This is a genomic window from Planomonospora sp. ID82291, from assembly GCF_015711645.1.
Classification (GTDB): domain Bacteria; phylum Actinomycetota; class Actinomycetes; order Streptosporangiales; family Streptosporangiaceae; genus Planomonospora.
Genome location: NZ_JABTEX010000002.1, coordinates 1422447 through 1651445 on the forward strand (window position 1 = coordinate 1422447; position 228999 = coordinate 1651445).

Consider the following 228999-nt stretch of genomic DNA (forward strand, 5'->3'; position numbering starts at 1 on the left):
GCGTCGGTCTCGTAGCCGATCGCGCCCCGGCCGAACGCGTCGCCCTCGCCCAGGCCCGTGCCCTCGAACGCCCAGTGCTCGGGGAACCGGACGGTGTAGGACTCGTCGTGCATCCGCTGCATGTACGGCCCCCAGGTCCCGGCGCCGCGCCGGAAGCTGACGCCGATCAGGGCGTTCTCCGGCCGGTCGACCGGGGCGGCGGACCACTCGACCGTGGTCAGCGCGGGGTCCGTCGCGGCCAGGGGGTCGGCGACGGCGTCGCGGTGGCAGACCATGGTCCGCCCGCCGTCCTCCAGCCGGAACTGCCACCAGCAGGTGTTGCCGGAGAAGACCGCGAGGTTGCCGCCGCGCCGGACGAACGCCTCGACGCTGTCGCGCATGCCCGCCGACCAGTACTCGTCGTGGCCGCTGACCACCAGCAGGCGGTAGCCGGCCAGCAGATCGGCGCCGTCGTGCAGGTCGAGCGCCGAGCAGTAGTCCACGTCGTACCCGGCGGGCCCGAGCCAGCGGATCATGCCCTCCTCCCAGCGCTCCGGCGGCGGGCCGCCGCCCGGCCGGTCGAAGGAGACGCGCGCGGCGCGGGCCGGCTCCTCGGACCAGTAGAGCGACTCCCCGGGGATCCCGGCCCGGTTGTAGGCCTGCCAGGTCGGGAACGGGATCGACAGCAGGATCGGCGAGCGCGGCCGGGCGGCCCGGACCGCGAAGTACACCTCGGACTCGCCCTCGCCGGTGGTGAAGACGGCCCGGTACAGCGAGCTCGCCCAGCCGGCCGGCACGTCGAGGCTCCAGTGCGGGCCGTCGAACGCCCCGTCGAGCACGCCGCGGCCGGAGGCGGTGTCCTCGACGGCCACCGAACCGCGCAGCGGCGCCCGTGAGGCGTGGGACAGGTGGAAGCGGAGTCGCTCGCCCTGGGCGCGGGAGGTGGACTCGGCGTAGGCGCGGATCGTCATCCGACGGGTGCCGGGACGTCGTGGAAGGCCGCCTCCACCAGCAGCGACTCCAGACCGAGCAGGTAACGCTCCATCGCCGGGCGCGGCAGGAAGCGGGTGTCGGCGGTGAGCGAGACGCTCAGCCCGCCGGGCTCGTCGGTCACGTGCAGGCAGAACCGGCAGTTGAGCCGCTCCTGGCGCAGCGGCCAGGACAGCGTGGTCTCGGCCAGCGCCCGCCGTACCTCCGCCTCGCCCGGGGAGGCGTCCGGCCGGTCGGCGGCGCGCAGGTCGTTGAAGCAGCAGTAGGGGTGGACCTGCGTGCCGCGCTCCCGGCTCGCCTCGGCGGTCAGGCGCTCGCGGTCGCGCGGGTCGTGGTAGGCGGAGCGGTAGGCGCGCAGCGCGGCGGGCCCGGCCGCCCTCAGCAGCTCGGTGAAGGGGCCCCGGTCCAGGTCGAGCACGAACAGCCCTTCCTGGGCGAGCGTGCTGACCGTGTTCGCGGTGTCGCCGCGGAAGCGGTTGCCCACGAGCGGCAGCATCGCGCAGACGCCGTGCCCGGTCACCGTGCCGACCATCGCGGAGGCGGCGGCCAGCAGCGCGGTCGAGACGCTCGTGGAGTGGACGGCGGCGATCCGCGAGACGGCCAGGTCCATCGCCCGGGAGACGATCTGCGCCCGCCAGATCGGCGGGTCCGCCGCGCCGGAGGCGTCGGGGCGGCCGAACATGGTCGGCGGGACGCGCCGGTACTCCCGCTCCCAGTGCCCGGCCGCGATCCCGGCGACCCGCCGCCCGGCCTCGGACTCCTGCCAGCGGGCCAGGTCCATCGGCTGCGGCGGGGGAGGCCCGGGAACCGCGCCGCGCAGCAGCAGCAGCCGCAGGTCGCGCAGGACCACCTCGGAGCCGAGCCCGTCGGCGGCCAGATGGCAGAAGACCAGCACGATGTGGGTCACCTCGCCGCCGTCGACGACGAGCCCGGCCCGCAGCGGCCACTCGGCGGCGTAGTCGAACGCGGTGGCCTCCAGCTCGCCGAGGAGCCGCTCGGGGTCACCGGCGGCGACCGCGACCGGGATCGCACCCGCCGCCTCCAGCACCTGGTACGGCTCGGCCGCCGGGTACGGCGCGGCGCGTCCTCCCTCCCCGGCGGGGTACGGCGCGGCCGGGGCGGCCGGGTCCGTCCGGGACCCGTCCCCGTCCCCGCCCGCGTTCCGCGGCGGCCACGGCCCGTCCCCGCCCAGGCGGGTCCGGAGCGACTCGTGGCGGGCCACCAGCGCGCCGAGCGCCTCGGCCGCCCGCGCCGGGGTGAGCGGCCGGGCCTTCCCGGGGACCGCGAGCACCCGGCCGAAGTTGAAGTAGCGGTCGTCCGGCGCGGTCCTCACGATCGCGTCCCAGATGGCCCGCTGGCCCCAGGCGAGCGGGCCGGTCCCCGCCCGGCCGCCCGCGAACCGGAGTTCCATCAGCGGGTCCCGGCCAGGTGGCGCTCGAGCGCGTCCAGGTCGTTCAGCGCGCTGATCCCGGCGGAGGACAGGTCGAACTCGATGCCGAACTCGCTCTCCACCGCGTCGATGAGCCGCATCTGCGCCAGGGAGGTGAAACCGAGGGCGGTCAGCGGCACCTCGGCGGCCAGCGCCTCCTCGGCGGTGATCTCCCCGTCGGAGGCCTCGGCCACCATCTCGGCCAGGCGCCGCCGGGTCGCACCGGCCGCGGGCCGCGCCGCCGGGCCGTCACCCGTCACGGCCTCACCCGCCGCACCGTCACCCGTCACGGCCTCAGCCGCACCGTCCCCGGCCGTCTCCCGGGTCGCCTCTCCGGGCATGGTCGCCTCCTCAGGCATGGTCGCCTCCTCTCACGCTGAGCGGTCGCAGGTCCGTCCAGACCCGCTCGATGTGGGCCAGGCACTCCTCCCGGTCGCCGGAGAAGCCCTCCGCGCGCCAGCCGTCCGGCAGTTCCCGGCCGGCCGGCCAGATCGAATGCTGTTCCTCGTGGTTGACCACGACCAGATGACTCATTCCTGCTTCCCCGCTTCCATGAGGCGTCGAGCCTCCTCTTCCGGCAGCGCGGCCAGCTCGGCGACCAGCAGCTCCTCCACCTCGGCGGCGAGCCCGGCCACCGTACTGCGCGCGAACAGCGTCCGGATCGGCACGTCCACCTCGGCGAGCGCGCGGATCCTGGAGACGACCCGGGCGGCGCTCAGCGAGTGGCCGCCCAGGGCGAAGAAATCGTCGAAGGCGCCGATCCCGGTGACGCCCAGGACCTCGGCGAAGACCTCGGCCACCAGCTCCTCGGCGTCGCCGCGCGGGGCGACGTGCGCGCGGACCGCGGCAGGCGGCTCGGGCAGCGCGGAGCGGTCGACCTTCCCGTTGGGCGTCAGCGGGAGCGCGTCCACCACCGTGAGCACGCCGGGCACCATGTACCCGGGCAGCTCCCGGGTCAGGCGCTCGCGCAGGCGGTCCAGCAGGTCCCGGTGCGCGTCCGCGGCGTCCGCGGCGTCCAGGGCGTCTGCGGGGGCCCCGCTGCCCGCCGCGCTCCCGGCGCCTGCAGCGTTCCCGGCGGTTCCGGTGTTCCCGGTGTTCCCGGTGTTCCCGGTGGCCGGGGCGGTCCCGGTGGCCGGGGCCGGGACCACGTACGCGACCAGGAGATCGTCGCGGACGGCCGCGACGGACTGCCGGACCTCCGGGCAGGCGTCCAGCACGGCCTCGATCTCGCCCGGCTCGATCCGGTGGCCGCGCAGCTTGACCTGGTGGTCGGTGCGCCCGAGGAACTCCAGGGTCCCGTCGCGGAGCAGCCGGACCCGGTCGCCGGTCCGGTAGCGGCGGGAGCCGCCCGGACCGGGCACGAACCGCTCGGCGGTCAGCGCGGGCCGGCCCAGGTAGCCGGTCGCGACCCCGGCGCCGCCGATGAGCAGCTCGCCCGGCGATCCGATCGGGACCGTCTCCCCGGCCGCGTCCACGACGTGGACCGTGGTGTTGGCGATCGGCCGGCCGATCACGATCCCGCCGGGATCGGCGGGCACCTCCCAGGCCGTGGACCAGACCGTCGTCTCCGTCGGACCGTACACGTTGAGCAGGCGCTCCACGCGCGGGCGCAGCTCGCGGGCGAGCCGGGGCGGCAGCGGCTCGCCGCCGGTGAGCGCCGTCACCCGGGGCAGGTCGCCGGTCAGCAGCACCCGCCAGCCCGACGGCGTCGCCTGCACGTGGGTGACCCCGGTCTCGCGGACCAGCCGGGCGACCGCGCCGCCGTCGACGGCGGCGCCGGCGTCGGCGATCACCACCCGGCCGCCGGTGACCAGCGGCAGGTACAGCTCCAGGGCGGAGATGTCGAACGAGAGCGAGGTCAGCGCCAGCCACACGTCGCGCGGGGTGGAGCCGACCAGGGAGCGCATCGCCAGCAGGAAGTTCACCAGCGCCCGGTGCGGGACCGCCACCCCCTTCGGCCGCCCGGTGGACCCCGAGGTGTACAGCACGTACGCGGTGTCGCCGGGGCGGGGCGCCATCGGGGAGGCCGGCGCGGACGGCACCGGGGAGGCCGGTGCGGGCGGCAGGTCGTCGAGCGAGGTCAGCACCAGGGCGGCGGCCGAGTCCTGGAGCACGTACGCGATGCGGGCCTCGGGGTAGCCGGGGTCGACCGGCAGGTAGGCCGCGCCGCTCATCGCCGTGCCCAGCAGGGCGGCGAGCAGGTCCGCGCCGCGCTCCATCCGGATCGCGACCAGGCAGCCGCGGCCGACGCCCGCGGCGGCCAGCCGGGCGGCGACCTGCGCCGCCCGCCCGGCCAGCTCCGCGTAGGTCAGCGTCTGCGCGCCGCAGACGACCGCCACCGCGCCGGGGGTGGCCTCGGCCTGCGCCAGCACCAGGTCGGCCAGGGTCGCCCCGGGCAGGTCCGCGCCGGTCGCGTTCCAGTCGTCCAGCAGGGCCAGCTCCGCCTGCGGCAGCATGCGCAGCGCGCCCACCGGCAGGTCGGGATCGGCGACGGCCGAGGCGAGCAGCTCCTGGAACCGCTCGATGAGCATGACCGCGCTCTCGCGGTCGAACAGTTCGGTGCTGTAGATGACGGTGCCGTCGAAGGCGCCGTCGGGGGCGGGGGCGATGTCCACCGACAGGTCGTGGCGGGCCGGGTGCCAGCCGTTCGGGAACGGGGCCGCCGACAGGCCGGGCAGCGGTTCGGAGTCGTCGCCGCGGGTGTGCAGGGCGAACATCGTCTGGAAGACCGGGGTGCGGCCGAGGTCGCGCGGCAGGTCCAGCTCGGTCACCAGGCGCTCGAACGGCACGTCCTGGCGGGCGAGCGCGTCCAGCACCGCGCGCCGGGTGCGCCGGAGCAGCTCGCTGAAGGAGGGGTCGCCGGCCAGGTCGCAGCGGACCGGCAGCGTGCTCGACAGGAAACCGATCATGGATTCCAGCTCGACGCGGTCGCGGCCGGCCGACGGGGTGCCCACGCAGAAGTCGTGCTGACCGGTGTGCCGGGCCAGGAGCACCTGGTAGGCGGCGAACAGCACCATGTACGGCGTGCAGCGCGCCCGCCGGGCGAGCGCGGCGATCCCGGCGGCCCGCTCCGGGGCGATCCGGAAGTCGAGCGCCTCCCCCGCCCAGGAGCGCCGGGCCGGACGCGGCCGGTCGGCCGGCAGGTCGAGCGGGGGGACCCCGGCCAGGCGGTCGGCCCACCAGCGCAGGTCGTCGTCCGTCCAGCGCCGCTCGCGGGCGTGCTCGCCGTACTGCAGGGGGAGGTCCGGCAGGGGTGCGGCGCCGCGGCTGCCGTAGTGGGCGGCGACCTCGTCGCGCAGCACGTTGAGCGACCAGCCGTCGCTGTTGATGTGGTGCACGACCACGCAGAGCACGTGGTCGTCCGGGCCCAGCTCGATCAGCGCGACCAGGAACGGCGGCGCGGCGGTCAGGTCGAAGGCGGTATTGGTCAGCGCGGCCACCAGGTCGCGGGCCTCCTGCTCGCCGCGGGCGGCCAGGCGGCGGACCGCCACGGGGGCGGGCGGGTCGACGACCGCCACGGCCTCCCCGTCCACCTCGCGGAAGCGGGTGCGCAGGCTCTCGTGCCGGGCCGCGACCGCGGTGAACGCGGTAGCCAGGGCGGCCGTGTCAAGAGGACCTTTCACCCGGTAAACATAGGAGGTGTTGTAACTCGGATCGGTGGGATCGAACCGGTGGAGGAACCAGAGCCGCTGCTGACCGTGGGAGAGCGGGTGCTCCGCGGCTCCTCCGGCGGAAGGGCCGCCGGAGGAGCCGACGGAAAGGTCTGCCGCAGGCTGGGACACGGGGGCTCCTTCGGCGGAGTCGGGCTCACGTTCGCTGGGATGGCAGGGAGGGGTGGAACACCGACTCCCCATCCGAGGTCGTTTTCCCAGTTCCTTAGGGTTACTGAAGAGTAAACTTCTGGAAAGAAACTTTCCAGTTAGAGGTGGCTCGCCAGTTTTGCACCTCCGCTCCGGGCGCGCAAGCCCCGACGGGGCAAGGGTTTCCGACCCTGCCGGGGCTTTTTGAGACGGGCCTTGTGCGGCCCAACCGATCATGTAAGACTGTCGCCCGCATTGAAATGGCATAAAGGCCTTTTTCTGGTGTGATCCTGGCGTTCGCCCATTCTCGGGGCCGCATACATCCGATCTTTATTGGGAGGTTCACCCGGTGAACCTGACCGTCACCCACCTGCTCGGAGAGCGGGCGCTGGCCGACCCCGACGGGGTCGCGCTGATCGTCCAGGGCTCGGCTCCGCTGACCTACGGCCAGTGGCACGAACGGTCCACCGCCGTCGCGAACGGCCTGGTGGAGCGCGGCGTGACCCGCGGCGACCGGGTGGGGCTGGTCTTCGGGAACGCCGACTGGGCCGACTACGCCGTGGCGTTCTTCGGCGTGCTCAAGGCGGGGGCCGCGGCCGTGCCGCTGTCCGACCGGCTCTCCGCGGCCGACCTGCGCTTCATGCTCGGGCACTGCGGCGCGGCGGGAGTGGTCCACGCGGAGGGGGCCAAGGTCCCCGGCGACGGCCGCTGGACCGTGACACCCGGCGGCCTGCACGCGCAGACGTCCCACGGGTCGGCCGCCCCGGCGCCCGGCGGCCCCGTCCCGGCGCCGCGCGAGCTCCCCGAGCCCGCGCCCGGCGACCTCGCGCAGATCCTCTACACCTCGGGCACCACCGGCCGGCCCAAGGGCGTCTCGGCCACCCACGCCAACCTGGCGCACGGCTGCGGCGCGCGGCGCCGCCCGTTCGCGCACTCCCGCCACCTGGTGCACGCCTTCCCGATCGGCACCAACGCCGGCCAGACCATGCTGGTCAACGCGCTGGACGCCTGCCCGGCCGTGGTGAGCCCGCCCCGCTTCACGCCCGGCCGCTTCGCCGCGCTGATCGAGGAGTACCGGGCCGGGACGGTCTTCCTCGTCCCGGCGATGGCGATCGAGCTGCTCAACGCGGGCGTCGCGGAGCGGCACGACCTGTCCAGCGTGCTGCTGCTCGGCTCCGCCGCCGCGCCGCTGCCCGCGGCGGTCGCCGAGGCGCTGACCCGGGCCTTCCCCAACGCGGCGATCGCCAACTACTACACCTCCACCGAGGCGGCCCCCGCCCAGACGATCATGATGTACGACCCGGAGCGGCCCGGCAGCGTGGGCCGGGCGGTGGCCGGGGGGCGGGTCCGGATCGCGTCCCCGGGCGGGGAGCCGCTCCCGCAGGGCGAGACCGGCGAGGTGTGGATGCGCTCCCCGGCGGCCCCGCGCTCCTACTACGGGGATTCGGGCGGCGGGACCTTCCGCGACGGCTGGATCCGGATGGGCGACCTCGGCCGCCTGGACGCCGACGGCTACCTCTACCTCGTCGACCGGGAGGGCGACGTGGTGAAGTCCGGCGCCTACAAGGTCTCCACGATCCGCGTCGAGGAGGCCGTGTTCGAGCACCCGGCGGTGGTCGAGGCGGCCGCGTTCGGGGTGCCGCACCCGGTCCTGGGAACCGCGGTCGCCGTCGCCGTGGTCGTCCGCGCGCCCCTGACCGCCGCGGAGCTGCGGCTCTTCCTCGCCGACCGGCTCGCGCCGCAGGAACTGCCCGCCCACGTGGCCGAGGTCGCCGTGCTGCCCCGCAACGCGGGCGGCAAGGTCGACAAGCGGGCGCTGCGCGGGAGCCTGGGCTTCGGCGGGGCCGGGAGCCCGGTGCCCGCGGGGTCCGCGGCCTCGCCCGGCTCCGCGGAACGGGCCCCCGCGTGAGCACCGCCCGGCCGGGCCCGCCGCCCGGCGCCGCCCTCCCGCGGGGAGCCGAGGCCACCTTCCTCCAGCAGGGCATGTGGGTGACCGAGCAGACCGCGGGAGCGGGCACGGCCTACCACATGCCGCTCCTCGTCCACCTCCGCGGCGACCTCGACGAGGACGCCCTCGCGGCGGCCTGCGCCGCGGCCGTGGAGCGGCATCCGGTGCTGGGCTGCGTCGTGGCCGAGGCGGACGGCGGGCTCCGGCTCGTCCCCGGCGCGCCGGTGCCGGTACGGCGCCGGGCCGCCGGGGGGCCGGTCGAGGGGGACCCGGACGACTGGCCCGCGGCCGTGCGCGAGGAGGTCTTCGCCCCGTTCGACGTGGACGGCGGGCCGCTGGCCCGCTTCACCCTGTACCGGACCGGCCCCGGACGGCACACCCTGGCGTTCACCGCCCACCACCTGGTCTTCGACGGGCACTCCAAGGACGTCCTGGCGGCCGATCTCGCCGCGCTGTACAACGGCGGGCGCCCCGCTGCGCCGCCCGCGCTCGACCACGGCCGGGCCGAACGCGAGCGGGTCGCCGCGGAGCTCCCGGCAGCACGGGAGTTCTGGGCGGAGCGCTGGCGCGAGCCCGGTGAGACCGCGGTGCGCGGCCGGGTGCTGCGCTCCCGGCGGGCGGCCGCGGGCCGTACGCTCCGGTTCCGCGCGGACCTCGCGCCCGTCGCCGGGCTGACCCGGTTCGAGACGCTGCTCGCCGCGCTGCACGCGCTGCTGGCCGCCGGGTACGGGAACGCCGCCGTCACCACGGCGGTGGACCTGTCCACCCGGACGCCCGAGGCCGCCGGGCACGTCGGCGTCTTCGTCAACGAACTGCCCGTCGCCTCGCGCCCGGATCCCGAGGAGACCTTCGGCGGGTTCGCCGCGCGGCTGCGCGCCGGACTGCGGGAGGTCTACCGGTTCCGCCGGGTCCCGCTGAGCCGGGCGCTGCCCCGCCTGCGACCGCACGCCGCGCTGGCGCCCGTCTCGGTCAGCTACCGCGCCCGGACGCTCCCGGACCCGGTCTTCACCGGGCTGGAGTGCGCGGTGGACCGGACGGTCCCCAACGGCTCGGTCCGGGGCGCGCTCCACCTGCAGTGCGCGGACGGGCCGGACGGCCTGGCCGTCGCCCTGCGCCACGACCCCGAGGCGCTGCCGGACGTCCGCCCGGTCGCCGACGACCTGCGCCTGCTGCTGGACCGGGTCGGCCGCGACCCCGGTCTGCGCCTGCGCGACCTGGCGGCCCCTCGCTGAACGCCCGCCGCCGACCCCCGCGGCCCGCCGGACCGACGGCGGCCCGCCGTACGACCACCTGGAGAACGCGATGGCTTCCGTCACCACCCTCACCGAGCAGATCAGGGAGATCTGGGAGGAGGTCCTGAACATCTCGCCGATCGACGACCACGACGACGTCTTCGACCTCGGCGGCCACTCCCTGACCATCACGCAGATCATCGTCCGGATGCGCAAGCGCCTCGGCGTCGACGTCGAGCTGGACGACTTCTTCGACAACCCCACCATCGCCGGGATCGTCGCGATCCTCGGCGGCGACCGATGACCGCGGACCGATGACCGAGACCCTCACCCCGGCCCCGGCCCCGGCGACGCGCCCGGCGCGGCTCTCCCGGCTGGCCGACGACGACCTCGCGCTGCTCCTGCTGATCCGGCACTTCGAGCGGGAACTGCTCCGGCTGTACGGCGCCGGCGAGCTCAACGGCACCACCCACACCTGCCTGGGCCAGGAGCACGTGCCGGTGGCGCTGCGCCCCCTGCTGGGGCCCGGCGACTTCGTGTTCAGCAACCACCGCGGCCACGGCCACTACCTGGCCCGGTTCGGCGACGCGCACGGGCTGCTGGCGGAGATCATGGGCCGGGAGGGCGCGGTCTGCGCCGGGGTGGGCGGCAGCCAGCACCTCCACCGCGACCGCTACCTGTCCACGGGCGTGCAGGGCGAGAGCCTGCCGGTGGCCGCCGGGGTCGCCCTGCACCTGCGGCGCACCGAGCCGGGAGCGCTGGCCTGCGTGTACATCGGCGACGGCACCTGGGGAGAGGGCGCGGTCTACGAGGCGCTGAACCTGGCCGCGCTCTGGGACCTGCCGCTGCTGGTGGTGGTGGAGAACAACGGCATCGCCCAGTCCACGCCCACCGGCGCGCAGCTCGCCGGGACCGTCGCCGGGCGGGCGGCGGCGTTCGGGATCGGCCACCACCTGGTCGCCTCCGCCGACGTCAACGAGATCCGTCCCGCCCTGGAGCCGCTGGTCGCCCGGGTACGGCGGGGCCGGCCGATGGTGGTGGAGTTCCGCGTCCACCGGCTCGGCCCGCACAGCAAGGGCGACGACACCCGCCCGCCCGAGGCGGTCCGCGCGGCCCGGGAGCACGACTGGTACGCCCGCTACGCCCACGACCACCCCGACCACTTCCAGCCGCTCGACGCCCGCGCCCGGGCGCTGGTCGAGGACGTCGTCGCGGAGGTCTCCGCCCGGCCGCCGTCGAGGTGGTCGCCGTGCGCGTAGTACAGGACCCCGGAGCCGAGGGATGGTCGCCGTGCGCGTAGCCGAGAACCTCAACGCCGCCCTGCACGGGCTGCTCGACGACGATCCCACGGCGTACGTGCTGGGCGAGGACGTCCTCGACCCGTACGGCGGCGCCTTCAAGATCACCAAAGGGCTGTCGACCCGCTTCCCCGACCGGGTGATCACCACCCCGATCAGCGAGGGCGCCCTCACCGGCGTCGCGGCGGGGCTCGCACTGACCGGCAACACCGCGGTGGCCGAGATCATGTTCGGCGACTTCGCCGCGCTCGCCTTCGACCAGCTGTGCAACTTCGCCGCCAAGTCGGTGTCGATGTACGGCTCGCGCCTGCCGCTGCGGATGGTGGTGCGCTGCCCCACCGGCGGCGGCCGGGGCTACGGCCCCACGCACAGCCAGAGCCTGCAGAAGCACTTCGTCGGCATGCCCGGCCTGGCGCTGTACGAGATGTCGCCCTTCCACGACAACCGCGAGGTGCTCGCGGCCATGGTGGACCGGGGCGAGCCGTGCCTGTTCTTCGAGGACAAGATCCTCTACACCCGGCCGACGGGCCTGTCCGACCCGCTGTTCCGGGTGCGCCGCGACGGCGACCTGGCCGTGGTGGACCCGGACGTGCCGGAGCTCGCCGCCCGCCCCGACTGCGTGATCGTCGCGCCGGGCGGGACGGCGCACCGGGCGCTGGGCGCGATGCGGTCGCTGCTGCTGGAGGAGGAGGTCTCCTGCCGGCTGCTGGTGCCGTCCCGGCTGTACCCGCTGGACGTCGAGGCGCTGCTGCCGTACCTCGGCGGGGTCGTGCTGGTCGCCGAGGAGGGCACCGCCGGGGGCACCTGGGGGAGCGAGGTCGCCCACCTGGTCCACCAGCGCGTCTGGGACCGGCTGCGCGGGCCCGTCCGCCTGGTCTGCTCCCGGGCGTCGGTGATCCCCACCGCCGCCCACCTGGAGCGGGAGGTCCTGATCGATGAGTCCGCGATCCACCGCGCCGTACGGGAGGCCCTGCGTGGCTGACGTCCTCGTCCCCAAGCTGAACAACCAGGACACCGAGTACCTGGTCGTGGAGTGGCTCGTCGGCGACGGCGAGCCGGTGCGCGCCGGCGAGGCGGTGGCGGTCCTGGAGACCTCCAAGGCCGCCGACGAGATCGAGGCGGCCGCCTCCGGGCGGCTGGTCCACGTCGCGGCCAAGGACGCCTGGATCGCCCCGGGCGCCGTGCTGGCCCGCGTCGTCTCCGCGGACCCGGCCGACCCCGCCGGTCCTGCCGGTCCTGCCGACCCCGCCGGTCCTGCCGACCCCGCCGGTCCCGCCGCGGACGCGGCGCAGGAGCCCGCGGCCTCCCTGATCACCGGCCCGGCCCGGTCCGCGATGGAGGAGCTGGACGTTTCCGAGGAGCAGGTGCTGGCGCTGGGACTGCCCCTGGTCCGCCGGGTGGACGTCGAGCGCCTCGCCGCCGCACGGGCCCCGGCCGAGAGCCGGGGCGAGGCCGGGCGGTACGAGCTGCCGCGGGTGCAGCGGGCCGTGGCCCGCGCCGTCGCCCTGTCCCACAGGACCGTTCCGGCCGCGTACGCCGTGATGCGCTTCGACGTCGGGCAGGCGCTGGAGCGGGCCCGCGCGCTCACCCGCGAGGTGCGCCGGCCGGTCGGGCTGCCGGAGCTGTTCGTGCAGGCCGTGGCCGGGCTGCACGGGAGCTTCCCGCTGCTGTTCGCCTCGGTGGAGGACCCGGCCGGGGACGCGCCTGGGGACACCGCCGGGAACGCGACCGGGCGTACGCCCGGATGGGCGGGGCCGGTGGTCCGGCTCTCCGCCGCCCCTCTCGTCGGGGTCACCTTCGACCTGGGCGAGGGCCTGTACGTGCCGGTCGTCCGCGAGACCGGCTCGCTGCGCGAGATCGCCGCCACGCTGATGCGCCACCGGCTGGCCGCCGCGTCCGGCGGTTTCCGGGAGCAGGACCTGGCCGGGGCGAACATCACGGTCACCCTGCACACCGACGCCGACGTGATCCTGGCCGTCCCGATCGTCCTGCCCGGCACGTCCGCCGCCCTCGCGGTGACCTCCCCGCGGCCGGAGACCGTCCTGGCGGCCGACGGCTCGGTGACGGTGCGGACCGTCGCCGACATCGGCCTGGCCTACGACCACCGCCTCGTCAACGGCCGGGACGCCGCACTGTTCCTGGCCGCCCTCCGCCGGGAGATCGAATGACCGAGACCGCCCCGACCGCCCCGACCGCGTCGGCCGCACCGCTCACGCCTGCCGTACCGGTGCCGCCGTCGTCCGCGCCGCCTGCCGCGTCTGCCGCGTCCGCGCCGCCGGAGCTGTCGGACGCCAAGCGGGCGCTGCTCGCCCGGCGGCTGCGGCGGCGGGAGGAGACCCGCGCCGTCACCCCGCGCCCGCCCGGCACGCTCCCGCCGCTCTCCCACGCCCAGGAGCGCCTGTGGTTCCTGGAGCAGTACCGGCCGGGCCTGACCGTCTACACCGTCCCCGCCGTGGTGCGGCTGCGCTGCCCGCTGGACGAGGGCGCCCTGCGCCGCGCCCTGGACGCGGTCGCCGCCCGCCACGAGGCGCTGCGGATGCGCTTCCCCACCACCGGGGACGGCATCCCCGAACTGGTGATCGACGACCCCGGCCCGGTCCCGCTGGAGGTCGCCGAGGTCGCGGACCAGGACGCGGCGCTGGAGCTGTTCGACGCCGCGCTGGCCGTCCCGTTCGACCTGGAGCGCGGCCCGCTGCTGCGCGCCGTCCTGGCCAGGATCGCCCCGGACGACCACGTGCTGCTGGTGGCCGCCCACCACGCGGTCGTGGACGGCTGGTCCTACGACATCGTCTTCCGGGAACTGCTCGCCCTGTACGACGGCGAGACCCTCCCGCCGCCGCCGGTCGGCTACGGCGACTACGCCCTCTGGGAGCGCGGGCGGGACCTGAGCCGCGAGATCGGCCACTGGCGCGACCGGCTGGCCGGGCTGCCCGCGCTCGACCTGCCGACCGACCGGCCGCGCCCGGCCGAGCAGGGCCACGAGGGCGCGGCGCTCGCCGTCCGGATCGACGCCGACCTCACCCGCCGCCTCGCCGACGTGGGCCGGAGCGTGAACGCGACGCCGTACATGACGCTGCTGGCGGCCTTCCAGGTGCTGCTGGCCCGCTACTCGGGGCAGACGGACTTCGGGATCGGCTCCCCGGTGGCCGGGCGCGTCCTGCCCGAGCTGGAGAACGTCATCGGCATGTTCGTCAACACGCTGGTGCTCCGCGCGGACCTGGACGGCGATCCGCCGTTCACCGCGTTCCTGGACCGGGTCAGGGAGCGCACGCTGGACGCGCTCGCCCACGCCGAGCTGCCGTTCGACCGCCTGGTCAGCGAGCTGAACGTGGTGCGCGACGTCAGCCGCGCGCCGCTGGCCCAGGTCGCCTTCGCCCTGCAGAACTACGCCGACGGCGGGGACGACCCGCGACTGGCCCACCTGCCCGCACCGGTCAGGACCACCCGCCACGACCTGGCGCTGTACCTGTTCGAGACCCCGGAAGGACTGGTCGGGCACGTCACCTACAACACCGAGCTGTTCGACGCGGAGACCGTGGAACGGCTGGTCGCCCGGTTCGAGACGCTGCTGCGCTCCGTCGTCGCGGCCCCGGACACCCCGGTGGGGGAGCTGTCGCTGCTCTCGGACGACGAGCGGGACCTCGTGCTGCGCTTCGGGTCGGCCGCGGACCCGGAGCCGACCGGCCACCGCCTGCTCGGCGACATCCTGGCCGCCCAGGCCGCGCTGACCCCGGACGCCACCGCCGTGGTCTGCGCGCCGGCCGCCGGGGGCGTCCCGGACGGTTCCCCGGGCGGTTCCCCGGGCGCGGCCTTGAACGGTTCCCCGGGCGCGGCCTCGGACGGTTCCCCGGACGCGATCCCGCCGGGCGGCGTTCCCGCCTCCCTCACCTACGCCGAACTGGACCGCCGGTCGCGGGCGATCGCGGCGCTGCTGCGCCGGCGGTACGGCGTCGGCCCCGACGTCCGGGTGGGCGTCCTGCTCGACCGCTCCACCGACCTGGCCGCCGCCGTCCTCGGCGTGCTGGTCGCCGGCGGCGCCTACGTCCCGCTCGACCCCAAGCAGCCGCGCGACCGGCTGGCCCACATGCTCGCCGACTCCGGGGCGGTCGCCGTGCTGACCTCCTCCGCCGGCCGCGCGCTGGTCCCGGACGGCCACCCCGTGGTCTGCCTGGACGCCGAGGAGCTGACGGAGACCGCGTTCGACGACCCCGGCACCACCCCTGACCACCTGGCCTACGTGATCTACACCTCCGGCACGACCGGGCGGCCCAAGGGCGTCGGGGTGCAGCACCGGCAGGTGCTGAACTACCTGGCCGGGGTCCGGGAGCGCTTCGCCGTCGAGCCGGGATCGGTCTTCACCCTGCTCCAGTCGCTCTCCTTCGACTTCGGCGTGACGGTCTTCTACCTGTCGCTGCTCACCGGAGGAGAGCTGCACCTCCTCGACCCCCAGGCCCCGGTCGAGGAGCTCGCCGGGACGCTGGGCCGCACCGACTACCTGAAGATGACCCCCTCGCACCTCGCCTCGCTGCTCGCCGGAGCCGATCCCCGCGACCTGCTCCCGCGCCGGCTGCTCATCCTCGGCGGCGAGGCCTCCGCCTGGTCGTGGGCCAGGGAGCTGGCCGGGCACACGCCGGTGGCCAACCACTACGGGCCCACCGAGGCCACCGTCGGCGTGGCGACCCACGCCGTCACCGCCGCCCCCGAGACCGCGTCCGCCCTGCCGGTCGGCGGGCCGCTGCCCGGCGTCCGGCTCTACGTGCTGGACGAGCACCTGCGGCCGGTCCCGCCCGGCATGACCGGGGAGATCCACATCGGCGGCGACCGCCTGGCCCGCGGCTACCTCGGGCAGCCCGGCCTGACCGCCGACCGCTTCCTGCCCGACCCGTACGGCGCGCCCGGCGCCCGCATGTACCGCACCGGCGACCTCGGCCGCTGGCTGCCCACCGGGGAGCTGTGCTTCCTGGGCCGCCGCGACCTGCAGGTCAAGGTCCGCGGCTACCGCGTGGAGCTGTCGGAGATCGAGTCCGTCCTCACCGACCTGGAGGGGATCGAGCAGGCCGTCGTGGAGCTGCGCGGCGACCGGCTGGTCGGCTACCTCGTCGGGGAGCCGATCCCCGTCCGGGAGCTGCGCGCCCGGCTCGCCGACCGCCTCCCCGAGTACATGATCCCGGGGCGCTTCGTCCGGCTGGACGAGCTGCCGCTGAAGTCGCACGGCAAGGTCGACCGCGCCCGGCTCCCCGAGCCCGGCGACGAGCGCCCGGACCACGAGGCCGGGTTCGCGCCGCCGCAGACCCCGCTGGAGGAGGGCATCGCGCAGGTGTGGGCCGAGGTCCTGGGACTGGCCCGGGTCGGCGCGCTGGACGACTTCTTCGAGCTGGGCGGGCACTCGCTGCTCGCCGCCCAGGTGGTCGCCCGGCTGCGCCGGGTCCTGCCCCCCGGCGGGCGTCAGATCGGCATCCTGGACCTGTTCAAGCACCGGACCGTCCGCGGGCTCGCCGAGCTCGCCGAGACCGACGCGGGCGGGCCCCGCGCCCTCCTGCACCGCCTCACCCCGGCCCGGAGCGCCGCCGCGACGCTGGTCTGCGTGCCGTACAACGGCGGGAGCGCGGCCGTCTACCAGCCGCTGGCCGACGCGCTGCCGCACGACTGGGCGCTGCACGCGGTGGCCGTCCCCGGCCAGGAGCTGGGGCTCGCCGAGGAGACCCGGCCGGTGGCCGAGGTCGCCGAGGGCTGCGCGGCGGAGATCCTCGCCGGGATCCGGGGCCCGGTCGTGCTGTACGGCCACTGCGGGCTCGGCGTCATGCTCACCGTGGAGATCGCCCGGCGGCTGGAGGCGGCCGGGCGGCCCGTCGAGGCCGTCTACCTGGGCGGGATCTTCCCCTTCGCCCGGCCCTCGTCCCTGCTGGGCCGGATCGCCGACCTGGTCGACCGGTTCCGCGGCGACCAGGCGTGGGCCAACGCGCTGCGGGCCGCCGGGCTCGACGTCGACGAGCTCAGCCGCGAGGAGCTCAAACTGATCATCGACAACCGGCGGGAGGGCACCCGGGAGACCGAGCGCTACTTCACCCGGCTGCTGGCCGAGGGCGTCGAACCGCTCCGGGCGCCGATCGTCTCCGTCGTGGGCGAGCGCGACCCGGCGACGGAGTTCTACCAGGAGCGCTACCCCGAGTGGCACCTGCTGTCCGGCTGCGCCGCGCTGGTCGTCCTCGACGAGGCGGGGCACTTCTACCTGAAGTACCGGGCGGAGGAGCTGGCCGCCGTCGTCACCGCCGTCCACCCGGCCGTCGCCTCCGGTGACACGGCGGGCCTGGAGCGCACCGATCGGGCGACCTGGTGGCTGGAGGGCGTCTCCCGGCGGCCCCCGGTCGCTTCGGACGGTCCGGCCGCTTCGGGTGCCCCGGGTGCCCTGGACGGCACGGACCGGACGGACCCGACGGACCCGACGGACCCGACGGGCGCGTCGATCCGGAGGGGAGCGGAGCCCCCGCCGGACGCGGGCCGGCGCGGAGCCGGGACGCCCGCCGGACCGGCGCCGAGCATGAAGCGGTTCGGCGCGGTGGCCGCCGGGCAGCTCGTGTCGATCGTCGGCTCGTCGCTGACCGAGTTCGCGGTCCCGCTGTGGATCTACATCACCACCGGGTCGCTGGTGGACTTCGCGCTCTTCTCGGTCCTGGCGCTGCTGCCCGGCATGCTGGTCTCCCCGCTCGCCGGCGCGCTCGTCGACCGCCACGACCGGCGGCGCGTCATGCTCGCGGGGGACGTCGGCGCGTTCGGCACGCAGCTCGCCCTCGGCGTGCTGCTGTGGACCGGGAACCTGCAGATCTGGCACGTCTACCCGCTGCTGGCGGTGCTCTCCGTCGCGCTCGCCTTCCAGCGCCTGGCCTACGCCTCCGCCATCCCGCAGCTCGTCCCCAAGCGCTTCCTCGGCCACGCCAACGGCGTGGTCCAGATGGTCACCGGTACGGCGCAGCTCGTCGTCCCGCTGGTCGCGGTCGGGCTGATGGCGGGGATCGGGCTGGAGGGCATCCTCGTCGTGGACGTCGTCTCCTACGCGTTCGCGATCACGGTGCTGCTCCTGGTCCGCTTCCCGAAGACGATGGCGTGGCGGCGGCGGGAGTCGCTGACCGCCGAGATGGTCGAGGGCTGGCGCTTCTCCTGGGGCAACCCGTGGTTCCGCGGCATGCTCGTCTTCTTCGTGGTGCTGAACGTCTTCCTGTCCCCGCTGTTCCTGCTCGTCTCACCGCTCGTGCTGGGCTTCGCCACCCTCGACGACGTGGGCCGCGTCGCGTTCTGCGGCGGGCTGGGCGTGCTCCTCGGCGGTCTGGTGATGACGGTGTGGGGCGGCCCGCGCCGCCTGCGGATGCGCGGCGTGCTGCTCGCCACGCTCGCCCTCGGCGTCTTCTGCCTGGTCACCGGCGTTCGGCAGGATCTGGTGGTCATCGCGGCGGGCGCGTTCGGCATGTCGTTCTGGCTGACCGTGCTCAACGGCGTCTACGCCACGATCGTCCAGGTCAAGGTGCCGCAGCGCTTCCACGGCCGGGTCATGGCGCTCAACCAGCTCGTCGCCTGGTCCACGCTGCCGATCGGCTTCGGCCTGGTCGCGCCGTACGGCACCGCCCTGTTCGAACCGCTGCTGCTGCCCGGAGGCCCGCTGGCCGGCACCGTCGGCGTCGTCATCGGCACCGGCGAGGGCCGCGGCATCGGCCTGATGTACGTGCTGTTCGCGGTCGCGATCGCGGTCACCGCGCTGGTCGCCATGCGGACCCGGACGCTGTCCCGGTTCGACGCCGACATGCCGGACGCGCTCCCGGACGACCTGGTCGGCCTGCGGGCGGTCCAGGGGCGCGCGGAGCCGGTCGGCGCGGTGCGGCCGGCGGAGCCCGCCGGGGAGGAGGCCGTGCTCCGGGGGTGAGGACCGTGCTCCGGGGCGGGGACGGGGCCGCCCCCGGGAACGCGTGCGGTCAGCCGGGTGTGCCGAGGACCCCGTCCGCCAGCCGGGTCAGGCCGGCCGTGATCTGCTCGGCGGTCAGGCCGCGGTCGTCGCGCTGGAAGCCGTACACCTCGGGGGCGAGCGGGGCCAGGAGGGGCTCCACCAGCGCGTCGGGGTCCGGCACGTCCGCGGCGACGAGCAGGGACCGCACGTGCGCCCGCCAGAACCCGTACGCCCCCGTCGTGAACCGCGACCGGCCGGTCTCGGCGCCGAGGACCAGGTGGGCGTGGTCGTCGAGCAGTCGCACCATGGCGGCGTAGAAGGCCGCCAGGCGGGCCGCGGGGGGCGCGCCGGGTCCCAGCGGGGGAGCGCCGCGCAGCAACTCCTCCTGCAGCGCGCGCTCGTGTTCGTCGAGGAGGGCCAGGGCGATCGCGGCCCGGTCCGGATAGCGCCGGTAGAGGGTCCCGCGGCCCACCCCCGCGGCGCGCGCGATGTCGTCCATGGTGACGTTCGGCGCGCCCTCGGCGGCGAACAGGCGCTCGGCCGCCTCCAGGATCCTGGCGCGGTTGCGTGCGGCGTCGGCTCTCTCCATGGGACGGAGCATATATGGACACGGCGTCCGCTTCCTTGCTACGGTCAAGTGGACGCAGTGTCCACTTAATGGAGTGATCATGAGCCATCTGCTGCACCTGGACGCCAGCGCCCGGCGTCGTTCGATCTCCCGGGAGCTCTCCGCGGCGTTCGCCCGGGCCTGGCGTACGGCACATCCGGACGGCGGTTACACCTACCGCGATCTGGCGGCCGACCCCGTACCGCACATCGGCGAGGCGTGGACCGAGCTGTGCGATCACGTGCTGGCGCACGGCATCACCGACGTCGGCCGCTACCGGGAGGCCGTGCGGACTCCCGGGCAGGAGGAGGCCTGGGCCGTCCTCGCCCCGCTCCTGGACGAGCTGGTGGCCGCCGACGTGGTGCTCATCGGCACGCCGATGTACAACTACTCGGTCCCCTCGGCGCTCAAGGCCTGGCTCGACCAGGTGACCTTCCCGAAGATGTCGCTGTCCGGGCGCCGGTTCGTGGTGGCCGGCGCCCGCGGCGGCGCCTACGGGCCCGGCACCCCGCGCGAACCGTTCGACCACCAGGAGCGCTACCTGCGGGACTTCTTCAAGGGGCACTTCGGCGTCGAGGACGTCGCGTTCGTCCACGCCGAGCTGGCCAACGCCCTGATCGACCCGGCCCTGGCGCACCTGCGCGACGCGCAGGACGCCTCGCGGGCCGAGGCCCGGGTGCGGATCCTCGCGGAGGCCCGGAGATGAGCTGGGCCCTGCTGCTGCTCGCCGGGCTGGTGGAGATCGCCTGGTCGCAGAGCATCAAGCCGACGGAGAACTTCACCCGGCCGGTGCCGACCCTGGTCTGCTTCGCGCTGGCCGCCGGCGCGGTCTGGCTGCTCTCCAAGGCGATGGACGACATCCCGGTCGGCACCGCCTACGCCGTCTTCACCGGCATCGGAGCCGTCGGGGCGATCACCTTCGGCGTCGTGCTGAACGGCGACCCCCTCGGCGCGGGCCGCCTCGCCGCCCTCGCGCTGATCGTCGGCGGCATCGTCCTCGCCAGGCTCGCCTGACGCGTCGCCGTCACCGGCGGACCGGCGGACCGGCGGTGCTCCGGAGGCGGAGCGGTGCTTCGGTGCTGGGGCGTTCTACCGGCCGCGGTCACGCAGGAACCGGACGCCCAGCACGCCGTACCAGAGCATGACGGGCAACTGGAGGCCGTAGCCGAGCTGCTCCAGTTCCGGCGACGGGCCGCCGGTCCCGGTCGTCCACGGCAACGCGACCGCGGCCAGCCCGCAGAGCACCGCGACCGCGCCGGCGAGGCGGAGTCGGCGGGGCAGCGGCAGGCACGCCGCGGCGGCGGCCGTGGCGGCGGCCCACAGCAGGCCCGTCAGGTTGACGGCCCACTTTGCGGTGAGCAGCACCGCCGCGGCCACGGCGGCGGCGGTCGGATCGGCGGGATCGGCGGCCAGCTGCGTGACCGCCAGGTTCCCGGCGTCGTGCAGCAGGCCCGCCAGCCCGGTGGCGGCGAGCAGCCCGCCCGGCAGCGCGCCCGGCAGCCCGCCCGACGGCCCGCCCGACGGCCCGCCGGGCCGTCCGCTCGGTGGTCCGCCGGGCATCGCGGCCGGGTACGGCCCGCCCGCCGCGGCCGGACCGGCGGCCAGCACGAGCCCGGCCGCGGTCAGCGCCAGCCAGGCCAGCACGTCGAGGGCCAGCTCGGCCAGGTGCAGGCCGGTGTGCCCGTTCACCGCCGCCAGCGCGCCGGCCGGGTCGGCGGGGTTCAGGGTCAGTCCTGCCGGGACCACGATCGCCACCGCGGCGATCATCGTGATCAGTGAGGCCAGCAGCAGTGCGCCGGTGAGCCGGATGCCCGCATCGCGGGTGATGGTGGACGTCATGGGCGGTTACGGTAGAACCCTGCCGCAGGGGGAAGGTCAACGCGCACGGGAAAGAGGGCCGTCATGTGGCGGATCGGACAACTGGCGCGGATGTCCGGCGTGTCGGAGCGCACGCTGCGCCACTACGACGCGATCGGGCTGCTCGCCCCCGCCGCCGTCGACCACGTCACCGGCTACCGCTGGTACGGCGCGGCCGAGCTCTCCCGGCTCGAACGCATCCGCGGTCTGCAGCGCCTGGGCCTGCCGCTGCGCCGGATCGCCGAGCTGATCGACGCCCCCGAGACCCACCTGCGCCAGGCGCTGACGGACACCGTGGCCGCCATCCGGCGTGACATCGCCGAGCTGGAGGCCGCGGCGGCCCGCGCCGAGGACCGGCTGAGGCGGCCGATGTCGATCCTGCCCCAGCAGGCCGCCGTGCGGGCCCGCCGCCTGCGGGTGCGCCGTCTGCGCGTCGAGCACCCGTCCGAGCTGGCCGCCGTGTGCGGGGATGCGCCGGAGACCCTGCTGACCTGGTTGCACGGGCACCCGGCCGGTGGCTTCGCCGCGGCCGTGGCCGCCGGGCGGGACGGCGAGCCGCTCACCCTGCCCGCCCGCACGGTCGTGCGCGCCGTCGTCCCGCCCGCGGTCGGCGTGGTCCGGGCGGGGCAGGACCTGTTCGGCTGGCTGGACCGCCACGGGCTGGCCGTCGCCGGTCCCACCCTGGAGGAGCACCTCGTCGACGCCGAGGGCGTCGGGGTCACCGTCCTGGAGGTGCCGACGCGACCCGGCGCGCGGTGATCCGCCGCGCGCGGCGTCCAGAAACGGTGCGGGGTCCCGGTTCGGGAGCGGTCCCGGGTCCGGGAACGGCGCCAGGCCCGGGTCCGGGAACGGCGCCGGATCTAGGAACGCAGGCGCAGTCCGCGGGGGGTCGGGTGGAACCCGGCGGACTCCAGCGCGGCGGCCAGCGGGGAGTCGCCGATCGCCGCCCCGTCGGCGCGTTCCACCGTGAGCCTGCCGAGTGCGCCGTCCCGCACCGCCAGCGCCAGGGCGTCGACGGCGGGCCGGACGCGGTCGTCGTCGGCGAACGACAGCAGGGTCTTGCCGCCGCGCTCGACGTAGAGCACCAGCTGCCCGTCGACCAGCACCACCAGGGCGCCCGCCTTCCGCCCCGGCTTGTGGGACACGTCCCCCGGATGCGCGGGCCACGGCAGCGCCGCGCCGTACGGGTTGGCCGGGTCGGCGGCGGCGAGCACCACGGCCCGCCGCCCGTCGCCGCCGTCATGGCGGGCGGGGGCGCCCCACGGGCCGGCCGGCGCCCGTCCGGGGCCGGAGGCGCTCCGCGGGTCGGCGGACGCGGGCGGGGCAGGGATGCTCCACGGGTCGGCGGCCTCCGGCGGCGCGGACGCGTCCCAGGGGGCCGGAGCCGGCGGCGAGGCGGCCGCGCGCATGCGGTCGACGGCCCCCGGCAGGGCGAACTGGGCGCCGCCCAGGCCCTCGACGAAGTAGCCGCGGCGGCACCGGCCGCTCTCCTCGAACGCGCGCAGCACCTGGTAGACGGCGGCGAACCCGCCCGGCAGCCGCTCGGCCGCGACCGCACCCCGGGTCACCACGCCGTGCCGCTCCAGCAGCACCTCCGCCTGGGCGTGCGCCCGCTGGGCGGCGTCCTCGGCCGGGGCGGGCAGCGGCCACCAGCGCCCGCCCACGGTCGGCGGGCCGCTCCGGGTGGGCAGCACCGCCCGCCGCCTGCGGGTGGCCGCCGGGCGGTGCGCGGGCCGCCCGGTGCCGAGCACCGCCCGCAGCGGGGCCAGGGTGTCGCCGGTGATCCGCCCCGCCCACACCAGGTCCCACACCGCCGCCACCAGCGCCCTGTCGTCGGGGACCTCCCCGAGCAGGGCGCCGGCCCGGCCCGTCAGCTCGCGGAAGAACAGCGCGCCCCCGCCGGCGAGGACCTCCAGGACCGCCTCGTGCAGCGGGGTCGTGGTGATCTCCAGGGGGGCGGGGATCAGCAGCGGGGCGGTGTCGGCGAAGTACAGGGAGATCCAGCCGTCCCCGCCGGGCAGCGACCCCTGCCCCGCCCAGACCACCTCGCCGGAGGAGGTCAGCTCGTCCAGCAGGGACGGGTCGTAACCCGGCACCCGGGACGGCAGGACCAGCGTCTCCAGCGCCGAGGCGGGCACCGCCGCGCCCTGGAGCCGCTCGACGGCGTCCACCAGCGCGTCGACCGGCGGCCTGCCCCGGCGCGCGGCGCCGGTGACGCCGTGCCAGGCGGGGGAGAACGCGGCCAGCACCTCCGGCGGGACCGGTTCGACCTCCTTGCGGAGCCGTGCCAGCGACCGGCGGCGCAGCATGCGCAGCACGCCCGCGTCGCACCACTCCTCGCCCCGGCCGCCGGGCCGGAACTCCCCGCCCACCACGCGGCCGGCGGCCGCCAGGCGGCGCAGCGCGTCGGCGACGACGGCCGGGCCCAGCCCGAACCTGGCCGCGGCGGAGGAGGCGGTGAAGGGCGTGCGCGTGCGGGCGTGCCGCGACAGCAGGTCGCCGAGCGGATCGTCCACCGGCTCCAGGAAGGCGTGCGGCAGGCCCACCGGGAGCGGTGCGCCGAGCGCGTCGCGCAGCCGGGCGGCGTCCTCGACCGCGGCCCACCGCTCCTGCCCGGCCACCCGCACCCGGATCGCTCGCCGGGCCGCCTCCAGGCCGTCCAGCCAGGCCGGGTCGCCTCCGCGCAGGCTCACGTCGGCGGAGACCAGGGGCCCGTGGGAGCGGAGCAGGTCGGCGAGGTCCTCGGCGTCGCGGAGCGGCCGGTCCAGCCGGGCCAGCTCGCGCTCGGCGTCGGCCATCACGTCGGGGTCGAGCAGCTCGCGCAGGTCGGCCTGGCCGAGCAGCTCGGCCAGCAGGCTCGTGTCGAGCGCGAGCGCCTGCGCGCGGCGCTCGGCCAGCGGGGCGTCCCCCTCGTACATGAACGCGCCGACGTAGTCGAAGAGCAGGGACGCGGCGAACGGCGACGCCTGGGAGGTCTCCACCTCGACCAGCCGCACCCGCCGCGCCGCGACGTCCCGCATGAGGCCGACCAGCCCCGGCACGTCGAACACGTCCTGCAGGCACTCGCGCATCGTCTCCAGCACGACGGGGAACGAGCCGTAGCGCCCGGCCACGCCCAGCAGGTGGGAGGCGCGCTGCCGCTGCTGCCAGAGCGGGGTCCGCCTGCCCGGACTGCGGCGCGGCAGCAGCAGGGACCGTCCGGCGCACTCGCGGAACCGGGAGGCGAACAGCGCCGAGCCGCCCAGCTCCTCGGTGATGATCCGCTCGATCTCCTCGGCGTCGAAGACCGCGACGTCCGAGGGCGGGTCGGAGAGCGTGTCGGGGATGCGCAGCACGATCCCGTCGTCGGAGTGCACGGCCTGCACGTCGACGCCGTAGCGCTCGCGCAGCCGCCGCCCGATCGCCAGCGCCCACGGGGCGTGCACCCGCGCGCCGTACGGCGAGTGCACCACCACGCGCCAGTCGCCCAGCTCGTCGTGGAAGCGCTCGACCACGAGGGTGCGGTCGTCCGGCACGTATCCGGTGGCCTCGCGCTGCTCGGCCAGGTAGGCCAGCAGGTTGGCGGTGGCGAAGCCGTCCAGGCCCGCCGCCCGGACCCGGGCCGGCGCGGCCTCGGGACCGGCCGCGGCCAGCTCGCGCAGGAAGGCGCCGATCGCCCGGCCCAGCTCGGCCGGGCGGCCCGGGGTGTCGCCGTGCCAGAAGGGCAGCTTGCCCGGTTGCCCGGGGGCGGGGGAGACCAGCACCCGGTCGGCTGTGATGTCCTCGATCCGCCAGGAGGTCGCCCCGAGCACGAAGACGTCCCCCGCCCGGGACTCGTAGACCATCTCCTCGTCCAGCTCGCCCACCCGGGAGGCCTTCTCCCCGACGAGGAACACGCCGTACAGGCCCCGGTCGGGGATCGTGCCGCCGCTGGTGACGGCCAGCCGCTGGGAGCCCGGCCGCCCCTGCAGGACGCCGGTGACCCGGTCCCAGACGATGCGCGGGCGCAGCTCGGCGAACTCCTCGCTCGGGTAGCGCCCGGCGAGCATGTCGAGCGTCGCCTCCAGCGCGCTGCGCGGCAGCGTCCGGTACGGCGCGGCGCGGCGGACGAGCGTCTCCAGCTCGTCGACGGTCCACTCCTCCAGCGCGGTCATCGCGACGATCTGCTGGGCGAGCACGTCGAGCGGGTTGCGCGGGTAGCGCAGCTCCTCGATCCGGCCGCTCTTCATCCGCTCGGCCACCACGGCGGTCTGGACCAGGTCCCCCCGGTACTTGGGGAAGATCACGCCGCGGGAGACCGCGCCCACCTGGTGCCCGGCCCGGCCGATGCGCTGCAGGCCGCTGGCCACGCTCGGCGGCGCCGCCACGCACGCGACCAGGTCGACCGAGCCCATGTCGATGCCGAGCTCCAGGCTGGAGGTGGCCACCACGGCGGGCAGCCGCCCGGACTTGAGCGCCTCCTCGATCTGGGAGCGCTCTTCCTTCGACACCGAGCCGTGGTGGGCCCGCACGATCTCCGGCGGCGCCCCCGCGCCCGTCCCGGCCTGGGCCATCATCTCGGCCGGAGCGGAGATCGCGGCGGGGGGCCGGGGGAAGCCCCCGGCCCAGTGGACCGGCTCCGGGCCGTGCCCCGCGGAGCGTCCGCCGGGCCCGTCCGCGGAACCGTTCAGGGGATCGGCGGCGGAACCGGCGGCGGACCGCTCGGCGGCCAGCTCGTTGAGGCGGGCGCAGAGTCGTTCGGCGAGCCGCCGGGAGTTGGCGAACACGATCGTCGAGCGGTGCCCGCCGATCAGGTCGAGGAGCCGCTCCTCGACGTGCGGCCAGATCGTCCGCCGGGTCGGCCGCTGCTGCGGCCACGCGTCGTCGCCGGCGTCCGGCCGGGGCGCCGTGTCGAGCTCGGTCATGTCCTCGACCGGGACGACGACCTCGACCTCGACGACCTTCTCCGACGGCGGCTGCACCACGGTCGCGGGGCGGGGGCCGCCGAGGAACGCGGCCACCTCGCTCACCGGGCGCACGGTCGCCGACAGGCCGATGCGCTGTGCGGGGCGCGGGAGCAGCGCGTCGAGCCGCTCCAGGCTGAGGGCCAGGTGCGCGCCGCGCTTGGTGGCCGCCACCGCGTGGACCTCGTCGACGATGACGGTCTCCACGCCGCGCAGCGCCTCGCGGGCCTGGCTCGTCAGCAGCAGGAACAGCGACTCCGGGGTGGTGATGAGGATGTCGGAGGGCCGGGCCGCGAACCTGCGGCGCTCCTCGGCGGCGGTGTCGCCGGACCGGATCGCCACCGAGATCTCCGGAACCGGGAGGCCGAGCCGCCGGGCGGTCTGCCTGAGGCCGGCCAGCGGCGCGCGCAGGTTGCGCTCGACGTCCACGGCCAGGGCCTTGAGCGGCGAGACGTAGAGCACCCGGCAGCGCGGGGGAGCGGCGCCGTCCCCTGCGCCGCCGTCCGCTGGGCCGTCGTCCTTCGTGCGGGAGCGCCGCCGTCCGGCCGGGGCCTGCGGTCGCGGGTCCGTCATGCGCTCGGCGGCCAGGCGGTCGAGGGACCACAGGAACGCGGCCAGGGTCTTGCCGGAGCCGGTCGGCGCGACCACCAGCGTGTTGTCGCCGCGGGCGACCGCCTCCCACGCTCCCTGCTGGGCGGCGGTCGGCGCGGCGAAGGCCCCGGCGAACCATTCCCTGGTCACCCGGGTGAAGTGGTCGAGCGCTGATCCGGTCACGGTTCCATACTGCCGGGCGGCACCGACAGAACCGGTGCCGCCCGGCGACCGTGCGAACGGGAGCACGGGGCCGACCGGGCACCGGCCGGGAGGGTGACGGCCGGGCACCGACCGGGAGGGTGACGGCCGGGCACCGACCGGGAGGGTGACGGCCGGGCACCGACCGGGAGGAAGGTCGTGAAGTGACGGATGGGGGCCGGCGGGGCGGAAGGGCCGGAAGCGACGGACGGGGGTGACGGTGGCATGACGGTCCGGTCAGGTTGGGCCGCTCCCGCCACGGAGAGATAGCTCAGACACGGCACGGCGAGCAACCGGCACACGGGATGATGGGTCAGGCGATGAGCATCGACTATCCGGCCATCGAGACGGCACGCGAACGGATCAGGGCCGAGCACCTGCGGGCGCACCGCCCGCCCAGCAGTGCCAGAGGGCTGCACCACTTCGCCCTGATCTGCTCCGACGTCGAGAGGACGATCGCCTTCTACCAGGACCTCCTGGAGTTCCCCCTCACCGAGATATTCGAGAACCGCGACTACCGGGGGTCCAACCACTTCTTCTTCGACGTCGGCAACGGCAACCTGCTGGCCTTCTTCGACTTCCCCGGCCTCGACCTCGCCCCCTACGCCGAGGTCCTCGGCGGCCTCCACCACATCGCGATCTCGGTGGACCCGTCGACCTGGGAGCGGCTGCGCGGCAGGCTGGAGGCCGCGGGCGTGCCGCACCGGATCGAGAGCGGCGCCTCGATCTACTTCCGCGACCCCGACGGGACGCGCCTGGAACTGCTCGCCGACCCCCTCGGCGAGATGTACGGCTCGCACGTCATCTGATCCCCCGCCATCCGCGGCGGAGCGGCCGAGGGCGGGGCCCGCCGCAGCCCGGTCACGTCCCGTCGGGACCCATACTGGGGGGATGCGCCTGTCGGAGTTCTGGAAGCGGATGAAGCTGCACTTCGGTGACCCCTATGCCGAGTCATGGGCCCGCGACTACGTCATCGCGGAGCTGGGCGGCCGGACGGTGACCCAGGCGCTGGCCGACGGCATCGCGGCCAAGGAGGTCTGGCACGCGGTGTGCGGTGTGGTGAGCGTCGACTCGCGACTGCGGTAGGGCCGCGAGCCGGGGAGGCCGCCCCCGCGCGGGCCGGGTTCAGGGGAACCGGCCGTCGCCCTTGAGCGCCGCCCCCAAGGCCGCCCCCGCGCGGGCCGGGTTCAGGGATCGGAGGCGTCCTCCAGCGACGTGCCGATCAGTTCGGCCGCGCGGGCCGGATCGCCGGCGCCCCCCTGACCGCCGGGGGACCACAGGAAGAGCCAGCCGTCCCGGGCGGGGGCGGCGAAGACGATCGTCTGCCTCCCGGTGCCGGGGTTCCACACCCACAGCACGGGATCGCCGTCTCCGAGCAGGCGGCCGACCAGCCCCCGGCCGGGAAGCTCCGCGGACAGGGAGCCGAGGTGGGCCAGGCGCTGCTGGGTGAACGTATCCGTCAAGCGACGCACCTTCTGGTTCGTTTTCGCTCCAGGATTCCCCCAGGTCGGCGGGGTCACAACAGGTCTGACGGAATGCCCGGGAATGTCGTCGGGGAGTGGAGACCGGCGGTGCGCCGGGGGCCGCGTTCCGGTGACACGGGTGGTGCGGCAGAGCCGCGATCGAACAGCCGTTCGGCTATATTGGACGGGTCAGCCCTAGTGGCGTGCTCTCCGGAAAATGTCGGTGGCACCCCGTAGCTTTCTGGCAACACCGATCCGACCCACAACCCTCCAGGGGGCTCCCAGTGGCAGCTAACGACCGCGAGAAGGCGCTCGAGACCGCGCTCGCTCAGATCGAGCGGCAGTTCGGCAAGGGCTCCGTCATGCGTCTCGGCGACGAGACCCGCGCACCCATCGAAGTGATCCCGACCGGGTCCATCTCCCTCGACGTCGCGCTCGGCATCGGCGGGCTCCCGCGCGGTCGCATCGTCGAGATCTACGGCCCGGAGTCCTCCGGCAAGACCACCGTCGCGCTGCACGCGGTGGCCAACGCCCAGCGCGCGGGCGGCATCGCCGCGTTCATCGACGCCGAGCACGCCCTCGACCCGGATTACGCCAAGAAGCTGGGCGTCGACACCGACGCGCTGCTCGTCTCCCAGCCCGACACCGGCGAGCAGGCGCTGGAGATCGCCGACATGCTGATCCGGTCGGGCGCCGTCGACCTGCTGGTCATCGACTCGGTCGCGGCCCTGGTGCCGAAGGCCGAGATCGAGGGCGAGATGGGCGACAGCCACGTCGGCCTCCAGGCCCGCCTGATGTCGCAGGCCCTGCGCAAGGTCGCCGGCGCGCTCAACAGCACCGGCACCACCGCGATCTTCATCAACCAGCTCCGCGAGAAGATCGGCGTCATGTTCGGCTCGCCCGAGACCACGACCGGTGGAAAGGCGCTGAAGTTCTACGCCTCGGTCCGTCTCGACATCCGCCGCATCGAGACGCTGAAGGACGGCACCGAGGCGGTCGGCAACCGCACCCGGGTGAAGGTCGTCAAGAACAAGATGGCGCCCCCCTTCCGGGTGGCCGACTTCGACATCCTGTACGGCGTCGGCATTTCCCGTGAGGGCGGTCTGATCGACATGGGCGTCGAGCACGGTTTCGTCCGCAAGTCCGGCGCCTGGTACACCTACGAGGGCGACCAGCTCGGCCAGGGCAAGGAGAACGCCCGCAACTTCCTGCGCAACCACCCCGACACGGCGAACGAGATCGAGAAGAAGATCAAGGAGAAGCTCGGCGTCGGCCCGCGGGTGGACGCTCCCGCCACCCCGCCGCCGGCCGCCCCCGCGGCTCCCGCCGCCTCCGGTCGGGGCGCCAAGGCGGCCGCCGCGCCCAAGCCCGGTGACGCCTGATCCGGACCTGAGCGATGATGACGGGACCCGACGCCGGTCCGGCCGGGGCGACCGGACCGGGAGACTGGGGGGCCTGGCCCGATCTGCCCGCCTCCGGTCCGGCCGGGACGGGTCGGCGCGGCGGCCGGAGGCGGCGCGGCGCGCAGGGGAGCGGCCGGGAGAGAGACGCCCGGGACGGCCGCGGGGAGAGAGGCCTCCGAGACGGGGACGGCGGCGGAGGGCTCGTCCCTGACGGCCCCGTCGAGGGATCGGCGGCGAGTCAGGGACCTCCGGCGGATCCGCAGGCGGTGGCGCGGGCGATCTGCCTGCGCCTGCTGACCATGGCGCCGCGCACCCGGGCGCAGCTCGCGGAGGCCCTGCGCAAGCGCGAGGTGCCCGACGACGCGGCCGAGGCCGTGCTGGAGCGGTTCTCCGAGGTCGGCCTCATCGACGACGAGGCGTTCGCGGCGGCCTGGGTGAGCTCGCGCCACACCGGGCGGGGGCTGGCCCGGCGCGCGCTGGCGTCGGAGCTCCGGCACCGGGGCGTGGACGAGGACACCGTCAAGGAGGCGGTCGAGCAGCTCGACCCCGAGCAGGAGGTCGAGACCGCCCGCCGCCTCGTGGCGCGCAAGCTCCGCGCGACCCGGGGGCTGGAGCCCGCCGTCCGGACGCGGCGGCTCGCGGGCATGCTCGCCCGCAAGGGGTACGGCCCGAGTCTGGCCTTCCGCGTCATCCGGGAGGCGCTGGAGAACGAGGGGGCGGAAGATCCGGTCGTTCCCGTCGATCCGGATGATCCATTCGCTTGAAAGAACACGCGGGCCAGTGGGTCTTTGCTTGCTCGTTACCTCTTCGACGCTTAATCTCGACTCCAGTGAGGAGTTACTCCGCGCAGTGCGGATTGTCATAACGGTGAACTACGGACGTGTGAGCTTGCGGCGCGGGCGGGCGAGGTGTCGGCGAGGAGAGCCGGCATGGTGCCGGTCCTGGGTTGATACCTGTCCTGGTGGCTGTACCGCTGGGCTTTCCGTGCCGTGCGTGTGACCCCTCGTGTGCTTGGCTGAAGCGAGGAGGGCGGGGCGCGCATGGAGCCAGTTGTGGTCGTCGTGTTGGCAGGGGCGCTCGTGGTTCTTGCCGGGGCGACGATAACCGTGCTGGTCCTGCTGCTCCGCCGTACCGGGGCCGGGTTCGGCAAGCCGGCCGGTCCCTCCCCCGAGCAGATGGAAGAGGTCCACGCCGAGCTGGAGGAGGTCCGGCGCGAGGCGGAGGAGCTCCGCGGCCGGGCCGAGCGGGAGGCCGGAGAGATCCTGCGCCGCTCCGAGGCCGCCGCCGAGAGCGCCGCCCAGATGCGCAAGGAGGTCGAGGCCGAGGCCAAGGTGCTCAAGTTCGAGCTCAAGGAGCTCCGCGCCGACCTGGAGCGCCGGGAGAACCGGCTGGCGGAGCGGGAGCAGCGGCTCGACGAGGAGGCCAGGCGCCAGGCCGAGCGGGCCCGCAAGCTCGCCGAGACGGAGACCGAGCTGGCCGACCGCCGGGCGGAGCTCGACCGGGTCGCCGAGGAGCGCAGGGCGGTCCTGGAGCGGGTGGCCGGGCTGACCGGCGCGCAGGCCAAGGCCGAGCTGGTCATGGAGATCGAGAACCAGGCCAAGCGCGAGGCTGCGCTGATCGTCCGGGAGATCGAGAGCGAGGCGCGCAAGGAGGGCGAGAAGCGCGCCACCAAGATCGTGACTCTGGCGGTCCAGCGGGTGGCCACCGAGCAGACCGCCGAGTCCGTGGTGAGCGTGCTGCACCTGCCCGGCGACGAGATGAAGGGCCGCATCATCGGCCGCGAGGGCCGCAACATCCGCGCCTTCGAGTCGACCACCGGCGTCAACCTGATCATCGACGACACGCCCGAGGCGGTGCTGCTGTCCTGCTTCGACCCGGTCCGGCGGGAGACGGCCCGGCTCACGCTGGAGAAGCTGGTGCTGGACGGGCGCATCCACCCCCAGCGCATCGAGGACGCCTACGAGCGCAGCCGGGCGGAGGTGCAGGAGCTGTGCGTGCGCGCGGGCGAGGACGCCCTGGTGGAGCTCGGCATCACCGACATGCACCCGGAGCTGGTCACCCTGCTCGGCCAGCTGCGCTACCGCACCTCCTACGGGCAGAACGTCCTCGGCCACCTCGTCGAGTCCGCGCACATCGCCGGGATCATGGCCGCCGAGCTCAAACTGGACCAGATGCTGCTCAAGCGCTGCACGGTGCTGCACGACATCGGCAAGGCCCTCACCCACGAGGTCGAGGGCAGCCACGCACTGATCGGCGCGGAGATCGCCCGCCGGTACGGCGAGCACGAGGACGTCGTGCACGCCATCGAGGCGCACCACAACGAGGTCGAGGTCCGCACGGTCGAGGCGGTGCTGACGCAGGCCGCCGACGCGATCAGCGGCGGCCGGCCGGGCGCGCGGCGCGAGTCGCTGGAGGCCTACGTCAAGCGGCTGGAGCGGCTGGAGGAGATCGCCCAGTCCTACGAGGGCGTGGAGAAGGTCTTCGCCATGCAGGCGGGACGGGAGATCCGGGTCATGGTCAAGCCGGACGCGGTGGACGACATCCAGGCGTCGGTCATCGCCCGGGACGTGGCCAAGCAGATCGAGGAGGAGCTGACCTACCCGGGACAGATCCGCATCACCGTGGTCCGCGAGTCCCGCGCCACCGAGTTCGCGCGTTAGCGCCCCGCGCCACCGGGTGCGCCCGTCACCCGGTGGCGCGGAGTGCGCCCGTCGGCGTCCGGGGCGCCGGGCCGGTCCCCGGGAGGCGTGCCCGCCGGCGCCGGCGGTTTCCGCGCCGCCGGACGCCGGCGGCCGGGACCCGCCGCGGGGAGGGAGGCTCCGGGCCCTTCCCCGTCAGCGGTTGCGCAGCGGCGCGTTGCGGATGATCACCCAGGTCAGCGCGAGGCCGAACACGAAGATGCCCAGGCCCACGCCGAGCGCCAGGCCCGCCGACTGGGGCAGGTCGGGGGAGAGGGCGGAGAGGCGGTCCCCGATGAGCGGCAGCCGGAGCTCCTTGCCGATCGCTCCCTCGACGAGGATCCACAGGCCGATGCCGACCGGGATCAGGGGCAGTCCGCCGCCCTGCCACCGGTAGAAGCCGGCCATGATGAAGGCGCCCACGACGATCCAGGCGACGAACTCGACCAGGTACTCGGCGAAGACCAGCGGCACCTGGGTCGGCTCGGTGAACAGGTGGACCCGGTCGATCACCTGCGGCCGGCCGACCAGGCCGTAGACCGCGCGCTCCAGCAGGTAGCCGACCGTGATCAGGGCGGACAGGAACGGGGCGAACAGGGCGACGGTGACGGCGGCCTGCACGCCGAACTGGCGGCGTGTCTGCCCGTGCGCGATGTAGAGCGGCAGGTACTCCCGGACCAGGGACACCCCGACGAACAGGGCGTACCACCGGGGCAGCTGGACGGCGGCCTCCCACGCGCTCCGGTTGAGCGTGCCGAAGACGTCGACGCCGACCGCGATCACGACGACGACCGCGACATAGGCGGCGAACAGCAGCAGGGCGAAGTAGGAGTGGGCGGCGAGGAGCCGGGTGGGGAATCTCATCGGGTCTCTCCGGTGTGGAGCTCTGCGGTGGGGCGCGCTTCGGTTCCGGAGGCCGCGGGTCCTCCGGTCAGGTGGATGAACAGGTCCTGCATGTCGATCGGGCCGAGTTGGAGTCCGGCGGCGGCGGCCTCCTCGCGCCGGGCGTCGTCGAGGTCCCCGTAGAGCATCGCCGACATGGTCGGCCCGAGCCGCCGGGTGCCGAGCACGGTCAGTCCGGCGGTGAAGGCGTCGACCTGCGCGGCGGGCCCGGTCACGGCCGTGCCCCGGGAGAGCAGCGCCTGGCTCTCCTCGTGCACGACCAGCCGGCCCCGGTCGATGATCACGACCTCCTCGAAGAGGGAGCTGACCTCCTCGATGAGGTGGGTGGAGAGCACGATCGTGCGGGGGTGCGCCATGTAGTCGGCGAGCAGGGCGTCGTAGAAGGCCTGGCGGGACGGGGCGTCCATGCCGAGGTAGGACTCGTCGAACATGGTCAGCGGCGCCCGGCCGGCCAGGCCGATCACCACGCCCACCGCCGAGCGCTGCCCCTTGGACATCTCCTTGACGTTCTTCTTCGGATCGATCCCGAACAGGTCCAGCAGCGAGCGGGCGTAGTCCCCGTCCCAGTTCGGGCGGAGCCACTCGGCGAAGAAGATCGCGTCTTCGGCGGTGCCGATGTCGACGGTCTCGCCGGTGTCCCGGATCAGGCTGATCCGGCTGGTGACGGACCCGTTCTCGAACACCGGCCGCCCGTCGACCCGCACGCCGCCCGCCGTCTGCCTGCGGAAGCCCGCCAGCACCGAGAGCAGGCTCGTCTTGCCCGATCCGTTGCGGCCGAGCAGCCCGTAGATCTTCCCGGGTTCCAGGCTGAGCGTCAGCCCGTCCAGCGCCGTGACGTCGCCGTAGCGCAGCACCAGGTCCTCGACGTCGATCCTCATCGCCCCTCCAACTGCTTGATGCGCTCGATCACGTCGCCGAGCGGGATCCCGACGGTCTTGGCCTGGGCGACCATCGGGTCGACCACCTCGGTGAAGAAGTTCTTCCTGCGCTCGGTCCTGAGCGCGTCCCGGGCGTCCGGGCTGACGAACATGCCGATACCTCGCTTCTTGTAGAGGACGCCTTCCTCCACCAGTTGCTGGAACGCCTTGGCCGCCGTGGCCGGGTTGATCCGGTAGAAGGCGGCGTACTGGTTGGTGGACATGACCTGCTCGTCGCCCTTGAGCGCCTCGCTGAGCACGTCCGTCTTGATGCGGTCGGCTATCTGCCGATAGATCGGGCTCCGGTCATCGAACATGGCACCTGCTTCTATGGTTCATTACTCTACTAATGAACCATAGAAGGTGTGCGGGCATGGGTCAACCGTCCCGGGACCGGGGGCCGTTCAGCGGGATGGCGAGACCGGGGCGCGGGAAAGGCGGCGGGGTGCGGGGATGGCGAGGCCGGAGGGCGGGGGAAGGCGGAGGGCGACCGTCAGCCGGAGAAGATCTGCTGGTAGAACGCGAGTTCGGCGGCCAGCGCCGCACTGCGGGTCTCGGCCCGGCGGAAGCCGTGGGACTCGCCCTCGAAGGTGAGGTACGTGCACGGCACCCCGCGTTCGGCGAGGGCGTCGGCGAACACCTCCGACTGGGCCGGTGGGACCACGGGGTCGGCCAGGCCCTGCAGCAGCAGCATGGGGCAGCTCACCCCGGCGACCTGCCCCAGGGGCTCGCGGGAGCCGTACAGGACGGGGTCGGCGGGGCCGACCAGCCACTCGATGTAGCGGGACTCGAAGTCGTGGGTGGTCTCGGTGAACGGGCCCAGGGCGCTCACCCCGTAGTAGGAGACGCCGCCGGCGAAGGCGTCGGAGCGCGCGCACGCCGCCATGACGGTCCAGCCGCCCGCGCTGCCGCCCCGGATCGCGATCCGCGCCGGGTCCGCCAGGCCCTCCTGGGCCAGCCACTCGGCCGCCGCGATCGCGTCCTCCACGTCGACCACGCCCCACTGGCCGCGCAGCCGCTCGCGGTAGGCGCGGCCGTAGCCGGTGGAGCCGCCGTAGTTGACGTCGATGACGCCGATGCCGCGGCTGGTGAAGAACGCCTTCTTCAGGTCGAGCGCCGTCGGGCTGTACCCGGTGGGGCCGCCGTGGACGAACACGACGTACGGCGGCGGGCCGTCGCCGCGGGCCTCCGGGTTGGACGGCGGGTAGACGTGGGCGTGCACCCGGCGGCCGAACCGCCCCTCGATCCGCACGGTGCGCGGGACCGGCAGGTAGGCGATGTCGGGCAGCTCGTCGATCTCGCGCCGGAGCCCCTCCACCCGCCCGGTGACGGTGTCCACCCGGACGACCGACGGGGGCACCGCCGGGCCGTACCCGATCCCGGCGAGCGTGCGCCCGTCGGCGGACAGGGCCGGCAGCCAGCCGTCGTAGGGCACGTCGAGGTCGGTCAGCGTGCCGTCGGCCGGGTCCAGGAGGCCCAGCCGCAGCTCCCCCTGACCGTGCAGGACCGCGAGCCGCCCGTCGTCCAGCACGGCGTACGGCGAGCCGCCCAGCTGCCACAGCGGCCCGGCGAACTCCTCCTCGGCGGGGTGGAGCGCCTGCGGGGAGGTGCCGTGGATGCCGACCTGGTAGAGGTTCCACCAGCCCGACCAGTCGGAGACCAGGTACAGGTTCCGGTCGTCGCGCCACTGCGGGGCGAGCACGGACTCGGTGACGCCGCCCTTGACGGTCCAGGAGGCGCCGTCGGCGAGCCGGGTGACCCGCAGCTCGGTGCCGTTCCACGGCATGAGCGGGTGGTTCCAGCAGACGTAGGCCAGGTGCTCCCCGTCGGGGGACGGCACCGGGGAGGCGTAGAAGTCGCTCCCGCAGACCCGCTCGCGGGGCTCGGCGCCGCCGTGCAGGGGGATGGAGACGATCGACCGGCCGACCTTGCCGTCATCGCCGTCGTGCCGCTCGCGGACGCACCACACCTGCCCGTCGCGGACGGTCAGGTCGGCGTAGCGCAGCCCGGTCTCCCGCTCGGGCTCCGGCGTGATCGGCCGCGGCTCGGCGCCGGGGTCCAGCAGGTAGAGGCGCTGGTCGGCCAGGTTCACGAAGACGACGCGGTGACCGGCGCCCGCACGCGGGCCCTCACCGGGCACGATCGCGTAGGACCGCCCGCCGTACTCGTGGACGCGGGTCCTGGCGCTCCACGGCGCGGGCAGCAGCTCCCGGCGGACGCCGCCGGCGTCCCGGTGCATGATCGTGGTCCGCCCGCCCTCGGCGGGGCGGTCCTCGGTCCACCACACCTCGTCGCCCAGCACGGTGGGGAAGGCGAGCTGCAGCCCGGAGCGGGCGACGTCGGCGGTGGAGACGGGGGAGGGCCAGGCGGCGTACGGCAAGGCATCACGCTCTGCGGGCATGCCGTCATCCTGCCCGATAACACGCCGCGTGTCGCCGGTATGACGTTCGGACGTTCCCGGTTCGCCGTCCCGCCCCGGTGGGGTCCGCGAGGACACGGGGACCGGGAGGGATGGAGGGGGCGGGCCCGGGCGGGGAGACGACGAGGGGCGGGCCCGGGCGGGGAGACGACGAGGGGCGGGCGCCGGATCCGGCGCCCGCCCCTGCGTCCGGGTCGGTCGCCCGGCCTCCGCCCCTGCGTCCGGGTCAGTCGCCCGCGGGGACGCCGCCTCCGGGCCCGCCCGCCGCCTCCGACGGGGCGACGGGGGTGGCGGCCGTCCTCCTGCTCCGGCGGCTGCGCCGCTCCAGCCAGGTGGCGACGGCGCCGACGGCCAGGTTGATGATGATGTAGATGACGGCGATGACGATCACCGAGGGGATGATGTTGCTGAAGTTGGAGGGCAGCACCCGCGCCCCCGCGTTCAGCAGGTCCTCGAACGCGACGATGAACCCCAGCGCCGTGTCCTTCAGCAGCACCACGAGCTGCGCGACGATCGCCGGCATCATGGCGGTGACGGCCTGCGGGAGCAGGACCATCCGCATGACCTGGCCCTTGCGCAGGCCGATGGCCAGCGCCGCCTCGCTCTGGCCGCGGGGCAGGGACAGGATGCCCGCCCGCACGATCTCGGCCAGGACCGAGCCGTTGTAGAGCACCAGGCCGACCACCACCGCGCTGAAGGGCGTCACCGTGAGGCCGAAGAGGAGGCTCGCGCCGAACATGACCGTGAAGATCATGATGAGCAGCGGGATCGCCCGGAAGAACTCCACCACCGCCCCCGCCGGGACGCGGATCCAGGCGTGGTCGGAGAGCCGGGCGATGCCGAAGACGAAGCCGAACGGCACCGCGATCACCGCGGCGACCACGGCGGCGCTGAGCGTGTTGACCAGGCCGGGCAGGATCAGGTTGGCCCACACGTCGGCCCGCAGGAACGGCGTCCACAGGTCGGCGTCGAGCTGGTTCTTCTCGCCCAGCTTGGCGACCATCACGTACAGCGCGAACGCCACGATCAGGACGGTCAGCACGGTGTATACGGCGTTGCGTGCGCGCGCCCGGGGCCCGGGGGCGTCGTAGAGGACCGTGGCGCGGTCGGCGGTCGCGACCGGCCGGTGCCGGTTCTTGACCGGGGCCGGGGCCGGACCGGGGGCCGGGGCCGCCGTCATCGGGCCACCGCCATCCGCTTGGCCAGCCAGCCGAACAGCAGGCCGATGGGCAGGGTCAGCACCAGGAATCCGAGGGCGAACCCGAAGAAGATCGGCACGACGGCGTCACCGTGCGCCTCGAAGAGGGTCTTCATCGTCAGGGAGGCCTCTCCCACGCCGATGGCGGCGGCGATCGTAGTGTTCTTGGTCAGCGCGATCAGGATGCTGCCCAGCGGGGCGATCACCGCGCGGAACGCCTGGGGCAGCACGATCAGCCGCAGGTTCTGGGCGAAGGTGAGCCCGATGGCGCGGGCGGCCTCCGCCTGCCCCATCGGCACAGTGTTGATCCCGGCCCGGATCGACTCGCAGACGAAGGCCGCGGTGTAGGCGGACAGGCCGATGATCGACAGCCACATCGAATTGGTGGACAGGCTGTCGGAGAAGGAGACGTTCAGGACCACGCCGAGTCCCAGCCCGCAGAACACGATCACCAGCGTGAGCGGGATGTTCCGGATGGCGTTGACGTACACGGTGCCGATCCCGCGCAGGATCGGCAGCGGGCTGACCCGCATGGCGGCGAGCAGGGTTCCCAGGATCAGCGCCGCCAGGCCGCTGGCCAGCGTGAGCCGTATGGTCAGCCAGAAGGCGTCCCGGATGACCGGGAACTCCTCGATGAGTGCCTCCACTCATTTCCTCCCATGGCTGTCGGCCGGGGCGCGTCGGGCGCCCCGGCCGGTCGGTGGCCGGATCAGTAGCGTTCGACGGTCGGCGGGGTGGTGAAGAACTTGCCGAACTCGCCGAAGTTGGCGTCGACGGCCTTCTTCCAGCTGCCGTCCTGGAACATCTTCTCCAGCGCCTTGTTGATCTTCTCGCGGGTGTCCTTGTCCTCCAGCTTCACGCCCACGCCGTACTTCTCCTCGGAGAAGGGCTGGCCGACCAGGCGGAACTTGCCGGCCTTCTGGGTGGCGAACCCGGCGAGGATCGTGGCGTCCGTGGAGATCGCGTCGACCTGCTTGTTCTCCAGCAGCGGCAGGCAGGCGCCGTAGCCCTGCTGCTCGGTGAGGTACTGGGCCTTCCACTCGGCGCCGAACTTGTCGGCCAGGCGCTTGGGCGAGGAGGAGCCCTGGGCGCCGCAGACCTTCTTGTCCTTCAGGGACTCGACGCCGGTGATCGTCGTGTCGTCCGCGCGGGTCAGGATGTCCTGGCCGGTGACCAGGTACGGCCCGGCGAACCCGACCTTCTTCTTGCGGTCGTCGGTGATCGAGTACGTCGCGATCACGATGTCGACCTGGCCCTGCTGGATGAACGACTCGCGGTTGGCCGACTGGGCCTCCTTGAACTCGATCTTGTCGTCCGGGTAGCCGAGCTCCTTGGCGATGTAGCGGGCCACGTCGACGTCGAAGCCCTTGAAGGACCCGTCGGGCTGCTTCTGCCCCAGGCCGGGCTGGTCGATCTTGATGCCCACGACGAACTTGTCGTCGCCCCCGCTGCCGCTGCTTCCGCACGCGGTCAGGCCGGCCACCGCGGCCACGGCTGCGACGGCCAGGGCACCGATACGGCGTACACGCATTCTGCTACCTCGTCTTTCGTCGGGGTTCCATCGGGACCGGGCGGACCGTCAGGGGTGTGCTGCGGATCTTCGCTGCGGAGGGGATCCGCCGGGACGGTTCTCAGTGCGTCAGGATCTTGGAGAGGAAGTCCTTGGCGCGGTCGGTGCGGGGGGCGGTGAAGAACGCGTCGGGGGTGTTCTCCTCGACGATCTGCCCCTCGGCCATGAAGACCACGCGGTTGGCCGCGCGCCGGGCGAAGCCCATCTCGTGGGTGACGACCATCATCGTCATGCCGTCACGGGCGAGGCCGACCATGACGTCGAGCACCTCCTGGACCATCTCCGGGTCCAGCGCCGAGGTCGGCTCGTCGAACAGGATCATCTTGGGGTCCATGGCCAGCGCGCGGGCGATGGCCACCCGCTGCTGCTGGCCGCCGGACAGCTGGGCCGGGTACTTCGACGCCTGGCTGCCGATGCCCACCCGCTCCAGCAGCTCCATGCCGCGCTGCTCGGCCTGCGCCCGGGCGACGCCCCTGACCTTGACCGGCCCGAGCGTGACGTTCTCCAGGATCGTCTTGTGGGCGAACAGGTTGAAGGACTGGAACACCATGCCGACCTCGGAGCGGAGCCTGGCCAGCGCCTTGCCCTCGGCGGGCAGCGGCCGCCCGTCGAACGTGATCGTCCCGCCGTCGACGGTCTCCAGCCGGTTGATCGCCCGGCACAGCGTGGACTTTCCTCCACCGGAGGGGCCGATGACGACCAGCACCTCACCGCGTGAGATCGTGAGGTCGATGTCACGCAGCACGTGGAGGCTGCCGAAGTGCTTGTTGACCCCTTCGAGCACGACAAGAGGAGTCGTGTCCCCGTTCTCCGTCATGGGGGACAACGTAATTCGGTAAAGGGCACCTGGGGCTAACCCTGGGGTACCGATCCGATCACGGCCTGCCCAAACCCCGCCGTTCCCGGAGGGGGCCGCGCGGGATCGGGGGCTCCGCGAGGTCGGAGAAGCGCCTACCCTTGTCTGTTGAGATGACTGCCACCGTGGAGAGCGCCCGCACGTACGAGGTTCGTACCTACGGGTGCCAGATGAACGTGCACGACTCCGAGCGCCTGTCGGGCCTGCTGGAGGACGCGGGCTACGTCCCCGCGGCCGAGGGGGAGACGGCCGACGTGGTCGTGTTCAACACCTGCGCCGTCCGGGAGAACGCCGACAACCGCCTCTACGGCAACCTCGGCCACCTGCGCCCGGCCAAGACCGGCAACCCCGGCATGCAGATCGCCGTGGGCGGCTGCCTGGCGCAGAAGGACCAGGGCGAGATCGTCCGCCGCGCCCCCTGGGTCGACGTGGTGTTCGGCACGCACAACATCGGCGCGCTGCCGGTCCTCCTGGAGCGCGCGCGGATCGCGCAGGAGGCCCAGGTCGAGATCAAGGAGTCCCTGGAGACCTTCCCGAGCACGCTGCCGACCAAGCGCGAGTCCGCCTACGCCGCCTGGGTCTCGGTCTCGGTCGGGTGCAACAACACCTGCACGTTCTGCATCGTGCCGTCGCTGCGCGGCAAGGAGAAGGACCGCCGTCCCGGCGACGTCCTGGCCGAGGTCAGGACCCTGGTCGGCCAGGGCGTCCTGGAGATCACCCTGCTGGGGCAGAACGTCAACACCTACGGCGTCGAGTTCGGCGACCGGCTCGCCTTCGGCAAGCTCCTGCGGGCCTGCGGCGACGTCGAGGGCCTGGAGCGGGTCCGCTTCACCAGCCCGCACCCGGCGGCCTTCACCGACGACGTCATCGCGGCCATGGCCGAGACGCCCAACGTGATGCACCAGCTGCACATGCCGCTGCAGTCCGGCTCCGACCGGGTCCTGAAGGCGATGCGCCGCTCCTACCGGGCCGAGCGCTACCTCGGCATCATCGAGCGGGTCCGCGCGGCCATGCCGGACGCGGCGATCTCCACCGACATCATCGTGGGCTTCCCCGGCGAGACCGAGGAGGACTTCCAGGCCACGCTGGACGTGGTGCGGGAGTCGCGCTTCGCGAACGCCTTCACCTTCCAGTACTCCATCCGGCCGGGCACGCCCGCCGCCACGATGGACGGCCAGGTCCCCAAGGAGGTCGTGCAGGAGCGCTACGACCGGCTGGTCGAGCTGCAGAACGCGATCTCCTGGGAGGAGAACAAGAAGCAGGTCGGCCGGACGCTCGAGGTGCTGGTGGCCGAGGGCGAGGGCCGCAAGGACGAGGCGACCCGCCGGCTGTCCGGCCGCGCCCCCGACAACCGCCTGGTCCACTTCGTCCCGGGGGACGAGGTCCCGCGCCCGGGCGACATGGTCGGCGTCGAGATCACCTACGCCGCGCCGCACCACCTGGTGGCCGACGGGCCCGCGCTGAGCCTCCGCCGGACCCGGGCGGGAGACGCCTGGGAGGCCCGCCGGGCCGCTCCGGCGGGCGCCGCCTCCGGGGTCATGCTGGGCATGCCGTCGGTCGGCCGCCCCGCGCCCGCCGCGCCGGAGGCCCCGGGCTGCTCCGCCGGCTCCTGAGGCCGTACGGGCCCCCGCGCGGGTCCGCGGCCGGGTCCGGCGAAAGATGGCAAATTGTGATCATCATGTGATTGCGGCGCGAGCATTTCTCTCCTGTGGCTAATGTGATTCGGCACCCTCGGAAGCCGTGGAGGTTTCCCCGAGAACCGCAGGGAGTTGTTCCGCATGCACGTCCCCTCCAGCCCCGACCAGCCCGGACGGCACGGGGAGCCGGAGATCCTCACCGGATCCGGCCGCGGGTCCCGGCGCGGATCCGGGCGCGGGCGGGACACCGCCCTCCGCGGGCGGCGCGGCCTGGCCGTCGCCGTCGCCGCCGCGGCCGTGCTCCTGGCGGGCGGCGTCGCCGGCTACACCTTCGCCTCCTCCGGCGACGGGAGCGGCTCCGTCTCGGAGCCGCGGACACCGGGGGCCGGACAGGAGGGGCAGGAGCCCGCCGGCGAGGACGGCGCACCGCCGGCCGGCGAGGACCGGGAGGACCAGGACGCCTCCGGCGGATCGCAGGAGGACGCCTCCGGTGACCCGTCCGGCGACCCCTCCGGTGATTCCTCCGCCGGATCGGGCGGGTCGGGCTCCGGCGGGTCCACCGCGAGCACGCCGGGAGGGGACTCCGGCGGCTCGCGCGCCGAGCCCTCCGCCTCCACCCCGGCCAAGACCCCGGCCAAGGAGAAGCAGAGCGGCACGCCGTCCCGGCAGGGCGAGGAGGGCCACACCGACCCGCGCTCCGACGGCGCCCCCGGGTTCGTCGCTCCGAAGGGTCCCGCGGGCTGAGTCCTCAGCGAAGGGTCCCGCGGGCTGGGTCCTCAGCGAAGGGTCCCGCGGGCTGGGTCCTCAGCGAAGGGTCCCGCGGGCTGGGTCCTCAGCGAAGGGTCCCGCGGGCTGGGTCCTCAGCGAAGGGTCCCGCGGGCTGGGTCCTCAGCGAAGGGTCCCGCGGGCTGGATCCTCAGGGGTCCGTCACCTGCGCCTCCGCCGGGGCCCGCCGGTCGGGCCCCGGCCGGGACCCGCCCGGCCGAACCGCCGCGGGTCCCGCCGGACGGGCCGCTCTGGGCTAGTCTGGCGGCGTGCTCGTCGCCGCCGCCGTCTGCCCGCATCCTCCGCTGCTGGTCCCCGAACTGGCCGGGACCGCCGCCGGTGAGCTCGACGGGCTCCGGGCGGCCTGCGCGTCCGCCGTGGACGGCCTGCGGGAGGCGCGGCCCGACGTCCTCATGGTGGTCGGCGGAGCCGACGGGGCCGGGACCTACGGGCCCGGCGCCGCGGGGAGTCTCGCCCCCTGGGGGGCGGACGTCCGGGCCGGCGCGGGCGCGCCGGTCCTGCCGCTCTCGCTGACGATCGGCCGCCGGTTGCTGGAGGAGGGCGGCCTGTCGGCCTCCGCGTTCCACGCGGTGCCCTTCGACGCCTCCCGGCAGGAGTGCGCGGCCCTGGGCGCGGCTCTGGCGGACCGGGCCGATCGGGTGGCGATGCTGGTCATGGGCGACGGCTCGGCCCGCCTGACGGAGAAGTCACCGGGCTATCTCGACGCCCGCGCCCGGCCGTACGACGAGGAGATCGCCCGCACGCTCGCCCGGGGCGAGGTCCCGGACCTCGACCCCGCCGAGGCCGCGGAGCTCTGGGTCGCGGGCCGGGCGGCCTTCCACGTCCTCGCCGCAGCCGCAGCCGGAATCGGGAGCGGGAGCGGGAGCGGGAGGGGGAGCGCGCCGGGGGGCTCCTTCGACGGGGAGGTCCTCTACCACGACGCCCCCTACGGTGTCGGATACGTCGTGGCGCTGCTCCGGTCGCGGAGCGCCTGACGCCCGGGGCCGGACGGGTCAGGCCCGGCGGGGCACGGGCACGCGCAGCAGGTCGTGGGCCAGGACGACGTCGCCGCCGAAGGCCGCGCGGGCCTCGTCCAGGAAACGGGGTTCGTCGTGCGTGCCGTAGCGCTCGGAGACATGGGTCAGGAGCAGGCGGCGGACCCCGCACTCGGCCGCCACCCGGCCGGCCTGGGCGGCGGTGAGGTGGCCGTAGCGCGCGGCCGGCTCCGCCTCCGCCGACAGGAACGTCGACTCGATCACCAGCAGGTCCGCCCCGTCGGCGAGCGCGAACACCCCGTCGCACAGGCGGGTGTCCATGACGAACGCGGCGCTCTGCCCGCGGCGGATCTCGCTGCACTCCTCCAGCCGCACGGTGGAGCCGTCCGGCGCGGTCACCGTCCCGGTCCTCTGGAGCTCGCCGACGAGCGGCCCCCGGACGCCGCGCTCCCGCAGCCGCTCGGGGAGCATCCGGCGGCCGTCCGGCTCGTCGACGCGGTAGCCGTAGGACTCGACGGGGTGGGAGAGCGGGCGCGCGGTGAGGGTCACCGGGCCCGCGTCGAAGGAGGCGGCCGGCCCGGAGACGGGGCGTTCGGCGATCACGGAGGTGTCGGCGAAGACCGAGGCGTTGCGGAGGCGGCGCCAGTAGGTCTCCCCGCTCGCCGGGTAGGCGGCCCGGACGGGGTGGGCGACGCCGTCCCTGGCGATGCGCTGGACGACGCCGGGCACGCCCAGGCAGTGGTCGCCGTGGAAGTGGGTGACGCAGATCCAGGTGATGTCGTGGGCGCCGACGCCCGCGTGGAGCATCTGGCGCTGGGTGCCCTCCCCGGGGTCGAACAGGAAGCCCTGGCCGTCCCAGCGCAGCAGGTAGCCGTTGTGGTTACGGTGGCGGGTGGGGACCGCGCTGGAGGTGCCGAGGACGACGAGTTCGCGAAGGGACACGATCTCAATGCTAGGAAGCGTGGCCTTCGGAGGCGTGCCGACCCCGCTGGGGGAGATGTCCGTCGCCGTCACCGAGGACGGCGTGGCCGCCGTGTGCTGGGGCGACGACGCCCGGCTCCGGGCGCGGCTGGCGGACCGGTCCGGCCTGGTCGAGGTGGACGAGCCGGAGCGGACGGCCCCCGTGCTCGGTGAGCTGGCCGCCTACTACGCGGGGGAGCTGCGGGTCTTCGCCGCCCGGGTGGACTGGCGGCTGACCACGCCCGTGCAGCGCGCGGTCCTCGGCACGCTGCACGCGACGGTGCCGTACGGCAAGGCCGTGACCTACGGGGAACTGGCCGCGCGCAGCGGGACGGGCGTGCCGGCCCGGGCCATCGGCTCGATCATGGGCGCCAACCCGGTCCCGGTGATCGTGCCCTGCCACCGGGTGGTGGCGGGAAGCGGCCTGGGCGGGTTCAGCGGGGGAGAGGGCGTGGAGTCCAAGCGGTGGCTGCTGACGCTGGAGGGCTACCTGCAGCCGACGCTCGACTGGGACTGACCGGGTGCGGGGCCGTCCGGCTCGCCGAGCGGCCCCGCCGGAGGTCAGCCGTCCTGCCCGGCCTGCGGGGCGTCCTCAGCGCCCGGGGCCGGGTCGGTCCGGCCGTCGATGCCCTCGGCCATCTCCCTGGCCTTGTCGGCGGCCATGCCGACGTGCTCCTCGTGCCCGGCGAACCTCTGCCCGGCGGCCTCCTCCCCTCGGTCGATGCCCTGCTCGACGAGCTCCTCGATCTTGTCCGAGTGCTCGCCCATCAGGTCCTTCCCCTTGTCGAAGACGGACATGGCGATCCCCCTGGTGACTGATCCGGAGGCGGCGGCGCGTCGTCCGTGCCGCCGCCATCCGCAGTCCCTTCCCGGTGTTGGGACACTTATCCCGTGCCTCAGCTACCCGTCATCGCCGTCGTCGGCCCCACGGCGGCCGGAAAGTCCGACCTCGCCGTCGATCTCGCCCTGGAACTGGGGGGTGAGGTGATCAACGCCGACTCCATGCAGCTCTACCGGGGCATGGACGTCGGCACGGCGAAACTGACCGTGGAGGAGCGGCGCGGGGTCCCGCACCACCTGCTGGACGTCTGGGACGTGCGGCGGACGGCGAGCGTGGCGGAGTACCAGGAGCGGGTGCGGCCGCTGATGGACGACCTGCTGGCCCGGGGGGTCGTGCCGATCCTGGTCGGCGGGTCCGGGCTCTACGTCCGGGCCGCCCTCGACGACCTGGAGTTCCCCGGCACCGATCCGGCGATCCGGGCCCGGCTGGAGGCCGAGCTGGCGGCGTACGGCCCGGCTCCGCTGCACCAGCGGCTCGGCGGGCTGGACCCGGAGGCGGCCGGGGCGATCCTGCCGAGCAACGGCCGCAGGATCGTCCGCGCGCTGGAGGTCGTCGAACTGACCGGCCGGCCGTTCTCCGCCTCGATGCCCTCCTACGACGCGGTCTACGACAGCGTGCAGCTCGGCGTCGAGGTGCCCAGAGCGGTGCTGGACGAGCGGGTGGCGCTCCGGGTGGACCGCATGTGGGAGGCCGGGCTGGTGGAGGAGGTCCGGGCGCTGGCGCGGCGGGGCCTGGCCGAGGGGCGGACCGCCGGCCGCGCGCTCGGCTACGCCCAGGTGCTGCGCTTCCTGGCCGGGGAGTGGACCGAGGAGCAGGCCAGGCAGGAGACGGTCCGGGCGACGCGCAGGTTCGTCCGGCGGCAGGAGTCGTGGTTCCGCCGCGATCCCCGGGTGGTCTGGCTCCCCCAGCAGGACCCCGGCCTCCTGGACCGGGCCCTGGAGGAGGTGCGCCGCCCTGCCGCCTCCGCGCCCGGAGGCGCCGCGGGCCGCCCGGGACTTGCCGAAGGTTGTTCTGGTGAGTCATGCTGAGTTCCTTTAATGGACTTAGGAGGAGCGGCATGGCCGAGGCACAGGCGACGGCGGCGGCGGTCAAGGGACCGATCGGGAGGCTCGGCGGAGGGTTCATGATCTCGCGCGAGGCCAAGGCGGTGAGCGAGCGGGCGGGACTGGCCGGGCGGGCCATGTACTTCCGCGGCCGGTGCGGGGTGCTCGGCGAGGTGGACGCGGACGTGGTCCGCTCCGCGGTGGCCTTCTTCCCCGCCGGGCACGTCCGGGCCAACTGGGAGGCCGGGCGGGCGCTGCCGGTGGAGGCGGCGGTGGAGCTCTACGCGGAGGCCTGCCACGCCTGGGGCCGCCGCCGGCTCGGTTCCTTCGACGGGGCCGCCCGCCTGGCGGAGCTGCTGGAACCGGTGGCCGCCGGGGCCGAGGTGACGGGCGCCCCGCTGTTCGCCGGGTGGCGGGCCGTACCGCTGCCGGACGACGCCCCGGCGCGGGCGACCCAGCTCATGCACGTGCTCCGCGAGCTGCGCGGCGGACTGCACGCGGTGGCGGTGCTCGCCGAGGGGCTGACCCCGCTGCAGGCCATGCTGCTCGAGTCGCACGGGTCCCCGCTGGGCGACATGCCGGGTGAGGCCATGGCGCGCTTCTTCGAGTGGCCGGAGCCGTACCCGGCGCCCGACCCGCGGCTCGCCGCGGCGCGGACGCGGGCCGAGGAGCTCACCGACCGGCTGATGACGCCCGCGTTCGCGGTGCTGGACGAGGCGGAGGCGGCGGAGCTGGCCGATCTGCTCGCCGCGGCCGGGGCCGCCGCCGGATAGCCGCCGGGCGGCCGGTTCGTTTGGGGCATCCCCCCCGAGCTGGCAGACTGACGTTCCATGGACGTGGACATCTGGGCCTGGGTGGGCGACACCCAGCGGCAACTGCACGAAGCCGGTAACACCGGTCTGGCCATGGCGATCGGCACCGTGCCCGCGCAGGCGCTGGAGGGCCGCTACGGGCAGCTCGACGTGCTGGCGCCGGCCATCGCGCAGGAGGCGGAGAAGCTGGGGCTGCCCTGGCTCGAGTTCTACGCCCGCTACTGGCACCTGGTCGGCCGCGTCGGGGACCGCGCGCAGGGCGTGGTCGCGCTCGACGACGCGCGGACCCTGGCGGAGTTCGCCCGGCGCGAGGACGTCCGCGACTGCCCGGCGGCCCCCGGCGCGGTCGAGGCGCTGGCGATCGCGCAGGCCAACACCGACGGCGCCGGCCACGCGGCCGAGCGGCTGGAGGCCCTGACCGCGGCCGAGGTCGAGCCCGGCTCGCTCGCCTTCGCCGCCCTGGCCGAGCAGTACGTCACCGCCCTGGTCGACGACGGGCGCGCGGTGGAGGCGGTGGCCCACGCGGAGGCGGCGGTGGAGCGGCTCGGCGGCGCCGGCCGCGAGGCGAGCTGGGAGCTGGGGGCCGCCTCCGTGCGGGCGCTGCTCGCCGCCGGCCGTCCGCAGGACGCGCTGACCGCCCTGGACGCCGCGGCCGGCTTCAAGCCCGACGACCCGGTGGCCAAGGCGCACCGCGAGGGCGTGCTGCGCGCGCTGGTGCTCGCCACGCTGGGCCGGGAGGCGGAGGCCGTGCAGGCCCTGCCCGACCTCGACGTGGTCGGCGACCACCCGCGGGTCTGGGTCGAGTGGGCGCGGACCGTGCTCCTGCTCGCGGGCTCCGCGCAGATCACCAACACCTGGCAGCTCGGCCGGGTCCTCAAGCAGTGGATCGACTACTTCGCGGTGATGGGCGCCTACCGGGCCCGGGTCGAGCTGGCCCTGATCGCCGGCGACCTGGCCGTGGCCCGGCAGGGCGTCTGGCAGGCCCGGATGCTCGCCGACCTGGCCGAGTCCGGCGCCGCCGAGCTGAAGGACCCCTCGGCCGTCGCCGACCGGATCGCGGCGCTGCGCGCGGCGGCCGACGCGGTGACGCCGCTGCCGGCCCCGGGCCCGCAGGACGAGCTCGTCGGCTACTTCGACGCCGCCGACGGCTTCAACGCCGACCCCGAGCGCTGGGTGGGCTGGCTGGCCCCGCTCTCCGGCCGGGACCTGGAGGCCACCCGCCGGCACACCACCACCCTCGGCTTCCTCGGCTACCCGGCCAGGGGCGCCGACATCTACTGGGACATGCTGGTCGAGTCCGGCGACATCGAGACCGCCGACGAGCAGGACGTCTCCTTCATCACCGGCCTGCTGGTCGAGGCCCGCCAGGACGAGCGCCTGGAGCAGATGGCCGAGCGGCTCCCGGCCGCCCGGCGCCACCTGGCCCTGGCCCGGCTGCACCGCGGGCGGGAGCGCTGGGAGCAGGCGGCGGCCGAGGGCGAGGCGGCCGTGGCGGCCGGCGCGGGCATCGAGGCGCGCCGCCTGTGGGCCTCCGCCGTCCAGCAGCTCGACGACAACGCCAAGGGCGCCCGGATCCTGCGGGAGGTCCTCGACTCCGAGGAGATCGAGGCCGAGGACGTCTGGCGCATGATCACCATGGCGACCGCCGCCGAGGACTGGGAGACCGTCCGCGTCGGCGCCGCGAAGATCGGCATGCCGCTGAAGTCCGCCGAGGGGCCGATCGAGGAGGAGATGGGCCTGGTGCGGATCGTCCTGCCCGCCCCCGACGGCAGCCAGCGCGCGGTCGTCAGCGTGCGCACCGGGCCCGCGACGGCCCGCCTGGCGATGCCCCAGCCCCCGGGGCTGGAGTACAACGCCGGCGACCTGGTCGTCTTCGATCCGGCGCTGCTGGAGCCCGTCCCGGAGAGCCCGGAGGAGCAGGAGGGCTTCATCCCGCCGTTCGCGGCGGTCGGCATGCTCCGCCCCGGCGGCTACACCAGCTGGTTCTTCGACGGCGCGGCCCCCACCGAGGCCGAGTGGACCGAGTTCAACGAGGTCATGGCCGAGCGCGGCTGGCCGATGTGGGTCTACAGCGACGAGGACTACACGGTGACCCACCCGAGCACGGGCGAGCCCCTGCCCGGCCTGTTCGGCTGGATCGCGATCCCGCCGGACGTCACCCCGGTGGAGCTGGACGCGGTGCTCGACGACGCCACCGAGCGCTGGACGCACCCCCTGGCCTGGCTGGACCTCGCCAAGGAGGTCGGCGTCGAGGCCGAGCGGCACGAGCGCATCACCCGGGAGTACGGCCTGTAGGCGTTCTGCGGGAAAGACGGTGTCCGCCCGCGAGGGGCTCCCTCGCGGGCGGTATGCTGCTCCAACTCCAGAACATCATTCGGTGCGTGTCCCGCAGGTCAGGAGGAACGAATGCTCGACCGATTCCGGTTGGACGGCAGGGTGGCCGTCGTCACGGGGGCCTCCTCCGGGCTGGGCGTCGCGTTCGCGCGCGGCCTGGCCGAGGCGGGGGCCGACATCGCGATCGGCGCGCGCCGCAAGGACCGCCTGGAGGAGACCCGGCGCCTGGTCGAGGAGACCGGCCGCCGGTGCGTGGCGGTCGCCACCGACGTGACCAGGCCGGAGGACTGCCGGGCCCTGGTGGAGGCGGCCGTCGCCGAGCTGGGCGCGGTGGACATCCTGATCAACAACGCCGGCGTCGGCACGGCGGTGCCCGCGCTCAAGGAGACGCCCGAGCAGTTCCGCCAGGTCGTGGAGATCAACCTGCACGGGACCTACTGGATGGCCCAGGCCTGCGCCCGGGTGATGCGGCCGGGGTCCTCGATCGTCAACATCGGCAGCATCCTCGGGGAGACCACGGCCGGCCTGCCGCAGGCCGCCTACAGCGCCTCCAAGGCCGCGGTCGTCGGGCTCACCCGGGACCTGGCCCAGCAGTGGACCTCGCGGCGCGGGATCCGCGTCAACTGCCTGGAGCCGGGGTTCTTCGCCTCGGAGATGACCGAGCAGTACGCCGAGGGCTACATGGCCTGGCAGCTGGAGCACCGCGTCCTGATGAAGCGCGCGGGGGACCCCGCCGAGCTGGTGGCGGCGGCGGTCTTCCTGGCGAGCGACGCCGGATCCTACGTCACTGGAGCGGTGATCCCCGTGGACGGCGGGATCCTCACCACCTGAGCCGGGCCGCGGGCCGTCCCGGCGGCCGGGACGGAGATCCTCCGGGTGGCGGTCCGCCCGGCAGGACGGAGATCTTCCCGGTGGCGGTCCGCCTGAACGGGAGATCTCTTCGGGGGGAACGCCCCCACTCTTAATCATCCGGTTGTGTGAACACCGCTCATCCGTCACGGACGCGTGCGAGAGTGCTCGTGACGAGACGGAGCGGATGGAGGACATCGTGCTGGAAGTCGACAGGCTCGGAGCCGTCGTGCGGGACGAGCGCCCGTGGGGCGGGTTCGAGCGCTACACGCTCAACGAGCCGACCACGGTGAAGATCATCGATGTCGCGCCCGGCCAGCGGCTCAGCCTGCAGCGGCACGAGCACCGGGACGAGCTCTGGGTCGCCCTGGACCCGGGCGCGGTCTTCGAGATCGACGGGGAGCGGATCACGCCAGCGGTCGGCGACCGCGTGCTCATCCGGGCCGGTCAGACCCACCGCCTCAGCTCCTCGGGACCGGCCGTCCGGATCCTGGAGATCGCCTTCGGCCACTTCGACGAGGACGACATCGAGCGGCTCGAGGACTCCTACGGCCGAGCCTGAGCGGACATCGCGCACGGGCGGCGCACGTCGGGGGGCGGCAGGGCGACGCCGACCGGCAGGCGCGTGCGCGGACGGCCCGGGCTCCGGTTCCGGGCCGTCCGGTCGTGTGCGGAACCGGAGGCCGAGACCGAGCAAGGCTTTTGCGGCTGCATTGAGTAGATTTGCCACTTCGGGGTAGCCGGACCCCGTGAGAGGTGGCGGCGGGATGCGGGCAGGACTGGGCCGGAGCGCGGCGGTCGCGGCGGTCGTGTTGGCGCTGGCGGGCTGCGGGCCCGCCGGGGAGACCCTCGGCGACCCGGCCCCGGCCGGAGGCGGGAAGCCGGCCTCCGAGGCCCTGGCGGACCTGAAGAAGCTCGAGGTCAAGGGCCGCGCCCCGATGACCGGCTTCGACCGGGGGGAGTTCGGACCCGCGTGGGCGGACGTCGACCACAACGGGTGCGACACCCGCAACGACATCCTCAAGCGCGACCTCGAAGGGGAGACCTTCAAGAAGGGCACCCAGGACTGCATCGTGCTCACCGGCACCCTCCGCGACCCCTACAGCGGGAAGACCATCGCGTTCGAGCGCGGGCAGAAGACCAGCATGGCGGTGCAGATCGACCACGTGGTCGCGCTCGCCGACGCCTGGCAGAAGGGGGCGCGGCAGCTGAGCAAGGAGGAGCGCCGGCAGCTGGCCAACGACCCGCTGAACCTGCTGGCGGTGGACGGCCCGTTGAACGGCCAGAAGAGCGCGGCGGACGCGGCGACCTGGTTGCCGCCGCGCCGCGCCTACCGGTGCCCCTACGTCACCCGCCAGATCCAGGTGAAGGCCAAGTACGGCCTCTGGGTGACCACCGCGGAGAAGGAGGCGATGGAGCGGGTGCTGAAGTCCTGCTGACCTCCGGCACCCGCCGGCCCGCCGTCAGTCGTCCCACTCCCGCTTGAACTTGACGATCTTCCCGGTCCGCAGGGAGACGTAGACGTCGTACTCCCAGCGGCCCTTCTCCAGCTCCACCTTGCAGACGCGGTGGCCGTGCTCCCGCTCCCGCTCCACCTCGCTGACGCGGGCGCCGGGGACGCGCTTCTTCGCGATCTCGACGGCCTTGGCGCACGAGACGGGCGCGGCGGGGGCGGTGGACGTGGCCGTCCCGGCGGCGGGGGCGGCGCCTCCGCCCGAGGCGAGGGCGGCGGTTCCGCCGGCGCCCATCAGGGCGGCGGTTCCGGCGACGGCGAGTGCGATCTTGACGATCAGGTGTGTCTTCTTCATGGCTCCAGGTTTCCGCGGTCTCGGATAGGGCCGCGTTAAGAACCGGCTAAGGGTCCGCCTCCGGTTGAGAACGCCGGACCCGCCGGACCCGGCGGACCCGGCGTTCCCTGCGGACCCGCCGGATCCGCAGGGAACGCCGGGGACGCCAGGAACAGGGTGACGCTCGCGCCGCCCGCGGGGGACGCGCCGAGGGTGAGCGCGCCGCCGGACGACTCGGCGGTGCGGCGCGCGATGTCCAGCCCCAGGCCGGTCGACCCGGCCCCGCTCCGGCCGCGGCCCAGGGGGTCGGCCGTGCCGAACCCCGGTCCGGCGTCGTCGACGGTCAGCAGGGCGCCGCCCGGGACCGGCGCCAGCCGTACGCCGAAGGGGGCCTCCTCGTCGGTGTGCGCGAACACGTTGCCGAGCAGGGCGTCCACGCAGGCGGCCAGGTCGCCGGGGGAGACCGCGACGGGGAGCGGGCCGGGACACAGATCCAGGTCCACGGCCCGGCCCTGGTCCTCGGCGAGCACCGACCAGAACGCCACCCGGTCCCCGACCACCGCGACCGCGTCGCACTCCGCGCGGTCGCGCGACCGCCGCCGGGCCTCGTCGATCACCGCGGTGACCGCCCGTTCCAGCGCGTCCACCCGGGCCTCGATCCTGGCCGCCTCGTCCGGGTCGGCGAGGGACTCGGCCTCCAGCCGCAGGCCGGTGAGCGGCGTGCGCAGCCGGTGGGACAGGTCGGCCGCGTTCTCCCGCTCCTCGGCCAGCAGGCCGGTGATGCGCTCGGCGAGGTGGTTGAGCGCGCGGCCGACCGCACGGACCTCGGGAGGGCCGCCGGGGACGGTCCGGGCGGCGAGGTCGCCGGCGGCGAGCCGGTGGGACACCCCCGCCAGCGACGAGACCGGCCGGGTCATCGCGCGGGCCAGCCGGTCGGCGACCAGCATGCCCAGGCCGACCAGCGCCAGTCCGAGCACCAGCAGCCCCGCCTGCACCCGGGCGACGCCCGCGGTCAGCTCGTCGTCGCTGAGGAGGACCCGGACCACCGCCGTGCCGCCCGGCGCCCCCTGGACCGCGACCAGGATCTCCCGGCCGCCCGGGACCGAGGCGGTGACGCTGCGCCCCCGGGCGGCCAGCGCGACGGCGGCGGACCTCTCCGCGGGGGCGCCGAGGACCCGGCCGTCGCCGAGGAAGACCGTGGTCGGGTGCGCGGCCCGTTCCGCGGTCAGATGCAGGGTCTCCGCGTCCACCGTGTCCACCGTGTCCAGCGCGCCCTGTGCGCCCCCTGCGTCCCCTGGGCCCCCTGCTCGTGCGGCGCCCGCCGTGCCGACGGCGACGGCCATCGACTCGGCCTCGCCGCTCGCGCGGGCCACGGCGGCGCTCTCGGCGGCCGTCCGCACCAGCAGCAGGAGCGGGACCAGCAGGGCGATGAGGACGAGCGAGGTGGTCGCGGCCACCAGCAGCGCCAGCCAGCGCCTCACGACGGCGCGGCCAGCCGTACGCCCACGCCGCGCACGGTCTGCAGGTAGCGGGGCTCGGCCGACGTCTCGCCCAGTTTGCGGCGGAGCCACGACAGGTGGACGTCGACGGTCTTGTCCGCCCCGCCGTACGGGACCTGCCAGACGTGGGTGAGCAGCTCGCGCTTGGTGACCACCTCACCCGGACGGGCCGCGAGGTAGTGGAGCAGGTCGAACTCCCGGGGGCTGAGGTCCAGCGGTGCGCCGTCCAGGGTCGCCTCGCGGGTGCGCGGATCCATCCGCAGCCCGCCGACCGTCACCGAGCCGTCCGCACGGCTCTCGCCCGACCGCCGGAGCACCGCCCGGATCCGGGCGTCCAGCTGGGTCGCGGTGAACGGCTTGACCACGTAGTCGTCGGCGCCCGCGTCCAGCAGCCTGACCATCTCCGCGTCGCCGTCCCGGGCGGTGGCGACGATCACCGGGACGCGGCTGACCGCGCGCAGCATGCGCAGCAGGTCCAGGCCGTCGAGGTCGGGAAGGCCCAGGTCGAGCACGATGAGGTCGGGACGCTCCTCGACGGCCAGGCGGAGGCCGTCCAGGGCGGCGGGGGCGGACAGCACGGCGTGGCCGCGATCCCGCAACCCCCGGGTGAGGGAGGTGCGGATCTGGGCGTCGTCCTCGATGAGCAGTACGTTCGGCATCGGCCGTCACGTTAGCCGGGCCGGAGCAGTGCCGGAACCGCGTTATCGGTCCCTTAACCATGCCTTAGCGCCGGAGGCCGCACGAGGATGGGAAGGTGGGGGAATGCGTAGAAGGCTCCCACTCGTCCTGGCCGGATGGCTGGTCACCGGCGTCCTCGCGACCGGGACGGGGGTGGCGGCGATCACCTTTCTCGGCGAGCCGCTGACCGCCTCCGCGCACCGTCCGCTCTCCTCCGCCGAGGTCGAGGAGGCGCTCGCCCGCGCCCTCCCGCCGGAGGCGGTGCCGTCGGCCGCGGCCGGCCCGGCCGATCCCGCGCCTTCGGCCACAGGGCGGGCGGAGGGCCGGAGCCGGACGATCACCACGGCGGGCGGGAACGTGATCGCCCGGTGCGACGGGGGCGTCGCGGTGCTGCGGACGTGGAGCCCTGCCCAGGGCTTCCGGGTGGACGATGTGGAGCGCGGCCCCGCCGCCCGGGCGCGTGTCGAGTTCGAGTCGGACGAGGCCGACGTCAAGGTCGAGGTGCGCTGCGGGGCCGACGGCCTGCCGGTCCATCGCGTGCACGACTGACGGCGGTCAGCGGCCGTAGTCGATTTTCAATCTGACGACCCTGCCGCTCCTGACCGAGACGAAGAGGTCGTACCTCCACGGGGCCTTCACCAGTTCGACCCGCCAGTTCCAGATGCCCTGGTCCCACACGTGCCTGACCCGGGTGACCCGGGCGCCGGGGACCTTCCTCCTGGCGATCTCCGCGGCCTGCCGTGAGGAGACGCCCGCCGCGGCGGGCGAGGCGGCACCGGTCGCGGCCGTGACGGCTGTGCCGTTCGTGACGGCTGTGGCGCTCGTAGCGGCTGCGCCGCTCGTGACGGCTGTGCCGCTCGTGGCGCTCGTCGCGGAGGCGCCACCGCCGGAGGAGAGGAGGGCGGCGGTCCCGGCGGCGGTGAGGGCGATCCTGGTGAACATGCTGCGCTGTCTCATGGATCGTGCCTTCCCGGCCGGCGGTGCGGGGCCTCGGGGTCTTCGTTAAAACTTCGGCGGAGACGCCGGACCGCCTCCGTCGGGTTCCGCGGTCCCGCCCGCCGGAGGGTCCGGCGGGCGGGACCGCGATCACCCGGCGCGATGATGGCCTCCGTACGCGCCGGGCGAGTCCCGGATCAGCCGCAGCCGGCGGTCTCCTCCTCGACCCGGGGTGCCTCGTCGACCACCGTGACCGAGAGCTGCGCGGTGGAGGCGACGAGACTGCCCGCGGGGGACCGGGCCCGCTTCCCGTCCACGACGATGCCGCGCTCGCCCAGGAACTCGAAGGTCTCCGGGTGGAAGACGAGGTCCTCGCGGACGCCGTCCGGGCCGACCCGGCCCACCCCGACGCCCTTGCGGCCCGCGGCGTCCTCGGCGTCGCCGACGGCGTCCACCCCGGGGATCGTCGCCGCCGCCTCGAACAGCGCGGCCCGCTGCGCGGCGGGCACGTAGTTCTCGCGGAGCAGGTCGCCCACCCGCGTCCACGCGGCCGCGTCCCGGGAGTCGCCGCCCCGGTCCCCGGTGTAGAGGTGGGCGCGCATCCCCTCGGCGTCGGCCGGCAGTCGCCTGACCGCCGCGTGGTCGGTGCGCAGGTGGCCGGGGACCGGTCCGCAGACCGGGAGCCGGTGCAGGTCGACGGTGCCGGCCTCCCGGTAGGCGCTCTCCGGGATCGGCCAGCCGGGGTAGGCCTTCGGCTCCAGGTGCTCGATCCGGAGCGAGCCCTCCCTGGTCCCGTCGGCGGACTGCCAGATCACCCGCCTGGTCCGGTAGAGGTGGCGCGACTCCTCACCCTCACCCTCACCGGCGACGGTGAACGCGCCGTACATGGTCTCCGACTCGACCTTGACGAACTGGTCGTCGCGCGGGTCCAGATCGGTCCGGGAGGCGGCCCGCGCGGCCCTGCCCAGCACCTCGCTCGCCGACATGGGAGCGAGCCGCGGCAGCGCCACCACGACCTCCTGCGCGGGGCCGCGCTCCGGGCCCGTACCGCCGGTCAGCACGGTGGCGCCCACCGCCACCGCCACCGCCAGCGCTCCGGCCGGCAGCATCACCCAGGGCCTGCGCCACAGCGAGCGCCCGGGTGGGCGTCCGGCGGACGCCGCGGCCAGCCCCCGCCGGGCCGCGGCCTTCGCCTCCGGGTCGTACGGCGCCGCGTCCGGCCGGATGCGGGCCACCAGTCGGATCTCGTCCTCGTTCATGCGTGCGACTCCAGGGAATCCAGGGAATCCGGTGAATCCAGGGAACGGCGGATCTTGGCCCGGGTGCGGGAGAGCCGTGAGCGCACGGTCCCGACCGGGATGCCGAGGGCCTCGGCGGCCTCCTCGTAGGTCAGATCGGCCCAGGCCACCAGCAGCAGCAGGTCGCGTTCGGCGGAGCTCAGCCGGGCCAGCGCGGCGGCCAGGACGGGCCGGAGCCGGTCGGCGGTCACCCGTTCCGCGCTGCGCTCCTCGAAACCGGCCGCCCGGTCCGGGGCGTGCCGGAAGGAGCGGGCGAGCGCCTTGAGCCTGCGGGTCTCGGCCCTGCGGTGGCCGGAGATCAGGTTCGAGGCGATGCCGTACAGCCAGGGCCGGGCGTCGGCCCTGGACAGGTCGTACCGGGCGCGTTTGCGGAAGGCCACCAGGAACGTCTCCGCGGTCACGTCGTCGGCCATGGAGACGTCGTCCAGCCGCCGGGCGGCGTACCGGTGGATCTCGTCGGAATGCCGGTCGAAGAGCCCGGCGAACCCGTCGGGGTCGGTCAGCGACCCCTCGATCAGCGCCGCGTCGGAAGCGGGGCCGCCGGGCCCGCCGGATCCGGAGCCGCCGGAGAGAGGGACGGGTGTTCCGGCCCGCTGGAAGAGCGCCAGCGCCATCACCCGTTTCGTCCAGTCATCGTGAAGGGGTCCTTTCCCGGGGCGCGTCTGCGCCCTCACCCCCTACTCCGCCACCGGACGCTATCCGGTTCCCGGAATGTCACCGCCGCCCGGAGGACGGGAGCAATAGGATCCGATGCAGGTAAAGCAGGCATAAAGGAAATGCTGATGGGCGCGGGGAAGGCCGGCGGGGGACGGCGGGCCACGGTGGACGCACGCCCGAGGACCCCGGGAGCGGAGCGGAGGAACCCGCGGACGGGCCGCTCCTCGACAGGCGGAGGATCGAGGAGATGATGATGAGAGACAGGACACGGGGCGGGTCCGGCGGGCGCCGACTGCTGCTGAAGGGCTCCCTGCTGGCCGTCGGCGCGCTGGTGGTGTTCGGCGTCGTGCTCAGCGGCTGCTCCCGGGTGAGCACCCAGCCCGACGAGATCGTCCTGCACTACGCGGGCGGGACCTTCGAGGCGATCAAGTTCGAGCGGTGCATCCCCCCCTCCAGCGGCGCCACCCTGCTCGGTCCCGGCGACACGGCCTACTCCTACCCGTTCGGCCAGCGGACCTTCGACTTCTCCGGGGCCGAGGACGCCGAGTCCCAGCCGCTCTCGGTGGTCAGCAAGGACAACGTGGAGATGAAGGTCGCGGGAGTGGCCACCTTCACTCTCAACACCGACTGCACGACCCTGCAGCGGTTCCACGAGAAGATCGGCCTGAAGTTCCGCGCCTACTTCGAGGAGGGGGAGTCGTCCGACGGCTGGCGGCGGATGCTCGGCATCTACATGCGGGTGCCGCTGGACCGGGCGCTGGACGCCGCCTCGCAGGAGTTCGAGTGGCGGGGCCTGTTCAACGACCCGAAGGTCAAGCAGCAGTGGGAGGCCCGGGTCGGGCAGCTCGCCCGGGAGTTCATCAAGGAGGCGGCGGGCGCGGGCTACTTCTGCGGCCAGAACTACGCCGGCACCGGTGAGTGCGGCGACATCTCGCTCACCATCCAGAAGCCCGAGCCGCCGGACAACCTGGTCGCCGCGCTCTCGGCGGAGCAGGCCGCCAAGGCGGAGAACGCCGCGCAGGCCCAGCGCAACGCCAAGGTCCGCACCGAGATCGAGTCCATCAAGGACCTGGTCAAGGTCCTCGGGCCGGACGGCGCCGTGCTCTGGCAGGCCATCCAGAAGGGCCAGGTCACCGTGGTACCGGTCCCGCAGGGCAGCGACCTGAACCTCACCCCGTCGGCCGGGAACCGCTGAGGGGGCGCCGCCCCGGGAGGGCCCGCGGATGACGCGTCACCCGCGGGCCCTCCCGCCCGTCCCGGCCTCCGTCCCCGCAGGGCCGCCGGAGGGCGGCGCTACAGAGGGCCGCCGAGTTCGGCGCCGAAGTCGCCCGCGATCCGCCGCAGGCCCTCGGCGAGCTCCTCCCGGTCGAGGATCTCGATGCGCTCGGCCGGACCGGAGACCGACATCGCGGCGACCGTCCGGGAGCCGTCGTGCACCCCCACCGCCAGGCAGTGCACGCCCAGCTCCTCCTCGCCCAGGTCCATCGCGTACCCCCGGGCGCGGACCCGCTCCAGCTCGGCGAGCATGCCGGGCAGGTCGGTGATCGTGTTCGCGGTCCGCCGGGGCATGCCGGTCCGCTCGACGAGCGCGGCCACCTCGGCGGCCGGCCGGTCGGCCAGCAGCACCTTGCCCACCGCCGTGCTGTGCGGCAGCACCCGCCGCCCCACCTCGGCGAACATCCGCAGCCGCCGGGGGGAGGGCACCTGCGCGACGTAGACGATGAAGTCGCCCTCCAGCACCGCCAGGTTCGCCGTCTCACCGGACAGCGCGACCATCTTCTCCAGGTACGGCTGCGCCCAGGCGCCGACCATGCGCTCGGCCACCCCGCCGAGCCGTACCAGCGCCCCGCCCAGCGCGTAGCGCCGGTCGGACTCCTGCCGCACGTACCCCCGGGCCAGCAGCGTGCGCAGCAGCCGGTGGACGGTCCCGTACGGCAGGCCGGTCGCGGCGGACAGCTCGGAGATCCCGGCCTCCCCGCCCCTCCCGGCGAGCGCCTCCAGCAGGTCCAGCGCCCGGTCGACGGACTGCACCGTGCCCATGGCGCCGCCCGTTCCGTTCGCGCGGCCGGCGCCGTGCCCGTCGGTCCGCTCGCTCACGTCATCATCTCCTCCGCGGGCCGTGAGCCCGCCGGTCTCACCGGTTCGCCCGCTCACCCGACCTCCCGCAGGGCCCGCAGGGAGGCGTCCAGGACCTGGGCGGTGTGGGCCACCGGGATCGGGGCCGCGCCGGTGCGGCGGATCGCCGCGGTGATCTGCAGGGTGCAGCCGGGGTTGGCCGAGACCAGCAGGTCGGCGCCGGTGGCGAGCACCCGCTCGGCCGTGCGGTCGCCGAGCTCGCGGGCGGCCTCGGGCCGGAGGATGTTGTAGGTCCCGGCGGAGCCGCAGCAGAGCGCCGGCTCGGCGATCTCCCTCAGCTCCAGGCCGGGCACGGCGGCCAGCAGCTCGCGCGGCTGGGACCGGATGCCCTGGGCGTGGGCCAGGTGGCAGGCGTCGTGGTAGGCCACCGTCAGCGGGAGCGGGTGCCGCGGGGCGACCGGCCCCAGCTCGACGAGGTACTCGGCCAGGTCCGCGGTCCTGATCGCGGCGGCCCGGTCGGCCCACGCGCCGTCGAGGAGGCCGGCGTACTCCTTCATGGTCGAGCCGCACCCGGCCGCGTTGACGACGACCGTGTCCACGCCCGCCCGCTCGAAGGCGGCGACGATGCGCCGGGCGAACCTCGCGGCCTCCTCCGGTCGGCCGGAGTGCAGCGACAGGGCGCCGCAGCAGCCCTGGGAGGGCGGGATCACCACCTCGCAGCCCTCCATCGCCAGCACTCGGGCCGTGGCCGCGTTGACCTGCGGGAAGAACTCCCCCTGCACGCATCCGGTGAGCAGGCCGACCGTGGCCCGGCGCCTGCCGACCGCCCGGACGCGGCGCGGCGGCCGCCGGTGCCGTACCGGGTCGGGGGCGAGCTCGGCCAGCGCGGCCAGGGACGGGCTGACCCGCTCCAGCGCCGGTGCGATCCGCCGCCGCAGGTCGGCGCCCAGCCGCAGCGGCAGCCGCAGGGCCCGCAGCCGCCGGGGACGGGGGAGGAGCCGGAAGACCAGCTCCCGCACCGCCCGGTCGACGGGCGCGCGGACGTGCTCGCGCTCCACCACGGCCCGGGTCTGCTCGATCAGCCGGTCGTAGCGCACCCCGGACGGGCAGGCCGTCACGCACGCCATGCAGCCCAGGCAGGCGTCGAAGTGCCCGGCCATCGCGCCGGTCACCGGGGTGCCCGCCACGTGCTGGCCCATCAGGTGGATCCGGCCGCGGGGCGAGTCCATCTCCTCGCCCCACAGGACGTAGGTGGGGCAGGCCGGCAGGCAGAACCCGCAGTGCACGCAGTCGCCGATCAGCCCGGGGTCGATGCCGGAGCCGATGCCGGAGCTCGCGCCGGGATCCGTGCCGGAATCCACGTCACAGGCCTTCCGCCAGCCGGCCGGGGGACATCCTCCGGCCGGGGTCGAACCGTTCCTTGACCCGCCGCATCAGCGGGAGCGCCCCCACCGGGCCCCAGGGATCCACCCGCCGGGCGAGCTCCCGCGGCGCGGCGAGCACGGTCAGCCTGCCGCCGAGCGGGCGGACGTCGTCGCGCACCCCGGACACGAACGCCGCGAACTCCGGCCCGCCGGTCCGCGCGGGCAGCGCGACGTGCAGGACCGCCGAGGCCAGCGACCCCCGGACCCGGGCGGGCAGCCCCCGCGCGGCGACCGCCCGCAGCGCGCGGTCGGCGGACGCGGGCGGGACGCGCAGCTCCAGCAGCACCTCATCCGGGGCCCCGCCGCCCGGTATCGCCCCCCACCATGAGGGCGCCTCCCCGGTGACCTCCCCCGGTCCGTGCCCGCCGGTCAGGTCCTGTACGGCCCGCGCCCGCCCGTCCGCCGCGGGCCCCTCGAACAGCGCGCAGACCGTGACCGCCCCGGAGGGCGCGGACCAGTCGAGTTCGACCGCGCTCGGTTCGGTCTGCGAGGCGGCGAGCGCGGTCGCGAGCGCGGCCGGGCCGACCACGCCGGCCGGATCCGCCCAGGACTCCGGGCCGGGGAGGCGGACGGTGGTCCAGCAGCGGGCCGGGGCGGCCGGGTGGAGGCGGAAGGCGGCCTCGGTGATGATCCCGAGCGTGCCGTACGAACCGGTGAAGAGCTTGCCGAGGTCGTAGCCGGCGACGTTCTTGACGACCTTCCCGCCGGACCGGGCGACCGTGCCGTCCGCGAGCACGACCGTGATCCCGATCAGCAGGTCGCGGGCGGTGCCGTAGCGGAGCCTGCGCGGTCCGGCGGCGGCCGTGGCGAGCACGCCTCCGACGGTGCGGCCGCCGGAGGGGACGTCGAGGGCGAGCTCCTGGCCGGCGGCGGCGAGGACCCCGGCCAGGTCCTCCACGGCCGTGCCCGCCTGCACCCGCACGACGAGGTCCCCGGAGGCGTGCTCCAGGATCCGGTTCAGGCGGCGGGTGCCGACCAGCAGGTCGCAGCGCTCCGGTGGGCGTCCCCAGTGCAGCCGGGTGCCGCCGCCGGTGGGGACGGCGGCCAGGTCGAGGGAGGCGCAGACGCGCATCAGCGCCGCGACCTGCTCGGTGTCGCCCGGCAGGGCCACCCAGCGGGGCGACACCCCGGCGACCGCGTCACCGGGACCGGCGTCCCGGATCTCGGCGCCGGTCCCGCGCAGCGCCTCCAGCGCCGCCGGCGCATCCGCGGCCCCCGGCGCACCGGCCCCGCGGGGACCGCCTCCGTGCGGCGCGCCCATCAGAACTGCTCCGCCCGGCCGGACTCCACCAGCGGGTGGGCCCCCCTGCGGACGCCCGGCACCTCGCCGCACAGGCGCGGGGTCGGGAAGACCTTGCCCGGGTTGGACAGGCCACGGGGGTCGAAGGCGCAGCGGAGCAGTTGCATGGTGTCCAGATCGTCGTCGGTGAACATTCTCGGCATATATCGTGCCTTGTCCACGCCGACCCCGTGCTCCCCGGTGATGGATCCGCCGTGCTCGACGCACAGGTCGAGGATCCTGCCCGAGACGGTCTCGGCCCGCTCGGCCGCGCCGGGCTCGCGGTCGTCGAAGAGCACCAGCGGGTGCAGGTTGCCGTCTCCGGCGTGGAAGACGTTGGCCACCCGGATGCCGTGCTCGGCCGAGAGCCGGTCGATGTCCGCCAGGACGCCGGGCAGCGCGGTGCGGGGGACCACGCCGTCCTGCACGATGTAGGCGGGGCTGATCCGGCCGACCGCGGCGAAGGCGGACCTGCGGCCCTTCCAGATCGCGTCCCGCTCCGCGGGACCGGCGGCGGTCCGCAGTTCGAACGCGCCGCTCTCGCGGCAGATCCGCTCCGCCTCGGCGGACCGCAGCGCCGTCTCGGCGGCCGGCCCGTCCAGCTCCACGATGAGGACCGCGCCCGCGCCGGCCGGGTAGGCGCAGTCCACGGCCGCCTCGGCGGCCTCGATCGCCAGCGCGTCCATCATCTCGATCGCCGCCGGGACGATGCCGCCGCCGATGATCGCCGAGACGGCCCGCCCGCCCTGCTCGATGCTCTCGAACGCCGCCAGCAGCGTGGTCACGGCCTCCGGCGCGCGCAGCAGCCGTACGGTGACCCTGGTGGTGATCCCGAGCGTGCCCTCCGAGCCGACGAACGCGCCCAGCAGGTCGTATCCGGGGTCGTCGGCGTCCAGTGTGACGACGTCGCCGTCCGGAGTGACGATCTCCAGGGCCAGCACGTGGTTGACCGTGAAGCCGTACTTCAGGCAGTGGGCGCCGCCGGAGTTCTCCGCCACGTTCCCGCCGATCGTGCAGACCTGCCGGCTGGAGGGGTCGGGCGCGTAGTAGCGGCCGTGCGCGCGGACCGCCTCGGTGATCTCCAGGTTGGTCACCCCCGGCTCGACCACGGCCCGCCGGTTGGGCAGGTCGACCTCCAGGACGCGGCGCATCCTGGAGGTGACGACCAGCACGCCGTCGGTCCGCGGCAGCGCGCCGCCGGACAGGCCGGTTCCCGCGCCCCGCGCCACGAACGGCACGCCGTACTCGTTGCAGATCCGCACGACGGCGGCGGTCTGCCCGGTGGTCTCCGGGAGCACGACGATCCCGGGGACGGCCCGGTGGTGGGTCAGCCCGTCGCACTCGTAGGTGCGCAGCCGCACCGGATCGGTGATCACCGCCCCCGGCGGCAGGACCGCCGCCAGCCGCCGGGCGGCCCTGTCGAGTACGGGGCCGGGCGCGGGCGTCGCGCCTGTCGTGTCCGTCATCGCGGCTCCTCCGGCGGTCGGGGGACCGGGGCCGGACCCTCCCCGGGCGGGGAGGGCCCGGCCGCCGGGTCCCTCGTGTCAGGGCATGCGGGCATAGGCGGGCAGGGTGAGGAACTCGGCGAAGTCGTCGTCGAGGGCGACCTCCTTGAACAACGCGGTGGCCTGGGCGTAGAGGGCCTCGTCGTAGCCGGGCTCGGCCTCGATCTTGGCGAGCTCCTCGTCGATGATCCGCTCGACGAGCTCCTTGGTGACCACGGCCCCGGTGTCGGCGAGCTCGATGCCGTTGTGGATCCACTGCCAGATCTGGGAGCGGGAGATCTCGGCGGTGGCGGCGTCCTCCATCAGGTTGTGGATGGCCACCGCGCCCAGGCCGCCCATCCAGGCGGCGAGGTAGCGCAGCGCCACGTCCACGTTGTTGCGCAGGCCGGCCTCGGTGATGTCGCCCGGGGTCTCGGAGACCGCGAGCAGGTCGGCGGCGGAGACGGAGACGTCCTCGCGGAGCCGGGCGAGCTGGTGGGGCTCGTCGCCGAGCACGCCGTCGAAGATCTCGCGGCAGATCGGGACCAGATCGGGGTGGGCGACCCAGGAGCCGTCGAAGCCGTCGCCGGACTCGCGGGTCTTGTCGGCGGTGACCTTCTCCAGGGCGACCCGGTTGACCTCGGGGTCGCGGCGGGAGGGGATGAAGGCGGCCATGCCGCCGATGGCGTGCGCGCCGCGCTTGTGGCAGGTGCGGACCAGCAGCTCGGTGTAGGCGCGCATGAACGGCGCGGTCATGGTCACCGCGTTCCGCTCGGGCAGCAGGAACTCCCGGCCCCGGGTCCGGAACTTCTTGATGACGCTGAACAGGTAGTCCCAGCGGCCCGCGTTGAGCCCGGCCGAGTGGTCGCGGAGCTCGTAGAGGATCTCCTCCATCTCGAACGCGGCCGGGTAGGTCTCGATCAGCACCGTCGCGCGGATCGTGCCCTGCGGGACGCCGAGCAGCTCCTGCGCCCGGACGAAGACGTCGTTCCAGAGGCGGGCCTCCAGGTGCGACTCCATCTTCGGCAGGTAGAAGTAGGGGCCCTTGCCCTTGGCGAGCTGCCGCTCGGCGCAGTGGAAGAAGTAGAGGCCGAAGTCGACGAGCGAACCGGAGAACGGGGCGCCGTCGCAGGTGAGGTGCTTCTCCTCCAGGTGCCAGCCGCGCGGCCGGACCACGATGGTGGCCAGCTCCTCGTCGTGCTTGAGCGCGTAGCGCTTGCCGCCGGTCTCGAAGTCGATGGTCCGGTCCAGCGCGTCGCGCAGGTTGAGCTGGCCGTTGACGGTGTTCTCCCAGGTGGGGGCGTTGGCGTCCTCGAAGTCGGCCAGCCAGACCTTGGCGCCGGAGTTCAGCGCGTTGATCGTCATCTTCCGGTCGACCGGGCCGGTGATCTCCACTCGGCGGTCCACCAGGCCGGGCGCGGGCGGGGCGACCTTCCACTCGGACTCGCGCACGTGCTTCGTCTCGGGAAGGAAGTCGAGGGTGCCTCCGGCCGACAGCTCCTCCTGCCGCGCCCGGCGGGCGGCCAGCAGGTCCAGGCGCCGGGCGCCGAACTCGCGCTGGAGGGCGGCGACGAAGGCCAGCGCCTCCGGCGTGAGGATCTGGTCGAACCGGTCCAGCAGGGGGCCGGTGATCTCAACGCCGTCCATGGGCTTCCTTTCCGTATGATGGAAAATAGCTTCTGAATTGTGGAATAGACGCTACTGGACGGTCACTTAGGGGTCAAAGGCCGGGGTCCTCTCAGGGCGCCCTCCGGGGTCTCCCGGATGGGATCACGCGGGCGGCCGGGCCATAGTCGGATCAGTTCCCCCGGCGGCGGGGAGCGGAACCGGTCGTGAAAGGGGAGGCGGAACGCCTCCCGGAAGTCGAGGATCAGTCTCATGAAGAAGAACATTCCGGTCGCGGGGGCGCTCCTGGGGACGGTGCTCGTGCTCTCCGCATGCGGGATCGCCACGCAGCAGACCGCCGTCTCCTACGACGTGACCGACGAGGTGCTGGTCCTCTCCGTGGACGCGCAGGCCGGGGACATCGTGGTCAACGAGTCCGCCCGGAGCGGGATCAGGGTCACCGAGACCCTCCACTGGAACAACGACAAGCCCAAGACCGAGCACTCCGTCGACGGCGGCACCCTCACGCTGAAGTACGACTGTCCGTCCGGGTTCGGCGTGGTGAGCTGCAGCGTCGACTACAAGGTCGAGATCCCCAAGGGGCTGCGGGTCCAGATCGAGACCGGCGCGGGCGACATCACGCTGCGCTCCCTGACCGGCGAGGTCGAGGCGGGCAGCGGAGCGGGGGACATCGAGGCCAGCGGCCTGGCGGGCAAGGCGTTCGTCGCCGACACGGGGGCCGGCGACATCGAGGCGGGGTTCACCGCCGCACCCGACCGGGTCGACGTGGAGACCGGCGCGGGCGACGCCACGGTACGGCTGCCGAAGGGCCCCTACCGGGTGGACGTCAGCAGCGGCGCCGGGGACGAGACGGTCAAGGTCGACAAGGACCCGTCCGCGGCCCGCACCGTGAAGGTGTCGAGCGGCGCCGGAGACGCGAAGGTGCTGCCGGCCTGAACCCCGGCCGGCCCTCCGGTTCCGCCCGGCCGGCCCTCCGTCCGCCCGGCCCTCCGGTTCCGCCCGGCCGGCCCTCCGTCCGAGCGGGCGGCGGGGATAACCAGGTGAGGTCCGGCCGTTCGCGTGGCACCATCGGCGGGAAGACATCCGAGGCGTCCGGGCGTTGTCATAGGTGTCACGCCATGGGCGTCGCAGGACGACGCACACGGAGAACCGAGCATCCGAACAGGAGCAACGACATAGACACTCGTGAGTCGCTGGACTTTGACCAGTTCGACGATCTGCCCGAGATCGGTGAGATGGACCTGGCCGAGCGCCAGGCGCTGCGCCGGGTGGCAGGCCTCTCCACCGAGCTCGAGGACGTCACCGAGGTCGAATACCGTCAGCTGCGGCTCGAGAGGGTCGTCCTGGTCGGTGTCTGGACCTCGGGTACGGTGACCGACGCCGAGAACTCCCTCCTGGAGCTCAAGCTCCTCGCCGAGACGGCGGGCTCGGAGGTGCTGGAAGGTGTGATCCAGCGCCGCCAGAAGCCCGACACGGCGACCTACATCGGCTCCGGCAAGGCGCAGGAGCTGGCGGACATCGTGGCGGCCACCGGCGCCGACACCGTGGTCTGCGACGGTGAGCTGAGCCCCGGCCAGCTGCGGCAGCTGGAGGAGGTCGTCAAGGTCAAGGTCATCGACCGGACCATGCTGATCCTCGACATCTTCGCCCAGCACGCCAAGAGCAGGGAGGGCAAGGCCCAGGTCGAGCTCGCCCAGCTCAACTACCTCCTGCCGCGCCTGCGCGGCTGGGGCGGCAACCTGTCGCGCCAGGTCGGCGGCCGGGCCGCGGGCGGCGTCGGCATCGGCGGCCGCGGTCCCGGTGAGACCAAGATCGAGCTGGACCGCCGCCGCATCCGCGAGCGGATGGCCAAGCTCCGCCGCCAGATCGGCGAGATGACCACCGCGCGGGAGACCAAGCGCGCGCGCCGGGTGCAGCGCGAGGTCCCGGCCGTGGCCATCGCCGGTTACACCAACGCGGGCAAGTCCTCGCTGCTGAACCGGCTGACCGGTGCGGGCGTCCTGGTGGAGAACGCGCTCTTCGCCACCCTCGACCCGACCGTCCGCAGGGCGTACACCCCCGAGGGGCGGCTGTTCACGCTGGCCGACACCGTCGGATTCGTCCGGCACCTGCCGCACCAGCTGGTCGAGGCCTTCCGCTCCACGCTGGAGGAGGTCGGCGACGCCGACCTGATCCTGCACGTGGTCGACGGTTCGCACCCCGACCCGGAGTCGCAGCTCGCCGCCGTGCGGGAGGTCTTCTCCGAGATCGAGGGCGCGGGGGACATCCCGGAGATCGTGGTCGTCAACAAGGCCGACGCCGCCGACCCGGTGGTGCTGGCCCGGCTGACCGCGCGGGAGAAGCACACCGTCGTCGTCTCGGCCCGCACCGGCGCCGGGATCGACGAGCTGAGGGCCGTGATCGAGCGCGAACTGCCGCGCTTCGACCAGGAGGTCCGCATGCTCGTGCCGTACCAGCGCGGCGACCTGGTCTCCCGGGTCCACCAGGAGGGCGAGGTCATCGACGTCGAGCACACCGAGGAGGGCACGATCCTGCACGCCAGGGTCCTGCCGGGTCTGTTCGCCGAGCTGGAGAGGACCGCCAAGCCGGTCGAGACCGTCTGAGGCGGGCGTGTGCGGCGCGGCCGCGCATGACCGGGAACCGGCGCGGGAGCCGGGCGGGGGGCCGGAGACCGGTCCCCGGTCCGGCTCCCGCGGCGTTTCGGCGGCGTGTGGCCCGTTCTGCGAGGCTAGAAGGATTTCCGCTCCGAGGGCAACGGCACCTCTTGTCTCGCCTTGGCGAGTTGAGAAGAACTGTCATTCCAAAAACCTCATATATAGCCATGAATCGGACACTGGCCGGTCAAGGTTGAGATTGCTACCATGGGGCAAACCTAACGAGATGTTAGGGCGCAGGTCTGTTTGTCGCCCGGTGTTACAGGTGGGGAACAAGTGATCTGAACTGCGGAAACAGGCTCCCTCTCGGCCGCGGGCCCGCGTCGGCGGACCGGTGGCGGTCACGGCGGGTCGGCGTTCTTCCCCATTAGCCTGTACAGCGGGCCAAGCTGTGAAATAACGTAACTGAACCGAAACCGCCGGATCATGGCTCCGGCGCTACTGTCGCCGCACACCCATGAGCGGATGAGAGCAGGAGACCCCCCAATGTCGTCCGGACACGGAGCGGACCCGGCGGGCACCACGCCCGGCACCGGCCGGGCCCCCTTGTCGTCTCCGGAGGAGCCCCCCGCTCCGGTGCCCTTCCCTGCGCACAAGGCGGTGATGCGATGACGGTCCGCCTGCTGACCAACATCGGCCGGCTCTGGACCGGCAACGACGTCTGCAGCAACGCCGCGATCCTCGTGCACAACGACCGCATCGCCTGGGTCGGCCGTGCCGCGGACCTGCCGCAGAGCGTCCCCGGAGTGGTGGACGACATCGTCGACGTCGACCACGTCGAGAACCTGGGCGGCGCGCTCGTCACGCCCGGCCTGATCGACGCCCACACCCATCCCGTCTACGCGGGCAACCGCTACGCGGAGATGGCCATGCGCTCGGGCGGCTCCACCCCGTCCGCGATCACCGCCGCCGGCGGCGGCATCGGCTCCACCGTCACGGTCACCCGCGGGACCGACCCGTGGACCCTGTGCAACGGCGTCCGCGAGCGCCTGCGCGAGTGGCTGCTCAGCGGCACCACCACGGTCGAGGCGAAGACCGGCTACCACCTCACCCGCGACGGCGAGCTCGCCGACGTGCGGCTCCTGCGCGAGCTGGAGAAGGAGCCGATGATGCCGCGCGTGCACGTCACGTTCCTGGCCGCGCACGTCGTCCCGCCGGAGTACTTCGGGCGCCAGCGCGACTACGTCGAGGCCGTGGGCGCCTGGTGCGCCGACGCCGCCGCGGCCGGCGCCGACAGCGTGGACGTCTACTGCGACGAAGGCCACTTCACCACCGACGAGGCCCGCTGGGTGCTCGCCTCGGGGCGCAACGTCGGCCTGCTCCCCCGGGTCCACGCCGGCGCCTACAGCCGCCGCGGCGCGGTCCAGCTCGCCGCCGAACTCGGGTGCGCCTCGGCGGACCTGCTCCACCACACCTCCGACGAGGACATCGCGATCCTGTCCCGCTACGGCGTCCCCGCCGTGCTCTGCCCCGGCACCGCGCTCCAGCGGGGCAGCCTGCCGCCCGTGCGCCGGATGCTGGCCCAGGGCGTCACGGTGGCCCTGGGCAGCGACCACAACCCCGGCCACTGCGGCATCACCTCGATGTCCCTGGTCGTCAGCCTCGCGGTGGCGGCCTTCGGCATGAGCGTGGGCGACGCCCTGCGCGCCGCGACCCTGGGCGGCGCCACCGTCCTCGGAGCCCCCGACCGGGGCGTCCTGGCCCCCGGCCGCCTGGCGGACATCGTCCAGTGGGACGCGGACCACGAGGGCGCCTTCGCCTGGGCCTTCGGGCTCAAGCCCCGGCGGGTCTGGCGCGGCGGCACCCCCGTCCAGTGACACCCGGTGCGGACCCCGCGGTCCGGAACGCCGGCCCGCGGGGCGGCGTTCCGGTACGGCGCACCGCCCGCTCCCTCCCCGATCATGTGATCTCCTGCGGATAACCTCTGGACATGCCAGCATCGGTCGCCGTCGTCACCGACTCCACCGCGTGCCTCCCCGCGGCGGAGGCCGCCGCGCTGGGGATCGTCGTGGTCCCGCTCCAGGTGATCGTCGGAGGCCGGGCCTTCGATGACGCGATGCGGGTGGACGGCACGGGGCCGGGCGGCGCAGGCACGGCCGACACGGACGCCGCGATGGCGGGCGGCGCGGTGGCCGACACGGCCGGGGCGGCCGGAGGCGGAACGCGCAGGGGCGAGACGGCCAGGGGCGAGACGGCCAGGGGCGAGACGGCCAGGGGCGAGACGGTCCGGATCGGAGCAGGGAGGGCGTTCTGGACGCGGGCTCAGGTCACGACCTCCCGGCCCGCGCCCCGGCGTTTCACGGAGGCCTACGCCGAGGCCGCCGCCGCCGGCGCCGAGGCCGTGGTCTCCGTCCACCTGTCCGGGAAGATGTCGGGCACCGCCGAGGCGGCCAGGGCCGGCGCCGCCGACTCCCCGATCCCGGTGGAGGTCGTCGACAGCGGATCCGTCGCGATGGGACTCGGCTTCCCCGTCCTCGCCGCGGCGGAGGCCGCCGCGCGGGGGGCGGCCCGTGCCGACGTGGCCGGAGCCGCCCGCCGCCGCATGGAGGGGACCCGCAGCTTCTTCTACCTCGACACCCTGGAGTACCTCCGCAGGGGAGGTCGTATCGGCACGGCGGCGACCATGCTCGGATCCGCTCTGATGATCAAACCGTTGCTCCACATCTCCGACGGAGTGATCGCCCCCCTGGAGAAGGTGCGGACGGCCGGTCGGGCCATCGCCCGTCTGGAGGATCTCGCGGTCCGGGCCGCCGCGGACGCCGGACCGGTCGAGGCGGCCGTCCAGCACGTCTCCTCCCGCTCCCGGGCCGAGATGCTGGCCGTACGGCTTGCCGAACGCCTGCCCGACCTCGTCAGGGTGGTCGTGGTCGAGGTCGGCGAGGTCCTCGGCGCCCACGCGGGACCGGGAATGCTGGGGGTGACGGTCTCACCGGTCGCCCCGTGACGCCCGTCCACAGGGATCCCGGGATCCGGCCGGTCGTCCACAGAATCGGATTCGGCCATCGGTCGCGCGAAGGCGGCGGCCTAGCGTTCCGCACGTGGGCACAGATCAGGACAGCGAGCGGTTCCGCGCGGCGTCGCGGCTGCGGACGCTGACGGCGTTCCGCGGCTCGGCCGCCCCCGGGCCGGCCGCGGGGCCCGGGGCGGACCCCGGTCCCGCGGGCCGCACCGGCGGCGGCACCGGTGACGCCGACGGCGTCATCTCCACCGGAACCGGCGTCGACGGCGGTTCCGGTGGTCGGGCGCGTTCCGCGCCGGTCCCCCCTTCCTTCGCCGCACTCCGGGCGGCCGTCGCCGCCCAGCGTCCCGCGGTCGATCCCGGCCGCCCGGGACTGAAAGCGCTGCTCCTGGTCGCCCTGGTGGCGGTCGTCGCCGGCGGCGTCTACGCCTGGCGGTCCCAACCGGAGCCGGAACCCCTCGCCCCGTCCGCGCCGGTGTCCGGTCCCGCCCTGCCGGAGGCCGCCGTTCCCCGGCCGATGCCCTCGGCGACCGCCGAGGTCACCGTCCACGTCACGGGGAAGGTCCGGCGTCCCGGTGTCGTCGCCCTGCCCGGCGGCTCGCGGGTCGCCGATGCGGTCAGGGCCGCCGGAGGCGCGCGCGCAGGGACCTCCTCGGGCTCCCTGAACCTCGCGCGCAAGCTCGTCGACGGGGAGCAGATCGTCGTCGGCGACCCGCGCCGGGGCGCGCCTGGAGCGGCCGTTCCCGTCCCCCCTGCCGATCCCGCCGCGATGATCCTCGACCTCAACACCGCCACACCGGAGCAACTGGAGGAGCTGCCGGGCGTCGGAGAGGTGCTCGCCCGCCGCATCGCCGAATACCGCGACGGCCGCGGCGGATTCCAGAGCGTCGAGCAGCTTCGGGAGGTCAGCGGCATCGGCGACAGGAAGTACGCCGAAATGAAAGACAAGGTCCGCGTATGACGGCGCCCGCTCTCTCCCTTCAGCTCGTGCCGCCCGCTCTGGTCTCGTGGGCGGTCGCGCTCGTCCTCCTGGGCTGCCCGGCACCGGTCGGCGCCGTGGTGGGCGCCGTCGCCGCGGTCGGCGCGCTGCTGGTCGCCGCGCCGGTCCGCCGCGCCGGTGTGCGCCCGCTCCGGGGAACACCCGGCCGTGCGCCCGCGGGCAGGAACGCGCTGATCGCGGTGCTCGGCTGTGCGGCGGCGACGGCCGCGACCGTGGCCTTCCGGGTCCACGCGGCCGACACGGGACCGGTGGCCGACCTGGTGCGGAAGGGGGGGTCGGCGACGGCGGAAGCGGTGCTGACGGACGACCCCCGGGAGATCCGGGGGCGGGCGCCGGCCTTCCGCGGGGAGAGCTTCGTCGTGCCCGCCAGGATCGAGGCGGTGACCACGGCCGCGGGCAGGACGCGGGTGCGGGCCGCGGTGGTGCTGCTCACCGCGGGGAAGGAGTGGCGGCCCCTGCTGCCGAGTCAGCGGATCGCGATCCGGGGGCGGTTCGGCCCGGCCGAGTCGGGAGAGCTGCTCGCCGCGGTGGTTCTCGTCCGTGACCCGCCGAAGGTGCTGAGCGGGCCGTCGGGGCTGCAGAACGCGGCGGGCGTGTTGCGGGCCGGTCTCCGAACCGCCGCCGACGTGCTTCCGCCGGACCGGCGCGGCCTGCTGCCGGGCCTGGTCGTCGGGGACGTGTCCCGGATGGACGAGGGGGTGAAGGCCGACTTCAAGGCGGCCGGGCTCAGCCACCTGACGGCGGTCAGCGGCGCGAACCTGGCGATCGTCGCCGGAGCCGCGGTGGCGCTGGCCCGGATGGCGGGCCTGCCGCTCGCCGCCAGAGCGCTGCTCGCCGTTCTGGCGATGCTGGCCTTCGCGGTCATCGCCCGGCCGTCGCCCAGCGTGCTCCGCGCGCTCCTCATGGGGTCCGTCGTCGCCTTGGCGCTCGGCACGGGCCGGTCCCGTGACGGCGTCGCGGCCCTGTCGGCGACCGTTCTCCTGCTGATCCTGTTCGACCCCGCGCTCGCCCGTTCGTACGGCTTCGCCCTGTCCGTGTGCGCCACCGGCGGCATCCTGGTGCTCGCTCCGCGCTGGCGTGACCGGATCCGCGCACGGATGCCCCGGATCCCCGGCTGGGCCGCCGAGGCGATCTCCGTACCCGCCGCCGCGCAGGCCGCCGTCACCCCCGTGCTCGTGCTCATGTCGGGGCAGCTCGCCCCCGTCGCGATCCCCGCCAACCTCCTCGCGGGCCCGGCCGTCGCTCCGGCGACCCTGCTCGGGTTCGCCGCGGCGCTGGTCGCGCCCGTGCTGATGCCGGTGGCCCGGACGCTGGTCCACCCGGCGGGGCTGGCGACCGGGTGGATCATCGCGGTGGCGGAGCGCGCGGCGGGCTTCCCGCTGGCGGTGGTGCCGTGGCCGGCCGGTCTCCCCGGACTGCTCCTGCTGGCCGCCGCCGCGCCGGCGGCCGTCCTGGTGCTGCGGCACCGGCGGACGCGGTGGATCGCCGCCGCCCTGGCGGCCGGAGCGCTGGCGGCGGTCGTCTCCGTGGGACCGGTGGTGGCCCGCTGGCCGCCGCGGGACTGGCTGCTGGTGGTCTGCGACGTCGGCCAGGGGGACGCGCTGCTGGTCGCCGCGGGAGGCGGCCGGGCGGTGGTCGTGGATGCGGGGCCGGATCCGGCGCAGGTGGACCGCTGCCTACGCGCCATGGGGGTCGAGGAGGTCCCGTTGATCATCCTGACCCACCCGCACGCCGACCACGTCGGCGGCCTGGACGGGGTGTTCCGCGGGCGCAGGGTGGGAGCCGTGCTGCTCGGCTCCGCAGCGCAGGGGAGCGAGAGTGCCGGGGCGCACGGTGACCTCGACCGCCGCAGGGTGACCCGGTGGACGGCCCGGCCGGGCATGCGCTGGCGTTTCGGGCCGTCCGAGCTCACGGTCGTCGGTCCGGCGGGAGACCCGCCGGGAGGAGGGGCCGCGCACGGCGGAGGGGAGGGGACGGAGGTCAACAACGCCAGCGTCGTGGTGCACGTGCGCTGGGCCGCCGGGACGGCGCTGCTCACCGGGGACATCGAGACCGAGGCCCAGGAGGATCTGCTCCGGCGGGGCCTCCCGTCCGCCGACATCATCAAGATCCCCCATCACGGGTCCGCCGGCCATCATCCGGCCTTCTTCGCGGCCTCCGGCGCCCGTGCGGCGCTGATCAGCGCCGGGGCGGACAACGGCTACGGCCACCCCGCCCCCGTGACCCTGGCTCGGCTGAACCGGCTCGGGGTGCGGACCTACCGGACCGACCTGTCGGGTGATCTGGCGGTGGTGCTCCGTGACGGAGGCCTGGCGGTCCTCCCCCGGGGGCGCTGATCCGCCCGCGCACGCCTCCCCGCCTCCTCCACGCGGTCCCTCCTGCTCCGAGGCCTGCTCGGAGGCCTGCTCCGGGGCCTGCTCCGAGGCCTGCTCTGGGGCGCGCGGGCCCCGCCCGGAGGTCGCTCCGGGACGTCCGGCCGGAAGGGAACCGGGGAGGGGCCGAGGGGCCGAGGGTGGGGAAGGGGAAGGGAACGGGGAAGGCCGGTGCCGCGCGTCGTGAGGGGAGGCCCTGGGGGGAGGTGCAGGACCTCCGCCGGGGACGGCGTCCGGAGAGGAGGCGCGGGGCCTCCCGGGGACGGCGTCCAGGGGACGGGTCTCGCTAGGCCGGTGTCCTGGCCGGACGGCGGAACTCGGTGTTCACGTCGGCGGCGTAGACCGAGCGCTTGCACCGCGCACAGCGGTACATGATGGGGCCCTCGTCGAGGACCGTTCCGCAGCGCGGGCAGGTGTGACGGCGAACGGTGGACGTCATCATGGTTTTCACCTCCTCTGTCCTCATCTGATAGTGCCCCGGAGCACCTGCGTTCCGATGGCGAATGGCTTGCTGATTGCGATTCGGTCGCCGTCACGTGGCATGCTGCTCGGCATGGCGGCAACCGATCCAGCACCCGTGACCCTGGTGACCGGCGACGAGGAACTGCTGGCCGACCGCGCGGTGGGCGAGGTGATAGCGGCGGTCCGGGCGGCGGACCCCGGCGCCGAGGTCGTCGATCTGGCGGGCGGGAAGGTGGAATCAGGCGAGGTGACCCGGTTGACCTCGCCGTCGCTGTTCGGTGACCGGTCCGTGGTGGTCATCCGCTCGGCGCAGGACCTGGCGAAGGACGTCGCCTCCGAGATCGTCTCCTATGCCGCGAACCCCGCTGACGACGCCGTGCTGGTCCTCGTCCATCCCGGGGGGGTGAAGGGCAAGGCCCTGGTCGACGGGGTGAAGAAGGCCGGAGCCCGGGTGGTCACCGTCAGCAGGCTGACCAAGCCCGCCGAACGGCTGGCCTTCGTCAAGGCCGAGCTGAAGCGCGCCGGGCGGACCGTCGGCGCAGACGCGGCCGGAGCCCTGCTCGACGCGGTCGGCAACGACCTGCGGGAGCTCGCGGCGGCCTGCAGCCAGCTCGCCTTCGACACCCCGGGCAAGGTCATCGACGAGGCCGCCGTGGCCCGGTACCACCGGGGCCGGGCCGAGGTCAGCGGGTTCACCGTGGCCGACTCCGCCATCGCGGGCAGGCTGGGCGACGCGCTCGAACAGGTGCGGTGGGCCCTGGCCACGGGGACGGCCCCGGTGCTGCTGGTGAGCGCGCTCGCCAGGGGCCTGCGCTCGCTGGCCAAGGTGGGCGGGGCCCCGCGCAACCTGCGGGGCGGGCAGCTCGCCGCCCACCTCGGCATGCCGCCCTGGCAGGTCGGCCGGGTCCAGGAGCAGCTGAACGGCTGGGGACCCGAGGGCATCGCGCGTGCGCTCCAGGCGGTGGCCGCAGCCGACGAGCAGGTCAAGGGCGGTGGCGCGGACCCGGCCTACGCGCTGGAGCGGGCCGTCCAGACCATCGTGGCGAGCCGCGACGGTCGCTGACGGCGCCGACCGGCCGTGATGCGCGACGCGGCCGGGCGTGGGAACGAGGATCCGATCGGAACGAGGGATCCGCAAGGCGCGGGGCCGCGGAGTGCGGGGCATGGAACGCCGAAGCGCCGCACCCCGGGGAGGGGCGCGGCGCTTCGGTGAAGAACCGGGACTACTTGGCGGCCGTCAGGGTGGCGGCGCGCTGGGCGATCGCCGACTTGCGGTTGGCGGCCTGGTTCTTGTGGATGACGCCCTTGCTGGCGGCCTTGTCCAGCTGGCGGGAGGCGGCGCGCTGGAGCGCGATGGCCTCGTCGACGTTGCCCTGCTCGGCGGCCTCGCGGAACTTGCGGATCGCCGTCTTGAGGGACGACTTGACAGCCTTGTTGCGCAGCCGGGCCTTCTCGTTCTGCCGGTTGCGCTTGATCTGGGACTTGATGTTCGCCACGAAGAAGCCTCGGTGATGTCGTCGGATGGGGCGCGCGGGCAGAGAGGGCGCGCCACACGCAATTGAACAAGCTACCAACTGCCCTGGCGGTCGCTCAAATCGACGGCCGGGGCAGAAGGATGCATGGACAGCCTACCGCGTCGATCTCAGGGCCGGTACCAGGAGCCGGTGTATTCGGCCCAGTCCTCGTCGGTGGCGGCGAAGTCCACGTAGAGCGCCAGCCCGAACCGCTCGCGCGGCGTCCCCCGGTGGGTCAGCGCCAGCCGGGCGCCCTCGGCCGCCGCGGCGACGCTCTCGGCCGCGTCGCCCCAGGCGAAACCGTGGTCGTGGTAGGCGGGTGCGCCCAGCAGCAGGGTCGTGTTCTCGGGCACGAGCCCCAGGGCGATCTCGCCCTGCTGCACGACGTGGCCGCCGTAGAGCGAGTCGAGCGGCAGGTAGGAGTCGTAGGTCATGATCGCGACCTGGTCGGTGCGGGACGCGACCTCGCGGAAGTAGTCCCGCAACCAGTACTTGTCGTGGCCGATGGCGGCGCGGGAGGCCGGACGGAGACCGGGGAGGGGCTCGATCTGCGGGGTCGAGGTGGACAGGACGCCGTCGCCGACCAGGGGGCGGGTCCGGTCCAGCAGGTCGAGGAAGTCCGCGTCGCCGCTGGTGACCGGTTCGAAGTTGTAGTGCACGCCGTCGAATCCGGCGGCCATGACGTCCCGCGCCCCGTCGAGCACGCGCTGCCGGGCGGCCGGGTCTCCGAGGTCGAGCAGGCCGGCGCCGACCTTCTGCCCGAGCCAGGCGGAGACGCGGACGCCCGGCAGTTCGGCCCGCCACCACGTGAGGAGATCCCGCGCGCCGGGATACCGGGTGGCGGGGAGGGCTCCGTCGAACCCGAACGGGCCGGCGTGGACGTAGACGTCGCGGATCCCGGTGCCGCGCAGCCGTACGGCCAGGGCCTTGACGTCGGCCTCGGTCCTGCGGCCGTCCACCCAGGCGTGCCCCATCCACAGGGCGTCGTGGCCGGTGCTCCGGGCCCAGGAGGCGGGCGCGCCGGAGAACTGGAGCCAGAAGAAGGCCGCGGCCATCGAGGGGAGCGCCAGGAGAACGGCCGCCGTCGCGGCGAGCGCGCGCAGGCAGCGCCGTAGCGTGATCCGTTTCGCTGGTCGGGATGTCGTCATCCGGACATGTCACCCTGGCCCGCCCGTTCCGTCAACGGGAGGGCCGTGGCCCTCCCGCGCCGAGGCGGGGCGGACGGCGGGCCCGTGAGGACGGGTGCTGCGGCAGGGACCGCGGCGGGCAGCGTAGCGGCCACTGCGGTGAGGGGCCGGGCGGCCACTGCGGTGAAGGGTCGGGCGGGCGGTGCGGTGAGCGGTGAGGGAAGCGTGGCGGCGGAGCGGTTCGCCCGGCGGCGTGAAGCCATCGGCCTTCTCGCTAAACTTGCTGGGAAGATAGCTGGATTTGCCAGCCCTTTGATCCACTCAATCCCGTCGAAACGGACACCGGTGCGTAATCAGCCTGGCCAGACCGATCCCGCGGTGATCCGCAACTTCTGCATCATCGCGCACATCGACCACGGCAAGTCGACGCTTGCCGACCGCATGCTGCAGATCACCGGCGTGGTCGACGACCGCTCCATGCGCGCCCAGTACCTCGACCGGATGGACATCGAGCGCGAGCGCGGCATCACCATCAAGTCCCAGGCGGTCCGGCTGCCGTGGAAGGTCGGCGAGACCGACCACGTCCTCAACATGATCGACACCCCGGGGCACGTGGACTTCACCTACGAGGTCTCCCGGTCGCTGCAGGCCTGCGAGGGCGCGATCCTGCTGGTCGACGCCGCGCAGGGGATCGAGGCGCAGACGCTGGCCAACCTCTACCTGGCCATGAACGCCGACATGACGATCATCCCGGTGCTCAACAAGATCGATCTTCCCGCCGCCCAGCCGGAGAAGTACGCCGCGGAGATCGCGCACCTCATCGGCTGCGAGCCGGAGGACGTGCTGAAGGTCTCCGGCAAGACCGGCGTCGGCGTCCGCGAGCTCCTGGACCACGTGGTCGAGCGCGTCCCGGCCCCGGTCGGCGCGGCCGAGGCGCCCGCCCGCGCGCTGATCTTCGACTCGGTCTACGACACCTACCGCGGCGTCATCACCTACGTCCGGGTCATGGACGGCCACCTGGGCAAGCGCGAGCGCATCCTGATGATGTCCACCGCCGCGACCCACGAGACGCTGGAGATCGGCGTCATCTCGCCGGAGCCGAAGATCGCCGACCAGGGTCTGGGCGTCGGCGAGGTGGGCTACCTGATCACCGGGGTGAAGGACGTCCGCCAGTCGCGCGTCGGCGACACCGTGACCTCCGTGACGCGTCCCGCCGCAGAGGCGCTCGGCGGCTACGAGCACCCCAAGCCGATGGTCTTCTCCGGCCTCTACCCGGTCGACGGCGACGACTACCCGGAGCTGCGCGAGGCCCTGGACAAGCTCCAGCTCAACGACGCCGCCCTGGTCTACGAGCCCGAGACCTCGGCGGCGCTGGGCTTCGGCTTCCGCTGCGGCTTCCTCGGCCTGCTCCACATGGAGATCGTCCGCGAGCGCCTGGAGCGGGAGTTCAACCTCTCGCTCATCTCCACCGCGCCGAACGTCGTCTACCGGGTGATCATGGAGGACGGCAAGGAGGTCGTCGTCACCAACCCGTCGGAGTTCCCCACCGGCAAGGTGGACAAGGTCTTCGAGCCGATGGTGAAGTCGACCGTGCTGGTCCCCTCGGAGTTCATCGGCGCGATCATGGAGCTCTGCCAGAACCGGCGCGGCAACCTGCAGGGCATGGACTACCTGTCGGAGGACCGCGTCGAGATCCGCTACACCATGCCGCTCGGCGAGATCATCTTCGACTTCTTCGACCAGCTCAAGTCGCGCACGCGCGGCTACGCCTCGCTCGACTACGAGCCCTCCGGCGAGCAGGAGTCGGAGCTGGTCAAGGTCGACATCCTGCTGCAGGGCGAGGCCGTCGACGCCTTCAGCGCCATCGTGCACAAGGACAAGGCGTACGGCTACGGCGTCGAGATGGCCAAGAAGCTCCGCGAGCTGATCCCCCGGCAGCAGTTCGAGGTGCCGATCCAGGCCGCCATCGGGGCCCGGGTCATCGCCCGGGAGAACATCCGCGCCATCCGCAAGGACGTCCTCGCCAAGTGCTACGGCGGCGACATCTCCCGTAAGCGCAAGCTGCTGGAGAAGCAGAAGGAGGGCAAGAAGCGGATGAAGATGGTCGGCCGGGTGGAGGTCCCCCAGGAGGCCTTCGTCGCCGCGCTGTCCACCGAGTCCTCCACCGACAAGCCCAAGAAGTAGCCCCGGAAGGGGAACCGGAGGGGCGGGCGCCGGTCCGGCGCCCGCCCCTCCGGCCTCTTCTCCCGCGGCCGTTCAGGCCGCGGTCGATCGCCGGCGGGACCCGCGCGTTCGTGGGCGCGGGCCCCGCGGAGCCGTCAGCGCAGGACCGCGTGGAGCGCCGAGGTCAGCGATCCCGCGGCGTCGTCCTGGTCCAGCGACCACATCATCGAGCCGCCGAGGCCCTTCAGGCGGATGTAGAGGGCCTTCTGCGTCACCGCCGCCGGATCGTCGTAGGACCAGAACTCGTTGCCGTCGTAGAGCCACATGGCGCCCGTGCGCAGGTCGCGGTGGCGCTTGCCGGGCTTGTCCACCAGGTCCTTGTAGTCCTCGGTGCCCGCGGCCCACCTGCCCGGGGCGGGACCGGTGGCGGTGCCGTACAGGCCGTTCCTGCCGCCGGTCACGCCGGTCCAGCCCTGTCCGTAGGCGGGCACGCCGACCACGATCTTCCTGGCCGGGGCGCCGCGCGACAGGTAGTCGCGCACGGTCGCATCGACGCTGTAGCGCACCTCGTTCGGGTCGCGCCGGTCGGTGAGCAGGTTGCCGTTGTGACCGGTGCGGGTCTCCCAGGAGCCGTGCAGGTCGTAGCCCTGGACGGTGGCGAAGGTCAGGTTCCGGAAGACCTCGCGGACCTCGAAGCCCGCGTCGATCTTCGTCGCGGCGGCGGGGAGGAAGGCGGTGAGCTCGCTGCGCCGGTCGAAGGCGTTCATCTGACGGCGGAGTTCGGCGACGAAGAGGGTGAAGTTCCGCCGGTCCTCGGGCCGGATCACGTTGCCCTCGGCGCCGGAGGAGCCGGGCCACTCCCAGTCGAGGTCGATGCCGTCGAAGACGCCGGCCCCCGTACCGGGCGCGGTCCCCGGCAGGTCGCCGCGCAGCCACAGGTCGATGCAGGAGGAGGCCAGTGCGGCGCGGCCCTCGGGGGTGAGGACGGCGTCGGAGAAGTACCTCGAACCGGTCCAGCCGCCGAGCGAGATCAGCACCTTGAGCCCGGGGTGCCTGGCCTTGAGCTTCCTGAGCTGGTTGAGGTTGCCGGCCAGGGCCTGGCCTGCGGCGTCGGCGACGCCGTCCACGCTCTGCTCGGCGGGGACCGGGCGCTGCCAGTCGGCCCAGGGGTCGGAGGAGGAGCACGCGCCCTGCTCGCTGACGGAGCCGAAGGCGTAGTTGATGTGGGTCAGCTTGGCGGCCGAGCCGCTGGTGTCGAGGTCCTTGACGTGGAAGTCGCGCCCGTAGACGCCCCATTGGATGAAGTAGCCGACCCGCTTGAAGCGGTCGCCGTGGCCGGCGGTCTCGGCCTGGGCGGGTGCGGGGGCGGCGGCCACGGCGAGGCCGGTGGCGAGCGCGGCCGTGAGCATGCGCCGGAGGAGTCTCTGCACGGGATTCTCCACAATGGAATCGGGTCAACTTATAGGAAACTTTCCTTTAAGTTTTCCCGGATCGTAGGCGCGGCCGATCGACGCGTCAACGGCTTCCTGAGAAGCCCGCCGATTTGCTGCACGATGACCGGTCTGCTCGCTACGGTCATGCCTCATGGAGCAGCCGGTCTTCTGCAACCGATGCAGCACGCGGATCGACGCGCTGCCGCGGTGTCCCCGATGCGGTTCTCCGGCCCCGCCGCCCCCGGACCCCCGGATCCCGTCCCCTCACCCGGCTCCCGGTCCCGGTCCCGGTCCCGGTCCTCAGGATCCGTTCGTCCCGCCGGCTCCGGGCCCCCGGGCCCCGTTCGTCGCTCCGCAGACCGGCTCGTCGTGGCCCGGCAGGGGGCGCCGGACGTGGCCGGCGGTCGCGGTCGTGCTGGCGCTCGTCCTCTCCGGAGGCGTGTGGCTGGCCGTACGGGACGGCGGTGCGGAGGTCCGGGCGATCGGTGCGGACAGACCGGCGGAGCAGGGCACCGTGACGCCGACGGAGGCCGCGTCCCCGCGGGAGGACGGGACCGGTGCGGAGAGCGCGTCCCCGCGGGAGGACGCGGGGCGGGAGCAGGCGGAGGCACTGGACTCCCTGCTCGCGGAGAGCGGCGGAACCCGCTCCGGTCTCGGCCCCGCCCTCGAACGGCTGCGCGCCTGCACCGGAACCTCCGCCGCGCTCGCCACGGTCCGACAGGTCACCGACACCCGGCGCGACCAGGTCTCCCGGCTCGACGGTCTGCCCGTCGACGCACTCGACGGCGGCGCCGCGCTCAAGGAGCGGCTCGCCGAGGCGCTCGGCGCGTCCCTCTCCGCGGACGAGAGGTTCCTGGCCTGGGCGACCGGGCAGGACGGTGACTGCCGTGAGGGGTCGACGGAGGGCGCCGACTACCGCGACGGTCTCTCCTTCTCGGAGCAGGCGACCGCCGCGAAGAAACGGTTCCTCACGCTGTGGAACCCGCTGGCCGCCCGGTACGGCCTGCCGGAACGCGCGGAGCACGAGATCTGAGACCGCCGGGCGGCCTGCCCGGGCGGGCCGTTAACCGGGGGCGCACCGGCAGGCGCGCGCCCCGGCGAGCGGAGGGTCAGGCGATCAGGGCCGCCAGCGCCGCGACGGCCTCGGCGATGGCCGCCACCGAGGCGACCCGGGTGGAGATCCTCGTCAGGGCGTCGCCCAGGTAGCGCCGGTCGGGTTCCTGCTCGGCGAGCTCGGTCTCGACCTGGTCGACGTCCCTGAGCACGGGCCGGGTGTCGCCGAGCTCCGCGGAGTGCCGCCCCACCAGCTCCCGCACGAGGGCGATCAGCTCGGCGGCGTCACCGCCGGCCCCGGCACCGAGGCCGGAGTTCTGGACGGCCCGCGCCCCCGCTCCCGCGGCCATGGGCCCGTTGAAGGTGCCTCCGGTGATCTGGAAGCCGCTGTTGCCTCCGGTCATCTTCCCTCCCCGTGCTGGGTGGCGCTGGCTCCGGTCCCCGCGGCGACGGGGCCGTTGAAGGTGCCTCCGGTGATCAGAGCCCCGAAATTGGTGAGATTCGCGGCCTGGGCGCGGTAACCGCTGGTGTCGACGTGCCGGGCGTCGAGGTAGTCGAGGACCGCGTCGGTCAGCCGCCGTTCGATGAGCTTGGTGTACTTGTCGGTGTCCAGGACCTGGGTGAACCGGTCGGCGCCGGCCTCGGCGCCCATCTCGCGGACGCTGCGGCGGGCCCCGAACGGGTAGACGGGATGGTCCGCCGGGTTCTGCGCGGCGCGGTTCGCCCTGACCATCCGGACGACGGTGCGCATCAGCCGCGCGGGGGCGAACAGCGTGTCGGCGACCAGCTCCTTGCGGGCGGCGGTGAGGGCCCGCCAGACGGTCTCGGCCTTGCCGAGGACCGGAAGCTCGTCCACGACGTGGTACTCGTCGCGGATCGGCGGCAGGGTGGTCACCACGAACCGCGTGTACAGCATCCTGCCTTCGACGGCGAGGTGGATGAACGCCGAGACCACGATCTCCTGGTCCTCGCCGGGGGCCAGCAGGTGCCCGGCCGGAGAGCGGACCTCGGGAGCCTCGGCGCCCACGGTGACCCGCTGGTAGTACCTGAGCCCGCTCTGGGGGTGGCGGATGGCCGCCGCGACGGTCTCCGCCGGCGCGGCGAAGTGCGGCAGGCCGCTGGAGGGGTCGATCAGCGGGTGGCTCTGGCCTCCCCAGCTCCGGGAGGCGGCGGAGCGCTCCCAGTCGAGCCGGGTGAACGTCCCGCGCACGGCCAGGTGGTCGCTGATGTGCAGGCGCCCGAGACGCTCGGAGGGCGACGGTACGGCGTCGCGCATCTCCAGCAGCCGCTGTCGGACGAAGGCGTGCAGGTCCACGGGATCGATCCGGACGTGCTCACGGGGCGCGGGCGAGGGGGCGTTGGAGCCGTCCTTCGTCCGGTCCATCTCCACGACGATCGACCAGGAACGGCGTACCCGGCCCGCCCCGACGAAGGGGTTCTCCGCGCCGTAGAGCGCGATGTTGCCCCACTGCGCCCGCGACAGGTAGGCCATCCGGGCGGAGTGCCCGTCGTTCTCCTTCGGCCGGCCGCCGTCCGCTCCCGGCGCGAGGTCCACCGCCAGCGCGAGGTAGCACCGGACGCGGTGGGCGAGGGAGACGGCCAGGGGGGCGAGGGCGAACAGCAGGGTCAGCAGGAGCCAGCTCTCCATCAGCTCCCCCAGCGCGCTCCTCCGCACGAGCCGGCCGGTCGCGTAGTCGAAGGAGTCGTAGGAGGAGGTCTCGGCGACGAACGCGACGGCCGTGCTCAGGGCGGTCAGGAGGACGAACAGCACCGACGCGGCGGCCCAGCACATCGTCAGGACGCGCACCAGCGGTGAGCCGTACCGGATCCGGGGGAGGGTGAGCAGGGCGAAGGGCAGCAGGGTCAGCAGCCACGGCACGAACAGCCACGGCAGCACGAGGCAGCCGATGGCCGCCAGCACGGTGATCAGCCCGTCGCGGACCAGTGCCATCCGCTCGGCGCGCAGGGCGTGCGCGATCATGGGGACCAGGTCCGTCCCGCCGTAGGAGGGGGCGACCGCGCGGTGGCGGTCGCCGAGGAGCTCGTCGAGCACACGGGCGCGGAAGCGACTGTCGATGTAGGCGCCGGTGCACAGGTACCGGGTGGCGTTCTGCATGGGGGGCGCTGCGGAGCGGTCGCCGGCGTGGACGGCGGCGGTCTGGTTCATGGACTCTCCAAGGGCGCACGGGGGGCATGCCGGAAAGATCGACCTGAGAGAAGCGTGCCCCACTCCCGTCCCCGCGGTCCACGGAATCACGGATCACGTCGGTATCCGGCCCCTCCGTGCCGTCCCGGGCACCGCGGCGGGGGCGGCAGACTTGGGAGGTGCCATCCACACTTCCCGACGGCGACCCCGTACCGGCCTCCGGAGAGCTGCCCGACAGCGCGCTCGCCGGCCTCGGCACGCGGCCCTTCGGCTTCTACGTCCACGTGCCCTTCTGCGTGACCCGGTGCGGTTACTGCGACTTCAACACCTACACGGCGTCCGAGCTCGGCCCCGGCGCCTCGCACGCGGACTACGCCGACACCGCGATCGAGGAGGTGCGGCGGGCGCGCGCGATCCTCGGGGAGGCCGCGCCGAGGGTCGAGACGGTGTTCTTCGGCGGCGGCACCCCGACCCTGCTGCCCGCCCGCGACCTGGTGCGGATCCTCGGCGCGATCGACGCGGAGTTCGGCCTGGCCCCGGGCGCGGAGGTGACCACCGAGGCCAACCCCGAGTCCGTCGGCCCGGCCTCCCTGGCCGAGCTGCGGCGCGGCGGGTTCACCCGGATGAGCTTCGGCATGCAGAGCGCCCGCGAGCACGTGCTCGCGGTGCTGGACCGGCGGCACACACCCGGCCGGGCGGCCCGCGCCGTACGGGAGGCCGCGGCGGAGGGGTTCGAGCACGTCAGCCTGGACCTGATCTACGGCACGCCGGGGGAGAGCGACGACGACTGGCGGGCCTCGCTGGCCGCCGCGATCGAGGCCGGGCCCGACCACGTGTCGGCGTACTCGCTGATCGTGGAGGAGGGCACCCGGCTCGCCGCCCGGATCCGGCGCGGAGAGCTGCCGATGCCCGACGACGACGTGGCCGCCGACCGCTACCTCATCGCCGAGGAGATGCTCACCGGGGCGGGGTTCGGCTGGTACGAGGTGTCGAACTGGGCGACCTCGCCGCAGGCGCGCTGCCGTCACAACCTGCTCTACTGGACCGGCGGCGACTGGTGGGGCGTGGGCCCCGGCGCGCACAGCCACGTCGGCGGGACCCGGTGGTGGAACGTCAAGCACCCGGCGGCCTACGCCGGGCGCCTGGCCGCGGGGGTCTCGCCCGCGCACGCGCGGGAGGTGCTGGGGCCGGAGGACCGCGCGGTGGAGCGGCTGATGCTGGAGCTGCGGCTGGCCGACGGCTTCCCGCTGGCGGAGCTCGACCACCCGGTCGTGGTGGCCAGGGCGCTGGGCGGCGGCCTGCTGGAGACCGAGCCGTTCAAGCGGGGCCGCGCGGTGCTGACGCTCCGCGGCCGCCTGCTGGCCGACGCGCTGGTGCGCGACCTGGTCAGCTGACCCGGGGCCGGTCGGCCGCACGGATCGCGGGGATCAGCCGTCCGCGTCGGGGGCCGTCACGAAGTCGATCAGCTCCTCGACCGGGCCGAGCAGCTCCGGTTCGAGGTCGGCGTACGTCCTGACCGCCGCGAGGATCCGGCGCCAGGCGTCGCCGGGTTCCAGGTCCCAGCCCAGGGCGGCGACGACGCCCTCCTTCCACGGCAGGCCGCGGGGCACGGACGGCCAGGCGGGGATGCCGAGCGCCGACGGCTTGACCGCCTGCCAGACGTCCACGAAGGGGTGGCCGACGACCAGCACGTGCGGGGAGGCGACCCGCTCGGCGATCCGGTTCTCCTTCGACCCGGCGACCAGGTGGTCGACGAGCACGCCCAGCCGGCGGCCCGGGCCGGGCCGGAACTCCTCGACGATCGCGGGCAGGTGGTCGACGCCTTCCAGGTACTCCACGACCACGCCCTCCACCCGCAGATCGTGACCCCAGACCCGCTCGACGAGCGCGGCGTCGTGCACGCCCTCGACGTAGATCCGGCTCTCCCGGGCGACCCGGGCGCGCAGCCCCTCCACCGCGATGGAGCCGGAGGCGCTGCGCCGGGGCGCCTTCGGCGCGGAGGCCGGCCGCACCAGGGTGACGACCCGGCCCTCCAGCAGGAACGCGGCGGGCTCCAGCGGGAACACCCGCCGCCGCCCGAACCGGTCCTCCAGCGTGACGGCCTCCTTGTCGCAGGCCACCACCGCGCCGCAGAAGCCGCCCTCGGCGTCCTCCACGACCAGGTCGTGCTCCGCGGGGACCTGGGGGATCGTCCCCCTGCCCGGCCGCCGCCAGTCGCCCGCCAGCACGTCACGCTCGTACATCGCCCCTCCTGCGTCCGTGTCGACGCATGGGACGCTAGCAGCGCACGGGGCGGGGCCGCGATCACCCGCGGTAGGGACCGCCCGGCCCCCACGCGCCCGCCGGGGCGGCGGCCTCGAGCTTGCGGGCCCGGCTCCGCTTCACCAGCACCACGATGGTCACGACGATGGCCAGCAGGACGCCGAAGCCCGGGATCAGGAAGAACGCCGCGACGCCGCCCACGAGGGCGTCGGCGGCCACTTCGCGGCCCACACCGAAGCGCGCCTGGCCCCCCTCCTCGACGGAGCAGCCGAGCTTGTACTCGCCCGCCTGGTCGACGCCGATCCGGAAGGCCAGTTCCCAGGGGATCCCGTCGCTGCCGGCGACGGTCGTCCGCACGGACGAGTTCTCCAGCCGGCCCTGGGAGCCCTCCTGGAAACCGCACTGGAACTTGGTCCCCTGAGCCGCGGAGACGTAGAGGGCGGGGCTCTCGGCCGGGTCCAGTTCGACGGTGAAGACCTCGCCCGGACCGTGGGAGGCCGAGGGCGCGGCGTCGCTGACCGTGCTGAGGATGCCGCCGGCGAATACCGCGATGCCGGCGATCACGGAGACCACCGCGAGCAGCCAGGCGCCCACGATCCAGCCGATGCTCGGGCCCGCCTTCGCCTTCGGCGGCGGCCCCTGCGGGGCGCCGTAGCCGGGCGGGGCGTAGCCGTAGGAGGGGGCGCCGCCGTACGGCTGGGGGGCCGGCTGCCGGCCGGAGTGCTGCGGGGTGCCGGAGGGGGAGGCGAAACCGCCGGAAGGGGGGGTGAAACCACCGGAGGGGTTCCCGAAATCGTGTGACATGAGACCAGTGTGGAGCTTGTCGCTTGTATCCGGATAGCAGTTGACTTGACGACCATGCGGACCTCCGTTACGGGTCGCGTCATCCCACCCCGCGGGCGGGAGCCGTACACTGGCACTCGGGAACACCGAGTGCCAGATCCGGTGTTCACCGTTCGGGCGCGCAGGTGCAGGCAGGGAGGTGAGCACGTTGGTCGACGACCGCAAGCTCGCGGTGCTTCGCGCCATCGTGGAGGACTACGTGTCCACCAACGAGCCGGTGGGCTCCAAGGCCCTCGTCGAGCGGCACAACCTCGGGGTGTCGCCGGCGACGATCCGCAACGACATGGCGGTGCTGGAGGAGCAGGGGTACATCGCCCAGCCGCACACCAGCGCCGGCCGGGTGCCCACGGACAAGGGCTACCGGCTGTTCGTCGACCGGCTCTCCCAGGTCAAGCCGCTGTCGGGGGCCGAGCGCCGGGCCATCGAGACGTTCCTGGCGGGCGCGGTGGACATCGACGACGTCGTGACGCGTACCGTGCGGCTGCTGGCGCAGCTCACCCGGCAGGTCGCCGTGGTGCAGTACCCGTCGCTGACCAGCTCCACGGTCCGGCACGTCGAGCTGGTCCCGCTGAGCGAGCGCCGGCTGATGTTCGTGCTCATCACCAACACCGGCCGGGTCGAGCAGCGCGTGGTCGAGCTGCCCGACGTGGTGGACGAGGGCCGGGTCGCCCACCTGCGCGCGGTGCTCAACGCCAGCCTGGACGGCTGCGGGCTCACCGGCGTCCCGGACAAGGTCGCCGACCTGCCCGAGCGGTTGCCGGCCGAGGACCGGCCGCTGGCGGCCACGGTCCTGTCGGTGCTCCTGGAGTCCCTCGTGGAGCGCCAGGAGGAGAAGATCGTATTCGCCGGGGCCGCCAACCTCGCGGGCGCCGACTTCACCGTCGGGCTGCGCGACGTGCTGGAGGCGCTGGAGGAGCAGGTCGTGCTCATGCGCCTGCTCGGTGAGACCTCCGACCCGTCCACACTGACCGTGCGGATCGGTTCGGAGAACCCCTACACCGGACTGCGGGGGACGTCGATCGTCGCCGCCGGATACGGTTCGGGGGACAAGCAACTGGCCCGGCTCGGTGTGCTGGGGCCGACACGAATGGACTACCCGGTCACGATGGGCGCGGTGCGCGCGGTGGCACGCTACGTCAGCCAGATCCTGGCTGCATCCTAAGAGGTCGACTAAGTGGCTAAGAGTGACTACTACGGCACCCTCGGGGTGCGCCGTGACGCCAGTGCGGAAGAGATCAAGAAGGCCTACCGCCGGCTGGCCCGTGAGCTGCACCCCGACGTGAACCCCGACCCCGCGACCCAGGAGCGGTTCAAGGAGATCACCCAGGCCTACGAGGTGCTGTCCGACCCGGGCAAGCGGCAGATGTACGACCTGGGCGGCGACCCGTTCGGCGGGGCCGGCGGCGGTGCGGGCGCCGGCGGGTTCGGCGCGGGCTTCCCGTTCAGCGACATCATGGACGCCTTCTTCGGCACGGCCGCCGGGGGCGGCGGGCGCGGTCCCCGCTCCCGGGCCCGCCGGGGGCGCAACGCCACCATCCGGGTCGAGCTCGACCTGCGCGAGTCGGCCTTCGGCACCACCCGCGAGCTGGTCGTCGACACCGCCGTGCTCTGCGAGGTCTGCACCGGTTCGGGGGCCGCGGCCGGCACCCACCCCGACGCCTGCGACATGTGCAACGGCCGCGGCGAGGTCTCCCAGGTGACCCGCTCCTTCCTGGGCCAGGTCATGACCTCCCGCCCCTGCCCCCAGTGCGGCGGGTTCGGCTCGATCATCCGCCACCCCTGCCAGGAGTGCTCCGGCGACGGCCGGGTCCGCACCCGGCGCACCATCAAGGTCCGCATCCCGGCCGGGGTGGAGGACGGCACCCACATCCAGCTCGCCGGCGAGGGCGAGATCGGCCCCGGCGGCGGCCCGCCCGGCGACCTGTTCCTGGAGATCGTCGAGCGCCCGCACGAGATCTTCGAACGGCGCGGCGACGACCTGCACTGCACCGTGCAGATCCCGATGGCCGCCGCCGCGCTCGGCACGGTCCTGACCGTCGAGACCCTCGACGGCGCCGAGGAGATCGACGTCCGGCCCGGCACCCAGTCCGGGCAGACCATCTCCCTGTACGGCAGGGGCGTCCAGCGCCTCAACGAGACCGGCCGCGGCGACCTGCTCATCCACGTCAACGTCGAGACCCCCACCCGGCTCGACGCGGCGCAGGAGGAGCTGCTGAAGGAGCTGGCCAGGCTCCGCGGCGAGGAGCGGCCGCCCGGCAAGTTCGCCCCCGGCCAGCAAGGCTTCTTCTCGCGCCTGCGGGACGCGTTCAACGGCCGATGACCGCTCCCGTCTTCCTGGCGGACCCGGCGGACCTGGCCTCGGCCGAGTTCACGTTCGGCGGGCCGGAGGGGCGCCACGCCGCGGCCGTACGGCGGTTGCGGGAGGGCGAGCGGCTCGACCTGACCGACGGGGCGGGCGCCGTGGCCGAGTGCGTGGTCCTGGCCTCGGGCAAGGACTCCCTGCGGGTGGAGGTGCTGCGCCGCTACACGGTGCCCGCGCCCCGGCCGCGCCTGGTCGTGGTCCAGGGGCTGCCCAAGGGCGAGCGCGGAGAGCTGGCCGTGGAGATGATGACGGAGGCCGGGGTCGACGTCATCGTGCCCTGGGCCGCGCTGCGCTGCGTCACCCGGTGGAAGGGCGAGCGGGAGGCCAAGGCGCTGGCGCGGTGGCGCTCCACCGCGCGGGAGGCGGGCAAGCAGTCGCGCCGGTTCCGGCTGCCCGAGGTGGCCGCGCCGGCCGGCACGGCCGAGGTGGCCGCGCTGCTGTCGGCCGCGGCGCTGGGGATCGTGCTGCACGAGGAGGCCGACGCGCCGCTCTCGGCGCTGCAGGTGCCGGACGACGGCGACATCGTGGTGGTGGTCGGACCCGAGGGCGGGATCGCCGACGAGGAGCTGGCCGCCTTCCGGGCGGCGGGGGCCGCGACGGCGCTGCTCGGCCCGACGGTCCTGCGGACCTCGACCGCCGGGGTCGCCGCCGCGGCGGTGCTCCAGTCCCGCACCGGCCGCTGGTGACCCCGGCCCGTCCGGCCTACCCCCCGATGGGGGTCGGCGTGACGTGCTCCGACGGGAGCGGCGGCTCCGGCTGGGGCTCCTCCACCTGCTGGCAGCCGTCGGCGGGGCAGGGGTTCACCGAGGGCGTCGCGGACTCCGAGGGCGTCGGCGTCGGCGTCGCCGTCCGCTCGCACGTCGCCGGGGCGTCCGCCGGGGCCGCCTCGGCGGACGCCGTCGGGCAGGTGGGCGTGGGAGCGGGCGTGGCCTCCGGCGTCAGATCCGGGCTCGGCTGCGGGGGCGGGCTCGGAGTCGTGCGCCTGTTCTCCTGGGGGGCGGGTGAGGGCGGCGCGCCGGACCTGGTGACGGCGGGCGGGACCTGCCCGTTCTTCGACGGCAGCGGCCGGGAGGTCCCGGACAGGTCGGTGTGGGTCGGGACGACGGGCTTGACGTCTCCGGAGAAGGTGATCTGCGCCACCTGCTCGCGCAGGCCGGGGACCACCATGACGACGGAGGCCGCGACGAGCACGGCTCCCGCGGCCGAGGCTCCGGCGCGCCACCAGGTCAGCCGCCGGAGCCCGCGCCGTTCGACGCGGGCGCGGATGATCTCCAGTCCGTCCGGGGAGGGAACGACCGAGTCCGCCTCCGCGCTGAGGGCACGGCGGAGCAGCTCGCCGTACTCGTCGGGGGAGTCGGTCATGACAGTTGCTCCAGTGAGGTTCGTAGGGCGGCCATGCCGCGAGCCGTGTGACTCTTGACCGCGCCTTTGCTGATGCCCATCGCGTCGGCGATCTGCGCCTCGGACAGGTCTCCGTAGTAGCGCAGGACGAGTGCCTCCCGCTGGCGTGCGGGCAGCCCGCGCAGCGCCTCGATGACGGCCGACCGCTCCAGCTCGCCGATCGCGCCGTTCTCGGCGCTCGGCGCGTCGGGCAGGCCCTTGGGCGCGTACTTCTCGACGACCGCGCGGTGCCGGAGCACCGAACGTGATCGGTTGACGACCGACTGGCGCAGGTAGGCCAGTGCCTTGTCGGGATCGCGCAGTCTGCGCCAGGCGCCGTGAATGGCGACGAACGCGTCCTGCACGACCTCCTCCGCGGTTGCCATGTCGCGGACGAGCAGCACGGCGAGACGCACAAGGGACCGGTAGTGCGCGCTGTAGAGCGCGGTAACGGCCATGTCGGCATCCCACCCGACGGGCACCGCCCCGAGCGACCTGTCGGCCACGAGGGTCTCGGTGGTCACATCAGTGGGACGCTCGGCCTTCCCAGGGGGTTTACGCTCTTCCGGTTCATTAGGGGGCATGACCCTGTCGTGTCCTCGCCAGGCGGCCTCGGGGGCGGCTCGCAAACGTCTTCCGCCGCAAGTTTCGCACACCCGCCCCGTTCAGGTGGATCTTTCCCCGCCGCGGGGGGCGCGGGGCCGCCGGGGGCGTAGGGCCGCGCGGGGGCCGGCGGGGCATCGCCGAGACGCGGCGGGCGGGAGGGCGGCGCATGGGCGGCGCGAGGAGGGGGCGGCGATAGGGTGCCGACATGGTGAGTGAAGCCGACTGCCTGTTCTGCGGGATCGTCGCCGGGAGGATCCCCGCCCAGGTCGTCCACGAGACCGAGCGCACGCTGGCCTTCCGGGACGTCAACCCGCAGGCGCCGACCCACGTCCTGGTGATCCCCAAGGACCACCACCCGACCGCGGCGGCGCTGGCCGCCGCTGACCACGGGCTGGCCGACGACGTGCTCAAGGCCGCGCACGCGGTCGCCGAGCAGGAGGGCGTCGCCGAGTCGGGCTACCGGCTGGTCTTCAACACCGGGCCCGGCGCCGGCCAGACCGTCTTCCACGTGCACGGGCACGTGCTCGGCGGCCGGGATCTGACCTGGCCGCCCGGATAGGGGCGGGACGAAACGGGAAGGCGTGATCGCCTCCATCGCGGATACGATGACGGGGAGGGCGTCCCACGGGACACTCCCGCACATCCGCCGTCGACGTCTGGAGGCGAACAGGCCGCTAGGCCCGCCCATGTCCGAGTCAAACGATTCCAGCAGAACACCATCTCCACGCTCGAAGGGTCCGAGCCGGGTGCAGGCGAAGGTGGTGATTCCGGACGACCACTCGATGCTGAGCATCCTGGGTTCCAGCGACGAACTGCTGCGGGTCGTGGAGAACGCCTTCCGCGCCGACATCCACGTCCGGGGCAACGAGATCACCATCACCGGCAGCCCGGAGGAGAGCAGCATCGTGGTGCGGCTCTTCGAGGAGCTGACCGAGCTGGCCGGCGGAGGCGCCGAGCTGACGGCGGACGCGGTCGAGCGGAGCATCGCCATGCTGCGGATGACCTCCGACCGCCCGGCGGAGGTGCTCTCCCTCGACATCATCTCCTCGCGGGGCCGGACCATCCGGCCGAAGACCGTGAACCAGAAGCGCTACGTCGACGCGATCGACCGGCACACCATCGTCTTCGGCATCGGCCCGGCCGGCACCGGCAAGACGTACCTCGCGATGGCCAAGGCCGTTCGGGCGCTGCAGGAGAAGAAGGTCAACCGGATCATCCTCACCCGCCCGGCGGTCGAGGCGGGCGAGCGGCTGGGCTTCCTGCCCGGCACGCTCTACGAGAAGATCGACCCCTATCTGCGCCCGCTCTACGACGCGCTGCACGACATGCTCGACCCGGACTCGATCCCCCGGCTGATGGCCGCGGGCACGATCGAGGTCGCGCCCCTGGCGTACATGCGCGGGCGCACGCTCAACGACGCCTTCATCATCCTGGACGAGGCGCAGAACACCTCGCCGGAGCAGATGAAGATGTTCCTGACGCGACTGGGCTTCAACTCGAAGATCGTCGTGACCGGTGACGTGACCCAGGTCGACCTGCCGGGCGGCACGCAGAGCGGCCTGAGGGTGGTGCAGGACATCCTCGACGGCATCTCCGACATCCACTTCTCCAAGCTGACCAGCGCCGACGTGGTCCGCCACAAGCTGGTGAGCGACATCGTGGACGCCTACGGGCGCTACGACGAGACCCTGCGGCAGAGCGCGCCGCAGGCGATCAAGGGTGCGGTCAAGCGCCCGAGGGGGAGACAGTGAGAGAGCGGAGCGGACGATCCGATGGGGTGCTCCGATGAGCATTGAGGTCAACAACGAGTCCGGCGTCGAGGTCGACGAGGGCCTGCTCGTGGCGCTGGCCGGGCACGTGCTGGAGAAGATGGGCGTCAACCCGCTCGCCGAGCTGTCCATCCTGGTCGTGGACGAGGGCGCCATGTCCGAGCTGCACGAGCGGTGGATGGGGGAGCCCGGCCCGACCGACGTGCTGGCCTTCCCCATGGACGAGCTGCGTCCCGGCGGCGGCACCGGAGCCCGGCAGGAGGGCGACGCCCCCGCCGATCCGGCGCTCCTCGGCGACGTGGTGCTCTGCCCGCAGGTGGCCGCCAAGCAGGGGGCCGAGGCCGGGCACGGCACCGAGGCGGAGCTGGAGCTGCTGTGCACGCACGGCATCCTCCACCTGCTCGGCTACGACCACGCCGAGCCCGAGGAGCACAAGGAGATGTTCGGGCTGCAGGGCGGGCTCCTCGAGTCGTGGCAGGAGGTGCGCCCCCAGCGGTGAACCTCGCCAACGGGTGGTTGCCCGCGGCCGTCGTCCTCGTCGCGGCCGGCGGCCTGATCGCCAGCGCGGAGACCGCGCTCACCCGCATCTCGCGGGTGCGCGCGGAGGAGTTCGTCCGGGAGGAGCGCCGGGGCGCGGTGCGCCTGCAGGCGATCGTCGCCGACCCGCCGCGCTACCTCAATCTCCTACTGCTGCTCCGGCTGAGCTGCGAGCTGGTCGCCACGGTGATCGCCACGCTGCTCTTCATCGACTGGCTCGGCGACCAGGGCTGGGCCTACACCGCCGCGGCCGCCGTCATGGTCGTGATCAGCTACGTGATCGTCGGAGTCTCGCCGCGCACGCTGGGCCGCCAGCACGCCGAGCCGATCGCGCTCGCCAGCGCCCCGCTGGTGTACGGCCTCACGCGGATCTTCGGTCCCCTCCCCACACTGCTCATCCTGCTGGGCAACGCGGTGACGCCCGGCAAGGGGTTCAGGGAGGGGCCGTTCACCTCCGAGGCCGAACTGCGCGACCTGGTCGACCTGGCCGAGCAGCGCAGGGTCATCGAACCGGACGAGCGGGAGATGATCCACTCGGTCTTCGAGCTCGGCGACACCCTGGTGCGCGAGGTCATGGTGCCGCGCACCGACATGGTGTTCATCGAGCGCGGCAAGACGCTGAACCAGACCCTCTCGCTCGCGTTGCGCAGCGGTTTCTCCCGCATCCCGGTGGTCGGCGAGAACGAGGACGACGTCATCGGCATCGTCTACCTCAAGGACGTCGTCCGCCGGGTGCAGGACACCGGGGACGCGGGCCGCGCCGAGCCGGTGGAGTCGATCATGCGCCAGGCCACCTACGTGCCGGAGAGCAAGCCGATCGACCAGCTCCTCCGCGAGATGCAGGCCCGCCAGATCCACCAGGCCATCGTCATCGACGAGTACGGCGGGACGGCCGGCCTGGTCACCATCGAGGACGTCCTGGAGGAGATCGTCGGTGAGATCACCGACGAGTACGACCAGGAGACCCCTCCCGTGGAGCCGCTGGCGGACGGCTCGGTCCGGGTGACGGCCCGCCTCCCCGTCGGGGACCTGGCCGAGCTGTTCGACGTCGAGCTGGACGTGGAGGACGTCGAGACGGTCGGCGGCCTGCTGGCGCACGCGCTGGGCCGCGTCCCGATCGCGGGCTCGGAGGCCGTGGTGGCAGGGCTCAGCCTGACCGCGGAGAGCCTCGCCGGGCGGCGCAACCGGATCGGCACGGTCGTCGTCCGGCGGCTGGCGGAGACCGGCCAGGACGCGGTGGCGGCCTCCTCCGACCACGGCTGAGGCACGGTCCAGGGAACCCGGCTCCGCCGGCGGCACGGCTCCGCCGGCGCCGCCGGACGACGTGGTTCCGAGCCGTGCCGTGCCGTACAGGTCTGTTCCGGGTGGTTCCGGACGGGTCCGGGCGGATCCGTCAAGCTCGTCGCAAGCACCCTGCAAGCGTGCCGCGCGATCGTTTCCCCACGGCTCCCCTCACCGGGAACCGGAGAGGAGGCCCGGGCGCCGGGGAGGGGTTCGCGGCGCGGAGGGCGGACTCTCGGGGGGAAGGGCGCGCACGGCCGCCGTCCGGCCGCGCACCGCCCGATCTGAGGGTGTCCTCGTCCGCGTTACGCGGACGAGGACACCCTTAGGTGTTTCCAGGTGATTGTCGTTTTTGTCGAACGGGAAGGAAGCGGTTCGGCGGGGCGATCACCCCGCGTGACGTTCGGGGGAAGCCATGGGGCGGGGGATTCGGGCTGCCGCGGTGATCGCCGTATGGGGGGTCCTGGCCGGACTCTCAGGGGGGTGCGGCATGGGATCGGCGATCGGCGGGGGCGCGCAGGGGAGGACCGGTGCAGGTGCGGGGGCGGAAACCGGTGCGCCGCCGGAGGCGGGCGCAGGGACGGGCCCGGGGACGGAGGCCGGGACGGGTTCCGCGTCCGGCGGGGGCGCCGGGACGGGCGCGGAGGCGGTGCTCCACTCGGGGACGGGGGCCGGGGCCGACCGGGCCCGGCTGAGAGGACTGCTCCTCCAGACGCGGGACCTGCCCGACGGGTTCTCCGCCCGGTTCCGTGAGGGCTGGCGGCTCCCGTTCCGCCCGGCCGCCGACGACTGCCGCCGCGTGCTGGAGGTCGCCGGGCACAGACCCTCCGCAGCGGCCCCGGACGTACGGGTGACCGCGACCTACCCCGGGGATCGGCTGGGCGAGCTGGCGGGGGTCGGCCTGGAGAGCCATCCCGGCCCGGGCGCCGAGCGTCGCTTCACCGCCCTGGCCGCGGCGCTGGACCGCTGCCGGGTCGCGGCGGCCCCCGCGACGGGCGCCGCGGCGGACCGGGAGACCCTGCTGGCGGGGTCGGCCCTGGCTCTGGACGCGGTCGGGGACGACGTGCGGGCCAGGCGGCTGTCCGGCAGGGTGAACGGCTACCCGTACGAGATGCACGTGGTGCTCATCCGTTCCGGGCGGATCCTGGTATCCCTGGTGCACACGGGGATCGGGGAGGTCGACGCCGGGCGCACCCAGCGGCTCGCGGGGTTCCTCGCCGGCCGGGCGGACGATCTGGCGGACGACGGGGACGCGACCTGACCGGGTGCGCGGGAGCGGAGCGGAGCTGAATACCCTTGTGCCGTGAGTGAAGCGACCCTCGACCCCGAGGACAACAAGATCATCGTCCTGGCCCGTTCGGCCCGTGCCCGCAACGGCGCCGCCGAGGGCGCGGCCGTACGCGACGAGACCGGCCGGACCTACTCCTCGACCAACGTCGACCTGCCCTCGCTGACCCTGTCCGCACTGCAGGTCGCGGTGGCCATGGCGGTGTCCAGCGGGGCCCGCTCCCTGGAGGCGGCGGCGCTCGTCACCGCGGGCGACGGGCCGAGCGAGGCGGACGCCCGGACGGTACGCGACCTGGGCGGCGAGACCCTGCTGGTGGCCGCTCCGGACGGCACCCTGCGCCGGAGCTGAGCGCGGCCCCGGAGGGCGGCCGGGGGCGGTCCCGTCAGAGCGGGCCTCCGCATCGGGGACAATGGACGACGTGAGTTCCTCAGCTGCTGATTTCCGCGCGGGTTTCGCCTGCTTCGTCGGCCGGCCCAACGTCGGCAAGTCCACGCTGATGAACGCGTTGGTCGGCACCAAGGTGGCGATCACCTCGTCCAAGCCGCAGACCACCCGGCGCGTCATCCGCGGCATCGTGCACCGCCCGGACGCCCAGCTCGTCATCGTCGACACCCCCGGCCTGCACCGGCCGCGCACGCTGCTCGGCGAGCGGCTGGACAGCCTGGTGCTGTCCACCCTCACCGAGGTCGACGTGATCGGGTTCTGCCTCCCCGCCAACGAGCCGATCGGCAAGGGCGACCGCTTCATCGCCGAGAAACTCGCGGCGGTGCGGAAGACCCCGGTGCTCGCCGTGGTCACCAAGTGCGATCTGGCCACCCGCGAGCAGATCGCCGAGCAGTTGCTCGCGGTCTCCCGGCTCGCCGAGTTCGCGGAGATCGTCCCGGTCTCCGCGCAGTCGGGCGACCAGCTCGACGTGCTGAGCGACCTGCTGATCCGGCGGCTCCCTCCGAGCCCTCCGCTGTACGAGGGGGGACGGCTCACCGACGAGCCGGAGCAGGTCCTGGTCGGCGAGCTCATCCGGGAGGCCGCGCTGGAGGGCGTGCGGGACGAGCTGCCGCACTCGATCGCCGTCGTCGTCGACGAGATGCTGCCCCGCGAGGGCCGTGACGACCTGCTCGACATCTACGCGCACATGTTCGTCGAGCGCCCCTCCCAGAAGGCCATCGTCATCGGGCACAAGGGCACGCGGCTGAAGGACGTCGGCAGCCGCGCCCGCAAGCAGATCGAGGCGCTGCTCGGCACCCGGGTCTACCTCGACCTGCGGATCAGCGTCGCCAAGGACTGGCAGCGCGACCCCAAGCAGCTGCGCCGCCTGGGTTTCTACGACTGACGGCGGCGGCCGGAGGTGCTCCGACCGACGGGGCGGCCGGGGGGTCGACCGCCGACGGCGGGGCCGGAGGTTCTACGGCCGGCGGAGGCGGCGGCCGGAGGCCAGGGCGGTGGCCGCGAAGCCGGTGACCGCCAGCGCCGCGGCCAGGGCGACGAACCAGCCGTACTCCACGGTCGGCTCGACCCTCACCAGGTCGCCGACGGTGAACGAGGCGTTCCGTCCCCTGCCCTGCGGATCGCTGAGGAAGACCAGCAGGACCGCGGTCGTGACCGCGCCGGGCAGGGCGGCCAGGGCGGTGAAGGGCCGGTCGCCGCCCGCGACCCCGATGACCGCCGCCATGGTCCCGCCGATCAGCGCGAGGATCCCGGACCAGTCGTCCACGCCCCGGACGTTCTGGCTCAGTGAGCCCAGGACGGCGATGTCGGCCCGGACCCCCGCCCACGGCAGGAACGCGGCCACCACCAGCAGGGCGCCTCCGGCGATCACCCCGACCGGCGCGATCCGGTTGGGGGAGGCGGGGGTCGTGAGATCGGCCATCGGCCAAGGGTAGTTTCACCGGGACGTCTCCGGGCAGACGCATCCCGCACATTCCCGCCGCGGTTCTTGTCCGCCTGCGCGTGTCCGTCCGCCTGTGCGTGTCCGTGCGCCTGTGCGTGCCCGTGCGGTCTGCCCTGTCGTGCTCCGGCGCGGCCGGAGGGGCCTGCGGGAGGAGACAGGCCGGTTTGATCACTTCTTGGTGACTGTTGCCGGTGGCGCACGCGCCGTCGCCGGCGACTGACGTACTCTTCCCCCAGATTTTCATGGAATCGGGGGGATCCGGATCCGGGGGGCGTCATGCGCATCAGAAGGACGAAACCGGAGCCCGACCCCGGAGCGGGCCGGCCGGGTGAACCGCTTCCGTCCGCGGAGCCGCCGGACCGGGTGGAGCCGACGGAACCCGCGGGGCGGACGGACTCCGTGGGGCCCGGGGACCACACGGCGCGGGCGGGATCCGGTGACGTCCTGCCGGGCGGGCGCGGCCTGCGGCTCGCCGGGTGGCTCGCCGCCGTCGTGGCGGCGCTGGTCGTCGCGGGCTGGGCGGTCTGGGAGACAGGACCGCCCACCGAGGCGGAACTGCTGGAGCAGGCGGGCCTGAACGGCAGGCGGAGCCTGCTGGTCGGGGTGAAGGACGACACCCCGGGCATCGCGCTCCGCAAGCCGGACGGCACCTACGAGGGGTTCGACATCCAGATCGCCCTCATGATCGCCGCCGACCTCGGCTTCCGCGCGAGCGAGGTCGAGTTCCTGTCCATCGAGACCGAGGACCGGGCCCGGATGACGGCCAGGAACGCCTCCGGCCAGCATGTGAAGGTCGACCTGGTGGTGGCGACGTTCAGCGTGACGCCGGCCCGCAGCGCCAACCGCGCGATCGGGTTCTCCGCGCCCTACCTGGAGACCCAGCAGTCCGTCATCACCCTGAAGGGGCATTCTGACATCACCTCGCTGACACAGCTCCGGGGCGAGAAGGTCTGCACGCTCGCCGCCTCGACCTCCGAGACCGAGATCGACAGGGCCGGGGCGGAGGTCACCCGGAAGAACCGCATCAGCGACTGCGTCGCCGGGCTCAAGGCGAAGGAGTACGAGGCGGTCACGACCGACACCGCGATCCTCGCCGGGTTCGTGGCGGGGGAGCCCGACCTGCTCGAACACCACGACATCGGCCTGGAGGCCTCCGAGCAGTGGGCCGTCAACGCCGGAGCCAACGAGGCGCTGCGCACGCTCGTGGACCTCTCCCTGCACCGCTCGGTGACCGACCCGCAGGACATGCGCTGGGAGGAGGCCTACGAGCGGTTCATCACCCCGTTGCAGGCGCACAACCCGAGGGAGCAGATCGCCGGCCGTACCCAGCCGGCCGTGCCGGAGCCCGACGTGCGGCGCTGGCCCTGGGAGCGGGGGATCCCCCAGCGGGAGGCCGGATGAGCGGGACCGGGGAGCCTCCGGCCGCCGACGGAGAGGGGACGTCTCCGCCGGAGGGCGAGCGGAGGGCCGCCCCGGAGGAGGGGCCGCCGTACGGCGGGCTCCGGGGGCGCGTGCCCTCCGGCGGACTCCCGGAGCGCCCGGCGCCCGGCGGGTTCCGGGGGCGCGGATCCGCGCGATGGGCCGGGGGAGCGCGGGGCGGCAACCAGCAGTGGATGCTTGCGGCGCTTCCGGCGTTCCCGCTGGTGCTGCTCGTCGTGCGGCTGTGGTACGCCAGCCGCCAGGACACCCAGACGCTGCTCCTGCTGGTCCAGCACGTCAGCGCGCTGGGGCTGCTCACCGCCGTGCTGCTGACCATCCTGTGGGTGCTGCCCGCGCTCGTGCTGACCGCCCGCGTGCTCGGCGTGCTCCACCGGGTCAGCGCCGGCCGGTCGTCCTGGCTCTCGGTGGTGGCCGACCGGATCCCCGACTGGGTCGTGGTGATCTCCGTCCTGGTCAGCCTGGTGAGCTGGCAGCTCAGATTCCTGCCCACCCTCGCCATGCTCGCGCTGGCGGTGCTCGGGTTGAGCGTCCACGACCGCAGGCCCGGCCGGCGGGACCTGATCGTCCTGCTCACGCTGGTGCTGCCCGTCGTGGTGGGCGTGGGGCTGTACGCGTGGCTCGCTCCGGCCATCGGCCAGGCGTTCGCCGAGGGGGACGTGGTCACCGCCGTGCTGCTCACGCTGCCGCCGGGACTGTCGGTCCTGCTGACCGGCCCGATCCCGGCCCGTGCCGCGGCCGCGCTGACGTCCACCCTGGCCGTCGCCGTACTCGCGCTGACGCCGCTGTTCACCGCGGCCGTCGTCGTGCAGGCGCCGGTCCTGCCGCTGATGGGGGTGGAGGTCGCGGCGGAGGGCGCCGACGAGGAGATCGCCGGGAAGGTGCTGCTCGGATACGTCATCGCGACCGATGACCGGGTCTCCACCTTCCTCGACCGCGACGGCACCGTGCGGTTCATCGCCAACGGGGCGGTGGTCTCCCAGTTCCTCTGCCCGGATCTCGGCCAGATCCCCCGCAGCCGCGTCGCGCTGCACCGCTGGTACGTCGAGCACAGCGTGCTCGCGTGGTTCGCCCCCGACCCGCTGGAGAAGCCCAGCGACTCCCGCTGCCCGGGCCGCCCGACGGGACGGAGCGACCGGGAGCGTCCGGGGCCGTCCGGCGGGGCGGGGTGACCGAAAGCGTCCGGGGCCGTCCGGCGGGGCGGGGTGACCGAAAGCGTCCGGGGCCGTCCGGCGGGGCGGGGTGACCGAAAGCGTTCGGGGCCGTCCGGTGGGACGGGGTGCGGCCCGGCGGCGGTCCTCCCCCTACTGGCGGTACTCCTCGACCTCGTCGACCGGGCGCGGCTCCGCCGCGTTGGGGTCCTCCCCGAACTCCCGGTGGGCCCGGCGCTGCCTGAGCAGGTCCCACGCCTGGTCGAGGGCCTCCTCGATGGATCTGATCCGGTGGTTCTCCTCGTGGGAGGAGATGGAACCGGACGCCAGCAGCGTGCGGAGGTCGCGTTCCTCGGCGATGAGACGGTTGATGTGGGCGAGAATGTCGACGTCCTTCATTGCGGACCCTCCCTTTCTGCGCTCCCTTTCGGACTGTATCCGACGGGCGCCGCCGTACTCGGCGGCAGGCGGGGGCGGGCACCGGTCCCGCGGGGCCCGGGTGCCGCGGGGCCCGGGTGTTCGGGTGCCCGGGTGTCCGGGTGTTCGGGATGTGAGATCGGCGTCCGGGGATTTGGAAGCGTCTGTTACCGTGTTACGCATGCTGCGCGGGCTGCTTCTTAGCTGCCGCGACGAGGGCCTGTAACAGGCCGGCTCCCTCGTCGCGGAGCGAGCCATGCGTGTCGGCCGTGATCGTCTTTCCCGTCGAGGAGCCGAAGCGAATGTATCCGCAGCAGTCCAGTCCCATGCCGTTCCAGCGCTACCAGCCCTTTGCGCCGGTGCGCCTGCCCGACCGCACCTGGCCCGACAAGGTCATCGACAAGGCGCCCCGGTGGTGCGCGGTGGACCTGCGGGACGGCAACCAGGCGCTGATCGACCCGATGGACGCCCACCGCAAGCTCAAGATGTTCGAGCTGCTGGTACGGATGGGCTACAAGGAGATCGAGGTGGGCTTCCCGGCCGCCTCGCAGACCGACTTCGACTTCGTCCGGCAGATCATCGAAGAGGGCCGGATCCCCGAGGACGTGGTGATCCAGGTCCTGACCCAGGCCCGGCCCGAGCTGATCGAGCGGACCTTCGAGGCGATCGAGGGCGCGAGGTCGGCCATCGTCCACCTGTACAACTCCACGTCCACGCTGCAGCGCCGGGTCGTCTTCGGCGCCGACCGCGAGGGCATCACCGCCATCGCCGTCGAGGGCGCCAAGCTCTGCAGGAAGCTGGCCGACGCCTCCGACGTGGACGTGTACTTCCAGTACTCCCCGGAGTCCTTCACCGGGACCGAGCTGGAGTACGCCGTGGAGGTGTGCGACGCCGTCAACGAGGTCTGGCAGCCCACCCCGGAGCGCAAGGTCATCGTCAACCTGCCCGCCACGGTCGAGATGGCCACGCCGAACGTCTACGCCGACCAGATCGAGTGGATGCACCGCAACCTGGCCCACCGCGACTCGATCATCCTGTCCCTGCACCCGCACAACGACCGGGGTACGGCCGTCGCCGCCGCCGAGCTGGGCTACCAGGCCGGGGCCGACCGGATCGAGGGCTGCCTGTTCGGCAACGGCGAGCGCACCGGCAACGTCTGCCTGGTCACCCTGGGCATGAACCTGTTCTCCCAGGGGATCGACCCGGAGGTCGACATCTCCGACATCGACGAGATCCGCCGCGTCGTGGAGTACTGCAACCAGCTGCCCGTCCACCCGCGCCACCCGTGGGGCGGCGAGCTGGTCTACACGGCCTTCTCCGGCTCCCACCAGGACGCCATCAAGAAGGGCTTCGAGCACCTGGAGCGCGACGCCGCCGCGGCGGGCGTGCCGGTGGACGAGTACACCTGGGCGGTGCCGTACCTGCCGATCGACCCCAAGGACATCGGCCGCAGCTACGAGGCCGTGATCCGGGTCAACAGCCAGTCCGGCAAGGGCGGCGTCGCCTACATCATGAAGGCCGACCACCACCTGGACCTGCCGCGCCGGCTGCAGATCGAGTTCTCCCGGGTCGTGCAGGCCCGCACCGACGCCGAGGGCGGGGAGGTCACCCCGGCGGCGATGTGGGAGGCCTTCGCCGACGAGTACCTGCCGAACCAGGCCCGGCCGTGGGGCCGGTTCGGCCTGCTGGCCCACCGCAACGCCTCCGGGGCCGACGGCAAGGACGTCATCGGCGCCGACCTGCGGGTGGCCGGGGAGATCCGCGAGGTCGAAGGCGTGGGGAACGGCCCCATCTCCGCCTTCTGCGACGCGCTGTCCGGCATCGGGGTGAAGGTCCGCGTGCTCGACTACGCCGAGCACGCGATGAGCGCCGGGAGCGACGCCAAGGCCGCCTCCTACGTCGAGTGCGAGGTCGGCGACCAGATCCTGTGGGGCGTCGGCATCGACGCCAACACCACCACCGCCTCCCTGAAGGCGATCGTCTCCGCGGTCAACCGCGCCACCCGCTGACCCCTGCGGCTTTCCACCGGTGGGCCCGTACGGCTCCCGCCGGCGGAGCTCCGCGGTTCCCGTCCGGACCCGGCACGACCTGCCGGGTCCGGCTCCCGGGCTGAGCTCACGAGGCCCGGCCACCTGAGTCCCGGGTTCTCTTCTCGACCGCGCCGCCGCGACATCCACACGGGGCGCGGTCGAGCCGTTCCCACCCGGCGCGGCCGGGCCGAGGTACGGCACCTGCTACGTGCCCGGAGTGCAGCCGTACAGCTCGCCATAACGCTTCTGGGCGATGCGCATCAGCTCGATCATGTCCTTGATCGCGTCCCGGCCCTCGGCGAACTCGGCGAAGTTGAGGATGAGCATGCGCTTCTTGTCGCCGCAGCGGAACTTCGCGATCACCTCGTACGGCTGACCGGTGAACGGCCCGTACGGCAGATGCACGGCCATACCTTCGCCGAGGTGGGCGGGAAGCGTCACCGCGTTGTACTTGGTGAAGACCTTTCGCCGATCCTCCAGGATGTGATCGAGATTCTTCTCGGTCCACTTCCCGTGCTCCTGCGACCAGGAGACTCCCAATGGGTTGGGGTAGGCGTCCGGAGTTTGGCATTCACCGTCTCGCTTGGTGCCGCCTGCCTCCTCGGTAAGGGCTTTTGCGACTCCGCTGACTAACCGAAGCGCCTGTTCGGGCACGAAGGTGCAGAGGTAGGGAGCCGCATCCACGATCGGGCCGGTACTGGCCGGTGACGGCTTGGGGGAAGCCCTTCCCTGAGTGCAGGCCGCACTGGAGATCGCGATGACAGCGAGCGCGGCCAGCAGTCGATGGGTTCTCACTTGCTCCCTCCGGAAGGGGGAGGGATCTGGACACCGAGATGGCTCTCAACATCCTTGGCGTAAGCGGAAGCGCCACGGAAGCGCTCAAGTAGGTCGTGACTGCCGCCTTTGCTCTGGACCCACCTGAGGAAGAGGTTGTATTCCTTCGGGGTCATCGTGGCGAAGGGTTTGATCTTCGGTGGGTCCCCGGCCGTGAACGTCCGGTCCTCTAGATCGACCTCGTCGAGCATGCCCTTGCTCAGCATGGCTGTGGCGATCATCTGCTCGGCGAGCCTTTCCACAGCGAGCCGGTCGTCGGCCAGCGTCTTGTAGGTCTCGTCCATGGTCCGCCCCTGCTCCGCCGCCCGCTGGCCGATCTGCTTGGAGAGCTCGTCGTATCCGAGCCCGGTCAGCTTGTCGTAGGCGCCGGTGACCAGTCCGCTGAAGGCCTGGCCGACCTGTTCGCCGACCTGCCTGGAGCCCGGCACGGGGAACATCCCGATGCCCTCGCGCACTATGGCCTTCAGGGCGTCACCCGCCTTGCTCTCGCTCTTCTCCTGAGCGATCAGCACCTGCTGCCGGGTCTCCAGGAGGCTGCTGAACGGCCGTGCCTCCGCCGCGACCGCGTCGGTCAGGAACTGCTGGACGTCGTCCGCGTCGACCAGCCTGCTCCGGTTGCGGTCGAACTCCTTGAACTGGGCTTCGGTGAAACCCAGCTCGCCGGCGTTCGAGGCGCTGAGACCGACCGGGGGAACGGATTCGAGTTTCTGCCGCATGTGCTCGGTCTGCGCCCGTACCAGAGCCTCGAATCCGGCGTCGTCACTGGTGGCCAGTGCCAGGGCGTGCAGCATGTCCGTGGCCGAGACCTTGTGTCGCGCCCCCGAGTCCTCGGGCGGGAACGTTCCGCCGCTGTGCAGGAGCTGCGACAGCTGGTCGATGTTGGCGGCGATCGCCCGGGCCAGGGGATACCGCAGAGGTGCGAGCCGTTCGAACGGGGCCGGATCCTTGAACGCGAGGTTGCCGTCGTCGCCCTTGGTGAAGGCGGGGCGGACCTCGTCGGCGAGGAGCTTGGTCAGTTCGGCGGCCAGCTTCCTGGAGGTCGGGTCCTGGCCGGTCGTCGCGGTGGTCAGCAGGTCGCTGAACGACCGGTATTCGCCCAGGTAGCGGAAGGCGTCCCAGCGGGTGGTCAGCAGGTGGTCCAGCACGGACTCCTTCCAGCCCGCCGGCGTGTGGTCCAGGAGCGCGTGGGCCGCCTCCCGGTTCGATCCGGCCGCCTGGAAGAGGCCGTCCACGATCGAGGACCTGGCCGTGTCGCCGAGGAGAGGAGGGCCCTTCTTGCCCGGGTCGCTCGCCGTACCCGGTCCGGTCCTCAGCAGGGTGCCCAGGCCGAGCGCGCCCGCCAGGTCGAAGACGGGGACCTGAGCGCCGCCGACGGCCCGGCCCAGCAGGTCCTTGCCCGCGGCCCACTCCTCCGCGCGGTCGTCCTTCTCGTAGGCGATCACGTCGCGGCCGACGACCTCCATGAACTTCTCCGAGAACGGTGGCTTGCCGTCGTGGGCCCGCCAGATCAGAGCCTGGGCCTGGTAGCCCGAGTACTTCACGTCTCCGGACCGGTGCTCCGCCCGGCCCTGCTTGGTGAGGTTCTTCAGGAAACCGCCGCCCAGGTAGGCCGGGCTCTTCGGGTCGGTCCCCTTCGCCAGGGCCGCGCCCAGCATGCTCAAGGTCTTCTTCCCCTGCGTGGAGAGCTGCGCCACCCGGCCTGCGTCCCCGTGGTGCGCGGCGTCACGTAGTTGAGCGGCGAGCGAGCCGGGCAGGCGCGTCACGCCTCCCGCGCCCAGGGTCGTCAGGAACGCCTTGATGAACTCCGCGTCCCCGGTCCGTGAGGCGTACTTCTCCAGTTGCGCGAGCGCCTTGGAGTTCCCGTCCACGGCGTCCAGGGCCGCGCGGCCCGCCACGGTCCCGTCCAGCAGTCCCCGGGCGGCGTCCAGGCTGTCGGGCATCGTGAAAACCGTCCCGGAAGGCGTGTTCATGCCGAGACCGACCTTCTGCTGCTCCATCTTCCGGATCAGGTCCTGACGCCGCCGCAGGTCCTCGGCCTGCGTGGCGACCCGGCGGGACAGCTCGCGCAGGCGCACGGCGGGGGAGGTGTCGAGCCCGGCACCCCGCAGCTCGCCGTACAGCGCCTGGGCCAGCCGTTCGAGCCGCTCGGCGGCCTGGGCGTGCCTGCCCGTCATCGTGTCGAACTCGGGTTGCCGGACACCGGTGAACTGCGGGCTCGTCATGGCGTCTCCGGCATCGAGGCCAGCTTCCGGTTGGCGCTGTCCACCGCCTTCGCGAGCAGGTCGCGCAGCTCTCGCTGGTCCGCGTGGATCTGAGTGCCGAAGCGGGAGCCGGTGGGACCCACCCAGGCGTCGCCCTCCATCAGCCGGCAGGACGGATCGAGCGCCCACCAGTGCTCGTCCGACAACCGCTGGATCCGCTCTACCACCGCCCGCATCGCCTCACGATCGAGCTCGGCCAAGATGATCCCCTCGTACGGCTCGCTGCATCAGGAACAGGACAGGAGGCGGCGTCCCCCACGCTTTTCACACGGTAATCAACAGCATGTCAACAGAACAACCCCGAATCCCGTGAAAAGAAAAGCCCCTCCAGAACTCTACTCGATAGTAGATGTCCTAAATTTGGGTTATATGTCGGAAAGATCCGATGATCAACATCACGGTCTGATGGAGATGTGATCTTCCGTTGCCCTCGTCAGGTAAGAATCAGTTGTGACGAATGGACATCTCTCCCCGAACGAGAACGAAACCCGGCGGACGCTCGTCGAGCGTCAACTGAAACAGTCGGGGTGGGACCGGGAGCAGATGGTCGATGAGTACACCATCACGGACGGAAAGATCCTCGCCGCCGGAGGGAGGCCAACGCGAGAGGCGAAACTGCGCGCCGACTATGCGCTCGAATACCGTCCGGGGCTGCCCATCGCGGTCGTGGAGGTCAAGCGGACCTCCCGGAAGGCCGACGACGGCATCAATCAGGCGAGACGGTACGCGAAGAAGCTCCAGGTGCCCTTCGCCTATGCCACGAACGGGCAGAAGATCCAGGAGATCGACCTCGACACGGGCCTCATCACGGAGATCGGTGCCTACCCGTCACCGGACGAGCTGTGGGCCCGTTACCGCCGCTCCAAAGGGCTCGACGCCCAACTCGCCGCCGACCTCGTGCTCACCCCGTTCGACCGGTCGCTGAAGAACTGGGACAACACGCCGAAGGTCCCCCGCTACTACCAGCGGCTCGCGGTCAACAAGGCGGTCGAGGCCATCGGCCGGGGCCGGGACCGCCTCCTGCTCGTCCTCGCCACCGGCACCGGCAAGACGCTGATCGCCTACCAGATCGCCAAGAAGCTCACGCATGCGAAGTGGCCGAAGGGGCACCCGCCCCGGGTGCTCTACCTCGCCGACCGGAACATCCTGGTGGACCAGCCCAAGGACGACTACTTCGTCCGGGGCTTCGGCGAGGCCGTGCACAAGCTGGGCGGCGGGGTGGCCAAGCTGGGACGGCACATCTACTTTGCGCTCTACCAGTCCCTCGACCAGCAGGGCAAGGAGACGGACGGCGATCGGAAGGCGCTGTTCGAGCAGTTCGACAGGGACTACTTCGACCTGGTCATCGTCGATGAGTGCCACCGGGGGAGCGCCAAGGAGGACTCGAACTGGCGGCGCATCCTGGAGCACTTCGACTCCGCCGTGCAGATCGGCCTTACCGCCACACCTGTCAGAGAGCGCCGCGCCGACACCTACGAGTACTTCGGCGACCCCGTCTACGAGTATTCCCTCAGGGACGGCATCGAGGACGGTTTCCTCGCCCCCTACCGCCTCCGCCGGACGAACATGAACATCGACGTGTACGGCTGGCGACCCGAGCCGGGCCAGGTCGACCGGTACGGCACGCCGATCCCCGAGCGGGACTACACGGTACCCGACTTCGAGAAGGTGCTGGAGATCAAGGAACGGACCGAGGTCGCGGCCCGCTACCTGACGGACCTGCTGCGCTCAGGCGACTCCCGGGGAATGGACAAGACCATCGTCTTCTGCGTGGACTCCGACCACGCCGCCCGTATGTGCATCGCGCTGAACAACCTCAACCAGGACCTGGTACGGCAGTGCGGTGGCGGCTACGTCGTCCGGATCACCGCCAAGGACGGGGACGCGGGACTCGCGCATCTCGACGAGTTCAAGAAGCCCGAGTCCGAGACACCGGTGATCGCGGTGACGTCCCGACTGCTCTCCACGGGGGTGGACATGCCGACGGTCCGCAACATCGTGATCTTCCGTCCGGTCGGCTCCATGACCGAGTTCAAGCAGATCGTGGGGCGCGGTACGAGGCTGTTCGGGGAGCGGGACAAGTTCAGCTTCGACATCATCGACTTCGTCTACGCGACGCGGAAGTTCAACGATCCGGAGTTCGACGGGCCGCCCGTCCAGCGCTACGAGGACAAGCTCGACGACGAGGGACACCTGGTCGGGAGCGTTGCGGACGACCTCTCGGCGGAGGCAGTGCAGGTCGCCGAGCCCGGAGTCGGCTACAGCGAGCAGGAGAGCGGATCCTTCGACCCCGGTGCGGGGATGAGTGACGACGAGCTGATCTCGGAGCTGACCACACGGGCGCAGCGGTACTACGTGGACGGCCAGGACGTGTTCGTCTGGAACGACACCCTCTACGTGATGGACCCTGAGAGCGGCCGGCCCAAGATGATCGAGTACCGGGTGTTCGTCGGGGAACGGGTCCGCGCGCTGGACCTCAGCCCGGCGGAGCTGCGCGGCCGGTGGGCACGGGCCGGGTCGAGGGCGGACATCCTCCAGGAGCTGGAGAGGTGGGGGATCGACTTCGCGATGCTGGCCGAGCAGCTGGACGACCAAGAGGCCGATCCGCTGGATCTGCTGCTCGCGGCGGCCTGGGAGTTCCCTGCCATGAGCCGGAGGGAGCGGGCCCGCCGGGTCCGCCGGGAGCACCGGGACTTCCTCGACTCCTTCGCCGCGGAGGCCCGGGAGATCCTGGAGCTGGTCCTGGACAAGTATGTCGAGCACGGCCCGGTCGAGCTGCGGCCGAAGGTGCTGACCCTGCCTCCGCTCCGGGAGCTGGGCAGTCCTTCGGAGCTGACGGCCCGCTTCGGAGGGAGTGAGCAGCTGCGGCAGGCCCTCGACCGGCTGGGCCAGTACGTCTACGATGCCGCATGATCATGAGTGATTTCCGGTTCCGCGTGTGGTCGTGTGCGGAACCGGAATCGGCGTGTCGCCAGGGTTGGCTAGGATGAACGACCGTCTGTGACGACGGAAGGAAACCTTGATGGCGGCGGCCGGCAAGACCGTGGAGAAGACCTCTCGCGCACGACTGAGCGCGGTCATCAAGTCCGCGCGCGACATCATGCGCAAGGACGCCGGGCTCAACGGCGACCTCGACCGGCTGCCACAGCTCTCCTGGCTGCTGTTCCTGCGGGCCTTCGACGCTTTGGAGGCCGACCGGAAGTCGATGGAGGACGACTACCGTCCCGCGATCGAGGCGCCCTACCGCTGGCGTGACTGGGCGGAGGACCCCGAGCTGTACGGCGACGCGCTCCGGGATTTCGTCAACGGCGAGCTGCTGCCGTACCTCAAGGGAGAGTTGGAAGGCAAGGCCCCCCGTGACGCGGTGCTGGTGGACCTGTTCAAGGACATCCACAACCGCATGCTCTCCGGTTATCTCCTCGGCGACCTCATCCGCCAGCTCAACGAGATCAACTTCGCCTCCAGCGACGACATCCACACGATGGCCCACTTGTACGAGACGATCCTGCGGGAGGTGCGTGACGCCGCAGGAGACTCGGGCGAGTTCTACACGCCGAGACCGGTGATCCGGTTCATGGTCCGGCAGTCGTTCCTGTCGCTGGGGGAGAGCATCCTCGACCCGGCCTGCGGGACGGGCGGCTTCCTGGTCGAGAGCCTTGAGGAGTTGGGGGACAAAGCCACCAGCACCGAGGCGTGGACGCGGCTCCAGAAGGACTTGCGGGGCATCGAGAAGAAGCCGCTGCCGTACCTGCTCTGCCTGATGAACCTCATCCTGCACGGGATCGAGGCGCCGACCGTCGTACGGAACAACGCCCTGGTCCAGATGACCGGGGAGATCGGGCCCGCGAGCAAGGTCGACGTGGTCCTCACCAACCCGCCGTTCGGCGGGGAAGAGGAGACCTCGGTCTCCGAGCGCTTCGCCAAGGGAGTCCGGACGAAGGAGACGGCCTGGCTCTTCCTCGTCGCGATCCTCGACAAGCTCAAGCCCGGCGGCCGGTGCGCGATCGTTCTGCCTCACAACGTGCTCTTCGGCGAGGGCGCGGGCACCCGGATCAAGGAGCGGCTGCTGCGCGAGTGTGACCTCCACACGGTCGTACGACTTCCGGAAGGGGTCTTCGCGCCCTACACCCAGATCCCGGCCAACCTGCTCTTCTTCGAGAAGACCGGGCCGACGAAAGAAACTTGGTTCTATGAGATCCTCCCGCCAGATGGGCGAAAGAAATACACCAAGACCAAACCCATGCGGGACGAGGGGTTTGGCGAGTGTGTCTCCTGGTGGGGTGGGCGGAAGCGTGAAGGGCGCGTGGAGAACGGGCGCGCCTGGCGCGTTCCTGTCGCAGACATCGAAAATAGAGGATTCAACCTTAATTTAACCAACCCGCGCGATGGAGATGGTCTGGAGCGTCGCTCTCCTAAGGAGATTGTTGCTGACTTGATTGCCAGCAAGCGTGATACCCTGATTCTTCTTGAAAAGATACTGCTCGATATCGATGCTTCCGAGAGATTGTTTTCGAGGATATCCGGAGATGGGACTTCTAGGGTACGCATATCAGAGGTATTGAAAGCTGACCGCAGGCCGATCGATATCGATCCCGAAAAGAATTATCGGGCGCTGGGTCTTCGCTCCTTTGGTAAGGGGACGATTCGATATCCCCCTGCACCTGGTGCCGAGTTGAGCAAATTACGTTACTTCACCTTCCCTCAGGACGCCCTTGTGCTCAGTAATATCAAGGCGTGGGAAGGTGCGGTAGGGGTCACGGCGGCCAAAGACGTCGAATGTGTCGCATCGAATCGCTTTCTTTTCTATGTGCCCATAGACTCTCGGGTTAATATTGGCTTCGTTCGCTACTACTTCCTTACTAGGGCAGGGTTGGCTGCTATCGGATCCTGCTCCCCGGGCATGGCAGACCGCAATCGCACCCTGGGAGTCAAGGCATTCGAGCAGCTGTTCATCCCTCTACCCGAGCGTGATGTCCAAGACCATGTCGTGAAAATTCTCGACGAAGTCACGGGGGGCCTTGAAAAGACGATCATTGCGGACGAGCAGGCGACAGCATTGAGAGTGTCGTTGCTGGACGCCCTGTTTGCTGGCTGAATTATTCGATGAATGTCGTTTTGTGGCCGCGAGAATTACTGAATTCTTCTCTGTTGGACGCTGATTCCAGTGGTTGATTCTTGTTCTAACGAACTGACGTCGCGGAATGATTGGCTGTGGAGAGGCTCCATGAATTGATAGCCTCTCCACAGAGGAATCCCTAGTGTGGCTAGTCGAACTCACCGGCCTTCGCGCCGTCGATGAAGGCGTTCCACTCGCCTGAGGTGAAGACCAGCGCGGGACCGGTGGGGTTCTTGCTGTCGCGGACGCCTCGACGTCCACTGGACAGTTCGGCGACCTCGACGCAGTTCCCGCCGTCAGGGCCTGACAGGCTGGACTTGCGCCATGTGGCGGCCTTGAGCTCCTGGGTCAGCTTGTCCATCGTTTCAACGCCTCCTCGATCATTTTCAGGGACTCGCGCTGGGACAGTGCTTCGGAGCGAATCCCCTCGTATCTGTATGTTAGGAGGCTTACGTCCTCCGGTCGCTCGGTTACTCGGCTCATGACCCCAGCGGACTCGACGTACGCCGTGTCGGAAACCCCATGTGCACTTGCGATGGCAAAACCGCCGGCGAGGCCGCTGGTGCAGTAGGCGCTGAAGGGGAGGATCTGAATGGTGATCCGGGGCGTCTGGCCGACTTCGAGAAGATGGGCGAGCTGCGCTGCCATGGTGTTGGGACTGCCGATCGGGCGGTGAAGAACCCCTTCGTCGATCACGGTCCAGAAAAGGGGCGGCTTGGAGCGCCTGAGGATCGATTGGCGTTCCAAGCGGGCGGTGACCTGTTCGTCGACCTGCTCGGGAGTGGCGCCGATCTCGCCGCCCAGAACGGCCCTGGCGTAGTCCTCGATCTGAAGTAGGCCGGGCATGACGATGGGCTCCCAGGAGCGGAGCGCTTCCGCAGTCGCCTCCACGTCGAGCCAGGGGCGGAACCACGGCGGGGCCGAGGCGTGGTTGACCATCGGCCAGAGGCGCATCAGCGCGCCTTCGGCCTCCAGGACCTCGTCGCAGTGGCGGGCGAAATCCTCCGTGGGTGACCGTCTCGCCGTCTCGATCATGCTGATCGTGCCGACGGAGTAGGAGACGGCTCGCGACAGCCGCATCTGGGACCAGCCCCGCGCCTTGCGGTGCCGCCGCAACTCGAAGCCGAAGAGAGCGGTCGGGGATTCGGAGGGCAGGAGAGTGCTTTCCTTTGGCATCGGTCCTCCCGGTCGTTTTCACCAACGTTTCAATGAAACTGCGATTGAAGCCGTTGATGACTGGTGGAAGTCAATTCGCTACCGAATGTAGCCGAGGGTTGGGATGGTGGGAAGGGCGATCGGGAACCAACTCTTCGGTCAGGTGAATTGATGAAATCAGTGCGGGAGGAGTCTTCGATCCTCGGTGAGATCAGTCTGCCGAGTGTCCGCGAATCCGTGGCGCGCGCACGCTCCGAGGTACGCGGATGGCTTGGGGAGGGGCATCCCGCGATCGACGATGTCGTGCTGGCCGTGTCCGAGCTCACGACGAATGCCATCGTGCATTCGAACTCGCGGCCCGGCGACCTTATCCGTCTCACTCTTGCCGCTACGGAGGAAATTGTTTATTTGGAGGTGAGTGATCCGGGATCGATGTTTTCTGGACCTCATGTTCGGAAAGAGCCGGATGCGGAAGACGGTCGAGGGCTGCTGATCGTCCGCGAGATCTCCGCGGAACGGGGGACCCGCGAGCACGGCCGGGGCCGAGGCCGTACGGTCTGGTGCGTCATCCGGGCGGACCTCGGAGACTCCGGCCCGCCCATCCTCGACCCGCACTCCGGGAGGGAGGGCGGATACAGTCCTCGCTGATCGTGCCTCCAGCGAGGGCCTCCTCTCCGAGAGGAGAAGTCGTCTCCCCGACGTCCGGCCGGAGGCTTCCCCGTGGCTCCAGGCCGGACACGGCTCCCGATGAGGCCCGTCCCTTCATCGGGAGCCGTTTCCTCTCGTGAAGCGGGACGGCGATTGCCCGCCGTACGGGCCCGGCGGGTCAGACGGAGTCGTCCAGCCCGGCGAGTTCCAGGGCGCGGCGGTGCAGGGTCTCGGAGCGGACGCGTAGGAACTCCTGGTAGTCGTTGCGCATCGCCGCCTCGAAGGCGTCCTTGGTCACCAAGCAGCCGACCAGATGGTCGAGGATCTTCTGCTCGCCGCTCTCGTCGACGAAGTCCTTCAGGTAGCCGGCGGGCGCCTGGTTGGATATGGCGATGTTGGTGGCCGAGCTGAGCATGACGATGTTGGCGGGGACGTTCGCCTGGTCGTGGTCGAGGCGCTGCTGCCGCTTCAGGTAGTCCTTCGGGAAGAAGTGGTGCCACTCCTTGTCGTTGGCCCAGGACAGGGCCTTCCCGGTGTCCAGTTTCGCGCCGGTGCGGATGTCGAGGGGAGTGGCGTCGGCGAGTATGAGGGCGACCATCTTGGAGACGGCGTTCTCGACCCGGAACTTGTTCTTCCGCCAGATCTCACTGCGCGGCACCGAGATGGGCGCCTCGATCTCGGGAGTCTTCCCGGTGACGAAGTCGGTGACCGCCGCGTGGTCCGCCGTCATCTGGCTCAGCCCCCAGTTCTGGAACCTGCCACCGAGGGTGGTCCGCCAGAACCAGCGGCGGATGGCGGCGTGCTGCGCGGCGGTGGGCCGGTTCAGCCGCGCGAAGACGTCCACCAGGATGGCGAACTGGGTGTCGTAGGGCAGTGTCTTGGAGGAGGGGGTCCCGATCTCCGTCACCAGGAAGTCGACGGCGCGCCTGGCGGCCTCCGCCGTCCTGCCGATCGCCTCTCTCAGCTCGGGCCTGGGTAGCTTCCGGATCTGTTCGATGTCCGTCTTGGAGTAGCCGAACCCGGCGGTGGCGGCCACGGCGCGGAGCAGCACCTTGGGGTCGAGATCGCCGTAGCGCTTCCGGTGGAGGACTTCCTTGATCTCGTCGATCGAGTCCAGCAGGTCGAAGTCGGGGGCCCAGGTGGCGGCCCGCATGAACTCCACCAGGCTCAGGGGTGTCCCCGTGGTGTTGATGCGTTCGAAGACCAGACCGACTTCGTCGATCGGCATGTCCCGGAGCGTCACCACCGCGATCTGGTAGTCCGTGAACCGGTTGTGGAGCAGCCGTGCCCGCTGTTTGAGCTCCTCGTCGGCGATCCGCTCCAGCCGTACGACGAACTCCGCGCTGTCGAGGAGGAACCGGAGCGGAAGTTGTGTCGGCGGGGGCTCCTCGAAGTCCTCCCGATGGAGGAAAGCGGCCTCGGCGAGGTCGTAGACGATGTTCCACGGACTTCTGGGGTCACCGTCGGGCTCCCAGTGCAGAGCACCGCAGATCGTGGAGAGCCGTTGCTGGCCGTCCAGCAGATAGTTGACGTGACGACCGCTCGGCAACGATTCGACCTCCAGGCCCGCGATCGTCCGCTCGCTCGCCAGCTCCTGGTCGCTCTCCCAGAGCAGGACGCTGCCGACCGGGTAGTTCTTCGCCACGGAGTCGAGCAGGTTCAGGATCTGCCGGCGCGTCCAGACGAAGTCCCGCTGGAACTTGGGCAGCACGACGCGGCCGTCGAGGATGTCGTCGGCGACCTTGACGAGCCGTGGAGTCGAGGGCTCGGGGTCGCGAGGAAGCCGCCTGCGCGAGGGTGACCGCTGCACTGGTTCTCCAGGGGACGAGATCGAGAAGGAGGCTGTGTCGAAGAGGTGCCGTCCTGATCGCACCGTCCAAGGTAGAGCTCCTGGCGATGCTCGATCTTTTTCACGCCGAAGATCAGGCAGGGACGGAACGCCTCTGGTGACGTCAGGCAGTCGTGGCCCAGTCTTCACCCCGGAACGGCAGATAGCCGCATGGAACGGAGCCGTGGAGTCGAACCCTGAGCCGCAGGTTGGGCGGAACGTCAGATCCGTTCACCTGAGCGACTCGGATGGTCATCGCACCGGCATCGCGAACGTGATGAACGTAGTCGAGGAGAAGGTCCGGGACCCAGCCCAACTCGGTGCCTTCGCGGGTGACCAGCAGTGCCCTCTGATTGACCGGGTTCGACGGGTCATCGCGCAGGTCGAGCAGTTCGCCTTCGTGGAGGACGGAGATGCAGGACTCGGCTCCTGGCCTGTGCCGCGATCCGTGTACGAAGAAGGCAGCGGACGTCCGGCCGTCCTCCTCAACGCATGGCTCGGGTACCAGGAAGATCGAGTCTCCGGCCCGGCGTCCTCCCGAACGGCCGAGCACCGTCATGGGGGATGCGCCGCCGGACAGGCCGAGCACTGTCAAGTATCGGCGGTAGTCGGGCCGTCGGGAATCCATCAGACGCTGGTTGAACAATGGGAACAGAGCCGAGGATCGGTAACGGCGCTCCAGGTCCCCGAAGCCGAGCAGCGGCCTGAAACCCGGGATGTCCATCACTTTCCGCAGGTAAGCGAACGAGAAACCATCGCTGGTCTTCTCCAGGACGCCGATGGGAGCGATGGCGCGAGTGCGTGGATCCTGCCACGCGACCAGCAGACGAGAGGTGCCTGCCGTGCCGCTTGTGCGCAACGACGAGGACTGGGACGAACTAGCCATCGAGCAGCCTCCTCCTGTTAGCGTCCACCAGTTCAACTGCGAACGTACGCGCTACCTCCGACATTTCTGGAACCAGCGCGGCCAGGTCCTCGATCTGATCTTTCGCGCATGCTTCCAGCCGGTCAAGCCAGTATCCACGAACCTCCGGGCTGACGAGGTTCAGCGCGTTCTTGGCGAAGTCGGTGAGTGGCACCTTGCGGCACCCCTCGAATCGCCAAGCGGTGCCCTTATGCAGGAAGGCCTTCCACTCCATCGTGTCACGCAACTTCCGCTCACGATCCGCATCGGTGAGGCTGAACCCCAGACTGGTGGCGTGATCGTATGACGGCGCCAGCCTCTGGTCGCCCTTGTCCGGGCCGAGGAGCACGGCCCAGTTCGCAGGATGCCGATCACGGTTGGCGATCAGCGCGTCGAAGACCGTATAGCCCGCGAACGTGTCAAAGGCATTGAAGCTCCCGGGTCCCGTGAAACCAGGCGGGTGGTCATACTCCTGCAAAACGATACGAACGTTCTGCAGAGTGTGCCCTTCGTGTCTCTTGTCCATGGGATCGTGCTGCCCGAGCAACTCGGCCAGCAGAACGTATCCGGGCTGCAACTGCCAGTAGGCAGGCTTCACGTCGTACGACAGGCAGCCTCGGCGGCCATCCCGGGTCGCGAGATCGATCAGAGCTCTGGGTGCGCCCAGAAGACCGGCCACTTCCGACGCGAGTTTTTCGGGCCAGTGATCCGCCTGTTCCGCGTTGTCGTGGCGGACGTTCGGCTTGAACAGGGCGCGCCTACGGGTAACCGGTTCTATCAGCCAGATCTTCTCCTCTGAACCGTCCGCTTCGTAGAGATCCACAGCCCAGTCGGTCGCGTCCGCCACGGGGAAGGTCTCAGCCATCCGGGCACGGTACCAACCATCACCACTTACTGTGATGTTCTTCTCGCCCATCGCGATGCTCGTACTCTTCTCCCGCTCCGGCTTCACCGATGACCTCAAGGCCGCGGCGGTCTCCCGGAGCCTTCTGGTCGATCTCCCCGGGTTGTACGGGACGGCCTCCTGAGGGACGGTGCCCGCCGACTCCGGTACGCCGGGGACCGGGGGTACGGCCTGCCGTACCCGGGCCGGGTCCATGTCCTGGCCTCCCGCCGGGGTGCGCTCATCCGCGGCCGGCGGCCGGCCGGAGGCGTTCGATCTCGTCGGCGGCGTTGAGCGCCGCCGCGTGGAAGTTCGCGTCCGCGGCGGCGCCGAGCCACAGGCGGTCGACTGTCCGCGGAGCCTCGGAGAGCCGGCCTCGGTGGTCCTCCCCCTGGTGGCGCGGAACGAGGCGGCCGTGCGGGCCGGATACCTGGCCTACCTGGCGTACTCGCTGCTCTTCCTCCCGGTGATCGCCGCTCTCGTCACGGCCGTCACCGGCGGTGGGGCGGGTAGGGTGCACTCCCTCGCCAGGATCGCCGTCGTCCTCGCCGGGCTGTCCGCCCTGGCCCGGGCGATCGGCATCCTGCGCTGGCTCACCGCGATGCCCGCCCTCGCCGCCGCCTGGGGCGACGCCGACGACGCGCTGAAGCAGGTCATCGCCGTGCAATTCCAGGCGCTGAACGACTTCGGCGGCGGAATCGGCGAGATCCTCGGGGTCTCGGCCCTCGACGCGGCGGCCGTCGCGTGCGCCTCGCTAGCCGTCCGCGCGCACGTGTCGCGCTGGCTGACCTGGCTGGGCCTGCTGGCGGCGGCGGCCGCGCTGACCCCCATGGTCGAACTGGCCGGCCAGGACGCGGGCCCGCTGACCAGCTTCGCCGTCACCGCGGTCCAGGTGTGGTTCCTCGCCGCCGCCGCAGCCCTCATCACCCGGTCGTCGGGCCGGTGGGGTCCGCCCGGGTCAGACGGGCAGTCCCAGCAGGGCGGCGTGGCAGCGCACGGCGTGGTCGAAGGCCGGGGCGGGATCGAGGATGGCGTTGTTGAACTGGCCGAACAGCTCGAATCCGACCCAGCCGAACAGCCCGGTCCAGGCGGTCACCGCCCGGGCGACCACCTCGTCGGGGACGCCGGGCATGAGTTCCCGCACCCGCGCCGCGTCCCGGCCGAACGAGGCGGGGACGGGCGGGCAGAGGTCCGGCGGGTTCAGCACCCCGGCCCGGTGGGCGTCGGAGACGATCCGGCCGTAGACGACGGTGTCGCGGATCGCCGCGGCGACGGTGTCGACCGGGGCCTTGTAGCCGGGCACGGGGGAGCCGTACAGCAGGGCGTACTCGTGCGGGTGCGCCAGCGCCCAGTCCCGTACGGCATGGCAGACCGCGAGCCACCGACCGGTGTGGTCGCCGGGGGGGCAGGCCGCGTCGGCGTTCTCCACGGCCTCGCCGAGGGCGTTGTAACCGTCGATGATCAGCGCCGTGAGCAGGTCGTCCCGCGAGGGGAAGTAGCGGTAGATCGCCGAGGAGACCATGCCCATCTCGCGGGCCACCGCGCGCAGCGAGAGTCCCGCCGCGCCATCGAGGGCCAGCTGCCTGCGGGCGATGTCGGTGATCTCGCGGGTCAGCTCGGCCCGGACCCGCTCACGTGCTGTACGGCCTGCGCTCATGGATCGACCGTACCAGAGCGTTGGAAAGAAACGAGAGCACCGCTCTTGACGATCTGCGCTCCAATGAGAGAGCATCGCTCTCAGAACAGAACGGCAATCCGAGTCATTGGGCCGGACGGACCGCCCCGGTGATCGCCTCAGCCGTGGTCTGCGCCGCCGGCGCCGTTCTCCGGCTCGTCCGGCGGCGGTGCGAGCCGGTCCGGAAACCAGGGGAAGGAACGATCGATATGGCCAAGCACGTCGTCGTGGGAGCGGGGCAGGTCGGCTCCGAGGTGGCCCGGGTGCTGGCGGGGCGCGGAGACGAGGTCGTCCTCGTCAGCCGCTCGGGTTCGGGCCCGGACCTGCCGGGCATCCGCAAGGAGGCGGCCGACGCGGCCGACCGCGAGCGGCTGACCCGGCTGGCCGCGGGCGCCGAGGCGTTGTACAACTGCGTCAACCCGCCCTACCCGAGGTGGGCGCAGGACTGGCCGCCGATGGCCGGATCGCTGCTGGCCGCCGCCGAGGCCACCGGCGCCGGATACGTCATCCTCGGAAACCTCTACGTCTACGCGGCCCCCGACCGGCCGATGAAGGAGAACGATCCGCTCACCCCGCCCAGCGCCAAGGGCGCCGTCCGGGTCCGCATGTGGCAGGACGCGCTGGCCGCGCACGAGGCGGGCCGGGTCCGGGTCACGGAGATCCGCGGCTCGGACTACTTCGGCCCCGGCTGCCGGGACCAGTCGCACCTGGGGGACCGGTTCGTCCCCCCGCTGCTGGCGGGCCGGACCGTGCGCCACATCGGCGACCCCGACCAGCCGCACAGCTGGACCTACGTGCCCGACGTGGCCCGGGCCCTGGTGGCCGCCGCGACCGGCGACCGGTCCTGGGGCCGCGCCTGGCACGTCCCCACCGGTCCGGCGATGACCTACCGGGCCGTGGCGGAGCGGCTGTGCGAGCTGGCGGGCGCCCCCCGCCCGGCGGTCAAGGCCATGCCCCACTGGCTCGTCCGGACGGCGGGGGTCTTCTCGCCCCTGCTCGGTGAACTGGAGGAGCTGCGCTACCAGTTCGTCCGGCCCTTCGTGCTCGACTCCACCGACTTCCAGTCCGCCTTCGGCATGGCGCCCACCCCGGTGGACGAGGCGCTGACCGCGACGATCGCCTGGTGGCGCGAGCGCCTGGCCGCCGCGGCGTGACGGACGGCGACGCGGGCCGGGCCGTCAGGGGTACAGGCCCCGCATCCGGTGGGCCTCGGCGACCCGGCCGACGCCGATGACGTGGGCCGCCTGGCGCAGGGTCACGCCGTGCTCGGCGGACGTCGCCGCGACCGCGTCGAACGAGGACTCCATCAGGTCGCGGAGCCGCACCTCGACCTCGCCGGCGTTCCAGGAGCAGGCCTGCAGGTTCTGCACCCACTCCAGGTAGGAGACGATCACACCGCCCGCGTTGGCCAGGATGTCCGGGACCACCGTGACCCCGGCGTCGGCCAGGATCCGGTCCGCCTCCGGGGTGGTGGGCCCGTTGGCGCCCTCCACGATCAGGCGGGCCCTGACCCGCGGGGCGTTCTCCTCGGTGATCACGCCTTCCAGCGCCGCGGGGACGAGGACGTCGACGTCCAGCTCCAGCAGGTCGGCGTGGGAGAGGGCGTCGGCGCGGCGGTAGCCGTACACGCCGCCGGTCTCGGCGACCCAGGCCCGCAGGTCGTCGACGTCGAGGCCGGAGCGGTCGACCACCGCGCCCGTGACGTCGGAGACGGCCACCACCCGGCAGCCGGCGTCGGCGAGGTAGCGGGCGGCGAGCGCGCCGACCTTGCCGAAGCCCTGGACCGCGACGGTGCGGCCCTCGGGGGCGCCCGGCAGGGCCTTCAGCGTGGCGATCTGCACTCCGCGCGAGGTGGCCCCGGCCCGGCCGAGGGACCCGCCGAGGGTCATCGGCTTGCCGGTCACCACGCCGGGCACGGGGTAGCCGGTGCTCACCGAGTAGGTGTCCATGATCCAGGCCATGGTCTGCTCGTCGGTGCCGACGTCGGGCGCCGGGATGTCCCGCTCCGGGCCGATGATCGGCAGGATCTCGTTGACGTAGCGGCGGGTGACCCGCTCCAGCTCGCGGGTGGTCAGCGAGGCCGGGTCCACGGAGACGCCGCCCTTGGCGCCGCCGTACGGGATGCCGACCAGCGCGCACTTCCAGGTCATCCACATGGCCAGCGCGGTGACCTCGTGGATGTCGGTGGAGGGGTGGAAGCGGACGCCGCCCTTGGCCGGGCCGCGGGTGACGTTGTGCTGGACCCGGAAGCCCTGCACGACGTCCATCCGGCCGTCCTCGCGGCGGACGGGCACCGCGACGGTGAGCGAGCGGCGCGGGGTGGCCAGCATGGTGCGCAGGCCGTCGTCCAGGCCGAGCCGGTCGGCCGCCTGGTCGAGCTGGAAGAGCGCGGAGTCGAGGGCCTGCCGGCCCGGGCTGAGCAGCGAGGTGGTCGCCGGCGTCGTCGACGGCACCGTGATCGACATGAAGGAGGCCCTCCATACGGTGGGCGGGGCGCCGTTGCCCCGCCCGAGGCGGTTGTTCGTGATGAGCGTAACCACGATGCGTCACCGGGTGGGGGCGGCGGTGTTGCGTTCTCGTGGCCGGTCCTTGTCGGGTTCCGCACGTGTCGGCTGATCCGTTGTTACCGATCAAACCGGCTGGGCATTGGGAGGGGAACACGCCGATATGGCAGGCTCGTGATGATGAGTCCGCCATTCCGTAGTGGCTGATCCGTAGGCTGAGGAGACGAACGACGTGCCGGAACTTGTGGTCGGGCCGCTGCTGCGCTATGTCGACGCGACGAGCGCCTCCATCTGGGTGGAGACCAGCGAGCCGTGCGAGGTGACGGTCGAGGCGGGGCGGGCGCGGGGGAGCGCACGGACGTTCACCGTGCACGGCCACCATTACGCCATCGTGGACGTGGACGGCGGCGGGGCCTACGAGGTCCGGCTCGACGGGGAGACGGTCTGGCCGCTGCCGGACCACCCGCCCAGCCGGATCCGGCTGCTCGGCTCCGACGGTCCCCGGAAGGTGATGTTCGGCTCCTGCCGGACCAGCGTGCCGCACGACACGCTGCACACCATCTCGCACGGGGTGGACGTCCTGCGCGCGTACGGCTGCCACCTGATGGAGTCCGCCGGGACGCTCGCGGCCGACGGCTGGCCGGACCTGCTGCTCCTCCTCGGCGACCAGGTCTACGCCGACGAGCCGTCCGCCGAGATGCTGGAGTTCATCGCCGGACGCAGGGACACCGAGCCGAAGAAGGAGATCGCCGACTTCGAGGAGTACGCCGAGCTGTACCGGGTGGCCTGGACCGACCCGGAGATCCGCTGGATGCTCTCGACCGTGCCCACCGCGATGATCTTCGACGACCACGACCTGCGCGACGACTGGAACACCTCGGCCGACTGGCGCGAGAAGATGTCCACGGTGGAGTGGTGGCCGCGCCGGGTGATCTCGGGGCTCGGCGCCTACTGGGTCTACCAGCACCTGGGAAACCTGTCGCCCGCCGAGCGCGAGGCCGACGGCCTGCTCGGCAAGCTGTGCGCCGCGGAGGGCGACGGGGCGGAGATCCTCGACGCGTTCGCCGCGCACGCCGACGCGGTCCCCGCAGGCAGCAGGTGGAGCTACGCCCGCGACCTGGGCTCGACCCGGCTGATCATGCTCGACACCCGCTGCGCCCGGCAGCTCACCCCGGGGGACCGGCGCATGATCGACCCGGTCGAGTGGGAGTGGCTCACCGGGCAGCTGGAGCGGGAGGGCGCCGAGCGCTTCGTGATCGGCTCGTCGGTGCCGTTCCTGCTCCCGGCCGGCATCCACCACATCCAGAACTGGAACGAGGCCCTGGCGCAGGGGGCGTGGGGCAGGCGGGTGGCCCGGCTGTCGGAGATGCTGCGCCAGGCCATCGACCTGGAGCACTGGTCGGCCTTCCGCCGCTCCTTCGAGGACCTGGCGCGGCTGCTGGTCGAAACGGGCAAGCCGGTGGTCATCCTCTCCGGCGACGTGCACTACTCCTACGTCGCCAAGGCCCGGCGCCACCCGATCCACCAGCTGGTCTGCTCGCCCATCCGCAACCCGCTCAGCCGGACGCTCCGCCTGGCCAACATCGTCGCCCAGTTCGGCGTCGCGACCCTGATCGGCGGCGCGCTCTCCCGCCTGGCGAAGATCCCCCGACCGCCCATCCGGTGGCGGATCACCGAGGGCCCGTGGTTCTCCAACGCCATCGCCACGCTCGACCTGGAGGGGCCGCTCTCGGCCCGCTGGGACACCGCCACCAGCACGGGCGTCACCGAGGTCGCCACGGTGGACCTCAGGGCCTGAGGGGGTCCGCCGCGGGCCTCATGCCTCAGGGTCTGAGGCCTGAGGCCTGAGGCCTGAGGTCTGAGGCCTGAGGCCCGGCCGGCCGCCCGTGGCCGGCGGGGACCACGGGCGGCGGGGCTACCGGGAGAGGTCCCCGAGCGCGTCGGCCAGCTGGTCGACGGCCCAGAGGAGGTCCTCCTCGGCGATGACGATCGGCGGGGCGAGGCGGATGGTGGAGCCGTGGGTGTCCTTGGCCAGGACGCCCCGGCGCATGAGCGCCTCGGAGATCTCCCGGCCGCTCCCGATCGAGGGGTCGATGTCCACGCCCGCCCACAGGCCCCGCCCGCGCACGGCCACCGCGCCCCGGCCGACCAGCGTGTTCAGCCGCTCGTGCAGGACGGCGCCCAGCTGCTTGGAGCGGGCCTGGTACTCCCCGGTGTTGAGCAGGTCGATCACCGCGCACGCCACCGCGCAGGCGAGCGGGTTGCCGCCGAAGGTCGAGCCGTGCTGCCCCGGCCGGATCACGCCGAGGACGTCGGCGTTCGCCGCGATGGCCGAGACCGGGACGACGCCGCCGCCCAGCGCCTTGCCCAGCACGTAGACGTCGGGGACGACGCCCTCGTGGTCGCAGGCGAAGGTCTCGCCGGTACGGCCCAGGCCGGACTGGATCTCGTCGGCGATCATCAGCACGTTCTGCTCGGTGCACAGCTCGCGGACCTGCCGCAGGTAGCCGTCCGGCGGCACGAGCACGCCGGCCTCGCCCTGGATGGGCTCCAGCAGCACCGCGACCGTGTCGGCGTCGATGGCCTCGCGGATCGCCTCCACCGAGCCGTACTTAACGATCTTGAAGCCCGGCGTGTAGGGGCCGTAGCCGCCGTGGGCGTCGGGGTCGGTGGAGAAGCTCACGATCGTCGTGGTGCGGCCGTGGAAGTTGTCCTCCATGACGATGATGTTCGCCCGGTCGCGGGCGACGCCCTTGACCTCGTACCCCCACTTGCGGGCCGTCTTGATCGCCGTCTCCACGGCCTCGGCGCCGGTGTTCATCGGCAGGACCATGTCCTTGCCGGTGAGGTCGCCCAGCCCGGCGGCGAAGGCCGCGAACTGGTCGTGGAAGAAGGCGCGGCTGGTCAGGGTGAGTCTGTCGAGCTGCTCCCGCGCCGCTTCGATGATCTTGGCGTTCCCGTGCCCGAAGTTCAGCGCCGAGTAGCCGGACAGGCAGTCCAGGAACCGGCGCCCCTCGACGTCGGTGACCCAGGCGCCCTGCGCCTCGCGGATCACGATGGGGAGGGGGTGGTAGTTGTGCGCGCTGCGGCGCTCGCTGAGCTCGATGAGCTCGGCCGTGGTGGTCATCGGTACGTCACCGTCTTCTCTGATGCGCGGCGTCTGCCGCTCGGCGTTCATCCCCGGATCTCCAGCGTGCAGCACTTCGGTCCGCCGCCGGCCTTGCGGAGCTCGGAGAACTCGATCGGGACGACCTCGAAGCCTCCGCGTTCGAGCGCGCTCCGCAGTCCCGCCGCCTCTTCGTTGATCACTACATGGGTGCCGTCGCTGACCGCGTTGAGGCCCAGTACGGCTGCGTCGTCCTCGCCGGCGATGACGGCGTGGGGGAAGAGGCGGCGCAGTACCTCCTGGCTCCCCGGAGAGAAGGCACCCGGGAAGTATGCCACGTTATGTCCGTTTAATGGGAAAAGGGCCGTGTCCAGGTGGTAGAAGCGCGGGTCCACCAGGCGCAGGGTCACCACCGGGCGGCCGAGGAACTCCTGCACCTCGGAGTGGGCGGCGACGTCGGTGCGGAACCCGGTCCCGGCCAGGACGACGTGGTCGAGGGTGAGGAAGTCGCCCTCGCCCTCGTTGGTGAAGTCCGCCTCGCGCACCCGCTCGTAGCCGTTGCGGACGAACCAGTCCAGGTAGGCCGGGCCCTCGGCGGCCCGTTCGGCGTGGGTGAACCGCGCGCCGTACACCCGGCCGTCGACGACCAGCGCGCCGTTGGCCGCGAAGACCATGTCCGGCAGGCCCTCCACCGGGTCGATCAGGCTGACCCGGTGCCCCAGGGCCTCATAGGCGCTCCTGAGCCCCTCCCACTGCCGGATCGCCACCTCGCGGTCGGCGCCCGCGACCGGATCCATCCATGGATTGATCCGGTACTCGACCGCGAAGTGCTCGGGCGGGCACATGAGGAAGTGCCGCGCCGCGGTGCTCCCGCCCGCCGCGGGGAGCGGGACCCCGGCCGCCGCGGGCGCGGGCCGGACGCCGGGCGCCGCGGAGGGGCCGGGACGGGCTCTCTCCCGGCCCAGCACCCCGGTGACTTCGCTGGCTGTGATGGCACACCTCCACGAGGGGACGTCGCGTCAGGGACGGCAACAGCCTAGGAACGGGGTTCACGCAGGCCAAGGGGTCTGTCGTGCGTGTCGGCGCGGCTTTCGCGCGTCCTTCAGGCCAGGAACGGCGATTCGTTGCGCGGGGTGATCGGCGGGGCGTCGATCAGCCGGGAGAGCACGATGGAGCTCTTGGTCCGCACCACGAACGGCTCGGCGGAGATGCGCTCGATCACCCGCTCCACGTGGCGCACGTCCGTCGCCCGGATGTGCAGCAGCGCGTCGGCCTCCCCGGTGATCGTGCACGCCGAGACCACCTCCGGGTTGCGGGCCACGGCCATCCCGATCTCCGCCGGCGAGGTCTTGCCCGCGCAGAACAGCTCGACGTACGCCTCGGTGGTCCAGCCGAGCGCCGCGGGTTCCACCCGCGCGGTGAACCCGGTGATCGCCCCCGCCCCGCGCAGCCGGTCCACCCGCCGTTTCACCGCCGACGCCGACAGGCCCACGCGCTGCCCGATCTCCGCGTAGGTGGCGCGGGCGTCCTCGACGAGCGCCCCGATGATGTCGCGATCCAGCCGGTCCAACTCCACGCTGCTTTGTAACACAGCCGCGCGACCGGGCGGTGCGCGGCCGTCCCCAGGCACCCCGTCCCGCACACGGCGAGGGCCGCGGCGGGTGCGCCGCGGCCCTCGAGGTCGGGTCGTACGGCGGGCGCCGGCGGGCGCCCGGTACGAGGGTCGTCAAGCGGGCTCGGCCTCGCCGGTCGCCTGCTCCATGGCCTCCTCGGGGGAGGTCTCCAGGTCGTCGCTCTCCTGGGCCTTGGACGCCGAGGCCTTGTCCAGCCGGACCCAGCTCGTCACGCTTTCGACGGCGAACAGCACGCCCAGGTAGAGCGTGAGCGCGGCCAGCACCCAGGTCAGCACGCCCAGCGCGGCGCCCGCTCCGAGCAGCAGGAGGCGGATCTCCCAGCCCAGCCCGGCGCGGAACACCCAGTCGGGCGGCCAGATGCCCTGCCGGGTCCGGTAGACGGTGTCGTAGGTGTGGTAGCCGACGACGTACAGCAGGACGAACAGCAGCCACTTGGGCGCGTCCGCGGCCAGGCCGACCAGGATGACGATCAGGAACTCGGTCGCCCGGATCAGCGGCGGCACCAGCCAGTCGAGCTTGCCCAGGTGGTCGCGGGCCGCGGTGGGCAGCACCAGCGCCACCATGGCCAGCACGGGGACGATCAGCACGGGGCCGTCGTCCAGGACCCCGGCCACCGCCATCACGACCACCGCGAGCAGCGCGGCGAGGGAGGCCGGAACCGGGGGCAGGCCCGGGCCGACCGCGCGGCGCAGCGCGGTGACCAGCGGGCCGTCGTCGCGGTAGGCGAGCAGGCGCGCGGTCTGGATGCGCAGGCGCTCCTCGTAGGGGTCGGGAGCGGGGGTGGCCTGCGGCTGGGTGATCATGCGAGCGACCTCATCAGACGTCCGGTGAGCGAGTAGGTGGCCCCGATGCCGCCCCAGATGATCAACGCGAGGAAGGTGATCCGGGCGTCGAAGAGGGCTCCGGTGACGGCGATGACGGCGAAGCGCTCACCGATCGGGAACACGATCATCTTGCGGGCCCAGTGCACGGCCCGGTACCTGCCGGCCTTGGTCCACATCTTCAGCAGGTTGCGGATCCCGCTGCTGCGGGCGGCCTTGCGCTGCTCCAGCGCGTCCCGGAGCGGGGTGTCGGAGACGATCGAGAGCGGGATGGAGGGCAGCGGCGACGGCGGCCGGCGCCGGTTGGCCGCGCCGAAGGAGAAGTCCAGCAGGTGCTTGATGGACTGCAGGCCGAGCGCGGCGAGCGCCAGGGTCCACACGTCGCCGACCCCGGAGACGGCCGCGCCGACCGCCAGGCCAGCGAAGACCACGTACTCCTTGAAGCGGTCGAAGGTGGCGTCCAGCCAGGCGCCGAGCACGCCGAACTTGCGGGCGTACCGGGCGACCTGGCCGTCCACGCAGTCGAAGACGAAGGCGAAGTAGATCAGGAGCCCGCCGGCCACCATCCCGGGGCGCTGGCCGGTGGCGAAGCAGGCCGCCGAGGCCACGCCCAGGGCGATCGAGATCAGCGTGACCTGGTTGGGCGTGAGCCCGCGCCGGGCCGCCCAGCGGGCGATGTAGCGCGAGTAGGTGCTGACGAAGAAGGTGGTGAAGAAGCCGTCGGCGCCCTTGACCGCGTTGTTCAGCCGGGCCTTGTCCTCGTCGAAGGCGGCCATGTCCGCCACGGCCGGGTCGGCGTCGGCCTGCCCGGTGATCCGGCGGTAGAACAGGTCGCGGCGACCGCGGATGCCGACCGAGACGCCGCGCCGTACCAGGCCCAGCACCAGCAGCTGGACCAGGTCGTCCTCGGGCCCGAGCAGGTGCGCCATGTCGGCGAGCTCGCGGGCGGCCTCGGCCAGCGTCGGGGCGTGCTTGACGTGCACGTGCAGCGGGCCGAGCAGGACGGCGTTGGGCCGGGTCACCGCGTGGTAGGCCGAGCCGACCGAGATCACGCGGGACTTGGCCGCGCGGACCCGGACCGGCAGGCCCTCCAGGACCCGGTCGCCGATCTCGGGCAGGGCCTCGTCGATGGGGACGTTCGGGACGACGGCGTCGCCGTTCTCGTCCTCCTCGCGGGGCTCCTTGACGATCAGCGCGAGCGCGCCGCGCTTCGACTTGGTGATCTGATAGATCAACTCGTCGTGGATCAGCGAGTTGGCGGGGAGGATGAGCAGGTTCTCCGTGGCGTGCTCGACCGCCTCGGCGACGGCGCGCAGGTCGCCGGCGAGGTCGGAGGTCTCGACGAGCGTGCCCGGGAGACCCCGGTAGGCCGTGGCGTCGCCCGAGCGGGCGATCGTCACCGGCGCGGAGTCGAGCGAGGCGAGCTGGCCGTGCAGCTTGCCGATCACCGTGGGGCAGCCGGGAAGCGCGGGCAGAGTCAGCGCGGCGGGCGGCGTCGACTGGCCGGGGGCGGCATCGGGGCCGGGCGATGAGCCCAGCAGGACCACGCGGGGCATGGCACCCTTTCGTGCGGGGGTGAGGTGGAACCGGGTCGAACGTGGCGGGAAAGTTCGCCAGAGGCCGAAGTTTAGTGAGTTCCGGGTGAACAACACGAACGCGCGGCCCGTCCGCCCCACATGATCACCGCTGAAGCCCCGCCGGGCGGGGCCTCCCCTAGACTGGGCGGGTGAGCCTGTACCGTGACGAGGGCGTCGTGCTGCGCACCCACAAGCTGGGCGAGGCCGACCGCATCATCACGGTCCTGACCAAGCGGACCGGAAAGATCCGGGGCGTGGCCAAGGGCGTCCGGCGCACCATGTCCCGCTTCGGCGCCCGGCTGGAGCCGTTCACCCACATCGACCTCCAGCTGCACACCGGCCGCACGCTGGACGTGGTCACCCAGGTCGAGACCATCCGGCCGTACGGCGAGGCGCTCATCGCCGACTACCCGCGCTACACGGCCGGCAGCGCGATGCTGGAGACGGCCGACCGGCTGATCATGGGGGAGAAGGAGCCCGCGCTCCGCCAGTTCCTGCTGCTCGTCGGCGGCCTGCGGGCGCTGTCGGCGGGGGAGCACGAGGCCCGGCTGGTGCTCGACGCCTACTTCCTGCGCTCGCTGGCGGTGGCCGGGTACGCCCCCGCCCTGGTGGAGTGCGCCCGGTGCGAGGGCCCCGCCGTACGGGCGTTCGCCATCGTGGCGGGCGGCGCGGTGTGCGGGAACTGCCGGCCGGCCGGGGCCGCGGTGCCCGCCGGGGAGACCCTCGCCCTGATGAACGCCCTCCTCAAGGGCGACTGGCCCGCCGCGGACGCCTCCGAGGCCCGGCACCGGGCCGAGTGCAGCGGCCTGGTCGCCGCCTACCTCCAGTGGCACCTCGAACACGGCATACGCTCTCTGCGACACGTAGAAAGGGAGCCCGCAACGTGAACGTCCGTCCCCCCGCCCCGCACCCCTCCGGCGCCGTCCCGCCGCCGATCCCGCGCGACCTCGTCCCCCGGCACGTCGCGATCGTGATGGACGGCAACGGCCGGTGGGCCAAGCAGCGCGGCCTGCCGCGCACCGAGGGGCACAAGGCGGGCGAGGCCTCGCTCTTCGACGTGATCGAGGGCGCGATCGAGCTGGGCGTCCCCTACCTGTCGGCCTACGCCTTCTCCACCGAGAACTGGAAGCGCTCGCCCGACGAGGTGCGCTTCCTGATGGGGTTCAACCGCGACGTCATCCGCCGCCGCCGCGACCAGCTGCACGCCATGGGCGTGCGGGTCCGCTGGGCGGGCCGGCCCGGGCGGCTGTGGAAGAGCGTCATCTCCGAGCTGCAGGACGCCGAGGAGATGACCGAGCGCAACTCCACGCTGACCCTGCAGTTCTGCGTCAACTACGGCGGCCGGGCCGAGATCGTGGACGCCGCGCTCAAGCTGGCCGAGGACATCGCCGCCGGGCGGGTCAGGCCGGGCCGGGTGAAGGAGGAGACCTTCGCCCGCTACCTGGACGAGCCGCAGATCCCCGACGTGGACCTGTTCGTGCGCTCCTCCGGAGAGCAGCGCACCTCCAACTTCCTGCTCTGGCAGTCGGCCTACGCCGAGATGGTCTTCCTCAACCGGCTCTGGCCGGACTTCGACCGCCGCGACCTGTGGGAGGCGTGCGAGACCTACGCCAAGCGCGACCGCAGGTACGGCGGAGCCGTGCCCAACGAGGTGCGCTGACCTCCCGCACAGGGCCCCGCCGACCTTCCGGGCCGACCTCCCGCACAGGGCGTCGCCCGGGCCCGCCCGCGCGGCCGGCGGCCTTGTGGGCCCCTCCTCGCGGTGTGAGACTGGAACTGACGAAAGGGGGACGTCATGATCGAGGTGAAGAGCGTCGGCAAGCCGGACGAGCGCCGTGACTTCCCGATGGGGCATCTGGACGTCTGCGGCCTGGAAGGGCTGACCTTCGGCGTCGCCACGTTCGAACCCGGATGGCGCTGGTCGGAGTCCGTCAAGCCGATCGCCGGGACCGACTCGTGCCAGGTCAGGCACAGCGGGTTCGTCCTCAGGGGCCGGCTGTGCATCCGGATGGACGACGGCGCGGAGGCCGAGCTGGAGTCCGGCGACGTCTTCGTCTGCGACCCCGGGCACGACGCCTGGGTCGTCGGCGACGAGCAGACCGTGGTGTTCGACTTCGCCGGCGGAGCCGCGGAGTACGCCAGGTCGGCGACCTAGCCGCCGACCGAGCCGCCCGGCGGTTCAGGCCCGGCGGCGGGCCCGGTAGGCGGCCACGTGCATGCGGTTGCCGCAGGTACGGCTGTCGCAGTAGACCCTGGAGCGGTTGCGGGACTCGTCGACGAAGACGCGTTCGCAGTCGGGGGCCGAGCAGGTGCGCAGGCGCTCCCACTCGCCCTCGACGAGCAGGTGCGCCAGGGCCACGCCGAGGTCGGCCGAGAGGTGCTCGCCGAGGGAGGCGCCCGGCGCGAAGTAGTGGACGTGCAGGGAGTGGCCGTCGTGCTCGGTCAGGCGCGGGGTGATGCGGGTCCCGCTCAGCAGGGTGTTCAGCCGGATGACGGCGGTGGCCTGGTCGGGAGCGGTGAAGACCTTGTGGAAGGCCTCGCGCAGGGCCCGGACCTGGCTCAGGTCGGCCGCGCCGAGCTCCCCGACACCGCTGATCTGCCAGCGGTCCACGAACGCGCCGAGGCTGTCCAGGCTGTTCAGCCGGTCCTCGCCCCCGGTGGCGGGGGAGGTGTTGACCAGGTCGACGGCGGTGGCGAGCGAGTGCACCATGTCATGTCCGAATGGCATGTCGACTCCTGTTGGGTGCGGGTTCGGCGCGGTCGCACGTACGGCTGCTCGCCGTTCCGGAAGCGTATCTCTCCGGGACGGCCTCGCGGCCGTCCGTCACCGCACATCACCGCATCGGTTTCGCCGCGTCGGACCGGAGCGGCGGGGGCCGGACCCGTCACGGGCCGGCCGCCTCCGGCTCCGCGGCGGCTCCGGCGGCGGCTGCACGCCGCGCCCCGACGCTCCGCGGGCCGGGCCGCCGGGTCGTTCAGGAGTGTGCGGCGGCGGCGGTGGAGGGCGCGGTGGAGCAGGACGAGCAGGTGCCGAAGACCTCGACCGTGTGCGTGATCTCGGTGAAACCGTGCTCGCTGCCGACCGCCTCGGCCCAGCGCTCCACGGCGGGCCCGGCGACCTCGACCGTCCGCCCGCAGCGGCGGCAGACGAGGTGGTGGTGGTGGTCGCCGCTGGCGCACGCCCGGTAGACCGACTCCCCGTCGTCGGTGCGCAGGACGTCCACGTGGCCCTTGTCGGCCAGCGCCTGCAGCGCCCGGTAGACCGTGGTCAGTCCGATCTTGGCGCCCTCCGCGCGCATCTCGGCGTAGACGTCCTGCGCACTGCGGAAGCCCTCGCTCCGGCGGAGGATCTCGTGTACGGCATCGCGTCTGTTGCTCATGGGCGGGACTCCTGAGGTCGGCTTCGGCGTACGAATCTACCGAGCCCGAGGGCCAGGACGAACCCCCCCAGTGCGACGAGCACGATCAGGGCGCCCGGCGGCGCCTCGACGTAGAAGGAGGTGGTGAGGCCGCCGACGGTGGCGAGCACCCCGAAGACCACGGCCAGCAGCATCGTGCTGCGGAATCCGCGGGTGAGCTGCTGGCCGGTCGCCACCGGGACCACCATCAGGGCGCTCACCAGCAGCAACCCGACCACCCGCATGGCGATGACCACGGTCAGCGCCGCGGTGACGGCGATCAGCAGGCTGAGGAGGCGGACCGGCAGACCGCTGGCCTTGGCGACCTCCTCGTCCTGGCAGAGGACGAACAGCTCCCGGCCGAAGACCGCGACCACGCCGAGCACCGCGACCGCGAGCGCCCCGATCACCCACACGTCCTGGGCGGTGACGGTGCTGATCGAGCCGAACAGGTAGGACATGAGGGTGGAGTTGCTCCCGCCGGGGGCGAGCGAGATGAGCAGCACGCCTCCGGCGATCCCGCCGTAGAACAGCAGGGCCAGCGCCACGTCGCCGCTGGTCCTGCCGCGCGCGCGGACCAGTTCGATGGCGACGGCGCCGAGCACCGAGACGAGGACGGCGGTCAGCACCGGGGCGGTGCCGGTGAGGAAGCCGAGCGCCACGCCGGTCAGGGCGACGTGCCCGATGCCGTCGCCCAGCAGGGCCAGGCGGCGCTGCACGATGAAGGTGCCGACGGCGGGGGCGGTCAGGCCGATGAGGAGCGCCGCGAGCAGGGCCCGCTGCATGAAGTCGTACTGGAGCAGGTCGATCACGACGCCGCCCCCCGGCGGGCCGGAACGGGGGCGGACGGGCCCGCGGTGCGGTCGTTCACGAGGTGGGTCTCCACTCCAGGGGGCTCGCCGGGGACTCCTCGGCGTGCGGGTGCACGTGGTCGTGTCCGGGCAGCGCGTGCGTGCCGACCGCGCGCGGCGGCGGGCCGTCGTGGCAGACGCAGCCGTCGCGCAGGACCACCGCGCGGGTGATCAGGGGCTCCATCGGGCCCAGTTCGTGGGCGACCAGCACGACCGTCCTGCCCTGGGCCACGAGCCCGGCGAGGGTGTCGGCCAGCAGCCGCTGACTGGCCGCGTCCACGCCGGCCGTGGGCTCGTCCATGACGAAGGCGTCGGGCTCTCCGGCCAGGGCGCGGGCGATCAGCACCCGCTGCTGCTGCCCGCCGGACAGCGCCTGCACCGGGTCCCCCGCCCGGTCGGCCAGGCCGACGGTCTCCAGCGCCCGGGAGGTCGCCGCGGCGTCGGCGGCGCTCGTCCGCCGGAACCGGCGCTGCCGTGCGATGCGCCCGGAGGCGACGACCTCGCGGATCGTGGACGGCACACCGCCGCCCACCGAGAGCCGCTGGGGCACGTAGCCGATCCGCCACCAGTCGCGGAACCGGGCGGGCGGCGTGCCGTACAGGAGGGTGGAGCCCCCGGACAGGGGGATGAGGCCGAGCAGGGCACGGATGAGGGTGGACTTGCCCGACCCGTTCGCACCGAGGACGGCCACCACCTCCCCGGACCGGACGGTCAGGTCGATCCCGCGCAGCACCGGGCGGCGGTCCAGGCTGACCTGGCCGCCGCGCATGGTGAACGCTTCTTCTCTCTCTGTCACCTGGTGCCTTTACGAGCAGCTGAGCGCCGTCTTGAGGGTGGCGAGGTTGCGGCGCATGGCGGACAGGTAGTCGCCTTCCGCCGGACGGCTCTCGATCGGGTCGAGGACGGCGGTGGTGGCGCCGACCTCCTGGGCGAGAACCTCGGCGACCTTCGGGCTGACGAGGGTCTCGGTGAAAATGGTAGTCACCTTTTCCCGCTTGGCGACCTCGGCCACCTCGGCCAGGCGGGCGGGGGAGGGCTCGGCGTCGGGGTCGACGCTGATCCCGACCTGCTGGAGCCGGTAGCGGTCGGCGAGGTAGCCGAAGGCCTCATGGCCGGTGACGATGGAGCGCGAGGCGCAGTTCGCCAGGCCCCGGGTGAGCTCGCCGTCGAGGGCGGTGAGGTCGGCGGCGGTCTTCGCGGCGCGCTCGCGGTAGCCCGCGGCGTGAGCCGGGTCGGCGGCGGCCAGCTTCTCGCCCAGCCGGGTGGCGACGGTGGCGAACCGGCTCGGGTCGAGCCAGAGGTGCGGATCGTAGGAGACCTCGTGCCCGTGCTCGTCCCCGTGGCCCTCCTCCGCGTGCCCCTCCTCGGCGTGGCCTTCTTCCCCGTGCCCCTCCTCCGCGTGCCCCTCTCCGGCGGCGAGGGTCGTGACCAGGGTGGCGGCGTCGAAGCCCCGGTCGGCGGCGTGCTGCTCGACCGCCTCGTCCACGGCGGGCTGCACGCCCTTGACGTAGGCCACGAGGGAGGTCTTCTCCAGTCCCGCCACCTGGGCGGGCGTCAGCTCCAGGTCGTGCGGTTCGACGCCGGGCTCGGTCAGTCCGACGACGGCGACGTCGCCTCCCCCCACCCGCTCGGCCAGCCACTGCAGGGGGTACAGGGCGGCGGTGACCTCGGGGCGGCCTCCCGCGGAGCCGCCGGTCGAGTCGGCGGCTCCGGAACCGCAGGCGGCGGTGGCGGCGAGGAGGGCGGTCCCGGTGAGCAGGCCGGCTGCGCGCATGCGGATACGTCGGGAGGAGTCGGACATCATGTCCACCAGTATGCGCGTAAATGAAAACGGTTGTCAAAATCGCGATCAGCGGGCCGCCGGACCGGCCGCCGCGATGGGACCGGATGCGTCGGAGGGCGCGGCAGGAGAGGCTCGGGAGGCGCGGAGGGCCCGGGTTCAGAAGGCTCCGAACCGGTCGGCGGCCAGCAGCAGCAGGAAGGCCAGCAGGGCGATCCGCAGGATCCGGCCCTTGGCGCCCAGGGACGGCCAGGACATGTAGGCCAGCCAGCCGACGAACGCGATCACCGGGAGGACGGCGAGGCCGCCCCAGAAGGACGGCACCGCGAACCCGGCCAGCAGGAGGACGACCAGCACCACCGGCGGGATCCAGCGGGGCAGCCGGAACAGGAACACCAGGGGCGCGGCGCTGAGCCGTTCGATCGTCTGCCGCGTCCCGGCGGCACCGGGGGTGAAGAACCGCTCCCCGGGCGGGAGCGGGCGTCCGGGGGCCGCGCGCCCGGATCCGGTCGTACGGCGGCCGGCCGCGGCGGGCCGGGCGAGGGGGTGCGCGGGACGCCCGGAGCCGGGACGCCCGGAGCCGGGGCGGTCGGAGCTGCTCTTGTCGGCCACGGCCAGAGCCTAACGCCGCGCCGTCCGGCATGGCACGCGCGGTGAAGGGCGTTCCTCCGGGTCACCCCGCTTGTGGCCGGGGCGGGCCGTACGTAGACTCGGCGGCGGCGGACTTCCACGCCGAACCTCCTCGATCGGGCACCCACGCCGCCCGCGCTCCACGGAGGCAAAGGGGACCCACGTGCCTCGGGAGGCTGCAGGTCTCGTGCGCCGACCGACGTCGCGGCGGGCCGACCGGCAGGCGTGGGCTGCGGGCGGCCGTCCGCCGCGAGCGGAGTCAGCATGACCGGCAAGAAGCAGCTCAAGATCCGCATCCGGGCCCGGATGGCGAAGACCGGTGAGAGTTACACCGCCGCCCGCCGCCATGTCGTCGCCCGGCCCGAGCCCGCGACCGACGGCGACTGGACCTTCCGCGGCGGGCGTCACCCGGGCAGCGCGGCCGTCGCGGCGGTCCTCGCCGACCAGGGGGCCGCCGTCAGCGAGCCGATGGTCTTCCTGGCCGGAGGCGGCATCGGCGCCGGGTACATCCTGTGGGAGTTCGCGCACGACGGCAGCCGCCACCTCACGCTCGGCTTCCGCAACCAGTGGCAGTACCACGACCGCTGGACGGCCAAGACGCTGGACCGGCTCGGCGTCGGCTTCGCCGTGCACACCACCTCGGGAGCCAAGGGCGCGGCCGCCCGGCTCGCCGCGGAACTGGACGCCGGACGGCCCTGCATCGTGCTGCCCGACCGCTACCACGTCGGCTACTGGGGCCTTCCCGAGAGCCTGGACGGCTACGGCGGGCACCCGGTGGTCGTCTACCGGGGCGACGGCGCCGACGTGCTCGTCGACGACCGGGGGACGGCCCCGATCAGGGTGCCGCGGGCGCGGATGAACGCCGCCCGGGCCCGGGTGCCGTCCTACCGGAACATCCTGCACGTCCTGGACCCCGCCGGTTCCGCCGGGATCGACGCCGAGCGGCTGGCCCGGGCGGCGCTGGAGGGGTTGCGCGACGCCGCCGAGCACCTGAGCGCGGCCTCCGAGTCGTTCTCGCTCCCCGCCTGGCGCAAGTGGTCGCGGATGACGGTCGACCGCCGCAACGCCAAGGGCTGGCCGAAGGTCTTCGCCGACGGGCGCGGGCTGGCCGGGGCCCTGCTGTCGATGTGGGAGGGGGTGGAGCCCGTCGGCGTGGACGGCGGCAACCTCCGCGACCTGTTCGCCGACGGGCTGCAGGAGGCCGGCGCACTGCTGGACCTCCCGCTCGCGGACCTGGCCGAGGAGTTCCGCCGGATCCACGGCCTCTGGCACGACCTGGCCGAGGCGGCCTTCCCGCTCGCCGTCCCGGAGTTCGCCCGCATGCGCGCGCTCACCGCCCGGATCCGCGAATCGCTGCTGGCGGAGGGCGCGGCGGGCGGCGGAGCGGACGCGGGGACGGCCGCCGGGGAGGCGGGGGCGGCGGCGCAGGACGCGGTGGACGGGGCCGCGGAGCTGTGGGAGCTGCGGGCCGCGGTGGACCGCGTCTCGCCGGTCGAGGACCACGGGGCCCTCTTCGCCGAGCTGAGCACGCGCCTCGCGGAGATCCACCGGTCGGAGAGCGAGGCGATCGCGGCCCTGCGCGACCTGGTGCGACAGGGGTTGTTAGCTGATAGCGAAATCATCAGTGTTCATCAGCTTTAATCTGAGATCATCAAGGCGTGAAGCTTTCGGAATGGGCGCGGCGGAACGGCGTGCACTACCAGACCGCCTGGCAGTGGGCGCGAGACGGAAAGATGCCCGTCCCGGTCGTCAAAACCGCCACCGGCCGATACCTCGTACTCGAACAGCACACCACCACCGCCGAAGGACGGACGGTGGCGTACTGCCGGGTCTCCAGCGCCGACCAGAAGACCGACCTGGAGCGACAGGCCGGACGAGTCGTCGCCGCAGCCACCGGCATGGGACTGGCCATCGCCGACGTGGTGAGCGAGGTCGGCTCCGGCCTGAACAGCAGACGGCCGAAACTGGCCCGGCTGCTGCGCGACCCGCAGGTCACCACGATCGTGGTCGAGCACCGTGACCGGCTGACCCGGTTCGGGATCGAGCACCTGACCGCCGCGCTGGAAGCGACCGGGCGGCGCATCGTCGTCATCGACGACACCGAAGTCGACGACGACCTCGTGCGGGACATGACCGAGATCCTCACCTCGTTCTGCGCCCGCCTGTACGGCCGCCGCTCGGCTTCCCGCCGGGCCAAGGCCGCACTCCGAGCCGCAGGCGAGACCGCGTGAGCGACCGTCAGGGCTTCCGGATCGAGCTGGATCCCACCCCCGCCCAGCGTGCCCGCCTGGGGCGGCACGCCGGGCTGTCGCGGGTGGTGGAGAACTTCTGCCTGGAAAAGGTCCGCGCCGCTCTCGACCAGCGGGAAGCGGAGAAGACCTACGGCGTGGACGAAAAAGACCTGACCCCGGTGCCGTGGTCGGCTCCCGCGCTGGAGCGGGCCTGGCGTGCCGAACACTGGCGGTGCTTCCCCTGGTTCACCGCTGACGGCCTGTCCTCGCGGATACCAAAGGAGGCGTGCCGGGTCCGGGCCGCCGCCTTCAAGAACTTCTTCGACTCCCGCGCAGGCAGGCGCAAAGGCCGCAAGGTCGGATTCCCCGCGTGGCGCAAGCGCAAGCACGGATCGAGGTTCCGCTACGACGCCGACCGCGCCCGCCCGGCCGGGCAACGGGCGGTGAAGCTGCCGGGTATCGGCACCGTGCGTACCCGCGAGGCCATGACGTGGCTGACCGACCGGCTCGACGACGAGCGGGCGCGCGTCATCGGGGCCACGATCCGTGAGATCGCGGGCCGGTGGTGGATCTCCTTCCAGGTGGAGATCGACCGCACCGACGTCAACGCCCGCCGTACCGTTGCCGCCGACGCGCCCGCGTGCGGCATCGACGTCGGTGTCAAAACCTTCGCCACCATCGTGGACGACGACGGTACCGTCACCGAGATCCACGCTCCCAAGCCACTCAAGAACGCGCTGCGCAAGCTCCGCAGGGCGAACAAGGCGCTGGCCCGCACGCAGAAAGGCTCGAAGAACCGGGCCAAGGCCGCCCGCCGCGTCGGGCGGATCCACCTGGACGTCGCTCACCAGCGGGCGGACTTCCTGCACAAGACCACGACGATGCTCGCGAGATCCAAGCAGGCCATCGCCGTGGAAACCCTGAACGTCGCCGGGATGGTCACCAACCGGCGGCTGTCGCGGGCGATCTCCGATCTCGGATTCGGGGAGTTCTTCCGCCAGCTCGCCTACAAGACGGACTGGTACGGCTCGACCGTGTGGGCGGCCGGTCGCTGGTTCCCCTCGTCGAAACTGTGCGGCGGGTGCGGGGCGGTCAACGCCGGGCTGACCTTGGCTGACCGGGTGTGGACGTGCGAGTGCGGCACCGTTCACGATCGGGACGTCAACGCGGCACGCAATCTGCTCGTCGCGATGGCGCTGGAGCAACAGGCCGCGTAAGCCTGTGTCGCCGGGCAGTTCCCCGGAGACGCTAAACGCCTGTGGAGGCGACGTAAGACCAGGTTCCGGCCTGGCAGACGCCAGCGAATCAGGAATGAGAATCACTGAGATTCTCCGAACGGGGACGCGGCTGACCGTCCCGCGGCGAGGGGGCATGGCCGACCGTCCCGCGGCGGCGCCGGGTCCCTCTGGCATGCTGGGCGGATGCTCGCTCTCATCCGCTACTCGGTGCCGCCCGCGCGGACCGGGGACTTCCTGACCCAGGCGCACGACATCATCGACACGCTGGCCGCGCAGCCGGGCTACGTGCGCGGCCGCGTGGCGCGGTCGGTGGACGAGCCCGACCTGTGGGCGCTGGTCAGCGAGTGGGAGGGGGCGGGCTTCTACCGCCGGGCCCTCGGCGCGGCGCGGATGGCGATGTACCCGCTGATGACGCTGATGATCAACGAGCCGAGCGCCTTCGAGGACGTCGGGCGCGGGTAGTCCGTCCGTGGCTCCCCTAAGCTGGGAGCCCAGTCGATTCCTCGCCGACCTCCAGCCGGATGGAGATTTTCCCTTATGTCACGCCGTACGGACATCATGGACACCATCGTCAGCCTCTCGAAGAGACGCGGGCTCGTCTACCCCTCCAGCGAGATCTACGGAGGCCTGCGCGCGTCGTGGGACTACGGCCCGCTGGGCGTGGAGCTCAAGAACAACGTCAAGCGGCAGTGGTGGAAGTCCATGGTCCAGGCCCGCGAGGACGTCGTCGGCCTCGACTCGTGCGTCATCCTCGCCCGCGAGGTGTGGCAGGCCAGCGGCCACGTGGAGACCTTCACCGACCCGCTGACCGAGTGCCAGTCCTGCCACAAGCGCTACCGCGCCGACCACCTCGAAGAGGCGTACACCGAAAAACACGGCAAGAGCCCGGCGGGCGGCCTGGCCGACATCACCTGCCCGAACTGCGGCAACAAGGGCGCGTTCACCGCGCCCAAGCAGTTCAGCGGCCTGCTGAAGACCTACCTCGGCGCGGTCGAGGACGAGTCGGGCCTGGCCTACCTGCGCCCGGAGACCGCGCAGGGCATCTTCATCAACTACCTCAACGTGCAGCAGTCGGCGCGCCGGAAGATCCCGTTCGGCATCGGCCAGATCGGCAAGTCGTTCCGGAACGAGATCACCCCCGGCAACTTCATCTTCCGCACGCGCGAGTTCGAGCAGATGGAGATGGAGTTCTTCGTCAAGCCCGGCACCGACGAGGAGTGGCACCAGTACTGGATCGACGAGCGCTTCCGCTGGTACGTCGACCTGGGCATCGGCAAGGACAACCTGCGGCTCTACGAGCACCCGCAGGAGAAGCTGTCCCATTACTCCAAGCGCACCGTCGACGTGGAGTACCGCTTCAACTTCACCGGAAGCGAGTGGGGCGAGCTGGAGGGCATCGCCAACCGCACGGACTTCGACCTGACCGCGCACGGCAAGGCCTCCGGCACCGACCTGAGCTTCTTCGAGCAGGACACCGGCGAGCGCTACGTGCCGTACGTGATCGAGCCCGCCGCCGGCGTCGACCGGGCGACGCTCACCTTCCTCATCGACGCCTACACCGAGGACGAGGCGCCCAACGCCAAGGGCGTCATGGAGAAGCGCACGGTCATGCGCCTCGACCACCGGCTCGCGCCGGTCAAGGTCGCGGTGCTCCCGCTCTCGCGCAACGCCGACCTGTCGCCGAAGGCCAAGGACCTGGCCGCGCAGCTGCGCAGGCGCTGGAACGTCGAGTTCGACGACGCGGGCGCCATCGGCCGCCGCTACCGCCGCCAGGACGAGATCGGCACGCCGTTCTGCGTCACCGTCGACTTCGACACCCTGGACGACCACGCGGTGACCATCCGCGAGCGGGACTCGATGGCCCAGGAGCGGGTCGCCCTCGACCAGGTCGACTCCTACCTCCGCCGGCACCTCAACGACTGACCCCGCGGCTCGCCGCGTACGGCTCCCGCCCCCTCCGGGGCGGGAGCCGTACGCGCCTGGCGGGGTGTCCCCCTCACCCGACAAGGAGCTGACGATGTTCGTCGACATGCCGCTGGACCAGCTGCGCGGCTACCTGCCCGAGCGGCCGGAGCCCGCCGACTTCGACGCGTTCTGGGACCGCACGCTGACCGAGGCCCGCAAGCACGACCTCGGCGCGGTGTTCACCCCGCACCCGAGCGCGCTGACGGTGGCCGACGTGTACGACGTGACCTACGCCGGGTACGGCGGGCACCCGGTCAAGGGCTGGCTGCTCGTGCCGCGCGGAGCGCAGGGCCCGGTGCCGTGCGTGGTGGAGTACATCGGCTACGGGGGAGGCCGGGGGCTGCCGATCGACTGGCTGCTGTGGCCGTCGTTCGGCCGGGCGGTGTTCGTGATGGACTCGCGCGGCCAGGGGGCGGGCGGCTGGCGGCGCGGCGACACCGCCGACCCGGAGCCCGGCACGGGCCCGCAGACCCCCGGGGTGATGACCAAGGGGATCGGCGACCCGGACGACTACTACTACCGGCGGCTCTACACCGACGCCGTCCGGGCGGTGGAGGCGGCCCGGGCCCATCCGGCGGTGGATCCGGGCAAGGTCGCGGTGTCCGGCGGCAGCCAGGGCGGCGCCATCGCGCTGGCGGCCGCCGCGCTGGTGCCGGACCTCGCCTGCGCGCTGGTCAGCGTGCCGTTCATGTGCCACATCCGGCACGCCGTGCAGATCACGGACGAGAACCCCTACGCCGAGCTCGCCGTCTACTGCCGGGTCTTCAAGGACCGGGTGGAGGAGGTCTTCACGACCCTGTCGTACTTCGACGGGCTCAACTTCGCGGCCCGCTCGACCGCCCCGGCGCTGTTCTCGGTGGGCCTGCGCGACGGCGTCACCCCGCCTTCCACGGTCTTCGCCGCCCACAACCACTACGCGGGGCCCAAGGAGATGCGGGTGTACCCGTACAACGGCCACGAGGGCGGCGAGTCCGCCCACGCCATGGAGCAGGTCGCGTTCCTGCGGGCGGCCCTCGGCGCGTGAGGCCCGGCCGGTCCGGCCGGAGGTGAGGAGTGCGGGGTACGGCGTGCGCGCCGTGCCCCGCACGCGTCGTGCGCGCCGCCCGGCCGGGGCCTGCCCGGCAGGGCCCGGCCGGGGCCGGGGGACCGGGCCGCAGGGCGGGGGCGGGGCCGGGGGACCGGGCCGCAGGGCGGGGGCGGGCGGCCTTCCGCGACCGGCCGGGAATTGGTTTACACCAATTGGTGTAAACCAATTCTCCGGGTGACCGATATCACGTTGAAAACGTTGCCGATTTTAATTGGATTAGACCGCGATAAGGGCTTTGAACTGCATGGACATGCTCCACGGCTAAGGGTGGCGTTTCATTCGCGTCTTCATCGGTAGAGTCCCGACTAAGGCGAAGAGCGCGTCATTTGAAGCCGCAGAAGGAGCAGCCATGCCCAAGTACGTATACGACTTCACCGAGGGCAACAAGGATCTCAAGGATCTGCTCGGCGGTAAGGGGGCCAACCTGGCCGAGATGACCAATCTCGGGCTCCCGGTCCCGCCCGGCTTCACGATCACCACCGAGGCGTGCCGCAGCTTCCTCGCCGAGGGCGCGCTCCCCGAGGGCCTGGAAGAGCAGCTCTCCCGCCACCTGGCCGCGCTGGAGAGGCGGATGGGCCGCCGCCTGGGCCAGTCCGACGATCCCCTCCTGGTCAGCGTGCGCTCCGGCGCCAAGTTCTCCATGCCCGGCATGATGGAGACCGTCCTCAACATCGGGCTGAACGACGAGTCGGTACGCGGCCTGGCCAAGCAGGCCGGCGGGAACGAGCGCTTCGCCTGGGACTCCTACCGCCGCCTGATCCAGATGTTCGGCAAGACCGTCCAGGGCATCGACAGCGAGCTGTTCGACGAGGCCCTGGAGCGGCTCAAGGCCGGCCGCAGCGACCTGGACCTGCAGGCCGCGGACTTCCAGGGCCTGGTCGAGACCTACAAGGAGATCATCCGCGCCGAGACCGGCGAGGACTTCCCCGCCGACCCCTACCGGCAGCTGCGGATGGCCGTCGAGGCCGTCTTCGCGTCGTGGAACGCCCCGCGCGCGGTGCTCTACCGCCGCCAGGAGCGCATCCCGGCCGACCTGGGCACCGCCGTCAACGTCTGCTCGATGGTCTTCGGCAACTGCGGCATGGACTCGGGCACCGGCGTGGCCTTCACCCGCGACCCCGGCAGCGGCCAGCAGGGCGTCTACGGCGACTACCTGCAGAACGCCCAGGGTGAGGACGTGGTGGCCGGCATCCGCAACACCATGCCCCTGCAGGAGCTGGAGCACCTCGACAAGCACTCCTACGACGAGCTCATGCGGATCATGGAGAAGCTGGAGAACCACTACCGCGACCTGTGCGACATCGAGTTCACGGTCGAGCGCGGCAGGCTGTGGATGCTCCAGACCCGGGTGGGCAAGCGGACGGCGGCGGCCGCGTTCCGCATCGCCGTGCAGCTGGTCGACCAGGGCCTGATCGACCTCGACGAGGCGGTCACCCGCGTCACCGGCGACCAGCTGGCCCAGCTCATGTTCCCCCGCTTCGACGGCGGCGCGGAGAAGAAGCGGATCGCCACGGGGATGAACGCCTCCCCGGGCGCGGCCGTCGGCAGGGCCGTCTTCTGCTCCGAACGGGCCGTCGAGCTCGCCGCGGCGGGCGAGGCCGTCATCCTGGTCCGCCGGGAGACCAACCCCGACGACCTGGCCGGGATGATCGCCGCCCACGGCGTGCTCACCTCGCGCGGGGGCAAGACCTCCCACGCCGCCGTGGTCGCGCGCGGCATGGGCAAGACCTGCGTCTGCGGAGCCGAGGAGCTGGAGGTCTCCGCCGAGGAGCGCCGCTTCACCGCCCCCGGCGGCGTCGTGGTCGCCGAAGGCGACCTCATCTCCATCGACGGCTCCAGCGGCGAGGTCTTCCTGGGCGAGGTGCCCGTGGTCCCCTCCCCGGTCGTGGAGTACTTCGAGGGCGCCCCCGTCGGCGGCGACGAGCTGGTCGCGGCCGTGCACCGGATCATGTCCCACGCCGACGCCGTCCGCCGCCTGGACGTGCGGGCCAACGCCGACACCGGCGAGGACGCCGCCCGCGCCCGGCGGTTCGGCGCCCGGGGCATCGGGCTGTGCCGTACCGAGCACATGTTCCTCGGCGACCGCCGGCGGCTGGTCGAGGACCTCGTCCTGGCCGGCGGCGACGAGGAGCGCGAGCGGGCGCTGGCCGCGCTGGAGCCGCTGCAGCGGGCGGACTTCACCGAGATCTTCCGGGCGATGGACGGCCTGCCCGTCACGGTCCGCCTGATCGACCCGCCGCTCCACGAGTTCCTGCCCGACTACACCGAGCTCTCGGTCAAGGTCGCCCTGGCCGGTGACCGGGCCTCCGACGGGGACCGCCGGCTGCTCGCCGCGGTCAAGCGCCTGCACGAGCAGAACCCCATGCTGGGCCTGCGCGGCGTACGGCTCGGCCTGGTCGTGCCCGGTCTGTTCGCCATGCAGGTCCGGGCGATCGCCGCGGCGGCCAAGGCGGTGCCCGGCACCCGCGCGGAGATCATGATCCCGCTCGTCGGCGCCGTCCAGGAACTGGAGTGCGTCAGGGAGGAGGCGGCCGGGATCCTGGCGGAGGCGGGGGTCGAGGCCGCGGTCGGCACGATGATCGAGGTGCCGCGCGCCGCGCTCACCGCGGGCCGGATCGCCGAGGCCGCCGAGTTCTTCTCCTTCGGCACCAACGACCTCACCCAGATGGCCTGGGGTTTCTCCCGTGACGACGTCGAGGCGGCGTTCTTCTCCCGCTATCTGGAGCTGGGCGTCTTCGGCGTCTCCCCGTTCGAGACCCTGGACCGCGACGGCGTCGGCCGGCTCGTGCGGATCGCCGTCGAGGAGGGCCGCAGGACCCGCCCGGACCTCGGACTCGGCATCTGCGGCGAGCACGGCGGAGACCCCGACTCGATCCACTTCTGCCACGAGGTCGGCCTGGACTACGTGTCCTGCTCGCCGTTCCGGGTGCCGGTCGCCCGGCTGGAGGCCGGTCGGGCGGCCCTGACCTGCGCCGGTTCCGACACCCGCTGACGGCCCGCGGCGGGTGCGCGGCGGGTCCGCTGCGGGTCTGCGGGGCCGGCGACCGTCGAGGGGGACGGCCGCCGGCCCCGGATCCTTCCACACGGAGGGGAGTCCTCGGCATCCCGTAGCGTCCCCGAGTGTTTACCGAGGGCCGGGCATGGACCGGTCCTACCGGGGATAAAATCACTGCACTCATGCACCGCTATGACGAGTCCGATCAGGCCCGATGGGTGCCGGAACCTCCCGGCAACCCCGAGCGAGGGCCGTTCGCCCGGGACCGCGCGCGCGTGCTGCACAGTGCGGGCCTGCGGCGGCTGGCGGCCAAGACGCAGGTGGTCGGGCCGGGAGAGACCCTGGGCAGCGGGCAGCACATCCCGCGCACCCGGCTGACCCACTCCCTGGAGTGCGCGCAGATCGGCCGCGAGATGGGCGAGGCGCTCGGCCGCGACCCCGACCTGGTGGAGACCGCCTGCCTGGCCCACGACCTGGGGCACCCTCCGTTCGGGCACAACGGCGAGACCGCGCTCAACGAGGTCGCCGCCCCCTGCGGCGGTTTCGAGGGCAACGCGCAGAACCTGCGCCTGCTGACCCGGCTGGAGGCCAAGGTCCTCACCGAGGACGGCCGCAGCGCCGGGCTGAACCTGACCCGGGCCACCCTCGACGCGGCCTGCAAGTACCCCTGGCGCCGCCCGGAGCCGGTCGAGGGGGCCACCGGACGGCGGCCGTACGGCGCCTACGACGACGACCTGCCGGTCTTCGAGTGGATCCGGCGGGGCGCCCCGGCCGGACGGGTGAGCTTCGAGGCGCAGATCATGGACTGGGCCGACGACGTCGCCTACTCGGTGCACGACCTGGAGGACGCCCTGCACGCCGGGGAGGTCACCCTGGAGATGCTGCGCGACGGGACCGAGCGCCGCGAGGTGTGCGCCACCACCCGCGCCTGGTACGCGCCGGAGGCCGATCCGGCCGAGCTGGAGGACGTCTTCACCCGTCTGGTCGCCGCACCGCTCTGGCCCCGCGAGGTCGACGGCTCCATGTCCGGCCTCTCCGCGCTCAAGGGCCTCACCAGCGCGCTCATCGGCCGCTTCTGCAGGTCCGCCGAGGTGGCCACCCGGGAGGCGTACGGCCCGGCCCCCGGCCGCTACGGCGCGGAACTGGTCGTGCCGAGGTCCACCCGCCTGGAGTGCGCGGTGCTCAAGGGGGTCACCGTCCACTACGTGATCACCCGGGAGGACCACAGCGCCAACCGGGCGCGGCAGCGGGAGCTGATCCACGACCTGGCCCGCCTGATCGCCCGGGGCGCCCCGGACTCCCTGGAACCCGCGCTCCGGCCGGCCTTCGCCAGGGCGGGCGACGACGCCGCCCGGCTGCGCGTGGTCGTCGACCAGATCGCCTCGCTGACCGACACCTCGGCGGTCACCTGGCACCGCCGGCTGGGCGGGCGCTGACAGGACGTTTCGGGCGGGCCGTGCGGGGCCGGGCGGGAGCCCTCCGGGCGGTCCCGAGAGGGGAGGGGCGCTGACGGGTCCGTCACCCGTTCAGCGTGGTGACCGGCCTGTTCTCCTCCACCGGCTTCTTGCGCGGCTTCCTGGTGGGGGTGGGGGTGGGCTCCGGCCGGGACGCGCACAGGACGGCGCACGCGGGCGTCGGGCCGGTGCGCTTCATAAGGGCCCGCGTCTCATCCGCGGGGGACAGGGTGCGGTTCCCCTTCAGCCAGGCGTCCAGGTAGTTCCAGGGCTTGACCATGCCCCGCCGCACCCACCACCGGGAGGGCTCGGTCTTCCAGGAGATGGCGAAGTAGAGGTTGCTGGCGGTGTCGCGGGCGTTGCCGGAGTTGCCGATCCGCCCGAGGGCCTGCCCGGCCTTGACCGGGGTGCCCGGTGCGATCCCCGGCGCGACCGAGTCCAGGTGGCCGCCCAGGTAGAGCACGCCGTCCTTCCCGGCGACCGTGACGAACCGGCCCTCGCGGTCCTGCCCCCGGTCGGTGGAGGGCTTCCACCGGTTCTTGATGTTGACCTCGTGGATCACGCCGTCGACCGGGGAGACGAACGAGCAGCCCTTGCCCGCCCAGATCGTGGTCTTGGGTAGGACCAGCAGCTTGCGCTGGTAGGTGGCCTCGCAGCCCTGCACGGGGAAGACGTAGGTGAACTCCGAGACCTTCGGCGGGGGCACCGGGACGGGCTCCTCGGCCTCGGGGGGCCGTACGGCCATCGGCGAGGACGAGGGCGAGGGCGAGGGGGTCCCGGAGCCGGTCTCGGCCGTCGGCGCCGGGATCGTCGCGGTCACCGAGTCCGGGGCCGCGACCAGTTCGGCGGAGGCCGGAGGCACCGTGCTGACACCCGCCACCCCGGCGGGAGAGGCGCACGCTCCGGTGACGAGGACGGCGCCCGCCACGGCGGCCAGTCGTGTTATGTGCCCCGATCTCATGATGTCCACCCGCATAAGTTATCCAGAATCGGCCGTTACCTTTGTAACGGACCTCATCATCGACCACGACCCGTTCGCGAAAGTCGCTTTGAGGTCGCTTCCCGTCGATCTCCGGCGCCGCTCCGGCCCGGTCCGCGGGCCGTCCGGACGCGGCCCGGCGTCGCCGGAGCTGTCGGGGCGCCGGACTAGACTCGCGGCGTGGCAGGCCGGATCAGTGACGAGGACATCGCGCTCGTGCGGGAGCGCTCACCGATCGCCGACGTCGTGGGCGAGCACATCCAGCTCCGCAACGCCGGCGGCGGCAACCTGAAGGGGCTCTGCCCCTTCCACGAGGAGAAGAGCCCCTCCTTCAACGTCACCCCCGCCCGCGGCTACTACTACTGCTTCGGCTGCTCCGAGGGCGGCGACGTCATCACCTTCGTGCGCCGGATGGAGCACCTGTCGTTCGGCGAGGCCGTGGAGCGGCTGGCGCAGCGGGCCGGCGTCCAGCTCCGCTACGAGCAGGGCGGCTACGTCCCCGGACGGGAGCAGGGCGAGCGCAGCAGGCTGATCGAGGCGCACCGGGCCGCCGCGGAGTTCTACGCCGCGCAGCTGGCCGACCCGGAGGCCGCGCCGGGCCGGAGGTTCCTGTCGGAGCGCGGTTTCGAGCGGGCCGACGCCGAGCACTTCGGGGTCGGATACGCCCCCGCGGGCTGGGAGGCGCTGACCCGGCACCTGCTGGCCCGCGGGTTCACCGCCGCCGAGCTGGTCAAGGGCGGGCTGGCCAAGGAGGGGCGGCGGGGGCCGATCGACCGCTTCCGGGGCCGGCTGGTCTGGCCGATCCGCGACATCACGGGTGACGTGATCGGCTTCGGCGCGCGCAAGCTGAACGACGCCGAGGACGGCCCCAAGTACCTCAACACGCCGGAGAGCCCGCTCTACCGCAAGAGCGAGGTGCTCTACGGCGTCGACCTGGCCAAACGGGAGATCTCCAAGCAGTCCCGGGCGGTGATCGTCGAGGGCTACACCGACGTGATGGCCTGCCACCTGGCGGGTGTGACGACGGCCGTGGCCACCTGCGGCACCGCGTTCGGCGCCGAGCACATCAAGGTGCTGCGGCGGCTGCTGCTGGACCACACCGGCTCCCAGGGGGAGGTGGTCTTCACCTTCGACGGCGACTCGGCCGGGCAGAAGGCGGCGCTGCGCGCGTTCGCCGACGAGCAGAAGTTCGCCACCCAGACCTACGTGGCGGTGCAGCCCGACGGGCTCGACCCGTGCGACCTGCGGGTCACCAAGGGCGACGCGGCGGTCCGCGACCTGGTGGCGAGCCGCCAGCCGCTGTTCGCGTTCGCCATCCGCAGTGTGATCTCCCGCCACGACATGAGCACCAACGAGGGGCGGCTGGCCGCGCTGGACGCCGCCGCGCCGATCGTGGCGGGCATCAGGGACCGGGCGCTGCGCCAGCTCTACGGGGTGGACCTGGACCGCTGGCTCGGTTTCAACAACGAGCGGTTCGTGATGGACCGGATCGCCGAGGTGGCCGGGGCCGCCAAGGACCTCAGGGACCCCCGGGGAGCCAGGGGCCCCAGGGGGGGCGCCCCGGGCAGGCCGGGTGAGGGAGGGCCGGGCGGCCCGCGGCCGAGACGGGTCGCCGACCTGACCGACCCGGGGGTGCGGATCGAGGCCGAGGTGCTGAAGCTGGCCGTGCAGCGCCCGTCGCTGCTGGGCGACCGGTTCGACGCGATGGGCGCGCAGGCCTTCACCCGGCCCGAGCACGCCGCGCTGTACGAGCTGGTCATGGCGGCCGGGGGCGCCGCGGCCGGCGGCGCGGGCGGGCGCGAGTGGGTGGACCGCCTGCTCGCCCTCGCGGGCGAGGACCTGCGCGGGACGGTCACCCGGCTGGCGGTGGAGGAGCTCCGCGCGGACCTGGCGAACGAGCAGCGGTACGCCGCGGACCTGATGGCCGCGCTGGAGGGCATCACGGTGTCGCGGGCGATCGAGCGGGTGAAGTCGGCGCTGGAGCGGACCGACCCGGCCGGCGGGGCGGAGGAGTACCGCCGGCTGTTCGCGGAGCTGAACGAACTGGAGCGCAGGCGGCGCGTGCTGCGGGAGCAGGCGGCCGGAAGCTGATCACGTAATCAGCTTTAATTTCCTGGCCCTCATTCGGCCAAACCCGAATGAGGTCTCGATCCGATAATGATTGCGACCTTACCTCCGGTGACAAAAATAGGCCTGCCGTTTCGGGTGACTAATACAGCAGACTGTGTCCCGTGGGTGCATCGGTGCTGCCAAGCGGGCCGCCTTCGGTAGACCAGGTGGCCGACCTCGTCGCGAAAGGAAGAGAGCGCGGAAGCGTCACGGTCGATGACGTCGCCGCGGCCCTCGACAAATCCGAGCTGCCGTCCGACGCGCTGGAGCGCGTCGTGCGGATGCTCGCCGAGAACGGAGTGGAGGTCCTCGAGCCCCAGAGCGAGGAGGAGACCCCCAAGTCCGATGAGGAGGATGTCGGAAAACGAGCGCCGACCAGCGACCTGGTCCGCATCTACCTGCGGGAGATCGGGCGGGTGCCGCTGCTCACGGCGGAGGAGGAGGTGGAGCTCGCCAAGTCCATCGAGGCGGGGCTGTTCGCCGAGGAGAAGCTGGCCGGCGTCGTCTCCCGGCTGGCCTTCCCCGAGCTGGGGGACCTCGTCTGGGAGGGCACGCGGGCCAAGCAGCGTCTGATCGAGGCCAATCTGCGGCTGGTCGTGTCGATCGCCAAGCGTTATGTGGGGCGCGGAATGCTGTTCCTGGATCTGATCCAGGAGGGCAACCTGGGGCTCATCCGGGCGGTCGAGAAATTCGACTACACCAAAGGCTACAAGTTCTCCACATATGCCACGTGGTGGATTCGCCAGGCGATCACCAGGGCCATCGCCGACCAGGCGCGCACGATTCGCATTCCGGTGCACATGGTCGAGACGATCAACAAACTGGTCCGGGTCCAGCGCCAGCTCCACCAGGATCTCGGCCGCGAGCCCGCGCCGGAGGAGATCGCGCTGGAGATGGACCTCCCGATCGACCGGGTGATCGAGATCCAGCGCATCGCCCAGGAGCCGGTCTCGCTGCAGTCGCCGATCGGCGAGGAGGACTCCGACCTCGGCGACTTCATCGAGGACGCCGACGCCGTGGTGCCGATGGAGGCCGCGGCCTTCATCATGCTGCAGGACCAGCTCGAGGAGATCCTCGCGACGCTGTCGGACCGCGAGCAGCGCATCATCCAGCTGCGCTTCGGCCTCGCCGACGGACATCCCCGGACCCTGGAGGAGGTCGGCAGGGAGTTCGGGGTGACCCGTGAGCGCATCCGCCAGATCGAGTCCAAGACCCTGGCGAAGCTGCGCCACCCGACGCGGGCGCAGATCCTGCGCGACTACCTCGACTGACCGGCGGGACGCGGGAGGAGGGTCCCCCGGTCGAGGAGACCGGGCCGAGAGGCCGGAACGAGGACCCCGGAGCGGTGGCTCCGGGGTCCTCGTCGTGCGCGGACGCGCGGGGCCCGCCCCCGCCGGACGCGCGGCCCCCGCCGGGCGCGCCGGGTCGGCCGGGCCGGTGCCCCCGCCCCCGCCGTACGCGCGGCCCCCGCCGTACGCGCAGCTCCCGCCGGACGCGCCGGGTCGGCCGGGCCGGTGCCCCCGCCGCCGCCGGGGGGTTGTCCCTGGCGCAGGTCAAGGAACCCGCTGACGCGGTTAACACCCCCGCCGAGCCTCCCGCGGACCCGGCCCGGGGTGAAGCAGGCTGATCTCCACACCCAGAACGCCCGATCTTCTCTTTGAGAAGGAGTGGAGGAACATATGACCGACCTCAGCCGTCGCAGGCTTCTCGCCGGTACGGGACTGGCGATGGGCGCCGGCGCCGTGGCCGGGACCGGGCTGGTACAGCTCGGAACGCCGGAGTCTGCCTCGGCCGCCGCGTCCGGCGGATCGATCCCCTTCCACGGAGTCCACCAGGCGGGGATCGCCACGCCCATCCAGGAGCGCCTGCACTTCGCCTCCTTCGACCTCGCCACCCGGTCGCCGGCGGCGGCGGTGGCGCTGATGAAGGCGTGGACGGCGGCGGCGGTGCGGATGACCGCGGCGCAGGAGGTCGGACGCGGGGCGACCGGCAGGGCGCAGGCCGCGCCGGACGACACCGGCGAGACCCTGGAGATGCACGCCTCGCGGCTCACGCTGACGGTCGGCTTCGGCCCCTCCTTCTTCACCCGGCTGAACCTGCCGGCACCCGACCGGCTGAAGGAGCTCCCGCCCTTCCGGGGCGACCGGCTCGACCCGGCCCGCAGCGGCGGCGACGTCTGCGTGCAGGCGTGCGCGGACGACCCGCAGGTGGCCGTGCACGCCGTACGGAACCTGGCGCGGATCGCCGCCGGCCGGGCGGCGATCCGCTGGTCGCAGCTCGGGTTCGGCAGGACCGCCTCCAGCACGCCGGAGGAGAAGACCCCGCGCAACCTGATGGGGTTCAAGGACGGCACCAACAACATCTCCATGGACGACCGGGCCAAGCTGAACCGGCACGTCTGGGTGGGGGAGGAGGGGCCCGACTGGATGGAGGGCGGGTCCTACATGGTCACCCGGCGGATCCGGATGCACCTCGACATCTGGGACCGGACCCCGCTGAAGCGGCAGGAGGACGTCATCGGCCGGTACAAGCGGACGGGCGCCCCCTACGGCGGCACCCGCGAGTTCGACCCGGTGCGGATCCACGCCCTCCCGCCCGCCTCCCACGTGCGGCTGGCCCACCCCGACTCGAACGGCGGGTCCAGGATCCTGCGCCGGGGCTACTCCTACACCGACGGCACCGACGGCCAGGGGCGGCTGGACGCGGGCCTGTTCTTCATCTCCTACCAGCGCGACCCGGAGGAGGGGTTCGTCAAGGTCCAGCGGTCGCTGGCGGCGCGGGACACCCTCAACGCGTTCATCCAGCACGTCGGATCGGGCATCTGGGCCTGCCCCGGCGGGGTGCGGCCCGGGTCGTTCTGGGGCGAGGCACTGTTCTCCTAGGGGATGCGGGCGCAGACTGGGCAGATGGAAGCGCGGCCGGCCATCGACGACGCCGCGCTCGAGCGCGAGGCGTGGTCCGTGCTCGAGGCGAACCGGACGGGCGCGGCCACCGTGCCCACGCCCGGTCTGTACCCGCACCAGTGGAACTGGGACTCCACCTTCGTCGCGTTCGGACTGGCCCGGCGGGACCCCCGCCGGGCCGGGGAGGAACTGCTCAGCCTGCTGGCCGGCCAGTGGGACACCGGCATGGTGCCGCACATCGTCTTCCACCCGGCCCTCGCCGACTCCTTCTTCCCCGGCCCGTCCGTCTGGCGGTCCGCGGGCCACCCGGCGGCCCCGAACGGGGTGGCCACCTCGGGGCTGACCCAGCCGCCGATGCAGGCGCTCGCCGCATGGCGGGTGTGGCGCCACACCCGCGACACGGCCGACCGGGAGGAGGCCGACGCGCTCGTCCGGCGGCTCCACCCGATGCTGGCGGCCCAGCACGCCTACCTGGCCGCCTACCGGGACCTGGGCGGGGGAGGGCTGGCCGCGATCGTCCACCCCTGGGAGTCGGGGATGGACGACAGCCCCGCCTGGGACGCCCCGCTGGAGGCGCTCGCGGACGCCCGCGCCGCCCACCGGCGGGACGGACCGCCCCGGCCCTCCGGCGACCACCACGACCGCTACGTCTGGCTGGCCCTGCGCTACCGCGACTCCGGATACGACGGGGCCTACCTGCGCCAGGACCACCCCTTCGCGGTCGAGGACCCGATGTTCAACGGCATCTGGCTGGCCTCCTGCCACGCGCTCGCCGAACTGGCGCCGGTGGCCGGGGCGGACCCCCGGCCGTACGGCGAGGCGGCCGAGCGGATCCGGGCGGCGCTGCTGGAACGCCTGTGGGACGACGGCGTGTTCCACGCCCGCGATCTGCGCGGCGGACGGCTGATCCCCGTCTGCACGGTCGGCGGCTTCGGCCCGCTGCTCGACCCCGGGATGCCCGGCGACCGGGTGACGGCACTGGTGGACGCGCTGGAGTCGGCGCGCTTCATGGGCGCCGCCGGATACCCGGTGCCCAGCTGCGAGATCCGGGCGCCCCAGTTCGACCGCTCCTGCTACTGGCGGGGGCCGTCCTGGGTGAACACCAACTGGCTGCTGCGGCGGGCGGCGGTGCTGCACGGCAGGGAGGAACTGGCCCGGCGGCTGGGCGCGGCGACCCTCCGCCTGGTACGGCAGTCGGGCTTCCGCGAGTGCTTCGACCCCTTCGACGGCAGCGGACGGGGCGGCCGGGACTTCTCCTGGTCGGCCGCGCTCACCCTCGACCTGCTCGCCGATAGCGTGGAGGCATGAGGCTCTTCAACCGCACGCCCGCAGAGGTCCGCGCCGCCGTCGTCCCCCCCGACCGGGTCCTGGCCCACGCCCAGGGGCCGGACGGCTACGTGATCGCCACGGACCGGGCGCTCTACCTCGGGGAGACGCGGCTGCCGTGGTCGCGGATCGACCGGGGGCTCTGGGACGAGGAGGGGCTGACGGTCGTCACCACGGACGGCCGGGAGCACCGGGTGCCGCTGCCGGAGCCGGGACGGGTTCCGGAGACGGTGCGGGAACGGGTGGTCTCCTCGATCCTGGTCAGCCAGTACGTGCCGCTGGACGCGCGCGGGGGGGTGCGGCTCGTGGCCCGGCGCGGAGAGGACGGGGCGGCGGTCTGGGACCTCGTGTTCGACGCGGACCTCGACGGGGACGACCCGGGTCTGCGGGCCCTGGCGGAGCAGGCGCTGGAGGGAGCCCGCCGGAGCTTCGGGATCTGACCGGGGTCGGCGGCTCCGGGAGCCGGCCGGGCGGCCGCGCGCCGTCCCCGGTGCGCGGCCGGCGGCGCGGTCAGTAGGGCGAGCCGGTCGTGGCCTCCTCCGGCCAGCCGGTCCCCCTCCCGTCGTGCGCCTCGTCCCCGCCGGAGTGGGGAAGGCGGCCGGCGACCTGCTCCTTGGCCATGGTGGTCACCTTGGAGACCTGGGCGCCGACCAGGCCGGCGGCCTCCTGCACGGACGGGTTGTCGGTCACCCGCTGGGCCATCCGCTTGATCTGCTCGTAACGGTCCCGGCCGGCCCGGCTACCCAGGACGTAGCCCACCGCCAGACCCGCGCAGAACATCATCCGATAACGCATCTCCACCTCCACAGGCGTGCTCAGCCGGACCCTACCCACGGATCGCGATTCCTCCCGCACCTACCCCGAGCCGTCGATGCGACACGCACTGCCGGAGTGCGCTAATCTATTCATGCGCCGCAGGGAGCAGGGGGAAAACCCCCGGTCACACGGCGCGAAGCGCGATCCCGTGTAGCTCAATCGGCAGAGCAGCCGGCTGTTAACCGGCAGGTTATAGGTTCGAGTCCTATCGCGGGAGCCACCCTGAGAGGCCCCGGGAGCACCGCTCCCGGGGCCTCTCGCCGTTTCTTCGGTTTCTTCGGCCCCGCTCTTCCCGTTCGGGGGACAAATCACGGTGAATCACAGAAAATGATGGACGCTGCACTCTGCGTCGCCGTGGCCGGCTCGGTGACCGCTCCAGTGAAAATGATCACTGTCGCGTTCGGCGGCCGTGTCCGTGCTCGCGTCCGGCGAGACGGGCACCGCGACGGCGCGGGGTGCGGTCGCCGCGGACCACAGCGGTCGCAGTGGGGAAGGGCCACTGCGCGCAGGGCACAGGGCCGCCCGGAAACGGCCGTCGTGCCCGTGACTCACACATGGGTGGTTGGTTCAGTGCTGACCTGGCGGAGGTCCCGGCGGCGTGCGCCGGAGCCGGTGCACGACGTCCGAGTTCCCCACGAGCGCGTGCCCGAGCGCGCGGTGCCGCACACCGACGTTGCGGCGGCGGAGGAGTACCTGAGACTGTTCCACGCGGAGAACCCCGCGGCGGGGCCGGTGGAGCCGCGCCTGCGCGAGGTGCGGGCCGAGATCGCGAGAACGGGGGCCTACACGCACACGCCCGGCGAGCTGGTCTTCGGGGCCAGGGTGGCCTGGCGCAACAGCGGAAAGTGCATCGGGCGGCTCTACTGGCGGTCGTTGCGGGTCCGCGACCGCCGGCACGTGAGCACGCCGGAGGGCGTGGCGGTGGAGTGCGTGGAGCACCTGCGGGACGCGGCGCCCGGCCGCCGGATCCGCCCGACCGTCACGGTCTTCGCCCCCGACCGCCCCGGCGCGCCGGGACCGAGGATCTGGAACGAGCAGCTGATCCGGTACGCCGGATACGAACGGGACGACGGCTCGGTCGTCGGCGACCCCCGCTACGCCGCCTTCACCACGATGCTCCGCAAGCTCGGCTGGCCGGGCGGCGCGGGCACGCCGTTCGACGTGCTCCCGCTGGTGGTCTCGGCGGGCGGGGGAGCGCCGCTGCTGTCGGAGATCCCCGGCGACGCGGTGCTGGAGGTGCCCCTGTCCCATCCGTCCTACCCGTGGTTCGAGGAGTTCGGGCTGCGCTGGCACGCCGTACCGGCGATCTCGAACATGTGCCTGGAGATCGGCGGGATCTGCTACCGGGCGGCGCCGTTCAACGGGTGGTACATGGGGACCGAGATCGGCGCGCGGAACCTGGCCGACGAGGACCGCTACGGCATGCTGCCGGCCATGGCCCGGCGGATGGGCCTGGACACCGGCAACGACCGCTCGCTCTGGCGCGACCACGCGCTGGTGGAGCTGAACGTCGCGGTCCTGCACTCCTTCGAGCGGGCGGGGGTGACGATGACCGACCACCACACCGAGGCGCGGCGCTTCCTGATCCACCTGGAGCGGGAGGAGAGGGCGGGCCGGACCTGCCCGGCGGACTGGAGCTGGATCGTGCCGCCGATCTCGGGCTCGGCCACCCCGGTCTTCCACCGCTACTACACCGACCTGCGGCTGTCCCCGGCGTTCGTGTACCACCCCGACTCGCTGGAGCGGGGGCTGGGCCGCGGCGCCGTACCGGGCTGGTGAGAGGGCCGGTGAGCGGGCCGGTGACCTGCTCGGATCCCCGAAGGAGGGGGGCGCCGCTGTCCCCGGAGCGGGAAACGGTGTAGAACGTTATTCGGTAGTTCGGAGGAGAAGAGGGCGGAGAATGCTGGATCTGGTGCTGTCGTCGATCGACCGGGGCGTGCTGACCCTGACCTTCAACCGGCCGGACCGGCTCAACGCCTGGACCGACGCGATGGGCCGGCGCTACTTCGACCTGCTGGCCGAGGCCGAGAAGGACCCCGAGGTCCGGGTGATCGTCGTCACCGGGGCGGGGAAGGGGTTCTGCGCCGGAGCCGACTTCCAGACGCTCAACGCCATCCAGGACGGCTCCTACGCCGAGGAGCCGGACCCGCGCCCCCACACCTTCCCGACCACCGTCGGCAAGCCCGTCATCGCCGCGGTCAACGGCGCCTGCGCCGGGCTCGGCATGGTCCACGCCCTGGTCTGCGACCTGGTCTTCACCGCCGCGGAGGCCAAGTGGACCACCGCCTTCGCGCGCCGCGGGCTGATCGCGGAGTACGGCCTGTCCTGGATCCTGCCCCGGCTGATCGGCCAGGGCAGGGCCATGGACCTGCTGCTGTCGGGCCGGACCTTCACCGGGGCGGAGGCCGCCGAGCTCGGCCTGGCGGCCCGGTCGGTGCCCGGGGAGAACCTGCTGGAGGAGGCCGCCGCGTACGCCCGCGAGCTGGCGGTGCACAGTTCGCCGGCCTCGATGTCGGTGATGAAGCGCCAGATCTGGGGGGACTGGAACACCACCCTGGAGTCGGCCGAGACCGCGGCCCGGCGGCTGATGGCCGACTCCTTCGGCCGCCCGGACTTCGCCGAGGGCGTCGCCAGCTTCCTGGAGCGCCGCGAGCCCCGCTTCCCGCCGCTGTAGCGGCGGGCCGTACGGCGCCGGGGCCGCGGGCGGCGCGCTCAGGAGGGCGGCCGGGGCCGCGGGTGGCGCGGTTCAGGCGGCCTCGACCGCGGGCGGTGCGTCGAACTGGGTCCGGTACAGCTCCGCGTAGCGGCCTCCGGCGGCGAGCAGCTCGGCATGCGTGCCGCGCTCCACGATCCGCCCGTCCTCGACCACCAGGATGAGGTCGGCGGCCATGACCGTGGAGAGCCGGTGCGCGATCACCAGCGCCGTCCGCCCGGCCAGCGCCTCGCCCAGCGCCGCCTGCACCGCCGCCTCCGAGGTGGCGTCCAGGTGCGCGGTGGCCTCGTCGAGGATGACCACCCGGGGCCGCGCCAGCAGCAGCCGCGCGATCGTCAGCCGCTGCCGCTCCCCGCCGGAGAGCCGGTAGCCGCGCTCGCCGACCACGGTGTCCAGCCCGTCGGGCAGCGCGGCGACGAGTCCGTCGAGCCGGGCGCGGCGCAGCGCCTCCCACAGCTCCTCCTCGCCCGCCTCCGGCCGCGCCAGCAGCAGGTTCTCCCGGATCGACTCGTGGAACAGGTGCCCGTCCTGGGTCACCATCCCGACCGTCTCGCGGATCGAGTCGGCCGACAGCTCCCGCACGTCCACGCCCGCCAGCCGTACGGCGCCGCCGTCGACGTCGTACAGGCGCGGCAGCAGTTGCGCGATGGTCGACTTGCCCGCGCCGGACGAGCCCACCAGGGCGACCAGCCGTCCTGGTTCGGCGCGGAAGGAGATCCCGTGCAGCACCTCGGGGGCGTCGCGGCCGTCGAGGACCGCCACCTCCTCCAGGGAGGCGAGCGAGACCCGGTCCGCCGACGGGTAGCCGAAGCGCACCCCGTCGAACTCCACCGAGACGGGTCCGTCGGGCACCCGCCGGGCGTCCGGCCGGTCGGTGATCAGAGGCGTGAGGTCCAGCACCTCGAAGACCCGCTCGAAGCTCACCAGCGCGCTCATCACCTCGACCCGGGCCCCGGCCAGTGCGGTCAGCGGCGCGTACAGGCGGGTGATCAGCAGCGCGAGCGCGACGACCGAGCCCGCGTCCAGCCGCCCGCGCAGCGCGTAGAAGCCGCCGAGGCCGTAGACGAGCGCCAGCGCCAGCGCGGAGACCAGCGTCAGCGCGGTGACGAACGCCGACTGCACCATCGCCGTGCGCACCCCGATGTCGCGTACCCGCCGGGCCCGCGCGGCGAACTCGGCCGACTCCCGTGCCGGGCGGCCGAAGAGTTTGACGAGCGTCGCACCGGGCGCGGAGAACCGCTCCACCATCTGCGTGCCCATCGCCGCGTTGTGCCCGGCCGCCTCCAGCCGGAGCCGGGCCAGCCGGGCGCCCATCCGCCGCGCGGGCAGGACGAACGCCGGGAGCAGGACCAGCGCGAGCAGGGTGATCTGCCAGGAGAGCCGGATCATCACGGCCAGTGTGAGAACGAGCGTCACCAGATTCCCGGCCACCGTGGACAGGGTGTCGGTGAACGCCCGCTGCGCGCCGATGACGTCGTTGTTCAACCGGCTGACCAGCGCGCCGGTCCGGGTCCGGGTGAAGAAGGCGATCGGCATGCGCTGCACGTGGTCGAAGACGGCGGTGCGCAGGTCGAGGATCAGTCCCTCGCCGATGCCCGCCGACAGCCACCGGGTCACCAGCCCGAGTCCGGCCTCCGCCACCGCGATGGCGGCGATGAGTGCGGCGAGCCCGACGACGACGTCCAGCGGCTCGCCGGCGACGATCGCGCCGACGGCGTCACCGGCGAGCACCGGGGCGGCCACCGTCAGGACGGCCGTCACCACGCTGAGCAGCAGGAAGACGGTCAGACGGCGGCGGTGCGGCCGGGCGAACGCGCCGATCCGCCGCAGCGTGGCCCACGAGAACGGCCGCCGGTCGTCCTGGGCGTTCATCGTCCGGTAGAGCATGTTCCACGCGGTCACCTCCATGCTCATCGAGGACCACCGTCGTCCGTGCCCGTGCCGCGTTCCCTCATGACCGTCCCTCGTCCGTAGCAGTCGTGGGCTCTCCTGGAGCCATGAGGCGACCCTAAAACCTCAACTAAAGTTGATATCAAGTCCGTCCGATGGCCGCCGCGGTCGATGTCACGTCCGTCCGGCGGCCACCGCCCGGCCGACGCCCCGGACGTCGGGCAGGACCAGCACGCCCAGGCAGGAGAGCGCGATCAGGGCCGCGGCGCCGTACAGGGTGGGAGCGGTGCCCACCGCGGCGGACAGCGGCCCGGCCAGGGCCATGCCGAGCGGGGTCAGTCCCAACGACAGCAGCCAGTCGTAGGCGGACACCCGGGAGAGCGCCTCGGCCGGGATGTGCTCCTGCACGGCCGTCTCCCACAGGGGCGCCATGAACGCCAGCCCGCCGACCATCAGCCCGTAGGCCGCCGCGACGACCGGCGCGGGCGCTCCGGCGGCGAGCAGCACGAACGGCGGCGCGCCGAGGGCGAGGGCCAGGTTGGCGGCCACCAGCGGCCTGCGCGGCCTGATCCGCAGCGCCAGCAGGGCGCCGCAGAGCGCGCCGACGGTGCCGCCCTGCGCGATCATCCCCCAGGCCGGCGCGCCGCCCAGGCGGGTGACGGCGATCGCCGGGCCGATGGTGATCAGCGCGCAGCGGCCGAGGTTCCACAGGGCGTGGCCGACCAGGTTCGTCCAGTACCAGCGGTGCCGGCGCAGCTCCGCCCAGCCGTCGGCGAGCTGCCGGCCGAAGGACTCCCGGGGGGCGGACGGGAGCGGCGCGGGCCGGAGGCGGGACAGCAGGGCCGCGCTGACCGCGAACGTCCCGGCGTCGAGCAGGAGCGCCCAGCCCGGTCCCGCGGTCAGCGTCAGCGCGGTCGCGATCCCCGGGCCGAGCAGCATGGAGCCGCGGCCGGCGATCGCCATCAGCGCGTTGGCGCGGGGCAGGTGCTCGGGGGCGACGGTCGCGGGCAGCAGGCCGGTGGTGGCGGGCAGGAAGAAGGCCGAGGCCGCCCCGGAGACGGCGGCCAGCGCCGCCAGGCGGGCGACGTCGACGGTGCCGGCGATCAGTTCGGCGCCCATGAGGGTGTGGGACAGGGCGCGGACGAGGTCGGCGGCCAGCATCACCCGCCGGCGGGGGAGGCGGTCGGCCCAGACGCCGCCGGGCAGCATCAGCGCCACCGCGGCGACGGACTGGGCGGCCAGGACCAGGCCGAGGTCGGTGGCCGAACCGGTCGCGGTGACGATCGCCAGGGCGAGGGCCACGGGGGTGACCGCGTCACCGAGGTGGGACAGGGCCTGGCCGGTCCAGAGCAGGCGGAAGCGGGGGTCGCGGAGGGGAGTCACGGCGGGGATATTACTACGAAATCAAAATATATCCATTCGTATTAACTGGGGCGGTCACTAGGGTGGGGGCATGCAGGAACCGGACTCCATCGATCGGCACATCGCGCACTGGTCGCGTGAACTGCCCGACCTCGATCCCCGGAGCGAGGGGATCATCACCCGCATGCAGGCGCTCGTGCGGTGGATGAAGCGGGAGAAGGAGGCCGGTCTCGGGACGGGGCTCAAGTACTGGGAGTTCGAGGTGCTCCACCGGCTGGTCGCCTCGGGCGCGCCGTACCGGGTGACGCCGACGGCGCTGGCCGAGTGGCTGGACACCCATCCCGCCACGATGACCAGCCGCCTCGACCGGCTGGAACGGGCGGGGTACGTCACCCGGGAGCACGATCCGGGCGACCGGCGCCGCCTGCTCGTCGCCCTCACCGGCCTCGGCCGGGAGCGCTGGGAGGCGGTGATGAGCCGCAGGGGGGAGACGGAGGACGGGCTGCTGGCCGTGCTCGACGAGGGTGAGCGGGAGGCGCTGGCGGCGCTGCTCGGGAAACTGGTGGCCGGGATCGAGGCGGCCGGGCCGCCGCTGATGCCCGACTGGCCGGGCGGGCGCTGAGCCGGGCCGCCGCGCGTGCCCGACCGGCCGGGCGGGCGCTGAGCCGGACCGCCGGCCGTGTGCCGCCCGTCGGCGGTACGGCGTCGGCGGGACGGGCGGCGCGGGGGGGTCAGACGACGTGGGACAGCCAGTGCGGCGGGGAGGCGAAGGGGGCGGCGCCGCCGGCGACGGCCTCCATCAGGTGGTCGGCGGCGGCGCGGGCGCCGGCGATGACGTCCGGGGGATAGGCGTAGCGGACCTGGTGCTCGGCGAACTCGTCCTCGTCGTCGAGGAAGGTCCGGCCGCCGCGCTCGCGGATCACGTCGAGGTCCAGGTCGACCATGGTGACCTCGCCGTCGCGCCACTCGGGCACCGTGGTGATGTCGCAGTAGATCTCGGTCCTGTTCGGTTCGGCGTTGAACAGGGCCGTCCACCAGGCGTCGCGGGGGAAGAGGATCACGAACGGGTGCTCCCACGTGATCGGGGGAGCGGAGCCCTTGCGGCCGAGGGTGCCCGCGACGCAGCCGGTCCAGACCCCGTGCTCGTCCTCGCCGAGGAGCAGGGCGGGGTGGTGCCAGTGCAGGGAGCCGTCGTACTTGCGGTAGGTGACGTTCACGCTTTCGAAGGACATGCTCCGACAGTAGAAGATCATCCGCTGTGTTGTCCGCCGCCCTCGTCACCCGGTCCCCACCGGGCCGGCGAGGGCCCGGCGGCCGGGCCTGAGGGGACGGCGGGACACCGGCTCTCCGGTGCGGTGGCGGGCTCCGGCGGCGGGGTGTGGTCAGGCGAGGCGGCGGGCTCCGGCGGCGGGGGTCGCGGGGTAGACCTCCGGCGGGACCCAGCCGCGCTCGGCGTAGGCCAGGAGCACCGCGTCCCGCACGGCCTCCACCCGGTCGTCGGCGACCAGCGCGATCGCCGACCCGCCGAACCCGCCGCCGGTCATCCGCGCGCCCCGCGCCCCGCCCCGGATCGCGGACTCCACGGCCACGTCCAGCTCCGGGCACGACACCTCGAACTGGTCGCGCAGCGACAGGTGGGAGGCGTTCAGCAGCGCCCCGATCTCCCCCACCGCTCCGGCGCGCAGCAGCCCGACGACCGCCTCCACCCGGTGGTTCTCGGTCACCACGTGCTGGACGCGCCGGCGCTCGTCGCCGGAGAGCCGCGCCAGCGCCTCCGCCAGGTCGGTGACGTCGCGCAGCGCGTCCACGCCCAGCCGGGCGGCGGCGCTCTCGCAGTCCCGGCGCCGCCGGGCGTACTGGCCGTCGGCGAGCTCGTGGTGGACCCCGGTGTTGACGATGAGAAGCTGGAGGCCGTGGGCGGCCAGGTCGAACGGGATGGTCCGGGTCCCCAGGGTCCGGCAGTCCAGGAAGAGGGCCTTGCCCTCCTCGCCGAGCGCCGACGCGGCCTGGTCCATGATCCCGCACGGCATGCCGACGAAGTCGTTCTCGGCCCGCTGCGCGGCCAGCGCGGTCTCCATCCGGGACAGGCCGAGGCCGTACAGCTCGTCGAGCGCGAGGCCGACCGCCACCTCCAGGGCGGCGCTCGACGACAGCCCCGCGCCCCGGGGCACGTCCCCGTCGATCACGATGTCCGCGCCCCGCACCGGGTGTCCGGCCTCCCGCAGCGCCCAGAGCACTCCGATGACGTACCGGGTCCAGCCCTCGGCCTGCGCCGGGTCCTCGACGGTGACGGCGGGGCCGGGCGCCTGGAGGGAGCGGAGCCGGACGAGGTCGTCCTCGCGGGAGGAGACCGCCGCGGTGACCCCCCACGGCACGGCGAACGGCAGCACGAACCCGTCGTTGTAGTCGGTGTGCTCGCCGATCAGGTTGACCCGTCCCGGAGCGTGCCACACCCCCTGCGGCTCGGCGCCGAAGGACTCCTGAAAAGCCTCAACAACCCTCATGTTCCAACACTCCTCAACAGGGTCTCACCGTACCTTAGCGACCTCCGTGGGTGCTTCCGCCGGATCGAGGTCACATCTTGGATCCGTCCGTCCGGTGGATGTGCGAACGGGGCGGACCTTTGGTTGAATGCGTCGGTACGGCTTGCGCGAGGGGCGGTAGCTCAGCCGGTTAGAGCAGGGGACTCATAATCCCTGGGTCGCGGGTTCGAGTCCCGCCCGCCCTACCCTCCGTGACCTGCGGCGATGCCGTTTCGTTGCTCGTTTTCCTGTCCGCTTTGTCGCCTGGTGGGCACATGCTGATCCGTTGCCGGCCCATCGGATGGTGCCCCGTTCCTTCCCTGCGGTCACTTCCCGAGCGCGGAGCGGGGCACGATCGCCGCCACGGCCTCGGCGGCGGCCTCGGCCGCTGAGGAGAAGCCATGTCCGAGTCGGAGCGGACCTTCATCCGTGGCGATGACCGCCTGGACCGGATCCTGGCCGATCCGGACATCGCGGCCGGGGTCGCTCAGGCACACGAGGCGGCCGAGGAGACGGATCGTGCTTACGCGATGAACCTCGCGATGATCCGCAAGGCCGGGCGGACGGTCCCGGCGGGATGACCACGGTGCCTCGCCCTGCCCTCCCGGGTGCCACGGATGTTCCGCGGGAGGGCGGGGCGACGACTCACGACGTCATGGCACGGGAGTCGCATCCGGCTCGCCGTTGAGGATCGCGATGATCGCGCTGGTGCCGATGATCATTTGAGGAGGCCGGCCTCCGGATCGTCGAGGGGGGCGGTGGACGGTTCCGTCGGTTCGAGCCGGGAACGGACTTTCGAGGCGAGGGCGAGGAGGTCGTCGGCCATCGTGGCGTCCCGGCTCGCCTGGCGGTCGGCGGCGTTATCGAGTTCCTCATCACGTTGAGCGAGCACCTCAAGGGCGAGTTGCCAGATGGTGCCCTCTCCGGGGACCGTCCAGCGGGACGGTCCCTGGACGGCGACCGGTCGCGTCTCGGGATCCCATCCCGCCTCGTCCCAGATGTGAGTGACGAGACCGGTCGGGGAGTATCGATTCCCGTCGACGGCCCACACGAGGGGCTTGGAACGGTTGTTCGTCCATGCGGCCTGGCCACGGCGGGGATCGGCGGTCAGCCATGCGGAGAGCGCATCGTGCTCGTTCTGAGTGGCGTACGCGAATGTGAGGGGGGTGCCATCGGCGAGCCGTCCGGCGTCCACCAGGGTGGGGACCGCGTTCGGTCGCCGGGTACGGCGCCCCCTGGCCGGCGGTTGATACTCCGTCGGCAGATCGGGTGCGGTCTTTCCTCCGCCCAGTTCGGACAGGACACGCCTCACGAGCGTCCGGCAGCGGTCAGGGTTGGCGAACGTGCTGCTGATGAACGACGTCGGCCCGAACTCCGCGTCCAGATGGTGGATCAACCAGGTGAGTCCCTCGATGACGAGGCCTGGAATCCGCTCCCTGGCGGCATCGAGATCATAGGTGGAACTGTCGATGTCTTCGGTGCCGATGCGCTGGAAGATGATGTGGGTGAGGAGCAGGTCGGCGTTCTCCGCGACGGCTCGGGCTCGGCCTTCCCGCTGGCCCTTGCTCTCCTCCAGTGCGGCTCCCACGGCCCTCATGATCAACACGGAGTGCCAGATCTGGTAGGCGTTCGGGGCCGGGTCGAACAGCAGGGTGTAGGCGCCGGACGGGCCGGTCTCCCAGAGCAGGTCGGTGCTCCGCTTGGCGCGGACGGCCAGGTCGGGGTTGCGGTGCGCGCAGGCGAGGGCGGTGGCCGCGTGGACGACGGAGCACCCGGCGTCGGGCAGGGGGTCGAGCTCTCCCCGCCGGAAGGTGTAGCTCTTGTCCAGCGAAAGGGCGAAATCCTCCCGGACGGCGGACTGGACGGGGTCGAGTGCGACGACGATGTCCCGTCGCTCGACCTGGTTCTGGGTGTTCGTCGTGCGGGTGACCGTCGTCCCGAATCCGTCGGGGCAGTGCCGGGTGGTGATGACCTTGACCCCGACGTAGGCCTGGGACGCCATGTCGGCCGCGCGGCGCATGGCCTCCGCGGTCGCGGTGACGGTCTGCGCGCCGTTGACGACGCTGGCTCCGTGCATGCGCAGCCTGACCGGGGCCTGGCTGGCCCGGCTCCAGGCCTGTCGCTCGGCGTGGTCGCACAGGATCGTGATCCCGTTGTTGAGGTACCAGAAGTCCTCGGGGTTCTCGGTCAGAGTCTCGACGAGCCCGTGGTTGACCTCGGTGAGCCCGAGTGAACGCCGGATGTTCTGGGAGAACAGCCGGTCTCCGTGCTCCTCGTACCACTGTGCGATCTCGGCGGCGGGGACCCGGCCCTGATATGCCTCGTACGGATCGGCGAGGGGGATCCACTTGTCCATCGGAGCGGTGAGGCTGATCGGCGGCTCGGCCAGGTCGTCGCGGACGGCCTCCCAGACGCGCTGCGCGGACCAGACCTCGTAGCCCAGCTTCCTGTCGTAGTCGGTGTTGAACTCGCGCTGCACATCATGGAAGCAGTCCAGGACCTCGTTCGAGAGGGTGCCGTCCCCGACGAGCACCGTCACCAGGGTGATCCGTCCCCGCGGGTCCTTGAGGACGGCTTTCACCTGCTCGGCGTGGCGCTGGAACTGGTCGTTGAACCGGCCGAATCTCTGCTGGTCGATGATCCGCAGCCCCTGGACGAACTTGAGGGCTTCGGCGACTCCGAAACCGGCCGTCCCCTTGTCGCTCCACTTGGACTGGATGAGGAGGAGGTGGAGACCGCCGTCGGTGAAGGCGACACCGTCGACTCCCAGGTCGTTGCGGCCGTCGATGAGGGTGCCGGCCGCCGCCGCGCTGTCGCATCCGGTCAGTTTCCGGGCGACGAACGCCGCGAGCGCCCGGCTGAGGAACTTCCTCTCGAACTCTTCCGGCCCCGTCCTCAGGGCATCGCTCATGCTGATCAGATCGTCGAACTCGCGGTGCAGTGCCTCGGCGATCTGATGCACCCGCAACGGCATGCCGCTCTGCTTGCCCATGTGCCTCCAGTCCCCTCCGGTGGTCCGACACAAATGATCACTCATCGGCGGCGGCCACGGTGCCGAATGCCGATATCCCGAGGGATTCCCGGAGCGCATCGGCCTCCGGCCGCCTGTCAGGCCGCGCAGGCCGCGGGCGGTTCGAGGGCGACGACGTCGGGCACTGCGGCGTGCAGCCTCCGGCTGAGGGCGTCGCGGAGGGAGACGGCGGTCACGTGCACGCCCCGGCCGGCGAGCCAGACGGCCAGCTCGGTGAAGTAACCGTCACCGGAGCCGATGACGACCTGGTCGAAGCGCCGGTCGATCCGGCCGTCGAGGGCCGCCTCGACGAGTGCCCGGTCCGCGCCGTCGGGACCGGAGCGGGCCAGCAGCTGCACCCCTCGTAGCGCGATCCCCACCGCGACGAGGGCGTTGTGGTTGACCGCGACGATGAACTGGTCCATCGGCCCGACCGGGACGATCGTCCGGTAGAGCCCCATGACCGCGGTGACCTCCGGGGTGCTGGGGCGGGTGGAGGCCGTCAGGTTCTCGATGTCCAGCAGATGCACGGCACGCCCGCAGCGGAGGGTCCGCCCGGAGCGTCGCCTGCCGTGGTGCCTGCTGTGGTGCCTGCCGCCGGTCGGCTCGGAGATCTGGAATCGGTCGACGCGCGTGGTGGGGGTGATCACGTGCCATCGGTCCTTCCGTGGGGATGGTCCTCGTGTTCTGCGACGTTCATTAGATCATGTGTTGATGGAATCGACCAACATTTTTTTCGACGTTGCGTCACACCTTTGCCTGGAGTACGGTCCTGTCGACACAGGGAGCTTGGAGAAGAAAGGGTGCGAGGTGGAGCGGAACGTCCAGGTGACGGCTGCCGACATCGCCCGCCTGGCCGATGTCGGCCGGGCCGCGGTGAGCAACTGGCGCCGCCGCTACGAGGATTTCCCCGAGCCTGCCGGAGGAACCGCCACCAGCCCTTCCTTCGCCCTCGTCGAGGTCAAGCGGTGGCTGCGCTCTCATGTCGACGACAGGCCGCTCCCCCAGCGGGAGTGGTTCTGGCAGGAACTGCGCGGAGAGGTGCACGAGGACGGGCTCGCCGAGCTGCTCGCCGACCTCGGGGCCTTCCTCGTCTACCTCGACCGGGAGAGCGAGGGCTGGGCGGCGCTCTCCGCCGAAGACGACGAGGCCGTCGCGGAGACGCTCCCCGAACGGGTGCGGGCGGCGTGTGCCGTACCTCTGGAGGATCCGCCGCCGCCGAGGTTCCTGGTGCGGGAGCGGATCCCCCTGCTCCGCCGGCTGGCGGGGCTCGCCGCCGAGGGCGGAGTCCGGGAGACGTTCGAGTTCCTGCGGGAACGCTACTTCGAGCTCCATACGAAACGGACGTACGCCACACCCGAGCCCGTCGCCCGCCTCATGGCCGAGATCGGCGGCTCCTCCGCCGCGACCGTCCTCGACCCGGCCTGCGGATCGGGAGTGCTGCTGAAGGCACTCCACGACATGCCGGGGAGCGGTGTCGCGCTTCTTCTCGGGCAGGATGCGGACGAGGCGACGGCCAGGCTCACGGCGGTGCACCTCGCGCTCCACGCCGACAACGTGGAGGTCTCCTGCGGTGACTCCCTCCGGCAGGACGCGTTCCCCGGCACGCTGGTGGACGCCGTCGTGTGCAATCCGCCCTTCAACGACCGGAGCTGGGGATACGAGGAACTGACCGCCGACCCCCGCTGGGAGTACGGCCTGCCCCCGAGGACGGAGCCGGAGCTCGCCTGGGTCCAGCACGCCCTGGCCCATCTGAAGCCCGGCGGCACGGCCGTCATGCTCATGCCGCCCGCCGCGGCGAACCGCAGGTCCGGCCGGCGCATCCGTGCCCAGCTGATCCGGCGCGGAGCGCTCAGGGCGGTGATCACGCTCCCGCTCGGGAGCGTCCCCAACACGGCGGTCGCCCTGACCCTGTGGGTGCTCCGCAAGCCGCACGACTCGCGCACGCCGAGCCACGTCCTGATGGTCGACACCTCCACCTCGCCGGAGGACTTCGCCCGGGTCGCCGCGGACGCCTGGGGCCGCTTCGACCGCGGCGACGAGGCGGACGAGCCGGCCGTCGGCCGGGCCGTCCCGGTCATCGAGCTGCTCGACGACGAGGTCGACCTCACTCCGGCACGGCATCTGTCGGTGTCGTCGGAGGACCTCTCACCCGAACGCGTCACGGGACGGCGGAACCGGATGACGGAACTGCTGGAACTCGCGGCCGGTCTGGTGCCGGACGTCGGGTCGGCTCCGGAGGAAGCGGACTTCCAGCCGGTCCCGCTCACGGAGCTCGTACGGCGCGGCATGGTGACGATCCACCACCAGGGTCCGGCGAAGCCCGATGAGGAGTCCGAGGTGCCGGACGGGACGGCCGTCCTCACCCCGGACGACGTCGTCGACGACCGGCCGCCGAGCGGCCTCACCCCGAGCGTTCCCGTGCAACACGAGATCATCACGCGGCCCGGCGACGTGGTCGTCCCGCACCTGGTGAACCGGCCGGTGGCCCGGGTGGTCAAGGAGGGCGGCGCGGTCCTCGGCCCGCGCGTCTCGCTGCTCCGCACCGACCCGGACCGGCTCGACCCGCACTTCCTGGCCGGCTTCGTGGCCGGCTCCGGCAACGCCCGCAACTACGTCACGGCCGGCCGGTCCCAGGTGGACGTGCGCCGCGCGGACATCCCGCTCCTCCCGATCGAGGAGCAGCGCAGGTACGGCGAGGCGTTCCGGAGGCTGGCGGACTTCGAGGCTTCGCTGCGGCAGATCGCCGATCTCGGCGAGGATCTGATCCGGCTGATATCCGACGGCCTGACGCACGGCAGCGTCCGGCCGGCCACTGAGAAGGGTGAGCGGTGAGCGACAACCACCAGAAGTACGCGGACTTCATCTGGTCGGTGGCCGACCTGCTGCGCGGCGACTACCGCCAGTCGGAGTACGGCAAGGTCATCCTTCCCTTCACCGTGCTGCGCCGTCTCGACTGCGTGCTGGCGTCCGCCAAGGGAGCGGTGCTCGCCAAGGCGAAGGAGCTCAAGGGCAGCGGGCTGCCCGAGGGCGCCAAGGACCGGATGCTGCGGAACGCCTCGGGGGTGAGCTTCTACAACACCAGCGGGTTCGACTTCGGGAAACTCACTGGAGATGCCGACAACGTCGCGGTCAACCTGCGCTCCTACATCGGCGGGTTCTCGCCGGGCGCGGTCGAGGTGCTGGAGAAGTACCGCTTCGACGAGCAGATCACCCGGCTGGACGAGGCCGGGCTGCTCTGGCTGGTGCTCGGCAAGTTCGCCGAGATCGACCTGCACCCGAAGAGGGTCGACAACCACCAGATGGGCTACGTCTTCGAGGAGCTGATCCGGAAGTTCTCGGAGATCTCCAACGAGACCGCCGGTGAGCACTTCACCCCGCGCGAGGTCATCCGGCTGATGGTCAACCTGCTGATGGCCCCGGACGACGAGGACGTGATGACGCCCGGCATCGTCCGGACCGTCTACGACCCGGCGTGCGGGACGGGCGGCATCCTCAGCGCGGCCGAGGAGTACATCACCCGCTACAACGCCAAGGCCACGGTCAAGGTCTTCGGCCAGGAGCTCAACCCCGAGTCGTGGGCGATCTGCCGCTCCGACATGATGCTCAAGGGCCAGGACCCGTCCCAGATCATCCTGGGCAACTCCTTCACCCTCCGGGGCCACGAGGGCAGGAGGTTCGACTACCTGATGGCCAACCCGCCGTTCGGCGTGGAGTGGAAGAAGGTGCAGAAGCAGGTCGAGGACGAGCGCGACGACCTCGGCTGGGCCGGCCGCTTCGGCGCGGGAACGCCCCGGATCAACGACGGCTCGTTCCTCTTCCTCCAGCACATGATCTCCCACATGAAGCCGGTCGAGCAGGGCGGCTCCCGCCTCGCGATCGTCTTCAACGGCTCGCCGCTCTTCACCGGCGCCGCCGGGTCGGGGGAGTCGGAGATCCGCCGCTGGATCCTGGAGAACGACTGGCTGGAGGCGATCGTCGCCCTGCCCGACCAGCTCTTCTACAACACCGGCATCTCCACCTACTTCTGGATCCTGTCCAACCGCAAGGCGCCGGCGCTGAAGGACAAGGTGATCCTGCTCGACGCACGGGAGTGCTGGACCAGGATGCGCAAGTCCCTCGGAGACAAGCGCAAGATCGTCCCAGACGATCAGATCACCGAGCTGACCGCGGTCTACAAGGACGCCCTCGCCGTCGCGGCCGATCCGGAGCACGAGCACCATGCGAAGGTGAAGGTCTTCCCGCGCCATGCCTTCGGCTACCAGCGGATCACGGTCGAGCGCCCGCTCCGGCAGCGGTTCGAGGTGACCGGGGAGACGGCGGACGCGGTGGCCGAGGCCAAGGCCGTCGCCAGGTTCGGGCAGCGGGACGCGCTGCTCGCCGCGCTGCGCTCGCTGTCCGGTACGGTGTGCGGCACGAAGCTGGAGTTCGCCGGGAGGCTGGACGCGGCCCTGGCCGAGCAGGGCCTGAGCAAGTTGCCCGCGCCGGTGGAGAAGGCGGTCTGGGCGGAGGTCGCGGTCAGCGATCCCGAGGGCCAGCTCCAGACCGACAAGAAGAACAGACCGCTGCCGGACCCGGACCTGCGGGACAACGAGAACGTGCCGCTGACCTCGATGCACTCGACCCCGGCGGAGCTGGAGGCCGAGATCGAGGACTACCTGAAGCGCGAGGTCCTGCCGCACGTCCCGGACGCCTGGGTGGACCACTCCAAGACCAAGGTCGGCTTCGAGATCCCCCTCACCCGGCACTTCTACGTCTACACGCCGCCCCGGCCGCTGGAGGAGATCGACGCTGAGCTCAAGGCGCTGGAGGCCGAGATCCAGAAGCTCCTGGGGGAGGTGACCCGGTGAGCGGGAAGACCTCTCAGGGATGGACACACACGGCGATTAAGCGTGTCGCTCACGTGCGATATGGGCTTGGTCAGCCTCCGCCGTCGAGCCCTGACGGTGTTCCGATTCTTCGGGCGACCAATATCTATCGGGGAAAGATAGTTCCCGAAGGGTTGATCTATGCCGACCTTAAAGATCTCCCACTCACTCGTGCTCCTCTCCTGAAAGCTGGCGAGATCTTGGTGGTGCGCAGTGGTGCGTACACCGGTGACTCTGCGCTGGTGACATCTGAATGGGAAGGGTCCGCGCCTGGGTATGATCTGCGTCTGACCCCGGAGCGAGTAGAGCCTAGATTTCTCGCCTATTCACTTCTTGGTATCGAAGCGACGCATCAAATCGACATCGCAAGGAGTCGGGCCGCTCAGCCGCACTTGAATGCGGAAGAATTAGGTGAGATTGAAATTGTTCTTCCGCAAATTGAGGAGCAATGGCGCATTGCCGACTTCCTTGATATCGAAACATTGCGCATTCAGAGGATGGAGTCCATTCAGCGGGCTGTTCTATCCAAGCTGGACGAGCGGGATCGTGCGTTCCTGGATCTGGAGATCGACCGGCTGGAAGTTCGCCATGGTGTGAAATCCTTCCGCCGTTCGATCCGTCGCATCGAGCAGGGGGCGAGCCCGCAGTGTGACAACGTGCCGGCCGATGAGGACGAGTGGGGTGTCCTCAAGGTCAGCAGCGTCAAGCACGGCTGGTTCTGGCCTGAGGAGAACAAGCGGCTTCCCGACGATTTGGCTCCCGAACGTCGCTACGAAGTGCGGGCTGGTGACCTTTTGGTGACACGCGCTAATACCCCGGCGCTGGTCGGTGCCGCTGCCGTTGTCCCAGAGGTTCGGAGAAAGCTTCTGCTATGCGACAAAATTTTCCGGATCGAAGTCGACTCTGAACTCGACCGCCAATTCGTGGTCCTTGTTTCCCGAGGTACGAAGGTCCGGGATCTCTGCGGCGCTGCCTCGCACGGCACCTCTCAGTCCATGGCGAACCTGAAGGCTGAGGAGATCAAGGAGTGGCCGATCCCGGATGCCGGTCTTGCCGAGCAGCGGGAGATGGTCCGCAGGGTGACGGAGCAGCACGCGGTGACAGGGGCTCTCCGGGAGAAGGTGAGTCGCCAACTGGAGCTTCTCGCCGAGCGGCGCCAGGCCCTGATCACGGCGGCGGTCACCGGGCGGATCGATGTGACGACGGCGCGCGGAGCCGGGGTGTGAGGTCCGTGCGCGCGGGCGCCGCATCCGGGGGCCGTACTCCGCCGGGGTGACGGGGCCGGGCGGAGGGCCGGGGCCGGTCTCTTCCGAGGTCAGGGCCAGGCGAGGACCTGGAACCAGACGGACTTGCCGTACGGGGTGAGGGTCCAGCCCCAGTCGTGGGAGAAGGTCTGGACGATGGCCAGGCCCCGGCCGGAGGGGGACAGGTCGTCCACCTCGCGCATCCGGGGGAGCGTCAGGCAGGGGTCGTGGACGGTCACGGTCAGCAGCGTGTCCTGGCGGCAGACCGTGACGCGCAGGACGTCCGCCGGAGAGTTCCCCGCGCGTCCGAAAGCGCCGACAACGTCGTGAGCGCTGTAGGCGCCGGGGGTGCCGGGGGCGCCGGAAGTACCGTGAGCGCCGTGACGGGGGCCCACCGGGCGGTCGCCGGGGAGTCCGTGGACGAGGGCGTTGGTGGTCAGCTCCGAGGCGAGGAGTTCGGCGACCTCGGGGACGTCCTCGGCGGCGTCCCAGTCGGCGGCCGTGTCGCGGACGAACCGCCGGACCGAGGCCACGCACCTGCCGTCCCGGGGGATCCACCGTTCACCCAGGACCGCGAGGACGGGTCCCAGTGGAGAGCGGCGACCGGCCGGCGCCGTGATCGCAGTGACGACCTCTTCCATCGGATTCCCCTTCCGCCGCGGATCTCGTAGGGTCAGCGTGCCGAGGCATCACTACGGCCGGTAGCCGAACGGTTACCAGACCCGAGCGCTGGAGTTCGTCCCCCCGAGATTGAACTCCGGCAAGGAGGACATCATGGGCGACCTCTACTCCCCGCAGGCGATCTGGGGCCGGGAGCTGCGCCACTACCGGAAGGCGGCGGGCCTGACCCAGGCCGAGCTCGCCTTGAAGATCCACTTCAGCGAGTCGCTGATCAGCGGGGTGGAGACCGGGCAGCTCCCGGCCAGTCCCGAGTTCGCCGAGGTCTGCGACCGGGTTCTGACCACCGGCGGCGCGCTGTACCGCCTGCTCGACTGGCGCAAGGGCCAGGCGTTCCCCTCGTGGTTCGGCCGGTGGCGCGACAAGGAGCAGGTCGCTACCACGATCAGGAGCTACGAGCCGCTGGTGGTGCCGGGCCTGCTCCAGACCGAGGCGTACGCGCACGCCCTGCTCGGCGACGAGGCGGCGGTCGCGGGCCGCCTGGCCCGGCAGGCCGTCCTGACCCGGGAGGACCCGCCGCCCCCGGTCCTGCGGTGCGTGATCGCCGAGCCGGTCCTGCACCTGCTGGTGGGCGGCCCCGAGGTCATGCGTGCGCAGTTGCACCACCTGGCGGCCGTCGCCGGCCCCCAGGTGAGCGTGCAGGTCGTGCCGCAGGGCCGGGTCCGCGCCGGGCTGCTGGCGGGCTTCGCGATCGCGACCCTGGAAGGGGGGAGCGAGGTAGCGTATCTGGAGACGGCCGTCCGGGGCCTGACCACCGGCGACCACGACGAGGTCGCCGAGGTGGTGACGCAGTTCGAGGCCATCCGCATCGAGGCGCTCCCCCTGAGCATGTCGATCGACCTGATCAAGAGAATCGCGGAGGAACGATGGACCTGAGCAACGCCCGCTGGCGCAAGTCCAGCCTGAGCGGGAACAACGGTGGAAATTGCGTCGAGGTCGCCGAGCTGACCGGGGTCACCGGCGGTCCCGCGCACACGGCCGGGCATCCCGACCTGATCGCCGTCCGCGACTCCAAGGACCCCGACGGCCCCGCGCTCTTCTTCACCCCCGCCGAGTGGCACGCCTTCGTCCAGGGCGTCAAGGCCGACGAGTTCGACCTCGGCTGACACCCTCCCGGCCGAGCACCCGTCCTCCGCCGGTCGCCGGTCGCCGGTCGGCGGACGGCGGTCGGCGGACGGTGACCGGTGGAGCCGTTCCCGTTCCGCCTCCGCCGGTCGGTGGGACGTCCGGAAGAACGGCTTCGGCTGGATGGTCTGACTACGGTTCGACGCGGGACAGGTCCTATCGTTCAACGGACAGGACAGCACGATCATGGACAGGAGTCGGCGATGTACATCTCGGAGGTGAAGATCTCCGGCATCCGCGGCTTCTCCGGTTCCCGCAGTGTCGACCTGAAGCTGACCCGCCCGGACGGCAGCCACGCGGGTTGGACGGTCCTGGCAGGCCGGAACGGCTCCGGCAAGACGACGCTCCTTCGCGCGCTCGCCCTGGTGATGGCAGGACCTTCCACAGCACGCGGTCTCGTCCCCGACTTCGAGGGCTGGGTCTCCGACGGACTCGCACACGGATTCGTGAAGGCGATGATCGTCTTCGACGCGGACAAGGATCGCTTCGTCGATTCTCAGCTTGCTGGAAAGTTCGCAGGACATCGGCATCCCAAGAACCGGGTGGCCTGGTTTTCCGCTCAGTTGAACTGGTCGCGTAGGGTGAGCGGCGATTCGGAGCGACATGTGACTCGATCCTCCATGGGAAGCCGCGGTGAAACCGCCTCCCGGGGGCCGTGGGCAGATGATGCAATGGGTTGGTTTTTTGCTGGATATGGTCCTTTCCGGCGAATTATCGGAGGTTCTGCCGAGGCTCAACGGTTGATGCTGAGTGCCGGTCCCGTGCAGCGTCTGGCCACGCTCTTCCACGAGGACGCTTCTCTCGCCGAGAGCGTCGGTTGGCTGATCGACCTCCACCTTCAACGGTTGGAGCAACGGCCGGGAGCCGAAGAGAAGCTGGCCTTCGTCATCGACCTCCTCAACGACGGATTGCTTCCCGATGGTTTCCGCGTCGAGAAGGTCGACCGTGAGGGGCTGTGGGCGGAGAGGAGCGGGCAGGTGATCCCGCTTCGTGAGTTGAGTGACGGATATCGGACCGTCACCGCCCTGGTTCTTGATCTGGTTCGTCAGCTCATCAACACATATGAGTCTTCGCTTGAAGCCCTCGACCGCCTTATTGCCGGAGAGGCACCCATTCCTGTGTTCATCGAGGAGTCGGGAGACCGGCCGGTGGTCCGTACGCCGGGGGTCGTCCTCATCGACGAGATCGACGCGCATCTCCACGTGAGCTGGCAGAAGAAGATCGGCCCGTGGCTCACGAGCCACTTCCCGGCGATGCAGTTCATCGTGACCTCGCACAGCCCCTACATCTGCCAGAGCGCCGATCCCGGTGGCCTGATCCGGCTCCCGGGGATCGACGAAGACGTGCCGCCCCGGGTCGTGGACGAGGAACTGTACGAGCGGGTGGTCTACGGCAGCGGCGACGACGCCCTGCTCACCGACTTGTTCGGCGTCGACTCACCGTACTCCGGCCGGGCCGAGGAGATGCGGCGCCGGCTCACCGTCCTGGAGCGCGCGGTGCTGCGCGGGCGGGCGAGTGCGGAAGAGCAGCGGGAGTACGAGCGCCTGCGGGAGACGCTCACCAGTTCCCTGGCGGCGCGGGTGGACGAGGTGGCAGCGAGGATCTTCGACATCCCGTGATCCGCATCCGCCGTACGGCTCTCCCCCCGGATCTGGCCGACCGCCTTCGCGAGCGTACCGGCAGGCTGCGCGCGGCCGGGGCCGACTGCGCGGGGGCGCGGGCCGAGTGGAAGTCCGCCAGGGCCGTGCGTGTCCGGCTGACGGACCACCTCACCGCGATGGCGACCGGGATCAGGCGCTGCATGTACTGCGGTGACGGGCTCGGGACGGACATCGACCACTTCGAGCCGCTCGCCGCGGCCCCGCTGCGCGCCTTCGACTGGCCCAACCACCTGCTGGCCTGCTCGCACTGTAACAGCCACGAGAAACGGGAGCTCTTCCCCCGGGCCGCGGACGGCACGCCACTGCTCGTCGACCCGTCCGCCGAGGACCCGTACGATCACCTGGAGCTCGTGCTGAGCACGGGGGTCTACGAGGCGCTCACCGTCCGGGGTGAGGCCACGATCGAGGTCTTCGGCCTGAACCGGCCGGATCTGGTCCGCGGCCGGGCGGCGGCCTTCATCCGGACGGTGTGCATGCTCCGCGACCGCGCTCGCCTGGTGCGGCCCGTGGGCCTGGCAGAGGACGCGGACGCGGAGACGGAGGCCGCGGAGATCGCCGTATCCCTGCTCGACCAGCCCTTCGCCGACGTGCTCTACGCGATGCTCCGTTACCGTGACCTGCCCGGCGCCGAGCACGTCCTGAGAGGCAAGGAGGTCGTCGAGGCCCTTGCCGACCCGGCGCTCCACTTCTGGTCATGAATCCATCTCGACGTGCCCATATTTGTGTGTACTCTATTCACTGAGATCTGATTCCAGCAGTAAGGGCCGCCCGTCCGAAGGGAACGTGATCGTGACCCCCGTGCACCACGAGAAGGTCTTCGAAGACGCCATCGAATCAGCCCTTCTCGCGCGCGGCTGGGTGCGGGGCGCGGGCGAGCTCTACGACCACGCCCTGGGCCTCAACCCCACCGAGCTGCTGCACTTCGTGCAGGCGACGCAGCCCACGGAGTGGGACCGCCTGGTCACCGCGGAGGCCGGGAACGAGGCGGGCGCCGCACGGCGGCTGGCGAACGTCGTGGCCAGGGCGATCGACGCCGACGGCGCCCTGGAGGTGCTCCGGCACGGGGTGAAGGACCGGGGCATCGCCTTCCGGCTCGCCTACTTCCGCCCCGCGCACACCATCGCCGCCGACGCGCTGGAGCCGTACCGCAAGAACATCCTCAGCATCGTCCGCCAGTTCCGCTACTCGGCCGCCTCGGCCGACGCCCTCGACCTGGCGCTGTTCGTCAACGGCGTCCCGGTCGCCACGGCCGAGCTGAAGAACACCCTCACCGGCCAGACCGTGGAGGACGCCAAGGAGCAGTACCGCAAGAGCCGCGACCCCAAGGAGCCGCTGTTCGCCCGGAGGGCCCTGGTGCACTTCGCGGTCGACCAGGACCTGGTCTTCCTCACCACGCGGCCGGCGAGGGAGAAGACCCGGTTCCTGCCGTTCAACACGGGCACCGGCGGGCCGGGCGACAAGGGCGGCGCGGGCAACCCGCCGGTCTCCGGGGACGGCGCCTACCGGACCGCCTACCTGTGGGAGCGGATCTGGCATCCCGACACCTGGATGGACCTGCTCAAGCGGTTCCTGCACGTCGACGACGAGGACGTGAAGAAGGGCCGGGGGCGCAGGCCGTACCCCGGCAAGGCCCACAAGCTGCCACTGATCTTCCCGCGCTACCACCAGTGGGACGCGGTGCAGAAGCTGACCGCGCACGCCAAGCGGTACGGCTCCGGCCACAACTACCTGGTGGAGCACTCGGCGGGATCGGGCAAGTCGAACACGATCGCCTGGCTCGCGCACGCGCTGTCGAACCTGCACACCTCGGGCAGCCCGGCGGAGATCGACGAGTCGGCGCTGGCCAAGGGCTACCGGCCGAACCAGCCGGTGTTCGACAAGGTCATCGTGATCACCGACCGGGTGGTGCTGGACCGGCAGCTGCAGGAGACGATCTACCAGTTCGAGCACACGCCGGGCGTGGTCAAGCGGATCGACCAGAGCTCCGCCCAGCTCGCCGAGGCCCTCCAGGGCGAGACCGCCCGGGTCGTCATCACCACGCTGCAGAAGTTCCCGCACATCCTGCAGCAGGTCGAGGGCCTGCGCGGCAAGCGGTTCGCGGTGATCGTGGACGAGGCGCACTCGTCCCAGTCGGGGGAGGGGGCCGCGGCCCTCAAGCGGGTGCTGCGCCGGCTCGGCGGCAAAAGCAGCGACACGGTGCCCGACTTCGCGGCTGACGCCGCGGGTGACGAGGACGGCGAGGACGGCGACCTGCTGACCGCGAGCGCGCTGGCCCGGGGCAGGCACGACACCCTGTCGTACTTCGCGTTCACCGCGACGCCGAAGAACAAGACGCTCACCCTGTTCGGCACGCCGGGGAAGGACGGCAGGCCGCGGGCCTTCCACATCTACTCGATGCGCCAGGCGATCGAGGAGGGCTTCATCCTCGACGTGCTGAAGAACTACGTCACCTACAAGACGCTCTGGCGGCTGATGAGCCAGGAGCCCGACGACCGCGAGGTGGAGCGGCGCAAGGGACAGGCGCTGCTGGCCCGGTTCGCCGAACTGCACCCCACCAGCGTGAGCCAGCGGGCCCAGATCATCGTCGAGCACTTCCGCCGGCACACCGCGTCCCGGATGGGCGGGCGGGCCAAGGCGATGGTCGTCACCGGCTCGCGCGAGCACGCCGTACGGCTCGGCCAGGCGATCCGCGACTACGTCGAGCTCAACGGTTACACCGGCTGCGGCACGCTCATCGCGTTCTCCCAGACGTTGAGGCTCGCCGACGGGCACGGCGTGGAGGTGGAGTACACCGAGGCGGGGCTGAACGGGTTCGGGGAGAAGGAGCTGCCGGACCGGTTCGCCTACTGCCGCGCCGACGACCGCGCGCCGAACGCCGCCGAGAAGGCCGAGTACCGGATCCTGGTCGTGGCCGACAAGTACCAGACCGGGTTCGACCAGCCGCTGCTGACCACGATGTACGTGGCCAAGAAGCTGAAGGGCGTGGCCGCGGTCCAGACGCTGTCGCGGCTGAACCGCACGCACCGGCTCAAGTCGCAGGGCGACATCTTCGTGCTCGACTTCGCCAACGAGGCCGCCGACGTCCAGGCGGAGTTCCAGCCGTACTACGAGGGCACCGCCACCGAGGAGATCGACCCCAACCTGCTCCACCGGCGGGCGGCGGCCGTACTGGGGCACGCCCTGCTGGTGGCGTCGGAGATGCAGGCCCTCGCCGAGGCGTACCTGGCGGCGGAGCGGACCTCCGCGACGCAGCGCGACTGGGAGAAGGCGCACGCGGCGCTCTACCGCCACACCGAGCCCGCCGTGCGGCGCTTCGAGGAGCGGCAGAAGGAGGACGCGGAGAACGACAGCGACTCGGCCGAGCGGTTCCGGGCCGACCTGCGCGGCTATGTGCGGTTGTACGGCTTCCTGTCGCAGGTCGTGCCGTACACCGACGACGAGCTGGAGCGGCTGTACCTGTTCGGCAGGTTCCTGCTCAACCGGCTGCCGCGCAGGGAGGACCCGGCGGTGGACATCGGTGAGGTCGACCTCACGCACCTGCGGATCAGCAGGACCGGGGAGCACGACGTCAGCCTGGCCCCGGTTCCCGGAGGAGAGGTGACGCTCCCCGCCCCCTCGGGTGAGGGCGGGGCCGCGGCCGAGCCCGAGATGACGTCGCTGCACGCCCTCATCGCGGCCGTCAACGACAAGTACGGCCTGGGCCTGTCGGAGGCCGACCAGATCTGGGTGGAGCAGCAGTTCGAGGAGGCGGTCGGCAACGAGTCGCTGAAGGAGGCCGCGCTGGTCAACGACGAGGCCAACTTCGGGGAGGTCTTCGCCGACCACCTGGAGAAGGTCGTCGTCGACCGGCACACCGGCAACACCGGCCTGGTGCAGCGCTTCTTCGACGACTCGCTCTTCCGCTCCCGGATCACCGAGCTGGGCCGGAAGCAGGTCTACCGGATGATCAGGGAGAGCGGCGGCGTCGAGTGATATAAGCATGATCATGGATGCGAGGACGGTCGTCGGCGATCGGTACGAGCTCGTCATGCGTCTGGGGGAGGGCGGCTACGGCGAGGTCTGGAAGGGCTTCGACCAGTCGCTGGACCGGCACGTGGCCGTCAAGGTCATCCGTCCCGAGAGGTTCCCCACGCCGGAGGAGCGCGCGGAGGCCGAGCGGCGGTTCCGCCGGGAGGCCCGGGTCACGGCCCGGCTCCGGCATCCGGGCGTGCCCGTCGTCTACGACGCCGGGGTCTCCGGGGAGTCGCTCTTCCTGGTGATGGAGCTGGTCGAGGGCTACCGCATCGACCACCTGATCGACGCGCACGATCCCCTGCCCGTGGCCTGGGCCGCGGCGATCGCCGCCCAGGTCTGCGCCGTGCTGGCCGTCGCCCACGCCCGGTCGCTGATCCACCGCGACCTGAAGCCGGTGAACCTCATGCTGTGCGCCGACGGCACGGTCAAGGTGCTCGACTTCGGCATCGTCGCGATGCTCGACGCGCCGAACGCCACGAAGATCACCCAGATGGGGCAGGGGGTGGGCACCTACTGCTACATGCCGTCCGAGCAGGCCATCACCGGGAAGGCCGACGCGCGAAGCGACCTGTACGCGCTCGGCTGCGTGCTCCACGAGCTGCTGGCGGGCAGGCGGGTCTTCGAGTCGGCGATCGTGCAGGCGGAGATGGCCCGCCACTACTCCGAACCGCCTCCGCCGCTGCGGTCGCTCCGCCCGGATGTGCCCGAAGAGATCGAGCGACTCGTCCTGTCGCTGCTGGCCAAGAACCCCGCCGACCGGCCGGCCTCCGCCGCGGAGGTCTACGAGCGGCTGCTGCCCCATGTCGTCGCGCTGCCGCCGCTGCCCGGCACGACGGCGGCGGCGCCGTCGCCGGACCCGGGCCGCATGTACGCGGCGGTGGTCGAGCGGATCGCGGAGACCGCCCTGGTGGGGCCCCGGGTTCCGGCCTCGCCCGCGGCGCCTGCGCGTCGTCTGTCGAAGGGAGACCTGGTCGCGGCGAGGGGGCGTGCCGAGGAGCTCGCGCTGGCCGGGCGGGTCAGCCAGGCGGTCGAGATCCTCGAAGAGGCCGTCAGGGCCGGTGCGGCGCTCGCGGGGGAGCGGCACCTGATGATCGCGTTGCGCATGGATCTGGTGAACGCCCGGTTCGCGGCCCGCGACTACGGGACGGCCCTGGACGACTTCGACGAGCTTCTGCCCGCACTCACCGAGATGCTCGGAGCGGATCACCGGGCGGTCCTCGAGTGCCGCTACAACCAGACGCTCAGCCTGGCCGCGCTGGGGCGGGACGAGGCCGCACGGGACGAGATGACCGCCCTTCTCGCGGATGTACGGGCCGCGGTGGGCGAACATGACGCCCTCGCCTTGGAGCTCCGCCGTGAGATCGCCGAGCTGCTGGCGAGGATGGGCGACCATCGGGGAGCTCACGACCGCTTGAGCGCCCTGCTTCCCGACATGACCGCAGTCCTGGGCGCGGACGATCCGGAGGTCGGGCACGTATGCGTGCTGCTGGAGAACCTGGACCGGCTCGGCGGCTAACCCGTGGAAAAGCGGATGACGTCCCGGACCCCGTACGTCGATCATCGCTGTGTCGACTCACCGAGGAGGAAAACGATGATCCACCGGATGACCGCCGCGGGCCTGTTCCCGCCGCCGGACTACGCGCACGCGGCCGTGGTCGAAGCGGGCCGGCGCCTGGCGTTCATGGCCGGAGCCGTCCCCCTGGACGGGGAGGGCGGTCTCGTCGGAGCCGGGGACCCCGTGGCCCAGACCCGGCAGGTCCTCGTCAATCTGCGGATCGCGCTGGAGGAGGTCGGCAGCGACCTGAGCCAGGTGCTGTCCAGCACCGTCTACGTGGTCGCGGACGTCCCCGGAGACCTCGCCCGGGTGTGGGAGGTCGTACGCCGCTCCGAGCTCGCCGCGGGGCCGCACACGTCGACCCTGCTGGGTGTCTCCTGCCTGGGCTACACCGGCCAGCTCGTCGAGATCACCGCCGTTGCGGCCGTTCCGGACGAGGGGTCTCTCCCGCCGGGCGCGGAGAACGGCGACGGGGCGGGTACTTCCTGAACCTGGGAGGGGCCGCCGGCGGTGGGTGACCCCGGCGCGGGGAGGCGGCGGACATCGCGGCCCTCATGACCGGCACCCGTGGCTTCGCCGTGCCCGGCCGGTGGCGAGGAAAGCTCGGGAGCTGGATGAACCAGTAGGCCCATGGGGCCTACCTGGAGTCGAACCAGGTGAGAAGGAAGCCCCTGAATGGCCCCGCCACCGGACGCGAGGAGAGCGGGAGAGCTGGAGTGTCAATTGGGAAGATTGAGAAGGAAGCCCTCCCATGGCCTCGCGGCGCCAACGGTATCAGGCCGGGATCAGCTCGTGCAGTGTCGCGGCGGTGTACACCCGCGAGCCCGGCGGGAGACCGGCCGGAGCGGCCAGCCCGATGTAGGTGATCCGCCCGGTGCCGGTGCCGGTGCCGGTGCCGGTACCGGTTGCGGTGCCGGTGCCGGGGGTCCGCCCGGCGGCGGCGGTCGCGGCCTTCGCGCGCAGCAGGTCGACGAGGTGGCGGACCCGGAGGTGGTCGCGTTCCACGATCGAGCGCACCAGCAGCGACGCGGTCACCCGGTTGCCCTCGACCTGGTTGAACCGGGGGTGGCCCTTCAGGTAGAGGTGCAGCCACTTCACCCGCCAGACCCCGTCGTCGCCGCGCAGGAAGACCAGCGGCAGGGCGACCCGGCCGGAGCCGCGCAGGTCCGACTTCATGCGCACGGTACGCGGCTCGAAGGGGCGGCCCTCCTGCGCGGCGTCCCTGGTCATGAAACCGAAGAACGCCTCGGCGGCCTCGTCGAACGGCTCCCCGGAGTAGATGTTCACCTGGGGGATGACGATCGGCCGGGTCGCCTCGGCGAGGCGGACGTCGATGAACTCCGACGCGCCGTCGGAGGCGTCGGTGAGGTCGCCCGAGTACCGCGCGAAGTCGCTCGTGTAGTTCGTCCAGGAGACCTGCTCCGGGTCGCCGTAGGACGCGTCGAGGATGAGCGCCGACAGGTCGTAGTCGGTGCGCCGCTCGGCCTGGCGCCAGTGGACGAAGAACCGGAGCAGTTCCCCGTCCACCCGGGACAGCGACCCGCGGGGGAGCATGCCGAGCCCGGGCGCGACCGCCTTTCCCGACAGGGGCAGGGCCACGTCGAGCACGTCGGGGTCGACGACGAGCTCGCCGGGGTCGGGGAGCCGGCGAGTGATCTCCTCGTCCAGGACGGCGAGCAGCCGCTCCAGCACCTCCCCGCCGAGCGGCGCGCGGCCGTCCGGGGTCGTCCACGCCCTGCCGTACCGGTTGACGAAGACGCGGCCGGCGGCGGGCTCGATCCGGTTCTGCAGGTGCTCGCGCAGGGAGAGCAGCACGCGGCCGGACGCCCGCCCGGCGGACCGTTCTGCGGCGTCCAGGACGGCCGACGCGGACGAGCCGGTCCGCAGCAGGTGGTCGAGGCGGCGCAGCAGCGCTCCGGGAGCGTGCTCCAGCAGCCGGACGGCGTCGGCGGTACGGCCGGCCGACAGGGCGGCCTCCACCCGGCTGTCGAAGCCGGGGACCCTCCGCGCGCCCCTGGCCGTCTCGAAGACCTGGGCGGCCCGCGGGAACCGCGGGAACTCGTGCGGGTGCAGCCGCTCGCCGAGTCGCTTCCACTGCTCCCGGTGGCGCGCGACGTCGCCGTGCTTGGCCGGGGGCAGGCCGTCCAGCGCGGCCAGCAGGGCGCGGCGCTCGGCACGGCGGAAGGAACGGAACCGGGTGGGCGCGGTGAGCGTGACGTCGCCGCCGGAGGCGCCGCAGGCCAGTCGGAGCACGTCGGTCACCGTGTCGACGAGCAGGGGCAGGCCGGCGGCCAGCCGTACCTCGTTGACGACGGCGCGGTTCTCGCGCACGGGGACGTGCTCCGGCTGCTCGGCGCAGAACGAGGCCAGCGAGCGCAGGGCCGCCAGGTCCTCGGCGGCGAGCGGCGCCTCCGAGCCCGCCAGCGAGAGGTAGAGGTCGCGCGCCTCGGCCTGTAGGCTCCCGCCCGGCTCCAGTACGGTCACCCGGTCCCCGGCCAGCGGGACCAGCTCCGCGTGCGCGGCCAGCAGTTCGGCGTAGGTGTGCCGGTAGCGGCCGTATCCGGGCAGGCTCAGCAGGTCGAGCGTCGAGGTCCGGACCCGCGCGGCGGCCGGGTCGAGCGCGGTGACGGGATCGAGCAGCGCCTCGCGCAGCAGGCCGGCCCAGAACTCCACGGTGTCGGGCACGTTGGCGGGGAAGTCGATGAAGTAGGCGTTGTGCCGCACGTGGTCGCCGACCAGCCGGCGGACCGCGGTCAGGACGCGCACGCCGAGGTCGACCACCGCCGCACCGGGCAGCTCGGCCAGGCGGGCGAGCAGGGCCGGGGAGCACGTGAACCCCACGCTCAGCAGCGCGGCGTCGAGCTGCCGGGCGGCCGTCGCCCCCCAGTCCGGTGCGGCGTCCGCGGGAGTGTCGAGGGGGACGCGCAGACGCCTGGTGATGACGAGGCTTTCCAGAGCGGGATTTCCCAGAGCGTCCACGGAAGCACCTTATCGGCGGATGGGTGTGGCGCGCCTTCGTCCTGGGCGCCGGGACCGCTGAGTCCAGCCCCGGCTGACGCACTACGACCGAGCGTCCACCCTCACCCCGGTCGGTTGCCGAACGACGCCGGCGACCGGCTGTCGTCTCCTCTCACGGCATCCTGTGCGCCGATCCCGCCAGATCATCGCCGGGGACCGGGAAAGATGGGCACGGCACAGGGCTTCGGAGCGGCTCGCCGTACGGTTCGTATGGAGACTGGCGAAAGAGGGGTGGGCCGACGGACGAGCGGTTGGTCGAGCTGAAGGTGGAGAACTTCCGCAGTCTCAAAGAGGTGACGCTGCCACTGGGACCGGTCAACGTCCTGGTCGGTCCGAACGGTGCGGGCAAGACGAACGTCCTGAAGGTATTCGACTTCCTCGCCGACATCGCCCGGACCGATCTACGGCCGGCCCTTGAGAGGCGGGGAGGTTTCGAGGAACTGGTCTTCCGGGGCGGCGCCGCGGCCCCCCGGTACATCCAGATCGAGCTGAAAGGGCACTGGCCCGGCGCTGCGATTGCTGAGGCTCCGCTCGACACCTACCGCTTGAAGATCGATGAGGATCCCGCAGCGCGGGAAGAACTCTTCCGGTTCAGTGATGCCGACGGCCGGTGGAACCGGATCGAGGTGTCCGGCGAGCGGGTCGTGAATGCTCAGTACGGATCCGGTGAAGCGATCCCGGAGGACGGGACCGGCCACCGAGCGGGAGTGAGGAAGATAGGAATCCAGCCGTTCAGCGCCGGTCTCTCCGCTCTGTCCCGCCTGTCGGATGACGTTGGAGGGGGGAAGGTCGCGGGACTCGCTGATCTCCTCACGGAGGACTTCCGCATCTTCGACGTCGACGTTCCCCGCGCGTGCATGCCGTCGCGCGTCTCCGGCGGCGTGTACCAGCCCATCGCGACCGACGCCTCCAACCTGTCGCAGTTCCTGCACGGGCTCCGCGAGTCGGACGAGGACATCTGGGAGCGGCTCCAAGCCGACGCGGGGGAGGGACCCGCGTCCGGCCGACGAAGAAGCCGGTCGTGGTCGTCGCGGGAGAGGACAGGAACGACCGGATCGCCCTCAGGGTGCTGCTGGAGGAGTTCTGCCCGGACATGCGGGGCAGGATCGTGGAGATCAGCGACCCGGTCAGGCTGCACCAGGCGACCGGGGCCACTCTCGCCGCCCGTGCCGAGGCCCTGGCGGGCAAGGTGCGGGCGCGGGCCACCCGGGACGACACCGGTGTCGCGTGCGTCTTCGTCCACGAGGACCTCGACCGGGCTGACGGCGACGACTACCCGGTCATCCGGGAGCGGGTCGGGAAGGCACTGGAGGCGGCTCTCGGCACGGCTCACTACGTGCTGGCCGTGGCGGAGATCGAAGCCTGGCTGCTGCTCTGCGCGGAGCACATGGAGAGGTGAAATCATCGCCGAGTTCGGCGTACGGTCGGCCGCCTCGGCCGTCTCGGCCGTCTCGGCCGGCGTTCCGGGCGGCGTCCTCACGGTTTGCGGGCGACCCCGCAGAACTGGGACACCTCTTCGGGCTCGCCCCAGGGCTCGGCCTCGACACGCCACCGCGAGCAGGACACCACGCCGGGTTCCAGGAGTTCCAGCCCGTCGAAGAAGGTCGCGAGATGACTGCGGGAGCGGGCCACGATCGGGGTGCCGCCCCGCTCCATGAACCGCCGCATCGCCTCGTGCATGGCCTCGCCGTGGACCTCGGCCGTGGCATGCGCGATCACCAGGTGGCTGCCGGAGGGCAGGGCGTCGACCAGCTCCCGTACGATCTTCCCCGCTTCGGCGTCGTCGACGATGTGGTGCAGGATGCCCAGCAGCATCAGCGCGACGGGTTCGGCGAGGTCGAGCGTCTGCGCGGCGGCCCGCAGGATGTGCCGCGGGTCGCGCAGGTCGGCCTCGATGTACTGGGTGCGGCCTTCGGGCGTGCCGGCGAGCAGGGCGCGGGCGTGCGTCAGGACGATCGGGTCGTTGTCGACGTAGACGATCCGGGCCTCCGGCGCGATCCGCTGCGCGACCTCGTGGGTGTTGTCGGCCGTGGGCAGGCCCGTGCCGATGTCGAGGAACTGGCGGATGCCCGCCTCTCCCGCCAGGTGCCGTACGGCCCGGCCCAGGAACGCCCGATCGGCGCGGGCCGCTTCCACGATGCCCGGGATGAGCTCCTTGACCATCTCCCCGGCCTCGCGGTCGGCCGGGTGGTTGTCCTTGCCGCCCAGCCAGTAGTTCCAGATGCGGGCCGAATGCGGCCGGTCGAGGCCGAGGTCGCGCGGGGCGCCGGATTCGCGGGGGGTGTCCATGGGGCAGGTCCGTTCATTCGGGGGGTCACGCCGAAAACGACCGTCCTAGTCGATCATGTCCGTCCGGGCCGCGGCAAGCCTTTCCCGGGCCCGCGGCAGGCCTTTCCCGGGCCGCGTCACCACCGTTCGTGCCGGACCGCCGCGCTCAGCGGGACGCGGTGGCGCCAGCCCTGCCGCTCCAGGTCGGGCGCCGGTTCGACGTGGGTGACCGGTCCCAGGCAGAGCCAGGCCACCGGGCGGATCCCGGACGGGATGCCGAGCAGGCGCCGCACGAACGGCTCGCGGTAGAACGAGACCCAGCCGACGCCCAGCTCCTCGGCGGTGGCCGCCAGCCACAGGTTCTGGATGGCCAGGCAGACCGAGTACAGACCGGTGTCGGCGATGGCGTGCCGGCCCAGGACCGCGGGGCCGGCGCGCTCGGCGTCGTAGGTGACGACCACCGAGAGGCTCGACTCCAGGACGCCGTCGACCTTGATCCGGGCGAACCGCTCGGCCTCGTCCCCGCTGAGGGAGGCCGCGAAGACGGCCCGTTCCCGCTGGACGTGGTCGTGGAAGGCGCGGCGGGTGCCGAGGTCCCGCACGACGACGAAGTCCCAGGGCTGGGAGAGCCCGACGCTGGGCGCCGCGTGCGCGGCGCCCAGCACGCGGTCGAGGACGTCGCCGGGGACGGGTCCGCCGTTGAACTGGGACCGCACGTCGCGGCGGCGGTGGATGACGTCGTAGACGCCGGTGTTCGCAGAGACGCCGTCGTTCACAGGGCAGGCTCCCGCTGCTCGTGCCGCCCTCGGGGCGGCGGGTGGAGCGAGGCCGGTCTTCGGACTCTCGGATCAACGCCTGCACCGTCCGCCTTCCCGGCCCGCAGGCCAGTGGCCGCACCTCCGTGCGTGGACGGCAGCTCCCCGATCACCGCGGCGGGCCCGTGCCGGAGTCGCACCGGCTTCCCGATTCTCCTCCCCGCGGGGAGGCACCTCGCGTCAGTTCGTGCCGGACGCGACTGTAGCGCAGCCCGCGGACGCGGGCACGGGAGGGCCCGGAGCCGGCCGGTCAGCCGTCCGCCCGCGCCCGTGAGCGCCACAGCAGCCAGACGAAGTACGGCGTGCCGAGCAGCGCGGTGACGAGCCCGGCGGGCACCTGAGCCGGGGCGATGACGGTGCGCCCGAGCGTGTCGGCCAGGCTCACCAGCAGGGCGCCCAGGAGCACGGCCACGGGCAGGACCCGGGTGTGGCCGGAGCCGACCAGGGCGCGGGCGGCGTGCGGGGCGATCAGGCCGACGAAGCCGATCACGCCCACGGCGGAGACCGCGGTGGCGGTCAGCAGCACCGAGCCGCCCAGGGCGGCCAGCCGTACCGGTTCCAGGGGGACGCCGAGGATGCGCGGGGTGTCCTCGTCCAGGGAGAGCAGGTCCAGGTCGCGGCGGAGCCAGACGATCAGCGGGACCACCAGGACCAGGGCCAGCGCGACCGGGACGAGCTGGACGGGGACGCGGCCGTAGGTGGAACCGGACAGCCAGGTCAGCGCCATGGCGGTGTTCCAGGGGTCCGCCTTGACGATGATCAGCACGGTGACGGCGGTGCAGGCCGACTGCATGCCGACGCCGATCAGCACCAGGCGGTCGGAGCTCAGCCCGCCGCGCCACGACAGCAGGTAGACCGCGGCGGAGGCGGCCAGCGCGCCTGCCATGGCCGCCGCGGACATCGGCCAGATCCCGGCGAGCGGGGTGAGGGCCAGCAGGGAGATCGCGCCCACCCCCGCACCGGCGGTGACGCCGAGCATGCCGGGCTCGGCCAGCGGGTTGCGGCACACGGCCTGGACGGCCGTGCCCGCGGCGGCCAGCGCGGCGCCGGCGAGCACCGCGGCCAGCACCCGGGGATAGCGCTGGTCGAGCACGAAGGTGAGGCCGCGGCCGGTCCGCCCGCTGAGCCAGTTGACCAGGTCGCCGCCCAGGATCCAGGTGTCGCCGCCGAGCATGCCGAGGAAGACCGCACCGGCGAGCAGGAGCGCGCAGGCCGTCACCACGATCAGGAAGGCGGCGCGGGAGCGGGCCGCGACGCGCACGATCGGCGGCCGGCGGGTCGGTCCGGCGTCCCGGTAGCGGCGGGCCAGCCACACCATCACGGCGGCGCCGAACAGCGAGGTCACCACGCCGGGCGGCACGTCGACGCCCGCCTGCCCGCCGAAGACGGCGCGCAGCGCGATGTCGGAGCCGAGGACGACGAGCACGCCGACGAGGCCCGCCAGCGGCAGCGTCGTCCGGTGGCGGTGCACGCCCGGCAGCAGCCTGACGATCACCGGCGCGCACAGGCCCACGAACCCGACGGGGCCCGCGACGGTCACCGCGGCGGCGGCCAGCAGGACGGCCAGGAGCGTGAGCACCAGGCGCAGCCGCCCGACGTTGACGCCGAGCACGGTGGCGGTGTCGTCGCCCAGGGCCAGGATGTCGAGCCGCGGCCCGGCCAGCACGGCGGCGGCCAGGACCAGCAGGATCAGCGGGCCCATCTGGGCGACGGCGTCGAGGTCGCTCTGCACGAGTGAGCCGCTGCCCCAGGCGAACAGCCCGGTGGTCTCCTCCTCGAACAGGATCATCAGCAGGTTGGTGAGCGAGTGGAGCGCCAGCGCGGTCGCCGAGCCCGCCAGGATCAGCCGGGTCGTCCCGGTCCGGCCGCCCGCGGCGAGCGCCATCACCAGGGCGGCCGCGGCCAGTCCGCCCAGCAGGGCGAGCAGGCCCGACAGGGCCGGCGGCAGGGTCAGGCCGAAGACCGCGGCGGCGGCGATCGCGAGGTAGGCGCCGGCGCTGACCGCCAGCGTGTCGGGCGAGGCCATGGGGTTGCGGGAGACGGCCTGCAGCAGCGCACCCGCCACGCCGAGGGCGACGCCGACGGTGACGCCGGCCAGCAGTCGGGGCAGCCGGGAGGCCAGCAGGATCCGGGCGGCCTCGCCGTCGGCGTCCCCGAACGGCAGCCGGAGCAGGTCGAGCGCGCCGATCGACGAGGTGCCCTGTGTCACGTGGACCGCGGCGGCCACGACGACCGCCGCCAGCGTCAGGAGGACCACGCCGGCGCCGCCCAGCCGCCGCAGCGGGGTGGGAGGCGCCGGCGGGGCCTGGACCATGGTGCTCAACCGGTGTAGGCCTTCACGAGGGCCTCGGCGTACTGCTTGGACGACAGCGGCCCGCCGAAGGTCCAGATGCCGTCGGGCAGCTTGGTGACCTGCTTCTTCTCGACGAACGGCAGCTTCTTCCAGATGGCGTTGGAGGCCAGGCCGTCGGCGAAGACGTCGGTGCCGTCGGAGGCGTTGTAGAAGAAGCGGGTGTCGGGGTCCTTCAGCGCGGTCAGGCCCTCGACGTCGGTGGCGCCCAGGCCCCACACCGGGTCGACTTCGCCCTTCCAGGCGTTGACCAGGCCGAGCCGGGCGGCGACGTCGGAGACCAGGGCGCCCTTGCCGAACATGCGGATGGAGATCTTGCTGCCGTCCTTCCAGCCGTCGGCCATGGCGAACGGCTTGCCGGCGAAGCCCGCGGCGGCGAGCTCGGCCTTGCCGTCGGCCAGCGTGGCGTCCAGGTCGGCCAGGAGCCTGTCCGCCTCGGCGGTCTTGCCCAGCGCGGTGGCGATCAGCTTGAGGTCGTCGCTCATCCGGCCCAGGTTGTCGCTCGCGTCGCTGCCCTTGAAGGTGATGACGGGGACGAACTTCTCCAGCTGCGGAACCAGCGCGGAGTCGCGCTCGGCCTCCATGACGACCAGGTCGGGCTGGAGGGCGGCGATGGAGTCGACGCTCGGCTCCTGGCGGGTGCCGACGTCCTTGACCGAGGGGTCGAGCTCGGCCGCGGTGACCCAGGTGGCGTAGCCCTTGGTGTCGGCCACCCCGATCGGCATGACGCCGAGGCTGACCGCCATCTCGGCCTCGCCCCACTCCAGGGCGACCACCTTGGTGGCGGGACGGTCGAGGGTGACCTGCTTGCCGCGGCTGTCGGTCACGGTGATGGGGGAGGCGGAGGCGGAGGCCGTGCCACCGGAGGAGGCGGCCGGCTCGGGGGCGGCGGTCTCGGTGGTGCCGCAGGCGGCGAGCACGGTGGTGGCGGCCACGGCCACGAGGGCGGTGCGCAGGGGGTTCATGGTGTTCCTGTCAGGTTGTGGCGGGGACGCTTCGGGTGTGCCGGCCGATCGGCCGGGTGGTCACCGTCTTCGTCCTCGGGTCGTGCGTGACCTCGATGCGGATGCCGTACACCTCGGTGAGCAGGTCCTCGGTGAGGACCTCGGCGGGCGGCCCGTCGGCCCGGACGCGGCCTCCGTGCAGCAGGACGACGTGGTCGGCCAGCTCGGCGGCCTGGTTCAGGTCGTGCAGGACGACGCCGACGGCCACGTCGTGGTCGTCGGCCAGGTCGCGCACCAGCTCCAGCAGCTCGATCTGGTAGCGCAGGTCCAGGAAGGTGGTGGGCTCGTCCAAAAGCAGGACGCCGGTGTCCTGCGCCAGGCAGGTGGCCAGCCACACGCGCTGCAGCTCGCCGCCGGACAGCTCGTCCGCCGGGCGGTCGGCCATCCCGGCGACGCCGGTGAGCTCCATCGCCCTGGCGACCGCGCCGTCCCCTCCGGGATCTCCGGCCCGCCACCGGCCCCGGTAGGGGTGCCTGCCGTACCCGACGACGTCCCGGACCCGCACGCCGGAAGGCGTGGTGTGGCTCTGCGCCAGCAGCGTGACCCGCTTGGCGAAGTCCCGGGCCGACATGTCCAGGGCGGACACGTCACCGGTCAGCGTCACCGTGCCCGCCTCCGGCCGGTGGAGCCGGGCCAGCGCCCGCAGCAAGGTGGACTTGCCGCTGCCGTTCGGCCCCACCAGGGCCGTCACGCGCCCCCGCCGCAGGGCGATACGGCCGTTCTCCACGACGGTGGCGCCGTGGTAGCCCAGACGCAGGTCGGTTCCACGTAGCGAGATCTCCTCGGTCACGGAGATTAGGTTAGGCTTACCTGTATAAATGTCAACTTTCAACTATTGGATCATGAGGCGGCGGTCCGAGGGATCGCCGTCCGCGCCCGTCGCGTCGGCGTGCCTGTCACATCGGTGCATCCGTCTCCGCCGGGAGGGGATCCGGCGGCGGGGAGGGGAGCCGCAGGCTGAACCAGACGGTTTTGCCGGTGGCGGTGGGGTGGGCGCCCCACGCGTCGGCCAGTGCCTGCAGGATGGCCAGGCCGCGCCCCGCCTCGTCGGTGCTCCGGGCCCGGCGGGGGCGGGGCAGGTCGGCGCTGTGGTCGGTCACCTCGACGGTGAGCCCGTCGCGGGTGCGCAGCAGGCGCAGGGTGGCGGGTCCCCTGGTGTGGCGGACGGTGTTGGTGAGGAGTTCCGAGGCCAGCAGGCAGGCGGTGTCGGTGAGCTGGGCGCAGTGCCAGGACCGCAGGGTGGCGGTGAGGAAGCGCCGTGCGGCGCCGACCGCGGCCGGGTGGCCGTCCAGGCGGGTCTGGGCGGTCGGCGGAGGGGCCGTCGGGATGCGGGCCAGCAGCAGGGTGACGTCGTCGGCGTGCGCGGTGGTGTCGGGGAGCAGCGCGGACAGCACCTGGTCGGCGGCCTGCTGGAGGTCGGAGGTGGTGCGGAAGGCGGTCCGGAGCCGGTCGGCCAGGGCCGCGAGCTGGACCTCGATGTCGCTCCGGGGCGTCTCCACCAGGCCGTCGGTGTAGAGCACCAGGGTCGATTCGGGGACGATCTCCAGGCGGACCTGCCGGTGGTCGACGCCGCCGACGCCGAGCGGGACGCTGATGGGGGCGGGCAGCCGGTGCACCCGGTCGTCGGGGTCGACCAGCAGGATGGGCAGGTGGCCCGCCGAGCAGACGGTCACGGTGCGGGCGGTGGGGTCGACCACCAGATAGCAGCACGTGACCAGCTGGTCGGGCAGATCGGTGACGAAGGCGTCCAGGGCCTGCATGACCTGCTGGGGCGACATCGCGGTCATGGCCAGGGCGCGGGCGGCCGAGCGCAGCTGCCCCATGACCGCGGCGGCCTCCAGGCCCCGCCCCATCACGTCGCCGATCAGGATGCCGACCTGGCCGCCGGTCAGCGGGATCAGGTCGAACCAGTCGCCGCCGACCCCGGCGCCGGCCCCGGCGGGCAGGTAGCGGCTGGCGGTGTCGATCCCCGACGGCTCGGACGGGGTGCCCATCAGGCTGCGCTGAAGGGTCAGCGCGACGTGCCGCTGCTGCTCGTACAGGCGGGTGAGCTCCTCCTGGGCGCGCCTGCGGTCGGTGACGTCGCGGACGGCCGCGGAGACGAGGAGGCCGTCGGCGGTCTCCAGGGGGCTGAGGCTGATCTCGACGGGGAACTCGCGCCCGTCCTTGCGCAGGCCGTACAGTTCGAGCCCGGCGCCCATGGGGCGGACCTGCTGGTTGGCGGCGTAGTCGTCGCGGTGCACCGCGTGGAGGTCGCGGAAGCGCGCGGGGACCAGCATCTCCACGGGACGGCCGAGGAGTTCGCCGCGGTCGTAGCCGAACACCTGCTCGGTCTGGGCGTTGACCAGGGTGATGGTCCCGGCGCCGTCGACGATGACCATGGCGTCGGGCGCGGACTCCAGCAGGCTGCGGAAGCGCTGCTCGGCGGCCTCGCGGTCGGTCAGGTCGCGGACGGCGGCCGAGGTGAGCGGGCACTCCCGGAGGCAGTGCGGGGCGTCGTCGACGACGCGGCTGCTGATGGCCATGCCGGTTCCTTCGTTCTTCGGGGAGATGTGCTGCAAGTCGGACCAACGGCCTATAAGTGGCCATATCCACTTTAAGTATCTTTGTAATCACGTTTAGTAGTTGCTTATCATGCGTCATTTCAGCACCCCCCGGCACGCCGTGTCAGGGGAACCGCGGGGAATCACCGCTCGCATCCCGGCTCGGGAGCCGCCGACCGGCCGGCCGGGTCTCGGCCGCGGGCTCTCCGGTCGGCCGGGTCTCGGCCGCGGACTCTCCGGTCGGCCGGGTCTCGGCCGCGGACTCTCCGGCCGACCGGGATCCCGCCGGCGGTCCGCCGGGGCGGGGGCGGTGCGTTGGGCGGGGCGGGCCGCTAGGGCGGGGGCGGGCCGCCCATGAAGCGCTCGCCCGCCGCCTCGATGCGCCGGATCTCGGCGCGGAAGAAGCGGGCGAGCTCGGCGCAGGCGGCGGGGTCGACCGGGCCGCCCTCGCGGGCGGGCAGGTCCGGGTACGGGCTGCCGATGACGAAGATGTTCTCGTCGTTGTAGTCGTTGGCGGGCGCGGTGTAGTTGAAGGACCCGGCGACGACGACGGCCTCGTCGATGACCATGAGCTTGTGGTGGAGCTTGCCGAAGGCGGGCCCGCGTCTCGGGAAGTACAGCTCGATGCGGGCGCGGTCCAGGTCGTGGGTGGCCGCCCAGGTCTGCGCGCCCTGGCCGGGGTCCATCGCGCCGGTGACGGTGCGGCCGGCCGCCGCCAGAGCGATCATGGCGTCGTCGATGCCGGACGAGCCGGAGAAGGTGAAGACGGCGAAGTCGACGCGCGCGGTGGCCTTGAGCATCTGCTTCATGATCTCCAGCTCGGGCGCGTGGTCGGGGGCGAACAGCACCTTCACCGGCACCCCGTTGAGGTTGTAGGCGCCGGGGACCTTGCCGTGGGCGCCCCGGCCGAACCGCCCCTCGCGCAGCTGGTCGAACTCGGCGGTGTACACCCGGCAGATCCGCGGGTCGTGGAAGACCACGACGTGGTTGAGGTTGCGGTGGCAGTCGGTGCGGGTGAAGTTCGCCGACCCCGACAGGATCGCCGACGTGGGCAGCGCGCGTTCGCGGTGGTCGCGGATGACGAACTTCTGGTGGAAGATCGCCGGGTTGTAGTCCGCCTTCACATCGACGTTGCAGCGCAGCAGCGCGGCCAGGATCCTCCGGTTCGGCTCCAGGCTCCGCGCCCCGCCCTCCCCGTCGTCCCCGCCCCACTGGACCCGGCGGCGGGCCGCGGACTCGTCCTCGCCGGGCCGTACGGTGACGGCCGGCGGCCTGGCGGAGACCAGGTAGTCCTGCTCCAGCACCATGCGGACGTCCACCCCGCGGAAGCGGGCGTCCAGGACGGCCTGGGCGATGGGCTCGGAGTCGAGCTCCTGCACGGCGATGTCCAGGGAGCGTCGGGCGCCGCCGATGAAATCGATGATCACGCGTTCGAGGTCGTCGGCCGCGCCCAGCTCGACCGGGCCGACGAAGGCTTCGATGGCGCCCCCGGCGAACGTCGTCATACGGCGAGCGTTTCACCGCTGATGCGGACATACAAGATTAATCACTCGAAGTGCACCGCATCATGACCTATCTGATCCGTCCGGCGTCATGGTCCGCGACGGGGCCGGGGGTGGGGGCGGCAGGGGAGGAACTCCGGGCGGGCCGCGGGGGAGGGGGCGGTCGGGATCCGACGCGGCCCGCCGTACCGGCTCGGGCGGCGGGCGGGCCGCGCGGCGGCGGTCCCGCCTCAGGAGAGGATCTCAGGGACGCCGGGGGTGAGCCAGTGCAGGCGGTCGGCGAGTCCCGCGGCTGCGAAGGCCGCGGTGACCTGCCCGGGGTCCTCGGTGAAGTGCTCCCAGGAGGCGTAGTGGATCGGGCAGACCCTGCGGGCCCCCAGCGAGCGGGTGAGCGCCGCGCCCTGCGCGCCGTCCATGCAGATCAGCTCGCCGCCGCCGAAGCCCTGGATGCGCGGGGCCCCCAGGTGCAGCAGCGCGGTGCCGACGGTGAAGCGGCGGCCGACCTCGTCGAGCTCGTCGACGTAGACGGTGTCGCCGGAGATGTAGAGCGCCTCGTCCTCGCCCGGCGCTTCGACGACGAAACCGGTGACGTCCCCGAAGGGGCCGTGCACGCCGGGGGTGCCGGTGACCCGCAGGGTCCTGCCGCCGACGGTCAGCTCACGGGTCGACCAGGGTTCCAGGCCGACGGCTCCGCCGCCGAGGCGGCCGGCGCCGCTGACGGTGGTCAGCACCGGCCGCCCGTCGAGCAGCGCGCGGCCGGCGGTGTCCAGGTTGTCGTAGTGCTCGTCGTGGCTGAGCAGGACGGCGTCCACCGGCGGCAGGTCGGCGGCCCGGATCACCGGGCCCTCGGTGCTGCGCAGGACGACGGGACCGTAGTCGAACGCGGCCGGGGCCGGGTCGAAGACCGGGTCGGTGAGCAGGCGCAGCCCGCCGATCTCCAGCAGGACGGTGGCGGTGCCGATGTGGGTGGCGGTGATCTGCATGTCGGGTGCTCTCTTCGGCGGGCGCGCCCCGTCGGGGCGTGCGGGGTCGGCCGGGCCGCGGGTGCGGGTCCGGCGGGGGCGGGGCGTGCGGCGGAAGGGCGGGGATGCGGGTGCGGGTCCGGCGGGGGCGGGGCGTGCGGCGGAAGGGCGGGGATGCGGTCGGGTCAGGCGGGGGCGGCGGTGCGGAACCTGTTCCGGTACTCGCCCGGCGTGGTGCCGAGCCGGTCGCGGAAGACCCGGTGCAGGGTCTCCACCGAGCGGAACCCGCAGGCCCTGGCGATGTCGGACGGTGGGCGGGGCGTGCGCTCCAGCAGCCGCCGGGCGGCCTCCAGCCGCATGCCCTCGACGAACGCGCCCGGCGTGCTGCCGGTCTCGGCGCGGAAGACCCGGGCGAAGTTCCGCTCGCTCATCGCCATCCGTGCGGCCAGTGCGGGCACCGACAGGTCGGCGTCCAGGTGCTCGCCGATCCACAGCCGCAGGCCGCGGACGTCCTGCCGGCCGCCGGGACGCTGCGCCAGGGGCACGCTGAACTGGCTCTGGCCGCCCGGCCGCTGCAGGTACATGACCATGGCGCGGGCCACGTCGAGCGCGAGTTCGTCGCCGTGGTCCTCGGCGACCAGCGCCAGGGCCAGGTCCATCGAAGAGGTGATGCCCGCGCTGGTCCACATCCGCCCCGAGCGGACGAAGATCGGATCGGGCTCGACCCGGATCCCGGGGTGGTCGGCGGCGAGCCGTCCGGCCGTGGCCCAGTGCGTGGTGGCGCGGTGCCCGTCCAGCAGGCCGGCGGCGGCGGTGACGTGCGCGCCCGCGCACACCGACGCCACCCGGCCGGCCCGCGGACCGGCCTCCCGCAGCCACGCCACCACGCCCGCGTCGACCTGCGGGACCGGCCCCTCCGGGCCGATGAGCATCCGGCCCGGCACCAGCAGGGTGTCGATCGTCCCGCGCTGTCCGGCGAAGGTCTCCTCCACGCACAGCCGCACGCCGGAGAAGGTCGGCACGGGACCGCGCCGCTCGCCGGCCAGCCGTACCTCGTAACCGGGGCGTCCGGCCAGGAACCGGCCGGCCATCGCGAAGACCTCGGCGGGACCGGTGACGTCCAGCGCGTCGACTCCGGGGAACATCGCGACCACGACCAGGTGGGGGACGACGGGGGAGGTGCTCATGCCGTCAACTATCGGGGCGGGCGCCGGCCGTCCGCAATGACAGGTCATTGCAGGATTCCGCCATGATCGGCGGCGCGGCGCCCGATGGCCACCTGTCCGGACCTCGCCACCGCGGTGGCGCCTCCCCGGGTGACGCCGCGATGACGCCGCGATGACACCCGGTGACGCCCGGTGACGCCGCGGTGACGTCGAAGCGGTGCGGAGCGGTGCGGAGCGCGGACACCCGCGGCTCCACCACCGGATCCCTCCCGGGCACCGGTGCGGACGGCCTCCGGGCCGGGAGCGCGTCAGACCTCCAGGGAGTCGAGCAGGTCGAAGGCGGGCCGGTCCACCGACCGCTGCGTGTTGCTCAGTACGGCCACGGCCGTCCCCCGCTCCGGGTCGAAGCCCAGGAAGGAGGAGAACCCGCCGGTCATGCCGTTGTGCCAGATCGCCAGGCGGGCGCCCTGGCGGGGGTGCAGCCGCCGGCCCATCCAGCCGAGGTGGATCCAGGAGAAGGGGGTGATCCGGTGCTCGGTCTGCCGGGTGAGCCGGACCGCCTCGGCCGTCTCGCCGGTGCCGTCGTCCAGCTGGGCGCGGAGGAAGGCGGCCAGGTCGCACGCCGTCGACCGGAGGCCGCCCGCGCCGGCGAGGTCCGCGAGGTGCCACGCCTGGGCGGGCCGGCGGCGCCGGTCGTGCCCGTGCGCGAGGCGTGCGGCCCGGTCGCCGTCGGCGGTGATGACGGTGTCGGACAGGCCCAGGGGCGCGCAGACCTCCCGGGCGATCAGCGTCTCGTAGTCGGTGCCGGCCCGGTGGGCGAGCGCCAGCCCCAGCAGGCCCGCGCCGAGGTTGGAGTAGCGGAACCGGCGTCCGGGCACGGCGCCCAGGCGGGTTCGCGCCAGTCCCCGCAGCAGGGACGCGGCGGTGCACCCGGCGTAGGGATCCGGCGCGGACGGGCGCAGGAGCGCCCTCAGCAGCATGCCCTTGGGCAGTCGCGGCAGGCCGGAGGTGTGGGTGGCCAGGTGCCGGAGGGTGATCTCCGTGCCGTTCCGCGACGGTACCTCCGCCCCCTCGGGCAGCAGCGCGGCCAGCGGCTCGTCGAGGCCGGCGGTCTCCGCCGCGACCATCCGGGCCAGGGCCAGTGAGGTGAACACCTTCGTGACCGAGCCGATCTCGAAGATCGTGCCGGCGTCGGGCTCGCCGTCGCGGTCGCCGCCCGTCCGGCCGGCTCCCCGGATCTCCACCGCATCCCCGGCCAGCGCGACGACGACCACGCCCACGTGCCGTACCGCCAGCCGGTCGGCGGTCTCCTGCACGCGCTCTCCTATGTCTGTCATAACCGACAAACTACAGACGGGGCAATTTAGGTTCCCCTGTCCGCTGCGGGAACCGGGGGGCAGGGGTCGCCCCGCCGGGCCCGCTCCCCGGACGGGGTCAGGAGACCTTCGAGGACGGGGCCTTCCAGGTGTTGCACGCCTTCGGACCGCCCGCCCGGTAGCCCTGCTCGAACCAGTGGACGCGGTTGGCGGGCTTGCCGTACCAGTCGAACCGGTCGTACTCCTCCGGCGTCTCGGCGTCGAGGAGTGGCTTCCAGTTCCCGGCCGTGCGGCCGAGGACCTTCATCGACACACCGGTCAGGCAGTCGGACTGGAGGAAGTAGCGGTACGTCTGCTCGTCCATCTCGGCCTCGATTCCGCTGCTCGGCAGCGCCCACCAGGCGCTGCTGATGCCGGTCTGCGCCTGGATGATCTTGGCGTACGCCCGCGTGATCTCGATGAGGACGGCCGTCTCGGACGTGGCCTTGATCCAGTCGGGGCCGAGCTGCACGTCGATGGTGCTGTAGCAGGGGTTGGCGAAGGAGCCGGAGATCTCCATGCCGGAGAGGCAGACGCCCCTTCTGGCCTTGGCCTTGACCTCCACCCGCACCGGGGAGAAGTCCTTGACGCTCTTGGCCCAGGCGGAGTTCAGGCAGCCGACGACCGTGGTGATCCACTTGGTCGTCGACGCCTTGGATGCGCCTTTGACCGCCTTGCAGGGGACCGAGGGAAGCCTGCCGTGCTCGTAGAGGGGATTGTGGGTCAGCTCGGAAGCGCCCTGGATGGGATAGGAGGACGCGGCGGCCGTACCGGAGAACAACAGGACGGCGGCTCCGGCGGCGGTCGCCGCGGTGCGGATCATCATGGATCATGAGCGTAGAGGGTCGTCCCGCATCTCCGCATTCGCGCGCGGCCGTCTCCTGCGGGGCACCGCCCGGCCCGTGCACGCGGACCGCTCCGTCCGCCCAGTCCGCCCAGTCCGCTCAGTCCGCTCAGTCTGCTCCGTCCGCCGTCCGGGCCGGGGTCCGCCCGGACGGCGGACCCCGCCGGGCCTTCCGGACGCGTGGCCGTACCCGGTGCGCGGCCCACCGGGGAGGGCGGCCTCCTCGGTGCGAACCCGCTGCCGGATTTGGGTCAGCTCGCGGGCCGGGATGTCGATTTGCCTCATAGGGCGGCGGCTGCCGTTCCTCGACGCCAGAGGGCGCCCTCCGGCAGATGGACCCCTGAACGACCCGATGGAGGAGGAGCGTGCCTATCATGATCACGCGAATCGTCGCGCTGGGAACGGCGCTGGTGCTGATGACGGCGGGCTGCTCCGCCGATCCCGGGGCGGAGGCCGCCGGACCCGCCGGTCCGGGGACCATCGGGCTCGCGATGCCGACGGAGACCTCGGCGCGCTGGGTCAGTGACGGCGGCAACATGAAGAAGCAGTTCGAGCTGCTCGGCTACACGACCGATCTGAAGTACGCCGACGACGACATCGCCACGCAGGTCTCCCAGATCGGTGAGATGGTGGACGGCGACGTCAAGGCGCTGGTCGTCGGCGCGATCGACGGCAGCGCCCTCACGTCCGTCCTGGAGAAGGCGGCCGCCGCCGACATCCCGGTGATCTCCTACGACCGGTTGATCCGCGACACACCGAACATCGACTACTACGCCACCTTCGACAACTTCAAGGTCGGCGTGCTGCAGGGCAAGGCCATCGTCGACCGGCTCAAGCCCGCCACGGCCAAGGGCCCCTTCACCATCGAACTGTTCGCCGGATCCCCCGACGACAACAACGCCACGTTCTTCTTCAACGGCGCGATGAGCGTGCTGCGGCCCCACATCTCCTCCGGGAAGCTGGTGGTGCGCAGCGGCCAGCATGAGTTCGCCGACATCGCCACCCTGCGCTGGGACGGAGAGGTGGCCAAGGCCCGGATGGCCTCGATCCTGTCGAAGTCCTACGCCTCCGCACGGCTGGACGCGGTGCTGTCGCCCTACGACGGCATCTCCCGGGGGATCCTCGCGGCTCTCCAGGCGGGCGGGTACGGCACCGCCGCCAAGCCCCTGCCCGTCATCACCGGGCAGGACGCCGAGGCGGACTCGGTGAAGCTGATCGCCGCCGGCCGGCAGAGCCAGACCGTCTACAAGGACACCCGTGAGCTGGCCAAGGTCGCGGTCCGGATGACCGACATGCTGCTGCGGGGCGAGACGCCCCCGGTCAACGACACCGAGCAGTACCACAACGGGGTGAAGGCCGTGTCCACCTTCCTGCTGCAGCCGGTGGACGTCGACAAGTCGAACTACCGGCGGATCCTCGTCGACGGCGGCTACTACACCGCCGAGCAGCTCAGCGGCTGACCGCCTCTCGGGCCGCCCCCTGCCCCGTGACCGTGCAGTACCACCGGTGCCCGACGCCCGACGCCCGACGCTTGTCGCCTAAGGAGCCCTCTTCCATGAACACCCCGCCCCACCCCGCCCCCCGACGCCGAGGCCGGCTGGCCACCGGCTTCCTCAACCGGCCCATCGCCGTCAAACTCATGACCCTGGTCGGCGCCAGCCTCCTGGCCCTGACCGCCTGCTTCGCCGTCACCGTCGTCAACAACCGCGCCGTCGACACCGCCAACGAACGCCTCGGCCGCCTCAACGAGGCCAACGCCGTCGTCCTGCAACTCGACCGCCTGGCCGCCGACCTGAAGGTCAACGGCCTGGAAGCCGTCATCCGCGACACCCCCGCCCAGCAGCGCCAGACCCTGCAGGCCCAGACCACGGCCACCCAGGAGACGCTGAGGCGCCTGCAGGCCATCGACGTGCCCGCCGACCAGCGCGCCTCCATCACCCGCATCACCACCGCCTTCACCGACTACACCGACGTGATCGGCCGCTTCGTCGACAGCGCCGCCGCCGACCAGGACCAGGCCCGGCGCAGCTGGGAGCAGATCGGCGTCGACAACTACCTCACCAGCGCCGTCACCCGCAACGAGCGCGCCTTCTTCGCCCGCAGCATCGAGCAGGCCACCGCCGACGCCGCCGCCAGCCGCGAGCAGGCCACCCGGCTGATCCTCATCACCGTGCTCGTCACCGCCGTCATCCTGGCCGGCCTGGCCCGCGTCGTGGTCATCTCCATCACCCGCCCGCTGCTGCGGGTGCGCCGCTCCCTGGCCGCCATGGCCGACGGCGACATGACCGTCACCAGCGATGTGACCACCACCGACGAGGTCGGCCAGATGGCCCGCGCCATGGACCAGGCCCAGGCCAGCGTCCGCAACGTGGTGGCCTCGGTGTCGGCCTCGGCACGGGCGGTGGCCGCCGCGGCCCAGGAGATGGCCTCGGCCACCGACGCGGTGGCCGCCTCGGCCCGCCGCGCCGCCACCGAGGCCCAGGCCGTCTCCGACACCGCCGCGTCGGTCTCGCAGAACGTCGAGATGGTCGCCACCGGGTCGGAGGAGATGGGCGCCTCGATCCAGGAGATCGCCGGCAGCGCGCTGGGCGCCGCCCGGGTGGCCGGGCAGGCCGTCGAGGTCGCCGGCCAGACGACCGTGCAGATCGGCAAGCTGGGCGAGTCCTCCCGGGAGATCGCCACCGTGGTCGCGCTGATCACCTCGATCGCCGAGCAGACCAACCTGCTGGCGCTCAACGCCACCATCGAGGCGGCGCGGGCCGGGGAGTCGGGCAAGGGCTTCGCGGTGGTGGCCAGCGAGGTCAAGGAACTGGCGCAGGAGACCGCGCGGGCCACCGAGGACATCTCCCGGCGGGTGCAGGCGATCCAGGACGACACGGCCGGGGCGGTGACCGCGATCGGCCGGATCAGCTCGGTGATCGGGCAGATCAACGATTCCCAGGGGGTCATCGCCAGCGCGGTGGAGGAGCAGACCGCCACGACCAACGAGATGAGCCGCAGTGTCACCGCGGTGGCCGAGGGCTCGCGCGACATCGCCGAGAACATCGCCGAGATCGCGCGGGCGTCGCAGACGACCACCGAGAGCGTGGCCCGTTCCCAGCAGGCGGTGGGCGAGCTGAACGTGATGGCGGGCGAGCTGCGCGACCTGGTGGCGCATTTCCGCTGCTGACCCGCCCGCATCCCCGGCGCCCGGACCCCGGCGGTCCGGGCGCCTGTCCGGCGTCGGCGCGCCCGCTGCGCCGCCGTCCGAGAACGCCGGGAGCGGCTCGCCGCCTGCTACCAGGAGCGCTGGGAGGCCGAAACCGGATTCGCTCAACTGAAGATCCACCTGCGCGGTCCCGGCAGGGTCCTGCGGTCGCGGACCCCGGACCTGGTCCGCCAGGAGATCTGGGCCTGCCTCCTCACCCACTGGGCCCTGGCCACCCTGATCTGCACCGCGGCCACCGCGGCCGGGGTCGACCCAGACCGGATCAAGTTCCCGGCCACCCTCCGGATCGTGCGCCGCTCGGTCACCGACCGAGTGGCCTTTCCCCCCTGAACCCCCACATGATCTCTGGGCCCACACCGTTCACCAGGTCGGCCGCCCCCGCAACCGCAATCCCGAACGCCGCCACCGGACCTACCCTCGCTCCGTCAAGCGCACCCGGCGCAGCAGCTACCGCGAACGACGCCCCCGTGACAAGGGCACCCGCCACGCCGGACCGCCCACCGTCCAGCTCCTGCTCGACCTCCGCACCACCAGACCCGAATGATCTATCTAAACGGCATTGGGGGGCATCGGCGAGGGAAAAGACCGCTTGTTCCTGGAGGCCTCGCCGCGCTGAGGATGCTGCGACTCTCGCTCGCCGAGATCCGCCGGGTTCCGGCCCGGCTGTTCATCCCCGCGGCCGATGCCATCGATCATGTCCTGGCTTGGTAGGACTTCCGGCGACGTCATCAGACACATGCCCTGATCAGCCACTACCGGAGACACGGTAATCCACTCCCCGTGAACCTACGAATGTAGTCCCTGGCTCCCCCGGGAGCGCAACGATGTGGCGTAGGCGAGACCGGCGGCGACGAGGGCCGCCAGCAGCAGCCCTTCTCCGAGAGTGTGGATGAGGTAGCGGGTCACGTTTCGGTCGAGCATCCACCGGGCGTCGACGGCGGAGTAGACGAGCTGGGCGACACCGATGGCGGCGACCCAGCGGACATGAGAAGTGGCTGCGGCGGTGAAGTAGGCGGCTGAGACGGGCCAGATCCAGCCTGCGGGAGACCAGGACACGAAGTGATAGGCGAAGACCGCGGCCACTGAGAGCAACAGCACGGCTATCGGCAGGCGGCGCCTGAGGAGCAGGATCGCGCCGAGGAACAGGGCGCAGGGGATCACCGCCGACCAGGGCGACCGCACCCCGGTGGCGAGGGCGACGGCGACGAACACCACCACGGTGACGGCGGCGAGGGAGAGATCAACGATCCTGGCGAAACGGCGGATGGCGGTCTGCGGACGCGGCGGCGATGCGGGCATCTGAGGTCCTTTCCGAGAGGTGATGGTGTAACACGCTAGAACGATTTGCACTGACGTGGAAAGAGTCAGGGCGGTCGATCACGGTCAATGACGGGGCAACCAGCGGCAGTAAGGTTCCAGTCTGGGAGGGCCCTGCAGCCATACACGTTCGAATTATCTCGTGATTCGCACTTCAGGCCCGGGCTCGGGGGACGGTGGCCCCTTCGAAGAAGGAGATCTGAATCATACGGAACGGAATGGCGACGGCACATTGAGTCATGCGGACCGTCCAAGAAAGACGGAGCCGCCCGGAGGGGGCGGAGGTGGACGGTGCTGTCCCTGTATCGACTGCCGCTCCATGCCGAGGAACGCCTCCATCCACTCCCCGCCCGCAGGCGCACGTATGCCCGAAAAAGTGGATGCCCGCACACTTGCGCAGCTCATGGAGGCCGCTGTGGAGTACGTACGCGCCAGGACCGTCAGCATATGAGCCGCCGCCGGACGCGTTCGCTCAACCACCGTCGAGATGAGAAAGGATCGAGCGGGCGCCTCGGAGCGCACGACGTGATCGACTTGGAACATATTCGGCTTCCCCGATCACTTGACGAGCATCAAGGGAATCAATATATTTCAACCGTCGCACCAGGGAATATGTGGAGAAGATTTCGTGGAAAAAAATCAAAGCCATCTCTGGATTCTTGCCTTCGATGCATCCTGCGGCCAATGCCGAGGATTGGCGGCCGAGATCAAGAAGTTTGCCGGAAATCGGCTCGACGTTGCCCCAATAAATCGCCCGGATGTCATCGCCTGGAGAAGGAGGGCGCTAGGCGAGAACGCGCCTCACAGGCCCACTCTCATCAGAGTGGGAAGTGTCGATGTGCGCGCGTGGACGGGGGCGGGTATGGCGGTTCGACTCGCCGCGCGGATGGGGATCAGCGGAACCTATCGACTTCTGTCTGTCCTCGGTGAAAGTCGGGGAGCGAGCACCGACCACGACGGTTCCGGCACCGAGAGCACCGCAGGACGTCGCCAGTTCCTTCGGTTCGCCGGCATCGGCGTCGCCGTATCGGTGATCGCCGGAAGAACATCCCTTGCCCAAGCCGCTGTCGCGCCTTCACCTGCCGATAGGTGGGTGCAGGAAAATAGGGCGAATCTGCCTCGCACGTACAATGCCTTCAGCGCATACAGCCTGGAATATCGTCGGGCCATCTTCGCTGAACTCTCCCCCGAGGAGTGCAGCACCCTCTGGACCGCCCATGTCAAGGAGTACCGCGATGCCCATCCGGGCATGACGCCGGAGCAGAACAAGGTGATTGAGTTCGCCGTGGAGCTGTTCGGCGATGCGACCACCTTTACGGTCCCGGTGGCTGAGGGGACATATCAGAAGGTTCAGTCGCTGGGCGAATCGGCGATCGCCTCTTTCGGGAAGGACGAGGCGCGCGCCTTGGTAGCCAACCTCGGCCCTCAGCCGGTTCGCACGAAGCCTGCAAGTGTGCGTCCGGACGGTCTGGCCTTGGACAGTGCATGCACCTGCAAGGTCAGTGACGATTGGTGCGGGCAATATGAAAGGTGTCGGGGCGGGGCATACGGCTGCGGTCAGCACCGCGGCTGCGGCACGGGGTGGATATTCATATGCGATGGAATGTGTTGCGCGAACACGACCGCGGGGTGGCTCTGTTCCTGAAGCCCGGTCGGTCCGATCTTGTGATCTCCGTGTAGTCGGCTGGGTCGTTCGACTGCGGCGTGTTTTCACGACCTGACTAGTGCCGAATCAGGCAACGTTCGCCCTGTCCACGACCTCGCGGAGCCGTTCGTCGGCGGCATGCTTGTTCCGCCAGATGATGTACCGGCGGATCATGCTGCCCTGCTCCTTATGGCTGGCGTGGTCGGTGCCGTCCAGGGCGAAGTAGCGCAGCGCGGTGAACTGGGCCTCGATGCGATTCAGCCACGAGGAGTTCGTCGGGGTGTGGGCGAGCTCGACGTTGCTGGCCGCGGCCCAGTCGCCGACCCGGGCGTCCCTCTTCGTGGTCAGGTGCGGGGAGAAGTTGTCGCACACGATGGCGATGCGGGTCTCCGGCGGGTAGAGGCTGCGCAGGTAGCGGCAGAACTCCAGGAACCTCGTGCGGGTCTTGACCGGCTTGACGTGCCCGTACAGCTTGTCCTTGCCCAGGTCGTAGGCGGCGAACAGATGCCGGACCCCGTGCGGGCGGGTGTAGGTGGCCCGCCGTCGGGGCCGGGGTTCGCGGTCGGGGTCCTTGTGCCGTCCGCCGCGTTCGGCCCATTGGCGCCCGGGGTGGGGCTGGAGGTTGAGCGGGCCGAACTCGTCCACGCAGACGACGACGTCGGGTTCGTCGTCCTCGGGTGCGACCTCGCCGTCGGCGATCGCGTACAGGTGTCTTTCCACCGATCACGACGATGTCGCCGGTGCCGGGGTCGGCGTCCTCGGTCTTCTGCAGGAGCTCCCGGTAGGACGCGCTGCTACGGGACGGGGAGGTCATGGTGACCGCGGTGCCGTCGGCCACGCGCAGTGCGCCGTGCACCCAGGGCTTGGTCGGCCCGCGCCGGTAGTCCAGTGGCGCCTTGATCCGGTGGCCGTCTCCCGACCAGGCCGGTGCGGGCGGGAAGGTGCGCGGGGCGACGGGCCCCAGCTCATCGGCGCACACCACGACCACGCCCTCGGGCGGGTCGGTGTACAGGCCGACGATCATCGTTCTTTTACGGCGAACCCGGGATCTTTGCTGGTGCTCCAGGATCGGGTACGCCGCCATCTCACCCCCTCGGCCAGACAGGATCCGGCGGACCTGGCTGCGGCCGACGGTGATGCCGCTCTTGTGGGCGGCGGCGGTGAGCGCGTCCGGTCCACACCGCGGGCCCGGTCTCGTCGTCGGCTTCCAGCTCACCCCAGGGTCGCCAGCGCAACCTGCCGGGCGGGGTGCTCTTGGCCAGGGCGATGATCTGCGAGCGTTCGGCCTGGGTGAGGCGCGGCTTGCGGCCGGAGCCGGGCCGGTCACCGAGGCCGTCCAGACCTTCTGCGTTGAAGCGGTGCAGTCGGCGGCGCACCGTTTCCGGATGGCAGCCGACCTGCTCGGCGATGGCCGGGCCGCGCATCCCCGCCCAGCTCAGCATCACGATCCTGACGCGCTGGATCCAGTCGGCGGGGGCGTGCCGGGCTCCGGCGGCTTGCGGATCTGACGCTCTTCCTGGTCGTCGCGCGGCGCTCGGGCGCGCAGCGGTTTCGGCCTGGCAGGACCCTCCTGCCAGGAAGGATCCCCCTGGGCGGGGCGACTGAGCGGCGACAATCTCCATACCCATTGAAGAACGCAGCACCGGGCGACTGGTCCGCGGGGGACGCCGTGTCCGGTTGAGCCTCGACGTGCGTTGGCCCTGGGCTGATCAGATCACCACCGCTGTCGCCCGCCTGCAGGCCTTGCCTGCGCCGACCTGACCAGCGGAAACCCGTGTCCACGACGAGAAGGAGGAATCCAACGGGCCAGCGGAACCCCGCCCACCCGGCGCGACAGCCGGGTGATTGCGCTGGTCAGGTCGCGAAAACACACCGTAGCCGAACACTTCAGCCGACCACGCGAAGATCGTGAAAGATCAAGGCTAGTCACTGATCTCCCATATTTCTCCGTAACAGATCGGCGGGCCGTACGAGTAGCTCCTCCCGCTGGCCGAGCGAGCGATCAGCGTGTCGTCGGCGGGCGGGTGGTTGCATCGCTCGGCCGGGACGGAAATATCGATTCCCTCTCCCGGTGCGAATGTGGCAAAGGGATTCGTGTCACGCTTCCACTGCACGGTGACGGTGTCCTGAGTGCCGTTGACGATGTGGAACATCTCTTCGTCGCGGGAAGTGCTGCAGGCGGTCAGGAGGGCGACGAGCGTCAGCGCTGCGACCCTCAGCATGGAGCCAGGAGAGATGAAGAGTGCAGTATGCCGTGTGTTCATATAGCTTTCCGAAAGCCACTGTGGAGAGCTTCTGGTCCGAAGGCTCCTAGACGGTGGTTCGATGACGGCCTCCAACCGCCTGATTCCTGAGCGAGAGCAAGATGGCCTGTCCATCTGGAAGTTGACCGGACTGAAGGCGGTAAGGGCTGGTCCTGCGAGCCTTACCGCCCTCGAGTCGCGGATCTATCTATGAGGTTTCTTTTACACCACTAACGCTGGCCTTGCAGGCAGTGGCAGTCTCCGGGGTTCTGCGGCGGGACGCCGAACGCCGAATCCGGAAGCCGGTTGAAGAGGTAGCCGGCCTCCTTGGACTCCTTGCGGAGCTTCGCCAGTTCCTTGTCGGTCAGTGCCCGGGAAGCGGTGAGGTTCTGCTGACGGACCTTGACCGGAGCAGAGGCCGCGGCTTCCAGAGCGCCGTTGGCGGCGACGATCCGGAAACTGTAGTTCGTGGGCCCGCTGAACAGGTAGCCCGCACTGAACCCGGGATTGAGGTTTGTGGCCTCCAGGGGATACGGCATACGGCTCCAGGCAGGATTGGCCTGGGTGTGATCGAGGTACTCGATCCAGTAGCCGACCGCACCGAAAGAGGGGTTCCAGTTGATGCGGGCCTCGGCCGGACCTATCTGCCAACTGTCGACTCCGGTCACCACGGGTGGCGTGCCGCGACCGGTGTGGGCGGGCAGGCCCGCTGCGCGCACTCCGACGCCGACGGCGTTGACGCCGGCGACGGCGACGTTGTACCGGTGGTCGGTGGCCAGTCCTGTGTAGGTGTAGCTGGTTCCGGTGACCGTAACCGTGGGCAGCCAGGCCCCGGTGGTCTGGTCCTGCCCGTAGACCTCGTACGTCGTCACCCCCGGTATCGCCTTCCACGTCACCTCGACGCTGGTCTGGCCGGGGATCGCCTTCACCCCCTCGGGCTGGGGCGGGGTCTGCGGGTTCGCCAACGCGGAGGCAACTGGCGAGGCGCCACTCTGCCGGTCGCCGCGGGTCGCCGTGATCTTGTATTCGTAGGTGTGCCCCTTGAGCAGGCCGCCGGACAGCCACTTGTCGTCGGCGATGGGGTAGGGCAACTGGTGGAACGGTTCGCCCGCTGTCACGTCACGTACATGGATGTAGTATCCGCCAGCTCCATAGACCCTGCCCCACCTGAGTTGGATGCCCTCCGGGACGGCTTGGGCGGTTAGCCGTGCGGGGGCCGTCAAGGAGATCTCGGGCACGGTGGACGGGACGGATCCGAAGGCTGAGCCGATTGAGAAGCGGGTGGCGAAGGCGTCGGCGAACGCCTTGGCAATCTTGTACTCGCCGACTCCGTTGGGGTGGAGACCGTCGTAAGCGTCACTGGTGTGGTTGAACACGCTGTTGACGTCCACCAGATGAATCGGCGACTGGGGCGTGGTGAGGGACGCCGCCACGCCGGGGAGTTTGGTCTTGTACTCAGAGATCGCGGGATTCAGCCATGACCAGCCGTCCAGTTCGGAGCGGTTGATCACGTTAGAGATAAGGATCTTGAGGTTGGGGTTGGCGGCCCGCGCCTCGGCGATGAACGCCCTCATCGAGGTGATGGTGTTGTCAGCCCCGCCGTACCAAGCGATGTCGTTGAACCCGAGTGCCACAACAAGGTAGTCGGGTTTGTGGGTCTGCGCCATCGCTCGAATCTTGTTCTTGGCGTCTGCGTAGTGCCAGCCCCACAGCGAGAAGTGGTCGCTGTCGAAGTTCCCGTCGCGGTAGGTGGCGGAGGTGTCCTTGGCGTACATGTTGAAGGTGCCCCGGTTGGGGCCCACGAAGTCGGCTTCGACGCCCTTGGCGGCAAAATGCTTGGCCAGGCGGTACCTCCAGGTGTAGTCCCCCTCATGGCCGTTGGTGATCGAGTCGCCGACCACCATGACTTTCCCTCCGTTCTGTAGGAGAGAAGCGGTCCACTGAACTCGTTGTCCGGCTCCGCTGGGCAGAGCGGTGACGTCAGCCCACAGATCTGTACGGGTTGCGATCAGGGTGACGGTTTCGCCCGCCTGGACTGAGAGGGAGAGATCGTGCTGCAATTTGTCTCCCTTAGCCTGAGCGCTGACCCAGCGCTTGGGCGTCCTAGAGAACAGATCGTCCCATGCGATGAGGAGGTAGGTGAATTCCACCTCGCTGTCGGCCCCGCCTTGATCTGGGGCTCTCACCTGGACCGTTACTCGGCCCTGTCCGGTGGCGGGGAGAGAAAGCTCCACGTAGGAAGTTCCGCCAGGCCAGATCGTGGTGTATCCACTGCTTGATCCGCCACCCCAAGCCAGGGCCTTCTCCGCGGCCCGTGCGGGACGGCCGTTGTATCCGGCGTTGGTGAGCAGGTTACGCCAGGTGGTGGATGCATCCGGGTCGAGGTAGCCGTCGGCTGCGCGAAGGAAGGTGCTCAGATTCACCGTTGTGCCGGTCAGCCGGTAGTTGGCTACGGCGAAGCCCTGCAGCTCTGTCTTCAGGTCGCGGCCGTAGCCGGCTAGCACCTGGTCGATCGCCTCGATCGGCAGTTTGTTGCCCATCGCCTGCCAGGTCTGCCGCACGAAGTCGAAGCCCGTTCGCTCGGTCAGGTAGCCGGCGAAGATGAACGCCCCGTACTGCCGCTTGGGACTGGTGCTCCAAGGGCTCAACGCTGAGTTGAGTGCGAGCTCGGGCTGGCCGAGGAAAAGCGGAAGGTCCCCGGCATAGGCGTCCGGTTTCGGTCCGGAGGAGTTGATGTTCCTGTACAGCGTGTGCGTGGCCCACTCGGCGGTGGCCTCCATCCACCAGTTGATCGCGGTCAGGTTCGCACCTAGGTGCGTGTTGGACAGGTAGTGGTACTGCACCGCGTGGAACATCTCGTGGTAGGGCAGGTAGGTGTACTTCCAGTCGCGTCGAGTCGAGCGGCCCGGTAGCGGGTCCCCGGGGTCGGCGGGCAGCAGGATCACCGGACCGGCGACGGCATCGCCGGGACCGCCGGTGGGGATGGTGACGCCTGGATGGTTGGGATTGACGCCACCGAAGTCGAACCCGACGTATATCTGAACGCCCTGGCCGGTGAGACCGTACCCCCAAGCCTTGTACTGTCCCCAGGCTTTGGTGTGGTTGGTGGCCATGAGGTCGATGGCGTCGGGAACTCCGTTCGCCGGGTTGGTGTCCACTGCGACGACACCGTCCACCCGCGCCCAGACTCCGCCACCGCTACCGTCGGATGCCCAGGCCTCGGACAAACCGTCGATGTTGTAGTAGATGTTGAATCGGATGGTGGTGGTGACGGTGTGCACGCAGTCGAAGTAGTTACCCGCAAAGGTCACATGGGTTCGGTGATCGCCGCACTCGGTCCATGGTGAAGGCGCTGCAACCGAGGGCGTCCGTGCCGCTTCGGTCGTCGAGCGGGCTACGGCGGGGTCGGGCTGCTTGAAAGTCTCGGCCAGCCATGCTTTGGTCTCCGGTGAGGCCTGCTGCTCGGCCAATTGCAACGCGTAGTACAGCGCCAGGCCCGCCTCATGTGGAATGCCCTCCGCGGAGCGATATTCTTTCGGTATGTTCTCCGGCTGCGCCAGACGTTCGACCGAGTGCCGCACATACTCATCAACGCTGATCTCCCCGCGTTTCCACGCCTGGGACAGCGGGTCCTCATCGCCGAAGTCCGGCTTCTCGGCCACGAGTTTCTTGTGCAGCTCGCTCTCCGGTCGCTCAACCGGTTGATACGGCCGGGGAGAGTCATTGAGCGGGGGTGAACCGGTTGACTCGGATGCCGACGGGATCGGGGCGGGAGAAAGTTCTGCGGCGGCGCCGGGCGCCACGGACAGCTGTAGGGCGCCCGCGAGCAAACCGACCACCGTCAATACGGCGATCCGCCCCTGGAGGCGGCCCCTATGGAGCAATGACAAATTCCCCCCTGCTGCAAGGGATGATAGGACTGACGAAAGGTAACAGGATACTGATCATGAAGATAGATCTTGACTTCGGTCGGTCAGGCCCCAAAATAATTATCTGCTAGTTATTTGATGTCGCTATGCGTAGCAAACCCATTCCAGTCTGGTGTGGAAGCCGCAGGTTGCTCCTATCCGTTCGGATAGATCATTCGGGCAGGGTGTCTCCGCTGGTCAGGAGCTGGACGGTGGGCGGTCCGGGGTCCAATGCCGTTTAAATAGGCGTTTGTGCTGGTAGTGTCCGCCGGATGGCGGAGTGGATCAAGCTCGGAGGGTCGGGTCGACTGACGGATCCGGTGGGGCTGGGGGCGTTGACGTCGCTGGTGCCCCGGCAGGTCCTGGACGAGGCGATCGAGCGGCACGGATGCCGCCAGGAGCGGGTGCGGAAGCTCCCCGCGCATGTGTGGCTGGGGCGGTGGCGGCTGATGGCGGGCGGATGTGCGCCCGAGAGACTGCTGACCGCCGACCGCGGCTTCTCCGACTTCCGCGCCTGGCAGTACGCGTCCTCGACCGGCGCGGCCCTTCTCTGGCGCCTCCAGGCCGGCCTGCACCCGTACCGGCTGGAAGACCTGGACGACGGGTCCTCCTCTCGCCGTCATCACCAAGCCCGCCAAGCTGCGCCGATCGCAGAAGGAACGGCTGCGAGCCGACGCCCGCCGTGGCGGTGAACCGGATCCGGACCTGGCGGTGATCGTGGAAGGTGGTCGACTTCACGGTGCCCGACCGCAGGGGCGAGCACATCCGGCTCATCACCACCATCCTCGATCCGGGCGAGGCGACCGCCGAGCAGCCGGCGGCCTGCCACCACGAGCGGTGGGAGGCGGAAACCGGGTTCGCGCAGCTGAAGACCCACCTGTGCGGTGCCGGCCGGATTCTCCGCTCCCGTACCCCCGACCCGGTCCGCCAGGAGGTCTGGGCCTGCCTCCTCACCCGCCGTGCCCTGTCCACTCTGATCTGCACCACGGCCACCACCGCCGGAGTCGACCCCGACCGGATCACATTCCTCGCCACGCTTCGCATCGTGCGCCGCTCGGTCACCGACCGAGTGGCCTTTCCCCCTGAACCCGATCACGACCTGCGGGTCCAGGCCGTCCGTCACGTTGGACGGCCTCACCGCAACCCCGAACGACGTCACCGGACCTACCCTCGCGCCGTCGAACGCCCCCGACGCAGCAGCTACCGCGAACGCCGCCCTTCCGACAAGGCCATCCGCCACCTCGGACCTCCCGCCGTCCGGCTCCTCACATTGACAGGCCCACAACCAGCACGATGATCTATCTAAACGGCATTGGGGGCCGGTGGGGACGGGGAAATGAAAGGAGATATCGCGTGGGAATGGTCCGGCCGCCGCCCCGATGGTCCTTCACCCGCCCGAGAAGGCGGTTCGGGCGCTGCTGGTAGACTCGGGGCGGAATCCCTCCGAGGCGGGCGCCGTTCGGGTGGGCGCGGATAAGCGGTCGAAGGAAAAATGAGAGACGTCGAAGTCCTGAAGACTCATGGCTCCAAGAACGACATCTTCATAATCGAGACGGATTATGAAGGAGCCGAAGAGGCCGAGCTGGTGCGGCTGGTTCGCGCCGTCTGCGACAGGAGCGGGCCGCTCGGCGGCGACGGGGTCTATTTCGTGGACCGGGTGGAGGACACCCCCCGGGCCGCGTTCTTCAACCCGGACGGTTCACGGGCGGACCTGTGCGGGAACGGCATGAGGTGCCTCGGCCGGTACGTCCTCGAGCGCAGGGGCGAGACGTCGACGCAGATCCGCTCCGGCCGCCACCGGTTCACCGTCCGGGACCGCGGCACCACGGACGGGGTCCGCCAGGTCTCCGTGGATCTCCCCCCCGTCTCCTTCCGGGCCGACGACCCCATCGTCGCCGGCTCCGAGGTGTGGATCGACCGGCCTCTTCCCGTCCTCGACGCCGAGCTGAGGTTCTCGGCGCTGGCCGTACCGAACTCGCACCTGGTCGCGATCGTCGACCGCTACGAGGAGGAGGAGCTCGTCCGCGTCGGCGGCACGGTGGCGGCGCGCCCCGATGCGTTCCCCATCGGGGCGAACGTGTCGTTCGTGCGGTCCCTCGGCCCGGACGAGATATTCGTCAGGACGTACGAGCGGGGGGTCGGCCTGACGCCGTCGTGCGGCTCTGCGACGGTGGCCTCGTCCGCGGTCTACTCCCGGCTCGCCGGGAACGCGGGCACGGGGCGGCTCACGGTCAGGAACCTGGGCGGGAGCGCGAAGGTGGTCCTGCGCGAGGAGGACGGCCGCCTGCGGCCGACTCTCGAAGGAAACGCGACATTCGTCCACCGGGCGAACGTGCGCCTCGGCGACGCCCCGGACGCGGGATCGGACGCGTTCGTGCTGGGCGAGTCGTTCGCCGCGGAGATCGCGGCCTACGAGAACGTGGAGGCGGAGAACGTGATCCGGTTGAAGGAGAAGGGGATCGCCGTCTGACGCGCTCCCCGGCCCGGAGGCCGGGGACGCGGCCGTGCGCCTACCGGGCGGGCTCCCCGAACGTGCGGGTGGCCGCGGCGAGGTCGCGCAGCACCTCGCCGTCGAGCCGCATGACCTCGATCTCGCCGAGCGCCCGGGCCCGCAGACCGCGGTAGAAGCGCAGGGCGGGGTCATTGGTGCGCAGCACCCACCATTCCAGGCGGCCGCAGCCGCGCTCCACCGCGAGCTGCGCGAGGTGGCCGAGCAGCGCCCGGCCCAGTCCGCTTCCCCGGTGCTCGGCGCGGACGTACAGGTCGTCGAGGTGGATGCCGGGCCGGCCGACGATGGTGCTGTAGGTGGAGTAGAACAGGGCGAAGCCGGCGGGTGCCCCGTCGACCACCGCGACGACGGCCTCGGCGGCCGGACGCGGTCCGAACAGGGCCGCCGCCAGGTCCTGCGGCCGGGCGGTGACCTCTCCGGGGAACTCCTCCACCTCGGCGAGCTCGACGACGAAGCGGTGGAGCACGTCGACGTCCTCGGGCTGCGCCGGTCGGATGAACGGCTTCGTGCGGATCGCGGGGGATTTGAGATCGTCCACCCGGGCATTCTGCCGCATTCCGCCCGGAACGGAGCCGCCCATGGACGGGGCCGCCCATGGACGGGGCCGCCCATGGACGGGGCCGCCCGGAACGGAGCCGCCCGCGGACGGGTCGGCCGCGGATGAGGTCAGCCGCGGGTGCAGGGCGGCCAACCGTGGCCCCAGCCGCCCTGCACCATGGTCTGGAACGCCCACCCGTCGGCGGTGCGCACCAGCAGGTCGGCGTAGCGGGTCGACCGCTGGTCTCCCGACTCGGTGGTCATCGTCGCCTCCGTCTCGACGAGCACGAGGTTGGCGGTCAGGAAGCGTGGGGTCCGGACGGACTCCATCGCCAGGCCGGCCGTGCCGTCGCCCATGACCTCGGTCATCACCGCGATGAACTCCTCGCGGCTCCACTGCCGGACGGCCGCGGTCCCGCCGGGCACGTCGGTGGCCAGGTTGAGCGGGAAGACCGCCAGGTCGGCGATCTCTCCGACGGCGCCCCGCTCGGCCAGCGCGTCGTACGCGGCGAACCACGCCTCGACGCCCGCCAGATCGTCGGCGCTTGGTGTGTACACCCCGTGCCCGGCCCCGCTGTCGGCCTCGCTGCCGGTACGGTCCCCGGCGCCGCTCTTCATGTCGTCCTGCCGCACGGTGGTCCGCTCCATGGTTGCTCCCTCCGCAGAAACTTTTCCGTATACCGTACCGTACGTCGTACGGAAAGAGAATCCGGAAAGGCTCCGCCGTGCTCGCGTTCCCCGGCGTCGCAGGCCCTCCGGGACGATCGCGATCGCCGCCATGCTGAACACCGCGAGTGTGATCGGCCGCATCACCCGGTGCCCGAAGACCACGCGCACCCCCTCGGCCGACGGCGGCGCGGAGCCGGTGTCGCGGAAGACCGGGTGGGCGACCGCCATCCGGGCGAGGCGGTCGCCGATCCAGGACAGGACCGCCGCGGCGAACAGGTGCCGGTACTCGGCGACGCCGAAGACCTCCGTGTGCGCCGGTGACCGGTGCGCACCCCGTCGTGCTGCGGACGCGGCGCCCGCACCCGTCCGCGCGGATGCGCGCTCAGGACGGGGCCTCGCTCGCCGGCCGTCTGCGGGTCGCGGCGATGACGCTGTCCAGGAGCCCGGGGAAGAGCGCGTCGAGGTCGTCGCGGCGCAGCGAGTTCAGTTTCGCGGTGCCGTGGTAGACCTGCCGGATGACCCCGGCTTCGCGCAGGACGCGGTAGTGGTGGGTGCCGGTGGACTTGCTGACGGCGAGTTCGATCTCCGAGCACGGGACGCCCCTGCCGGAGTCGGCGAGGAAGCGCACGATCTCCAGGCGCACGGGCTCGGCGAGGGCGTGCAGCACCGCCTCCAGCCGGATCTCCCCGACGCTCGGATGGTCCAGGATCCGCGTGGACATCGGCTACCCCTCCTCGGCCCGGCATGATCGTATGACATCCATCGTAGTTTGACATTCGTCGTAGTACGACGTCTATCGTATGAGTGCCGGCCCCGGACGAGTGGCCCCCGAACGAGTGAGACGAGGTCCCCGTGCTGTTCGATCCCATCACCCTGCGGTCCCTGACGATCCCCAACCGGGTCTGGATGGCGCCGATGTGCCAGTACTCCGCCGCGGCGGACGGTCCGGAGACGGGAGTGCCGAACGACTGGCACCTCTCCCACCTCGCCGCCCGGGCGGCGGGCGGCACCGGGCTGATCCTCACCGAGGCGACGGCGGTCTCCCCGGAGGGCCGGATCTCCCCGGCCGACCTCGGACTGTGGAACGAGCGGCAGGAGGAGGCGTTCGCCCGGATCACCCGGTTCCTCACCGAGTACGGCACCGTGCCCGGCATCCAGCTCGCGCACGCCGGGCGCAAGGCCTCCACCGACCTGACCTGGCGCGGCGGGCGGCCGGTCGGCGAGGCCGACGGCGGCTGGCGGCCGGTCGGGCCGAGCCCGCTCCCGTTCGCGCCCGGCCACCCGGTCCCGCACGAGCTGACGGCGGACGAGATCCAGCGGGTCGTCGGCGACTTCGCCCGGGCGGCGGAGCGCGCGCTGCGGGCGGGCTTCCAGGTGGCGGAGGTGCACGGCGCGCACGGTTACCTGATCGGCGAGTTCCTCTCCCCGCACAGCAACCACCGCACCGACGGCTACGGCGGCTCGTTCGACGGCCGCATCCGCCTGGCCCTGGAGGTCGTCGACGCCGTGCGGGCCGTCTGGCCCGAGGACCTGCCGGTGTTCTTCCGCGTCTCGGCCACCGACTGGCTCACCGAGAACCCCGAGGACGAGCGGGAGGGCTGGACCGTCGACGACACCGTCCGGCTGGCCAAGGAACTGCTCACCCGCGGCGTGGACCTGCTCGACGTCTCCAGCGGCGGCAACGCCCCCGGCGCGCGGATCCCCACCGGCCCCGGCTACCAGGTGCCGTTCGCGGCCCGGGTCCGCGCCGAGACCGACCTGCCGGTCGCCGCCGTCGGCGAGATCACCGAGCCGCGCCAGGCCGAGGAGATCGTCGCCTCCGGGCAGGCCGACGCCGTCCTGCTCGGCCGCGAGCTCCTGCGCACCCCCTACTGGCCGAACCTGGCCGCCCGCGAGCTGGGCGCGGAGCCCCGCTGGCCCGACCAGTACCACCGCGCCGTCTGAATCCTGCGGACTCCGGCCGTGCTCCGGCCGGGGCGCGCCGGACTCCGGCCGTGCTCCGGCCGGGCCGGGCCGGGCCGTGCCGGGTCGCGCCGGGCCGTGCCGTACCGTACCGGCGGCGGCGGCCCGGCGGACCCGCTCCGGTCAGACCGCCGGGACCGGGGCGGGCGCCGCCGCGGAACCGGTCGCGGCGCGGATCCGCCGGATCTCGTCGGCCGGATACGGGACGGTCCTGCGCTCGTCGATCAGCGTGCCGTAGAACGCGTTCACGGCGGCGGCGACCGGCGCGTACCGCCGGATGACCGCCGCGGCCTCCGCCGGGACGCCGGGGAGCACGGCGCCCCGGGCGCACTCCCGGACGAGGTCGAGGAGCTCCTCCCGGCCGGAGGGCCGCCCCAGGACGATCACCAGCCGGTTGACCAGGGCCCTCTCGGCGTAGGCCGCGTCGTGGTCGGCGTTCAGCCGCAGGAAGTCCCGCTCGGTCGCGGAGAGCTCGAACCGGGGAGAGGCGGCGAGGCCGAAGTCCGTGAAGTAGAGGCGGCGGCCGTCGGTGAGGATGTTGCAGAAGTGCGTGTCGAAGTGGAGCAGCCCGCCGGCGTTCATGAAGGAGACCCCGGCCGCCAGCTCGCGCTCCATCATGGCGCACGCCGCCGCGACGGCGTCGTCCCCGAGGGCGACCTGCGCGTTCAGCCAGTCGTACAGGTTCTGCGGGAGGTACTCCAGGAAGAGCACGACGCTCGCCGAGGCCCGCGCGGACGCCTCCATCCGCTCGCGCACCGCGGGGGACCCCTCCCAGTACGCCACCGCGGCCTCGATCTCCGCGCGCTGCCCGGCCGTCGGCGCCCGGGGCGGTTCCGGCAGCACCCGCCAGTGGTGCAGCAGGGGGAAGCCCGCGTGCCGCCCGCCGAGCACCCAGCCGGTCGTCATGGCGTGCGCGGCCAGCTCGCGCCAGACGCCGAACCCGGCCCCCGGGCCGAGGCCGTACTGGCAGAAGGGGGGGACCCCGAACAGGTTCGCCGTGGAACGGACGTTCTCCGGGCGGCGCTCCAGATCGGTGAGGGGGATGCGCTTGACGAAGACCGGCGTGCCCTCGACCTCCAGCAGCGCCGTCGTGCCGCCGACCCCGGAGCCGAGACGCGGGGCCCCGGCCACGAGCTCGCCCAGCCGCCGGTCGCCGAGGAGCTCCAGGGCGGTGGAGACGGCACAGTGGCGGGCGAGCCGCGCGGCGTGGGACATGTCCGGCGGGCCGGGCGGCGGGCTGCTCGTCATGGCGTTCCCCATTTCTTGATCTTGCCGGTGGGGCTACCGTACGCTCAACGGGACCATCCGAACAGATCAGGACGGTGCGGAGAGATCCGGCCGGAGCGGCCCCGGGCCCCAGGAGCCACATGATGCCGACGTCCCCGGACCGGCGGGCCGCCGGGTTCCCGGCCGTGCCGTCGTCCGCCGCCGACGCGGCGATCACCGGTGCGGTGGCCGCGGCGACCCTGTGGGCCGCGCTGAGGTGGGGCCAGGGCGGGCCGTGGGCGGCGGCGCTGGGACTCGGCGCCTCGGCGCCGCTGTTCTGGAGGCGCAGGGCGCCCGTCGGCACCGGCGCGGTGGTGGGCGCCGCGACGACCGGGCTCGCGCTGGCCCACGCGCTGCCGCCGCTGCCGTACGGCGCGCTGGTGTCGCTGTACACGGTGGCGGCGCTGAGCCCGCCGCGGCGGCGGCTGCTGAGCGTGGCGGGCGGCGGGGTGCTGCTGGTGGCGTCCCTGGCGGTGCCGGGGGAGTCGCCGGACGCCTTCGGCTACGTCGGCATGGCGTTCGCCGTCGCCTACGCGCTGGGCACCGGTGCGCGGGCGCGCCGGGCGGAGATCGCGGTGCTGGCCGAGCGCACCCGCCGGCTGGAGGAGGAGCGCGCGGCGGTCGCCGCAGGCGAGCGGACCCGCATCGCGCGCGACATGCACGACGTCCTGACGCACTCGGTCGGCATCATGGTCGTCCAGGCGGACGCCGGTTTCCTGGTGACGCGCACCGACCCCGGCCGGGCGGAGGCCGCGTTCGAGGCGATAGCGGAGACCGGGCGCGAGGCGATCGTCCAGCTCCGCCGCGTCCTCGGGGCGTTGCGGTCGGACGGCGATGGACGGGCCGGTGGACGGGTCGGCGGGTCGGACGGCGGCGGACGGGCCGGTGGACGGGCCGGCGGGACCGCTCCGGTCCCGCCGCCGGGGCTCGCCTCCCTGGACCGCCTGGCCGGGCAGTTCGGGAAGGCGGGACTGGAGGTGACCGTCGAGTCCCGCGGCGAGGCCGGGCCGGTGCCCGCCGACGTCGACATCGCGGCCTACCGGATCGTCCAGGAGTCGCTGGCGAACACCCTCCGGCACGCGGGAGCCTCGACCGCACGGGTACGGCTGCGGTGGTCCCCCGCCGAGCTGCGGATCGAGGTGACCGACGACGGCCGCGGGACCGCCCCGGCCGGAACCCCGGGACACGGCCTGATCGGCATGCGGGAACGGGTCGTGGCGTGCGGAGGCACGCTGCGGGCGGGTCCCCGGGAAGGAGGGGACGGCGGGTTCGCCGTCACCGCGACGCTGCCGGTCGGGGAGAGGCCCGTCGACGCCGCGGACGGGGAGCCCGGCATCGCCGCAGGCGGAGAAGGCGGCGTCGCCGCGGGAGAGGAGGCCGCCGGTGCTGCGCGTGCTCGTCGTCGATGACCAGGACCTGTTCCGCGCCGGGTTCGCCCTGATCCTGGACTCCCAGCCGGGCATCACCGTGGTCGGCGAGGCCGCCGACGGCGCCGAGGCGGTCGGGCGCGCGGTCGGGCTCCGGCCCGACGTGGTGGTGATGGACATCCGGATGCCCGGCGTCGACGGGGTCGAGGCGACCGCCCGGATCTGCGCGCGCACCGACGCCAGGGTCCTGGTGCTCACGATGTTCGACCTCGACGAGTACGTCTACGCCGCGCTGCGGGCCGGGGCCAGCGGGTTCCTGCTCAAGGACGTCCACCGGGACGGCCTGGTCGAGGCCGTGCGGGCGGTGGCCGCGGGCGACGTGCTGCTGTCTCCGGCCGTCACCCGGCGGCTGGTCGCCGACGTGGTGGGGCGGGGCGGCGCCGTACCGCGGCTGAGGGCCCGGCTCGGTGAGCTGACCGCACGGGAGCGGGAGACCCTGGAGCAGGTGGCACGGGGGCTGTCCAACGCCGAGATCGCCGCGGCGCTGACCGTGAGCGAGCACACGGTCAAGACCCACGTCAGCAACCTGCTGGCCAAGCTCGGCCTGCGGGACCGGGCGCAGGCGGTGGTCTTCGCCTACGAATCGGGCCTCGTCACGGCGGGGACTCACTCCTGGGAATGACGGCGGGTTCACTCCTGGCGGCGATCCGCCCGGGTCCTCGCGGCGGGCAGCATCGGAGCCCCGTCCTTCGTCGAGGAGACCGCTCCGATGCGCCCGTTCCCGTTCCCCGCCGCGGCACCGCCGCCGCTCCCCGGGGCGGCCCTGCCTCCGTTCCCCGCCGCGGTCCTGGCCGCGGCCGTCTCCGGGGCCCTGCTCTTCTTCGGCACCGGGCTCGCCCCGGTTCCCTGGCTCACCTGGTCGGCACCCCTCCCGGTCCTGCTGCTCGCGCCGAGGGTGCCCGCGCCCGCGGCGTGCGCCGCGGCGTTCACGGCGTGGGCCGCCGGCGGGCTGAACATGTGGAGCTTCCACCGGGAGCAGCTGGAGGCGCCGGTCCCGGCCGCGCTCGCCGTCGTGGCCGTCCCCGCGCTGCTCGCGGCGGCGGCCGTGCTCGCGTTCCGGACCCTGCTGCGGCGGGGCGGACCGGCACCGGCCGCGCTGTCCGTGCCCGCGATCTGGGTGGGCGGGGAGTACCTGGTGTCGGTGCTCGGGCCCGACGGGGCGCTGTGGAGCCTGGCCTACACCCAGACCGACGTGCGCCCGGTGGTCCAGCTCGCCTCGCTCACCGGGGTGTGGGGGATCTCGTTCCTGCTGACGGGGATCCCGGCGGCCGTCGCCGCGGTCTGCGCGCCGGGCCCGGCGGGGCGGGCCCGGTGGGGCGTCGGGCTGGCCGCGCTGCTCCTGCTCGCCGCCTCGGCGGGCTACGGGGCCGTACGGCTCGCCGGCCCGGCCGGGGAGCGGCGGACGGTGGCGCTGCTGGCCGCCGGCCAGCGCGGCGACTGGGCGCCGGTGGACACGCCGCGGGGCGCCGAGAAGCTCGGCGCCGTGCTGGCGCGCCTGCGCGCCCTGCCCCCGGGCACCGACGTCGCGGTGCTGCCGGAGGGGGGCTTCGTCACCGAGGAGGCGGACCTCCCGCGGATCACCGGCCCGCTGGCGGCGCTGGCCCGCGACCGGCGCATGGACGTCGTGGCCGGTGTGATCGTCACCGACGCCCGCCGGAACACGGCCGTGCTCTTCTCCGGAGCGGGAGGCGAACCGCAGGTGTACCGCAAGCGGCACCTGGTGCCCGGCGTCGAACCGTACGAGGCGGGGGACCGGATCCTGCTGGCCGGCGACTCGGGTGTGGCGATCTGCCGGGACCTGGACTTCCCCGCCCTGGCGCGCGCGTACCGTCGCAGCGGCGCCGCGGTCATGCTCGTGCCGGCCTGGGACTTCGTCCGCGACGCCTGGCAGCACTCCCGCCCGGCGGTGATGCGCGGGGTGGAGAACGGTTTCTCGGTCGTGCGCAGCGCCGCGGACGGCAACCTGACGGTGAGCGACCCGTACGGGCGCGTGCTCGCCGAGCGGGGGGCCCGGACCCGCTCGATCACGACCGTCGTCACGGCCGTCCCGGTGGGCGGCGCCGGCACCCTCTACACACGCTGGGGGGACTGGTTCGCCTGGTTCTGCCTCGCGTCGGCCGCCGCCGTCGCCGGGTGGCCGGCCGTGCGGCGGCGGGTGCGGCCGGAGCGGCGGTCAGCCGGCGGCCGGAGCCGGGACGGCGGGGCCTGAGCCGGCGGGCGCCGTGGGAGTCATGGGAGCCGCGGGAGCCGCGGACAGCCGGTACGAGGGCAGCCCGCGCCGCCTGATCAGCCATTCGGCGACGACGAGGTTCGGCAGCCAGCACAGGAACGGCACCGCGTGGTAGGCGTTGGCGAACAGTGCGTCGGCGTCGGCCGCCGCGCCCGCGAACGGCGTCTGCACCGTGATGAGGACGCCGGTCCAGGTCCGCAGGGTCACCGCGGCGTAGGTGAGCGCGTAGTTGCGGATCATCCAGGCCTGGTGGCCGGCGAGGTCGCCGCGGCGGATCGCCCGGTAGCCGCGCAGGGCGGTGTACCCCCACAGCAGGGCCAGCGCGCCGAACCCGAAGAGCCCGACCAGCCCGGCCGAGTTGAAGGGGGTCATGACCAGCGAGGAGGCGGCGCCCACGGCGATCGCGCCGAGATAGGTCCGGCCGATGACGCGGTGCGCGGTGCGGAACCGGCCGCGCAGCCGCCGGGAGAACTGCCAGGGTCCCAGCGCGAGGGCGACCGAGGCGCTGACCACGTGGACGTAGAAGGCCGCCTGGATCGCGGGCGGAGCGTCGGCGTAGGCGCTCGCCAGGCCCGCGTCGTCGGCGGCCAGGGCCCGCAGGCTGCTCTGCGCGTAGAGGGCGAGCGAGGAGCCGGCGATCGCCAGCGCGGACAGCAGGACCACGGTCCAGCCGATGCGGGACTGCGGGCGGGTTCGCGGTCGCGGCGCCGGGCCGGGTACCGCGGTGGTGACGCCGGGCATGCGTTCTCCCCATCAATGTTTAAATCATTCACAATGTGAGCGCCTTCAACATAAGGGGCGATGTTAGAGTCGTCAACATGTCCGACGGCGATCGCATCCGAACCTCGTACCATCACGGGGCGCTCCGGCAGGCGCTGATCGAGGGCGCCCGCGCCCTGCTCGCCGAGCGGGGCGCCGCGGCGTTCAGCCTCAGCGAGCTGGCCCGCCGGGTGGGGGTGAGCACCGCCGCGCCGTACCGGCACTTCGCCGACAAGGACGCGCTGCTCGACGCGCTGGCGGACGAGGGCTACGTGGCCTTCCACGCCGGACTGGAGGAGGCCGCCCGCGCGGCCTCCGACCCCGGCGACCGCATCGTGCGGCTGGGCGAGGTCTATCTGCGCTTCGCGGAGGAGGCCCCCGCGCTCTTCGAGATCATGTTCCGGGACCGGCCGGGCCGCCCGTCCGGTCCCGTGGCCTTCGAGTCGCTGGTCACCGCGGTGGAGCAGGCGCAGCGGGCCGGTGCGCTGCCGTCCGCGCAGCCGCCCGCGATCCTGGCCCGGACGGTCTGGGCGACGCTGCACGGGCTCGCGGTGCTGGCCGGGCAGGGCGGGTTCGCCAAGCTGGGCCTCGGCGCGCCCCGGGACCTGCTCGCCGCGGAGAGCCTGGCGGCGTTCCTGCGGGAGCGGCCGGCGCAGGAGGGCCCGGACGCGAATCGCCGCACCGCCGGAGGATGATCCCGGTGGTGCGGCGAGTCCGACGAGGCGGACGGGGTGCGGGGCGGTGGACGGCGGTGCGTCCGCTCAGCCGCCCGCTCCCGCCCGGCGCTTGGCCCAGACGTCGAAGGCGACGGCGACGAGCAGCACCAGGCCCTTGAAGAGCATCACCTGCTCGCTCGGCGCGCCGATGAGGGACATGCCGTTGTTGATCACGGCCATGATGAGGCCGCCGGTGATGGCGCCCACCACCTTGCCGACGCCGCCCTGTACGGCGGCGCCGCCGATGAACGCCGCCGCGATGGCGTCCAGCTCGAAGCTGTTGCCCGCGGTGGGACCGGCCTGGTTGAGGCGTCCGGCGAAGATGATGCCGGCCACGGCCGAGAGCACGCCCATGTTGACGAAGAGCCAGAACGTGACGGACTTGACCTTGATGCCGGACAGGCTCGCCGCGTGCAGGTTGCCGCCGATGGCGTAGATGTGGCGGCCGAAGACGGTGCGCGTGGTCAGCAGGGTGTACCCCAGCACGAGGGCCGCGAGCAGCACCAGGACCCAGGGCAGGTTCTTGAACCGGGCCAGCTGCACGATGACCGTCAGCACCACCGCGGCGGCGACGACCATCTTGAGCGCGAACAGCGGCAGCGCGTCGACCTGCTGCCGGTAGCCGAGGCGCGCCTGGCGGGCCCGCCACTGGGTGACGACGATCCCCGCCACGATGGACAGGCCGATGATCAGGGTGACCAGGTCGGCGCCGCCGAGCGGGCCGAGGCCGACGTTGCCGAGGAAGCCGGGCAGGAAGCCGTTGGCCAGGGTCCGGACCTCGTCGGGGAAGGGGCCGATGCCCTGGTTGCCGAGCACGGTGAGGGTCAGCGCCCGGAAGATCAGCATTCCGGCCAGGGTGACGATGAACGCCGGGATGCCGAAGTAGGCGATCCAGTACCCCTGCCAGGCCCCGATCAGGGCGCCGACCAGGAGCGTGATGAGGAGCGCCGGTGGCCAGGGCATGCCCATGTCCACCATCAGCACCGCCGAGACGGCGCCGCTGACCGCCACCACCGAGCCCACCGACAGGTCGATGTGGCCGGCGATGATGATCAGGATCATGCCGATCGCGAGGATCAGGATGTAGGAGTTCTGCACCATGATGTTCGAGATGTTCTGCGGGCTCAGCAGACCACCGTCGGTCAGGATGGAGAAGAGAACGATGATCGCCGCGAAGGCGATGTAGATGCCGCTCTCACGCAGGTTGAAGGAGAACCGGCCCCCCGGTGTCTTCGCGGGCGGTGGACCGCCGCTCATGACCTCGGCACCGGCCTCGCGTGCCGGAGCCTTGCCGCTGCTCGTGTGTGCCATTACTCCTTCTCCTTGGTCATGAACTGCATGAGACGCTCGGGGGTGGCGTCGGCGCGCGGCACCTCGCCGGTGATCCGCCCGGCCGACATCGCGTAGATGCGGTCGCAGAGGCCGAGCAGCTCGGGAAGCTCCGAGGAGATCACGAGGACGGCCCTGCCCTGGTCGGCGAGCTGGTTGATGATGGTGTAGATCTCGTACTTGGCGCCCACGTCGATGCCGCGGGTGGGCTCGTCCAGGATCAGCACGTCGGGGTCAGTGAAGATCCACTTCGAGAGCACGACCTTCTGCTGGTTGCCGCCGCTGAGCTTCCCGGTGACCGCCAGCACGCTGGGGGCCTTGATGTTCATGTCGGCCCGGAAGCCGTCGGCGACCTTGTACTCCTCGTTGCCGTCGATCCAGCCGCCCTTGGAGAGCTTGCCCAGCGCGGCGGCCGAGACGTTGCGCTGGATGTCCTGGATCAGGTTGAGGCCGTAGCGCTTGCGGTCCTCGGTGGCGTAGGCGATCTTGTGATCGATGGCCTCGCTGACCGAGCGGAGGTGGATCTCCTTGCCGTCCTTGTAGATGCGCCCGGAGATGCCGACCCCGTAACTGCGGCCGAACACGCTCATCGCCAGCTCGGTGCGGCCGGCGCCCATCAGCCCGGCCAGGCCGACGATCTCGCCGCGGCGCAGCGTCAGGTTGGCGCCGGAGACGACCGCGCGCTCGGGCTGGGCGGGGCTGTGCACGGTCCAGTCCTCGATCCGCAGCACCTCCTCGCCGACCGTGGACTCGTGCGGCGGGAACCGGTGCTCCAGGTCGCGGCCGACCATGCCGGAGATGATCCGGTCCTCGCTGACCTCGCCGCCCGCCATGTCCAGCGTCTCGATCGTCCGGCCGTCGCGGATGATCGTCGTGGAGTCGGCGATGGCCTTGATCTCGTTCAGCTTGTGAGAAATGATCACCGAGGTGATCCCCTCGTCGCGCAGCTCGCGCAGCAGGCCGAGCAGGTGCGCGGAGTCCTCGTCGTTGAGCGCGGCGGTCGGCTCGTCGAGGATGAGCAGCCGGACCTGCTTCGACAGCGCCTTGGCGATCTCGACGAGCTGCTGCTTGCCCACGCCGATGTCCATCGCCCGGGTCACCGGGTTCTCCCGGAGCCCGACCCGTTCGAGCAGCGCGCCGGCCTCGGCGTTCGTCCGGTTCCAGTCGATCAGACCGCGCCGGGTCCGCTCGTTGCCGAGGAAGATGTTCTCGGCGATCGACAGGTACGGGCTGAGCGCGAGCTCCTGGTGGATGATGACGATGCCGCGCCGCTCGCTGTCCCTGATGCCGGAGAACCGGCAGGGTTCCCCCTCGAAGACGATCTCGCCGTCGTAGGAGCCGTGCGGGTAGACCCCGGACAGGACCTTCATCAGCGTCGACTTGCCGGCGCCGTTCTCGCCGCAGATGGCGTGGATCTCGCCGCGCCGTACTGCCAGGTTGACGTCCTGGAGCGCCTTGACGCCCGGGAAAGTCTTGGTGATGCCTCGCATCTGAAGTATGTGGTCGGTCATGCCGTCCATCTCCCCCCCTCGCGGCCGGTGCCGGGCCGGCCTCCGCGAAGGGGGCCGGCCCGGCGCCGCGCCGGCTACTTGAGCTGGTCCTCGGTGTAGTAACCGGAGTCGACGAGGATCTGCTTGTAGTTGTCCTTGTAGACCACGACGGGCTCGAGCAGGTAGGACGGAACGACCTTGTTGCCGTTGTCGTAGTCGGTGGTGTTGTTCACCTCGGGCTTGCCGCCCTTGAGCACCGCGTCGGCCATCTTGACGGTGATCTCGGCCAGGTTGCGGGTGTCCTTGTAGATCGTCGCGTACTGCTCGCCCGCGATGATCGACTTGACCGAGGCGACCTCGGCGTCCTGGCCGGTGACGACCGGGTAGGGCTGGTCGGCGGTGCCGTAGCCGCTGCTCTTCAGCGCCGACAGGATGCCGATGGACAGGCCGTCGTACGGCGAGAGCACGCCCTGGACCTTGGCGCCGGAGTAGGCCTTGGTGATCAGGTCCTCCATGCGCTTCTGCGCGGTGGCCGGGTCCCAGCGCAGGATGGCGACGGTCTTGAAGTCCGTCTCACCGCTCTTGACGACCAGGGTGCCCTTGTCGATGTACGGCTTGAGCACCTCCATCGCGCCGTTGTAGAAGAAGGTGGCGTTGTTGTCGTCGGGCGAGCCGGCGAAGATCTCGATGTTGAACGGGCCCTTGGCGTCGCCGTCGGAGCCGTCGGCCTTCTTCAGCCCGAGGCCCACCAGCAGCGAGGTCGCCTGCTGCACGCCGACCTTGTGGTTGTCGAAGGTGGCGTAGTAGTCGACGTTCGGGGTGTTGCGGATGAGCCGGTCGTAGGCGATCACCGGGATCTTGGCGTCGGCGGCCTGCTGGAGCTGCGTGGTGATCGCGGTGCCGTCGATCGAGGCGATGATCAGGACCTTGGCGCCCTTGGTGATCTGGTTCTCGATCTGGTTGACCTGGGTGGGGATGTCGTTCTCCGCGTACTGCAGGTCGACCTTGTACCCCAGCTTCTCCAGCGAACCCTTGACGTTGTCACCGTCGTGGATCCAGCGCTCGGAGGACTTGGTGGGCATGGTGACGCCGACGAGGGCGCCCGAGGCGGACGCGCCCGCGCTGGGCGCGGCCTCCTGGTCGACGGTCTTGGTGGCGGAGCCGCAGGCGGTCATCGCCAGGGCCATCGCCAGCCCCACCGGTATGGTGGCCAGCTTCGTGAGCTTCATTTTCTCTCCTTGAGGTGACGCGGATGTGATCCGCAGCCGTTGCGATCGGCCCCTCCGCCGCGTCGCCCCGGTCGTCGATTCCAATCGACGGTGTTAGCGTTCACATTAGGTGGCGGCGAACACTGCGATGAATGTTTCAGGGGTGTGAACAGTTATCAAATGTCCAGGCAGGCCTCCAGTCAAGGTTTGTGACAGCACCGTGACATCACGGTCGAGTGCCGTACTCACCAGGTTCTGCCCAAGGTCCTGCCGAGGGTTCCCGAAGGTCCCGCGGAGGGCTTCCGAAGGTCCCGCGGAGGCCGTCCGGAGGAGTGCCGAAGGTCCCGCGGAGGGTTCCCGAAGGTCCTGCGGGGCGTCCGGCGCGGGGCATCCGGCCCGCCGCACCGGGTAGGGAGCGGCCATGAGAACGCGATGGCTCTTTGCGGACGGCGAGTGGCGGACGGGCGCGAGCACCGGCACGATCGCCGTGGACGACCCGGCGACCGGTGAGCGCGTGGGCGAGTGCCCGCGCGGCTGCGCCGAGGACGTCGAGACCGCCGTGCGGTCGGCGCGCGCCGCCGCCCCCGGCTGGGCGCGCACCGCCCCGGCCGGACGCGGCGCGCTGCTGCGCCGCGCCGCCGCCCGGGTCCGGGAGCACGCCGGCGAGCTGGCCCGCCTGGTGACGGCGGAGATGGGCAAGCCGCTGGCGGACGCGCGGGGCGGGGTGGAGGCCGGCGCCGGCACCCTGGAGCAGTACGCCGAGCTGGGCCCGCTGCACGGCGCGCGCAGCCTCCAGGGCGGCTGGGGCGCGACCGACCTGATGGTCCGCGAGCCGCGCGGCGTCGTCGGCGTCATCACCCCCTGGAACGACCCGGCGGCGATCGCCTGCGGGCTGATCGGCGCCGCGCTGGCCACCGGGAACACGGTGGTGCACAAGCCCTCCGAGCGCACCCCGCACACCGGGGCCCGCCTGGTCGAGCTGCTCGCCGAGGACCTGCCGCCGGGCGTGCTCACCATGGTCGCGGGGGACCGGAGCGCCGGTGCGCCGCTCGCCGCCCACCCCGGCCTGCACCTGCTCGCCCACGTCGGCTCCACCGCGGCCGGGCGCGAGATCGCCGCCGCCGCCCGCTGCCGGGTGCTGCGGGAGAACGGCGGCAAGGACCCGCTGATCGTGGACGCGGGGACCGACCCGAAGCAGGCCGCCGAGCAGGCCGCCCTCGGCTGCTTCGCCAACGCGGGCCAGATCTGCGTCTCCGTGGAGCGGATCTACGTGCACCGCTCCGTCGCCGAGCCGTTCACCACCTGTCTCGTCGCCGCGGCCGAGGCGCTGCGCATGGGCCCCGGCCTGGACGAGGCGACCACGCTGGGCCCGCTCGTCGACCGGCGGCAGCGCGAGACCGTGCACGGGCACGTGCGCGCCGCGGTCGCCGCGGGGGCGCGCCTGCTGACCGGCGGCCGGATCCCCGGCGGGCCGGGCGCCTTCTACCCGGCGACCGTGCTGGCCGACTGCACCGACGACATGGCCGTGCTGCGCGAGGAGACGTTCGGACCGGTCGCGGCGGTCCGCGTCGTCGAGAGCTTCGACGAGGCGCTGGCCCTGGCCAACACCGGAGAGTACGGCCTGGCCGCCACGGTGCTCACCCCCTCGCTCGCCCACGCGCAGCGGGCCTGGCGCGAGCTGCGCGCGGGCACGGTGAAGGTCAACGCGGTCTTCGGCGGGGCCCCGGGCGGCGCGGCGCAGCCCCTCGGGGCGAGCGGGGAGGGCTTCGGGTACGGCCCCGAGCTGCTCGACGAGATGACCCACACCAAGGTCGTGCACCTCGCGGCACTCTGAGGGGAGGCGCCCGGCGCGGGCCCGGCCGGGGCCGGCCGCGAATCGGGGGATTCCACTGGCCGGAGCGTAGTCGCGGGCGTACGGTGAGTGCGCGAATCCACGCCTCACTCCCCACAGGAGTCGCCCATGGGCACTTCGGACGGCCGGGTCCTCATCATCATCGTGATCGCGATGGTCGCGTTCTTCGTCGGCAGGCGCTTCCAGCGGACGCGGGACACGTGGGCGGGCTGGGGAGGTGCGATCAAGGACGCGAAGAC

The 228999-nt window shown here is 72.3% G+C and carries 199 protein-coding genes, 2 tRNA genes, 2 pseudogenes and 1 riboswitch (2 of these 204 running past the window's edge); of the genes and pseudogenes, 105 read left to right on the forward strand and 98 right to left on the reverse strand.

Translation table 11 applies throughout. The annotated features are described in order from the left end of the window. The 5 genes in view from HS045_RS17315 to HS045_RS17335 are tightly spaced (each overlapping or abutting the next) and all read right to left on the reverse strand, a layout consistent with a single transcriptional unit that may run on beyond the window. Window positions 1-950: the 5' portion of a N,N-dimethylformamidase beta subunit family domain-containing protein gene (locus HS045_RS17315; protein ID WP_196452360.1), read on the reverse strand. It extends 925 nt beyond the left edge of the window; the window shows 950 of its 1875 coding nt (coding positions 1-950); it begins with the start codon at window positions 948-950; its stop codon lies beyond the left edge, outside the window. After that, window positions 947-2380, reverse strand: coding sequence for a hypothetical protein (locus HS045_RS17320; RefSeq protein WP_196452361.1), 1434 nt, complete (start codon window positions 2378-2380; stop codon window positions 947-949). The genes HS045_RS17315 and HS045_RS17320 overlap by 4 nt, the downstream gene beginning before the upstream one ends. Continuing rightward, window positions 2380-2757: an acyl carrier protein gene (locus HS045_RS34660; RefSeq protein ID WP_230884076.1), complete on the reverse strand. Its 378-nt coding sequence runs from the start codon at window positions 2755-2757 to the stop codon at window positions 2380-2382. Before HS045_RS34660 ends, HS045_RS17320 begins: the two co-directional genes overlap by 1 nt. After that, the gene (locus HS045_RS17330) at window positions 2750-2932 is read right to left on the reverse strand and encodes an MbtH family protein (RefSeq protein ID WP_196452362.1); all 183 of its coding nucleotides are present in this window, start codon (window positions 2930-2932) and stop codon (window positions 2750-2752) included. Before HS045_RS17330 ends, HS045_RS34660 begins: the two co-directional genes overlap by 8 nt. Next, entirely contained in the window at window positions 2929-6180 is a 3252-nt protein-coding gene (locus HS045_RS17335) for a non-ribosomal peptide synthetase (RefSeq protein ID WP_196452363.1), read from the reverse strand. The genes HS045_RS17330 and HS045_RS17335 overlap by 4 nt, the downstream gene beginning before the upstream one ends. Before the next feature lie 367 nt (window positions 6181-6547). Here HS045_RS17335 and HS045_RS17340 point away from each other — a divergent pair, with 367 nt between their 5' ends. The 7 genes from HS045_RS17340 (at window position 6548) to HS045_RS17370 (ending at window position 18588) form a co-directional block, all read left to right on the forward strand. After that, a complete protein-coding gene (locus HS045_RS17340; protein WP_196452364.1) occupies window positions 6548-8107 on the forward strand; it encodes a class I adenylate-forming enzyme family protein in 1560 nt (519 codons plus the stop codon). Next, window positions 8104-9378 (forward strand): condensation domain-containing protein, encoded by a 1275-nt coding sequence (locus tag HS045_RS17345; RefSeq protein WP_196452365.1) that lies wholly within the window; start codon window positions 8104-8106, stop codon window positions 9376-9378. The genes HS045_RS17340 and HS045_RS17345 overlap by 4 nt, the downstream gene beginning before the upstream one ends. A 70-nt stretch (window positions 9379-9448) precedes the next feature. After that, window positions 9449-9682 (forward strand): phosphopantetheine-binding protein, encoded by a 234-nt coding sequence (locus HS045_RS17350; RefSeq protein WP_196452366.1) that lies wholly within the window; start codon window positions 9449-9451, stop codon window positions 9680-9682. 10 nt (window positions 9683-9692) lie between these two features. Continuing rightward, window positions 9693-10637 (forward strand): thiamine pyrophosphate-dependent dehydrogenase E1 component subunit alpha, encoded by a 945-nt coding sequence (locus HS045_RS17355; RefSeq protein WP_196452367.1) that lies wholly within the window; start codon window positions 9693-9695, stop codon window positions 10635-10637. Window positions 10638-10659: 22 nt separating this feature from the next. Next, the gene (locus HS045_RS17360) at window positions 10660-11658 is read left to right on the forward strand and encodes an alpha-ketoacid dehydrogenase subunit beta (protein WP_230884078.1); all 999 of its coding nucleotides are present in this window, start codon (window positions 10660-10662) and stop codon (window positions 11656-11658) included. Next, window positions 11651-12844: a 2-oxo acid dehydrogenase subunit E2 gene (locus tag HS045_RS17365; protein WP_196452369.1), complete on the forward strand. Its 1194-nt coding sequence runs from the start codon at window positions 11651-11653 to the stop codon at window positions 12842-12844. The genes HS045_RS17360 and HS045_RS17365 overlap by 8 nt, the downstream gene beginning before the upstream one ends. After that, window positions 12841-18588, forward strand: a complete 5748-nt coding sequence (locus HS045_RS17370) for a non-ribosomal peptide synthetase/MFS transporter (RefSeq protein WP_196452370.1) — start codon at window positions 12841-12843, stop codon at window positions 18586-18588. Before HS045_RS17365 ends, HS045_RS17370 begins: the two co-directional genes overlap by 4 nt. Before the next feature lie 49 nt (window positions 18589-18637). On the opposite strand, the gene HS045_RS17375 is transcribed toward HS045_RS17370, so the two are convergent. After that, complete coding sequence (locus HS045_RS17375) at window positions 18638-19198, reverse strand: TetR/AcrR family transcriptional regulator (protein ID WP_196452371.1); 561 nt, start codon at window positions 19196-19198, stop codon at window positions 18638-18640. 79 nt (window positions 19199-19277) lie between these two features. Here HS045_RS17375 and HS045_RS17380 point away from each other — a divergent pair, with 79 nt between their 5' ends. After that, window positions 19278-19922, forward strand: coding sequence for an FMN-dependent NADH-azoreductase (locus tag HS045_RS17380; RefSeq protein WP_196452372.1), 645 nt, complete (start codon window positions 19278-19280; stop codon window positions 19920-19922). Further along, window positions 19919-20230, forward strand: coding sequence for a multidrug efflux SMR transporter (locus HS045_RS17385; RefSeq protein ID WP_196452373.1), 312 nt, complete (start codon window positions 19919-19921; stop codon window positions 20228-20230). Before HS045_RS17380 ends, HS045_RS17385 begins: the two co-directional genes overlap by 4 nt. Before the next feature lie 75 nt (window positions 20231-20305). Here the strand turns inward: HS045_RS17385 and HS045_RS17390 are convergent, their stop codons facing one another. Then, the gene (locus HS045_RS17390; protein WP_196452374.1) at window positions 20306-21055 is read right to left on the reverse strand and encodes a hypothetical protein; all 750 of its coding nucleotides are present in this window, start codon (window positions 21053-21055) and stop codon (window positions 20306-20308) included. 63 nt (window positions 21056-21118) lie between these two features. Between HS045_RS17390 and HS045_RS17395 the strand changes: the two genes are divergently transcribed. Then, window positions 21119-21832, forward strand: a complete 714-nt coding sequence (locus HS045_RS17395; RefSeq protein ID WP_196452375.1) for a MerR family transcriptional regulator — start codon at window positions 21119-21121, stop codon at window positions 21830-21832. A gap of 101 nt (window positions 21833-21933) precedes the next feature. Here the strand turns inward: HS045_RS17395 and HS045_RS17400 are convergent, their stop codons facing one another. After that, window positions 21934-26769 carry an ATP-dependent helicase gene (locus HS045_RS17400; RefSeq protein ID WP_196452376.1) on the reverse strand — a complete coding sequence of 1612 codons (4836 nt, stop codon included), beginning with the start codon at window positions 26767-26769 and terminating at the stop codon, window positions 21934-21936. Window positions 26770-27107: 338 nt separating this feature from the next. On the opposite strand from HS045_RS17400, the gene HS045_RS17405 reads away from it, so the two are divergent. Continuing rightward, entirely contained in the window at window positions 27108-27596 is a 489-nt protein-coding gene (locus tag HS045_RS17405; RefSeq protein ID WP_196452377.1) for a VOC family protein, read from the forward strand. Window positions 27597-27678: 82 nt separating this feature from the next. Then, on the forward strand, window positions 27679-27873 hold the full coding sequence (locus HS045_RS17410) for a DUF3046 domain-containing protein (RefSeq protein WP_196452378.1): 195 nt from the start codon (window positions 27679-27681) through the stop codon (window positions 27871-27873). Between the two features lie 101 nt (window positions 27874-27974). On the opposite strand, the gene HS045_RS17415 is transcribed toward HS045_RS17410, so the two are convergent. Next, complete coding sequence (locus tag HS045_RS17415; RefSeq protein ID WP_307827568.1) at window positions 27975-28259, reverse strand: hypothetical protein; 285 nt, start codon at window positions 28257-28259, stop codon at window positions 27975-27977. 275 nt (window positions 28260-28534) lie between these two features. On the opposite strand from HS045_RS17415, the gene recA reads away from it, so the two are divergent. The 3 genes from recA (at window position 28535) to rny (ending at window position 32313) form a co-directional block, all read left to right on the forward strand. Further along, window positions 28535-29632, forward strand: a complete 1098-nt coding sequence (gene recA, locus HS045_RS17420) for a recombinase RecA (protein WP_196452380.1) — start codon at window positions 28535-28537, stop codon at window positions 29630-29632. A gap of 17 nt (window positions 29633-29649) precedes the next feature. Next, a complete protein-coding gene (gene recX, locus HS045_RS17425; RefSeq protein WP_230884397.1) occupies window positions 29650-30417 on the forward strand; it encodes a recombination regulator RecX in 768 nt (255 codons plus the stop codon). A 276-nt stretch (window positions 30418-30693) separates the two neighbouring features. Further along, entirely contained in the window at window positions 30694-32313 is a 1620-nt protein-coding gene (rny, locus tag HS045_RS17430; protein ID WP_196452381.1) for a ribonuclease Y, read from the forward strand. 174 nt (window positions 32314-32487) lie between these two features. Here rny and HS045_RS17435 read toward each other — a convergent pair whose 3' ends face one another. The 8 genes from HS045_RS17435 to HS045_RS17470 form a co-directional block, all read right to left on the reverse strand. Further along, a complete protein-coding gene (locus HS045_RS17435) occupies window positions 32488-33195 on the reverse strand; it encodes a hypothetical protein (protein WP_196452382.1) in 708 nt (235 codons plus the stop codon). Further along, window positions 33192-34112: an ATP-binding cassette domain-containing protein gene (locus tag HS045_RS17440; protein ID WP_196452383.1), complete on the reverse strand. Its 921-nt coding sequence runs from the start codon at window positions 34110-34112 to the stop codon at window positions 33192-33194. The genes HS045_RS17435 and HS045_RS17440 overlap by 4 nt, the downstream gene beginning before the upstream one ends. Beyond that, the gene (locus HS045_RS17445; protein WP_196452384.1) at window positions 34109-34468 is read right to left on the reverse strand and encodes a GntR family transcriptional regulator; all 360 of its coding nucleotides are present in this window, start codon (window positions 34466-34468) and stop codon (window positions 34109-34111) included. The genes HS045_RS17440 and HS045_RS17445 overlap by 4 nt, the downstream gene beginning before the upstream one ends. Window positions 34469-34644: 176 nt before the next feature. Then, window positions 34645-36552 (reverse strand): prolyl oligopeptidase family serine peptidase, encoded by a 1908-nt coding sequence (locus HS045_RS17450; RefSeq protein WP_196452385.1) that lies wholly within the window; start codon window positions 36550-36552, stop codon window positions 34645-34647. Between the two features lie 244 nt (window positions 36553-36796). Next, on the reverse strand, window positions 36797-37750 hold the full coding sequence (locus HS045_RS17455) for an amino acid ABC transporter permease (RefSeq protein WP_196452386.1): 954 nt from the start codon (window positions 37748-37750) through the stop codon (window positions 36797-36799). After that, the gene (locus HS045_RS17460; RefSeq protein ID WP_196452387.1) at window positions 37747-38415 is read right to left on the reverse strand and encodes an amino acid ABC transporter permease; all 669 of its coding nucleotides are present in this window, start codon (window positions 38413-38415) and stop codon (window positions 37747-37749) included. Before HS045_RS17460 ends, HS045_RS17455 begins: the two co-directional genes overlap by 4 nt. 62 nt (window positions 38416-38477) lie before the next feature. Then, window positions 38478-39299, reverse strand: coding sequence for a glutamate ABC transporter substrate-binding protein (locus tag HS045_RS17465; RefSeq protein WP_196452388.1), 822 nt, complete (start codon window positions 39297-39299; stop codon window positions 38478-38480). A gap of 100 nt (window positions 39300-39399) precedes the next feature. Further along, on the reverse strand, window positions 39400-40155 hold the full coding sequence (locus HS045_RS17470) for an amino acid ABC transporter ATP-binding protein (RefSeq protein WP_196452389.1): 756 nt from the start codon (window positions 40153-40155) through the stop codon (window positions 39400-39402). Between the two features lie 152 nt (window positions 40156-40307). Here HS045_RS17470 and miaB point away from each other — a divergent pair, with 152 nt between their 5' ends. The 3 genes from miaB (at window position 40308) to HS045_RS17485 (ending at window position 43591) form a co-directional block, all read left to right on the forward strand. After that, complete coding sequence (miaB, locus tag HS045_RS17475) at window positions 40308-41807, forward strand: tRNA (N6-isopentenyl adenosine(37)-C2)-methylthiotransferase MiaB (RefSeq protein WP_196452390.1); 1500 nt, start codon at window positions 40308-40310, stop codon at window positions 41805-41807. Between the two features lie 165 nt (window positions 41808-41972). Continuing rightward, the gene (locus HS045_RS17480) at window positions 41973-42575 is read left to right on the forward strand and encodes a hypothetical protein (RefSeq protein ID WP_196452391.1); all 603 of its coding nucleotides are present in this window, start codon (window positions 41973-41975) and stop codon (window positions 42573-42575) included. A gap of 290 nt (window positions 42576-42865) precedes the next feature. Continuing rightward, window positions 42866-43591 (forward strand): hypothetical protein, encoded by a 726-nt coding sequence (locus tag HS045_RS17485; protein WP_196452392.1) that lies wholly within the window; start codon window positions 42866-42868, stop codon window positions 43589-43591. 18 nt (window positions 43592-43609) lie between these two features. Here the strand turns inward: HS045_RS17485 and HS045_RS17490 are convergent, their stop codons facing one another. Beyond that, complete coding sequence (locus HS045_RS17490; protein WP_196452393.1) at window positions 43610-44533, reverse strand: ribonuclease Z; 924 nt, start codon at window positions 44531-44533, stop codon at window positions 43610-43612. A 19-nt stretch (window positions 44534-44552) separates the two neighbouring features. Here HS045_RS17490 and HS045_RS17495 point away from each other — a divergent pair, with 19 nt between their 5' ends. Continuing rightward, window positions 44553-45068, forward strand: coding sequence for a methylated-DNA--[protein]-cysteine S-methyltransferase (locus tag HS045_RS17495; RefSeq protein ID WP_307827569.1), 516 nt, complete (start codon window positions 44553-44555; stop codon window positions 45066-45068). 44 nt (window positions 45069-45112) lie between these two features. Here the strand turns inward: HS045_RS17495 and HS045_RS17500 are convergent, their stop codons facing one another. After that, window positions 45113-45349 carry an antitoxin gene (locus HS045_RS17500; protein WP_196452395.1) on the reverse strand — a complete coding sequence of 79 codons (237 nt, stop codon included), beginning with the start codon at window positions 45347-45349 and terminating at the stop codon, window positions 45113-45115. A 93-nt stretch (window positions 45350-45442) separates the two neighbouring features. Here HS045_RS17500 and miaA point away from each other — a divergent pair, with 93 nt between their 5' ends. The 6 genes from miaA (at window position 45443) to HS045_RS17530 (ending at window position 51869) form a co-directional block, all read left to right on the forward strand. Then, complete coding sequence (gene miaA / locus HS045_RS17505) at window positions 45443-46420, forward strand: tRNA (adenosine(37)-N6)-dimethylallyltransferase MiaA (RefSeq protein WP_196452396.1); 978 nt, start codon at window positions 45443-45445, stop codon at window positions 46418-46420. Window positions 46421-46449: 29 nt separating this feature from the next. Further along, window positions 46450-47208 (forward strand): hypothetical protein, encoded by a 759-nt coding sequence (locus HS045_RS17510; protein ID WP_230884079.1) that lies wholly within the window; start codon window positions 46450-46452, stop codon window positions 47206-47208. Window positions 47209-47265: 57 nt separating this feature from the next. Further along, window positions 47266-49542, forward strand: coding sequence for a tetratricopeptide repeat protein (locus tag HS045_RS17515; protein ID WP_196452397.1), 2277 nt, complete (start codon window positions 47266-47268; stop codon window positions 49540-49542). 111 nt (window positions 49543-49653) lie between these two features. Then, window positions 49654-50412 carry an SDR family NAD(P)-dependent oxidoreductase gene (locus HS045_RS17520; protein ID WP_196452398.1) on the forward strand — a complete coding sequence of 253 codons (759 nt, stop codon included), beginning with the start codon at window positions 49654-49656 and terminating at the stop codon, window positions 50410-50412. A 217-nt stretch (window positions 50413-50629) separates the two neighbouring features. Further along, window positions 50630-50992: a phosphomannose isomerase type II C-terminal cupin domain gene (locus HS045_RS17525; protein ID WP_307827570.1), complete on the forward strand. Its 363-nt coding sequence runs from the start codon at window positions 50630-50632 to the stop codon at window positions 50990-50992. Window positions 50993-51197: 205 nt separating this feature from the next. Beyond that, entirely contained in the window at window positions 51198-51869 is a 672-nt protein-coding gene (locus HS045_RS17530) for an HNH endonuclease family protein (protein WP_196452400.1), read from the forward strand. 24 nt (window positions 51870-51893) lie between these two features. Here HS045_RS17530 and HS045_RS17535 read toward each other — a convergent pair whose 3' ends face one another. The 3 genes from HS045_RS17535 to HS045_RS17545 are packed head-to-tail and all read right to left on the reverse strand — an operon-like array spanning window position 51894 to window position 54375. Further along, window positions 51894-52238 carry a PepSY domain-containing protein gene (locus tag HS045_RS17535; RefSeq protein ID WP_196452401.1) on the reverse strand — a complete coding sequence of 115 codons (345 nt, stop codon included), beginning with the start codon at window positions 52236-52238 and terminating at the stop codon, window positions 51894-51896. A gap of 35 nt (window positions 52239-52273) precedes the next feature. After that, window positions 52274-53698 (reverse strand): HAMP domain-containing sensor histidine kinase, encoded by a 1425-nt coding sequence (locus tag HS045_RS17540; RefSeq protein ID WP_196452402.1) that lies wholly within the window; start codon window positions 53696-53698, stop codon window positions 52274-52276. Next, on the reverse strand, window positions 53695-54375 hold the full coding sequence (locus HS045_RS17545; RefSeq protein ID WP_196452403.1) for a response regulator transcription factor: 681 nt from the start codon (window positions 54373-54375) through the stop codon (window positions 53695-53697). The genes HS045_RS17540 and HS045_RS17545 overlap by 4 nt, the downstream gene beginning before the upstream one ends. A gap of 103 nt (window positions 54376-54478) precedes the next feature. Between HS045_RS17545 and HS045_RS17550 the strand changes: the two genes are divergently transcribed. After that, a complete protein-coding gene (locus tag HS045_RS17550; RefSeq protein WP_196452404.1) occupies window positions 54479-54943 on the forward strand; it encodes a hypothetical protein in 465 nt (154 codons plus the stop codon). A 6-nt stretch (window positions 54944-54949) separates the two neighbouring features. Here the strand turns inward: HS045_RS17550 and HS045_RS17555 are convergent, their stop codons facing one another. The 3 genes from HS045_RS17555 to HS045_RS17565 all read right to left on the reverse strand — a co-directional run bounded on the left by HS045_RS17555 (window position 54950) and on the right by HS045_RS17565 (window position 57242). Continuing rightward, on the reverse strand, window positions 54950-55351 hold the full coding sequence (locus HS045_RS17555) for a PepSY domain-containing protein (RefSeq protein ID WP_196452405.1): 402 nt from the start codon (window positions 55349-55351) through the stop codon (window positions 54950-54952). A 176-nt stretch (window positions 55352-55527) separates the two neighbouring features. Beyond that, window positions 55528-56589: a CU044_5270 family protein gene (locus HS045_RS17560; protein WP_196452406.1), complete on the reverse strand. Its 1062-nt coding sequence runs from the start codon at window positions 56587-56589 to the stop codon at window positions 55528-55530. Further along, window positions 56586-57242 (reverse strand): RNA polymerase sigma factor, encoded by a 657-nt coding sequence (locus HS045_RS17565; protein WP_196452407.1) that lies wholly within the window; start codon window positions 57240-57242, stop codon window positions 56586-56588. The genes HS045_RS17560 and HS045_RS17565 overlap by 4 nt, the downstream gene beginning before the upstream one ends. Window positions 57243-57538: 296 nt before the next feature. Here HS045_RS17565 and HS045_RS17570 point away from each other — a divergent pair, with 296 nt between their 5' ends. Beyond that, window positions 57539-58480, forward strand: coding sequence for an SPFH domain-containing protein (locus tag HS045_RS17570; RefSeq protein ID WP_196452408.1), 942 nt, complete (start codon window positions 57539-57541; stop codon window positions 58478-58480). Between the two features lie 98 nt (window positions 58481-58578). Here the strand turns inward: HS045_RS17570 and HS045_RS17575 are convergent, their stop codons facing one another. From HS045_RS17575 to aceB, 5 genes are all read right to left on the reverse strand, one after another. Next, window positions 58579-59382: an IclR family transcriptional regulator gene (locus tag HS045_RS17575; RefSeq protein ID WP_307827571.1), complete on the reverse strand. Its 804-nt coding sequence runs from the start codon at window positions 59380-59382 to the stop codon at window positions 58579-58581. 53 nt (window positions 59383-59435) lie between these two features. After that, complete coding sequence (locus tag HS045_RS17580) at window positions 59436-60674, reverse strand: (Fe-S)-binding protein (RefSeq protein ID WP_196452841.1); 1239 nt, start codon at window positions 60672-60674, stop codon at window positions 59436-59438. Between the two features lie 49 nt (window positions 60675-60723). After that, the gene (locus tag HS045_RS17585; RefSeq protein ID WP_196452409.1) at window positions 60724-62046 is read right to left on the reverse strand and encodes an FAD-binding oxidoreductase; all 1323 of its coding nucleotides are present in this window, start codon (window positions 62044-62046) and stop codon (window positions 60724-60726) included. Further along, window positions 62046-63530 (reverse strand): FAD-linked oxidase C-terminal domain-containing protein, encoded by a 1485-nt coding sequence (locus tag HS045_RS17590; RefSeq protein ID WP_196452410.1) that lies wholly within the window; start codon window positions 63528-63530, stop codon window positions 62046-62048. Before HS045_RS17590 ends, HS045_RS17585 begins: the two co-directional genes overlap by 1 nt. Window positions 63531-63608: 78 nt before the next feature. Beyond that, window positions 63609-65195, reverse strand: a complete 1587-nt coding sequence (gene aceB, locus HS045_RS17595) for a malate synthase A (protein ID WP_196452411.1) — start codon at window positions 65193-65195, stop codon at window positions 63609-63611. Window positions 65196-65426: 231 nt separating this feature from the next. Here aceB and HS045_RS17600 point away from each other — a divergent pair, with 231 nt between their 5' ends. The 6 genes from HS045_RS17600 to HS045_RS17630 all read left to right on the forward strand — a co-directional run bounded on the left by HS045_RS17600 (window position 65427) and on the right by HS045_RS17630 (window position 74123). Continuing rightward, window positions 65427-66110, forward strand: a complete 684-nt coding sequence (locus HS045_RS17600) for a DUF4097 family beta strand repeat-containing protein (protein WP_196452412.1) — start codon at window positions 65427-65429, stop codon at window positions 66108-66110. A gap of 299 nt (window positions 66111-66409) precedes the next feature. Then, the gene (gene hflX / locus HS045_RS17605; RefSeq protein WP_230884080.1) at window positions 66410-67777 is read left to right on the forward strand and encodes a GTPase HflX; all 1368 of its coding nucleotides are present in this window, start codon (window positions 66410-66412) and stop codon (window positions 67775-67777) included. 659 nt (window positions 67778-68436) lie between these two features. After that, a complete protein-coding gene (hutI, locus tag HS045_RS17610; protein ID WP_189234589.1) occupies window positions 68437-69645 on the forward strand; it encodes an imidazolonepropionase in 1209 nt (402 codons plus the stop codon). A 113-nt stretch (window positions 69646-69758) separates the two neighbouring features. Further along, window positions 69759-70772, forward strand: a complete 1014-nt coding sequence (locus tag HS045_RS17620) for a DegV family protein (protein ID WP_230884081.1) — start codon at window positions 69759-69761, stop codon at window positions 70770-70772. Window positions 70773-70866: 94 nt separating this feature from the next. Further along, entirely contained in the window at window positions 70867-71748 is an 882-nt protein-coding gene (locus HS045_RS36190) for a ComEA family DNA-binding protein (RefSeq protein ID WP_307827572.1), read from the forward strand. Continuing rightward, entirely contained in the window at window positions 71745-74123 is a 2379-nt protein-coding gene (locus HS045_RS17630; protein WP_196452414.1) for a ComEC/Rec2 family competence protein, read from the forward strand. Before HS045_RS36190 ends, HS045_RS17630 begins: the two co-directional genes overlap by 4 nt. A gap of 322 nt (window positions 74124-74445) precedes the next feature. On the opposite strand, the gene HS045_RS17635 is transcribed toward HS045_RS17630, so the two are convergent. Then, on the reverse strand, window positions 74446-74598 hold the full coding sequence (locus HS045_RS17635) for a hypothetical protein (protein ID WP_196452415.1): 153 nt from the start codon (window positions 74596-74598) through the stop codon (window positions 74446-74448). 114 nt (window positions 74599-74712) lie between these two features. Here HS045_RS17635 and holA point away from each other — a divergent pair, with 114 nt between their 5' ends. After that, window positions 74713-75684 carry a DNA polymerase III subunit delta gene (gene holA / locus HS045_RS17640; RefSeq protein ID WP_196452416.1) on the forward strand — a complete coding sequence of 324 codons (972 nt, stop codon included), beginning with the start codon at window positions 74713-74715 and terminating at the stop codon, window positions 75682-75684. Between the two features lie 160 nt (window positions 75685-75844). Here holA and rpsT read toward each other — a convergent pair whose 3' ends face one another. Together rpsT and HS045_RS17650 are read right to left on the reverse strand one after the other, a co-directional pair. Next, the gene (gene rpsT / locus HS045_RS17645) at window positions 75845-76117 is read right to left on the reverse strand and encodes a 30S ribosomal protein S20 (protein WP_068896890.1); all 273 of its coding nucleotides are present in this window, start codon (window positions 76115-76117) and stop codon (window positions 75845-75847) included. Between the two features lie 146 nt (window positions 76118-76263). After that, window positions 76264-77283, reverse strand: coding sequence for a hypothetical protein (locus HS045_RS17650; RefSeq protein ID WP_196452417.1), 1020 nt, complete (start codon window positions 77281-77283; stop codon window positions 76264-76266). 324 nt (window positions 77284-77607) lie between these two features. Between HS045_RS17650 and lepA the strand changes: the two genes are divergently transcribed. Further along, window positions 77608-79446: a translation elongation factor 4 gene (gene lepA / locus HS045_RS17655; protein ID WP_196452418.1), complete on the forward strand. Its 1839-nt coding sequence runs from the start codon at window positions 77608-77610 to the stop codon at window positions 79444-79446. Between the two features lie 134 nt (window positions 79447-79580). Here the strand turns inward: lepA and HS045_RS17660 are convergent, their stop codons facing one another. Beyond that, on the reverse strand, window positions 79581-80855 hold the full coding sequence (locus HS045_RS17660; RefSeq protein ID WP_196452419.1) for a glycoside hydrolase family 18 protein: 1275 nt from the start codon (window positions 80853-80855) through the stop codon (window positions 79581-79583). A gap of 415 nt (window positions 80856-81270) precedes the next feature. On the opposite strand from HS045_RS17660, the gene HS045_RS17665 reads away from it, so the two are divergent. Beyond that, on the forward strand, window positions 81271-81891 hold the full coding sequence (locus tag HS045_RS17665; RefSeq protein WP_196452420.1) for a hypothetical protein: 621 nt from the start codon (window positions 81271-81273) through the stop codon (window positions 81889-81891). A 76-nt stretch (window positions 81892-81967) separates the two neighbouring features. Here HS045_RS17665 and HS045_RS17670 read toward each other — a convergent pair whose 3' ends face one another. Further along, window positions 81968-82315, reverse strand: a complete 348-nt coding sequence (locus tag HS045_RS17670; protein ID WP_196452421.1) for a DUF5955 family protein — start codon at window positions 82313-82315, stop codon at window positions 81968-81970. Beyond that, window positions 82312-84078, reverse strand: a complete 1767-nt coding sequence (locus HS045_RS17675) for a hypothetical protein (RefSeq protein WP_196452422.1) — start codon at window positions 84076-84078, stop codon at window positions 82312-82314. Before HS045_RS17675 ends, HS045_RS17670 begins: the two co-directional genes overlap by 4 nt. A 158-nt stretch (window positions 84079-84236) precedes the next feature. On the opposite strand from HS045_RS17675, the gene hemW reads away from it, so the two are divergent. Continuing rightward, window positions 84237-85451: a radical SAM family heme chaperone HemW gene (hemW, locus tag HS045_RS17680; protein WP_196452423.1), complete on the forward strand. Its 1215-nt coding sequence runs from the start codon at window positions 84237-84239 to the stop codon at window positions 85449-85451. A gap of 33 nt (window positions 85452-85484) precedes the next feature. Here hemW and HS045_RS17685 read toward each other — a convergent pair whose 3' ends face one another. Next, on the reverse strand, window positions 85485-86300 hold the full coding sequence (locus HS045_RS17685; protein ID WP_196452424.1) for a DUF3097 domain-containing protein: 816 nt from the start codon (window positions 86298-86300) through the stop codon (window positions 85485-85487). 61 nt (window positions 86301-86361) lie between these two features. Next, the gene (locus HS045_RS17690) at window positions 86362-87123 is read right to left on the reverse strand and encodes a hypothetical protein (protein WP_196452425.1); all 762 of its coding nucleotides are present in this window, start codon (window positions 87121-87123) and stop codon (window positions 86362-86364) included. A gap of 187 nt (window positions 87124-87310) precedes the next feature. On the opposite strand from HS045_RS17690, the gene hrcA reads away from it, so the two are divergent. Genes hrcA through HS045_RS17705 form a run of 3 tightly spaced genes read left to right on the forward strand, consistent with a single transcriptional unit; the run spans window position 87311 to window position 90210 of the window. Beyond that, entirely contained in the window at window positions 87311-88324 is a 1014-nt protein-coding gene (gene hrcA, locus HS045_RS17695) for a heat-inducible transcriptional repressor HrcA (RefSeq protein WP_196452844.1), read from the forward strand. A 12-nt stretch (window positions 88325-88336) separates the two neighbouring features. Beyond that, window positions 88337-89482, forward strand: a complete 1146-nt coding sequence (gene dnaJ / locus HS045_RS17700) for a molecular chaperone DnaJ (RefSeq protein ID WP_196452426.1) — start codon at window positions 88337-88339, stop codon at window positions 89480-89482. Next, entirely contained in the window at window positions 89479-90210 is a 732-nt protein-coding gene (locus HS045_RS17705; protein ID WP_196452427.1) for a 16S rRNA (uracil(1498)-N(3))-methyltransferase, read from the forward strand. Before dnaJ ends, HS045_RS17705 begins: the two co-directional genes overlap by 4 nt. Before the next feature lie 16 nt (window positions 90211-90226). Here HS045_RS17705 and HS045_RS17710 read toward each other — a convergent pair whose 3' ends face one another. Together HS045_RS17710 and HS045_RS17715 are read right to left on the reverse strand one after the other, a co-directional pair. Further along, window positions 90227-90886, reverse strand: coding sequence for a hypothetical protein (locus HS045_RS17710; protein WP_196452428.1), 660 nt, complete (start codon window positions 90884-90886; stop codon window positions 90227-90229). Beyond that, window positions 90883-91362 (reverse strand): SigE family RNA polymerase sigma factor, encoded by a 480-nt coding sequence (locus tag HS045_RS17715; protein ID WP_068897087.1) that lies wholly within the window; start codon window positions 91360-91362, stop codon window positions 90883-90885. Before HS045_RS17715 ends, HS045_RS17710 begins: the two co-directional genes overlap by 4 nt. Before the next feature lie 356 nt (window positions 91363-91718). Between HS045_RS17715 and HS045_RS17720 the strand changes: the two genes are divergently transcribed. The 7 genes from HS045_RS17720 to era all read left to right on the forward strand — a co-directional run bounded on the left by HS045_RS17720 (window position 91719) and on the right by era (window position 97715). After that, window positions 91719-92069: a histidine triad nucleotide-binding protein gene (locus tag HS045_RS17720; protein ID WP_196452845.1), complete on the forward strand. Its 351-nt coding sequence runs from the start codon at window positions 91719-91721 to the stop codon at window positions 92067-92069. Window positions 92070-92196: 127 nt separating this feature from the next. Next, window positions 92197-93261 carry a PhoH family protein gene (locus tag HS045_RS17725; RefSeq protein WP_196452429.1) on the forward strand — a complete coding sequence of 355 codons (1065 nt, stop codon included), beginning with the start codon at window positions 92197-92199 and terminating at the stop codon, window positions 93259-93261. Between the two features lie 34 nt (window positions 93262-93295). After that, window positions 93296-93778 (forward strand): rRNA maturation RNase YbeY, encoded by a 483-nt coding sequence (ybeY, locus tag HS045_RS17730; RefSeq protein WP_196452430.1) that lies wholly within the window; start codon window positions 93296-93298, stop codon window positions 93776-93778. After that, window positions 93775-95079, forward strand: a complete 1305-nt coding sequence (locus tag HS045_RS17735) for a hemolysin family protein (protein ID WP_196452431.1) — start codon at window positions 93775-93777, stop codon at window positions 95077-95079. Before ybeY ends, HS045_RS17735 begins: the two co-directional genes overlap by 4 nt. Window positions 95080-95746: 667 nt before the next feature. Then, window positions 95747-96358 carry a hypothetical protein gene (locus HS045_RS17740; protein WP_196452432.1) on the forward strand — a complete coding sequence of 204 codons (612 nt, stop codon included), beginning with the start codon at window positions 95747-95749 and terminating at the stop codon, window positions 96356-96358. A 42-nt stretch (window positions 96359-96400) separates the two neighbouring features. Beyond that, window positions 96401-96733 carry a cytidine deaminase gene (locus HS045_RS17745; protein WP_196452433.1) on the forward strand — a complete coding sequence of 111 codons (333 nt, stop codon included), beginning with the start codon at window positions 96401-96403 and terminating at the stop codon, window positions 96731-96733. Between the two features lie 61 nt (window positions 96734-96794). Beyond that, on the forward strand, window positions 96795-97715 hold the full coding sequence (gene era, locus HS045_RS17750; RefSeq protein ID WP_196452434.1) for a GTPase Era: 921 nt from the start codon (window positions 96795-96797) through the stop codon (window positions 97713-97715). A gap of 72 nt (window positions 97716-97787) precedes the next feature. Here era and HS045_RS17755 read toward each other — a convergent pair whose 3' ends face one another. Then, window positions 97788-98252: a hypothetical protein gene (locus HS045_RS17755; RefSeq protein WP_196452435.1), complete on the reverse strand. Its 465-nt coding sequence runs from the start codon at window positions 98250-98252 to the stop codon at window positions 97788-97790. A gap of 420 nt (window positions 98253-98672) precedes the next feature. On the opposite strand from HS045_RS17755, the gene HS045_RS17760 reads away from it, so the two are divergent. Together HS045_RS17760 and HS045_RS17765 are read left to right on the forward strand one after the other, a co-directional pair. Then, window positions 98673-99674, forward strand: a complete 1002-nt coding sequence (locus HS045_RS17760; protein WP_196452436.1) for a transporter substrate-binding domain-containing protein — start codon at window positions 98673-98675, stop codon at window positions 99672-99674. Next, window positions 99671-100882: a hypothetical protein gene (locus HS045_RS17765; protein WP_196452437.1), complete on the forward strand. Its 1212-nt coding sequence runs from the start codon at window positions 99671-99673 to the stop codon at window positions 100880-100882. The genes HS045_RS17760 and HS045_RS17765 overlap by 4 nt, the downstream gene beginning before the upstream one ends. A gap of 132 nt (window positions 100883-101014) precedes the next feature. Here the strand turns inward: HS045_RS17765 and HS045_RS17770 are convergent, their stop codons facing one another. Beyond that, complete coding sequence (locus HS045_RS17770) at window positions 101015-101260, reverse strand: DUF2630 family protein (RefSeq protein WP_196452438.1); 246 nt, start codon at window positions 101258-101260, stop codon at window positions 101015-101017. 320 nt (window positions 101261-101580) lie between these two features. On the opposite strand from HS045_RS17770, the gene leuA reads away from it, so the two are divergent. Further along, window positions 101581-103287: a 2-isopropylmalate synthase gene (gene leuA / locus HS045_RS17775; RefSeq protein ID WP_196452439.1), complete on the forward strand. Its 1707-nt coding sequence runs from the start codon at window positions 101581-101583 to the stop codon at window positions 103285-103287. A gap of 225 nt (window positions 103288-103512) precedes the next feature. Here the strand turns inward: leuA and HS045_RS17780 are convergent, their stop codons facing one another. The 3 genes from HS045_RS17780 to HS045_RS17790 form a co-directional block, all read right to left on the reverse strand. After that, window positions 103513-103848, reverse strand: a complete 336-nt coding sequence (locus tag HS045_RS17780; RefSeq protein ID WP_196452440.1) for a hypothetical protein — start codon at window positions 103846-103848, stop codon at window positions 103513-103515. A 251-nt stretch (window positions 103849-104099) separates the two neighbouring features. Then, a complete protein-coding gene (locus HS045_RS17785; protein WP_196452441.1) occupies window positions 104100-106364 on the reverse strand; it encodes a hypothetical protein in 2265 nt (754 codons plus the stop codon). Then, the gene (locus tag HS045_RS17790; RefSeq protein WP_196452442.1) at window positions 106361-106579 is read right to left on the reverse strand and encodes a hypothetical protein; all 219 of its coding nucleotides are present in this window, start codon (window positions 106577-106579) and stop codon (window positions 106361-106363) included. Before HS045_RS17790 ends, HS045_RS17785 begins: the two co-directional genes overlap by 4 nt. Window positions 106580-106853: 274 nt before the next feature. Between HS045_RS17790 and hsdR the strand changes: the two genes are divergently transcribed. Together hsdR and HS045_RS17800 are read left to right on the forward strand one after the other, a co-directional pair. Next, entirely contained in the window at window positions 106854-109316 is a 2463-nt protein-coding gene (hsdR, locus tag HS045_RS36195; protein WP_196452443.1) for an EcoAI/FtnUII family type I restriction enzme subunit R, read from the forward strand. A gap of 109 nt (window positions 109317-109425) precedes the next feature. Then, window positions 109426-111498 (forward strand): N-6 DNA methylase, encoded by a 2073-nt coding sequence (locus HS045_RS17800; protein WP_196452444.1) that lies wholly within the window; start codon window positions 109426-109428, stop codon window positions 111496-111498. A 169-nt stretch (window positions 111499-111667) separates the two neighbouring features. Here HS045_RS17800 and HS045_RS17805 read toward each other — a convergent pair whose 3' ends face one another. Both HS045_RS17805 and HS045_RS17810 read right to left on the reverse strand, forming a co-directional pair. Further along, complete coding sequence (locus HS045_RS17805; protein WP_196452445.1) at window positions 111668-111880, reverse strand: DUF397 domain-containing protein; 213 nt, start codon at window positions 111878-111880, stop codon at window positions 111668-111670. Beyond that, complete coding sequence (locus HS045_RS17810; protein WP_196452446.1) at window positions 111868-112695, reverse strand: helix-turn-helix transcriptional regulator; 828 nt, start codon at window positions 112693-112695, stop codon at window positions 111868-111870. The genes HS045_RS17805 and HS045_RS17810 overlap by 13 nt, the downstream gene beginning before the upstream one ends. Before the next feature lie 150 nt (window positions 112696-112845). Here HS045_RS17810 and HS045_RS17815 point away from each other — a divergent pair, with 150 nt between their 5' ends. Then, window positions 112846-113322, forward strand: coding sequence for an ATP-binding protein (locus HS045_RS17815; protein ID WP_196452447.1), 477 nt, complete (start codon window positions 112846-112848; stop codon window positions 113320-113322). Between the two features lie 178 nt (window positions 113323-113500). Here the strand turns inward: HS045_RS17815 and HS045_RS17820 are convergent, their stop codons facing one another. From HS045_RS17820 to HS045_RS17830, 3 genes are all read right to left on the reverse strand, one after another. Further along, a complete protein-coding gene (locus HS045_RS17820) occupies window positions 113501-115132 on the reverse strand; it encodes a DUF262 domain-containing protein (RefSeq protein ID WP_196452448.1) in 1632 nt (543 codons plus the stop codon). A 142-nt stretch (window positions 115133-115274) separates the two neighbouring features. Next, window positions 115275-116036 (reverse strand): hypothetical protein, encoded by a 762-nt coding sequence (locus tag HS045_RS17825; protein ID WP_196452449.1) that lies wholly within the window; start codon window positions 116034-116036, stop codon window positions 115275-115277. After that, on the reverse strand, window positions 116029-116919 hold the full coding sequence (locus HS045_RS17830; RefSeq protein ID WP_196452450.1) for a HipA domain-containing protein: 891 nt from the start codon (window positions 116917-116919) through the stop codon (window positions 116029-116031). Before HS045_RS17830 ends, HS045_RS17825 begins: the two co-directional genes overlap by 8 nt. A 34-nt stretch (window positions 116920-116953) precedes the next feature. Here HS045_RS17830 and HS045_RS35520 point away from each other — a divergent pair, with 34 nt between their 5' ends. Together HS045_RS35520 and HS045_RS36415 are read left to right on the forward strand one after the other, a co-directional pair. Beyond that, a complete protein-coding gene (locus HS045_RS35520) occupies window positions 116954-117082 on the forward strand; it encodes a hypothetical protein (protein ID WP_255531820.1) in 129 nt (42 codons plus the stop codon). A 69-nt stretch (window positions 117083-117151) separates the two neighbouring features. Next, window positions 117152-117781 (forward strand): annotated as a pseudogene (locus tag HS045_RS36415) (DUF4386 family protein); the annotation flags it as partial. Between the two features lie 114 nt (window positions 117782-117895). On the opposite strand, the gene HS045_RS17840 reads toward HS045_RS36415, so the two are convergent. After that, complete coding sequence (locus HS045_RS17840) at window positions 117896-118594, reverse strand: TetR/AcrR family transcriptional regulator (RefSeq protein WP_196452451.1); 699 nt, start codon at window positions 118592-118594, stop codon at window positions 117896-117898. 227 nt (window positions 118595-118821) lie between these two features. Here HS045_RS17840 and HS045_RS17845 point away from each other — a divergent pair, with 227 nt between their 5' ends. Beyond that, window positions 118822-119766: an NAD-dependent epimerase/dehydratase family protein gene (locus HS045_RS17845; RefSeq protein ID WP_196452452.1), complete on the forward strand. Its 945-nt coding sequence runs from the start codon at window positions 118822-118824 to the stop codon at window positions 119764-119766. Window positions 119767-119790: 24 nt separating this feature from the next. On the opposite strand, the gene HS045_RS17850 is transcribed toward HS045_RS17845, so the two are convergent. Continuing rightward, on the reverse strand, window positions 119791-121077 hold the full coding sequence (locus HS045_RS17850) for a Glu/Leu/Phe/Val dehydrogenase (protein WP_196452453.1): 1287 nt from the start codon (window positions 121075-121077) through the stop codon (window positions 119791-119793). 271 nt (window positions 121078-121348) lie between these two features. Between HS045_RS17850 and HS045_RS17855 the strand changes: the two genes are divergently transcribed. Beyond that, the gene (locus HS045_RS17855; RefSeq protein WP_196452454.1) at window positions 121349-122914 is read left to right on the forward strand and encodes an alkaline phosphatase D family protein; all 1566 of its coding nucleotides are present in this window, start codon (window positions 121349-121351) and stop codon (window positions 122912-122914) included. A gap of 117 nt (window positions 122915-123031) precedes the next feature. Here HS045_RS17855 and rocD read toward each other — a convergent pair whose 3' ends face one another. The 5 genes from rocD to HS045_RS35530 all read right to left on the reverse strand — a co-directional run bounded on the left by rocD (window position 123032) and on the right by HS045_RS35530 (window position 128233). After that, window positions 123032-124243, reverse strand: a complete 1212-nt coding sequence (rocD, locus tag HS045_RS17860; protein WP_196452455.1) for an ornithine--oxo-acid transaminase — start codon at window positions 124241-124243, stop codon at window positions 123032-123034. A gap of 47 nt (window positions 124244-124290) precedes the next feature. After that, entirely contained in the window at window positions 124291-125190 is a 900-nt protein-coding gene (gene ddaH, locus HS045_RS17865) for a dimethylargininase (protein ID WP_374191383.1), read from the reverse strand. 134 nt (window positions 125191-125324) lie between these two features. Continuing rightward, window positions 125325-125798: an Lrp/AsnC family transcriptional regulator gene (locus HS045_RS17870; protein ID WP_196452456.1), complete on the reverse strand. Its 474-nt coding sequence runs from the start codon at window positions 125796-125798 to the stop codon at window positions 125325-125327. A gap of 150 nt (window positions 125799-125948) precedes the next feature. Then, on the reverse strand, window positions 125949-126659 hold the full coding sequence (locus tag HS045_RS35525) for a DUF5941 domain-containing protein (protein ID WP_196452457.1): 711 nt from the start codon (window positions 126657-126659) through the stop codon (window positions 125949-125951). Further along, on the reverse strand, window positions 126656-128233 hold the full coding sequence (locus HS045_RS35530; RefSeq protein WP_196452458.1) for a CDP-alcohol phosphatidyltransferase family protein: 1578 nt from the start codon (window positions 128231-128233) through the stop codon (window positions 126656-126658). Before HS045_RS35530 ends, HS045_RS35525 begins: the two co-directional genes overlap by 4 nt. A 170-nt stretch (window positions 128234-128403) precedes the next feature. Here HS045_RS35530 and recO point away from each other — a divergent pair, with 170 nt between their 5' ends. From recO to HS045_RS17895, 3 genes are all read left to right on the forward strand, one after another. After that, complete coding sequence (gene recO, locus HS045_RS17885; RefSeq protein WP_196452459.1) at window positions 128404-129141, forward strand: DNA repair protein RecO; 738 nt, start codon at window positions 128404-128406, stop codon at window positions 129139-129141. Beyond that, window positions 129138-129914, forward strand: a complete 777-nt coding sequence (locus HS045_RS17890; RefSeq protein WP_196452460.1) for an isoprenyl transferase — start codon at window positions 129138-129140, stop codon at window positions 129912-129914. Before recO ends, HS045_RS17890 begins: the two co-directional genes overlap by 4 nt. A 135-nt stretch (window positions 129915-130049) precedes the next feature. Further along, the gene (locus HS045_RS17895; RefSeq protein WP_196452461.1) at window positions 130050-130409 is read left to right on the forward strand and encodes a cupin domain-containing protein; all 360 of its coding nucleotides are present in this window, start codon (window positions 130050-130052) and stop codon (window positions 130407-130409) included. Window positions 130410-130433: 24 nt separating this feature from the next. Here the strand turns inward: HS045_RS17895 and HS045_RS17900 are convergent, their stop codons facing one another. The 6 genes from HS045_RS17900 to HS045_RS17925 form a co-directional block, all read right to left on the reverse strand. Then, on the reverse strand, window positions 130434-130982 hold the full coding sequence (locus tag HS045_RS17900) for a CGNR zinc finger domain-containing protein (protein ID WP_196452462.1): 549 nt from the start codon (window positions 130980-130982) through the stop codon (window positions 130434-130436). Window positions 130983-131229: 247 nt separating this feature from the next. After that, a complete protein-coding gene (locus tag HS045_RS17905; RefSeq protein WP_196452463.1) occupies window positions 131230-131634 on the reverse strand; it encodes a Fur family transcriptional regulator in 405 nt (134 codons plus the stop codon). Next, a complete protein-coding gene (locus tag HS045_RS17910) occupies window positions 131631-132464 on the reverse strand; it encodes a metal ABC transporter permease (RefSeq protein ID WP_196452464.1) in 834 nt (277 codons plus the stop codon). The genes HS045_RS17905 and HS045_RS17910 overlap by 4 nt, the downstream gene beginning before the upstream one ends. A 55-nt stretch (window positions 132465-132519) precedes the next feature. Next, window positions 132520-133272: a metal ABC transporter ATP-binding protein gene (locus HS045_RS17915; RefSeq protein ID WP_196452847.1), complete on the reverse strand. Its 753-nt coding sequence runs from the start codon at window positions 133270-133272 to the stop codon at window positions 132520-132522. A 36-nt stretch (window positions 133273-133308) separates the two neighbouring features. After that, the gene (locus HS045_RS17920) at window positions 133309-134307 is read right to left on the reverse strand and encodes a metal ABC transporter solute-binding protein, Zn/Mn family (protein WP_307827573.1); all 999 of its coding nucleotides are present in this window, start codon (window positions 134305-134307) and stop codon (window positions 133309-133311) included. A 135-nt stretch (window positions 134308-134442) separates the two neighbouring features. Continuing rightward, window positions 134443-134895 (reverse strand): DUF6703 family protein, encoded by a 453-nt coding sequence (locus HS045_RS17925; RefSeq protein ID WP_230884086.1) that lies wholly within the window; start codon window positions 134893-134895, stop codon window positions 134443-134445. A gap of 282 nt (window positions 134896-135177) precedes the next feature. On the opposite strand from HS045_RS17925, the gene HS045_RS17930 reads away from it, so the two are divergent. The 8 genes from HS045_RS17930 (at window position 135178) to HS045_RS17965 (ending at window position 145865) form a co-directional block, all read left to right on the forward strand. Beyond that, window positions 135178-136554 carry a BtrH N-terminal domain-containing protein gene (locus HS045_RS17930; RefSeq protein ID WP_196452465.1) on the forward strand — a complete coding sequence of 459 codons (1377 nt, stop codon included), beginning with the start codon at window positions 135178-135180 and terminating at the stop codon, window positions 136552-136554. A 17-nt stretch (window positions 136555-136571) separates the two neighbouring features. Further along, window positions 136572-137144: an IS607 family transposase gene (locus HS045_RS17935; protein ID WP_196452466.1), complete on the forward strand. Its 573-nt coding sequence runs from the start codon at window positions 136572-136574 to the stop codon at window positions 137142-137144. After that, the gene (locus tag HS045_RS17940) at window positions 137141-138361 is read left to right on the forward strand and encodes an RNA-guided endonuclease TnpB family protein (protein WP_196452467.1); all 1221 of its coding nucleotides are present in this window, start codon (window positions 137141-137143) and stop codon (window positions 138359-138361) included. Before HS045_RS17935 ends, HS045_RS17940 begins: the two co-directional genes overlap by 4 nt. A gap of 204 nt (window positions 138362-138565) precedes the next feature. Next, window positions 138566-138844, forward strand: a complete 279-nt coding sequence (locus HS045_RS17945) for an antibiotic biosynthesis monooxygenase (RefSeq protein WP_196452468.1) — start codon at window positions 138566-138568, stop codon at window positions 138842-138844. A gap of 75 nt (window positions 138845-138919) precedes the next feature. Next, window positions 138920-140305, forward strand: a complete 1386-nt coding sequence (locus HS045_RS17950) for a glycine--tRNA ligase (protein ID WP_196452469.1) — start codon at window positions 138920-138922, stop codon at window positions 140303-140305. Between the two features lie 94 nt (window positions 140306-140399). Beyond that, a complete protein-coding gene (locus HS045_RS17955; protein ID WP_196452470.1) occupies window positions 140400-141371 on the forward strand; it encodes an acetylxylan esterase in 972 nt (323 codons plus the stop codon). 412 nt (window positions 141372-141783) lie between these two features. Continuing rightward, on the forward strand, window positions 141784-144426 hold the full coding sequence (gene ppdK / locus HS045_RS17960; protein WP_196452471.1) for a pyruvate, phosphate dikinase: 2643 nt from the start codon (window positions 141784-141786) through the stop codon (window positions 144424-144426). Between the two features lie 185 nt (window positions 144427-144611). Then, window positions 144612-145865, forward strand: a complete 1254-nt coding sequence (locus tag HS045_RS17965) for a deoxyguanosinetriphosphate triphosphohydrolase (RefSeq protein WP_196452472.1) — start codon at window positions 144612-144614, stop codon at window positions 145863-145865. An 82-nt stretch (window positions 145866-145947) separates the two neighbouring features. Here the strand turns inward: HS045_RS17965 and HS045_RS17970 are convergent, their stop codons facing one another. Further along, the gene (locus HS045_RS17970; protein WP_196452849.1) at window positions 145948-146844 is read right to left on the reverse strand and encodes a M23 family metallopeptidase; all 897 of its coding nucleotides are present in this window, start codon (window positions 146842-146844) and stop codon (window positions 145948-145950) included. Between the two features lie 198 nt (window positions 146845-147042). Between HS045_RS17970 and dnaG the strand changes: the two genes are divergently transcribed. From dnaG to HS045_RS17995, 5 genes are all read left to right on the forward strand, one after another. After that, the gene (dnaG, locus tag HS045_RS17975; protein WP_196452473.1) at window positions 147043-148953 is read left to right on the forward strand and encodes a DNA primase; all 1911 of its coding nucleotides are present in this window, start codon (window positions 147043-147045) and stop codon (window positions 148951-148953) included. Window positions 148954-149138: 185 nt separating this feature from the next. Continuing rightward, window positions 149139-150242, forward strand: coding sequence for an RNA polymerase sigma factor RpoD (rpoD, locus tag HS045_RS17980; RefSeq protein ID WP_307827574.1), 1104 nt, complete (start codon window positions 149139-149141; stop codon window positions 150240-150242). Between the two features lie 408 nt (window positions 150243-150650). After that, complete coding sequence (gene efeB, locus HS045_RS17985; protein WP_196452474.1) at window positions 150651-151853, forward strand: iron uptake transporter deferrochelatase/peroxidase subunit; 1203 nt, start codon at window positions 150651-150653, stop codon at window positions 151851-151853. Between the two features lie 24 nt (window positions 151854-151877). Beyond that, window positions 151878-153182, forward strand: a complete 1305-nt coding sequence (locus HS045_RS17990; RefSeq protein ID WP_196452475.1) for a hypothetical protein — start codon at window positions 151878-151880, stop codon at window positions 153180-153182. Continuing rightward, entirely contained in the window at window positions 153179-153640 is a 462-nt protein-coding gene (locus HS045_RS17995; RefSeq protein WP_196452476.1) for a hypothetical protein, read from the forward strand. The genes HS045_RS17990 and HS045_RS17995 overlap by 4 nt, the downstream gene beginning before the upstream one ends. A gap of 70 nt (window positions 153641-153710) precedes the next feature. Here the strand turns inward: HS045_RS17995 and HS045_RS18000 are convergent, their stop codons facing one another. After that, complete coding sequence (locus tag HS045_RS18000) at window positions 153711-153995, reverse strand: YtxH domain-containing protein (RefSeq protein ID WP_196452477.1); 285 nt, start codon at window positions 153993-153995, stop codon at window positions 153711-153713. 165 nt (window positions 153996-154160) lie between these two features. On the opposite strand from HS045_RS18000, the gene HS045_RS18005 reads away from it, so the two are divergent. The 3 genes from HS045_RS18005 to HS045_RS18015 all read left to right on the forward strand — a co-directional run bounded on the left by HS045_RS18005 (window position 154161) and on the right by HS045_RS18015 (window position 156690). Then, window positions 154161-154236 (forward strand) — tRNA-Asn (locus HS045_RS18005). Window positions 154237-154628: 392 nt separating this feature from the next. Continuing rightward, complete coding sequence (locus tag HS045_RS18010) at window positions 154629-155795, forward strand: nitric oxide synthase oxygenase (RefSeq protein ID WP_307827575.1); 1167 nt, start codon at window positions 154629-154631, stop codon at window positions 155793-155795. A gap of 121 nt (window positions 155796-155916) precedes the next feature. After that, complete coding sequence (locus HS045_RS18015; RefSeq protein WP_196452478.1) at window positions 155917-156690, forward strand: enoyl-CoA hydratase-related protein; 774 nt, start codon at window positions 155917-155919, stop codon at window positions 156688-156690. A gap of 72 nt (window positions 156691-156762) precedes the next feature. Here the strand turns inward: HS045_RS18015 and HS045_RS18020 are convergent, their stop codons facing one another. Both HS045_RS18020 and HS045_RS18025 read right to left on the reverse strand, forming a co-directional pair. After that, on the reverse strand, window positions 156763-158643 hold the full coding sequence (locus tag HS045_RS18020; protein WP_196452479.1) for an ABC transporter ATP-binding protein: 1881 nt from the start codon (window positions 158641-158643) through the stop codon (window positions 156763-156765). Between the two features lie 150 nt (window positions 158644-158793). After that, window positions 158794-160002, reverse strand: coding sequence for an MFS transporter (locus tag HS045_RS18025; protein ID WP_196452480.1), 1209 nt, complete (start codon window positions 160000-160002; stop codon window positions 158794-158796). A gap of 70 nt (window positions 160003-160072) precedes the next feature. Here HS045_RS18025 and HS045_RS18030 point away from each other — a divergent pair, with 70 nt between their 5' ends. Beyond that, window positions 160073-160603 carry a MarR family winged helix-turn-helix transcriptional regulator gene (locus HS045_RS18030; RefSeq protein ID WP_196452481.1) on the forward strand — a complete coding sequence of 177 codons (531 nt, stop codon included), beginning with the start codon at window positions 160073-160075 and terminating at the stop codon, window positions 160601-160603. Between the two features lie 109 nt (window positions 160604-160712). Here the strand turns inward: HS045_RS18030 and HS045_RS18035 are convergent, their stop codons facing one another. Together HS045_RS18035 and galK are read right to left on the reverse strand one after the other, a co-directional pair. Then, entirely contained in the window at window positions 160713-161213 is a 501-nt protein-coding gene (locus tag HS045_RS18035; RefSeq protein WP_196452482.1) for a DUF402 domain-containing protein, read from the reverse strand. 150 nt (window positions 161214-161363) lie between these two features. After that, window positions 161364-162485 (reverse strand): galactokinase, encoded by a 1122-nt coding sequence (galK, locus tag HS045_RS18040; RefSeq protein ID WP_196452483.1) that lies wholly within the window; start codon window positions 162483-162485, stop codon window positions 161364-161366. Window positions 162486-162635: 150 nt separating this feature from the next. Here galK and HS045_RS18045 point away from each other — a divergent pair. Beyond that, window positions 162636-162709 (forward strand) — tRNA-Ile (locus tag HS045_RS18045). A gap of 195 nt (window positions 162710-162904) precedes the next feature. Further along, window positions 162905-163084 carry a hypothetical protein gene (locus HS045_RS18050; RefSeq protein WP_196452484.1) on the forward strand — a complete coding sequence of 60 codons (180 nt, stop codon included), beginning with the start codon at window positions 162905-162907 and terminating at the stop codon, window positions 163082-163084. A gap of 137 nt (window positions 163085-163221) precedes the next feature. Here the strand turns inward: HS045_RS18050 and HS045_RS18055 are convergent, their stop codons facing one another. Then, entirely contained in the window at window positions 163222-165495 is a 2274-nt protein-coding gene (locus HS045_RS18055; RefSeq protein WP_196452485.1) for an AIPR family protein, read from the reverse strand. A gap of 116 nt (window positions 165496-165611) precedes the next feature. Beyond that, window positions 165612-166163, reverse strand: coding sequence for an NYN domain-containing protein (locus HS045_RS36200; protein ID WP_196452486.1), 552 nt, complete (start codon window positions 166161-166163; stop codon window positions 165612-165614). A 139-nt stretch (window positions 166164-166302) separates the two neighbouring features. Between HS045_RS36200 and HS045_RS18065 the strand changes: the two genes are divergently transcribed. From HS045_RS18065 to HS045_RS18075, 3 genes are all read left to right on the forward strand, one after another. Further along, window positions 166303-168348, forward strand: a complete 2046-nt coding sequence (locus tag HS045_RS18065; protein ID WP_230884087.1) for an N-6 DNA methylase — start codon at window positions 166303-166305, stop codon at window positions 168346-168348. Then, on the forward strand, window positions 168345-170363 hold the full coding sequence (locus HS045_RS18070; RefSeq protein WP_196452488.1) for a class I SAM-dependent DNA methyltransferase: 2019 nt from the start codon (window positions 168345-168347) through the stop codon (window positions 170361-170363). The genes HS045_RS18065 and HS045_RS18070 overlap by 4 nt, the downstream gene beginning before the upstream one ends. 152 nt (window positions 170364-170515) lie before the next feature. Then, the gene (locus HS045_RS18075) at window positions 170516-171607 is read left to right on the forward strand and encodes a restriction endonuclease subunit S (protein WP_196452489.1); all 1092 of its coding nucleotides are present in this window, start codon (window positions 170516-170518) and stop codon (window positions 171605-171607) included. A gap of 89 nt (window positions 171608-171696) precedes the next feature. Here the strand turns inward: HS045_RS18075 and HS045_RS18080 are convergent, their stop codons facing one another. Further along, the gene (locus HS045_RS18080; RefSeq protein ID WP_196452490.1) at window positions 171697-172266 is read right to left on the reverse strand and encodes an ATP-binding protein; all 570 of its coding nucleotides are present in this window, start codon (window positions 172264-172266) and stop codon (window positions 171697-171699) included. Window positions 172267-172399: 133 nt separating this feature from the next. Between HS045_RS18080 and HS045_RS18085 the strand changes: the two genes are divergently transcribed. The 7 genes from HS045_RS18085 (at window position 172400) to HS045_RS18115 (ending at window position 181147) form a co-directional block, all read left to right on the forward strand. After that, a complete protein-coding gene (locus tag HS045_RS18085) occupies window positions 172400-173179 on the forward strand; it encodes a helix-turn-helix transcriptional regulator (RefSeq protein WP_196452491.1) in 780 nt (259 codons plus the stop codon). Next, window positions 173170-173409, forward strand: a complete 240-nt coding sequence (locus HS045_RS18090; RefSeq protein ID WP_196452492.1) for a DUF397 domain-containing protein — start codon at window positions 173170-173172, stop codon at window positions 173407-173409. Before HS045_RS18085 ends, HS045_RS18090 begins: the two co-directional genes overlap by 10 nt. 222 nt (window positions 173410-173631) lie before the next feature. Further along, window positions 173632-175047: an AAA family ATPase gene (locus tag HS045_RS18095; protein ID WP_196452493.1), complete on the forward strand. Its 1416-nt coding sequence runs from the start codon at window positions 173632-173634 to the stop codon at window positions 175045-175047. Continuing rightward, a complete protein-coding gene (locus HS045_RS18100) occupies window positions 175044-175787 on the forward strand; it encodes an HNH endonuclease (RefSeq protein ID WP_307827576.1) in 744 nt (247 codons plus the stop codon). Before HS045_RS18095 ends, HS045_RS18100 begins: the two co-directional genes overlap by 4 nt. A 91-nt stretch (window positions 175788-175878) precedes the next feature. Further along, entirely contained in the window at window positions 175879-179061 is a 3183-nt protein-coding gene (locus HS045_RS18105) for a type I restriction endonuclease (RefSeq protein ID WP_307827577.1), read from the forward strand. A 13-nt stretch (window positions 179062-179074) separates the two neighbouring features. After that, window positions 179075-180619 (forward strand): serine/threonine-protein kinase, encoded by a 1545-nt coding sequence (locus HS045_RS18110; RefSeq protein ID WP_196452494.1) that lies wholly within the window; start codon window positions 179075-179077, stop codon window positions 180617-180619. A 75-nt stretch (window positions 180620-180694) separates the two neighbouring features. Then, on the forward strand, window positions 180695-181147 hold the full coding sequence (locus tag HS045_RS18115; protein ID WP_230884088.1) for a RidA family protein: 453 nt from the start codon (window positions 180695-180697) through the stop codon (window positions 181145-181147). Between the two features lie 285 nt (window positions 181148-181432). On the opposite strand, the gene HS045_RS18120 is transcribed toward HS045_RS18115, so the two are convergent. After that, on the reverse strand, window positions 181433-183637 hold the full coding sequence (locus HS045_RS18120) for a hypothetical protein (protein WP_307827578.1): 2205 nt from the start codon (window positions 183635-183637) through the stop codon (window positions 181433-181435). A 290-nt stretch (window positions 183638-183927) separates the two neighbouring features. Between HS045_RS18120 and HS045_RS36420 the strand changes: the two are divergent. Beyond that, window positions 183928-184050 (forward strand): annotated as a pseudogene (locus HS045_RS36420) (AAA family ATPase); the annotation flags it as partial. A gap of 27 nt (window positions 184051-184077) precedes the next feature. Here HS045_RS36420 and HS045_RS18130 read toward each other — a convergent pair. After that, window positions 184078-184608 carry a hypothetical protein gene (locus HS045_RS18130; RefSeq protein WP_196452495.1) on the reverse strand — a complete coding sequence of 177 codons (531 nt, stop codon included), beginning with the start codon at window positions 184606-184608 and terminating at the stop codon, window positions 184078-184080. Between the two features lie 89 nt (window positions 184609-184697). On the opposite strand from HS045_RS18130, the gene HS045_RS18135 reads away from it, so the two are divergent. Beyond that, a complete protein-coding gene (locus HS045_RS18135) occupies window positions 184698-185075 on the forward strand; it encodes a hypothetical protein (protein ID WP_196452496.1) in 378 nt (125 codons plus the stop codon). Window positions 185076-185152: 77 nt separating this feature from the next. Here the strand turns inward: HS045_RS18135 and HS045_RS18140 are convergent, their stop codons facing one another. The 11 genes from HS045_RS18140 to HS045_RS18190 all read right to left on the reverse strand — a co-directional run bounded on the left by HS045_RS18140 (window position 185153) and on the right by HS045_RS18190 (window position 198467). Next, the gene (locus tag HS045_RS18140) at window positions 185153-185965 is read right to left on the reverse strand and encodes an SAM-dependent methyltransferase (protein ID WP_196452497.1); all 813 of its coding nucleotides are present in this window, start codon (window positions 185963-185965) and stop codon (window positions 185153-185155) included. Window positions 185966-186081: 116 nt separating this feature from the next. Then, complete coding sequence (gene bluB, locus HS045_RS18145) at window positions 186082-186720, reverse strand: 5,6-dimethylbenzimidazole synthase (RefSeq protein ID WP_196452498.1); 639 nt, start codon at window positions 186718-186720, stop codon at window positions 186082-186084. A 32-nt stretch (window positions 186721-186752) separates the two neighbouring features. Continuing rightward, window positions 186753-186952, reverse strand: a riboswitch (cobalamin riboswitch). A 57-nt stretch (window positions 186953-187009) separates the two neighbouring features. Continuing rightward, complete coding sequence (locus HS045_RS18150) at window positions 187010-189073, reverse strand: iron ABC transporter permease (RefSeq protein WP_196452856.1); 2064 nt, start codon at window positions 189071-189073, stop codon at window positions 187010-187012. A 5-nt stretch (window positions 189074-189078) separates the two neighbouring features. Next, entirely contained in the window at window positions 189079-190074 is a 996-nt protein-coding gene (locus HS045_RS18155) for an iron-siderophore ABC transporter substrate-binding protein (RefSeq protein WP_230884089.1), read from the reverse strand. 10 nt (window positions 190075-190084) lie between these two features. Further along, complete coding sequence (locus HS045_RS18160) at window positions 190085-190903, reverse strand: ABC transporter ATP-binding protein (protein WP_196452499.1); 819 nt, start codon at window positions 190901-190903, stop codon at window positions 190085-190087. Window positions 190904-191009: 106 nt separating this feature from the next. After that, window positions 191010-192638 carry a SpoIIE family protein phosphatase gene (locus tag HS045_RS18165; RefSeq protein ID WP_196452500.1) on the reverse strand — a complete coding sequence of 543 codons (1629 nt, stop codon included), beginning with the start codon at window positions 192636-192638 and terminating at the stop codon, window positions 191010-191012. 350 nt (window positions 192639-192988) lie between these two features. Then, on the reverse strand, window positions 192989-194161 hold the full coding sequence (locus HS045_RS18170) for a phospholipase D-like domain-containing protein (RefSeq protein ID WP_196452501.1): 1173 nt from the start codon (window positions 194159-194161) through the stop codon (window positions 192989-192991). Between the two features lie 227 nt (window positions 194162-194388). After that, a complete protein-coding gene (locus HS045_RS18175) occupies window positions 194389-195141 on the reverse strand; it encodes an MBL fold metallo-hydrolase (RefSeq protein WP_196452502.1) in 753 nt (250 codons plus the stop codon). A gap of 164 nt (window positions 195142-195305) precedes the next feature. After that, the gene (locus tag HS045_RS18180) at window positions 195306-196307 is read right to left on the reverse strand and encodes a GlxA family transcriptional regulator (RefSeq protein WP_196452503.1); all 1002 of its coding nucleotides are present in this window, start codon (window positions 196305-196307) and stop codon (window positions 195306-195308) included. A 287-nt stretch (window positions 196308-196594) separates the two neighbouring features. Next, window positions 196595-197623 carry a serine hydrolase gene (locus HS045_RS18185; RefSeq protein WP_196452504.1) on the reverse strand — a complete coding sequence of 343 codons (1029 nt, stop codon included), beginning with the start codon at window positions 197621-197623 and terminating at the stop codon, window positions 196595-196597. Window positions 197624-197720: 97 nt separating this feature from the next. Next, on the reverse strand, window positions 197721-198467 hold the full coding sequence (locus tag HS045_RS18190) for a hypothetical protein (RefSeq protein ID WP_196452505.1): 747 nt from the start codon (window positions 198465-198467) through the stop codon (window positions 197721-197723). Window positions 198468-198859: 392 nt separating this feature from the next. On the opposite strand from HS045_RS18190, the gene chvE (HS045_RS18195) reads away from it, so the two are divergent. The 3 genes from chvE (HS045_RS18195) (at window position 198860) to HS045_RS36425 (ending at window position 202023) form a co-directional block, all read left to right on the forward strand. Then, a complete protein-coding gene (gene chvE, locus HS045_RS18195; RefSeq protein WP_196452506.1) occupies window positions 198860-199945 on the forward strand; it encodes a multiple monosaccharide ABC transporter substrate-binding protein in 1086 nt (361 codons plus the stop codon). Between the two features lie 95 nt (window positions 199946-200040). Next, complete coding sequence (locus HS045_RS18200; protein ID WP_196452507.1) at window positions 200041-201654, forward strand: methyl-accepting chemotaxis protein; 1614 nt, start codon at window positions 200041-200043, stop codon at window positions 201652-201654. Between the two features lie 9 nt (window positions 201655-201663). Next, window positions 201664-202023, forward strand: coding sequence for a transposase (locus HS045_RS36425; protein ID WP_196452858.1), 360 nt, complete (start codon window positions 201664-201666; stop codon window positions 202021-202023). Between the two features lie 456 nt (window positions 202024-202479). Here HS045_RS36425 and HS045_RS18210 read toward each other — a convergent pair whose 3' ends face one another. After that, the gene (locus tag HS045_RS18210) at window positions 202480-202992 is read right to left on the reverse strand and encodes a hypothetical protein (RefSeq protein WP_196452508.1); all 513 of its coding nucleotides are present in this window, start codon (window positions 202990-202992) and stop codon (window positions 202480-202482) included. A gap of 580 nt (window positions 202993-203572) precedes the next feature. Here HS045_RS18210 and HS045_RS18215 point away from each other — a divergent pair. Next, complete coding sequence (locus HS045_RS18215) at window positions 203573-204655, forward strand: bacteriocin fulvocin C-related protein (protein ID WP_196452509.1); 1083 nt, start codon at window positions 203573-203575, stop codon at window positions 204653-204655. An 87-nt stretch (window positions 204656-204742) separates the two neighbouring features. On the opposite strand, the gene HS045_RS18220 is transcribed toward HS045_RS18215, so the two are convergent. The 4 genes from HS045_RS18220 to HS045_RS36205 all read right to left on the reverse strand — a co-directional run bounded on the left by HS045_RS18220 (window position 204743) and on the right by HS045_RS36205 (window position 210560). Next, window positions 204743-205375, reverse strand: a complete 633-nt coding sequence (locus tag HS045_RS18220; protein ID WP_307827579.1) for a transposase — start codon at window positions 205373-205375, stop codon at window positions 204743-204745. Between the two features lie 365 nt (window positions 205376-205740). Continuing rightward, on the reverse strand, window positions 205741-206097 hold the full coding sequence (locus HS045_RS34690; protein WP_230884091.1) for a helix-turn-helix domain-containing protein: 357 nt from the start codon (window positions 206095-206097) through the stop codon (window positions 205741-205743). Between the two features lie 480 nt (window positions 206098-206577). Continuing rightward, on the reverse strand, window positions 206578-206877 hold the full coding sequence (locus HS045_RS18230) for a hypothetical protein (protein ID WP_196452510.1): 300 nt from the start codon (window positions 206875-206877) through the stop codon (window positions 206578-206580). Window positions 206878-207128: 251 nt separating this feature from the next. Continuing rightward, complete coding sequence (locus tag HS045_RS36205; protein WP_196452511.1) at window positions 207129-210560, reverse strand: GDSL-type esterase/lipase family protein; 3432 nt, start codon at window positions 210558-210560, stop codon at window positions 207129-207131. Between the two features lie 518 nt (window positions 210561-211078). On the opposite strand from HS045_RS36205, the gene HS045_RS18240 reads away from it, so the two are divergent. The 3 genes from HS045_RS18240 (at window position 211079) to dapF (ending at window position 213276) form a co-directional block, all read left to right on the forward strand. Further along, on the forward strand, window positions 211079-211498 hold the full coding sequence (locus HS045_RS18240) for a transposase domain-containing protein (protein ID WP_196452512.1): 420 nt from the start codon (window positions 211079-211081) through the stop codon (window positions 211496-211498). Window positions 211499-211530: 32 nt separating this feature from the next. After that, window positions 211531-212103, forward strand: a complete 573-nt coding sequence (locus HS045_RS18245) for a transposase (protein ID WP_196452513.1) — start codon at window positions 211531-211533, stop codon at window positions 212101-212103. Window positions 212104-212298: 195 nt separating this feature from the next. After that, on the forward strand, window positions 212299-213276 hold the full coding sequence (dapF, locus tag HS045_RS18250) for a diaminopimelate epimerase (RefSeq protein WP_196452514.1): 978 nt from the start codon (window positions 212299-212301) through the stop codon (window positions 213274-213276). A gap of 40 nt (window positions 213277-213316) precedes the next feature. Here the strand turns inward: dapF and HS045_RS18255 are convergent, their stop codons facing one another. The 3 genes from HS045_RS18255 to HS045_RS18265 form a co-directional block, all read right to left on the reverse strand. Next, window positions 213317-213853 (reverse strand): GNAT family N-acetyltransferase, encoded by a 537-nt coding sequence (locus HS045_RS18255; protein WP_307827580.1) that lies wholly within the window; start codon window positions 213851-213853, stop codon window positions 213317-213319. A gap of 128 nt (window positions 213854-213981) precedes the next feature. After that, window positions 213982-214500 (reverse strand): nuclear transport factor 2 family protein, encoded by a 519-nt coding sequence (locus tag HS045_RS18260; RefSeq protein WP_230884092.1) that lies wholly within the window; start codon window positions 214498-214500, stop codon window positions 213982-213984. 403 nt (window positions 214501-214903) lie between these two features. Beyond that, entirely contained in the window at window positions 214904-215242 is a 339-nt protein-coding gene (locus HS045_RS18265; RefSeq protein ID WP_196452516.1) for a helix-turn-helix transcriptional regulator, read from the reverse strand. A gap of 131 nt (window positions 215243-215373) precedes the next feature. Here HS045_RS18265 and HS045_RS18270 point away from each other — a divergent pair, with 131 nt between their 5' ends. Beyond that, window positions 215374-216465, forward strand: a complete 1092-nt coding sequence (locus tag HS045_RS18270) for an NADH:flavin oxidoreductase/NADH oxidase (RefSeq protein ID WP_196452517.1) — start codon at window positions 215374-215376, stop codon at window positions 216463-216465. 141 nt (window positions 216466-216606) lie between these two features. Here the strand turns inward: HS045_RS18270 and HS045_RS18275 are convergent, their stop codons facing one another. Further along, the gene (locus tag HS045_RS18275; RefSeq protein WP_230884093.1) at window positions 216607-217743 is read right to left on the reverse strand and encodes a serine/threonine protein phosphatase; all 1137 of its coding nucleotides are present in this window, start codon (window positions 217741-217743) and stop codon (window positions 216607-216609) included. A 110-nt stretch (window positions 217744-217853) separates the two neighbouring features. Here HS045_RS18275 and HS045_RS18280 point away from each other — a divergent pair, with 110 nt between their 5' ends. From HS045_RS18280 to HS045_RS18290, 3 genes are all read left to right on the forward strand, one after another. Next, window positions 217854-219158, forward strand: coding sequence for a sensor histidine kinase (locus HS045_RS18280; RefSeq protein WP_196452518.1), 1305 nt, complete (start codon window positions 217854-217856; stop codon window positions 219156-219158). Beyond that, the gene (locus tag HS045_RS18285; protein ID WP_196452519.1) at window positions 219133-219798 is read left to right on the forward strand and encodes a response regulator transcription factor; all 666 of its coding nucleotides are present in this window, start codon (window positions 219133-219135) and stop codon (window positions 219796-219798) included. Before HS045_RS18280 ends, HS045_RS18285 begins: the two co-directional genes overlap by 26 nt. Before the next feature lie 87 nt (window positions 219799-219885). Further along, window positions 219886-221385: a nitrilase-related carbon-nitrogen hydrolase gene (locus HS045_RS18290; RefSeq protein ID WP_196452520.1), complete on the forward strand. Its 1500-nt coding sequence runs from the start codon at window positions 219886-219888 to the stop codon at window positions 221383-221385. Here the strand turns inward: HS045_RS18290 and HS045_RS18295 are convergent. Further along, the gene (locus HS045_RS18295; protein WP_196452521.1) at window positions 221350-222147 is read right to left on the reverse strand and encodes a DUF2306 domain-containing protein; all 798 of its coding nucleotides are present in this window, start codon (window positions 222145-222147) and stop codon (window positions 221350-221352) included. The genes HS045_RS18290 and HS045_RS18295 overlap by 36 nt on opposite strands. 77 nt (window positions 222148-222224) lie before the next feature. On the opposite strand from HS045_RS18295, the gene HS045_RS18300 reads away from it, so the two are divergent. Further along, window positions 222225-222860: a TetR/AcrR family transcriptional regulator gene (locus HS045_RS18300; protein WP_196452522.1), complete on the forward strand. Its 636-nt coding sequence runs from the start codon at window positions 222225-222227 to the stop codon at window positions 222858-222860. A gap of 66 nt (window positions 222861-222926) precedes the next feature. Here HS045_RS18300 and mmsB read toward each other — a convergent pair whose 3' ends face one another. From mmsB to chvE (HS045_RS18315), 3 genes are all read right to left on the reverse strand, one after another. Further along, window positions 222927-224192 (reverse strand): multiple monosaccharide ABC transporter permease, encoded by a 1266-nt coding sequence (mmsB, locus tag HS045_RS18305; protein WP_196452523.1) that lies wholly within the window; start codon window positions 224190-224192, stop codon window positions 222927-222929. Beyond that, on the reverse strand, window positions 224192-225721 hold the full coding sequence (mmsA, locus tag HS045_RS18310) for a multiple monosaccharide ABC transporter ATP-binding protein (protein WP_196452524.1): 1530 nt from the start codon (window positions 225719-225721) through the stop codon (window positions 224192-224194). Before mmsA ends, mmsB begins: the two co-directional genes overlap by 1 nt. Window positions 225722-225795: 74 nt before the next feature. Next, window positions 225796-226929, reverse strand: a complete 1134-nt coding sequence (gene chvE / locus HS045_RS18315) for a multiple monosaccharide ABC transporter substrate-binding protein (protein WP_304609609.1) — start codon at window positions 226927-226929, stop codon at window positions 225796-225798. Window positions 226930-227329: 400 nt separating this feature from the next. Here chvE (HS045_RS18315) and HS045_RS18320 point away from each other — a divergent pair, with 400 nt between their 5' ends. After that, window positions 227330-228742, forward strand: a complete 1413-nt coding sequence (locus HS045_RS18320) for an aldehyde dehydrogenase (RefSeq protein ID WP_196452525.1) — start codon at window positions 227330-227332, stop codon at window positions 228740-228742. Window positions 228743-228868: 126 nt separating this feature from the next. Further along, a protein-coding gene (locus HS045_RS18325) for a hypothetical protein (RefSeq protein WP_196452526.1) crosses the window boundary here: on the forward strand, window positions 228869-228999 show its 5' portion. It continues 124 nt past the right edge of the window; the window shows 131 of its 255 coding nt (coding positions 1-131); the start codon lies at window positions 228869-228871; the stop codon falls past the right edge of the window.

Excerpts from the sequence above, each read along its gene's own strand:
- HS045_RS17320 (WP_196452361.1), bottom strand. The coding sequence starts at position 2,380 with ATGGAACTCCGGTTCGCGGGCGGCCGGGCGGGGACCGGCCCGCTCGCC.
- HS045_RS34660 (WP_230884076.1), bottom strand. The coding sequence starts at position 2,757 with ATGCCTGAGGAGGCGACCATGCCCGGAGAGGCGACCCGGGAGACGGCC.
- HS045_RS17330 (WP_196452362.1), bottom strand. The coding sequence starts at position 2,932 with ATGAGTCATCTGGTCGTGGTCAACCACGAGGAACAGCATTCGATCTGG.
- HS045_RS17350 (WP_196452366.1), top strand. The coding sequence starts at position 9,449 with ATGGCTTCCGTCACCACCCTCACCGAGCAGATCAGGGAGATCTGGGAG.
- HS045_RS17355 (WP_196452367.1), top strand. The coding sequence starts at position 9,693 with ATGACCGAGACCCTCACCCCGGCCCCGGCCCCGGCGACGCGCCCGGCG.
- HS045_RS17360 (WP_230884078.1), top strand. The coding sequence starts at position 10,660 with ATGGTCGCCGTGCGCGTAGCCGAGAACCTCAACGCCGCCCTGCACGGG.
- HS045_RS17370 (WP_196452370.1), top strand. The coding sequence starts at position 12,841 with ATGACCGAGACCGCCCCGACCGCCCCGACCGCGTCGGCCGCACCGCTC.
- HS045_RS17375 (WP_196452371.1), bottom strand. The coding sequence starts at position 19,198 with ATGGAGAGAGCCGACGCCGCACGCAACCGCGCCAGGATCCTGGAGGCG.
- HS045_RS17380 (WP_196452372.1), top strand. The coding sequence starts at position 19,278 with ATGAGCCATCTGCTGCACCTGGACGCCAGCGCCCGGCGTCGTTCGATC.
- HS045_RS17385 (WP_196452373.1), top strand. The coding sequence starts at position 19,919 with ATGAGCTGGGCCCTGCTGCTGCTCGCCGGGCTGGTGGAGATCGCCTGG.
- HS045_RS17390 (WP_196452374.1), bottom strand. The coding sequence starts at position 21,055 with ATGACGTCCACCATCACCCGCGATGCGGGCATCCGGCTCACCGGCGCA.
- HS045_RS17395 (WP_196452375.1), top strand. The coding sequence starts at position 21,119 with ATGTGGCGGATCGGACAACTGGCGCGGATGTCCGGCGTGTCGGAGCGC.
- HS045_RS17405 (WP_196452377.1), top strand. The coding sequence starts at position 27,108 with ATGAGCATCGACTATCCGGCCATCGAGACGGCACGCGAACGGATCAGG.
- HS045_RS17410 (WP_196452378.1), top strand. The coding sequence starts at position 27,679 with ATGCGCCTGTCGGAGTTCTGGAAGCGGATGAAGCTGCACTTCGGTGAC.
- recX (WP_230884397.1), top strand. The coding sequence starts at position 29,650 with ATGACGGGACCCGACGCCGGTCCGGCCGGGGCGACCGGACCGGGAGAC.
- rny (WP_196452381.1), top strand. The coding sequence starts at position 30,694 with ATGGAGCCAGTTGTGGTCGTCGTGTTGGCAGGGGCGCTCGTGGTTCTT.
- HS045_RS17435 (WP_196452382.1), bottom strand. The coding sequence starts at position 33,195 with ATGAGATTCCCCACCCGGCTCCTCGCCGCCCACTCCTACTTCGCCCTG.
- HS045_RS17440 (WP_196452383.1), bottom strand. The coding sequence starts at position 34,112 with ATGAGGATCGACGTCGAGGACCTGGTGCTGCGCTACGGCGACGTCACG.
- HS045_RS17445 (WP_196452384.1), bottom strand. The coding sequence starts at position 34,468 with ATGTTCGATGACCGGAGCCCGATCTATCGGCAGATAGCCGACCGCATC.
- HS045_RS17450 (WP_196452385.1), bottom strand. The coding sequence starts at position 36,552 with ATGCCCGCAGAGCGTGATGCCTTGCCGTACGCCGCCTGGCCCTCCCCC.
- HS045_RS17455 (WP_196452386.1), bottom strand. The coding sequence starts at position 37,750 with ATGACGGCGGCCCCGGCCCCCGGTCCGGCCCCGGCCCCGGTCAAGAAC.
- HS045_RS17465 (WP_196452388.1), bottom strand. The coding sequence starts at position 39,299 with ATGCGTGTACGCCGTATCGGTGCCCTGGCCGTCGCAGCCGTGGCCGCG.
- HS045_RS17470 (WP_196452389.1), bottom strand. The coding sequence starts at position 40,155 with ATGACGGAGAACGGGGACACGACTCCTCTTGTCGTGCTCGAAGGGGTC.
- miaB (WP_196452390.1), top strand. The coding sequence starts at position 40,308 with ATGACTGCCACCGTGGAGAGCGCCCGCACGTACGAGGTTCGTACCTAC.
- HS045_RS17480 (WP_196452391.1), top strand. The coding sequence starts at position 41,973 with ATGCACGTCCCCTCCAGCCCCGACCAGCCCGGACGGCACGGGGAGCCG.
- HS045_RS17500 (WP_196452395.1), bottom strand. The coding sequence starts at position 45,349 with ATGTCCGTCTTCGACAAGGGGAAGGACCTGATGGGCGAGCACTCGGAC.
- HS045_RS17510 (WP_230884079.1), top strand. The coding sequence starts at position 46,450 with ATGGCCGAGGCACAGGCGACGGCGGCGGCGGTCAAGGGACCGATCGGG.
- HS045_RS17515 (WP_196452397.1), top strand. The coding sequence starts at position 47,266 with ATGGACGTGGACATCTGGGCCTGGGTGGGCGACACCCAGCGGCAACTG.
- HS045_RS17520 (WP_196452398.1), top strand. The coding sequence starts at position 49,654 with ATGCTCGACCGATTCCGGTTGGACGGCAGGGTGGCCGTCGTCACGGGG.
- HS045_RS17530 (WP_196452400.1), top strand. The coding sequence starts at position 51,198 with ATGCGGGCAGGACTGGGCCGGAGCGCGGCGGTCGCGGCGGTCGTGTTG.
- HS045_RS17535 (WP_196452401.1), bottom strand. The coding sequence starts at position 52,238 with ATGAAGAAGACACACCTGATCGTCAAGATCGCACTCGCCGTCGCCGGA.
- HS045_RS17545 (WP_196452403.1), bottom strand. The coding sequence starts at position 54,375 with ATGCCGAACGTACTGCTCATCGAGGACGACGCCCAGATCCGCACCTCC.
- HS045_RS17550 (WP_196452404.1), top strand. The coding sequence starts at position 54,479 with ATGCGTAGAAGGCTCCCACTCGTCCTGGCCGGATGGCTGGTCACCGGC.
- HS045_RS17555 (WP_196452405.1), bottom strand. The coding sequence starts at position 55,351 with ATGAGACAGCGCAGCATGTTCACCAGGATCGCCCTCACCGCCGCCGGG.
- HS045_RS17560 (WP_196452406.1), bottom strand. The coding sequence starts at position 56,589 with ATGAACGAGGACGAGATCCGACTGGTGGCCCGCATCCGGCCGGACGCG.
- HS045_RS17565 (WP_196452407.1), bottom strand. The coding sequence starts at position 57,242 with ATGGCGCTGGCGCTCTTCCAGCGGGCCGGAACACCCGTCCCTCTCTCC.
- HS045_RS17570 (WP_196452408.1), top strand. The coding sequence starts at position 57,539 with ATGAGAGACAGGACACGGGGCGGGTCCGGCGGGCGCCGACTGCTGCTG.
- HS045_RS17585 (WP_196452409.1), bottom strand. The coding sequence starts at position 62,046 with ATGGGCGCGCCGCACGGAGGCGGTCCCCGCGGGGCCGGTGCGCCGGGG.
- HS045_RS17590 (WP_196452410.1), bottom strand. The coding sequence starts at position 63,530 with ATGACGGACACGACAGGCGCGACGCCCGCGCCCGGCCCCGTACTCGAC.
- aceB (WP_196452411.1), bottom strand. The coding sequence starts at position 65,195 with ATGGACGGCGTTGAGATCACCGGCCCCCTGCTGGACCGGTTCGACCAG.
- HS045_RS17600 (WP_196452412.1), top strand. The coding sequence starts at position 65,427 with ATGAAGAAGAACATTCCGGTCGCGGGGGCGCTCCTGGGGACGGTGCTC.
- hflX (WP_230884080.1), top strand. The coding sequence starts at position 66,410 with ATGGACCTGGCCGAGCGCCAGGCGCTGCGCCGGGTGGCAGGCCTCTCC.
- hutI (WP_189234589.1), top strand. The coding sequence starts at position 68,437 with ATGACGGTCCGCCTGCTGACCAACATCGGCCGGCTCTGGACCGGCAAC.
- HS045_RS17620 (WP_230884081.1), top strand. The coding sequence starts at position 69,759 with ATGCCAGCATCGGTCGCCGTCGTCACCGACTCCACCGCGTGCCTCCCC.
- HS045_RS17630 (WP_196452414.1), top strand. The coding sequence starts at position 71,745 with ATGACGGCGCCCGCTCTCTCCCTTCAGCTCGTGCCGCCCGCTCTGGTC.
- HS045_RS17635 (WP_196452415.1), bottom strand. The coding sequence starts at position 74,598 with ATGACGTCCACCGTTCGCCGTCACACCTGCCCGCGCTGCGGAACGGTC.
- holA (WP_196452416.1), top strand. The coding sequence starts at position 74,713 with ATGGCGGCAACCGATCCAGCACCCGTGACCCTGGTGACCGGCGACGAG.
- HS045_RS17650 (WP_196452417.1), bottom strand. The coding sequence starts at position 77,283 with ATGACGACATCCCGACCAGCGAAACGGATCACGCTACGGCGCTGCCTG.
- HS045_RS17670 (WP_196452421.1), bottom strand. The coding sequence starts at position 82,315 with ATGACCGGAGGCAACAGCGGCTTCCAGATCACCGGAGGCACCTTCAAC.
- HS045_RS17675 (WP_196452422.1), bottom strand. The coding sequence starts at position 84,078 with ATGAACCAGACCGCCGCCGTCCACGCCGGCGACCGCTCCGCAGCGCCC.
- HS045_RS17685 (WP_196452424.1), bottom strand. The coding sequence starts at position 86,300 with ATGTACGAGCGTGACGTGCTGGCGGGCGACTGGCGGCGGCCGGGCAGG.
- HS045_RS17690 (WP_196452425.1), bottom strand. The coding sequence starts at position 87,123 with ATGTCACACGATTTCGGGAACCCCTCCGGTGGTTTCACCCCCCCTTCC.
- HS045_RS17705 (WP_196452427.1), top strand. The coding sequence starts at position 89,479 with ATGACCGCTCCCGTCTTCCTGGCGGACCCGGCGGACCTGGCCTCGGCC.
- HS045_RS17710 (WP_196452428.1), bottom strand. The coding sequence starts at position 90,886 with ATGACCGACTCCCCCGACGAGTACGGCGAGCTGCTCCGCCGTGCCCTC.
- HS045_RS17715 (WP_068897087.1), bottom strand. The coding sequence starts at position 91,362 with ATGGCCGTTACCGCGCTCTACAGCGCGCACTACCGGTCCCTTGTGCGT.
- HS045_RS17725 (WP_196452429.1), top strand. The coding sequence starts at position 92,197 with ATGTCCGAGTCAAACGATTCCAGCAGAACACCATCTCCACGCTCGAAG.
- ybeY (WP_196452430.1), top strand. The coding sequence starts at position 93,296 with ATGAGCATTGAGGTCAACAACGAGTCCGGCGTCGAGGTCGACGAGGGC.
- era (WP_196452434.1), top strand. The coding sequence starts at position 96,795 with ATGGACGACGTGAGTTCCTCAGCTGCTGATTTCCGCGCGGGTTTCGCC.
- HS045_RS17755 (WP_196452435.1), bottom strand. The coding sequence starts at position 98,252 with ATGGCCGATCTCACGACCCCCGCCTCCCCCAACCGGATCGCGCCGGTC.
- HS045_RS17765 (WP_196452437.1), top strand. The coding sequence starts at position 99,671 with ATGAGCGGGACCGGGGAGCCTCCGGCCGCCGACGGAGAGGGGACGTCT.
- HS045_RS17770 (WP_196452438.1), bottom strand. The coding sequence starts at position 101,260 with ATGAAGGACGTCGACATTCTCGCCCACATCAACCGTCTCATCGCCGAG.
- leuA (WP_196452439.1), top strand. The coding sequence starts at position 101,581 with ATGTATCCGCAGCAGTCCAGTCCCATGCCGTTCCAGCGCTACCAGCCC.
- HS045_RS17785 (WP_196452441.1), bottom strand. The coding sequence starts at position 106,364 with ATGACGAGCCCGCAGTTCACCGGTGTCCGGCAACCCGAGTTCGACACG.
- HS045_RS17790 (WP_196452442.1), bottom strand. The coding sequence starts at position 106,579 with ATGCGGGCGGTGGTAGAGCGGATCCAGCGGTTGTCGGACGAGCACTGG.
- HS045_RS17800 (WP_196452444.1), top strand. The coding sequence starts at position 109,426 with ATGGCGGCGGCCGGCAAGACCGTGGAGAAGACCTCTCGCGCACGACTG.
- HS045_RS17805 (WP_196452445.1), bottom strand. The coding sequence starts at position 111,880 with ATGGACAAGCTGACCCAGGAGCTCAAGGCCGCCACATGGCGCAAGTCC.
- HS045_RS17810 (WP_196452446.1), bottom strand. The coding sequence starts at position 112,695 with ATGCCAAAGGAAAGCACTCTCCTGCCCTCCGAATCCCCGACCGCTCTC.
- HS045_RS17815 (WP_196452447.1), top strand. The coding sequence starts at position 112,846 with ATGAAATCAGTGCGGGAGGAGTCTTCGATCCTCGGTGAGATCAGTCTG.
- HS045_RS17825 (WP_196452449.1), bottom strand. The coding sequence starts at position 116,036 with ATGGCTAGTTCGTCCCAGTCCTCGTCGTTGCGCACAAGCGGCACGGCA.
- HS045_RS17830 (WP_196452450.1), bottom strand. The coding sequence starts at position 116,919 with ATGGCTGAGACCTTCCCCGTGGCGGACGCGACCGACTGGGCTGTGGAT.
- HS045_RS35520 (WP_255531820.1), top strand. The coding sequence starts at position 116,954 with ATGTTCTTCTCGCCCATCGCGATGCTCGTACTCTTCTCCCGCTCCGGC.
- HS045_RS17840 (WP_196452451.1), bottom strand. The coding sequence starts at position 118,594 with ATGAGCGCAGGCCGTACAGCACGTGAGCGGGTCCGGGCCGAGCTGACC.
- HS045_RS17845 (WP_196452452.1), top strand. The coding sequence starts at position 118,822 with ATGGCCAAGCACGTCGTCGTGGGAGCGGGGCAGGTCGGCTCCGAGGTG.
- HS045_RS17850 (WP_196452453.1), bottom strand. The coding sequence starts at position 121,077 with ATGTCGATCACGGTGCCGTCGACGACGCCGGCGACCACCTCGCTGCTC.
- rocD (WP_196452455.1), bottom strand. The coding sequence starts at position 124,243 with ATGACCACCACGGCCGAGCTCATCGAGCTCAGCGAGCGCCGCAGCGCG.
- HS045_RS35525 (WP_196452457.1), bottom strand. The coding sequence starts at position 126,659 with ATGATCACCCAGCCGCAGGCCACCCCCGCTCCCGACCCCTACGAGGAG.
- HS045_RS35530 (WP_196452458.1), bottom strand. The coding sequence starts at position 128,233 with ATGCCCCGCGTGGTCCTGCTGGGCTCATCGCCCGGCCCCGATGCCGCC.
- HS045_RS17895 (WP_196452461.1), top strand. The coding sequence starts at position 130,050 with ATGATCGAGGTGAAGAGCGTCGGCAAGCCGGACGAGCGCCGTGACTTC.
- HS045_RS17900 (WP_196452462.1), bottom strand. The coding sequence starts at position 130,982 with ATGCCATTCGGACATGACATGGTGCACTCGCTCGCCACCGCCGTCGAC.
- HS045_RS17905 (WP_196452463.1), bottom strand. The coding sequence starts at position 131,634 with ATGAGCAACAGACGCGATGCCGTACACGAGATCCTCCGCCGGAGCGAG.
- HS045_RS17915 (WP_196452847.1), bottom strand. The coding sequence starts at position 133,272 with ATGCGCGGCGGCCAGGTCAGCCTGGACCGCCGCCCGGTGCTGCGCGGG.
- HS045_RS17920 (WP_307827573.1), bottom strand. The coding sequence starts at position 134,307 with ATGATGTCCGACTCCTCCCGACGTATCCGCATGCGCGCAGCCGGCCTG.
- HS045_RS17930 (WP_196452465.1), top strand. The coding sequence starts at position 135,178 with ATGACCGGCAAGAAGCAGCTCAAGATCCGCATCCGGGCCCGGATGGCG.
- HS045_RS17945 (WP_196452468.1), top strand. The coding sequence starts at position 138,566 with ATGCTCGCTCTCATCCGCTACTCGGTGCCGCCCGCGCGGACCGGGGAC.
- HS045_RS17950 (WP_196452469.1), top strand. The coding sequence starts at position 138,920 with ATGTCACGCCGTACGGACATCATGGACACCATCGTCAGCCTCTCGAAG.
- HS045_RS17955 (WP_196452470.1), top strand. The coding sequence starts at position 140,400 with ATGTTCGTCGACATGCCGCTGGACCAGCTGCGCGGCTACCTGCCCGAG.
- ppdK (WP_196452471.1), top strand. The coding sequence starts at position 141,784 with ATGCCCAAGTACGTATACGACTTCACCGAGGGCAACAAGGATCTCAAG.
- HS045_RS17965 (WP_196452472.1), top strand. The coding sequence starts at position 144,612 with ATGCACCGCTATGACGAGTCCGATCAGGCCCGATGGGTGCCGGAACCT.
- HS045_RS17970 (WP_196452849.1), bottom strand. The coding sequence starts at position 146,844 with ATGAGATCGGGGCACATAACACGACTGGCCGCCGTGGCGGGCGCCGTC.
- efeB (WP_196452474.1), top strand. The coding sequence starts at position 150,651 with ATGACCGACCTCAGCCGTCGCAGGCTTCTCGCCGGTACGGGACTGGCG.
- HS045_RS17990 (WP_196452475.1), top strand. The coding sequence starts at position 151,878 with ATGGAAGCGCGGCCGGCCATCGACGACGCCGCGCTCGAGCGCGAGGCG.
- HS045_RS17995 (WP_196452476.1), top strand. The coding sequence starts at position 153,179 with ATGAGGCTCTTCAACCGCACGCCCGCAGAGGTCCGCGCCGCCGTCGTC.
- HS045_RS18000 (WP_196452477.1), bottom strand. The coding sequence starts at position 153,995 with ATGCGTTATCGGATGATGTTCTGCGCGGGTCTGGCGGTGGGCTACGTC.
- HS045_RS18015 (WP_196452478.1), top strand. The coding sequence starts at position 155,917 with ATGCTGGATCTGGTGCTGTCGTCGATCGACCGGGGCGTGCTGACCCTG.
- HS045_RS18020 (WP_196452479.1), bottom strand. The coding sequence starts at position 158,643 with ATGAGCATGGAGGTGACCGCGTGGAACATGCTCTACCGGACGATGAAC.
- HS045_RS18030 (WP_196452481.1), top strand. The coding sequence starts at position 160,073 with ATGCAGGAACCGGACTCCATCGATCGGCACATCGCGCACTGGTCGCGT.
- HS045_RS18035 (WP_196452482.1), bottom strand. The coding sequence starts at position 161,213 with ATGTCCTTCGAAAGCGTGAACGTCACCTACCGCAAGTACGACGGCTCC.
- galK (WP_196452483.1), bottom strand. The coding sequence starts at position 162,485 with ATGAGGGTTGTTGAGGCTTTTCAGGAGTCCTTCGGCGCCGAGCCGCAG.
- HS045_RS18050 (WP_196452484.1), top strand. The coding sequence starts at position 162,905 with ATGTCCGAGTCGGAGCGGACCTTCATCCGTGGCGATGACCGCCTGGAC.
- HS045_RS18055 (WP_196452485.1), bottom strand. The coding sequence starts at position 165,495 with ATGGGCAAGCAGAGCGGCATGCCGTTGCGGGTGCATCAGATCGCCGAG.
- HS045_RS18080 (WP_196452490.1), bottom strand. The coding sequence starts at position 172,266 with ATGGAAGAGGTCGTCACTGCGATCACGGCGCCGGCCGGTCGCCGCTCT.
- HS045_RS18085 (WP_196452491.1), top strand. The coding sequence starts at position 172,400 with ATGGGCGACCTCTACTCCCCGCAGGCGATCTGGGGCCGGGAGCTGCGC.
- HS045_RS18090 (WP_196452492.1), top strand. The coding sequence starts at position 173,170 with ATGGACCTGAGCAACGCCCGCTGGCGCAAGTCCAGCCTGAGCGGGAAC.
- HS045_RS18095 (WP_196452493.1), top strand. The coding sequence starts at position 173,632 with ATGTACATCTCGGAGGTGAAGATCTCCGGCATCCGCGGCTTCTCCGGT.
- HS045_RS18110 (WP_196452494.1), top strand. The coding sequence starts at position 179,075 with ATGGATGCGAGGACGGTCGTCGGCGATCGGTACGAGCTCGTCATGCGT.
- HS045_RS18115 (WP_230884088.1), top strand. The coding sequence starts at position 180,695 with ATGATCCACCGGATGACCGCCGCGGGCCTGTTCCCGCCGCCGGACTAC.
- HS045_RS18140 (WP_196452497.1), bottom strand. The coding sequence starts at position 185,965 with ATGGACACCCCCCGCGAATCCGGCGCCCCGCGCGACCTCGGCCTCGAC.
- HS045_RS18150 (WP_196452856.1), bottom strand. The coding sequence starts at position 189,073 with ATGGTCCAGGCCCCGCCGGCGCCTCCCACCCCGCTGCGGCGGCTGGGC.
- HS045_RS18155 (WP_230884089.1), bottom strand. The coding sequence starts at position 190,074 with ATGAACCCCCTGCGCACCGCCCTCGTGGCCGTGGCCGCCACCACCGTG.
- HS045_RS18165 (WP_196452500.1), bottom strand. The coding sequence starts at position 192,638 with ATGGCCATCAGCAGCCGCGTCGTCGACGACGCCCCGCACTGCCTCCGG.
- HS045_RS18170 (WP_196452501.1), bottom strand. The coding sequence starts at position 194,161 with ATGACGACGTTCGCCGGGGGCGCCATCGAAGCCTTCGTCGGCCCGGTC.
- HS045_RS18175 (WP_196452502.1), bottom strand. The coding sequence starts at position 195,141 with ATGCAGATCACCGCCACCCACATCGGCACCGCCACCGTCCTGCTGGAG.
- HS045_RS18180 (WP_196452503.1), bottom strand. The coding sequence starts at position 196,307 with ATGAGCACCTCCCCCGTCGTCCCCCACCTGGTCGTGGTCGCGATGTTC.
- HS045_RS18185 (WP_196452504.1), bottom strand. The coding sequence starts at position 197,623 with ATGACAGACATAGGAGAGCGCGTGCAGGAGACCGCCGACCGGCTGGCG.
- HS045_RS18190 (WP_196452505.1), bottom strand. The coding sequence starts at position 198,467 with ATGATGATCCGCACCGCGGCGACCGCCGCCGGAGCCGCCGTCCTGTTG.
- chvE (WP_196452506.1), top strand. The coding sequence starts at position 198,860 with ATGATCACGCGAATCGTCGCGCTGGGAACGGCGCTGGTGCTGATGACG.
- HS045_RS18200 (WP_196452507.1), top strand. The coding sequence starts at position 200,041 with ATGAACACCCCGCCCCACCCCGCCCCCCGACGCCGAGGCCGGCTGGCC.
- HS045_RS18210 (WP_196452508.1), bottom strand. The coding sequence starts at position 202,992 with ATGCCCGCATCGCCGCCGCGTCCGCAGACCGCCATCCGCCGTTTCGCC.
- HS045_RS34690 (WP_230884091.1), bottom strand. The coding sequence starts at position 206,097 with ATGCTGAGCTGGGCGGGGATGCGCGGCCCGGCCATCGCCGAGCAGGTC.
- HS045_RS18230 (WP_196452510.1), bottom strand. The coding sequence starts at position 206,877 with ATGCTGAGGGTCGCAGCGCTGACGCTCGTCGCCCTCCTGACCGCCTGC.
- HS045_RS18240 (WP_196452512.1), top strand. The coding sequence starts at position 211,079 with ATGGCGGAGTGGATCAAGCTCGGAGGGTCGGGTCGACTGACGGATCCG.
- dapF (WP_196452514.1), top strand. The coding sequence starts at position 212,299 with ATGAGAGACGTCGAAGTCCTGAAGACTCATGGCTCCAAGAACGACATC.
- HS045_RS18260 (WP_230884092.1), bottom strand. The coding sequence starts at position 214,500 with ATGGAGCGGACCACCGTGCGGCAGGACGACATGAAGAGCGGCGCCGGG.
- HS045_RS18265 (WP_196452516.1), bottom strand. The coding sequence starts at position 215,242 with ATGTCCACGCGGATCCTGGACCATCCGAGCGTCGGGGAGATCCGGCTG.
- HS045_RS18275 (WP_230884093.1), bottom strand. The coding sequence starts at position 217,743 with ATGGGGAACGCCATGACGAGCAGCCCGCCGCCCGGCCCGCCGGACATG.
- HS045_RS18280 (WP_196452518.1), top strand. The coding sequence starts at position 217,854 with ATGCCGACGTCCCCGGACCGGCGGGCCGCCGGGTTCCCGGCCGTGCCG.
- HS045_RS18290 (WP_196452520.1), top strand. The coding sequence starts at position 219,886 with ATGCGCCCGTTCCCGTTCCCCGCCGCGGCACCGCCGCCGCTCCCCGGG.
- HS045_RS18295 (WP_196452521.1), bottom strand. The coding sequence starts at position 222,147 with ATGCCCGGCGTCACCACCGCGGTACCCGGCCCGGCGCCGCGACCGCGA.
- HS045_RS18300 (WP_196452522.1), top strand. The coding sequence starts at position 222,225 with ATGTCCGACGGCGATCGCATCCGAACCTCGTACCATCACGGGGCGCTC.
- mmsB (WP_196452523.1), bottom strand. The coding sequence starts at position 224,192 with ATGGCACACACGAGCAGCGGCAAGGCTCCGGCACGCGAGGCCGGTGCC.
- mmsA (WP_196452524.1), bottom strand. The coding sequence starts at position 225,721 with ATGACCGACCACATACTTCAGATGCGAGGCATCACCAAGACTTTCCCG.
- chvE (WP_304609609.1), bottom strand. The coding sequence starts at position 226,929 with ATGAAGCTCACGAAGCTGGCCACCATACCGGTGGGGCTGGCGATGGCC.
- HS045_RS18320 (WP_196452525.1), top strand. The coding sequence starts at position 227,330 with ATGAGAACGCGATGGCTCTTTGCGGACGGCGAGTGGCGGACGGGCGCG.